This is a genomic window from Streptomyces sp. NPDC051217 (genome assembly GCF_044455465.1).
GTDB lineage: Bacteria > Actinomycetota > Actinomycetes > Streptomycetales > Streptomycetaceae > Streptomyces.
In genome coordinates, this window is sequence record NZ_JBITEV010000004.1 from 26,135 (window position 1) to 256,820 (window position 230,686).

196 protein-coding genes, 2 pseudogenes and 2 riboswitches (1 of these 200 only partly in view) are annotated in these 230,686 nt (G+C 70.4%); of the genes and pseudogenes, 119 read left to right on the forward strand and 79 right to left on the reverse strand.

Annotation, left to right across the window (positions count from 1 at the left end; translation table 11 throughout):
* Positions 1-158: 158 nt before the first annotated feature.
* The 6 genes from aceE to ACIBBB_RS11485 all read right to left on the reverse strand — a co-directional run bounded on the left by aceE (position 159) and on the right by ACIBBB_RS11485 (position 10,295).
* The gene (aceE, locus tag ACIBBB_RS11460) at positions 159-2,840 is read right to left on the reverse strand and encodes a pyruvate dehydrogenase (acetyl-transferring), homodimeric type (protein ID WP_398980818.1); all 2,682 of its coding nucleotides are present in this window, start codon (positions 2,838-2,840) and stop codon (positions 159-161) included.
* Between the two features lie 229 nt (positions 2,841-3,069).
* Positions 3,070-3,693 (reverse strand): GntR family transcriptional regulator, encoded by a 624-nt coding sequence (locus ACIBBB_RS11465; protein ID WP_189107981.1) that lies wholly within the window; start codon positions 3,691-3,693, stop codon positions 3,070-3,072.
* Positions 3,694-4,006: 313 nt separating this feature from the next.
* Positions 4,007-5,791 carry a 2-oxoglutarate dehydrogenase, E2 component, dihydrolipoamide succinyltransferase gene (gene sucB / locus ACIBBB_RS11470; RefSeq protein WP_398980819.1) on the reverse strand — a complete coding sequence of 595 codons (1,785 nt, stop codon included), beginning with the start codon at positions 5,789-5,791 and terminating at the stop codon, positions 4,007-4,009.
* 96 nt (positions 5,792-5,887) lie between these two features.
* Positions 5,888-7,276 carry a dihydrolipoyl dehydrogenase gene (gene lpdA, locus ACIBBB_RS11475; protein WP_398980820.1) on the reverse strand — a complete coding sequence of 463 codons (1,389 nt, stop codon included), beginning with the start codon at positions 7,274-7,276 and terminating at the stop codon, positions 5,888-5,890.
* 459 nt (positions 7,277-7,735) lie between these two features.
* On the reverse strand, positions 7,736-9,280 hold the full coding sequence (locus ACIBBB_RS11480; RefSeq protein ID WP_398980821.1) for a leucyl aminopeptidase: 1,545 nt from the start codon (positions 9,278-9,280) through the stop codon (positions 7,736-7,738).
* A gap of 217 nt (positions 9,281-9,497) precedes the next feature.
* On the reverse strand, positions 9,498-10,295 hold the full coding sequence (locus ACIBBB_RS11485) for an adenosylcobinamide-GDP ribazoletransferase (protein WP_398980822.1): 798 nt from the start codon (positions 10,293-10,295) through the stop codon (positions 9,498-9,500).
* Positions 10,296-10,395: 100 nt separating this feature from the next.
* On the opposite strand from ACIBBB_RS11485, the gene ACIBBB_RS11490 reads away from it, so the two are divergent.
* A complete protein-coding gene (locus ACIBBB_RS11490; RefSeq protein WP_398980823.1) occupies positions 10,396-11,172 on the forward strand; it encodes a hypothetical protein in 777 nt (258 codons plus the stop codon).
* A 37-nt stretch (positions 11,173-11,209) separates the two neighbouring features.
* On the opposite strand, the gene cobT is transcribed toward ACIBBB_RS11490, so the two are convergent.
* A complete protein-coding gene (cobT, locus tag ACIBBB_RS11495; RefSeq protein ID WP_398981293.1) occupies positions 11,210-12,310 on the reverse strand; it encodes a nicotinate-nucleotide--dimethylbenzimidazole phosphoribosyltransferase in 1,101 nt (366 codons plus the stop codon).
* A 58-nt stretch (positions 12,311-12,368) separates the two neighbouring features.
* Positions 12,369-13,625, reverse strand: a complete 1,257-nt coding sequence (locus ACIBBB_RS11500) for a bifunctional adenosylcobinamide kinase/adenosylcobinamide-phosphate guanylyltransferase (protein WP_398980824.1) — start codon at positions 13,623-13,625, stop codon at positions 12,369-12,371.
* A gap of 93 nt (positions 13,626-13,718) precedes the next feature.
* On the opposite strand from ACIBBB_RS11500, the gene ACIBBB_RS11505 reads away from it, so the two are divergent.
* Positions 13,719-13,946 carry a hypothetical protein gene (locus ACIBBB_RS11505; protein ID WP_189107974.1) on the forward strand — a complete coding sequence of 76 codons (228 nt, stop codon included), beginning with the start codon at positions 13,719-13,721 and terminating at the stop codon, positions 13,944-13,946.
* A gap of 88 nt (positions 13,947-14,034) precedes the next feature.
* Here ACIBBB_RS11505 and ACIBBB_RS11510 read toward each other — a convergent pair whose 3' ends face one another.
* The 3 genes from ACIBBB_RS11510 to ACIBBB_RS11520 are packed head-to-tail and all read right to left on the reverse strand — an operon-like array spanning position 14,035 to position 15,597.
* Complete coding sequence (locus ACIBBB_RS11510) at positions 14,035-14,187, reverse strand: hypothetical protein (protein ID WP_398981330.1); 153 nt, start codon at positions 14,185-14,187, stop codon at positions 14,035-14,037.
* A 19-nt stretch (positions 14,188-14,206) separates the two neighbouring features.
* Complete coding sequence (locus tag ACIBBB_RS11515) at positions 14,207-14,959, reverse strand: class I SAM-dependent methyltransferase (protein ID WP_398981295.1); 753 nt, start codon at positions 14,957-14,959, stop codon at positions 14,207-14,209.
* A gap of 41 nt (positions 14,960-15,000) precedes the next feature.
* On the reverse strand, positions 15,001-15,597 hold the full coding sequence (locus tag ACIBBB_RS11520; protein WP_398980825.1) for a DUF3043 domain-containing protein: 597 nt from the start codon (positions 15,595-15,597) through the stop codon (positions 15,001-15,003).
* A 272-nt stretch (positions 15,598-15,869) separates the two neighbouring features.
* On the opposite strand from ACIBBB_RS11520, the gene ACIBBB_RS11525 reads away from it, so the two are divergent.
* The 5 genes from ACIBBB_RS11525 to ACIBBB_RS11545 all read left to right on the forward strand — a co-directional run bounded on the left by ACIBBB_RS11525 (position 15,870) and on the right by ACIBBB_RS11545 (position 22,377).
* Complete coding sequence (locus ACIBBB_RS11525) at positions 15,870-16,670, forward strand: PspA/IM30 family protein (RefSeq protein ID WP_398980826.1); 801 nt, start codon at positions 15,870-15,872, stop codon at positions 16,668-16,670.
* Between the two features lie 9 nt (positions 16,671-16,679).
* Positions 16,680-16,961: a hypothetical protein gene (locus ACIBBB_RS11530; protein ID WP_398980827.1), complete on the forward strand. Its 282-nt coding sequence runs from the start codon at positions 16,680-16,682 to the stop codon at positions 16,959-16,961.
* Between the two features lie 169 nt (positions 16,962-17,130).
* A complete protein-coding gene (locus tag ACIBBB_RS11535) occupies positions 17,131-18,357 on the forward strand; it encodes a sensor histidine kinase (protein ID WP_398980828.1) in 1,227 nt (408 codons plus the stop codon).
* Complete coding sequence (locus ACIBBB_RS11540) at positions 18,354-19,040, forward strand: response regulator (RefSeq protein WP_398980829.1); 687 nt, start codon at positions 18,354-18,356, stop codon at positions 19,038-19,040. Before ACIBBB_RS11535 ends, ACIBBB_RS11540 begins: the two co-directional genes overlap by 4 nt.
* Before the next feature lie 145 nt (positions 19,041-19,185).
* A complete protein-coding gene (locus tag ACIBBB_RS11545; RefSeq protein ID WP_398980830.1) occupies positions 19,186-22,377 on the forward strand; it encodes an efflux RND transporter permease subunit in 3,192 nt (1,063 codons plus the stop codon).
* Positions 22,378-22,497: 120 nt separating this feature from the next.
* Here the strand turns inward: ACIBBB_RS11545 and nadA are convergent, their stop codons facing one another.
* Positions 22,498-23,685, reverse strand: coding sequence for a quinolinate synthase NadA (gene nadA, locus ACIBBB_RS11550; protein WP_398980831.1), 1,188 nt, complete (start codon positions 23,683-23,685; stop codon positions 22,498-22,500).
* 308 nt (positions 23,686-23,993) lie between these two features.
* Between nadA and ACIBBB_RS11555 the strand changes: the two genes are divergently transcribed.
* On the forward strand, positions 23,994-24,350 hold the full coding sequence (locus ACIBBB_RS11555; protein ID WP_398980832.1) for a HesB/IscA family protein: 357 nt from the start codon (positions 23,994-23,996) through the stop codon (positions 24,348-24,350).
* Between the two features lie 97 nt (positions 24,351-24,447).
* On the opposite strand, the gene ACIBBB_RS11560 is transcribed toward ACIBBB_RS11555, so the two are convergent.
* Entirely contained in the window at positions 24,448-26,025 is a 1,578-nt protein-coding gene (locus ACIBBB_RS11560) for a hypothetical protein (RefSeq protein ID WP_398980833.1), read from the reverse strand.
* 87 nt (positions 26,026-26,112) lie between these two features.
* Positions 26,113-26,325 carry a hypothetical protein gene (locus ACIBBB_RS11565; protein WP_398980834.1) on the reverse strand — a complete coding sequence of 71 codons (213 nt, stop codon included), beginning with the start codon at positions 26,323-26,325 and terminating at the stop codon, positions 26,113-26,115.
* A 129-nt stretch (positions 26,326-26,454) separates the two neighbouring features.
* Between ACIBBB_RS11565 and ACIBBB_RS11570 the strand changes: the two genes are divergently transcribed.
* The 3 genes from ACIBBB_RS11570 to ACIBBB_RS11580 all read left to right on the forward strand — a co-directional run bounded on the left by ACIBBB_RS11570 (position 26,455) and on the right by ACIBBB_RS11580 (position 30,145).
* Entirely contained in the window at positions 26,455-27,429 is a 975-nt protein-coding gene (locus ACIBBB_RS11570; RefSeq protein ID WP_398980835.1) for a carbohydrate kinase family protein, read from the forward strand.
* 300 nt (positions 27,430-27,729) lie between these two features.
* Complete coding sequence (locus ACIBBB_RS11575) at positions 27,730-29,349, forward strand: AMP-binding protein (protein ID WP_398980836.1); 1,620 nt, start codon at positions 27,730-27,732, stop codon at positions 29,347-29,349.
* A 58-nt stretch (positions 29,350-29,407) separates the two neighbouring features.
* The gene (locus ACIBBB_RS11580; protein WP_398980837.1) at positions 29,408-30,145 is read left to right on the forward strand and encodes a hypothetical protein; all 738 of its coding nucleotides are present in this window, start codon (positions 29,408-29,410) and stop codon (positions 30,143-30,145) included.
* A gap of 33 nt (positions 30,146-30,178) precedes the next feature.
* On the opposite strand, the gene ACIBBB_RS11585 is transcribed toward ACIBBB_RS11580, so the two are convergent.
* Entirely contained in the window at positions 30,179-31,156 is a 978-nt protein-coding gene (locus ACIBBB_RS11585) for a sigma-70 family RNA polymerase sigma factor (RefSeq protein WP_398980838.1), read from the reverse strand.
* A gap of 140 nt (positions 31,157-31,296) precedes the next feature.
* On the opposite strand from ACIBBB_RS11585, the gene ACIBBB_RS11590 reads away from it, so the two are divergent.
* The 4 genes from ACIBBB_RS11590 to ACIBBB_RS11605 all read left to right on the forward strand — a co-directional run bounded on the left by ACIBBB_RS11590 (position 31,297) and on the right by ACIBBB_RS11605 (position 37,570).
* Complete coding sequence (locus ACIBBB_RS11590; protein ID WP_398980839.1) at positions 31,297-33,525, forward strand: MMPL family transporter; 2,229 nt, start codon at positions 31,297-31,299, stop codon at positions 33,523-33,525.
* Between the two features lie 123 nt (positions 33,526-33,648).
* A complete protein-coding gene (locus ACIBBB_RS11595; RefSeq protein ID WP_398980840.1) occupies positions 33,649-34,407 on the forward strand; it encodes a class I fructose-bisphosphate aldolase in 759 nt (252 codons plus the stop codon).
* A gap of 53 nt (positions 34,408-34,460) precedes the next feature.
* Positions 34,461-35,576, forward strand: coding sequence for a 3-dehydroquinate synthase II (locus ACIBBB_RS11600; RefSeq protein ID WP_398980841.1), 1,116 nt, complete (start codon positions 34,461-34,463; stop codon positions 35,574-35,576).
* Positions 35,577-35,695: 119 nt separating this feature from the next.
* On the forward strand, positions 35,696-37,570 hold the full coding sequence (locus ACIBBB_RS11605; RefSeq protein WP_398980842.1) for an FAD/NAD(P)-binding protein: 1,875 nt from the start codon (positions 35,696-35,698) through the stop codon (positions 37,568-37,570).
* 16 nt (positions 37,571-37,586) lie between these two features.
* Here the strand turns inward: ACIBBB_RS11605 and ACIBBB_RS11610 are convergent, their stop codons facing one another.
* From ACIBBB_RS11610 to ACIBBB_RS11620, 3 genes are all read right to left on the reverse strand, one after another.
* Positions 37,587-37,769, reverse strand: a complete 183-nt coding sequence (locus tag ACIBBB_RS11610; RefSeq protein ID WP_398980843.1) for a hypothetical protein — start codon at positions 37,767-37,769, stop codon at positions 37,587-37,589.
* On the reverse strand, positions 37,766-38,200 hold the full coding sequence (locus ACIBBB_RS11615) for a hypothetical protein (RefSeq protein ID WP_398980844.1): 435 nt from the start codon (positions 38,198-38,200) through the stop codon (positions 37,766-37,768). Before ACIBBB_RS11615 ends, ACIBBB_RS11610 begins: the two co-directional genes overlap by 4 nt.
* Positions 38,201-38,474: 274 nt before the next feature.
* Positions 38,475-39,446 (reverse strand): UbiA family prenyltransferase, encoded by a 972-nt coding sequence (locus ACIBBB_RS11620; RefSeq protein ID WP_398980845.1) that lies wholly within the window; start codon positions 39,444-39,446, stop codon positions 38,475-38,477.
* Between the two features lie 202 nt (positions 39,447-39,648).
* Between ACIBBB_RS11620 and ispH the strand changes: the two genes are divergently transcribed.
* The 4 genes from ispH (at position 39,649) to ispG (ending at position 44,919) form a co-directional block, all read left to right on the forward strand.
* The gene (ispH, locus tag ACIBBB_RS11625) at positions 39,649-40,668 is read left to right on the forward strand and encodes a 4-hydroxy-3-methylbut-2-enyl diphosphate reductase (RefSeq protein ID WP_398980846.1); all 1,020 of its coding nucleotides are present in this window, start codon (positions 39,649-39,651) and stop codon (positions 40,666-40,668) included.
* Positions 40,669-40,745: 77 nt separating this feature from the next.
* Positions 40,746-41,819, forward strand: coding sequence for a polyprenyl synthetase family protein (locus tag ACIBBB_RS11630; RefSeq protein WP_398980847.1), 1,074 nt, complete (start codon positions 40,746-40,748; stop codon positions 41,817-41,819).
* Positions 41,820-41,824: 5 nt separating this feature from the next.
* Positions 41,825-43,759 (forward strand): 1-deoxy-D-xylulose-5-phosphate synthase, encoded by a 1,935-nt coding sequence (gene dxs, locus ACIBBB_RS11635; RefSeq protein WP_398980848.1) that lies wholly within the window; start codon positions 41,825-41,827, stop codon positions 43,757-43,759.
* Positions 43,756-44,919 carry a flavodoxin-dependent (E)-4-hydroxy-3-methylbut-2-enyl-diphosphate synthase gene (gene ispG / locus ACIBBB_RS11640; RefSeq protein ID WP_398980849.1) on the forward strand — a complete coding sequence of 388 codons (1,164 nt, stop codon included), beginning with the start codon at positions 43,756-43,758 and terminating at the stop codon, positions 44,917-44,919. Before dxs ends, ispG begins: the two co-directional genes overlap by 4 nt.
* 64 nt (positions 44,920-44,983) lie before the next feature.
* Here the strand turns inward: ispG and ACIBBB_RS11645 are convergent, their stop codons facing one another.
* Entirely contained in the window at positions 44,984-46,366 is a 1,383-nt protein-coding gene (locus ACIBBB_RS11645; protein WP_398980850.1) for a cysteine desulfurase/sulfurtransferase TusA family protein, read from the reverse strand.
* A 269-nt stretch (positions 46,367-46,635) separates the two neighbouring features.
* On the opposite strand from ACIBBB_RS11645, the gene coxB reads away from it, so the two are divergent.
* The 4 genes from coxB (at position 46,636) to ACIBBB_RS11665 (ending at position 51,110) form a co-directional block, all read left to right on the forward strand.
* Positions 46,636-47,598 carry a cytochrome c oxidase subunit II gene (gene coxB / locus ACIBBB_RS11650; RefSeq protein WP_398980852.1) on the forward strand — a complete coding sequence of 321 codons (963 nt, stop codon included), beginning with the start codon at positions 46,636-46,638 and terminating at the stop codon, positions 47,596-47,598.
* Complete coding sequence (ctaD, locus tag ACIBBB_RS11655; protein ID WP_398980853.1) at positions 47,595-49,334, forward strand: cytochrome c oxidase subunit I; 1,740 nt, start codon at positions 47,595-47,597, stop codon at positions 49,332-49,334. The genes coxB and ctaD overlap by 4 nt, the downstream gene beginning before the upstream one ends.
* Positions 49,331-49,729 (forward strand): cytochrome c oxidase subunit 4, encoded by a 399-nt coding sequence (locus ACIBBB_RS11660; protein ID WP_398980854.1) that lies wholly within the window; start codon positions 49,331-49,333, stop codon positions 49,727-49,729. The genes ctaD and ACIBBB_RS11660 overlap by 4 nt, the downstream gene beginning before the upstream one ends.
* A 127-nt stretch (positions 49,730-49,856) precedes the next feature.
* A complete protein-coding gene (locus tag ACIBBB_RS11665; RefSeq protein ID WP_398980855.1) occupies positions 49,857-51,110 on the forward strand; it encodes an Ig-like domain-containing protein in 1,254 nt (417 codons plus the stop codon).
* A gap of 33 nt (positions 51,111-51,143) precedes the next feature.
* On the opposite strand, the gene ACIBBB_RS11670 is transcribed toward ACIBBB_RS11665, so the two are convergent.
* Positions 51,144-51,545 (reverse strand): hypothetical protein, encoded by a 402-nt coding sequence (locus tag ACIBBB_RS11670; RefSeq protein WP_398980856.1) that lies wholly within the window; start codon positions 51,543-51,545, stop codon positions 51,144-51,146.
* A gap of 220 nt (positions 51,546-51,765) precedes the next feature.
* On the opposite strand from ACIBBB_RS11670, the gene ACIBBB_RS11675 reads away from it, so the two are divergent.
* The 6 genes from ACIBBB_RS11675 (at position 51,766) to ACIBBB_RS11700 (ending at position 59,228) form a co-directional block, all read left to right on the forward strand.
* Positions 51,766-52,386, forward strand: a complete 621-nt coding sequence (locus ACIBBB_RS11675) for a heme-copper oxidase subunit III (protein WP_398980857.1) — start codon at positions 51,766-51,768, stop codon at positions 52,384-52,386.
* 80 nt (positions 52,387-52,466) lie between these two features.
* Positions 52,467-53,276 carry a c-type cytochrome gene (locus tag ACIBBB_RS11680; protein WP_398980858.1) on the forward strand — a complete coding sequence of 270 codons (810 nt, stop codon included), beginning with the start codon at positions 52,467-52,469 and terminating at the stop codon, positions 53,274-53,276.
* Positions 53,273-54,328 carry a Rieske 2Fe-2S domain-containing protein gene (locus ACIBBB_RS11685; protein ID WP_398980859.1) on the forward strand — a complete coding sequence of 352 codons (1,056 nt, stop codon included), beginning with the start codon at positions 53,273-53,275 and terminating at the stop codon, positions 54,326-54,328. Before ACIBBB_RS11680 ends, ACIBBB_RS11685 begins: the two co-directional genes overlap by 4 nt.
* Positions 54,325-55,953 carry a cytochrome bc complex cytochrome b subunit gene (locus ACIBBB_RS11690; RefSeq protein WP_398980860.1) on the forward strand — a complete coding sequence of 543 codons (1,629 nt, stop codon included), beginning with the start codon at positions 54,325-54,327 and terminating at the stop codon, positions 55,951-55,953. The genes ACIBBB_RS11685 and ACIBBB_RS11690 overlap by 4 nt, the downstream gene beginning before the upstream one ends.
* A gap of 216 nt (positions 55,954-56,169) precedes the next feature.
* Positions 56,170-57,237: an anthranilate phosphoribosyltransferase gene (gene trpD, locus ACIBBB_RS11695; protein ID WP_398980861.1), complete on the forward strand. Its 1,068-nt coding sequence runs from the start codon at positions 56,170-56,172 to the stop codon at positions 57,235-57,237.
* Positions 57,238-57,486: 249 nt separating this feature from the next.
* A riboswitch (SAM riboswitch) is annotated at positions 57,487-57,604 on the forward strand.
* Between the two features lie 256 nt (positions 57,605-57,860).
* On the forward strand, positions 57,861-59,228 hold the full coding sequence (locus tag ACIBBB_RS11700; RefSeq protein WP_398980862.1) for an aminotransferase class V-fold PLP-dependent enzyme: 1,368 nt from the start codon (positions 57,861-57,863) through the stop codon (positions 59,226-59,228).
* A 15-nt stretch (positions 59,229-59,243) separates the two neighbouring features.
* Here ACIBBB_RS11700 and ACIBBB_RS11705 read toward each other — a convergent pair whose 3' ends face one another.
* Positions 59,244-59,525, reverse strand: coding sequence for an Lrp/AsnC family transcriptional regulator (locus ACIBBB_RS11705; RefSeq protein ID WP_189107941.1), 282 nt, complete (start codon positions 59,523-59,525; stop codon positions 59,244-59,246).
* Positions 59,522-60,232, reverse strand: coding sequence for a rhomboid family intramembrane serine protease (locus ACIBBB_RS11710; protein WP_398980863.1), 711 nt, complete (start codon positions 60,230-60,232; stop codon positions 59,522-59,524). The genes ACIBBB_RS11705 and ACIBBB_RS11710 overlap by 4 nt, the downstream gene beginning before the upstream one ends.
* A gap of 174 nt (positions 60,233-60,406) precedes the next feature.
* Between ACIBBB_RS11710 and ACIBBB_RS11715 the strand changes: the two genes are divergently transcribed.
* From ACIBBB_RS11715 to ACIBBB_RS11735, 5 genes are all read left to right on the forward strand, one after another.
* The gene (locus ACIBBB_RS11715; protein ID WP_189107940.1) at positions 60,407-60,649 is read left to right on the forward strand and encodes a hypothetical protein; all 243 of its coding nucleotides are present in this window, start codon (positions 60,407-60,409) and stop codon (positions 60,647-60,649) included.
* 35 nt (positions 60,650-60,684) lie between these two features.
* On the forward strand, positions 60,685-62,046 hold the full coding sequence (locus ACIBBB_RS11720; protein WP_398980864.1) for an NYN domain-containing protein: 1,362 nt from the start codon (positions 60,685-60,687) through the stop codon (positions 62,044-62,046).
* Between the two features lie 339 nt (positions 62,047-62,385).
* Positions 62,386-63,411: an NlpC/P60 family protein gene (locus tag ACIBBB_RS11725; RefSeq protein ID WP_398980865.1), complete on the forward strand. Its 1,026-nt coding sequence runs from the start codon at positions 62,386-62,388 to the stop codon at positions 63,409-63,411.
* A 281-nt stretch (positions 63,412-63,692) separates the two neighbouring features.
* The gene (locus ACIBBB_RS11730) at positions 63,693-64,721 is read left to right on the forward strand and encodes an NlpC/P60 family protein (RefSeq protein ID WP_398980866.1); all 1,029 of its coding nucleotides are present in this window, start codon (positions 63,693-63,695) and stop codon (positions 64,719-64,721) included.
* Between the two features lie 81 nt (positions 64,722-64,802).
* A complete protein-coding gene (locus ACIBBB_RS11735) occupies positions 64,803-66,071 on the forward strand; it encodes a hypothetical protein (protein ID WP_398980867.1) in 1,269 nt (422 codons plus the stop codon).
* 49 nt (positions 66,072-66,120) lie between these two features.
* Here the strand turns inward: ACIBBB_RS11735 and ACIBBB_RS11740 are convergent, their stop codons facing one another.
* Entirely contained in the window at positions 66,121-67,449 is a 1,329-nt protein-coding gene (locus tag ACIBBB_RS11740; RefSeq protein ID WP_398980868.1) for a glycosyltransferase 87 family protein, read from the reverse strand.
* Positions 67,450-67,558: 109 nt separating this feature from the next.
* On the opposite strand from ACIBBB_RS11740, the gene ACIBBB_RS11745 reads away from it, so the two are divergent.
* The gene (locus ACIBBB_RS11745; protein ID WP_398980869.1) at positions 67,559-68,713 is read left to right on the forward strand and encodes a glycosyltransferase family 4 protein; all 1,155 of its coding nucleotides are present in this window, start codon (positions 67,559-67,561) and stop codon (positions 68,711-68,713) included.
* 25 nt (positions 68,714-68,738) lie between these two features.
* On the opposite strand, the gene ACIBBB_RS11750 is transcribed toward ACIBBB_RS11745, so the two are convergent.
* Positions 68,739-70,535 carry an AMP-dependent synthetase/ligase gene (locus ACIBBB_RS11750; RefSeq protein ID WP_398980870.1) on the reverse strand — a complete coding sequence of 599 codons (1,797 nt, stop codon included), beginning with the start codon at positions 70,533-70,535 and terminating at the stop codon, positions 68,739-68,741.
* Positions 70,536-70,813: 278 nt separating this feature from the next.
* Between ACIBBB_RS11750 and ACIBBB_RS11755 the strand changes: the two genes are divergently transcribed.
* The 6 genes from ACIBBB_RS11755 (at position 70,814) to ACIBBB_RS11780 (ending at position 76,064) form a co-directional block, all read left to right on the forward strand.
* A complete protein-coding gene (locus tag ACIBBB_RS11755) occupies positions 70,814-71,677 on the forward strand; it encodes a metallophosphoesterase (RefSeq protein WP_398980871.1) in 864 nt (287 codons plus the stop codon).
* Positions 71,678-71,777: 100 nt separating this feature from the next.
* Positions 71,778-72,263, forward strand: a complete 486-nt coding sequence (locus ACIBBB_RS11760) for an SRPBCC family protein (RefSeq protein ID WP_398980872.1) — start codon at positions 71,778-71,780, stop codon at positions 72,261-72,263.
* A 50-nt stretch (positions 72,264-72,313) separates the two neighbouring features.
* Complete coding sequence (locus ACIBBB_RS11765; protein WP_398980873.1) at positions 72,314-73,600, forward strand: ArsA family ATPase; 1,287 nt, start codon at positions 72,314-72,316, stop codon at positions 73,598-73,600.
* 89 nt (positions 73,601-73,689) lie between these two features.
* Positions 73,690-74,166, forward strand: a complete 477-nt coding sequence (locus ACIBBB_RS11770) for a DUF5304 domain-containing protein (protein ID WP_398980874.1) — start codon at positions 73,690-73,692, stop codon at positions 74,164-74,166.
* A gap of 66 nt (positions 74,167-74,232) precedes the next feature.
* Entirely contained in the window at positions 74,233-75,174 is a 942-nt protein-coding gene (locus tag ACIBBB_RS11775; protein ID WP_329388802.1) for an ROK family glucokinase, read from the forward strand.
* Between the two features lie 143 nt (positions 75,175-75,317).
* Complete coding sequence (locus ACIBBB_RS11780) at positions 75,318-76,064, forward strand: endonuclease/exonuclease/phosphatase family protein (RefSeq protein WP_398980875.1); 747 nt, start codon at positions 75,318-75,320, stop codon at positions 76,062-76,064.
* Between the two features lie 149 nt (positions 76,065-76,213).
* On the opposite strand, the gene ACIBBB_RS11785 is transcribed toward ACIBBB_RS11780, so the two are convergent.
* The gene (locus ACIBBB_RS11785) at positions 76,214-76,966 is read right to left on the reverse strand and encodes a hypothetical protein (protein WP_398980876.1); all 753 of its coding nucleotides are present in this window, start codon (positions 76,964-76,966) and stop codon (positions 76,214-76,216) included.
* Positions 76,959-77,738: an alpha/beta hydrolase gene (locus tag ACIBBB_RS11790; RefSeq protein WP_398980877.1), complete on the reverse strand. Its 780-nt coding sequence runs from the start codon at positions 77,736-77,738 to the stop codon at positions 76,959-76,961. Before ACIBBB_RS11790 ends, ACIBBB_RS11785 begins: the two co-directional genes overlap by 8 nt.
* 145 nt (positions 77,739-77,883) lie before the next feature.
* On the opposite strand from ACIBBB_RS11790, the gene ACIBBB_RS11795 reads away from it, so the two are divergent.
* The 4 genes from ACIBBB_RS11795 to ACIBBB_RS11810 all read left to right on the forward strand — a co-directional run bounded on the left by ACIBBB_RS11795 (position 77,884) and on the right by ACIBBB_RS11810 (position 81,849).
* Positions 77,884-78,663: a lysophospholipid acyltransferase family protein gene (locus tag ACIBBB_RS11795; RefSeq protein WP_398980878.1), complete on the forward strand. Its 780-nt coding sequence runs from the start codon at positions 77,884-77,886 to the stop codon at positions 78,661-78,663.
* 46 nt (positions 78,664-78,709) lie between these two features.
* The gene (gene macS, locus ACIBBB_RS11800; RefSeq protein ID WP_398980879.1) at positions 78,710-79,951 is read left to right on the forward strand and encodes a MacS family sensor histidine kinase; all 1,242 of its coding nucleotides are present in this window, start codon (positions 78,710-78,712) and stop codon (positions 79,949-79,951) included.
* Positions 79,952-80,019: 68 nt separating this feature from the next.
* Entirely contained in the window at positions 80,020-80,664 is a 645-nt protein-coding gene (locus ACIBBB_RS11805; protein WP_398981297.1) for a response regulator, read from the forward strand.
* Between the two features lie 156 nt (positions 80,665-80,820).
* Entirely contained in the window at positions 80,821-81,849 is a 1,029-nt protein-coding gene (locus tag ACIBBB_RS11810; RefSeq protein ID WP_398980880.1) for a 6-phosphofructokinase, read from the forward strand.
* 76 nt (positions 81,850-81,925) lie between these two features.
* Here the strand turns inward: ACIBBB_RS11810 and ACIBBB_RS11815 are convergent, their stop codons facing one another.
* Complete coding sequence (locus tag ACIBBB_RS11815; RefSeq protein WP_398980881.1) at positions 81,926-83,866, reverse strand: anthranilate synthase family protein; 1,941 nt, start codon at positions 83,864-83,866, stop codon at positions 81,926-81,928.
* 289 nt (positions 83,867-84,155) lie between these two features.
* On the opposite strand from ACIBBB_RS11815, the gene ACIBBB_RS11820 reads away from it, so the two are divergent.
* Entirely contained in the window at positions 84,156-85,511 is a 1,356-nt protein-coding gene (locus ACIBBB_RS11820) for a class II 3-deoxy-7-phosphoheptulonate synthase (protein WP_398980882.1), read from the forward strand.
* Positions 85,512-85,699: 188 nt separating this feature from the next.
* Positions 85,700-86,020, forward strand: a complete 321-nt coding sequence (locus ACIBBB_RS11825; protein ID WP_398980883.1) for a bacterioferritin-associated ferredoxin — start codon at positions 85,700-85,702, stop codon at positions 86,018-86,020.
* A 26-nt stretch (positions 86,021-86,046) separates the two neighbouring features.
* On the opposite strand, the gene bfr is transcribed toward ACIBBB_RS11825, so the two are convergent.
* Positions 86,047-86,526 (reverse strand): bacterioferritin, encoded by a 480-nt coding sequence (gene bfr, locus ACIBBB_RS11830; protein ID WP_398980884.1) that lies wholly within the window; start codon positions 86,524-86,526, stop codon positions 86,047-86,049.
* A 151-nt stretch (positions 86,527-86,677) separates the two neighbouring features.
* On the opposite strand from bfr, the gene ACIBBB_RS11835 reads away from it, so the two are divergent.
* Positions 86,678-87,310: a sulfite oxidase-like oxidoreductase gene (locus ACIBBB_RS11835; protein ID WP_398980885.1), complete on the forward strand. Its 633-nt coding sequence runs from the start codon at positions 86,678-86,680 to the stop codon at positions 87,308-87,310.
* A gap of 243 nt (positions 87,311-87,553) precedes the next feature.
* Here ACIBBB_RS11835 and ACIBBB_RS11840 read toward each other — a convergent pair whose 3' ends face one another.
* The 5 genes from ACIBBB_RS11840 to thiO all read right to left on the reverse strand — a co-directional run bounded on the left by ACIBBB_RS11840 (position 87,554) and on the right by thiO (position 93,153).
* On the reverse strand, positions 87,554-88,435 hold the full coding sequence (locus tag ACIBBB_RS11840; RefSeq protein ID WP_398980886.1) for a deoxyribonuclease IV: 882 nt from the start codon (positions 88,433-88,435) through the stop codon (positions 87,554-87,556).
* A 3-nt stretch (positions 88,436-88,438) separates the two neighbouring features.
* Positions 88,439-90,610, reverse strand: a complete 2,172-nt coding sequence (locus ACIBBB_RS11845; RefSeq protein ID WP_398980887.1) for a PASTA domain-containing protein — start codon at positions 90,608-90,610, stop codon at positions 88,439-88,441.
* 165 nt (positions 90,611-90,775) lie between these two features.
* The gene (locus ACIBBB_RS11850; RefSeq protein WP_398980888.1) at positions 90,776-91,570 is read right to left on the reverse strand and encodes a thiazole synthase; all 795 of its coding nucleotides are present in this window, start codon (positions 91,568-91,570) and stop codon (positions 90,776-90,778) included.
* Positions 91,571-91,575: 5 nt separating this feature from the next.
* Positions 91,576-91,788 (reverse strand): sulfur carrier protein ThiS, encoded by a 213-nt coding sequence (gene thiS / locus ACIBBB_RS11855; protein ID WP_398981299.1) that lies wholly within the window; start codon positions 91,786-91,788, stop codon positions 91,576-91,578.
* 105 nt (positions 91,789-91,893) lie between these two features.
* Positions 91,894-93,153 (reverse strand): glycine oxidase ThiO, encoded by a 1,260-nt coding sequence (gene thiO, locus ACIBBB_RS11860; protein ID WP_398980889.1) that lies wholly within the window; start codon positions 93,151-93,153, stop codon positions 91,894-91,896.
* A riboswitch (TPP riboswitch) is annotated at positions 93,150-93,264 on the reverse strand. It overlaps the preceding gene by 4 nt.
* Before the next feature lie 163 nt (positions 93,265-93,427).
* Here thiO and ACIBBB_RS11865 point away from each other — a divergent pair.
* The 5 genes from ACIBBB_RS11865 to ACIBBB_RS11885 all read left to right on the forward strand — a co-directional run bounded on the left by ACIBBB_RS11865 (position 93,428) and on the right by ACIBBB_RS11885 (position 98,051).
* A complete protein-coding gene (locus tag ACIBBB_RS11865) occupies positions 93,428-94,591 on the forward strand; it encodes an NAD(P)/FAD-dependent oxidoreductase (RefSeq protein ID WP_398981301.1) in 1,164 nt (387 codons plus the stop codon).
* Positions 94,592-94,704: 113 nt separating this feature from the next.
* Positions 94,705-95,070: an Rv2175c family DNA-binding protein gene (locus tag ACIBBB_RS11870; protein ID WP_031231907.1), complete on the forward strand. Its 366-nt coding sequence runs from the start codon at positions 94,705-94,707 to the stop codon at positions 95,068-95,070.
* A gap of 168 nt (positions 95,071-95,238) precedes the next feature.
* A complete protein-coding gene (gene thiE / locus ACIBBB_RS11875; protein WP_398980890.1) occupies positions 95,239-95,898 on the forward strand; it encodes a thiamine phosphate synthase in 660 nt (219 codons plus the stop codon).
* 170 nt (positions 95,899-96,068) lie between these two features.
* Positions 96,069-96,986: a methylenetetrahydrofolate reductase [NAD(P)H] gene (gene metF / locus ACIBBB_RS11880; protein WP_398980891.1), complete on the forward strand. Its 918-nt coding sequence runs from the start codon at positions 96,069-96,071 to the stop codon at positions 96,984-96,986.
* A gap of 51 nt (positions 96,987-97,037) precedes the next feature.
* On the forward strand, positions 97,038-98,051 hold the full coding sequence (locus ACIBBB_RS11885) for a hypothetical protein (protein ID WP_398980892.1): 1,014 nt from the start codon (positions 97,038-97,040) through the stop codon (positions 98,049-98,051).
* Positions 98,052-98,114: 63 nt separating this feature from the next.
* Here the strand turns inward: ACIBBB_RS11885 and ACIBBB_RS11890 are convergent, their stop codons facing one another.
* The 3 genes from ACIBBB_RS11890 to ACIBBB_RS11900 all read right to left on the reverse strand — a co-directional run bounded on the left by ACIBBB_RS11890 (position 98,115) and on the right by ACIBBB_RS11900 (position 101,266).
* Positions 98,115-99,656, reverse strand: coding sequence for a phytoene desaturase family protein (locus ACIBBB_RS11890; RefSeq protein WP_398980893.1), 1,542 nt, complete (start codon positions 99,654-99,656; stop codon positions 98,115-98,117).
* A 112-nt stretch (positions 99,657-99,768) separates the two neighbouring features.
* The gene (locus tag ACIBBB_RS11895; RefSeq protein ID WP_398980894.1) at positions 99,769-100,377 is read right to left on the reverse strand and encodes a DUF4126 domain-containing protein; all 609 of its coding nucleotides are present in this window, start codon (positions 100,375-100,377) and stop codon (positions 99,769-99,771) included.
* 280 nt (positions 100,378-100,657) lie between these two features.
* The gene (locus tag ACIBBB_RS11900) at positions 100,658-101,266 is read right to left on the reverse strand and encodes a TetR/AcrR family transcriptional regulator (RefSeq protein ID WP_398980895.1); all 609 of its coding nucleotides are present in this window, start codon (positions 101,264-101,266) and stop codon (positions 100,658-100,660) included.
* A gap of 200 nt (positions 101,267-101,466) precedes the next feature.
* Between ACIBBB_RS11900 and ACIBBB_RS11905 the strand changes: the two genes are divergently transcribed.
* The 3 genes from ACIBBB_RS11905 (at position 101,467) to ACIBBB_RS11915 (ending at position 103,566) form a co-directional block, all read left to right on the forward strand.
* Entirely contained in the window at positions 101,467-102,006 is a 540-nt protein-coding gene (locus tag ACIBBB_RS11905; RefSeq protein ID WP_398980896.1) for an SAV_6107 family HEPN domain-containing protein, read from the forward strand.
* 93 nt (positions 102,007-102,099) lie between these two features.
* Entirely contained in the window at positions 102,100-102,885 is a 786-nt protein-coding gene (locus ACIBBB_RS11910) for a class I SAM-dependent methyltransferase (RefSeq protein ID WP_398980897.1), read from the forward strand.
* A 285-nt stretch (positions 102,886-103,170) separates the two neighbouring features.
* A complete protein-coding gene (locus tag ACIBBB_RS11915) occupies positions 103,171-103,566 on the forward strand; it encodes a DUF3040 domain-containing protein (protein WP_398980898.1) in 396 nt (131 codons plus the stop codon).
* A gap of 317 nt (positions 103,567-103,883) precedes the next feature.
* Here the strand turns inward: ACIBBB_RS11915 and ACIBBB_RS11920 are convergent, their stop codons facing one another.
* The 4 genes from ACIBBB_RS11920 to ACIBBB_RS11935 all read right to left on the reverse strand — a co-directional run bounded on the left by ACIBBB_RS11920 (position 103,884) and on the right by ACIBBB_RS11935 (position 109,467).
* Entirely contained in the window at positions 103,884-106,307 is a 2,424-nt protein-coding gene (locus tag ACIBBB_RS11920; protein WP_398980900.1) for a DUF3488 and DUF4129 domain-containing transglutaminase family protein, read from the reverse strand.
* Positions 106,304-107,662, reverse strand: a complete 1,359-nt coding sequence (locus tag ACIBBB_RS11925) for a DUF58 domain-containing protein (protein ID WP_398980901.1) — start codon at positions 107,660-107,662, stop codon at positions 106,304-106,306. Before ACIBBB_RS11925 ends, ACIBBB_RS11920 begins: the two co-directional genes overlap by 4 nt.
* Positions 107,662-108,699 carry an AAA family ATPase gene (locus ACIBBB_RS11930; RefSeq protein WP_398980902.1) on the reverse strand — a complete coding sequence of 346 codons (1,038 nt, stop codon included), beginning with the start codon at positions 108,697-108,699 and terminating at the stop codon, positions 107,662-107,664. The genes ACIBBB_RS11925 and ACIBBB_RS11930 overlap by 1 nt, the downstream gene beginning before the upstream one ends.
* Positions 108,700-108,903: 204 nt before the next feature.
* On the reverse strand, positions 108,904-109,467 hold the full coding sequence (locus ACIBBB_RS11935; RefSeq protein WP_398980903.1) for a beta-class carbonic anhydrase: 564 nt from the start codon (positions 109,465-109,467) through the stop codon (positions 108,904-108,906).
* 377 nt (positions 109,468-109,844) lie between these two features.
* Between ACIBBB_RS11935 and rsmH the strand changes: the two genes are divergently transcribed.
* The 16 genes from rsmH to ACIBBB_RS12015 all read left to right on the forward strand — a co-directional run bounded on the left by rsmH (position 109,845) and on the right by ACIBBB_RS12015 (position 128,069).
* The gene (gene rsmH / locus ACIBBB_RS11940) at positions 109,845-110,801 is read left to right on the forward strand and encodes a 16S rRNA (cytosine(1402)-N(4))-methyltransferase RsmH (RefSeq protein ID WP_398980904.1); all 957 of its coding nucleotides are present in this window, start codon (positions 109,845-109,847) and stop codon (positions 110,799-110,801) included.
* The gene (locus ACIBBB_RS11945; protein WP_398980905.1) at positions 110,798-111,457 is read left to right on the forward strand and encodes a septum formation initiator; all 660 of its coding nucleotides are present in this window, start codon (positions 110,798-110,800) and stop codon (positions 111,455-111,457) included. The genes rsmH and ACIBBB_RS11945 overlap by 4 nt, the downstream gene beginning before the upstream one ends.
* Positions 111,458-111,461: 4 nt before the next feature.
* Positions 111,462-113,489, forward strand: a complete 2,028-nt coding sequence (locus tag ACIBBB_RS11950; protein ID WP_398980906.1) for a peptidoglycan D,D-transpeptidase FtsI family protein — start codon at positions 111,462-111,464, stop codon at positions 113,487-113,489.
* A gap of 184 nt (positions 113,490-113,673) precedes the next feature.
* Positions 113,674-115,221, forward strand: coding sequence for a UDP-N-acetylmuramoyl-L-alanyl-D-glutamate--2,6-diaminopimelate ligase (locus tag ACIBBB_RS11955; protein ID WP_398980907.1), 1,548 nt, complete (start codon positions 113,674-113,676; stop codon positions 115,219-115,221).
* A 93-nt stretch (positions 115,222-115,314) separates the two neighbouring features.
* Positions 115,315-116,745, forward strand: coding sequence for a UDP-N-acetylmuramoyl-tripeptide--D-alanyl-D-alanine ligase (murF, locus tag ACIBBB_RS11960; protein ID WP_398980908.1), 1,431 nt, complete (start codon positions 115,315-115,317; stop codon positions 116,743-116,745).
* On the forward strand, positions 116,742-117,812 hold the full coding sequence (gene mraY, locus ACIBBB_RS11965; protein WP_398980909.1) for a phospho-N-acetylmuramoyl-pentapeptide-transferase: 1,071 nt from the start codon (positions 116,742-116,744) through the stop codon (positions 117,810-117,812). The genes murF and mraY overlap by 4 nt, the downstream gene beginning before the upstream one ends.
* Before the next feature lie 101 nt (positions 117,813-117,913).
* Complete coding sequence (gene murD / locus ACIBBB_RS11970) at positions 117,914-119,284, forward strand: UDP-N-acetylmuramoyl-L-alanine--D-glutamate ligase (RefSeq protein WP_398980910.1); 1,371 nt, start codon at positions 117,914-117,916, stop codon at positions 119,282-119,284.
* 90 nt (positions 119,285-119,374) lie between these two features.
* The gene (gene ftsW, locus ACIBBB_RS11975; protein ID WP_398980911.1) at positions 119,375-120,862 is read left to right on the forward strand and encodes a putative lipid II flippase FtsW; all 1,488 of its coding nucleotides are present in this window, start codon (positions 119,375-119,377) and stop codon (positions 120,860-120,862) included.
* Between the two features lie 6 nt (positions 120,863-120,868).
* The gene (murG, locus tag ACIBBB_RS11980) at positions 120,869-121,963 is read left to right on the forward strand and encodes an undecaprenyldiphospho-muramoylpentapeptide beta-N-acetylglucosaminyltransferase (protein WP_398980912.1); all 1,095 of its coding nucleotides are present in this window, start codon (positions 120,869-120,871) and stop codon (positions 121,961-121,963) included.
* A 13-nt stretch (positions 121,964-121,976) separates the two neighbouring features.
* Positions 121,977-122,774 carry a cell division protein FtsQ/DivIB gene (locus ACIBBB_RS11985; protein WP_398980914.1) on the forward strand — a complete coding sequence of 266 codons (798 nt, stop codon included), beginning with the start codon at positions 121,977-121,979 and terminating at the stop codon, positions 122,772-122,774.
* Between the two features lie 275 nt (positions 122,775-123,049).
* On the forward strand, positions 123,050-124,264 hold the full coding sequence (ftsZ, locus tag ACIBBB_RS11990) for a cell division protein FtsZ (protein WP_398980916.1): 1,215 nt from the start codon (positions 123,050-123,052) through the stop codon (positions 124,262-124,264).
* Positions 124,261-125,013: a peptidoglycan editing factor PgeF gene (gene pgeF, locus ACIBBB_RS11995; protein WP_398980917.1), complete on the forward strand. Its 753-nt coding sequence runs from the start codon at positions 124,261-124,263 to the stop codon at positions 125,011-125,013. The genes ftsZ and pgeF overlap by 4 nt, the downstream gene beginning before the upstream one ends.
* Complete coding sequence (locus ACIBBB_RS12000) at positions 125,010-125,729, forward strand: YggS family pyridoxal phosphate-dependent enzyme (RefSeq protein WP_398980918.1); 720 nt, start codon at positions 125,010-125,012, stop codon at positions 125,727-125,729. The genes pgeF and ACIBBB_RS12000 overlap by 4 nt, the downstream gene beginning before the upstream one ends.
* A 124-nt stretch (positions 125,730-125,853) precedes the next feature.
* Positions 125,854-126,471 (forward strand): cell division protein SepF, encoded by a 618-nt coding sequence (locus tag ACIBBB_RS12005; protein WP_031231917.1) that lies wholly within the window; start codon positions 125,854-125,856, stop codon positions 126,469-126,471.
* 67 nt (positions 126,472-126,538) lie between these two features.
* Positions 126,539-126,835, forward strand: a complete 297-nt coding sequence (locus tag ACIBBB_RS12010) for a YggT family protein (RefSeq protein ID WP_189107884.1) — start codon at positions 126,539-126,541, stop codon at positions 126,833-126,835.
* A 49-nt stretch (positions 126,836-126,884) separates the two neighbouring features.
* Positions 126,885-128,069, forward strand: coding sequence for a DivIVA domain-containing protein (locus tag ACIBBB_RS12015; protein WP_398980919.1), 1,185 nt, complete (start codon positions 126,885-126,887; stop codon positions 128,067-128,069).
* A gap of 427 nt (positions 128,070-128,496) precedes the next feature.
* Here the strand turns inward: ACIBBB_RS12015 and ileS are convergent, their stop codons facing one another.
* Positions 128,497-131,643, reverse strand: coding sequence for an isoleucine--tRNA ligase (gene ileS / locus ACIBBB_RS12020; RefSeq protein ID WP_398980920.1), 3,147 nt, complete (start codon positions 131,641-131,643; stop codon positions 128,497-128,499).
* A 608-nt stretch (positions 131,644-132,251) separates the two neighbouring features.
* Between ileS and ACIBBB_RS12025 the strand changes: the two genes are divergently transcribed.
* From ACIBBB_RS12025 to ACIBBB_RS12045, 5 genes are all read left to right on the forward strand, one after another.
* The gene (locus ACIBBB_RS12025) at positions 132,252-133,022 is read left to right on the forward strand and encodes a TraR/DksA C4-type zinc finger protein (RefSeq protein WP_398980921.1); all 771 of its coding nucleotides are present in this window, start codon (positions 132,252-132,254) and stop codon (positions 133,020-133,022) included.
* A 58-nt stretch (positions 133,023-133,080) separates the two neighbouring features.
* A complete protein-coding gene (gene lspA, locus ACIBBB_RS12030) occupies positions 133,081-133,641 on the forward strand; it encodes a signal peptidase II (RefSeq protein WP_398980922.1) in 561 nt (186 codons plus the stop codon).
* 110 nt (positions 133,642-133,751) lie between these two features.
* Positions 133,752-134,696 carry an RluA family pseudouridine synthase gene (locus tag ACIBBB_RS12035; RefSeq protein WP_398980923.1) on the forward strand — a complete coding sequence of 315 codons (945 nt, stop codon included), beginning with the start codon at positions 133,752-133,754 and terminating at the stop codon, positions 134,694-134,696.
* Positions 134,693-135,217 (forward strand): GNAT family N-acetyltransferase, encoded by a 525-nt coding sequence (locus ACIBBB_RS12040; protein ID WP_398980924.1) that lies wholly within the window; start codon positions 134,693-134,695, stop codon positions 135,215-135,217. Before ACIBBB_RS12035 ends, ACIBBB_RS12040 begins: the two co-directional genes overlap by 4 nt.
* Positions 135,218-135,497: 280 nt before the next feature.
* Positions 135,498-136,487 (forward strand): glycoside hydrolase family 5 protein, encoded by a 990-nt coding sequence (locus ACIBBB_RS12045; protein WP_398981303.1) that lies wholly within the window; start codon positions 135,498-135,500, stop codon positions 136,485-136,487.
* A 179-nt stretch (positions 136,488-136,666) separates the two neighbouring features.
* On the opposite strand, the gene ACIBBB_RS12050 is transcribed toward ACIBBB_RS12045, so the two are convergent.
* The gene (locus ACIBBB_RS12050; protein ID WP_398980925.1) at positions 136,667-137,812 is read right to left on the reverse strand and encodes a mechanosensitive ion channel family protein; all 1,146 of its coding nucleotides are present in this window, start codon (positions 137,810-137,812) and stop codon (positions 136,667-136,669) included.
* Between the two features lie 44 nt (positions 137,813-137,856).
* Here ACIBBB_RS12050 and ACIBBB_RS12055 point away from each other — a divergent pair, with 44 nt between their 5' ends.
* Entirely contained in the window at positions 137,857-138,438 is a 582-nt protein-coding gene (locus ACIBBB_RS12055) for a dienelactone hydrolase family protein (RefSeq protein WP_398980926.1), read from the forward strand.
* Between the two features lie 24 nt (positions 138,439-138,462).
* Here the strand turns inward: ACIBBB_RS12055 and ACIBBB_RS12060 are convergent, their stop codons facing one another.
* The 4 genes from ACIBBB_RS12060 to ACIBBB_RS12075 form a co-directional block, all read right to left on the reverse strand.
* Positions 138,463-140,052, reverse strand: a complete 1,590-nt coding sequence (locus ACIBBB_RS12060; RefSeq protein ID WP_398980927.1) for a serine/threonine-protein kinase — start codon at positions 140,050-140,052, stop codon at positions 138,463-138,465.
* A gap of 77 nt (positions 140,053-140,129) precedes the next feature.
* Positions 140,130-140,945, reverse strand: coding sequence for a DsbA family protein (locus ACIBBB_RS12065; protein ID WP_398980929.1), 816 nt, complete (start codon positions 140,943-140,945; stop codon positions 140,130-140,132).
* A 105-nt stretch (positions 140,946-141,050) separates the two neighbouring features.
* Positions 141,051-141,743, reverse strand: coding sequence for a hypothetical protein (locus ACIBBB_RS12070; RefSeq protein WP_398980930.1), 693 nt, complete (start codon positions 141,741-141,743; stop codon positions 141,051-141,053).
* Positions 141,744-141,836: 93 nt separating this feature from the next.
* Entirely contained in the window at positions 141,837-143,171 is a 1,335-nt protein-coding gene (locus ACIBBB_RS12075; protein WP_398980931.1) for a DUF2252 domain-containing protein, read from the reverse strand.
* A gap of 295 nt (positions 143,172-143,466) precedes the next feature.
* On the opposite strand from ACIBBB_RS12075, the gene dnaE reads away from it, so the two are divergent.
* The gene (dnaE, locus tag ACIBBB_RS12080; RefSeq protein ID WP_398980932.1) at positions 143,467-147,012 is read left to right on the forward strand and encodes a DNA polymerase III subunit alpha; all 3,546 of its coding nucleotides are present in this window, start codon (positions 143,467-143,469) and stop codon (positions 147,010-147,012) included.
* Between the two features lie 111 nt (positions 147,013-147,123).
* Here the strand turns inward: dnaE and ACIBBB_RS12085 are convergent, their stop codons facing one another.
* A complete protein-coding gene (locus ACIBBB_RS12085) occupies positions 147,124-147,300 on the reverse strand; it encodes a hypothetical protein (protein WP_398980933.1) in 177 nt (58 codons plus the stop codon).
* A gap of 236 nt (positions 147,301-147,536) precedes the next feature.
* Here ACIBBB_RS12085 and ACIBBB_RS12090 point away from each other — a divergent pair, with 236 nt between their 5' ends.
* From ACIBBB_RS12090 to ACIBBB_RS12105, 4 genes are all read left to right on the forward strand, one after another.
* Positions 147,537-148,847, forward strand: a complete 1,311-nt coding sequence (locus ACIBBB_RS12090; protein ID WP_398980934.1) for an NYN domain-containing protein — start codon at positions 147,537-147,539, stop codon at positions 148,845-148,847.
* Between the two features lie 124 nt (positions 148,848-148,971).
* Positions 148,972-149,943 (forward strand): ABC transporter ATP-binding protein, encoded by a 972-nt coding sequence (locus ACIBBB_RS12095; protein WP_398981305.1) that lies wholly within the window; start codon positions 148,972-148,974, stop codon positions 149,941-149,943.
* Positions 149,944-150,184: 241 nt separating this feature from the next.
* Positions 150,185-151,027 (forward strand): ABC transporter permease, encoded by an 843-nt coding sequence (locus tag ACIBBB_RS12100; protein WP_398980935.1) that lies wholly within the window; start codon positions 150,185-150,187, stop codon positions 151,025-151,027.
* Between the two features lie 34 nt (positions 151,028-151,061).
* Positions 151,062-151,733: a DUF2567 domain-containing protein gene (locus tag ACIBBB_RS12105; RefSeq protein WP_398980936.1), complete on the forward strand. Its 672-nt coding sequence runs from the start codon at positions 151,062-151,064 to the stop codon at positions 151,731-151,733.
* A gap of 23 nt (positions 151,734-151,756) precedes the next feature.
* Here the strand turns inward: ACIBBB_RS12105 and ybaK are convergent, their stop codons facing one another.
* From ybaK to ACIBBB_RS12125, 4 genes are all read right to left on the reverse strand, one after another.
* Entirely contained in the window at positions 151,757-152,257 is a 501-nt protein-coding gene (gene ybaK / locus ACIBBB_RS12110; protein WP_398980937.1) for a Cys-tRNA(Pro) deacylase, read from the reverse strand.
* Between the two features lie 58 nt (positions 152,258-152,315).
* Entirely contained in the window at positions 152,316-153,056 is a 741-nt protein-coding gene (locus ACIBBB_RS12115) for an LON peptidase substrate-binding domain-containing protein (protein WP_398980938.1), read from the reverse strand.
* A 5-nt stretch (positions 153,057-153,061) separates the two neighbouring features.
* On the reverse strand, positions 153,062-154,090 hold the full coding sequence (locus ACIBBB_RS12120) for a hypothetical protein (protein WP_398980939.1): 1,029 nt from the start codon (positions 154,088-154,090) through the stop codon (positions 153,062-153,064).
* A 113-nt stretch (positions 154,091-154,203) separates the two neighbouring features.
* Positions 154,204-155,823 (reverse strand): oxidoreductase, encoded by a 1,620-nt coding sequence (locus ACIBBB_RS12125; protein WP_398980940.1) that lies wholly within the window; start codon positions 155,821-155,823, stop codon positions 154,204-154,206.
* A 304-nt stretch (positions 155,824-156,127) separates the two neighbouring features.
* Between ACIBBB_RS12125 and hisD the strand changes: the two genes are divergently transcribed.
* The 9 genes from hisD to ACIBBB_RS12170 all read left to right on the forward strand — a co-directional run bounded on the left by hisD (position 156,128) and on the right by ACIBBB_RS12170 (position 162,644).
* Entirely contained in the window at positions 156,128-157,486 is a 1,359-nt protein-coding gene (hisD, locus tag ACIBBB_RS12130; RefSeq protein ID WP_398980942.1) for a histidinol dehydrogenase, read from the forward strand.
* On the forward strand, positions 157,483-158,592 hold the full coding sequence (locus ACIBBB_RS12135) for a histidinol-phosphate transaminase (RefSeq protein WP_398980943.1): 1,110 nt from the start codon (positions 157,483-157,485) through the stop codon (positions 158,590-158,592). The genes hisD and ACIBBB_RS12135 overlap by 4 nt, the downstream gene beginning before the upstream one ends.
* Entirely contained in the window at positions 158,589-159,182 is a 594-nt protein-coding gene (gene hisB, locus ACIBBB_RS12140; protein ID WP_398980945.1) for an imidazoleglycerol-phosphate dehydratase HisB, read from the forward strand. The genes ACIBBB_RS12135 and hisB overlap by 4 nt, the downstream gene beginning before the upstream one ends.
* Positions 159,183-159,186: 4 nt before the next feature.
* Positions 159,187-159,354 (forward strand): hypothetical protein, encoded by a 168-nt coding sequence (locus tag ACIBBB_RS12145; RefSeq protein WP_189107861.1) that lies wholly within the window; start codon positions 159,187-159,189, stop codon positions 159,352-159,354.
* Positions 159,351-159,986: an imidazole glycerol phosphate synthase subunit HisH gene (gene hisH / locus ACIBBB_RS12150; protein WP_398980946.1), complete on the forward strand. Its 636-nt coding sequence runs from the start codon at positions 159,351-159,353 to the stop codon at positions 159,984-159,986. Before ACIBBB_RS12145 ends, hisH begins: the two co-directional genes overlap by 4 nt.
* Positions 159,986-160,738, forward strand: coding sequence for a bifunctional 1-(5-phosphoribosyl)-5-((5-phosphoribosylamino)methylideneamino)imidazole-4-carboxamide isomerase/phosphoribosylanthranilate isomerase PriA (gene priA / locus ACIBBB_RS12155; RefSeq protein ID WP_398980947.1), 753 nt, complete (start codon positions 159,986-159,988; stop codon positions 160,736-160,738). The genes hisH and priA overlap by 1 nt, the downstream gene beginning before the upstream one ends.
* A 95-nt stretch (positions 160,739-160,833) precedes the next feature.
* A complete protein-coding gene (locus tag ACIBBB_RS12160) occupies positions 160,834-161,241 on the forward strand; it encodes a Rid family hydrolase (RefSeq protein WP_398981307.1) in 408 nt (135 codons plus the stop codon).
* Entirely contained in the window at positions 161,238-161,993 is a 756-nt protein-coding gene (gene hisF, locus ACIBBB_RS12165) for an imidazole glycerol phosphate synthase subunit HisF (RefSeq protein ID WP_398980948.1), read from the forward strand. Before ACIBBB_RS12160 ends, hisF begins: the two co-directional genes overlap by 4 nt.
* A 519-nt stretch (positions 161,994-162,512) precedes the next feature.
* A complete protein-coding gene (locus ACIBBB_RS12170; RefSeq protein WP_398980949.1) occupies positions 162,513-162,644 on the forward strand; it encodes a hypothetical protein in 132 nt (43 codons plus the stop codon).
* 6 nt (positions 162,645-162,650) lie between these two features.
* On the opposite strand, the gene ACIBBB_RS12175 is transcribed toward ACIBBB_RS12170, so the two are convergent.
* Entirely contained in the window at positions 162,651-163,283 is a 633-nt protein-coding gene (locus ACIBBB_RS12175; protein WP_398980950.1) for a TIGR03085 family metal-binding protein, read from the reverse strand.
* Between the two features lie 85 nt (positions 163,284-163,368).
* Between ACIBBB_RS12175 and hisI the strand changes: the two genes are divergently transcribed.
* The 11 genes and pseudogenes from hisI (at position 163,369) to lgt (ending at position 172,516) form a co-directional block, all read left to right on the forward strand.
* A complete protein-coding gene (gene hisI / locus ACIBBB_RS12180) occupies positions 163,369-163,770 on the forward strand; it encodes a phosphoribosyl-AMP cyclohydrolase (RefSeq protein WP_398980951.1) in 402 nt (133 codons plus the stop codon).
* Between the two features lie 11 nt (positions 163,771-163,781).
* Positions 163,782-165,305, forward strand: a complete 1,524-nt coding sequence (locus ACIBBB_RS12185) for an anthranilate synthase component I (RefSeq protein ID WP_398980952.1) — start codon at positions 163,782-163,784, stop codon at positions 165,303-165,305.
* A gap of 6 nt (positions 165,306-165,311) precedes the next feature.
* Positions 165,312-165,995 carry a TIGR02234 family membrane protein gene (locus ACIBBB_RS12190; RefSeq protein ID WP_398980953.1) on the forward strand — a complete coding sequence of 228 codons (684 nt, stop codon included), beginning with the start codon at positions 165,312-165,314 and terminating at the stop codon, positions 165,993-165,995.
* Between the two features lie 146 nt (positions 165,996-166,141).
* Positions 166,142-166,381 (forward strand): annotated as a pseudogene (locus ACIBBB_RS12195) (HGxxPAAW family protein); the annotation flags it as partial.
* A 272-nt stretch (positions 166,382-166,653) separates the two neighbouring features.
* Positions 166,654-167,091 (forward strand): DUF2752 domain-containing protein, encoded by a 438-nt coding sequence (locus ACIBBB_RS12200; RefSeq protein WP_398981309.1) that lies wholly within the window; start codon positions 166,654-166,656, stop codon positions 167,089-167,091.
* Between the two features lie 125 nt (positions 167,092-167,216).
* On the forward strand, positions 167,217-168,026 hold the full coding sequence (gene trpC, locus ACIBBB_RS12205; RefSeq protein ID WP_398980954.1) for an indole-3-glycerol phosphate synthase TrpC: 810 nt from the start codon (positions 167,217-167,219) through the stop codon (positions 168,024-168,026).
* Between the two features lie 7 nt (positions 168,027-168,033).
* Positions 168,034-168,252 (forward strand): tryptophan biosynthesis modulator TrpM, encoded by a 219-nt coding sequence (gene trpM / locus ACIBBB_RS12210; protein ID WP_398980955.1) that lies wholly within the window; start codon positions 168,034-168,036, stop codon positions 168,250-168,252.
* A gap of 197 nt (positions 168,253-168,449) precedes the next feature.
* Complete coding sequence (gene trpB, locus ACIBBB_RS12215; RefSeq protein ID WP_398981311.1) at positions 168,450-169,694, forward strand: tryptophan synthase subunit beta; 1,245 nt, start codon at positions 168,450-168,452, stop codon at positions 169,692-169,694.
* On the forward strand, positions 169,691-170,503 hold the full coding sequence (gene trpA / locus ACIBBB_RS12220; protein WP_398980956.1) for a tryptophan synthase subunit alpha: 813 nt from the start codon (positions 169,691-169,693) through the stop codon (positions 170,501-170,503). Before trpB ends, trpA begins: the two co-directional genes overlap by 4 nt.
* 75 nt (positions 170,504-170,578) lie before the next feature.
* Positions 170,579-171,424, forward strand: coding sequence for a DsbA family protein (locus tag ACIBBB_RS12225; RefSeq protein ID WP_398980957.1), 846 nt, complete (start codon positions 170,579-170,581; stop codon positions 171,422-171,424).
* A 102-nt stretch (positions 171,425-171,526) separates the two neighbouring features.
* Positions 171,527-172,516, forward strand: a complete 990-nt coding sequence (gene lgt / locus ACIBBB_RS12230) for a prolipoprotein diacylglyceryl transferase (RefSeq protein ID WP_398980958.1) — start codon at positions 171,527-171,529, stop codon at positions 172,514-172,516.
* 109 nt (positions 172,517-172,625) lie between these two features.
* On the opposite strand, the gene ACIBBB_RS12235 is transcribed toward lgt, so the two are convergent.
* From ACIBBB_RS12235 to ACIBBB_RS12265, 7 genes are all read right to left on the reverse strand, one after another.
* A complete protein-coding gene (locus tag ACIBBB_RS12235; RefSeq protein ID WP_398981313.1) occupies positions 172,626-173,462 on the reverse strand; it encodes an HpcH/HpaI aldolase/citrate lyase family protein in 837 nt (278 codons plus the stop codon).
* A gap of 38 nt (positions 173,463-173,500) precedes the next feature.
* Entirely contained in the window at positions 173,501-174,748 is a 1,248-nt protein-coding gene (locus tag ACIBBB_RS12240) for a CaiB/BaiF CoA transferase family protein (RefSeq protein WP_398980959.1), read from the reverse strand.
* On the reverse strand, positions 174,745-175,635 hold the full coding sequence (gene rbsK, locus ACIBBB_RS12245; RefSeq protein WP_398980960.1) for a ribokinase: 891 nt from the start codon (positions 175,633-175,635) through the stop codon (positions 174,745-174,747). The genes ACIBBB_RS12240 and rbsK overlap by 4 nt, the downstream gene beginning before the upstream one ends.
* Positions 175,632-177,272 (reverse strand): ADP-ribosylglycohydrolase family protein, encoded by a 1,641-nt coding sequence (locus ACIBBB_RS12250; RefSeq protein ID WP_398980961.1) that lies wholly within the window; start codon positions 177,270-177,272, stop codon positions 175,632-175,634. Before ACIBBB_RS12250 ends, rbsK begins: the two co-directional genes overlap by 4 nt.
* Positions 177,269-178,435, reverse strand: coding sequence for an ADP-ribosylglycohydrolase family protein (locus ACIBBB_RS12255; RefSeq protein ID WP_398980962.1), 1,167 nt, complete (start codon positions 178,433-178,435; stop codon positions 177,269-177,271). Before ACIBBB_RS12255 ends, ACIBBB_RS12250 begins: the two co-directional genes overlap by 4 nt.
* A 56-nt stretch (positions 178,436-178,491) precedes the next feature.
* Positions 178,492-179,772, reverse strand: coding sequence for an ADP-ribosylglycohydrolase family protein (locus tag ACIBBB_RS12260; RefSeq protein ID WP_398981315.1), 1,281 nt, complete (start codon positions 179,770-179,772; stop codon positions 178,492-178,494).
* Positions 179,773-179,969: 197 nt separating this feature from the next.
* Positions 179,970-181,043 carry an ADP-ribosylglycohydrolase family protein gene (locus ACIBBB_RS12265; protein WP_398980964.1) on the reverse strand — a complete coding sequence of 358 codons (1,074 nt, stop codon included), beginning with the start codon at positions 181,041-181,043 and terminating at the stop codon, positions 179,970-179,972.
* Between the two features lie 261 nt (positions 181,044-181,304).
* Here ACIBBB_RS12265 and ACIBBB_RS12270 point away from each other — a divergent pair, with 261 nt between their 5' ends.
* The 8 genes from ACIBBB_RS12270 to ACIBBB_RS12305 all read left to right on the forward strand — a co-directional run bounded on the left by ACIBBB_RS12270 (position 181,305) and on the right by ACIBBB_RS12305 (position 192,865).
* Positions 181,305-182,024, forward strand: coding sequence for a VIT1/CCC1 transporter family protein (locus tag ACIBBB_RS12270; protein ID WP_398981317.1), 720 nt, complete (start codon positions 181,305-181,307; stop codon positions 182,022-182,024).
* 419 nt (positions 182,025-182,443) lie between these two features.
* Entirely contained in the window at positions 182,444-187,060 is a 4,617-nt protein-coding gene (gltB, locus tag ACIBBB_RS12275) for a glutamate synthase large subunit (protein ID WP_398980965.1), read from the forward strand.
* A complete protein-coding gene (locus ACIBBB_RS12280; RefSeq protein ID WP_398980966.1) occupies positions 187,053-188,513 on the forward strand; it encodes a glutamate synthase subunit beta in 1,461 nt (486 codons plus the stop codon). The genes gltB and ACIBBB_RS12280 overlap by 8 nt, the downstream gene beginning before the upstream one ends.
* A gap of 192 nt (positions 188,514-188,705) precedes the next feature.
* Entirely contained in the window at positions 188,706-189,452 is a 747-nt protein-coding gene (locus tag ACIBBB_RS12285) for a VWA domain-containing protein (RefSeq protein ID WP_398980968.1), read from the forward strand.
* Between the two features lie 235 nt (positions 189,453-189,687).
* Positions 189,688-189,891: a cold-shock protein gene (locus tag ACIBBB_RS12290; RefSeq protein WP_015607926.1), complete on the forward strand. Its 204-nt coding sequence runs from the start codon at positions 189,688-189,690 to the stop codon at positions 189,889-189,891.
* Positions 189,892-190,326: 435 nt separating this feature from the next.
* Positions 190,327-191,871 carry a DEAD/DEAH box helicase gene (locus tag ACIBBB_RS12295; RefSeq protein WP_398980969.1) on the forward strand — a complete coding sequence of 515 codons (1,545 nt, stop codon included), beginning with the start codon at positions 190,327-190,329 and terminating at the stop codon, positions 191,869-191,871.
* Positions 191,872-192,041: 170 nt separating this feature from the next.
* Positions 192,042-192,431, forward strand: a complete 390-nt coding sequence (locus ACIBBB_RS12300; RefSeq protein WP_398980970.1) for a ribonuclease domain-containing protein — start codon at positions 192,042-192,044, stop codon at positions 192,429-192,431.
* Between the two features lie 47 nt (positions 192,432-192,478).
* The gene (locus tag ACIBBB_RS12305; RefSeq protein WP_398980971.1) at positions 192,479-192,865 is read left to right on the forward strand and encodes a barstar family protein; all 387 of its coding nucleotides are present in this window, start codon (positions 192,479-192,481) and stop codon (positions 192,863-192,865) included.
* 47 nt (positions 192,866-192,912) lie between these two features.
* Here ACIBBB_RS12305 and ACIBBB_RS12310 read toward each other — a convergent pair whose 3' ends face one another.
* Both ACIBBB_RS12310 and ACIBBB_RS12315 read right to left on the reverse strand, forming a co-directional pair.
* Positions 192,913-194,466 (reverse strand): ankyrin repeat domain-containing protein, encoded by a 1,554-nt coding sequence (locus tag ACIBBB_RS12310; protein WP_398980972.1) that lies wholly within the window; start codon positions 194,464-194,466, stop codon positions 192,913-192,915.
* 94 nt (positions 194,467-194,560) lie between these two features.
* The gene (locus tag ACIBBB_RS12315) at positions 194,561-195,469 is read right to left on the reverse strand and encodes a hypothetical protein (RefSeq protein WP_398980973.1); all 909 of its coding nucleotides are present in this window, start codon (positions 195,467-195,469) and stop codon (positions 194,561-194,563) included.
* Between the two features lie 386 nt (positions 195,470-195,855).
* Between ACIBBB_RS12315 and ACIBBB_RS12320 the strand changes: the two genes are divergently transcribed.
* From ACIBBB_RS12320 to ACIBBB_RS12345, 6 genes and pseudogenes are all read left to right on the forward strand, one after another.
* The gene (locus ACIBBB_RS12320) at positions 195,856-196,638 is read left to right on the forward strand and encodes a S1 family peptidase (RefSeq protein WP_398980974.1); all 783 of its coding nucleotides are present in this window, start codon (positions 195,856-195,858) and stop codon (positions 196,636-196,638) included.
* 398 nt (positions 196,639-197,036) lie between these two features.
* The gene (locus tag ACIBBB_RS12325) at positions 197,037-197,849 is read left to right on the forward strand and encodes a S1 family peptidase (RefSeq protein WP_398980975.1); all 813 of its coding nucleotides are present in this window, start codon (positions 197,037-197,039) and stop codon (positions 197,847-197,849) included.
* 529 nt (positions 197,850-198,378) lie between these two features.
* A pseudogene (locus ACIBBB_RS12330) lies at positions 198,379-198,885 on the forward strand (helix-turn-helix domain-containing protein); the annotation flags it as partial.
* Between the two features lie 45 nt (positions 198,886-198,930).
* Positions 198,931-199,278: a chorismate mutase gene (locus ACIBBB_RS12335; protein WP_398980976.1), complete on the forward strand. Its 348-nt coding sequence runs from the start codon at positions 198,931-198,933 to the stop codon at positions 199,276-199,278.
* A 122-nt stretch (positions 199,279-199,400) separates the two neighbouring features.
* Positions 199,401-201,899, forward strand: a complete 2,499-nt coding sequence (gene pepN / locus ACIBBB_RS12340; RefSeq protein ID WP_398980977.1) for an aminopeptidase N — start codon at positions 199,401-199,403, stop codon at positions 201,897-201,899.
* Between the two features lie 187 nt (positions 201,900-202,086).
* Positions 202,087-203,499 (forward strand): lysine N(6)-hydroxylase/L-ornithine N(5)-oxygenase family protein, encoded by a 1,413-nt coding sequence (locus tag ACIBBB_RS12345; protein WP_398980978.1) that lies wholly within the window; start codon positions 202,087-202,089, stop codon positions 203,497-203,499.
* Positions 203,500-203,596: 97 nt separating this feature from the next.
* Here ACIBBB_RS12345 and ACIBBB_RS12350 read toward each other — a convergent pair whose 3' ends face one another.
* The gene (locus ACIBBB_RS12350) at positions 203,597-205,411 is read right to left on the reverse strand and encodes a bifunctional metallophosphatase/5'-nucleotidase (RefSeq protein ID WP_398980979.1); all 1,815 of its coding nucleotides are present in this window, start codon (positions 205,409-205,411) and stop codon (positions 203,597-203,599) included.
* 236 nt (positions 205,412-205,647) lie between these two features.
* On the opposite strand from ACIBBB_RS12350, the gene ACIBBB_RS12355 reads away from it, so the two are divergent.
* Positions 205,648-206,358, forward strand: a complete 711-nt coding sequence (locus ACIBBB_RS12355) for an SIMPL domain-containing protein (RefSeq protein WP_398980981.1) — start codon at positions 205,648-205,650, stop codon at positions 206,356-206,358.
* 145 nt (positions 206,359-206,503) lie between these two features.
* Positions 206,504-207,937, forward strand: a complete 1,434-nt coding sequence (gene pyk / locus ACIBBB_RS12360) for a pyruvate kinase (protein ID WP_398980982.1) — start codon at positions 206,504-206,506, stop codon at positions 207,935-207,937.
* A gap of 66 nt (positions 207,938-208,003) precedes the next feature.
* Here pyk and ACIBBB_RS12365 read toward each other — a convergent pair whose 3' ends face one another.
* From ACIBBB_RS12365 to glyA, 17 genes are all read right to left on the reverse strand, one after another.
* Positions 208,004-209,683 (reverse strand): ATP-binding cassette domain-containing protein, encoded by a 1,680-nt coding sequence (locus tag ACIBBB_RS12365; protein WP_398980984.1) that lies wholly within the window; start codon positions 209,681-209,683, stop codon positions 208,004-208,006.
* Between the two features lie 42 nt (positions 209,684-209,725).
* Entirely contained in the window at positions 209,726-211,045 is a 1,320-nt protein-coding gene (gene rfbH / locus ACIBBB_RS12370; protein ID WP_398980985.1) for a lipopolysaccharide biosynthesis protein RfbH, read from the reverse strand.
* A 45-nt stretch (positions 211,046-211,090) separates the two neighbouring features.
* Positions 211,091-213,127: an aminodeoxychorismate synthase component I gene (gene pabB, locus ACIBBB_RS12375; RefSeq protein WP_398980986.1), complete on the reverse strand. Its 2,037-nt coding sequence runs from the start codon at positions 213,125-213,127 to the stop codon at positions 211,091-211,093.
* Positions 213,124-214,620, reverse strand: a complete 1,497-nt coding sequence (locus tag ACIBBB_RS12380) for a class I adenylate-forming enzyme family protein (RefSeq protein WP_398980987.1) — start codon at positions 214,618-214,620, stop codon at positions 213,124-213,126. The genes pabB and ACIBBB_RS12380 overlap by 4 nt, the downstream gene beginning before the upstream one ends.
* 41 nt (positions 214,621-214,661) lie before the next feature.
* Positions 214,662-215,615 carry an NAD-dependent epimerase/dehydratase family protein gene (locus tag ACIBBB_RS12385; RefSeq protein WP_398980988.1) on the reverse strand — a complete coding sequence of 318 codons (954 nt, stop codon included), beginning with the start codon at positions 215,613-215,615 and terminating at the stop codon, positions 214,662-214,664.
* Positions 215,616-215,627: 12 nt separating this feature from the next.
* Positions 215,628-216,839, reverse strand: coding sequence for a hypothetical protein (locus ACIBBB_RS12390; RefSeq protein WP_398980989.1), 1,212 nt, complete (start codon positions 216,837-216,839; stop codon positions 215,628-215,630).
* Positions 216,836-217,384, reverse strand: coding sequence for a nucleoside 2-deoxyribosyltransferase (locus ACIBBB_RS12395; protein ID WP_398980990.1), 549 nt, complete (start codon positions 217,382-217,384; stop codon positions 216,836-216,838). The genes ACIBBB_RS12390 and ACIBBB_RS12395 overlap by 4 nt, the downstream gene beginning before the upstream one ends.
* Positions 217,381-218,160, reverse strand: coding sequence for a class I SAM-dependent methyltransferase (locus ACIBBB_RS12400; protein ID WP_398980991.1), 780 nt, complete (start codon positions 218,158-218,160; stop codon positions 217,381-217,383). The genes ACIBBB_RS12395 and ACIBBB_RS12400 overlap by 4 nt, the downstream gene beginning before the upstream one ends.
* A gap of 7 nt (positions 218,161-218,167) precedes the next feature.
* Positions 218,168-219,655 (reverse strand): glycosyltransferase family 4 protein, encoded by a 1,488-nt coding sequence (locus tag ACIBBB_RS12405; RefSeq protein WP_398980992.1) that lies wholly within the window; start codon positions 219,653-219,655, stop codon positions 218,168-218,170.
* Positions 219,656-219,695: 40 nt separating this feature from the next.
* Positions 219,696-221,123 carry a GNAT family N-acetyltransferase gene (locus ACIBBB_RS12410; protein WP_398980993.1) on the reverse strand — a complete coding sequence of 476 codons (1,428 nt, stop codon included), beginning with the start codon at positions 221,121-221,123 and terminating at the stop codon, positions 219,696-219,698.
* Between the two features lie 26 nt (positions 221,124-221,149).
* Positions 221,150-221,923 carry a sugar phosphate nucleotidyltransferase gene (locus ACIBBB_RS12415; RefSeq protein ID WP_398980994.1) on the reverse strand — a complete coding sequence of 258 codons (774 nt, stop codon included), beginning with the start codon at positions 221,921-221,923 and terminating at the stop codon, positions 221,150-221,152.
* A 74-nt stretch (positions 221,924-221,997) separates the two neighbouring features.
* Entirely contained in the window at positions 221,998-222,969 is a 972-nt protein-coding gene (locus ACIBBB_RS12420) for a Gfo/Idh/MocA family protein (RefSeq protein WP_398980995.1), read from the reverse strand.
* Positions 222,966-224,273: an NDP-hexose 2,3-dehydratase family protein gene (locus ACIBBB_RS12425; protein ID WP_398980996.1), complete on the reverse strand. Its 1,308-nt coding sequence runs from the start codon at positions 224,271-224,273 to the stop codon at positions 222,966-222,968. Before ACIBBB_RS12425 ends, ACIBBB_RS12420 begins: the two co-directional genes overlap by 4 nt.
* A 44-nt stretch (positions 224,274-224,317) precedes the next feature.
* The gene (locus ACIBBB_RS12430) at positions 224,318-225,403 is read right to left on the reverse strand and encodes a DegT/DnrJ/EryC1/StrS family aminotransferase (RefSeq protein ID WP_398980997.1); all 1,086 of its coding nucleotides are present in this window, start codon (positions 225,401-225,403) and stop codon (positions 224,318-224,320) included.
* 603 nt (positions 225,404-226,006) lie between these two features.
* Positions 226,007-227,077 carry a dTDP-glucose 4,6-dehydratase gene (locus tag ACIBBB_RS12435; protein WP_398980998.1) on the reverse strand — a complete coding sequence of 357 codons (1,071 nt, stop codon included), beginning with the start codon at positions 227,075-227,077 and terminating at the stop codon, positions 226,007-226,009.
* Between the two features lie 24 nt (positions 227,078-227,101).
* Positions 227,102-229,417 carry an amino acid adenylation domain-containing protein gene (locus ACIBBB_RS12440; RefSeq protein WP_398980999.1) on the reverse strand — a complete coding sequence of 772 codons (2,316 nt, stop codon included), beginning with the start codon at positions 229,415-229,417 and terminating at the stop codon, positions 227,102-227,104.
* 113 nt (positions 229,418-229,530) lie between these two features.
* On the reverse strand, positions 229,531-230,686 hold the 3' portion of the coding sequence (gene glyA, locus ACIBBB_RS12445) for a serine hydroxymethyltransferase (RefSeq protein WP_398981000.1). The gene runs 236 nt beyond the window's last position; the window shows 1,156 of its 1,392 coding nt (coding positions 237-1,392); the start codon falls outside the window, past its right edge — the gene reads right to left on this strand; its stop codon occupies positions 229,531-229,533.

Below are 230,686 nucleotides of genomic sequence, written 5' to 3' on the forward strand. Positions count from 1 at the left end.
GTAGGGGGGGGGGGGGGGGGGGGGGGGGGGGGGGGGGGGGGGGGGGGGGGGGGGGGGGGGGGGGGGGGCGGTGGGGGGGGGGGGGGGGGGGGGGGGGGGGGGCCCCCCCCACCCCGCTTCCTCAGCTTCCTCGCAGAGGACGTGTCGCCTCGCTCGGCTCAGAGGCCGTAGTGCTCCCGCGCTTCCTTGACCGCCGACGCGGGCACCTCGCCGCGCCGCGCGAGCTGCGCCAGCGCCGCGACCGTGACCGACCCGGCGTCGACGCCGAAGTGCCTTCGGGCCGCCTCACGGGTGTCGGACAGGCCGAAGCCGTCCGTACCGAGGGAGGAGTAGTCCTGCTCGACCCACTGGCTGATCTGGTCCGGCACCTGGCGCATCCAGTCGCTGACGGCCAGCACCGGTCCCGGCGCCCCGTCCAGGGCGCGCGTCACGTACGGCGTGCGCTGCTCGCCGCGCAGCAGCGCCTCGTCGCACTCCAGCGCGTCCCTGCGCAGCTCGCCCCAGGACGTCGCCGACCAGACGTCCGCCGTGACACCCCACTCGTCGGCGAGCATCCGCTGGGCCTCAAGAGCCCAGTGGATGGCCGTGCCGGAGGCGAGGAGCTGGAGCCGCGGCGAGTCCGCCCTGGCGGGCACGCCCTCCTTGAAGCGGTACAGCCCCTTGACGATGCCCTCCTCCACGCCCTCGGGCATGGCGGGCTGCGGCATGGGCTCGTTGTAGACGGTCAGGTAGTAGAAGACGTTCGAGTCCTCGCCAGGGCGCGCCGGGCCGTACATCCGCCGCAGACCGTCCTTGACGATGACCGCGATCTCGTACGCGAACGCCGGGTCGTAGTTGAGCGAGGCCGGGTTCGTCGCCGCGAGCAGGTGCGAGTGGCCGTCCGCGTGCTGGAGGCCCTCGCCCGTCAGGGTCGTACGGCCGGCCGTCGCGCCGACGATGAAACCCTTGCCGAGCTGGTCGGCGAGCTGCCACATCTGGTCGCCCGTGCGCTGCCAGCCGAACATCGAGTAGAAGATGTAGAACGGGATCATCGTCTCGCCGTGCGTCGCGTACGACGTGGCGGCGGCGATGAAGTCGGCCATCGAACCGGCCTCGGTGATCCCCTCGTTGAGGATCTGGCCGTCCTTGGCCTCCTTGTAGTACATGATCTGGTCACGGTCGACCGGGTCGTACGTCTGACCCAGCGGCGAGTAGATGCCCGCCGACGGGAACAGCGCCTCCATACCGAACGTACGCGCCTCGTCCGGGACGATCGGGACCCAGCGCCTGCCGGTCTCCTTGTCCCGCATCAGGTCCTTCACCAGCCGGACGAACGCCATGGTCGTGGCGACCGACTGCTTGCCGGAGCCCTTGTAGACGCTCTGGAACGCCTTCTCGGACGGTTCGGGCAGGGCGACGGCATGCACTCGGCGGGCCGGGGCGGGCCCGCCGAGCTCGGCACGCCGCTCCTGCAGATAGCGGACCTCGGGGGAGTCGGCGCCGGGGTGCCAGTACGGCACCAGCTCTTCGTTCAGCTTCGCGTCCGGGATGGGAAGTTCCAGCAGGTCCCGCATGGTGCGGAACTGCTCGCCGGAGAGCTTCTTCATCTGGTGGTTGGCGTTGCGCGACTCGAAGCCGGTGCCGAGCGTGTAGCCCTTCACCGTCTGCGCGAGGACCACGGTCGGCGCGCCCTTGTGGGCGAGCGCCGCGCGGTAGGCCGCGTACACCTTGCGGGCCTCGTGTCCCCCGCGCGAGGAGTGGAAGCACTCGTCGATCTTCGCGTCCGTGAGCAGCTTCGCCATCTCGACGAGCGCGGGCTCGGCGCCGAAGAAGTGCTCACGGATGTACGCCACGTCGCGGGTCGCGTACGTCTGGAACTGCGCGTCCGGTACGGCGCGCAGCCTCCGTACGAGGGCGCCCGTGGTGTCGAGCGCGAACAGCTCGTCCCAGGCGGAGCCCCACAGCGACTTGATGACGTTCCAGCCCGCGCCGCGGAACTGGGACTCCAGCTCCTGCACGATCTTGAAGTTCGCGCGGACGGGACCGTCGAGGCGCTGGAGGTTGCAGTTGATGACGAAGGTGAGGTTGTCGAGCCCTTCGCGGGCCGCCAGGGCGAGTGCCGCCGTCGACTCGGGCTCGTCCATCTCGCCGTCGCCGAGGAACGCCCATACGTGGGAGGAGGACGTGTCCTTGATCCCGCGGTTCGTCAGGTAGCGGTTGAAGCGCGCCTGGTAGATCGCGGAGAGGGGGCCGAGGCCCATGGAGACCGTGGGGAACTCCCACAGCCAGGGCAGCCGCCGGGGATGCGGGTAGGAGGGGAGGCCCTTGCCGCCCGCCTCTTGGCGGAAGTTGTCGAGGTGCTCCTCGGTGAGGCGGCCGTCGAGGAACGCGCGGGCGTAGATGCCGGGGGAGGCATGGCCCTGGATGTAGAGCTGGTCGCCGGAGCCTTCCCCCTCCTTGCCGCGGAAGAAGTGGTTGAAGCCCGTCTCGTAGAGCCAGGCGGCGGAGGCGAATGTGGCTATGTGGCCGCCGACACCGAAGCGCGCGCCACGGGTGACCATCGCCGCGGCGTTCCAGCGGTTCCAGCCGGCGATCCGGGACTCCATCGCCTCGTCGCCGTCGAAGGCGGGCTCGGCGGCGGTCGGGATGGTGTTGAGATAGTCCGTCTCCAGCAGAGCGGGCACCGGGACCCCGGCGCTCTCGGCGTGCTGGAGCGTGCGCCGCATCAGGTACGCCGCACGGTGCGGGCCCGCATGCTCGGTGACGGCGTCGAGAGAGGCCGCCCATTCGGCGGTTTCCTCGGCGTCGCGGTCCGGGAGCTGGTCCAGCTCGCTCGGAAGCTTGCCTACGGGGTTGGGCATGGTCGCCGCCTTCCGGCCAACTGGAGGAGGTGGTGAAGAGTTGCGGAGGAGCCTTGTCTGGCAGGACAGGGCGATGGGCTGGGTGCAGCCCAATGTCGACTGTAAATCGCTGATCGATGATCGATCAAAGATTTGACAGGGAAATTTCACGATCTGAAGAAAATGGCATTCAGTGCCCCAAGGTGGGGCACGCGGTGACGCCGTAAAGCGGCATGAACCGGGCACCGGTTCAGGCGCGCGGCGCGCATCCGAGCACGTGGTCCTTCACCAGTGCGCCGATGAGGGGATCGCGCCGGTGGAAGGCCTCGACCAGCTCCTGGTGCTCCTCGGCGTACGACTGCTGGACAGTGCCGAGCCACCGGATCGACAGCGCGGTGAAGACCTCGATGCCGAGCCCCTCCCAGGTGTGCAGCAGCACGCTGTTCCCCGCGGCGCGCACCAGCTCGCGGTGGAAGTCGACGGTGTGGCGCACCTGCGCCGTCCCGTCGGCCCGCCGGTCGGCCTCGTACAGCGCCGTCACGTGCGGCTCCAGGGCGGTGGTGTCCTCCGCCAGCCGCTCGGCGGCCAGCTCGGCCGCGATCTGCTCCAGACCGGCCCGTACCGGGTAGCTCTCCTCAAGGTCCGCGGCGGTCAGATTCCGTACCCGCACGCCCTTGTTCGGCGCGGACTCGATCAGCCGCAACGACTCCAGCTCGCGCAGCGCCTCGCGCACGGGCGTCTGGCTGACGGCCAGCTCGGTCGCGATCCGCCGCTCGACGATCCGCTCACCCGGCTTCCAGCGTCCACTGACGATGCCTTCCACGATGTGCTCGCGGATCTGCTCGCGCAGTGACTGGACGACGGGCGGGATCATGTCGGTGCTCCTTCGGGTGACCGAGGCCGAGGTTACCCCTCTTGGGGCGCGCTGATCGGTCATGGCTCGGGGGTGGCCGTAGGCGGCGGGCTGCTCGCCAGGACGGCTTGCGGGACTGTGCTCAGGGGCGCGCGCCCGCTGTTACGCGCTTCGCGTGCGGTCCCTCACTCGGGGGCAACACCGCATCCACGCGGGGGAGATGGGGCGGTACGTTCCCGTACACGACGAGGACTCGGCTGTTCGCGCACGCGACGGCGCCCCCGACCGGATCTCTCCGGGCGGGGGCGCCGTCGTGACATGTGCCGGGTGCGAACTAGAGGCCGAGCTCGACCTCGAACTCGCCCGCCTCCAGGATCGCCTTGACCGCGACCAGGTAACGGGCGGCGTCCGCGCCGTCCACCAGGCGGTGGTCGTAGGAGAGCACGACGTGGACCATGTCGCGCACCGCGATGGTCTCGCCGAGGTCCGGGTGGTTGATGACCACCGGACGGCGGACCGTCGCGCCGATGCCCAGGATGGCGACCTGGTTCGGGGGCACGATGATCGTGTCGAACAGGGCGCCGCGCGAACCGGTGTTGCTGATGGTGAAGGTCGCCCCGGACAGCTCGTCCGGCGTGATCTTGCTGCCGCGGACCTTGCCCGCCAGCTCGGCGGTCTTCTTCGCGATGCCGGCGAGGTTCAGGTCGCCCGCGCCCTTGATGACCGGCGTCATCAGCCCCTTCTCGGAGTCCACGGCGATGCCGATGTTCTCCGAGTCGAAGTACGTGATGGTGCCTTCGTCCTCGTTGATACGGGCGTTGACGACCGGGTACGCCTTCAGCGCCTGGGCCGCGGCCTTGACGAAGAACGGCATCGGGGAGAGCTTCACGCCCTCACGGGCGGCGAAGGACTCCTTGGCCTGCGCGCGCAGCCTCATCAGCTTCGTGATGTCGACCTCGACGACCGACGTCAGCTGAGCCTGGCCGTGCAGCGCCTTCATCATGTTCTCGCCGATGACCTTGCGCATGCGCGGCATCTTGACCGTCTGGCCACGCAGCGGGGAGACCTCCAGCTTGGGGGCCTTCGACGCGGCGGGGGCAGGGGCGGCCGTGGGTGCCGGAGCCGCCTGGGCGGCGGCCTTGGCGGCCTCCGCGGCGGCGACGACGTCCTGCTTACGGATACGGCCACCGACGCCGGTGCCCTTGACCGAGGCCAGGTCGACCCCGTTCTCGGCGGCGAGCTTGCGCACGAGCGGCGTCACATACGCGCCGTCGTCGCCGGGAGCGGCGGCTGGGGCGGAAGGAGCGGCCGTGGCGGCGGGCGGCGACGGGGCGGGAGCGGGGGCCGGCGCGGGCGCCGGGGCCTCCTGCTTCGGTGCGGGCGCGGGAGCAGGCGCGGGAGCAGGAGCAGGCGCCGGCGCCGGTGCGGGGGCAGGCGCCGGAGCGGCGGCGGGCGCCGCCGGAGCCGGTGCGGGGGCGGCGGCGGGAGCGGCACCCTCGGCGCCGATCACGGCCAGCTTCGCGCCGACCTCGGCGGTCTCGTCCTCGCCGACCACGATCTCCAGAAGCACACCGGAGACCGGGGCGGGAATCTCGGTGTCGACCTTGTCCGTCGAGACCTCAAGCAGCGGCTCGTCGGCCTCGACCGCCTCGCCGACCTCCTTGAGCCAGCGGGTGACGGTGCCCTCGGTGACGCTCTCGCCGAGCGCCGGGAGGGTGACGTCCGTGCCCGCGGCGGAGCCGCCGGCCGGAGCCTCGGAAGCCGGCGCGGGTGCCGGAGCCTCGGGCGCGGGGGCCGCCGGGGCCTCCTGGACGGGGGCCGGCGCGGGCTCGGCCGGAGCCGCGGCCTGCTGCGGCGCCGCGGGGGCCGCCTCGCCACCGGAGCCGTCGTCGATCACGGCCAGCTCGGCGCCGACCTCGACCGTCTCGTCCTCGGCGACCTTGATCGACGCCAGGACCCCGGCGGCGGGCGCCGGGATCTCGGTGTCGACCTTGTCCGTGGAGACCTCGAGCAACGGCTCGTCGGCCTCCACGCGCTCGCCCTCGGCCTTCAGCCAGCGGGTGACAGTGCCCTCGGTGACGCTCTCGCCGAGCGCCGGCAGGGTTACGGAAACCGCCATGGTCTCAGTTGCTCCTAACGGTGGGATCTCCCCAGCCGGCGCGGAGCGCCGGGCGAGGGGAAGTGAGGTAAAGGTCGTCGCGCCCGGACTGACGCATCAGTCGTGGGAGTGGAGCGGCTTGCCGGCCAGGGCCAGATGGGCCTCACCGAGGGCTTCGTTCTGCGTCGGGTGCGCGTGGATGAGCTGCGCGACCTCGGCCGGCAGAGCCTCCCAGTTGTAGATCAGCTGTGCTTCGCCGACCTGCTCGCCCATACGGTCACCGACCATGTGGACGCCGACCACAGCACCGTCCTTGACCTGGACGAGCTTGATCTCGCCCGCGGTCTTCAGGATCCTGCTCCTGCCGTTGCCCGCCAGGTTGTACTTCAGAGCGACGACCTTGTCCGCACCGTAGATCTCCTTGGCCTTGGCCTCGGTGATACCGACGGAGGCGACCTCGGGGTGGCAGTACGTCACCCGGGGCACGCCGTCGTAGTCGACGGGGACGGTCTGCAGGCCCGCCAGCCGCTCCGCGACGAGGATGCCCTCGGCGAAGCCGACGTGCGCGAGCTGGAGCGTCGGGACGAGGTCACCGACGGCCGAGATCGTCTCCACGTTCGTCCGCATGTACTCGTCCACGAGCACGAAGCCGCGGTCCATCGCGACGCCCTGCTCCTCGTAGCCGAGGCCCTCCGAGACCGGGCCGCGGCCGATCGCGACCAGCAGCACCTCCGCCTCGAAGGTCTTGCCGTCGGCCAGCGTGACGCGCACACCGTCCTGCGTGTACTCGGCCTTGTCGAAGAAGGTGCCGAGGTTGAACTTGATGCCGCGCTTGCGGAACGCGCGCTCCAGGAGCTTGGAGCTGTTCTCGTCCTCGACCGGTACGAGGTGCTTGAGGCCCTCGATGACGGTGACGTCCGTGCCGAAGGACTTCCACGCCGAGGCGAACTCCACGCCGATGACGCCGCCGCCGAGGACGATCGCCGACTGCGGGACGCGGTCCAGCTTCAGCGCGTGGTCCGAGGAGATGATCCGCCGGCCGTCGATCTCCAGGCCGGGCAGCGACCTCGGTACGGAGCCGGTGGCGAGCAGGACATGACGGCCCTGGACGCGGCGTCCGTCGACGTCGACGGAGGTCGGCGACGAGAGCCGGCCCTCGCCCTCGATGTAGGTCACCTTGCGGGAGGCGATCAGGCCCTGGAGGCCCTTGTAGAGGCCGGAGACGACCTCGTCCTTGTACTTGTGGACCCCCGCGATGTCGATGCCCTCGAAGGTGGCCTTGACACCGAACTGGTCGGCCTCGCGCGCCTGGTCGGCGATCTCGCCGGCGTGCAGCAGGGCCTTCGTGGGGATGCAGCCGTTGTGCAGGCAGGTGCCGCCGAGCTTGTTCTTCTCGATCAGGGCGACGTCCAGGCCCAGCTGCGCTCCGCGCAGCGCCGCGGCGTAACCGCCGCTACCGCCGCCGAGGATCACTAGGTCGAAAACGGTGCTGGCGTCGTTCGCCACGTCACGTCCTCCATGCATGTGCGCCGGGCGCGGTCGATGACCGGGCGGCGGCTGGTGTTCGGCCGCTGTTTCGTCGGCCCTGTGGTGGGGGCCCTGTCCTGCCGAGAACCCATCCTCGCACTTGTCGGAGGGCGACGGGACGCGGGGCCGGGGTCTGAGACGGCCGGCCGACCGTCATCAGGGGTTACTGACTCGTACGGGTGCTCGTGCGGATGCCCGTACACACACCGTACGCATGTCGTACACGCGCGACGCGCTCTCCGTACGGATGCGGCCGCGCACTCAACCGGGGGACGGCCCCCCTCAGGAGGCTCGTGCGGACGGCCGGCGTGACGGCGCTTCTCGCCGGGGGCGGAACGGCCCGCCCCGCTGCCCCAGCACTCGACCGGAACCAGCGCGGCGGGTCACGCATTCCCCTTGGGCGGCCGGGGCCGGCCGCGGGTCAGCGGCGCTCCGTGATCAGCCCAGGTCGCCCGCGGCGGTGCGCTCGGCGAGCTTGACGAGCGTGCGGATCGACGAGCCCGTGCCGCCCTTCGGCGTGTAGCCGTACGGGGCGCCTTCGTGGAAGGCCGGGCCGGCGATGTCGAGGTGCGCCCAGGTGATGCCCTCGCCCACGAACTCCTTGAGGAACAGCCCCGCGACCAGGCCGCCGCCCATGCGCTCACCCATGTTCGCGATGTCGGCGGTGGGGGAGTCCATGCCCTTGCGCAGCTCGGTCGGCAGCGGCATCGGCCAGGACGCCTCGCCGACCTCCTCGGCGATCTCGTGCACGGAGGTACGGAAGGCCTCGTCGTTCGACATGATGCCGAAGGTCCGGCTGCCCAGCGCCACGACCATGGCCCCGGTCAGCGTGGCCACGTCGATGATCGCGTCGGGCTTCTCCTCCGAGGCGCGGGTGATCGCGTCCGCGAGGACGAGCCGCCCCTCGGCGTCGGTGTTCAGGACCTCGACGGTCTTGCCGCTGTACATGCGCAGGACGTCGCCGGGGCGCGTCGCGGTGCCCGACGGCATGTTCTCGGCCAGCGCGAGCCAGCCGGTCACGTTGACCTGGAGGCCGAGGCGGGCGGCCGACACGACGGCGGCGAAGACCGCCGCGGCGCCGCTCATGTCGCACTTCATCGTCTCGTTGTGGCCCGGCGGCTTGAGCGAGATGCCGCCCGAGTCGTAGGTGATGCCCTTGCCGACCAGGGCGATCGTCTTCTTCGCCTTGGCGTGCGTGTACTCCAGGCGTACGAGGCGCGGGCCGTGCTCCGAGCCCTGGCCGACGCCGAGGAGGCCGCCGTAGCCGCCCTTGACGAGCGCCTTCTCGTCGGTGACCTGGACCTTGACGCCGTGCTCCTTGCCGGCCGCGGTGGCGATCGCGGCGAAGGTCTCCGGATACAGGTCGTTCGGCGGGGTGTTGATGAGGTCGCGGGCGCGGTTGATCTCCTCGGTCAGGGAGATCGCGCGCTCGACGGCCGCCTTGTGCGCCTTGTCGCGGGGCTTGCCGCCGAGCAGCGTGACCTCGCCGAGCGGCTGCTTCACACCGCTGTCGCCCTTGCCGCCGGCGGACTTGGCGGTCTTCTCGGTGCCGCGGTACGCGGTGAAGGCGTACGCGCCGAGCAGCGCGCCCTCCGCGACGGCCGCGAGGTCCTCGGCTGCCTCCACGGGCAGCGCGAACGCGGCCTTCTTGGCACCGGAGAGGGTACGGGCGGCGACACCGGCGGCCCGGCGGAGGGTCTCGGCGCCGTACGCCTCGTCCTTCTCCGGGGCGGCGCCGAGGCCGACCGCGATGACGATCGGGACCTTGAGGCCGGACGGCGCCGGGAGCTTGGTCGCCTCGCCCTCGGCACCCGTGGCGCCGAGGGACTCCAGGACGGAGGCGAGCTTGCCGTCGTACGCCTTGTCCACGGCCTCGGCGCCCGGCGCGACGGCCGGTCCCTTGGCTCCCTTGGCGACGCCGACGACGATCGCGTCGGCGCGCAATGTCGCCGCGCCGGCTGTGCTGAGAGTGAGAGCAGTCACGGTGGTGAAATCTCGCTTCCATAGAAGTTCATTCGGCGGAAGCCGGTCGTTCGCAGGGCCGGCCGTGCCCACCGCATCGTAATTCGGCCCGCGGAGCACCGGGAACGAGCCTACGCGCGGTGTTCACCATCAGTCGCGGCGCCGGTCGGCCCCGACCGGCGAAGCCGGAGCTGACACACCGTCAGGAGCCTTGTGGCGGGCGCCGGTCGAAGGGCCGTCACCCCAGGGTCAGGACGATCAAAGTCGCGGTCGCCGCCGTCTCGGCGAGGCCGCCGAAGACGTCGCCCGTGACGCCGCCGAAGCGGCGCACGCAGTGAGCGAGCAGCAACTGGGCGGCGCCGAGACCGGCCGCGAGGGCCAGCGTGTGGTGCAGGGCGCCGTAGGCGCCGAACAGGCCGCCGCACGCCGCCGCGGCGACCGCCGCCACGAGCAGCGACGCCGGCACGGCTGCCCGCGCGGGCACGGAACCCGCCACGGCGGCGCCCAGCCCGTCGGGCCGCGCGGGCGGTACGCCCGTACGCGCGGCCAGCGTGAGGGCGAGCCGCGCGGTGACGCCCGCGAGGACGGCGGCGGCGGCGCCGTACGCCCAGCCCTCGTCGTACAGCTCGGTCAGCGCGGCCACCTGCGCCAGCAGGACGAACAGCAGGGTGATCACGCCGAACGGCCCGATGTCCGACTGCTTCATGATCCGCAGCGCGTCCTCGGCCGGTTTCGCGCTGCCGAGCCCGTCGGCGGTGTCGGCGAGACCGTCGAGATGCAGGCCCCGGGTGAGCGCGGCGGGGACGGCGGTGGTGGCCACGGCGGCGAGCAGCGGCCCGGAGCCCGCCAGGAGCAGTCCGCCGCCCGCGGCGGCGGCGCAGAGGCCGACGACGAGACCGGCCAGCGGCGCCGCCAGCATCCCGGCACGGGCGGCGTCGCGGTCCCAGCGGGTGACCCGGACCGGGAGCGCGGTGAGCGTGCCGAAGGCGAACCGTATGCCGTCGGCCGGCGCGTGCGTCGAACGTGGGGCGCTCATCGCGCGAAGGGTAGCGGGGACGGGGTGGGGAGTCCGGCGGGCGTTCAGACGGTAAGTTGCCCATAGGCGTACAAAAAAGGTCAAAGCGGAGGCAGGTGGCATGGGTTCCTGGTTCCACCAGAACTTCGTCGAGCCGGGCAAGATCCCCATGCTGCTCGTGCTGGCCTCCTTCGTGCTGACCTTCGTGATCACGCGGATGATCACCCGGCTGATCCGGGCGGGGAAGGGGCCGTTCGGGAACATCGGGTCCGGCGGGACGCACATTCACCACGTGGTGCCCGGAGTGGTGCTCATGGTGGTCGGCGGCTTCGGCGCGGTCGGCAGCGCCAGGTCCGGAGTCGGGGCGGCCGTGTGCGCCGTGATCTTCGGTATCGGCGCCGGTCTGGTCCTCGACGAGTTCGCGCTGATCCTGCATCTGGACGACGTGTACTGGAGTGAGCAGGGCCGGCAGAGCGTGGAGGTCGTCGTCCTCGCCGCCGCGCTGGCCCTTCTCGTCCTGAGCGGCTTCTCGCCCCTCGGCGTCGACTCGCTGTCGGAGGAGGAACGCCAGGACCGGACGTCGCTGCTGCTGACTCTCAGCTCCAGCTTCGTCTTCGTACTGATCACGCTGTCCAAGGGGAAGCTGTGGATGGCCCTCGTGGGCACGCTGGTGCCCCCGGTGGCGATCGTCGGCGCGCTGAGACTGGCCCGGCCGTGCTCGGTCTGGGCCCGCCGCTTCTACCGGCGCCGCCACCGGGCGCGCGCCCGGATGACGCTGCGCGAGTACCGCCGCGTCCGCCGCTGGTCGGCGCCGCGCCGCCGCGTCCAGAACTGGATCGGCGGCGCCCCCGACGACGAACTGGAGCAGCGGGCCGCCGCGCCCGACCCGCCGCGCTGAGCCACTCGCGGCGCGCGGCGCTCATGAAACGGCCCCGCTACGTCACGTCCTCGATGCCCGCGCTCTCGGCCGCTGCCTCTGCCTTGGCCGCCGCCTCGGGCTCCGGCCGCTCGGGCAGTTCCGCCGCGAGCGCCGCCGCGGCCTGCACCATCGGCAGCGCCAGCAGCGCGCCCGTCCCCTCGCCCACGACCACCCCGTGGTCGAGCAGCGGACTGATCGCCATCCGGTCCAGCGCCTTCGCCTGCGCCGGCTCCCCGCTCACCTGGCCCGCGAGCCACCAGTCCGGCGCCCGGAACGCCGCCCGCTGGCCGACCAGCGCGCACGCCGCCGAGACGACGCCGTCGAGAATCACCGGCATCCGCCGCACCGCGCTCTGCAGCAGGAACCCGGTCGTCGCCGCCAGATCCGCACCGCCCACCGTCGCCAGCAGCTCCAACTGGTCCCCGAGCACCGGCCGCGCCCTGCGCAGGGAATCCCTGATCGCCGCGCACTTGCGCATCCACGCCAGGTCGTCGATCCCCGCACCGCCGCGCCCCGTGACCACGGACGCGTCCGTGCCGCACAGCGCCGCGATCAGGGCGGCGGCAGGAGTCGTACCGCCGACGCTCAGATCGCCGAGGACGACCAGGTCCGTGCCGGAGTCGGCCTCCTCGTCGGCGATCGCCATGCCGAGCCGCACGGCCTGCTCGGCCTCCTCGATCGTCAGCGCGTCCTCGACGTCGATACGCCCACTGCCGCGCCGTACGCGGTGGCGTACGACCTCCGTGGGAAGCAGCTCCGGATCGCAGTCGAGACCGGCGTCCACGATCCGTACCGGCACCCCCGTGCGGCGCGCCAGCACGGCGACGGGGCTCTCGCCCTCCAGCACCGCGCGGACCAACAGATGCGCGCTGCCCGCGGGTCGCGCCGAGACATTGAGCGCGGCGACACCGTGGTCACCAGCGAAGAGCACCACGCGCGGCCGCTCGATGGCGGTGACGGGCACGGCGGCCTGGGCGGCCGACAGCCACTCGGCCAGCTCGTCGAGCCGGCCCAGCGCACCGGGCGGGACGGTCAGCCGCTCGCGGCGTTCCTCGGCGTCACGCCGCAGACCGCCGTCGGGGCGCTCGATCAGATCGGAGAAGTCGTCGAGATTCAGCGAGCTCATTCGCCGAACAGTACCGGCAGGCCGCCCGCTCACACCGGCCCGCCCGCTGTCAGTCGCGGAGGCTCAGGGCCTGGCCCGCCACGACCAGCAGGACGTGTTCGCACTCGGCCGCCACCGCCGCGTTCAGCCTGCCCAGCTCGTCCCGGAAGCGCCTGCCCGACGCCGTCGCCGGTACGACTCCGGAGCCGACCTCGTTCGTCACCAGCACGACTGTGCGCCGCGTCGCGCGCACCGCGCCCACCAGCTCGTCCGTCCGCCCGCGCAGCGCCTGTTCGCCGCCCTCCGCCCACGCCGCGTCGTCCCAGGCGCCCACCCGGTCCATCGCGTCCGTCAGCCACAGCGACAGGCAGTCGATCAGCAGCGGCGGGCCCTCGTCGGTGAGCAGTGGCAGGAGGTCGCAGGTCTCGGCGGTCCGCCAGGAGCCCGGCCGGCGGTCGCGGTGCGCCGCGACCCTGGCCCGCCACTCCGGGTCGCCCTCACGGGCCCCGCCCGTCGCGACGTACAGCACGCCGGGGAAGGCGGCCAGCCGCCGCTCGGCCTCCACGGACTTGCCGGAGCGCGCGCCGCCCGTGACCAGGGTGCGGCGCGGCAGGTCGGGTCCGTCGTGGTACTCGCCGACCGTCAGCGTCGTCCCGTCCGGCACCGCCCGCGCGCCCACCGCCGCCAGCCTGCGGTCCAACTCGGCGCCGGGCGGCACGTCGTGGCCGATATGGACGGCGATGACGTCGGTGCCCGGCCCCACCGATCCGGCGGCGCGCAGCCGGGCCAGGGCGTCGGGGCGGCCGGTCACATCGGCGAGGAGCATGTCGTACGGGGCGGGCCCGGCGTCCCGCGCGGGGCGACCCCCGCCGCGGCCATTCCCCTCCCCGTCGCCGTTGCCGGCCGGGAGCCCCGCCGGTGCGCCACCCGGCGGCAGATACAGCAGCCGCTCGCCGTCGGGGGCCGTCACCTCGTACCCCGTACCGGGTGAGTCCATCGGCACCGCCCGCACCCGGTGCCCGCTGATCAGCGTCAACACCCGTCCGTCGGCGACCCGTCCGGCCGTCGGCAGTCCGGCGGGCAGTTCGACGGCCGGCCCCTCGTGCGGGTGCGTGAGCAGCACCTGCCGTACACCGGCCAGCGAGTGCCCGGCCCGCGCGGCGGCGAGCGCCGCACCCGGGGTGAGGTCGAGCAGCACCGCCCCGTCCACGAGCAGCGCGGTCGCCGCACGCGCGAGGGGGCCGCGGGCGGTCGCGCAGGACGCGCAGGGGCAGTGGGCACGGGGCAGTCCGTCGGGAGCTCCGGTACCGAGCAGAGTCAGTTCCACGCGGATGATCCTCCCGTGTCACCGCGCTGGGTGCGCGCCCGGCTACGCTGCGGGCAGCAAACAGATCATTTTGGCGGGCCCCTGGAGGCGGACATGGCGTGGACGTGGCGGTTCGAGAAGGCCGACGGGACGGAGGTCCAGCCGGCCGTGGAACCGGAGGAGTTCACCACGCAGGGCGACGCCGAGTCCTGGATCGGTGAGGCCTGGAAGGAGCTGCTGGAGGGCGGCGCCGACCAGGTGACGCTGTTCGACGACGGCAGCAAGATCTACGGGCCGATGAGCCTTCAGGCCGATCCCGAGAGCGCGCCCGACGAGACCTGACAGCGGGTACGTCCTCGCGCGCCCGGCCACCCGCCCGGCGCTCGGGGACGTACCGCTCTCCCGCCGCCTCCTTGAGGAGGCTTCGGGTTCAGCGGGCCGACGCCGGGAACTGCGTCGCCGCCGGCTCTCCGTACAGAGGATCCTCCCGGACCAGCTCCTCGTGCGTGCCCGCCGCCCGCACCTTCCCCGCCTCCATCACCACGATCCGGTCCGCCGGCGTGACCGGACTCCGTCCCGGCACCGCGCGGTGCCGCGGTCAGTCACCCGCGTACGCCGCACAGATGCAGCAGCGCGGCGACCCTCCGGTACGGCTCCGTACGTCCCGCCCGGTCCTCGGCGGCCAGCAGCAGCTCCAGTTCGGCCGCCGGAGGGAGGTCCCCGTCGTTGGATATGTTGTCGGAGAAGACGCGCACCCCGTACCAGGTGTGCAGCGGCGCCGCGATTCCCGCGAGCGTCGCCGTCAGCGCCGAGAGCCGGTCCGCGCGGACCCGCAGGCCCAGCCTGTTCGTATACGTGGGGGAGTCGAAGGCGTCCAGCGCCCCCGCCCAGTCCCCGGCGATCCCCGGCCGCAGGGCGAGCGCGTCCGCGTTCCGTACGAGGAGCGAGAGCAGCCCGCCGGGTGCCAGCATCCTGGCCAGCCCCGCGAGCATGGCGTCCGGTTCCTCGACGTACATCAGCACGCCGTGACAGAGCACCACGTCGAAACTGCCCGGCAGGAAGTGCACCCCGGTCTGGAGCCCGTCGCCCTCGACGAGTCTGACCCGCTCACGGATCCCCGCGGGTTCGGCTTCGAGCGACTCACGCGCCGAGGCCATCATCTCGGGATCGGACTCCAGCCCGGTCACGGTGTGCCCGGCGCGCGCCAGCCGGAGCGCCTGGGTGCCCTGACCCATGCCGACGTCCAGGACCCGCAGCCGCTGCCCGACCGGGTAGCGGGAGGTCAGCTGTTCGTCGAGCTGACGTGAGACGAGCTCCTGGCGGACGATGTTCCGCAGCCCGCCGAGTCCGGCCAGCCAGCCCGCCGAGCCCCCCGTGAAGCCGGATGCCCCAGTGCTCAGGGCCTGTCTCCGCGCTTGACCTGCGGCTTGGGCAGGCGCAGCCGGCGCATCTGGAGCGTACGCATCAGGGCGTAGGCGATGGCGCCGCGCTTGGACTCGTCCGGGAACCGCTCCGCGAGCTGCTTCTTCAGCCGGATCCAGATGCCGACGGAGTCGACGATGATCAGCACGATGATGCCCAGCCAGAGCAGCAGCGCGATGTTCTGCAGCTGACCGACGCGGACCATGCTCAGTACGAGGATGATCACCGCGAGGGGCAGGAAGAACTCGGCCATGCAGAAGCGCGCGTCCACGTAGTCGCGGACGAAGCGGCGCACCGGGCCCTTGTCGCGGGCCGGCAGGAAGCGCTCGTCACCGCTGGCCAGCGCCTCGCGCTGCTTCGCCAGATCGATACGGCGCGCCTCACGCTGCTTCTTCATCGCCGACTTGCGGTCGGTCGGCGTCGTCGAGGCGCGACGACGCTGCGTCTGGGCCTCACTGCGCTTCGGTGTCGGGCGGCCCTTCGGGGCCTGCGGGTCTCTGGTCTGCGTGGAGAGGTCCGCCGTCACCTTGCCGGTGGGCGCCTTCTCGTCCTTGGAGCGGCTACGGAACACAAAGCCCAAGGGTACGGGGTGATGCGCGGGCGACCCACCCCCGAGGGGAACGATCCGGCAACGGCGGACGTCTGTACTGGTGCAGAGGGGACTAAGCGCCCACTGCCCCCGAAGGTCACCTACTCCCTGCGCCGGAGCGATATGGGGGCCAGTCGTCCTTGGGGATGAGCCCATCCGTGCCCGAACAGTGCGGTAATAGAGGCAGGGCCCGTACTGTGGGTTCTGTTGGAGTGCTGGATCCGGAGTCCGTCAGAAGGGGGCGCGCGAAGCCCATGAGCGGTGTGATGAAACGTATGGGGATGCTCTTCCGCGCGAAGGCCAACAAGGCCCTGGACAGGGCTGAGGATCCGCGCGAGACCCTTGACTACTCGTACCAGAAGCAGCTTGAGCTGCTTCAGAAGGTACGGCGCGGTGTCGCCGATGTGGCCACGTCGCGCAAGCGGCTGGAACTGCAGCTGAACCAGCTCCAGGGCCAGTCCACCAAGCTGGAGGACCAGGGCCGCAAGGCGCTGGCGCTCGGCCGTGAGGACCTGGCGCGTGAGGCGCTGTCCCGTCGTGCCGCCCTCCAGCAGCAGGTCAGCGATCTGGAGACGCAGCACACCACGCTGCAGGGCGAGGAGGAGAAGCTCACTCTCGCGGCCCAGCGTCTTCAGGCCAAGGTCGACGCCTTCCGTACGAAGAAGGAGACCATCAAGGCCACCTACACGGCCGCGCAGGCGCAGACCCGGATCGGGGAGGCCTTCTCGGGCATCTCCGAGGAGATGGGCGACGTCGGCATGGCCATCCAGCGTGCCGAGGACAAGACCGCGCAGCTCCAGGCGCGCGCCGGCGCGATCGACGAGCTGCTGGCCTCGGGCGCCCTGGACGACCACTCGGGGCTGGCGAAGGACGACATCGCCGCCGAGCTGGACCGGATCTCCGGTGGTACGGATGTAGAGCTGGAGCTCCAGCGGATGAAGGCCGAGCTGGCGGGCGGTCCGTCGGCGCAGCAAGAGGCCATCGAGGGCGGCAAGGGTGAGCAGCAGGACGGCGCCCAGCCCTCGCAGAGTCCGAACAAATTCGACAAGAGCTAAGGGCGCGTCATGATCGTACGGATCATGGGGGAGGGCCAGGTGGAGCTCGCGGACAGCCACCTGGCCGAACTGGACAAGCTCGACGACGATCTTCTCGCTGAGATCAACGCGGACGACGGTGACGGCTTCCGCCGGACCTTCCACGCGCTTCTCGACAAGGTGCGCGAGCTGGGCGAGCCGGTGCCCGACGACTCCCTGGAGCCGTCCGGGCTGATTCTGCCCGCCCCGGGCGCCACGATCGACGAAGTACGCGCACTGCTCAGCGACGACGGTCTGATCCCTTCTCCCTGACCCTTGACGCCGTCCGGCACACCACGCTCCAGCACTCCCGATGCCCCGTGCCCGACCGCACGGGGCATCGTGCTGCGACCGGGCCGTGCGCCACGAGAACGGGCGCCGGGGAAGACTGCCGGTGAACGGATATCACCTGTTCGGCCCCACACGTCGTACCGTTCCGGTTGTGACCTCACTCGGAACCGGCTTCGACCGCATAAGGAGCTGGCTGCGGGCCCACCCCCTCGCGTTCGACGCCGGGCTGGCCGCGGCCGTGCTGTTGTGCATGATCGTGGGCGCGTTCGCCGACCCGCGCTCCCGGCACGACGCGCTTCCCGCGTTCGGCCAGGAGGCCCCCGGGCTGCGAAGTGTGGTCCTGATGACCCTCGGGGCGGGCGCGCTTGTCTTCCGGCGTCGCAACCCCCTGCCCGTGCTCGTCTTCACCGGGGCGGTGAGCGTCGCCGAGCTGCTGGCCAACGACGCGGTCTCGCCGGCCGCGATGAGCGCCGTCGTCGCCCTCTACACCGTCGCCTCGCGCACCGACCGCCACACCACCTGGCGCGTCGGCCTCGCCACCATGGCCACGTTGACGGTCGCCGCGATGATCTCCGGACCCACCCCCTGGTACACGCAGGAGAACCTCGGCATCTTCGCCTGGACCGGGATGGCCGGCGCGGCTGGTGATGCCGTACGCAGCCGCCGTGCCTTCGTCGACGCGATACGGGAGCGCGCGGAGCGGGCGGAACGCACCCGTGAGGAGGAGGCGCGCCGCCGGGTCGCCGAGGAGCGGCTGCGGATCGCCCGCGATCTGCACGACGTCGTCGCCCACCACATCGCGCTGGTCAACGTCCAGGCGGGCGTCGCGTCGCACGTCATGGACAGACGCCCCGACCAGGCCAAGGAGGCGCTCGCGCACGTCCGTGAGGCCAGCCGCTCCGCGCTCAACGAACTGCGCGCCACGGTCGGCCTGCTCCGCCAGTCCGGCGACCCCGCCGCCCCCACCGAACCCGCCCCCGGCCTCGCGCTTCTCGACGAACTCGTCGGCACCTTCCGCCACGCGGGCCTGCCCGTCCAAGTGGCCCGCGGTGACGCGGACGCGCGCCTGCCCGCCGCCGTCGACCTCGCGGCGTACCGCATCATCCAGGAGGCGCTGACCAATGTCCGCAAGCACGCGGGCCCCGGCGCGAAGGCCGAGGTGAGTGTCGTACGGGTCGGCCCGACCGTCGAGGTCACCGTTCTCGACGACGGCACAGGGACCGGCGAGCCCGCCGACGGCAGCGGCCACGGCCTCCTGGGGATGCGCGAACGCGTCACCGCGCTGGGCGGCACCCTCACCGCGGCCCCCCGCCACGGCGGCGGCTTCCGTACGCAGGCGATACTGCCGGTCAAAGCCCGCACGGGGGAGGACACATGACGATCAGGGTGCTGCTCGCCGACGACCAGACACTGCTGCGCAGCGCGTTCCGGGTGCTGGTGGACTCGGAGCCGGACATGCAGGTCGTGGGGGAGGCCGCCGACGGGGCCGAGGCCGTGGCGCTGGCCCGTTCCGAGAAGGCCGACGTCGTCCTGATGGACATCCGGATGCCCGGTACGGACGGTCTCGCGGCCACCCGCATGATCAGCGCCGATCCGGAGCTGGACGGGGTCAGGGTGGTCATGCTGACGACCTTCGAGGTGGACGAGTACGTGGTGCAGTCGCTGCGGGCCGGTGCCGCCGGCTTCCTCGGCAAGGGGGCCGAGCCGGAGGAACTCCTCAACGCCATCCGTATCGCCGCGGCCGGTGAGGCGCTGCTGTCGCCCGTCGCGACGAAGGGGCTCATCGCCACCTTCCTGGCCCAGGGCGGCAGCGCGGGCGAGGGACCCGACGCGGCGGCGTACTCCAAGCGGCTGGCCGCCCTGACGGTGCGCGAGCGCGAAGTCCTCGTCCTCGTCGCCGGCGGGCACTCGAACGACGAGATCGCGGAGCGGCTGGTCGTCAGCCCGCTCACCGTCAAGACCCACGTCAACAGGGCCATGGCGAAATTGGGGGCACGTGATCGTGCTCAATTGGTGGTAATCGCCTACGAATCGGGCCTGGTACGTCCAAGGGTGGAGTAGGTCCCGGGGGTCAGTACTCCAGGCGCGGTATGCCACGCGTAAGGAAATGGACCTGGGGTTCGACGGAACGGCCCTGCCGGATGACAGATCGTATAGACGGGCCCCTGCGCCCTTCTGCACGCGTACACCACAGAAGAGAGACCCCATGTCCTGGCTGTCGAGATTCAGCCTCGCGCAACGGGCCCTCATAGGGCTGATATCGATCATCGCGCTCGTCTTCGGGGCGATCGCGATCCCCCAGCTCAAGCAGCAGTTGCTGCCCTCCATCGAGCTTCCGATGGTCTCGATTCTCGCCCCCTACCAGGGCGCTTCGCCCGACGTGGTCGAGAAGCAGGTCGTCGAGCCGATCGAGGCCTCACTCGAATCCGTCGACGGCATCACCGGCGTCACCTCCACGGCGAGCGAGGGCAGCGCCGTGATCATGGCCAGCTTCGACTTCGGCGGTGACGGTTCGCAGCAGTTGGTCGCCGACATCCAGCAGGCCGTGAACCGCGCGGGGCCCCAGCTTCCCGAGGACGTCGAACCGCAGGTCATCGCCGGCTCGACGGACGACATCCCCACCGTCGTCCTCGCCGCCACCTCGGACGAGGACCAGCAGGCGCTCGCCGACCGGCTTGAGCGCACGGTCGTTCCGGCGCTCGAAGACATCGACGGCGTCGGCCAGGTCTCCATCGACGGTGTCAGGGACCTCCAGGTCTCCGTCACCCCCGACGAGAAGAAGCTGGCCGCCGCGGGCCTCAACACCATGGCCCTCTCGGAGGCGTTGAAGGCGGGCGGCGCGACCGTCCCGGCCGGATCGTTCTCCGAGGACGGCAAGAGCCGCACCGTCCAGGTCGGCGCCGGATTCACCTCCCTGAAGCAGATCGAGGACCTGCGGGTCGGCGGCCCGGGTCCCGGCGCTCCCGAGGGCGGGCAGGCCGGTGAGCCGGTACGCCTGGGTGACATCGCCACCGTCGAGCAGGAGCCGTCCGAGGCGACGTCCCTGACCCGTACGAACGGTGAGCCCAGCCTCGCCGTGATGGCCACCATGGACAACGACGGCAGCGCCGTGACCATCTCGGACGCCGTCAAGGACAAGCTGCCGGACCTGCGCAAGGACCTCGGCGCCGGCGCCGACCTGACCGTGGTCAGCGACCAGGGCCCGGCCGTCTCCAAGTCGATCTCCGGCCTGACGACCGAGGGTGCGCTCGGTCTGGTCTTCGCCATTCTCGTGATCCTGGTCTTCCTGGCCTCGATCCGCTCGACCCTGGTCACGGCGGTCTCCATCCCGCTCTCGGTCGTCCTCGCGCTGATCGTGCTGTGGACCCGCGACCTGTCGCTCAACATGCTCACCCTCGGCGCGCTCACCATCGCGATCGGACGCGTCGTCGACGACTCGATCGTGGTGCTGGAGAACATCAAGCGGCACCTGGGCTACGGCGAGGAGCGCGAGTTCGCGATCACCTCGGCGGTCAAGGAGGTCGCGGGCGCGGTCACCGCGTCGACGCTCACCACGGTCGCGGTGTTCCTGCCGATCGGCCTCGTGGGCGGCATGGTGGGCGAGCTGTTCGGCTCGTTCTCGCTGACCATCACGGCGGCCCTGCTGGCGTCGCTGCTCGTCTCGCTCACCGTCGTGCCGGTGCTCTCGTACTGGTTCCTGCGCGCCCCGAAGGCCGTACGCGGGATGGACCCCGCCGAGGCCCGCCGGATCGCGGAGGAGAAGGAGTCCAACAACCGCATGCAGCGGGTGTACGTCAAGGTGCTGGGCTTCGCGACCCGGCGCCGGATCACGAGCGTCGTCCTGGCGTTCGTCGTCCTGCTCGTCACCCTGGGCATGGCACCGCTGCTCAAGACCAACTTCTTCGACCAGGGCGAGCAGGAAGTGCTCACCGTCAAGCAGGAGTTGGCTCCGGGCACCAGCCTGGAGGCGGCCGACGCGGCGGCGAAGAAGGTCGAGAAGACCCTCGACGGCATCGACGAGATCAAGGAGTACCAGGTCACCGTCGGCTCCTCCGGCTTCATGGCGGCGTTCGGCGGCGGTACGGGTGCCAACCAGGCTTCGTACCAGATCACCCTGAAGGACTCGGGGACGTACGAGGAGACCAGCGACGCCATCGACGATGCCCTCGGCAAGCTCGACGGCATCGGTGACACGAACATCACGGCCGGCGACGGCTTCGGCGCCCAGGACCTGAGCGTCGTCGTCAAGGCGTCCGACGCGAAGACCCTGGCGACGGCCGCCGAGCGGGTACGCGAGGAGGTCGCCGGCATCGACGACGTCACCGACGTCCAGAGCGACCTGGCGCAGAGCATCCCGCGTATCTCGGTCACGGCCAAGCCCGAGGCCGCCGAGGCCGGGTTCACCGACGCCTCGCTCGGCATGGCCGTCGGCCAGGCCGTGCGCGGTACACCGTCCGGCAAGGCGATCCTCGGTGACACCGAGCGCGACGTGTACGTCACGTCCGCCGAGCCGGCCAAGACGCTCGCCGAACTGAAGGCGCTGCCGCTCGGCGGTGTGAAGCTCGGTCAGATCGCCGACGTCAAGCTGGCGCCGGGCCCGCTGTCGAAGACCCGGATCGACGGCGCCACCGCCGCGACGATCACCGCCAAGCCCGAGGGTGACAACACCGGCGCGATCGGCACCACGCTCCAGTCGAAGATCGACGCGCTCGACCTGCCGGAGGGGGCGACCGCCTCCATCGGCGGTGTGTCCGAGGACCAGGACGAGGCGTTCCTCCAGCTGGGGCTCGCCATGCTGGCGGCCGTCGCGATCGTGTTCATGCTGCTGGTCGGCACGTTCAAGTCGCTGATCCAGCCGATGATCCTGCTGGTCTCCATCCCGTTCGCGGCGACCGGCGCGATCGGTCTGCTGCTCCTCACCGGTACGCCGCTGGGGGTGCCGGCGATGATCGGCATGCTGATGCTGATCGGCATCGTGGTGACCAACGCGATCGTGCTCATCGACCTGATCAACCAGTACAGGTCGCAGGGGCTCGGTGTGGTCGAGGCCGTCGTCGAGGGCGGCAGGCACCGGTTGCGGCCCATCCTGATGACCGCTCTGGCCACGATCTTCGCGCTGCTTCCGATGGCGATGGGGATCACCGGCGAGGGTGGCTTCATCGGCCAGCCGCTGGCCGTGGTGGTGATCGGCGGTCTGCTGTCGTCGACGCTGCTGACGCTGCTGCTGGTGCCGACGCTGTACACGATGGTCGAACTCCGCAAGGAGCGCCGCGCCGGCAAGAAGGCGGCGAAGCGCGCCCGGAAGTCGGACGACGGGAACACCGAGGGTGGCGGGAGCGCCGGAGGCGGCGTGCCGCCGCACTCCGACGCGCCGCCGGCCCAGCCGGTCAACGTCTGACCGGGTCCGGAGCAGTAACTGAGTAAGGGGCGCCCGCCATTGGCGGGCGCCCCTTACCGCTGTTCCCGGTGCGCGTACGGATGCGCCGTACAGGGATACGCCGCGTACCGCGCCGTACCGCTACGGCAGTGCCAGCATCCGCTCCAGCGCCAGCTGGGCGAAGTCCGCCGTCCGCTTGTCGACCTGGATCCGGTTGATCTCCTTGCCCTCGGCGAGCGATTCGAGCGTCCACACCAGATGCGGCAGGTCGATGCGGTTCATCGTCGAGCAGAAGCACACCGTCTTGTCGAGGAAGACGATCTCCTTGTCGTCGGCGGCGAACCGGTTCGCCAGCCGCCGCACCAGATTCAGCTCGGTGCCGATCGCCCACTTCGAACCGGCCGGCGCCTCCTCAAGCATCTTGATGATGTACTCCGTCGAGCCGACGTAGTCGGCGGCGGAGACCACCTCGTGCTTGCACTCCGGGTGCACCAGCACGTTGACCCCGGGGACCCGCTCGCGGACGTCGTTCACCGAGTCCAGCGAGAAACGGCCGTGCACGGAGCAGTGGCCGCGCCACAGGATCATCTTCGCGTTCCGCAGCTCCTCGGTGGTCAGACCGCCGCCCGGCTTGTGCGGGTTGTAGAGGACGCAGTCCTCCAGCGACATCCCCAGGTCCCGTACGGCGGTGTTGCGGCCGAGGTGCTGGTCGGGGAGGAAGAGGACCTTCTCGCCCTGCTCGAAGGCCCAGTTGAGGGCGCGCTCGGCGTTGGACGAGGTGCAGATGGTGCCGCCGTGCTCGCCGGTGAAGGACTTGATGTCGGCGGAGGAGTTCATGTACGAGACGGGCACGACCCGCTCGGCTATGCCGGCGTCGGTCAGCACGTCCCAGCACTCCGCGACCTGTTCGGCCGTCGCCATGTCCGCCATGGAGCAGCCCGCGGCCAGGTCGGGCAGGACGACCTTCTGGTCGTCGGCCGTCAGGATGTCCGCCGACTCGGCCATGAAGTGGACGCCGCAGAAGACGATGTACTCGGCCCCGGGGCGCGCCGCGGCGTCCTTGGCCAGCTTGAACGAGTCCCCGGTCACGTCGGCGAACTGGATGACCTCGTCACGCTGGTAGTGGTGGCCGAGGATGAAGACCTTCTCGCCGAGCTTCTCCTTCGCCGCGCGGGCGCGTTCGACCAGATCCGGGTCGGACGGCGACGGCAGGTCGCCGGGACACTCCACGCCGCGCTCGCTCCGGGTGTCGGCCTCGCGGCCGAGCAGGAGCAGTGCGAGGGGTGTCGGCTGGACATCGAGATCCTGACGAGCTTGGGCCGTGGTCACGTCACGCACCCTTTCTTCTCTGCGGAGGAGCCTTTTCGTCTAATTGACGTTATCTATCATAACCCCTTCACGTCACTTTGACGATGTCGATAACGTCGATGTGACGCATTCCCGGGAACACGGCACATGCCGCCGCGGAGCCGGGTGTGCGAGCATGAAGGAGAACGCAGAAGCTCGACAGAAGGACGGCAGACGAGGCGAGCGGCGGGGCCCGGAATGAATCCGCGGCCGCACCGGTTGTAGCTGTCGGCAATGAGTCCGTACTTCCCCTGCCTCGGCGGGGAGGCCCCACCCCGGGAGAGAAGCAGATGTCCGTATCGGACGAGACCACCACCGTGAGCGACGGCATCCTCCTGTCCGATGCCGCCGCGGGCAAGGTCAAGGCCCTGCTCGACCAGGAAGGCAGGGACGACCTCGCGCTGCGCGTCGCGGTCCAGCCCGGCGGCTGTTCCGGTCTCCGTTACCAGCTCTTCTTCGACGAGCGCTCGCTGGACGGCGACGTCCTCAAGGACTTCGGCGGCGTCAAGGTCGTGACCGACCGGATGAGCGCCCCGTATCTGGGTGGCGCCTCCATCGACTTCGTCGACACCATCGAGAAGCAGGGCTTCACGATCGACAACCCCAACGCCTCCGGATCCTGCGCCTGCGGTGACTCCTTCAGCTGATCGCTGATAGCTGATCGCAGTCTGAAAGCCTGAAGGCGGCGGCCCCCACCCGGGGCCGCCGCCTTCCGCGTGCGCCGGCGCTTCGAGAGCGCTCCCGCTACTTCCGCAGAGGCACGGCGTCGCCCGTGATCGCGTCCAGGACCTCACGGTCCCCGAGCGGCCGGTCCAGCGTCACCTTCTCGGTGAAGCGCTTGGCCATCGCGATGCAGAGGCGTCCCGGCGGCGCGGAGTCCACCACCTCCACCTCGACCGTGGATCCGCTCTCGTCCGCGCGCAGGGAGTACTCGGCGCACACGCCGCCCACGAAGCGGACGCTCAATGTGCTGCCCTCGGCGCTGTACGTCTCGATCGGCGACCTTTCCCTCGGTTCCTGCCCCTCCCGCTGTTCCTGCCCCTCCCGGGGGTCCGTGGGGGCTTCCCCGGCAGGGGGCGCCTCGCCGTCACGGCTTCCGCCGCCGTCGCCGTCGCCGCCCCGCGTCAGATACTCGGGAAGTACCGCCGTTCGGGTGACCGTCGACACCGGTCCGCCCCCGGTGTCCGCCACCTCGAACCACCACGCCGGTACGAGCGCGGGCCGCCCGTCCACCTGCTGCGCCGACAGACCGAAGACCGCCTTGTCCAGCGGCACCCGCGTGGGCTTCGCCGGCTCCCCGCCCTTGCCCCTCGGATCGCAGGGGGCGGCGGGCTCCCGCCCGTCCTTGTGCGGCACCGCCGACGCGCAGCCGCCGATCCCGCTCGTGCCCGGCGCGCCGGTCGACTCATTCAGCAGCTTCAGGGCCTCGGCCGCACCCATCACCGGATACTCGTCGCCCTTCTCGGGCGCCTTCAACTTCCCGCTGCCGGCGACGACTTGGCCGTCCGCGCCGATCTGGATGCCGGTCGACCAGCCGTACGTCGGCAGCCCGCCGATCACCGGGGCGGCGTTCACCACCCGTACGGCGCCCATCAGTTGGCCCGCGTCGAGTGCCGCGTCCTGCTGGCCGAGCGCCTTCAGCACGGGCGCGGCGGCCTTCTTCGCGGCCGCCTCGCTCACCGGGCCGGCCCCGCTCCGCGGTACGACGGGATTGTCGCCCGCGCCGCCCCCGCCGCTCGGGCACTCCTTGCCCTTGAGGCAGTTGTCGCCGCCCGGTGCGGGACCGAAGCGGCCGAACGTCCAGTTGCCGGGCGCCTGCTTGTCGACGCTGAGCAGCGGGCCCGTACCGTCCTTCTGGGCGCCGACCTTCCAGGCCGTACCGGAGAGTTCGGGCGCACCGGCCACACCCAGGGCCTCGGCGAGACGCGCCACGTCGGCCGCCGCGACGGATCCCCCGGGGCGGTGTACGGCGGCCGAGCCGGGCCCCTCGGGCAGTTTGCCGGTCGCGTGGTACTCGACTCCGTACGGGCTCGGCTCCCCGGGCGCGATACCGAGACCCGGCTCCGGGCCGGACCCCTCCGCCGATGTCGCGGTGTCCGCACCGCCGCCGAGCGCCAGCGGCGGCGGATCCATGTCGCCGCGTGCGGCCCTCCTGTCCTCACCGCCGCCGTCCGACGAGGTCGTGGCGAAGTAGGCACCCCCGCCACCGGCGAGCAGGACGGCCGCCGCCGCCACCGACGCGATCGCGAGGGGGGAACGCCGCAACCCGGGGCGGGCGCCCCCGCGTTCGCCGCTGTCCTGAGGTCGTTCGGTACTGGTCACCGTCTGCTCCTTCGGGCCGGATGGCCCCCGCCGTGGCCGGGACACCGGTGAGACGGGCGCCAGGAGAGCTCGGTTCCCCCGGGACCGTCAGTCGCCGTATTCGGACATGCCGTCGATCAGCCGGGCGGAGTCCGGCGGGACCGTGACGCCATGGATCAGCGACGGAGGGACGGGGTCGGGAGCGTCGGCGGCGGGCCGCACCCAGTCCGGCGCCATCCGCGCGCAGTCACCGCGCAGCTCGGCCAGGCTGGTGTCGGATTCACGGACGGCACGCTCGCGGGGGACGGTGTCATTCCTCATGTACGCACCGTAAGTACGGAGCGGTCGGGAGGAAAGCCGTACTATCGGGTAGTTTGCCGTTTCGAGGCTCCCGGGCCGACCCGATAGCGTGAGCTGTCCACATGTTCTCCTCCACAGGAGCAGTCAGCCGTGAGAATCGCAGTCACCGGCTCCATCGCCACCGATCACCTCATGACCTTCCCCGGTCGCTTCGCCGACCAGTTGGTCGGAGACCAGCTGCACACGGTCTCGCTTTCCTTCCTCGTCGACAACCTCGACGTACGCAGGGGCGGTGTCGGCGCCAACATCTGCTTCGGCATGGGGCAGCTCGGAACCGCGCCGATCCTGGTAGGTGCCGTCGGCCCCGACTTCGACGAGTACCGCGCCTGGCTCGACCGACACGGCGTCGACACCGCGTCCGTCCGGGTCTCCGAGGTTCTGCACACCGCGCGCTTCGTCTGTACGACGGACGCCGATCACAACCAGATCGGCTCCTTCTACACCGGCGCCATGAGCGAGGCCCGGCAGATCGAGCTGAAGTCGGTCGCCGACCGGGTCGGCGGTCTCGACCTGGTGCTGATCGGAGCCGACGACCCGGAGGCGATGCTCCGCCACACGGAGGAGTGCCGCACCAGGTCCATCCCGTTCGCCGCCGACTTCTCGCAGCAGATCGCGCGGATGGACGGCGAGGAGATCCGGCTGCTGCTCGACGGCGCGACGTACCTCTTCTCCAACGAGTACGAGAAGGGGCTCATCGAGGCCAAGACCGGCTGGACGGACGCCGAGATCCTCGCCAAGGTCGGCCACCGCGTCACCACCCTCGGCTCGCGCGGGGTCCGGATCGAGCGCGTCGGCGACGACCCGATCGAGGTCGGCTGCGCGGAGGAGACGGCCAAGGTCGACCCGACCGGCGTCGGCGACGCCTTCCGGGCCGGCTTCCTCTCCGGTCTGTCGTGGGGCGTGGGCCTGGAGCGCGCGGCGCAGGTCGGCTGCATGGTCGCGACCCTGGTCATCGAGACGCTCGGCACCCAGGAGTACACGCTGCGGCGGAACAACTTCATGGACCGCTTCACCAAGGCGTACGGCGACGAGGCGGCGGGCGAGGTCCGTACGCATCTGAAGTAGGAGCCGCCCCGGGGGCGCGCGCCATTCACCGGACTCCCGTTGTGCGGCCCGCGCCCCCGGCATGCGCCTTCGTCACTCCGAGTGCTCCATGTCACTTCGGGCGCGCCTTGGCCCGTCCAACGGCAGGTGTCACTCTTTCAGTACGTTCGGCACGCCCGAAAACAGATGAACCCCTGAATCGCAGCACGTCCGACAGGACGTAGCGGTCGGGGGTTTTCCCATGTCCCGGCGCGCGACGGACACCCGCGATACGGCCACAACGTCCTCGTCCCCCCCACATAGTTGAAGAGGTTCCGGAGTATGGCCCTGCGTACACGTCCCCCCATCAACATCGGCCTTGTCTTCGACTGGCACGCCCAGAAGAGAACACGGACGGTTGTCCATCTCGACCGGCCTTTCGACATCGCGCCGGACGCCGGCACCACCTACGGCGCCGCGCCGCTCGCCGAACTGGTCACAGAGGTGTCGAACTGGCTCTACGCGGCGGGAGTTCGCCACGGTGACCGGCTCGCCGTCGTCAAGGACAACCACTTCGACATGGTCCTGATCGCGGCCGGAGCGGCCCGTATCGGCGCGCTGCCGGTGATGATGGCGCCCGGCCAGGATCTCGACGCCATCCGGACCATGATCACCAGAGCCGGTCCCACCGTGCTGGTCGCGGGTGCGGGTGTGCTGGATCGGGCTGCCGAGGCCGGGGTCGCGCCGGCCGGTCCGGGCGTACGGCTGGTGGTGATCGGCGAGCCCCGGGAAGGGCTGCCGTCCGGTGCGGTGACGCTCGACGACCTGCGCGGGGCGGCCGACGCGCCGGTCCGGGTCCGCGGCGACCACGAGCCGATGATCGTCACGCATACGTCGGGGACCACCGGCGTACCGAAGCTGGTCATGCACTCGCCGTACACCGCGCTCGGGGCGCTGCCCTACCGGCTGGAGTCCTCGCCGATCCCGTTCCTCACCTCGGGCCGCGGCGACGTGGTGGCCAGCGCCATCTCGTTCTGTCACATGCGGGGCCTGTCCTGGACGAGGTCCCAGTTCGCGCTGGCGCCCCGGGCCATGGTGGTGATCTCCGATCCGGGCCTGGAATCGACCGCCAGGGTGCTGGCGAAGCACCGGCCCACCTCGCTCGAAGCGCTGCCCAACATCTTTCAGCGGTGGGAGGAGCTGGCGGACGAACAGCCCGAGCTCTTCTTCCAGGTCCGCCGGTTCATCAGCACCTTCGACGCCGTGCATCCGCGTACGGTACGCACGTTCCTCGCCCTCTCGCGTGCCCGCTTCCCGGTGTGGGCCTGGGGGCTCGGCCAGTCCGAGATCGCCGGCATCTCGGCGAACCTCTTCACCCGCGCGACCGTGCGCAGGGCGCGTACCACCCGCGACGGCGTCACCAACGTGGGCTGGCCCACCCTGGTGCGGGTCAAGGTCGTCGACCAGTACACCGGTCGCCGGCTGCCGAGGGGCGAGCCGGGGCTTCTGATGGTCAACACCCGGACCCGCTGCCTGGATTACCTCGGCGAGAGCGACCGGCACCGGATGAAGACCGAGGGCGACTGGTGGAACACCGGGGACCTCGGCGAACGCACCCGGTTCGGCCGGGTCCGCCTGGTCGACCGCGAGGTCGACATGATCCCCGGCATGAGCTGCATCGAGGCGGAGAGCACCCTGCTCGACCGGCTGGAGCGGGCCCAGGAGGTGGTCGTGCTCAGCGTGCCCGACGGGCTGCCCGTGCCCGTCCTGTGCATGCGCGACGACCGTTTGGAGCCCGAGGAGTGGAAGCGGGCGACAGAGGGGCTGCCGGACTTCGGCGAACCGCGGCTCGTCCCCTGGGAGGACGTGCCGCGTACGGCCACCTGGAAGGTCCGCCGCGCTCTGCTGCGCGAACAACTGCTGGATGAGAAGTGCGGCCGGGGGACCGGCAGATGGACCTGACCGGCGACGGCGACCGGTCGACACGCACCGACCCCCTTACGAGACAAGGAGACCGACAGTGTGGCCATCCCCTTTGTTCGGCGACGAGGGACGGATCCGGCTGGAGGAGGCGCGCGACCTCCCCGACTGGTACTACGTGGGGCTCGTGCTCGTCGTCGGAGCCTTCTGGCTCGCGGCGTACATGTTCGCGATCCAGCGCGCCCGGCTCGACCGCCGGGTGGGCATCCCGGCGGTGGCGGTCGCCTTCAACATCGCCTGGGAGTTCAACGACACTTTCATCGTCCCGCACGCCGGCTGGCAGCGGCCGTTCAACTTCGCCTGGTTCCTGCTCGACATCTACATCGTCACGCAGGTGCTGAAGTTCGGCCTGAAGGACTACCCGTCCTTCACCGCCAAGGAGTTCAAACGCTTCTTCGGCGGCGCCTTCCTCTTCGCGGTGTTCTTCATCCCCGCCGCGGAACTGGAGATCAACGACTTCTACGGCGCCTACGCGGGCCTCGGCGTCAACTGTGTGATGAGCTTGGCCTTCATCTCCATGCTGCGGCGCCGCGGATCGTCGGCCGGCCAGTCGATGTACATCGCGGGCTGCAAGGGCATCGGCTCGGCCCTCGGCGTACTGATGTCCGTCTCGCTCTACCCGGAGAGCATGATGATCCCGGTGCTCGGCGCGACGGTGATCGTCCTGGACATCGCCTACGCGCGGATGCTGTACCGCCGGATCAAACTGGAAGGCCACTCGCCCGCCGCGCTCAAGAGGCCCGCCATAACTCCCGCGGAGGAGCCGGCCAAGGTCTGACGCCTCGACCGGCGGATCTTCGCGGGACACGTCCTACGCGAGGGTGAGGTTCTCGGGATCCACGACACCGTAGATCCCGCTCACCCGGTCGCCCGCCGGTGTCAGTTCGAGCACGACGACGGTGTGCAGCCGGTCGCCGGCGAACAGCAGCACCGCCGGTTCCCGGTGCACATTCACATAGCGGACCGTCAGACCGGCGGGCAGCCTCGGGGCCTTGGCCCGTACGAGACGTACGACCCGGTCACGGCCCTCCACGACGCGCTGCGCGACGTGCAGCGTGCCGGCGCCGTCCGTCCACATCGCCACGTCCGGGGCGAGGACCTCCATCAGTGCGGCGAGGTCCCCGCCGAGCGCCGCCGACATGAAGCGTTCGGTGACGGCCCGGCGCAGCTCAGGTCCCGGCGCCCCCCGGGCCCTGCGTAAGCGCACCTGGGTCCGGGCCCGGCGGGCGGTCTGGCGGACGGCCGCCGGGCTGCGTCCGAGCAGGGTGGCGATCTCGTCGTGGTCGTAACCGAACACCTCGCGCAGCACGAACACGGCGCGCTCCAGCGGCGTCAGCGTCTGAAGCACCACCGTGAGCGCCAGGGACACCGACTCCTCACGGAGCGCGCCGTCCTCGGCGCCGGCCGTGCTGAGGAGCGGCTGCGGCAGCCGGGCGCCCAGGTCGCCCACATGGTCGCGGCGTGCGTGCCGCAGCCGCGCGAGCGCCTGGTTCACCGCGATACGGACCAGATAGGCGCGGGAGTTGGCGATGTGGGAGCGCCGAGCCGAGGCCCAGGAGAGCCAGGTCTCCTGGAGGACGTCCTCGGTGTCGGTGACGGTGCCGAGCAGATTGTGGACCAGCGAGAAGAGCAGCTCGCGGTGGGCGGCGTACACCTCGGTCGCGGCGTCGAGCGTGTCGGGGCCGCAGGAATGTCCGAGACCGGGGCACTCTTCGGGAACGGGGCACTGTCCCGGATCGGTGGTGACCGCGCGACCGATCGTGGGGGAGTCCGGGCGGGCGTCCTGCACAGGCGGTGCCTCCTGTCCGGGCGAGATCGATGTGACGCCGGACACATTATGGCCCGTCACGTCACAAGCGGGGGCCCTCGCTTCTCGTATGCCTGGCGCATGCCGACATCCGTCGATATTACGAGGAATGAGAAGCGACAATGCTGGAAACCCTTGCGGGGCTCGCCCTGCGCAGGCGCAGGGCGGTGGTCGTCGTCGCCCTGCTGCTCGCCGTGCTGGGAGGCGCGGCGGGCTCGACACTGTTCACCAAACTCACCGCCGGAGGGTTCGACGACCCGCAGTCGGAATCCGGACGTGCGGCCTCCACGCTCACGTCGGACTTCGGCCACGCGCAGTCGAATCTGACGCTGCTCGTCACCGCGCCGGACGGCGTGGACAAACCGGCGGCCACCGCCGCCGGCGTCTCGCTCGGCAAGAAGCTGGCGGCCGAACCGCAGATCGCCGACGTCATCAGCTACTGGGGCGCCCGCGCTCCCCAACTGCGCGGTGCCGACGGCGACAAGGCCCTGATCCTGGCCACCATCACCGGCGACGAGACAGAGGTGGAGAAGCGGGTCAAGGAGCTGCTGCCCCGCTACCAGGGCACGCACGACGGTCTCGCCGTCAAGGTCGGCGGCTACGCCCCGCTCCAGCACGAGATCATCGACCAGGGCCAGAAAGACGCCACCAAGGGGGAGATGATCGCCTTCCCGGTGACGCTCGTCCTGCTGGTGTTCGTCTTCGGCAGCCTCGTCGCCGCCGCGCTACCGCTGCTGATCGCGCTGGTCACGGTGCTTCTCTGCATGGGCTTCATGTGGGTGCTCGCCAGTCTGACCACGCTGTCCTCGCTCTCGGTCAGCGTGATCACCCTGCTGGGCCTCGGCCTGGCCATCGACTACAGCCTGCTGATCGTCAACCGCTACCGCGAGCAGCTGCGCGCGGGGCACGACGAACGTGAAGCCGTCCACGGCACCCTGCTCTCCGCGGGCCGTACGGTCGTCTTCTCCGCGATCACGGTGGCCGTGGCCCTCGCGGGCCTGGCCTGGTTCCCGCTGCCCGCCGTGCGATCCATGGCGTACGCGGGAGTGGCGACGGCCCTGCTGGCCGCCCTCGCCTCGGTCACCCTGCTGCCGGCGGTGCTGGTGGCACTCGGCCCCCGGATCGAGAAGGGACGGGTGTTCCGACGCCGCGAGCAGCCCCCGACGACGGAGCTGGAGAGCGGCTTCTGGCACCGTCTCGCGACCTTCGTGATGCGCAGGCCGCTGCCGATCGCGACCCTCGTGACGGCCTTCCTGCTGCTGCTCGGCGCACCGTTCCTGGGCATCAAGCTGGGAATGCCGGACGAACGCACGCTGCCCGAGTCGTCCATGGCCCGGCAGGTCGTCACGGAGATCCGCGCCGACTTCGACACCAGCGAACAGAGCGCGCTCCAGGTCGTCGTCCCCGACGCCCCGGGAGGCGGCGAGATCGCCTCGTACGCCACCGCGCTCTCCCGTCTGGACGACGTGGCGCGGGTGGACACCTCCACCGGCAGCTACGCGAACGGGACCCAGGCCGGGCCGGCCGCCGAGGCGCACCAGCGGTTCCGCGGCGACGGTTCGGTCTTCCTCTCGGTCACGCCCACGTCGGCGGACGCGGATCTGACGGCGGGGCTGGTGCGGGAGATCCGCGACGCGCCCGCGCCGTCCGGGACCCTCGTCGGCGGCACGGCCGCCGTCAACGAGGACGCGACCAGCTCGATGATCCACTGGCTGCCGTACGCACTGGTGTCGGTGGTGCTCGCGATGCTGGTGCTGCTGTTCCTGGTGACCGGCAGTGTGCTGGTGCCGTTCATCGCCGTACTGCTCAGCGGGCTCAGCCTCACCGCGACCTTCGGCGCACTGGTCTGGATCTTCCAGGACGGTCATCTCTCGGGCCTGCTCGGGGGATTCACCGTCACGGGGGACATCGCCGCGACCGTGCCGGTGATGCTCTTCGCGCTGTCGTTCGGTCTGGCGATGGACTACCAGATCTTCCTGCTCGCCCGGATCCGCGAGGAGTACGAGATCACCGGCGACGGGAACGCGGCGGTCGCCCGCGGCCTGGAGCGCATCGGACGGATCGTCACCGCCGCGGCGGTACTGATCTCGGTCGTGTTCCTGGCCTTCGCCGTCTCCGACATCACCCTGTCCAAGGCGTACGGCATCGGCCTGCCGCTCGCCGTCCTGATGGACGCGACCCTGATCCGCGGGCTGCTGCTGCCCGCCCTGATGCGGCTCGGCGGGCGCGCCACCTGGTGGGCGCCCGCCCCGTTGCGGCGCCTGCACGCCAGATTCGGCCTGAAGGAGTCGGACGGCGGACCCCACACCGTCCACGCGATGGCCGAGCCGGCACCGGCGGCACACCGGTAGTGCCGTGAGTTGTCCGTAGCAACCCGAACCGACCGGTCGCCCGAAGGGGCCGGCCCCGGCGCCCTGTGCGCCGGAGCCGGCCCCTTCGGCGTGCCGGAGACCAGCAACGGAAGAGGTAGGGCAGTGACACTGGTGAACGGAAAACAACGACGGCTGCGTCGGCTCGTCGGCGAGGACGGCAGAACGCTGCTCGTCGCACTCGACCACTCGGTGACCACGGGTGTCGCCGGCGGGCTCGCCAACATGGGCGCCGTCATGCGCTCGGTGGTCAGCGGCGGCGCCGACGGCATCGTCTCGCACCGGGGATCGGCCGCCAGGGAGATGCCCGTACAACGGGACACCGCGATGATCGTGCACCTGTCGGGCAACACCGCTCTCAGCGCGCAGTCCGAACTCAAGGCCACCGTCTGCGAACCGGAGACCGCCGCCGCGCTGGGCGCCGACGCCGTCTCCGCGCACATCACCCTCGGCTGCGGCCACCGGGAGGACCGCGACGCGCTCGTGGGGCTCGGTGCCATCGCCCGCTCCTGCGACCGGCTCGGCATGCCGCTGCTGGTGATGACATACATCAGGACCGAGGCGGCGGACATCGGTCCCCAGGTGCTGCACGCCTCACGGATAGCGGCGGAGCTGGGCGCCGACATCGTCAAGGCGGCGCACCCCGGCGAGCAGTACCTCACCGATCTGGCCAGCCAGGTGCCGGTGCCCGTCGTGATCGCCGGCGGGGCCGCGGACGGGACCTGGGAGGACTTCCTCAGCTCCGCCAAGAACGCGATCGGCGCGGGCATCGGCGGTCTCTGCGTCGGCCGGCGGGTGTTCGGCAGCGCGGACCCGGCGGCGGCCACCGCCGAACTGCGCGGCATCGTGCACGGCTCCGGCTGAGCCCGGCCGTACCCCCACCTCCCGGACTCCCACCTCTCAGAAACGGATGGCACGTGGACACGGAACAGGAACTCTGGGCTGACGTCACCGGACTCGGCCCCGACGAGACGGCTGCGGCCCTCGCCCATGCGCGGTCCTCCGCCGCCACGACGGTCCTGCTGCGCCCCGACCAACTGGAGGGCTGGGAGCCGCTGGAGCGGATCACCCTGGCCGCCCTGGTGGACACCGGGAGTGCCGCCGCCGCCCTCGCCGACCAGCGCGTGAGCATCCTGCTGGTGCGGGGACCGGCCGAGCTCGACGCCGTACGGGCCCTCGCCGGGGGCCGCCCGGTCGGCGTCCGCTGCGAGATCGTCGACGGCGACAGCATGAACGCGGCGGCCGGCCTCTGCGGCAGGGTCGACGTGCTGGTGGCCGCCTTCGTCGACGAGACCAACATCCCGCTGGAGCTGCTCCTGGCCCGCGCGCAGGACGGCACGACCCGGGTGCTCAAGGAACTCCTCAGCTCCGCCGAGACTGCCAGTGTCGCCGGTGTGCTGGAGAGCGGACCCGCCGGTCTGGTGGTCCGCGGCGACCAGCTCGCCGACATCGACCGGGTGGGCGAGGCGCTGCGGCTGCGCCGACAGGTCCGCGAGGACCTCGTGCCCCTGGAGGTCGTCCGCGCGGAACCGATCGGCATGGGCTACCGGGGCTGCGTCGACACGGCCACGCTGTTCGGCGAGGACGAGGGCATGATCGTCGGTTCGACGTCGTCCGGCGGCATCCTGGTCTGCGCGGAGGTGCACTACCTGCCGTACATGAACCTCCGCCCCTTCCGGGTGAACGCGGGCGCCGTGCACAGCTACGTCTTCGGCTCGGAGACCACCGCCTACATCACCGACCTCGCCGCCGGGGAGCGCACGCACGCCGTCTCGGCGGACGGCACGTTCCGTGAGGTGGTGGTCGGCCGGGTCAAGGTCGAGCTCCGTCCGCTGCGGCTCGTCGAGGCCGTCCACGGGGACGTCAAGGTCAACGTCTTCCTCCAGGACGACTGGCACGTGCGCGTGATGGGCGCCGACGGCAAGCCGCTCAACCTCACGGAGGTGGTGCCCGGCACCAAGCTCCTGGGCCATGTCACCGAACCCGGCAGGCACGTCGGAATCAAGGTGGCTGAGCAGATCAGCGAATTCTGACTGCCGTCGGCGCTTCTGACGGACCACCGCGACACGGGGAGATTGAGGTGACAGAGAACGGAGCGCCGGCATCCCGCACCGAGATATGTGTGGTCGGTGCGGGACCGCGGGGGATCAGCGTGACCGAGCGCCTCCTCGCCAACGCCCGACAGCGCGGCCCGTCGGCCGGACCACTCGTCGTCCATCTCGTCGACCCGATGCTCGGAGCGGGCGGACGGGTATGGAGCGTCGATCAGCCGGACGTGCTGCTGATGAACACGATCGCCTCGCAGGTCACGATGTTCACCGACGAGACCGTCACCTGCGAGGGACCGGTGGTCCGCGGTCCCAGCCTCTACGAGTGGGCACATTCGCCCCTTACGGCGGAGCCGCCCGACGGGTTCCCGCCCACGGTGCTCGCCGAGGCGGCCGGACTCGGACCCGACGACTACCCGACCCGTGTCTTCTACGGGCACTACCTCAACTGGGTGCTGCGTGAGCTGTGCGCGACGGCTCCCGCGGGCAGCGCGGTGCGCCGCCACCGCACCCGTGCGCTGCGCCTGGACGACGCCGCCGACGGCAGCCAGAGCGTCACCCTGGAGAACGGCACGCGGCTGGCGGGGCTCTCCGCCGTCGTACTGGCCCAGGGGCACATCGACATGCCCGCCGGCGAACAGGAGCGCGCGCTCGGCGCGTTCGCCGACGCGCACGGCCTGCGCTACGAGCCGCCGGCCAACCCGGCCGACCAGGACCTGACCGGCGTGCGGCCGGGCGAACCGGTGGCCCTGCGGGGCCTCGGTCTCACCTTCTTCGACCATCTGACCCTGCTCACCTCCGCGCGCGGCGGGGTCTTCGAGAAGGGCGACGGCGGACAGCTCGTCTACCGCCCGTCCGGCCGGGAGCCACGCCTGTACGCGGGGTCGCGTCGCGGCCTCCCGTATCACGCACGGGGCGACAACGAGAAAGGGGCGTACGGGCGTTACGAGCCGAAGCTGCTCACCCCCGAGGTGATCGGGGGGTTTCGCGCGCGCAGCCGGCGGGGCAGTCCGCCTGCCTTCCTGGCCGAGGTGTGGCCGCTGATCGCCCGGGAGGTGCGGGGCGTCTACTACGAGACGCTGCTGGCCCGGCGGGGGGACGCCCGAGCCGTGGAGTTCTCGCGCCGCTATCCGGCCGTTCCCGACACCGGGGAGGAGGCGCTGCTCGACGCGTACGGCATCGCCCCCGCCGAGCGCTGGAGCTGGGACGCCGTCGCCAGGCCGGCGGCCGGGCTGCGGTTCTCCGGTCCCGGCGAATTCCAGGACTGGGTGCTCGGCCGGCTGCACCACGATCTGGAGGAGGCGCGGACGGGCAATCTGTCCAGCCCGCTCAAGGCGGCGCTCGATGTGCTGAGGGATCTGCGCAACGAGATCAGGCTCGTCGTCGACCACGCCGGGATCACCGGGGACTCCTACCGCGAGGAACTCCAGGGGTGGTACACACCGCTCAACGCGTATCTGTCGATCGGCCCGCCCGCCCTGCGGACCGAGGAGATGATCGCGCTCATCGAGGCGGGAGTGCTGACCCTGCTCGGCCCGGGGGCCTATGCGCGGCCGGCTCCCTCGGGTGACGGCTTCCTCGTCGGCTCCCCGGCGGTGACCGCCTCCGAGGCGCGGGTGACCACCCTCATCGAGTCCCGGCTTCCCGAGGTCGACATCCGGCGGACCAGCGACCCGCTGGTGCGCCACCTGCTCGCGAGCGGTGCCTGCCGGCCGTACGAACTGCGCGAGACGACGGGCACCGCCTACCGGACAGGAGGACTCGCCGTGACCGAACGTCCCTACCATCTGATCGACGCCGCCGGCCGGGCCCACCCCCGGAGGTTCGCCTTCGGGGTGCCTACCGAGACCGTCCACTGGGTCACGGCGGCCGGCATCCGACCGGGCGCGGACTCCGTGATCCTCGGCGACGCGGACGCCATCGCCAGGAAGGCGCTGGCGCTGTCCGCCGGGCCGGGGCACCCCTCCCCGAGCGGGTGACCCGGCCCGGGGTCGGTCAGCGGCCCGACCCCCTCGCGATCTCGGTCAGTTCGCCGATGTCGAACTCGGCGCGGCCGGGAGTTCCGTAGCGCGTGAGCTTCCCCCTGCGTACCCACTGTCTGATCGTCGCCTCCGGAACACCCACGGCGAGTGCGGCCACTTTCGTCGGTACGCGTCGGTGGCGCGGTGGTCTGGTCATGCGGTGCCGGCCTCACCCTTCTGTTCGATACGACTCTGGAGAAGGAACCATTCATGGGTCTTCCAGGAATGTCCCGCCGGGCAGCTGATACCGCGTGAACCGGAAATTCGCTGACCCGGTTCGGCGGCGCTCAGGATTTCCGAGCAGCCGGGTTCCACACAGAGTCCGAGTGTGACGAGCCGGGCGTCCGGTGCGGGATCCAGGGTCCGGCGTGCCTCCGCCACGAGATTCTCCGTCTCGTCGGCGAAGAGCACGGCTGCCAAGTGGCCGGCGAGCCAGGTCAGATGATGGATGAGAAAGTCCGTCAGAGACCGTACGGAAGGTCCGGGGGCCGACACTCCTTTCTCCTCGATCACGGTGCTCGCCCATGAGGTGAGTACACCGGAGATATTGGTGCGGGTCTCGATGGCCGAATCGTTGAGAGGAGCCACGTCCCGGGTTCCCGTCACTCGCTGCCGGGTGGGGTTCCTGGGGGCGCCGAAGACGTGGTCCACGCACTCGTCGTACAAGGCGGGAAGCGCGGTGAGATTCTGCTCTGTCTGTCGTAGACAGGAGCCGCACAGGCGGAGCCCGGGTACGGGCTCCATTTCTAAGAGGTGGTCTCGACGGCAGACTGGTCCGGGCATTCTTCTCCCCCTGGGCATGAACGGAATTCGCCGAAGTGGGTCTGGTCTCACGGGCTTCGGGGTTTCACCGGCTTTACGGCTACCGGTGAAGGGCGAAGAACGTCGGTACGGCTATGCCGACGAACCCGAGGTTGTACGCGATGAGCCCGAGCTTCCTGGCCCGCAGCCACCGGCGCATGACGGGGCCCTGATAGAGCTGCGCCGCGTGCAGGACGGTGGCGGGAAGCGCTGTGAGGAGCAGCCACGACGGCCAGCCGTCGGTGAACGCCAGCGCGGTGAGAAGCCCCGCCGATAGCAGGAAGAACGCGGTCATGGCGGCGTTCTGGACGGCTCTTCCCGTGGTCACGGCCAGGGTCCGCCGGCCGGCCATCCGGTCGCCCGCCACGTCGTTGACGTTGGAGTAGCTGCTGACCATGACCAGCCAGACGCCGAGCAGGAGGGCCTGGGCGACGGCCGGCCAGGTCCATTCACGGTTCACCGCGAGAAAGGGTGCGAGCAGTCCCGCCGCGGTGGAGAGACAGAGCAGCGTCTCGCCGCCGCCCCGCCGGTAACTCACCTTCAGGCCCACCGAGTACTGGACGCTGAAGACGAATCCCAGCAGATAGAGCACATAGGCACTGAAGGGAGAGTCCCAGCCGAGCACCCAGAACGCGGCCGTCCCGGCCAGTACGGCCACGACGCCCGATCCGGCGGCGAAGACAAGAGCCTGCCTCTCGGTGACGGTGCCGGTCAGCAGAGGCTTCGCGCGAATGTCGCGCAGCTGTTCGTCCGACCGGTAGTTCAACAGGTCGCTGCCGTTCCGGAATCCCGCGATGTCGTCACTGGCGCAGGCGCACGCGACGATGGCGACCGAGCCGAGCAGGAAAAGGAACATGGCGGTCGTGGCGCCCGGTCGGCCCAGTGCATCCGGGCTCAGCAGCAGCCACGCGAGAACAAGGCCGAAGTAATGCTGGAATACGCGGATTTTCGAAAGTCGAAGTAATCCGCGAATGACGGTTCTGCTGGATACTCCTGAGGCTGCCTCAGATATTTTGGCAGGCTTGGTTTCCATGCTGGACCCCCGGTTTCGAACTGGCCCGTAGATTCAACTCGGGACAATAAGAAAACGATCGTCCCACGGTCACAATGAGCCTGTCAACGGGACCCCAGGTGGGGGGAGTTGTGACCTGCCGGCGAGTGAGCGCGGGCGTACGCCCGGCGGCGGTGAATTACCTGCACGCAATTGAACCGACTTCTCGGGAGAGAGAGTTTTCGTGGAATTCGAAGTTACTGTCGAGCGGGGTGCCCCGGTGGCGGGCCCGGCACGGAAGAGAGTCGTCCTCGCCGAACCGCGCGGTTTCTGCGCGGGTGTGGTGCGCGCCATCGCGATGGTGGAGCGGGCGCTTGAGGTCTACGGCGCCCCGGTCTACGTCCGCAAGCAGATCGTCCACAACCACCATGTCATCGCGACGCTGGAGCGCAGGGGCGCCCGCTTCGTGGAGTCGGAGGAGGAGGTACCGGAAGGGGCCGTCTGTCTCTTCTCCGCGCACGGGGTGTCACCCCAGGTGCGGGAGGGTTCGGCGGCGCGCGGACTGGAGGTCATCGACGCCACCTGCCCGCTCGTGTCCCGGGTCCACCAGCACGCGCGCCGTGTCACCAGGGACGGCCGGGTGCTCCTGCTGATCGGGCACGAGGAGCACGAGGAGACCGAGGGAACGCGCGGTGAGGCGCCGGAGGTGACGATCGTCGTCGAGTCCGCCGACGACGTGGACCGCCTGGACCTGGACCCCGCCACCCCCGTCGCGTATCTGACGCAGACCACCCTCTCCATGGACGAGACGGCGGGCGTCGTCGAGCGGCTCAAGAGCCGGTTCACCGACATCGTCTCGCCCGCCCGGAACACCATCTGCTACGCCAGCCAGAACCGGCAGAACGGCATCAAGTCACTGCTCGGCCGGGTCGACCTGGTGCTGGTCGTCGGTTCACGCAACTCCAGCAACTCCCTGCGGATGGTCGACGTGGCCCGCGACGGCGGCGTCGCGGCGCATCTGACCCCCGACGTCTCGCACCTGGACGAGAGATGGCTGCGCGGCGTCACGTCGATCGGCGTCAGCTCCGGCGCGAGCGTGCCCGAGATCCTGGTCGAGCAACTCGTCGACCGGCTGGCCGAACTCGGCTTCAGGGACGTCGAGATCGACGTGACCTCCGTGGAGGACGTCACGTTCTCCATGCCCACGCAACTCGCGACGCCCGATGCCGCGACGCCCGATGCCGCGACCACCGGCGGCCCCTGACGGAGACATGCGCCCAAGGGCGGCAGGAAGCACCGCCCCGTGTTCCGACGCGACAGCTTCTAGACCAGGAGACACGTGTGACCACCGAAGTGACCGCCAGGCCCGACGACCACGTGCTGACGACGGACTCCGCCCGCCGCACCACACAGCACCTGCTGGAGCGGGTGGAACACCACCTGCGTGACTTCCTCACCGCCGAGAACGACCTCTGGACCGCTGTCGACAGCCGCGCGACGGTCCCCGTAGCGGCCGTGGCCGACCTGATCGACTCCGGCGGCAAGCGCCTGCGGCCCGCCTTCTGCGTCATGGGGTATCTGGCGGCCGGCGGCGAAGCCGACGCCCCCGGCGTCGTACCGGCCGCCGCCGCCCTGGAGATGCTGCACGCCTGCGCCCTCATCCACGACGACGTCATGGACGCCTCCGGACAGCGGCGCGGCGCGCCCACCGTCCATGTCAAACACTCGGCGAAACACCGGGACAAGGCCTGGCAGGGCGAGGAGCGCCGGTTCGGCGAGAGCGTGGCCATACTCGCCGGGGATCTCGCGCTCGTCTACTCCGACCAGCTGATGGCCGAAGCGCCTTCCGCGGTCGTCCCCGTCTGGAGCGAACTGCGCGCGGAGCTGATCATCGGGCAGTACATGGACGTCGCGGCCGCCGCCGAGTTCGCCGTCGACCCGGAGCTCTCCCGATGGATCGCCCTCGCCAAGTCCGGCCGCTACACCATCCACCGGCCGCTGGTCGTCGGGGCCACCCTCGCCGGATCCACCGCGCTCGGAACGGCCTTCGAGGAGTACGGGGCCACCGTCGGCGAGGCGTTCCAGCTCCGCGACGACCTGCTGGGCGCGTTCGGGAACTCCGCCGAGACCGGCAAGCCCGCCGGGCTCGACTTCACCCAGCACAAGATGACGCTGCTCCTCGGCTGGGCGATGCAGCGCGACGAGCGGGTCCACGACCTGGTCACGACACCCGGCCACGACCCCGGCGAAGTGCGCGACCTGCTCCTCGGGACAGGTGTGCCCGACGACGTCGAGAGGCACATCGCCGGACTCGTCGAGCGCGGGCGCGCGGCGCTCGACGACGCCCCCATGGACCAGGTGTGGCGCGACGAACTCGGCGCCATGGCCCTTCGCGTCGCCTACCGGAAGGCCTGAGCACCGTGGGACAACTCGACAACCTCACCGGACCCGCCGCCCTGAAGAAGCTCAACCACGGCGAACTGCTCGACCTGGCACGGGAGATCAGGGAGTTCCTGATCCACAAGGTCTCCCGCACCGGCGGCCACCTGGGACCCAACCTGGGTGTCGTCGAACTGACCATCGCCCTGCACCGGGTCTTCACCTCACCGCGCGACAGCATCCTCTGGGACACCGGCCACCAGACGTATGTGCACAAGATGCTCACCGGCCGGGCCGACCGCTTCGACGCGCTGCGCAAACGCGGCGGCCTCTCCGGCTACCCCTCCCGTGCCGAGTCCGAACACGACCTCATCGAGAACTCGCACGCCTCGACGGCGCTGTCCTACGCGGACGGCCTGGCCAAGGCGTACGCCCTCCAGGGGGCCACGGACCGCGCCGTGGTCGCCGTCATCGGGGACGGCGCCCTCACCGGAGGCATGACCTGGGAGGCGCTCAACAACATCGCGGCCGGACAGGACCGGCCCATGGTCATCGTCGTCAACGACAACGGCCGCTCCTACGCCCCCACCGTCGGCGGCTTCGCGGCGCACCTCGCCGCGCTCCGCACCTCCCACCGCTACGAGTCCCTGCTGCGGTGGGGCAAGAAGGTGCTGGCGCCCGCGCCGGTGGTCTACGACGCCCTGCACGGGCTCAAGAAGGGGATGAAGGACGTCTTCACCCCGCAGGGGATGTACGAGGGTCTCGGCCTGAAGTACATCGGTCCCGTCGACGGACACGACATCGACGCGGTCGAGTTCGCACTGCGCCGGGCCCACCAGTTCCGCGCGCCCGTGATCGTCCACTGCGTCACCCGCAAGGGAGAGGGCTACCCGCACGCCGAGAAGGACGAGGCCGACCGCTTCCACGCGGTACGCGTGATGGACCCGGAGACCGGGAGATCGGCGCCCGCCCCGGGCACCTCCTGGACCTCGGTCTTCGCGAAGGAACTCATAGCCGTGGGGGAGGAGCGCGACGACGTGGTCGCGATCACGGCCGCCATGCCCGGCCCCACCGGACTCAGCTCCTTCGCCGAGCGCTTCCCCGAGCGGGCCTTCGACGTCGGGATCGCCGAACAGCACGCCGTGACCTCGGCGGCCGGCCTGGCGACGGCAGGTCTGCGCCCGGTCGTGGCCGTCTACTCCACCTTCCTCAACCGCGCCTTCGACCAGGTCCTGATGGACGTGGCGATGCACCGCTGCTCCGTCGTGTTCGTGCTGGACCGGGCAGGGGTGACCGGCGACGACGGCGCTTCCCACAACGGCATGTGGGACGTGCCGCTCCTCACCCTGGTCCCAGGCCTGCGGATGGCAGCCCCGCGCGACGCGGCCACACTCCGCGGCGCCCTGCGCGAGGCGGTGGAGGTGACCGACGGACCTACCGTCATCCGCTTCCCGAAGGGACAGGTCGGCCCCGACATCCACGCCCTCGCGGTGAGCGGCGGGCTCGACATACTCCGGCAGGGCGCACCGGGCGGACCACTGCTGATCGCCACCGGTTCGATGGCGGGCCTCGGCCTCGCCGTCGCCGGCCGGCTCAGCGAGCTGGGCACCGAGGCGACCGTCGTCGACCCCACCTGGATCGCCCCGCTGAATCCGGCGCTCACGGCCCTGGCCGCCCGGCACTCCCTCGTCGCCACGGTCGAGGACAACCTCCGCACGGGGGGACTCGGCGCCGTACTCAACCAGGCTCTCCAGGACATCGGGGCGGCCACCGCGGTCTGCTCCTTCGGCATCCCCCGCCGGTTCCTCGAACACGGCAGCCGCGGCGAGGTGCTGGCCGACTGCGGTCTCACCGAGGAGCACATCGTGCGGACCCTCACCGAGCGGATCGCGGACGGGGCGGTCGGACACCAGGCCGGGCCCGGCCACGGCCACGGACACGAACACACCGAAGCCTTGGACAAGGAGCAGTCATGACGGTGAACCTCGGCGTGCCCGAACTGCCGCCCCGGACCCTCGCCCCCCGACGCACCACCCGTCAGCTGGACGTCGGCACGGTCGGCGTGGGCAGCGACTCACCCGTCTCCGTGCAGTCCATGACCACCACCCTCACCGCCGACATCAACGCGACGCTCCAGCAGATCGCCGAGCTCACCGCGAGCGGCTGCGACATCGTCCGTGTCGCCTGCCCGAGCCAGGACGACGCGGAGGCGCTGCCCGACATCGCCAGGAAGTCCCAGATCCCGGTGATCGCGGACATCCACTTCCAGCCGAGATACGTCTTCGCCGCGATCGAGGCGGGATGCGCCGCGGTACGCGTCAACCCGGGCAACATCCGTAAGTTCGACGATCAGGTCAAGGAGATCGCGCACGCCGCGCGCGACCACTCGACCCCGATCAGGATCGGCGTGAACGCCGGCTCGCTGGACCCCCGGCTGCTGGCCAGACACGGCAGCGCCACACCGGAGGCCCTGGTGGAGTCCGCGCTCTGGGAGGCGTCGCTCTTCGCCGAGCACGACTTCCACGACATCAAGATCTCGGTCAAGCACCACGACCCGGTGGTCATGGTGCGGGCGTACGAGCTCCTCGCCGAGAGTTGCGACTACCCGCTGCATCTCGGCGTCACCGAGGCGGGCCCGGCCTTCCAGGGCACCATCAAGTCGGCCGTCGCCTTCGGCGCGCTGCTGCGTCAGGGCATCGGCGACACCATCCGGGTCTCGCTCTCCGCCCCGCCGGTCGAGGAGGTGAAGGTCGCGACCCAGATCCTCCAGTCGTTCAATCTGCGGCCCCGGAAGCTGGAGATCGTCTCCTGCCCGTCCTGCGGCCGGGCCCAGGTGGACGTCTACAAGCTCGCCGAGGAGGTGACCGCGGGGCTGGAGGGGATGGAGATCCCGCTGCGGGTGGCCGTCATGGGTTGTGTGGTCAACGGGCCGGGCGAGGCCCGGGAGGCCGACCTCGGGGTCGCGTCCGGCAACGGCAAGGGCCAGATCTTCGTCAAGGGTGAGGTCATCAAGACCGTGCCCGAGTCGAAGATCGTCGAGACGCTCATCGAGGAGGCGATGAAGATCGCGGAGGAGACCGCGAGCGAGCCGGGGACGGGGCAGCCGTCCGGCCCTCCCGTGGTCACGGTCTCCTGACGCTCGCGCACGCGCGCGTGCGCACGCAGAGACACGGACACAGGGGTACGGGCACGGGCAGGGGTCAGGAGAGGCGGCGCACCAGGAACGAGGTGCCGTCCCGGCCGCCGTACTCGTGCCCGCGCATCTCGCACCAGGCCGGGATGTCCAGGCGGGCGGCCTCGTCGTCGGACAGAACGGTCACCGTGCCCCCCACCGGTACGTCCCCGATGACCTTCGCCAGCTCGATCACCGGGATCGGGCACAGCTTGCCGAGCGCGTCCACGACCAGCGAGGGAGCGCCGGCGGCGCCGGAGGACTCCGTACGTACGACCGGCGCGCCCAGCCGTTCCCGTACGCGCGCCACCACCCCCGGCAGTACCTCCAGGAAGCGGTCCACCTCCGCCTCGGCCGTACCGGAGGGCAGCGACACCCGGACGTTGCCCTCCGAGAGCACCCCCATCGCCCGCAGCACATGGCTCGGCGTCAGCGTGCTGCTCGTGCAGGACGAGCCCGACGACACGGAGAAGTCCGCCCGGTCCAGCTCGTGCAGCAGAGTCTCCCCGTCGACATAGAGACAGGAGAAGGTGACGAGATGGGGGAGCCGGCGCACCGGGTCGCCCACCACCTCCACATCGGGGACCAGTTCCGGCACCCGCGCCCGGATCCGGTCCACCAGTACGCGAAGCCTGGCCGCCTCGTCCGCCGCCCCCGCCCGTACCGCCCGCAGCGACGCGGCGGCGGCGACGATCGCCGGCAGATTCCCGAAACCGGGCACGCGCCCCGACTCCCGCTCGTCCACCGGCCCTTGGGGAGCGAACCGGACCCCCTTGCGTACGGCGAGCAGTCCCACTCCGGCCGGCCCGCCCCACTTGTGCGCGCTCGCGGTCAGCAGCGACCACCTCCCGTCCACCGGCCCCCACCCCAGCGACTGCGCGGCGTCCACCAGCAGCGGCACCCCGGCCGCCCGGCACGCCTCGGCGACGGCCGAGACCGGCTGCACCGTGCCGACCTCGTGGTTGGCCGACTGGAGACAGGCGAGCGCCGTGTCCGCGCGCAGGGCCGCCGCGTACGTGTCCGGGGACACCGCGCCCGTACGGTCCACCGCGACCTCCGTCACGGCCGCGCCGTCCCGGTCGGTGACCCGCGTGTGGCCGGCATGAAGCACCGACGAGTGCTCGACCGCCGAGACCACCACATGGCTCCCGACACGCCGACGGCCCGCGAGCGCTCCCGCCATTCCGGCGTGCACCGCGTACGTCCCCGAAGGAGTGAATACGAGTTCGTCGGGGCGGCAGCCCACAGCCTCCGCCGCGGTCTCGCGCGCGGCGTCCAGCAGCAGCCTGGCCCGCCGCCCCTCCCGGTACAGCCGGGCAGGGTCGGCCCAGCCCTCGTCCAGGGCGGCACGCAGGGCCTCGTGTGCGACGGGGTGCAGGGGCGCGGATGACGCGGAGTCGAAGTAGGCCACGCCGCAACGCTAAGCCTTGCCCGCGGGACAACGCCGCGCGCCGGTATGCCGGACGAGGTCTGGAGAAGCGTCAGAAGTGCCCCGGAGCCAGGCATTCCACCCCTTCGGGGTCCCGGACGGCGCGTTGGGCACCCTCCATGCGCGACCCCAAATTGCGTCCAGTAGGGTTTGGTCCGCATAAACATCCAAACCCCTGCCCGCGTCAGGGCCGGCGACGACCGTGACGGCCGCAGCCGGCCGTGCGGGCGAGACTCTCGGGAAGGCGCTACGTGAGTCCCAACGGCTCCGACCGCTCGTCGCGGCGCCCGATGCGGCGGAAGCTGCCGCAGGTGCTGACCGCGGGCCTGATCCTCGCGACCGCCACCGGTTGCACATACAAGGATTTCCCCCGCCTTGGAATGCCCACACCGGTGACCGAGGAGGCCCCCAGAATCCTCTCCCTCTGGCAGGGCTCGTGGGCGGCAGCGCTCATCACGGGCATCCTGGTGTGGGGGCTGATCGTGTGGAGCGTCATCTTCCACCGGCGCAGCCGCACCAAGGTGGAGGTACCTCCACAGACCCGTTACAACATGCCCATCGAGGCCCTGTACACGGTCGTTCCGCTCATCATCGTGTCGGTGCTCTTCTACTTCACCGCGCGTGACGAGTCGAAGCTCCTCTCCCTGGAGGACAAGCCCGCCCACACCATCAACGTGGTCGGCTACCAGTGGAGCTGGGGCTTCAACTACGTCGAGAACGTGGACGGCAGCTCCACCACCGGCACCAAGGTCCCCTCGGAACTCGCCGACATCCCCCAGAAGTTCCAGGACGACTTCCCCGCCGGCGCCGAAGGCGTCTACGACGCCGGAATCCCGGGCCAGCGGAATCCCCAGAACGGCAACCCGGGTCCGACCCTGTGGCTGCCGAAGGGGGAGAAGGTCCGGTTCGTCCTTACGTCACGTGACGTCATCCACTCCTTCTGGGTCGTGCCGTTCCTGATGAAGCAGGACGTCATCCCGGGTCACACCAACGCCTTCGAGGTGACTCCCAACCGGGAGGGCACGTTCATGGGCAAGTGCGCCGAACTGTGCGGTGTGGACCACTCCCGGATGCTCTTCAACGTCAAGGTCGTCTCCCCGGAGCGCTACCAGCAGCACTTGAAGGAGCTGGCCGAGGAGGGGCAGGAAGGCTACATCCCGTCGGGCATCGAGCTGACGGACCCGGCCAGGAATGCGGAGAAGAAACAACTGTGAGCATCCTCAACGAACCCAAGGGTGCCGCCGTAGCAGCTGACGACTCGTACGAGAACGAGCTGCCGGTGCGGCGCAAGCAGCCCGGCGCTGTCGTCGTCAAATGGCTGACCACCACCGATCACAAGACGATCGGCACGCTCTACCTGGTCACGTCGTTCGTCTTCTTCTGCATCGGTGGTGTGCTCGCGCTGTTCATGCGCGCCGAGCTCGCCCGTCCCGGCACGCAGATCATGTCGAACGAGCAGTTCAACCAGGCGTTCACGATGCACGGCACGATCATGCTGCTGATGTTCGCGACGCCGCTGTTCGCCGGCTTCGCGAACTGGATCATGCCGCTCCAGATCGGCGCGCCCGATGTGGCGTTCCCGCGGCTGAACATGTTCGCCTACTGGCTCTACCTGCTCGGCTCGATCATCGCGGTGGCCGGTTTCATCACCCCGCAGGGCGCGGCCGACTTCGGCTGGTTCGCGTACTCCCCGCTGTCGGACGCGGTCCGCTCGCCGGGCATCGGCGCCGACCTGTGGATCATGGGTCTGGCTCTCTCCGGCTTCGGCACGATCCTCGGCTCGGTCAACTTCATCACCACGATCATCTGCATGCGCGCACCCGGCATGACGATGTTCCGGATGCCGATCTTCTGCTGGAACGTGCTGCTGACCGGTGTGCTCGTCCTGCTCGCCTTCCCGGTGCTGGCCGCCGCGCTCCTCGCCCTGGAGGCCGACCGGAAATTCGGTGCGCACATCTTCGACGCCGCCAACGGCGGCGCGTTGCTGTGGCAGCACCTCTTCTGGTTCTTCGGGCATCCGGAGGTGTACATCATCGCCTTGCCCTTCTTCGGGATCGTCTCCGAGATCATTCCGGTGTTCAGCCGGAAGCCGATGTTCGGCTACATCGGTCTGGTCGGCGCGACGATCGCCATCGCCGGTCTTTCGGTGACGGTGTGGGCGCACCACATGTATGTGACGGGCGGTGTCCTTCTGCCGTTCTTCTCCTTCATGACATTCCTGATCGCGGTACCAACAGGGGTGAAGTTCTTCAACTGGATCGGCACGATGTGGAAAGGCTCGTTGTCCTTCGAGACACCGATGCTCTGGACCATCGGCTTCCTGGTCACCTTCACCTTCGGTGGTCTGACGGGCGTCATCCTGGCCTCGCCGCCGATGGACTTCCATGTCTCCGACTCGTACTTCGTGGTCGCGCACTTCCATTACGTCGTCTTCGGCACGGTGGTGTTCGCGATGTTCGCCGGCTTCCATTTCTGGTGGCCGAAGATGACGGGCAAGATGCTGGACGAACGGCTCGGGAAGATCACCTTCTGGACGCTGTTCATCGGCTTCCACGGCACGTTCCTGGTGCAGCACTGGCTGGGCGCGGAGGGTATGCCACGGCGGTACGCGGACTATCTCGCCGCCGACGGTTTCACCGCCCTGAACACCATCTCCACGATCAGCTCGTTCCTCCTGGGCATGTCCGTCCTGCCGTTCGTCTACAACGTCTGGAAGACCGCCAAGTACGGGAAGAAGGTCGAGGTGGACGACCCGTGGGGCTATGGCCGCTCACTCGAATGGGCGACGTCTTGCCCGCCGCCGCGGCACAACTTCCTCACGCTGCCGCGTATCCGCTCCGAATCCCCGGCGTTCGACCTGCACCACCCGGAGATCGCGGCGCTCGAACACCTTGAGAACGACGGACAGAAGGACGCCGCGCTGCTCGGTGGCAAGGAGGTCGGCAAGTGAAGGTCCAAGGCTGGATGTTCTCCCTGCTGAGCCTCTTCATCCTCGTCGTCGCGATCGTCTACGGCGCGTGGTCGAAGGAGCCCGCCGGCACCGCCGCGCTCTTCCTGGCGTTCGGCCTGAGCCTCATGATCGGCTTCTACCTGGCCTTCACGGCCCGGCGGGTCGACGCGATGGCGCAGGACAACAAGCAGGCAGACGTCGCGGACGAGGCCGGCGAAGTGGGGTTCTTCTCCCCGCACAGCTGGCAGCCGCTCTCGCTGGCCGTCGGAGGGGCGCTCGCGTTCCTCTCCGTCGCCATCGGCTGGTGGCTGCTGTTCTTCTCCTTCCCGGTACTCCTGATCGGCCTGTGGGGCTGGGTCTTCGAGTACTACAGCGGAGAGAACCAGAACCAGTAGGCACGGCGGCGGACAGCCGTACCGCAAGACAAGGGGCCCGGCCCTCCTCACCCCTGAGGAGGATCCGGGCCCCTCGTTTGCAGTCACACAGCGCGCCGTAACCGGACATTCTTCATAACGTGTGCATATGAACCACACGCCGCGCTTTCGCACCGTTCTCGGCTGCACTCTGCTGGTCCTGTCCCTCGGGGCGACAGCGACCGGCTGTGGCGCTCCGGACGGCCACCCGCTGTCCGGCAAGCCCTACGACGCAGCCGACCAGGTCTCCCTCAACGCGCCCAAGGGCGACGCCAAGGCGAACCCCGACAAGCCACTGGAAATCGTCGCCAAGGGCGGTGACGCACGCATCACCGACGTGACCGTCACGGACGCGTCCGGCCACCACCTGGCGGGCGAGCTGGCCGCCGACGGCGCCCGCTGGCACTCCACGGCCCCATTGGCCGCGGGCGCCCGCTACACCGTCAAGGTTTCCACGGAGGACGAGGACGGCGCCCCCGGCAGCCGTACGCTCGATTTCGAGACATCCCCGATGAAGCGGAACCTGTCCGTGAAGCTGGGCCCCAAGGCCGGCAAGTACGGCGTCGGTCAACCCATCACCGCGGAGCTCAGCGCGCCGGTGAAGGAGAAGGAGGCCAGGGCCGTCGTCGAGCGGGGCCTCAAGGTCCGCTCCAGCCCCGCCGTGGAGGGCGCCTGGCACTGGGTCGACGACAAGACCCTGCACTTCCGGCCCCGGGAGTTCTGGCCCGCCAACGCGTCCATCAACGTCAGCAGCACCCTCGACGGCATAAAGGTCGGCAACAAGCTCTACGGCGGGCCGGTGAAGGCCCTCAAGATCTCCACCGGCGACCGGCTCGAAGCCATCGCCGACGCCGGTACGCACCACATGACCGTGATGCGCAACGGTGAGGAGATCAAGACGATCCCGGTGACCACCGGCAAGCCCGGCTTCTCGACCCGTAACGGCATCAAAGTCGTGCTGGAGAAGCAGGCGTTCGTCCGGATGCGCGGTACCAGCGTCGGCATCGCGGCCGGCAGCAGCGAGTCCTACGACCTGCCCGTCCACTTCGCGACGCGGGTCACCTGGAGCGGTGAGTACGTCCACGCCGCCCCGTGGTCCGTCGGCTCACAGGGATCGGCCAACGTCAGCCACGGCTGTGTCGGTATGTCCACCGACAACGCCGAATGGTTCTTCGACGCCGTCCGCGAAGGCGACATCGTCAAGGTCGTCAACAGCGAGGGCGAGGACATGGACCCGTTCGGCAACGGCTTCGGCGACTGGAACCTGGACTGGGACGAGTGGCGCCAGGGCAGCGCCCTGGTGGGCGGGACCAAGGACGGCAGCGGCCCGGTGGAAGCCGCCCGGCTGCGTCCGCAGGTCTGACGCGGGCCGGGTGACCGGTACCCGGTGGAGCCGTCAGGCCTCCACGGCGAGCCTGGTGCGCAGCAGCGCGGCCAGTGCCTCCGGGAAGCCGACCGGCTCCACCGGCAGCGTCACAGCGGCCTCGGCGCGGCTCCAGGTGGCCAGCCAGGCGTCCTGCGGGCGGCCCATCAGCAGCAGCACCGGCGGGGAGTTGAAGATCTCGTCCTTGATCTGCCGGCACAGGCCCATGCCGCCGACCGGCGTGGCCTCACCGTCGAAGACACAGGCGTCGATGCCGCCCTTGTCGAGCACCTTGAGCACGGCGTGCATCGTCGCGCACTCCACGTACTCGACCGGCGGCAGATCGGCGGCCGGCCGGCGTCCCGCGGCCGTCCGCACCTGCTCGCGGGTGTTCGCGTTGTCGCTGTAGACCAGGACCGTGGCGGTCGGCTGCATTGTTCCTCCGTGACATCCGTCGTGACATCCGCACATCCGCGTCTGCGAGGGCTTCAGGGCCTGGGGCCCCTGCGCGGATGCTACTCCGTCGCACACCATGTCAGCACGGGTCCCGCCCCTCCCGCGATGGGCCGTTCGGTCCTGGACCGGATCCCGTCCGAAGCCGCTGACACTCCGAAGGGCACCCCCGGGAGTGAGGGCGGGATAAGCGACCGACATAATGTCGGTCGTGGCGACAGCAACGACAGTAGAAACCGGGCACGCGCACCCGACGGTCAATCGGCCGAACCTCACCAGTGTCGGAACCATCATCTGGTTGAGTTCCGAGCTGATGTTCTTCGCGGCCCTCTTCGCGATGTACTTCACCCTGCGGTCGGTGACAGGGGAGGCGTTCTGGTCGGAGAAGGCCGATTCGCTGAACATCCCGTTCTCCGCGGTCAACACCACGATCCTGGTGCTCTCCTCACTCACCTGTCAGCTCGGCGTCTTCGCCGCCGAGCGCGGCGACGTGAAGAGGCTCCGCTCGTGGTTCGTGATCACGTTCGTGATGGGCGCGGTGTTCGTCGGTGGTCAGATCTTCGAGTACACGGAGCTCGTCAAGCACGAGGGCCTCTCGCTCTCGTCCGACGCGTACGGCTCCGCGTTCTATCTGACCACCGGCTTCCACGGTCTGCACGTGACAGGCGGTCTCATCGCCTTCCTGCTGGTTCTCGGCAGAACGTACGCGGCCAAGAGGTTCACCCACGAGCAGGCAACCGCCGCCATCGTCGTGTCCTATTACTGGCACTTCGTCGATGTCGTCTGGATCGGCCTCTTCGCCACGATCTACCTGATCAAGTAGCGGGCCACAGCGCCCGAAGCGCTTGCGCACAGTCCAGTCCAGAAGCACCGACGCAGAAGATCCTGACACCGGGGTAATCCGTGAAAAAGCTCTCCGCACGACGACGCCATCCGATGGCGGCGGTCGTCGTCCTACTCCTCGCGCTGGCGGCCACCGGGGGGCTGTACGCCGCGTTCGCGCCCGCGGGCAAGGCACAGGCAGACGACACCGCCCAGTCCCTCGCCATCGACGAGGGCAAGAAGCTGTACGCCGTTGGCTGCGCGAGCTGCCACGGCGTCGGCGGTCAGGGCACCACCGACGGTCCATCGCTGACCGGCGTCGGCGCCGCGGCCGTGGACTTCCAGGTCGGCACCGGCCGGATGCCGGCGCAGCAGCCCGGCCCGCAGGTACCCAAGAAGAAGGTCATCTACGACCAGAAGGAGATCGACCAACTCGCGGCGTACGTCGCCTCGCTCGGCCCCGGTCCCTCGATCCCGTCCGCCGAGCAGTCCAACCCGGAAGGGGCGGACGCGGCCAAGGGCGGCGAACTGTTCCGCTCCAACTGCGCGCAGTGCCACAACTTCGGCGGTGAGGGCGGCGCGCTGACGAACGGCAAGTACGCCCCGAGGCTTGAGGGCGTGACTCCCAAGCACATGTACGAGGCCATGCTGACCGGTCCGCAGAACATGCCCTCGTTCCCCGACTCGACGATGCCCGAGCAGCAGAAGCAGGACATCATCAAGTACGTCGAGTCCGTGAACGGCGACGAGTCGTCCAATCCCGGCGGGCTGAAGCTCGGCGGCATCGGCCCCGTCAGCGAGGGACTGTTCTCCTGGGCCATCGGTCTGGCCGCACTGATCGCACTTGCCGTCTGGGTCGCGGCGCACACCGCTAAGGCCAAGAAGTCATGAGTGACAACCGGATTTCAGACGAGAACCTGCCGGCCACCGAGCAGGAATCCGCGCACGGCGAGGTGGAGCGGGCACGAGACCCGTTCGTCGACCCCGGGGTGCCGGCCCACCGGCCGCGTATCCAGGACATCGACGAGCGGGCGGCCAAACGCTCCGAACGCGCGGTGGCGGGACTTTTCACACTGTCGATGCTGGCGACGGTCGGCTTCATCGCCTCGTTCGTCCTCTTCCCCGTCGACAAGATCGTGTACATCTGGCCCTTCGGCCATGTGAGCGCGCTCAACTTCTCACTGGGACTGACGCTCGGAGTCGCCCTGTTCGCCGTCGGGGCGGGGGCGGTCCACTGGGCCCGCACCCTGATGAGCGACGAGGAGCTGATCCAGGAGCGGCATCCGATCGAGGCCACCCCCGAGGTCGCCGCGCAGGCGAAGCGGGACTTCCTCCAGGGTGCGGCGGAGTCCGGCTTCGGGCGCCGCAAGCTGATCCGCAACACGATGTTCGGCGCGCTGGCCATGGTGCCGCTCTCCGGCGTCGTACTGCTGCGTGATCTCGGCCCGCTGCCCGAGGACAAGCTCCGCAAGACGTTCTGGAAGAAGGGCTTGATGCTCATCAACCAGAACACGAACGAGCCGCTGCGTCCCGAGGACGTCACGGTGGGGTCGCTGACCTTCGCCCAGCCCGAGGGGCTGGACGAGCACAATGAGAACTTCAACAATGAGATCGCCAAGGCGGCTCTCATGATCGTTCGCATTCAGCCGGCCGACATCAAGGACAAGCGCGAACTTGAGTGGTCGCACGAGGGCATCGTGGCGTACTCGAAGATCTGCACCCATGTCGGCTGCCCCATCAGCCTGTACGAGCAGCAGACGCATCACGTGCTCTGCCCGTGCCACCAGTCCACCTTCGACCTCTCCGACGGCGCCCGCGTCATCTTCGGCCCGGCCGGCCACGCCCTTCCGCAGCTGCGGATCGGTGTGAACGGTGAGGGTTATCTCGAAGCGCTCGGCGATTTCGACGAGCCCGTCGGTCCTTCCTTCTGGGAGCGCGGATGAGTACAGCGTCTGACGAAAAGAGCCGCCAGGCTCCCGCGGGAGAGCGGGTCGCCGACTGGGCGGACGGTCGTCTCGGGATCTACGGCGCCGCCAAGGGCATGGTGCGGAAGGTCTTTCCGGACCACTGGTCCTTCATGCTGGGCGAGATCGCCCTGTGGAGCTTCGTCGTCATCATCCTCACGGGTGTGTATCTGACGCTGTTCTTCCACCCGAGCATGAACGAAGTGGTGTACGAAGGCAGTTACGTGCCGATGCAGGGTGTCCGGATGACCGAGGCGTACGCCTCGACCCTGGAGATCAGCTTCGACGTCCGTGGCGGTCTGCTGATCCGCCAGATCCACCACTGGGCCGCGCTGATCTTCGTGGCGGCCATGCTGGTGCACATGATGCGCGTCTTCTTCACGGGCGCGTTCCGCAAGCCGCGCGAGATCAACTGGGTGTTCGGCTTCCTGCTGTTCGTGCTGGCCTTGTTCACCGGACTCACCGGTTACTCACTGCCTGACGACCTGCTGTCGGGAACCGGTGTCCGCTTCGCACAGGGCGCCATCCTGTCCACGCCGATCGTCGGCACGTACATCTCGATGTTCCTGTTCGGCGGGGAGTTCCCCGGCCATGACATCGTGGCGCGGTTCTACTCGATCCATATCCTGCTGCTGCCGGGCATCATGCTCGGCCTCGTGGTGGCGCACCTGATCCTGGTCTTCTACCACAAGCACACGCAGTTCGCCGGTCCCGGCAAGACCAACAACAACGTCATCGGCGCGCCGTTCATGCCGATCTACATGGCGAAGGCGGGCGGCTTCTTCTTCCTGATCTTCGGCGTCATCGCGATCATCTCCGCGATCGCCACGATCAACCCGGTGTGGGCGATCGGCCCCTACCGTCCGGACCAGGTCTCCACCGGAGCCCAGCCGGACTGGTATCTGGGCTTCTCCGAGGGCCTGGTCCGAGTGATGCCAGGCTGGGAGATCAACGTCTGGGGCCATACGTTCGTCCTGGGCGTCTTCATCCCGCTGATGATCTTCCCGTTGGTCCTCGTGGTCCTGGCGGTCTATCCCTTCATCGAGTCCTGGGTCACCGGCGACAAGCGCGAGCACCACATCCTGGACCGCCCGCGCAACGCGCCGACCCGGACCGGCGTCGGGGTGGCATGGCTGACCTGGTACTTCGTCATGCTGGTCGGTGGCGGGAACGACATCTGGGCCACTCATTTCCATCTGTCGATCAACACGATCACCTGGTTCGTCAGGATCGCGTTCTTCGTCGCGCCCGTTGTCGCGTTCGTCGTCACCAAGCGGATCTGTCTGGGACTTCAGCGCCGCGACGCCGAGAAGGTGCTGCACGGACGCGAGTCCGGCATCATCAAGCGGCTGCCGCACGGTGAGTTCATCGAGGTCCATGAGCCGCTCGACCAGAGCGCGCTCCACACGCTCACCGCGCACGAGCAGTACAAGCCGGCCGAGATCGGCCCGACGGTCGACGAGAACGGTGTCGAGCGCAAGGCCTCTCCGGCGGAGAAGCTGCGGGTGAAGCTGAGCAAGGGCTACTACGGCGAGGGAAACCAGATCCCCAAGCCGACGGCCGAGGAGTACAACGAGATCACGAGCGGCCACGGCCACCACTGATCCTCCTCACCTGTCAGGCCCCGGCCCGGTCCCTTTCGAGGGGCCGGGCCGGGGCCTTCGTACGCCGGGAGCACGTCCCTCCCACGCACGGCTCCGCCGGCCGGTTCGTCCGCCTTTCGAGCGGCGGGTCCAGGATCCGGGCCGACGCCGATAGGCTGGCGCCCGGCAGCACGGGTCACACGGCCGTGCACCCGTCCACAGACCCCAGGAGCGAGCATGAGCAGCGCTGTCACACCGGCCGGAGGCGACACCATGGCGGCGCGTTCCTGGCCCGGTGTACTGAACCCGCTGCTGCGCGGTGAGGACCTCGACGCCGAGGACACCGCCTGGGCCATGCACCGCATCATGAGCGGCGAGGCCACCGACGCGCAGATCGCGGGCTTCGCCGTAGCGCTGCGCGCCAAGGGCGAGACCGTCGACGAGGTCACGGCGCTCGTCAACGCCATGTACGAGCACGCGAACACCATCGAGGTACCCGGCGACACCGTCGATGTCGTCGGCACCGGAGGCGACCTCGCCAAGACCGTCAACATCTCCACGATGGCGGCGATCGTGGTGGCCGGATCGGGTGGCAAGGTCGTCAAGCACGGCAGCCGGGCCGCCTCGTCCGCGAGCGGCGCCTCCGACGTGCTGGAGAAGCTCGGCGTCAATCTGGAGCTGACGCCGCAGCGGGTCGTGGAGGTCGCCGAGGAAGCCGGGATCACCTTCTGTTTCGCGGCCAAGTTCCACCCGGCGCTGCGGTACGCGGCCAAGGCCCGCAAGGAACTCGGCGCGCAGACCACGTTCAACATCCTGGGCCCGCTCACCAACCCGGCGCGGGTCCGCTCCCAGGCGGTCGGTGTCGCGGACATCCGGATGGCGCCGATCGTGGCCGGGGTCCTCGCGGCCCGGGGCAACTCCTCGCTCGTCTTCCGCGGCGACGACGGTCTGGACGAGCTGACCACGACCGCCACTTCACACGTATGGGTGGTTCGGGACGGGCGGGTCACCGAGCAGTCCTTCGACCCCAGGGACATCGGTCTGGAGATGGTCCCGGTCGAGGCCCTGCGCGGGGCGGACGCCTCGTACAACGCGGACGTGGCGCGCCGGCTGCTGGACGGCGAGACCGGCCCCGTACGGGACGCGGTCCTGCTGAACGCGGCGGCGGCGCTGGTGGCGCTCGAACCGGTCGGCACCACGCTGAACGACCAGCTCGCGGAGAAGATCCAGCGGGCGGCGCGCGCGGTGGACTCGGGCGCGGCGAAGCAGGCGCTGGACCGCTGGGTGGCCGCGAGCAACGCGTAACGGCCTGCCGCCGGGTCGGATGGGCGAGGCGCCGCGGCCGAATCGCGTCCCCCGCCGCGCCGGCCGGTGAACCTCCCCGCTGTCCATCGCCGGACGTGTCGCGTCTGCGGCACGTCCGGCGATCGAGGACGAAACGGCCACCGGGCGGGCCCGGTCGAACCGGACCGGCCTCGGCGCCGGGCCCCGAGGGCGTTCCGTATGGCGGACGCCGGCCGGGCACTCTCGCACCGGTGGGGTAATCTCGCCCCAGGTCATGAGTGACAGCGACTACGGCCCCGGCCCGCTGTCCGGCAACCCTCCGTCCGTGGCGGGGTGCCCCGGGTGAAGACCAGGCCGTAGGCAGCGAGGTCTACGGCAAGCGCGGACCCCTGGACATCGTTCGGATGTCGTCATCCCTGGGGTCCTGGTCCTCAAGGGAGCAGTCTCGTGAGCAAGCGAATGCGATAGGGCCTCCCGGCCCGCCTCCGGCGCCCGTCGTGCGCCGCGAGCAAGGGCCCGAGCCCTCTTCAGTGAGCGCCACCCGCAGAGCTTCCCGCGCCGTCACGGCACCCGCCGTCACGACGACGCGCCCGTCTGCCGGGTCCTGATGCCGTTTCCGCCTTGTCCCGCCGGGAGATACCGACATGTCCGCACAGACCGACACGCCTCACCGCACCACCACCGACCAGCCGCTGCCCGTCCTCGGACGTGACGTCACCGTCCCCCTCGTCACCGGCGGTGAGGTCACCTACGCCGCGCTCGACTACGCGGCCAGCGCTCCCGCCCTCCAGCGGGTCTGGGACGACGTCGCCGCCTACGCCCCGTACTACGGCAGCGTCCACCGCGGCGCCGGATACCTCTCGCAGCTCTCCACCGACCTCTTCGAGAACAGCCGCCGTACCGTCGCCGGCTTCCTCGGCTGTCGCGAGGACGACCAGGTCGTCTTCACCCGGTCCACCACCGACTCGCTGAACCTGCTGGCCGCCGTCCTGCCCGCCGGATGCGAGGTGTTCGTCTTCGAGACCGAGCACCACGCGTCGCTGCTGCCCTGGCGCGACGCGCGCGTCAGCTACCTGAACGCGCCGCGCACCCCCGACGAGGCCGTCGCCACGCTGGAGCGGGCGCTGGCGGGGCGCGACCCCAAGGGCCCCGCGCTGGTCTGCGTCACCGGCGCCTCCAACGTCACCGGCGAGCTGTGGCCCGTACGGGAACTGGCCGCCGCCGCGCACGCCCACGGCGCCCGCGTGGTCCTCGACGCCGCGCAGCTCGCCCCCCACCACCCCGTGGACATCACGGAGCTCGACGTGGACTGGGTCGCCTTCTCCGGGCACAAGCTGTACGCGCCGTTCGGCTCCGGTGTGCTCGCGGGCCGCGCCGACTGGCTGCGGGAGTCGGAGCCGTATCTCGCCGGCGGTGGCGCCAGCCGCAAGGTCGCGCGCCGTACCGACGGGGGCGTGGACGTCGAGTGGCACACCACCGCCGCCCGCCACGAGGCCGGATCGCCGAACGTCATCGGCGTGTACGCGATCGCCTCGGCCTGCAAGGCGCTCACCGAGGCCGGGTTCGACCGGCTCGTGGAGCGCGAGCAGGAGCTGGTGGCCCGGGTGCGTGAGGAACTCGCCGGCGTCCCCGAGGTGCGGGTGCTCTCGCTCTTCGGCGACGACGCACCGCGCGTCGGCGTCATCTCCTTCGTCGTCGAGGGCTGGAACAGCTCCCACTTCGCCGCCGCGCTCTCGGCGGAGTACGGCATCGGCGTACGTGACGGGCTCTTCTGCGCGCACCCGCTCGTCCGGACCCTGCTGGGCGGCGACGCCGGGGACCCGGGGGAGTGCGGCGCGCCGGACGCCGGTCCCGGGGAGAAGTCGCTCAACGCGATCCGGGTCAGCTTCGGGGCCGGTACACCGGACGAGCACGTGGCGCGGTTCACCGGCGCCGTCAGGGAACTCGTCCGGGACGGCGCGCGCTGGAACTACCGCACCGAGGACGGCCGTTGCGTCCCCGACCGCGGCTGACCCGGCCGGCTCGAATCAGGCGTCGAGGCCGATCGCGAAGGCGGCTTCCAGGTCGTGCTGGGAGTACGTACGGAACGCCACATGCGTGTCCGTGGCCTCGACGCCCGGGATCTTGCTGATGCTGCCGGGGATGACGTCCGCCAGGTCGTCGTGGTTGGCGACCCGCACCATGGCGATCAGGTCGTAGGTGCCGGTGACGGAGAAGACCTCGCTGACGCTCTCCAGCGCCGCGATCGACTCGGCGATCTCGGGGATCCGGTCGACGCTGGTCTTGATGAGCACGATCGCGGTGATCACGGTTGACGTTCTCCCTCGGGGGCCGCTGAACGGGACTTCACTCTAGCCGTACGCCGGAAGAGCACCCAGGCGGCGACGAAGCCCAGGGCGAAGCCCACCAGATGCGCCAGATACGCGACGCCGGGCCCCGGCTCGGCGTTGTGGGCCGCCAGCCACTGGAGCACGAACCAGAAGATCAGGACGATCCAGGCGGGGAAGCGCAGCGGCAGGAAGAAAAGGAACGGGAAGAGGCTGGTGACGCGTGCGCGGGGAAAGAGACGGAGGAACGCTCCCAGCACGCCGGAGATCGCGCCCGACGCCCCCACCAGGGTCTGGTCGGAGTCCGCGTTCGCCGCCGCGTAGGCGAGCAGGGCGAGATAGCCGCAGACGAGATAGAAGAGGGTGAACCGCACCCGCCCCATCCGCTCCTCGGCCATCGCCCCGAAGACATAGAGGAAGAGCAGGTTCCCGAGCAGATGGAGCCAGCTGCCATGGACGAAGAGCGCGGTGAGAGGGGTGAGGAGTGCGTGGGAATCACCGCTGGTCAGCTGGTCGGGGATCACCCCCCAGCGTTCGAAGTACGCGCTCTGCGCCGCGAGGAGCGTGTCGCCCGTCCCGTACGCGGGGTTGAACCCCGACAGCGGGCCGGTCAGGAAGGCCAGAGCGCACAGGCCGATCAGACCGTAGGTCATCACCGGCGCTTCGGCCGCCGCCCGCCAATTGATCATTCACGGATCATCCCGTACGCGGACAGACAGTACAGACCGCCTCGCCGCGACACGGGACATGCGGGAGGCCGTAGGGTTACGGGCGCGTACTTCCGCGGAACGGTGCCGTACCGCGGAGCGGTGCGGCAGGCTCGACCTCACGACATCAGGGCTCGACGAAATGAGGACGGCACGATGACGACGGTTCCCTTGCCGACCGAAGCCACCCGGTGGCGCTGCACACTGTGCGGCAATCTCACCAGGTTCGACGTGACGCGCTCGTCCAAGGTGGTGGAGTACGTCCATCTGGACCTGGCCGGGACGTCGAAGGTCGAGGAGCGCGACGTGGTCAGTGAGACCATCGAGTCCGTCCGCTGCCGGTGGTGCAACGCGGTGGATCAGATCGAACTGGTTGACAGGCCGGGCGCCGGTTCCTGAGGGAGCCGCCCGAAAGGGTAGTGGGGTGACGGATCGTGGAGCAGCCCGCAAGTGGCGCTGAGCCGGCCGGTGCGGCCGACGGCGACGCCGAGGCGCTCGACAGGCCGCTGCCCGAGGGAGTACGGCGCCGGGTCGTGGCGCTGGTCTCGGACGCCTTCGGCGGTCTGACCGTCACCGAACTGCCCCCCCAGCTACGACAGTACGCGCGCTTCACACCGACCAGACGGGCCCGGTTCGCGGGCAACGCGATGGCGGCCGCCCTGGAGAGCGACCCGGTGTTCCGGCAGCGGATCGGCGAGCGGTTCGGCCAGGCCGACCCCGAACTGGCCGCCGCGGTGGAATCCGGGTCGCCGCCCCCGGCCGCCGACCCCGTCGACGTGGCGGCCGCCGCCTATGTCCTGCGGCCCGTCGGCTGGGTGAAGCTGGTGGCCGCCGCCGGCGAGGAGGTCCAGCGCGCCGACGCCGAGCGCGTCGACGAGGAGAACCGCCGCGAGCTGGAGCGGCTGCGCGAGGAGCTGGCCCAGGCCCGCGCGGCGACGAGGAGCGAGACGGAGCGGCTGCGCACGGAGCTGGAGAGCGCCCGCAAGGAAGCCGAGTCCACCCACCGTAAGCTGCGCAGCGCCCTGAGCGATGTGAAGCGCGGCGAGGCCGCCCTGCGCCGTACGGCCGCCGAGATCGAGGCCGCCCGCGCGGAGGCCGCCGTCCAGGTGTCCGCGGCGGAGAGCGAGACGCGGCGCCTCAAGGCCCGGCTCGCGGAGGCGGAGTCGGCGGTGGAGGCCGGCCGCCGGGCCGCCCGCGAGGGGCGCTCCGTGGAGGACATGCGGCTGCGGCTGCTGCTGGACACCGTGCTGGAGTCGGCGCAGGGCCTGCGGCGGGAGCTGGCGCTGCCCCCCGCCGCCTCGCACCCCGCCGATCTGGTCGACGCCGTGGCCCCCGGCCGGATGTCGCCCAAGGATGTCGCGGCCCGCGCGCTCTCCGACATGGACCCGGCACTGCTGGACCAGTTGCTCGCGCTGCCGCAGGCGCATCTGGTCGTGGACGGCTACAACGTCACCAAGACCGGTTATCCGACGATGCCGTTGGAGAAGCAGCGGCTGCGGCTGCTGGGCGGGCTCGCGATGCTCGCGGCCCAGTCCGGCGCCGAGATGACGTGTGTCTTCGACGGGGCCGAACTGGCCGCTCCCGTACTGCTCGCGCCGCCGCGCGGAGTGCGGGTGCTGTTCTCGAAACCGGGTGTGACGGCGGACGAGCTGATCCGTCAGCTGGTGCGCGCGGAGCCGCCCGGCCGCCCGGTGGTGGTGGTCTCCACCGACCGGGAGGTCGCCGACGGAGTGGCGCGGGCCGGAGCGCGGCCGGTCGCGTCCGCCTTGCTTCTGAAGCGGCTTTCGCGCGTCTAGTAACTCCTGTGGCCAATGCGGCATTTGGTCACCCCATGTCACACCACAGCGTCAATTGCTCATCACTGTCGGTGCGATGTATGTGAAGAAACCACCTCGCGGCCAAATTTTTTCTCTTCAGGATTTGAACTGATCACGAGAAGGTCACTAGGGTCAGGCCTCGAACCTTCGCGCGGTTGATCACCCATCCGGGGTGGCGGCGAAGGAACCGCCGAATTCGTGTAGTTCAGTCCGGTTGCACCGGATTCCCGGTCCCACCGGGAACGCTGAGCTCATGGAGCCGGGGACCCGCTCCCCACGCACCCGGTAGGCGGCTCGAGGAAGAAGGAGCTCGCCTTCGTGGCGTCCCACCGTCGTCCCAAGCAGCCGAGCCGCGCCCGCGTGACCGTGCTCTCCGCGACCGCAGCCGCAGCTGTCGCTCTGACGTCCCAGGCCGCGCAGGCCGACCCGAAGCCGACCGTCGAAGACGTCAAGGAAAAGGTCGACAAGCTCTACCACGAGGCCGAGGCCTCGACGGAGAAGCACAGCGGCGCCGAAGAGAAGGAAAAGAAGCTCGAGAAGCAGGTCGAGGCGATCCAGGACAAGGTCGCGCGCGGCCAGGACGAGCTCAACGAGCTGCGTACCGGCCTCGGTTCGATGGCCAGCGCCCAGTACCGCTCCGGCGGTATCGACCCGGCCCTCCAGCTCTTCCTCTCCTCCGACCCGGACGACTATCTGGACAAGGCCTCCGTGCTCGACCAGATGGGCGCCAAGCAGGTCGGCGCGCTGGAGAAGATCCAGGCCAAGCAGCGGACCCTCGCGCAGCAGCGCAAGGAGGCGTCCCTCAAGCTGAAGGATCTCGAAGCGACGCGGGTCGAACTGGCGAAGAAGAAGAAGGACGTCCAGACCAAGCTCAACGCGGCGAACAAGCTCCTCAACACGCTGACCGCGGCGGAGCGCGCGAAGATCCAGTCCGACGACGCCAAGCGCGCGGCCCGTGGCAACGAGCGCGTCAACCTCGGCAACGAGTCGGCCTCTTCGGGCCGCGCCGCCGCCGCGCTGGCCGCCGCCAAGACCCAGCTGGGCAAGCCGTACATCTCCGGCGCCGAGGGCCCCAACTCCTACGACTGCTCCGGGCTGACCCAGTGGGCCTACGCCCAGGCGGGCGTGGCCCTCACGAGGACCACCTACACCCAGGTCAACGACGGTGTGCAGATAGGCCGCGGCGAACTCGCCCCCGGCGACCTGGTCTTCTTCAGCGGTCTGAGCCATGTCGGGCTGTACGCGGGCAACGGCCAGGTGATCCACGCCCCGAAGCCGGGCACCGTGGTGCGCTACGAGTCCATGGAGTGGGCCGGCAGCTTCCAGTTCGGCGTCCGCGTCTGACGCACCGCTCGGCGCGGGTGCTCCGTACGGACACCCGCGCACACCCACGGACACGACCGCGACCGCCCGTACGGGCGAATCTTGGTTACTCCCGCTGACGCACGCCCCGCCGGTGACCTGTGATCTCCGGCGGGGCATCACTGTCTGTGCCCGGCGCGGTCTTTGGTCACTCCGTGTCCGCACGGTTACTGTCTGCTGCGCCGCAGCTCCCGGTCATGGTTCCGCCCGTCGGGCGGCAGGGGGCTGCGCAATGCGTCCAGCGGAAGGAAGTGCGGCTTCCTGTGGTGTCCCATCGTCGTTCCTCACACCCCGGCCACAGCCGGGGCACCCGGGTCACGGTCCTGTCCGCCGCGGCTGTCACGGCCGCGGCCGCCCTCGGGACGGCGCCGGCGGGCGCGGACCCGAGGGAGACGACCGAGACGGCCCGGTCGACCGTCGACCGGCTGTACGAGGAGGCCGAGAAGGCCACCGAGCGGTTCAACAAGGCGGGCGAGCGGGCCGGTGTGCTGCGCCAGCGGGTGGACCGGGTGCGGGACAGCGCGGCCCGGGGCCAGGAGCGCGTCAACCGGATGCGTGGCGCGCTCGGTTCGATCGCGAGTGCCCAGTACCGCTCCGGCGGACTCGATCCGGCGCTCGCGCTGCTGCTCTCCTCCGACCCGGACAGCTATCTCGGCAAGGCCGAGGCCCTGGACCGGCTGAGCGACCGCCAGGCGCTGGCCCTGCGCGAACTGGGGCTGGCCCAGCGCAAGCTCGACCGGCAGCGTGCCGAGGCGACGAAGGACCTCGCCGAGCTGGAGCGCAGCCGGGCGGCCGTCGCCCGCCACAAGCGCACCGTCGAGGCCAAGCTCGCGGAGGCGCGGCGGCTGCTGAACTCGCTGCCCGGCGCCGCGAGGGACGCCGACCGGGCCTCGCGCTCCGGGCGCGACGCCGGCCCGCTCTCGTTCGACGGGGAGGCACCCGCTTCCGCGCGGGCCGCGGCGGCGGCCCGCGCCGCCCGCGGCGTCGTCGGCATGCCGTACGTGTGGGGCGCCAACGGCCCCTCGGGGTTCGACTGTTCGGGGCTGACCCAGTGGGCGTACGCGCAGGCCGGGGTCTCTCTGCCGCGTACGTCGCAGGCGCAGCGGTACGCGGGACAGCAGGTACCGCTCTCCCAGGCGAGACCGGGCGACCTGGTCGCCTACCGCGACGACGCCAGCCACATCGGGATGTACATGGGCAACGGCCAGGTGGTGCACGCGCCTTACCCCGGTGCCTCGGTCCGTTACGACCCGGTCGGCATGATGCCGGTCTCCTCGGTCACCCGGGTCTGAGCGCGGTCCGGCCCTTCCGGAGGACCGGTCACCGACGCATCGTCGGGATTCGTCCTCGCGGCGCCCCGTACGATCGGCAGGGTGGCAGGTCAGGGACGTACGACTCGAAGACGTGCGGCGGGTCGCGGGCGTACGCCCACCCGCGGCGCGGTCCGCCGCCGTGCGGCGGTCTCGCTGCTGGGGTGTCTGCTGGTCGCCTCCGGCTGTTCCGCGCCCACCGCGACCGACGCCGCCTCCGGCGCGATCGAGCGGACGCTCGACCAGCGGGCCGACGCGCTCCTCGACCGTGACGAGAGCGGCTATCTGGCCGCCGTCGACCCCGCCGCCGGTGAGCTGCTCGCCGCCGAGCGGCGGACGTACCGCAATCTCAGCGACGTACCCGTGCGGTCGTGGGAGTACGAGCTGCGGGACGTCGAGCGCTCCGGGAAGCACGTGACGGCACGGGTCGAGCTGCGCTTCCGGATAGAGGGCTACGACAGCGCGCCCGTCGCCTCGGCCCGCACGCTGGAGCTGACCGAACGGGACGGGCGCTGGTACGTGACGGCCGACCGGCCCGGCGAGGGCGGCGTACAGCAGCTCTGGCAGCAGGGCGCCGTCGACGTCGTCCACGGCAGGCGCAGCCTGATCCTCGGCGTCGGCCAGGGCAACGACCGGCTGCGCGAGATCGCCGCAGCCGCCGACCGGGCGGTGCCAGCCGTGGACGAGGCATGGCCGGGCGAGTGGTCGGGGCGCGTCGTGGTGCTCGTGCCGGAGTCGGTGGAGTCGATGGCGGGTCTGCTGGGCGCCTCCGCGGCGAGCTACCGGGGCATCGCCGCGGTCACGACCGGTGAGACCCGGCAGGAGGGCTCCTCGCCGGCGGACCGGGTGATCGTCAACCCCGACGCGTACGGCATCCTGGGCGACTTCGGGCGCCGGGTGGTCCTCACCCACGAGACCACCCATGTGGCGACGCGGGCGGACACCTCGAAGGCCACGCCGATGTGGCTGTCGGAAGGTTTCTCCGACTGGGTGGCCTACCGGGACACCAGCCCCATGGACGGCCAGGCCGCGCCGGAGCTCGAACGGTCCCTGCGCCGGGGGGACCTGCCCGCCGCTCTTCCCGAGGACGGTGACTTCGCCTTCGACGCGAAGGCGGACGAGCTGGCGCGCGCGTACGAGGGCGGGCGTCTGGCGTGCGAGCTGATCGCCGAGCGCTGGGGCGAGCGGAAGCTGACGGACTTCTACCGGGCGGTCGGGGAGCACGAGGAGCGCGAGGGCGCCGTCGAGGACGCGATGAACGAGGTGCTGTCGGTGACGCCCGACGAATTCGGCGGGCTGTGGCGGGACCACATGCGCGAGCGGCTGCGCTGAGGACCTGGACCCGCCCCGCTCGGTGCCGTACGGGCCCTGGGTGGGGCTCTCAGGAGCCGAGCAGCCGGTACGTGTCCTCCTTGCTCTCCTCCTCGCTGCCGGCCGCGCCCGCCACCTTCTGGCCTTCACGCGGGCGCGGACCGGGCACCGTCCGGCGCCACAGCCGGCCGCACGCCGACAGCGTCGCGGCGACCAGCAGCCCGTTGCGTACGACGAGCAGGCTCACGCCCAGCCAGTCGCTCGCCGTCACGTTCGAGAAGAACAGCGGGAATTCGAGCACCGTGACCGCCGAGGCCGCCACCACGAGCACCGCGGGCAGCGTCATCGGGCTCGACCGCAGGAGCAGACAGACGGCGGCGAGGCCCACCAGCCAGATCATGTACTGCGGACTGATCACCCGGCTGGTGACGGTGAAGAGCAGGACCGCGACGAACGCCGCGTCGCACAGGGTGCTCGCGGTGAACGTGGTCGCCTTCACCCGCCAGACGAGCAGCCAGCCGAAGGCCGCCACGCTGAGGACCAGGGCGAGCGCGCTGACGAGCGGGACGTACGGCCCCCGGAACTCCACCGAGCCGTAGGAGAACATCACGGCCCCGTCCCAGCCGAGATGCCGCGCCACATGGAAGACCAGCGCCCCCAGCGACTCGACCTCCGTGCCCCGGTCGCGCTGCGCGGTGAGGAAGTCCAGCGCGCCCGGCAGCGCCGCGGACACCATGGCCAGCAGCGCGAGCGCCGTGGCGACGGCGGCGGACCAGGAGAGCCGGGTGGCCCGGCCCCGCGGCGTACCGATCAGCAGCAGCACCGGCCACACCTTCAGCAGCGCCCCGAACCCCGCGAGCGCGCCCAGGAGTTGGGGCCTGCGGAGGCCCACGAGGAGGGCGCAGACGGCCACGGCGGTCACCATCACGTCGTAACGGGCGTACCCGGTGGGCCCGAGCAGCGCCACACCCGCCACCCATACCCAGGCGCCGCGGATCGAGCGTCCCGGGCGTCGTCCCGCGTGGAGCAGCAGCCCGAACACCAGCGCGTCGCAGAGCAGACAGAGGGTGAAGAACGCCGTGGCGTAGCCGAGGAAGGGCAGCAGGGCGGGGGAGAGGATCGCGAACGCGGCGCCCGGCGGGTACTGCCAGGTGACGTCGGACCGCGGGAAGGTGCCGGCGCGCAGGACGTCGTACCAGCCCTGGTAGGTGACGGAGACGTCCGGTGTGACATCGGCGCCCGGTGTGACGAGGATCCTGAGGACGCAGAGCATCAGTACGGTCCTGGTGAGAAGCCACACCGTGACCGGCCAGGCCGCGCGGCTTCCGGTGCCGCCCGCTACCCTCGCTACCCTCGCGGCGGCTCCGACGCGGGAGCGTGTCGTGTCCTCGACCGTCATGAACACCTGCCCGTTTTGACTGATATGTCTTACGTGTTGGCGGGAGCCATCATGAGGGGGAACGGGCGCGGGAACGGTGAGGCGGGGCCGTTCGGTACTGTCGGCGGCGATGCACAAGACCTTGATCGTGACCAACGACTTCCCGCCCCGGCCCGGCGGCATCCAGGCGTTCCTGCACAACATGGCGCTGCGGCTGGACCCCGACCGGCTCGTCGTCTACGCCTCCACCTGGAAGCGCGGCGCCGAGGGCACGGAGGCGACGGCGGCCTTCGACGCCGAGCAGCCCTTCACGGTCGTGCGCGACCGTACGACGATGCTGCTGCCGACCCCGGGGGTGACCAGGCGGGCGGTGGGGCTGCTGCGTGAACACGGCTGCGAGTCCGTCTGGTTCGGGGCCGCGGCCCCGCTCGGTCTGATGGGCCCCGCGCTGCGCCGGGCCGGCGCCCGGCGGATCGTCGCCACCTCGCACGGCCACGAGGCGGGGTGGGCGCAACTGCCCGCGGCCCGGCAACTGCTGCGCCGCATCGGCGAGGGCACGGACACGATCACCTACCTCGGCGAGTACACGCGCTCGCGCATCGCGGCCGCGCTCACGCCGGGCGCTGCCGGGCGCATGGTCCAACTGCCGCCCGGCGTCGACGAGAAGACGTTCCACCCGGGATCGGGCGGCGACGCGGTGCGCGAGCGGCTGGGGCTCGCGGAGCGGCCGGTCGTGGTGTGCGTCTCGCGGCTGGTGCCGCGCAAGGGACAGGACACCCTGATCCTCGCCATGCCGGCGATCCTGGCGCGGGTCCCGGACGCCGTCCTGCTGATCGTCGGCGGCGGACCGTACGACAAGGAGCTGCGGAAGCTGGCGGCGGAGACCGGCGTCGCCGACTCCGTACGCTTCACCGGCCCCGTGCCCTGGTCCGAGCTGCCCGCCCACTACGGCGCGGGCGACGTCTTCGCGATGCCCTGCCGCACCCGCCGGGGCGGCCTCGACGTGGAGGGCCTGGGCATCGTCTACCTGGAGGCCTCCGCGACGGGCCTCCCGGTGGTGGCGGGCGACTCCGGCGGCGCGCCGGACGCGGTACTGGACGGCGAGACGGGCTGGGTGGTGCACGGCGCCCCGCCCGCGCTCGCGGCGCGGGAATCGGCGGACCGTATCGTGACGCTCCTGCTCGACCCCGAGCTACGCCGGCGGATGGGCACCCGCGGCCGCGAATGGGTCGAGGACCGCTGGCGCTGGGACCTCCTGGCGAACCACCTCCGCGCGCTGCTGTAGGCCCCCACCGGCGGGGACTCCCCTGTCAGCCCCGGTACAGCGACTCGATCTCGTCCGCGAAGTGCTTCGCCACCACGCCGCGCTTCAGTTTCAGCGACGGCGTGATGTGGCCCGCGTCCTCCGTGAACTGTGCCTCCAGGACGCGGAACTTCCGTACCGACTCCGCCTTCGACACCGCCGCGTTGCCGTCGTCCACCGCCTGCTGGACCGCCGCCAGCAGATCCGGGTCCTCGTGGAGCGACGCCGCCGTCGAGCCCGCCGGCTTGCCGTTCTCCTTGGCCCAGCGCGCCAGGAACTCCTCGTCGATCGTCACCAGCGCGCCCACGAACGGACGCCCGTCGCCGACCACCATGCACTCGGCGATCAGCGCGTGCGCGCGGATGCGGTCCTCGATCACGGCGGGGGCGACGTTCTTGCCGCCCGCCGTCACCAGGATCTCCTTCTTGCGGCCGGTGATCGCGAGATACCCGTCCTCGTCGAGCGTGCCGATGTCGCCGGTGTGGAACCAGCCGTCGGCCAGCGCCTCAGCCGTCGCCGCCTCGTTGTTCCAGTAGCCCGTGAACACGTGCTCGCCGTGCAGCAGCACCTCGCCGTCGTCGGCGATACGGATCACCGAACCCGGCAGCGGCTGCCCCACCGTGCCGATCTTCTGCCGGTCCCACGGGTTGAACGCGGTGGCCGCGCACGTCTCGGTCAGGCCGTACCCCTCCAGCACCGTGAAGCCGATGCCCCGGAAGAAGTGACCGAGCCGTTCGCCCAGCGGGGCGCCGCCGGAGATGGCGTACTCGCCCCGGCCACCGAGGACCGCGCGCAGTTTGCCGTACACGAGCGCGTCGAAGACCTTGTGCCTGATCCTCAGCCCGAGGGACGGACCCCGCGCGCTGTCCATCGCGCGGCTGTAGTCGATCGCCGTCCGCGCCGCGCGGTCGAAGATCTTCCCCTTGCCGTCCGCCTGGGCCTTGGCGCGCGCCGAGTTGTAGACCTTCTCGAAGACACGCGGCACCCCGAGGATCAGCGTCGGCCGGAACGCGGCCAGCTCCTCGGTCAGATTCTTGATGTCCGGTACGCAGCCGAGCTTGATCGGCGCCATCACGGAAGCCACCTCGACCAGCCGCCCGAAGACGTGCGCGGCGGGCAGGAAGAGCAGGACGGAGCAGTCGCCCGTACGGAACAGCGGCTTCATGCGCTCCACCACGTTGCCGCACTCCGCGAAGAACGCGCGGTGCGTGAGCACGCAGCCCTTGGGCCGGCCGGTGGTCCCCGAGGTGTACACGATCGTCGCCGGATCGTCCGCCTTCGCCGTCGCGCTGCGCCGGTCGACCACCGCTTCGGTGATCTCCGCGCCCGCGGCGGTCAGCTCCGCCACACAGTCCTTGTCGATCTGCCAGATGTGCCGCAGCTCCGTCAGCCCGTCCGACACCGACCGCACGGCCGCCGCGTTCGCGTCGGACTCCACGATCACGGCGGCGGTGCCGGAGTCGCCGAGGACCCACTGCACCTGCTCGGCGGAGCTCGTCTCGTACACCGGTACCGTGACGGCGCCCGCGCTCCAGATCGCGAAGTCGAACAGCACCCACTCGTACCGGGTCCGGGACATCAGGGCGACCCGCTCACCCGGGAGGATGCCGGACGCGATCAGCCCCTTGGCCACCGCCCGTACCTCGGCGAGGAACCGGGTGGCCGTGACGTCCGTCCAGACGCCGCCGACCTTGCGGCCAAGGACCGCGACATCCGGGTGCTGAGCGGCGTTGCGTCTGATGAGATCCGTCAGATTGCCGTCCGAGGGGACCTCGTACAGGGCCGGAAGGCTGAACTCGCGCAAGACTGCTGCTCCTCGTCGGGCGCCGGTGGCGCGGCACTGGGCCGAACCGGCTGCGGTCCACATCGGGCAGGTGCTCTCGGGGGTGAGCACGACGGGACTGCCCGGACGTTACCCACCGGTACACAGTTCCGGATAGAGGGCGCCGGCCAGATGTTCCCTGCGTCACACGTTTTTGACGGTCCTTCGCGCAGAGTAGTCCACAGCTGTGCGGACGTGCGAGTAATCGCAGGTCCGGACCCCTCTACTCAGTCGGAAGGCGGCGATCTAGGGTGAGCGGCATGCGTGGTGGCGGGAACAGCGGCAGGGACAGCGGCGGAAGCGGCCGCGGCGGAAACGGTGGCGACGGTGGGACCGGCGGCAACGGCGGCGTCCGTACCCGCGTCCACGTCGTCAGCGACGTGCACGGCAACGCCCGCGACCTCGCCACGGCCGGCGACGGCGCCGACGCCCTGATCTGTCTGGGCGACCTCGTCCTCTTCCTCGACTACGCCGACCACTCGCGCGGCATCTTCCCCGACCTCTTCGGCAAGGAGAACGCCGACCGCATCGTGGAGCTGCGCACCGCTCGCCGCTTCGACGAGGCCCGTGACCTGGGCCGCGGCCTCTGGGCCGGGCTGGAGGCCGACCGCGAGACGGCCATCGAATCGGCGGTGCGCCGCCAGTACGCCGAACTGTTCGCCGTCTTCCCCACCCCGACGTACGCCACCTACGGCAACGTCGACATCCCCGCCCTCTGGCCCGAGTACGCCGGATCGGGCACGACCGTCCTCGACGGCGAGCGCGTCGAGATCGCCGGACGCGTCTTCGGCTTCGTCGGCGGCGGCCTGCGTACCCCGATGCGCACCCCCTACGAGATCTCCGACGAGGAGTACGCCGCCAAGGTCGAACGGCTCGGCGATGTCGACGTGCTCTGCTCCCACATCCCGCCCGACGTACCGGAGTTGACGTACGACACCGTCGCCCGCCGCTTCGAGCGCGGCAGCCGCGCGCTGCTCGACGCCCTGCGCCGGACGAAACCGAGGTACGCGCTCTTCGGCCATGTCCACCAGCCGCTCGCCCGCCGGATGCGCGTCGGCTCGACGGAGTGTGTGAACGTCGGACACTTCGCGTCCACCGGACGGCCCTGGGCCATGGAATGGTGACCGGCGCGCACGCGATAACCTGCACGCTGCACGGGCGGTACCGGTAAGCGTGACCGTCGCCCCGCACCACCGGGGCGACACCATCTGGAGGAGCACGTCGATGGCGGAACACACCAAGTCGAGCATCACGATCGAGGCGGCACCCGCCGACGTGATGGGCGTGATCGCCGACTTCGCCCGCTATCCCGAGTGGACCGGCGAGGTGAAGGAGGCCGAGGTGCTCTCCACCGACGCCGAGGGCCGCGCCGAACAGGTACGGCTGGTGCTCGACGCCGGCGCGATCAAGGACGACCACACCCTCGCGTACACCTGGACCGGCGGTGACGAGGTCAGCTGGACGCTGGTCAAGTCCCAGATGCTGCGCTCGCTCGACGGCTCGTACCAGCTCGTGCCGACGGACGGCGGGGCGCGCACCGAGGTCACCTACCGGCTGACCGTCGATGTCAAGATCCCGATGCTCGGGATGATCAAGCGCAAGGCCGAGAAGGTCATCATCGACCGCGCGCTGGCCGGTCTGAAGAAGCGGGTCGAGAGCGCCCCCGGAAGCGCCGGGTCCGCCGGAGCGTTCGAGAAGCCCGGCGCCTGATGGCGGAGAGTACGGCCGATACCGCACGTGGGGCACGTACGACGAGGGCGATGCGAACGGTCCTGGTCACCGGCCCCGGCGGCGCCGGCCGTACCACCGTCGCCGCGGCGACCGCCGTGGCCGCCGCCCGGCGCGGCGACCGCACGCTGCTGCTCTGCGCCGACCCCGCGGGCCCCGGCGCCGTCCTTGGCGGGACCGCCGGTCTCGGGGCCGAACCGGCGGAGGTGGCCCCCGGCCTCTGGGCCGCGCGCGTCGACCCCGCAGACTACTTCCGCACCGAGTTCCTCGCCCTCCAGGACCGCGCGGCCACCGTGCTCGACATGCTCGGTGCCCGGCGCCTCGACGGCGAAGAGCTGACCGAGCTGCCCGGCAGCGAACAGTTCGCCCTGCTCCAGGCGCTGCGCCGGGCCTCGGCCGGCGACTGGGACGTACTCGTCGTCGACCTGCCGCCGCTGCGCGACGCCCTGTCCGTGCTCGCGCTGCCCGAGCGGCTCCGCCGGCTGCTCGGCCGCCTCCTGCCCGTGGAGCGGCAGGCCGCGCGTGCGCTGCGCCCGATCATGGCGCAGCTCGCCGGAGTGCCGATGCCCGCGGGCTGGCTGTACGGCGCCGCCGCCCGCAGGGACGAGGAACTGGCCGCCGTCCAGGCGCTGATCGAGGCCGGCACCACGACGGTGCGGCTCGTCGCCGAGCCGGGCCCGGCCGCCGGGGACGCACTGCGCGTGGCCCGCGACGGGCTCAGCCTGTACGGGCTGCGCGTCGACGCCCTCGTACCGAACAAGGTGCTGCCGGCGGACTCGTCCGACGCCTGGCTCGCGACGCTCGCCGCCCAGCAGCAGAAGTGCCTGGACGAGTGGGGCAAGGAGTACGGCTCCGCCTGGCCGCTGCGCCCGGTGCGGCATCTCGGCCGGGATCCGCGCGGAGCCGCGGATCTCGCCGATCTCGCCGATCTCGCCGATCTCGCCGATCTCGCCGATCTCGCCGATCTCGCGGACATCGCGGAGCTCGGTGATCTCGCGGATCACGCCGATCATGGTCCTGACCTGGACGCGGGCGAGGGACCGGGCCCCGCCCCGTACGGCGATCCCTGGTGGGTCGAGGACCGGCGGGAGGAGGACGGCCTGCTGGTGTGGTGCCTGCCCCTGCCCGGCGCCGTGAAGTCGGACGTCGGCCTGATCCGGCGCGGCGACGAACTCCTGCTGACCGTAGGGCCCTTCCACCGCATGGTGCCGCTCGAAGCCGCCCTGCGGCGCTGCACCGTATCGGGCGCCGCGCTCACGGACGGTGTCCTGAAGGTCCGGTTCACGCCGGAGCCGGGGCTCTGGCCGCGCACCCCCTGAACGTCCCCCCGCGGTTCAGGTACCGTCGAAGGTACACAGCCTCCGTTCCGCCCCGGACGAGGCGCCTTGTCCCGATGCGGGAGTAACCCATGAGTGATGCCATCGAGCGTCCCGCCGCCGACCCGGACGCCTGGGCCACGGCCTGCGCCGAGGACCTCGCCGCCGAGAAGGTCCGTCGTCGCGCCGTGCACGGTACGCCGCCCGGCTCGGCCTCCGAGGAACTGCGCAGGTTCGTGGACGCGGTCGCCGACAAGGTGTCCTCGTTCCAGAGCCCGCTGCTCGGCATGGCCGCACAGGGCGCCGTCCAGCAGTTCATCAGTCAGGCGAAGTCCGCCGTCGAGCCGGTCATCGACCGCAATCCGGATCTTTTCGACCATCTCGCGGCGGCCGGAAACGAACTGCTCGCGGCCTACCGCTCCGCGGTCGAGGGCGACGAGCGCCGCTGGACCCGGGGACCGTCGGAGGCTCCCGACATCAGCCTGAACAAGCCGGACGAAAAGGCCAACGACTCCTCGGACCCCCGTGATGAGGGCCCCACTCCCGGTACCCACATCGACCTGGACTGACCAGCCGGGCGCCCGCCCTCGGGTACGGTTGGGCCCAGCGGGGCTCGACCGAAAACTGAGGGACACATGGGACTCACCATCGGCGTCGACATCGGCGGCACGAAGATCGCGGCGGGCGTGGTCGACGAAGAGGGCACGATTCTCGATACGCATCAGGTGCCCACCCCGCCGACCGCCGAAGGCATCGTCGACGCGATCTGCGCGGCGGTGTCCGGGGCCGGCAAGGGACACGACATCGAGGCCGTCGGCATCGGGGCCGCCGGTTACGTGGACGACAAGCGCGCCACCGTCCTCTTCGCGCCGAACATCGACTGGCGTCACGAACCGCTCAAGGACAAGGTCGAGCAGCGGGTCGGTATGCAGGTCGTGGTGGAGAACGACGCGAACGCGGCGGCCTGGGGCGAGTACAAGTTCGGGGCCGGACAGGGCCACGACGACGTCATCTGCATCACGCTCGGCACCGGGCTCGGCGGCGGCATCATCATCGGCAACAAACTGCGCCGAGGACGCTTCGGCGTGGCGGCGGAATTCGGCCATATCCGCGTCGTTCCCGACGGGTTGCTCTGCGGCTGTGGCAGCCAGGGCTGCTGGGAGCAGTACGCCTCGGGGCGCGCCCTCGTCAGATACGCGAAGCAACGCGCCAACGCCACCCCCGAGAACGCGGAGATCCTGCTGCGTCTCGGCGACGGCACACCCGACGGCATCGAGGGCAAGCACGTCAGCGCCGCCGCCCGGGAGGGCGACCCGGTGGCCGTCGACTCCTTCCGGGAGCTGGCCCGTTGGGCCGGCGCGGGCCTGGCCGACCTGGCCTCTCTCTTCGATCCGTCGGCGTTCATCGTCGGCGGTGGCGTGTCGGACGAGGGCGAACTGGTCCTCGACCCGATCCGCAAGTCCTTCCGCCGCTGGCTGATCGGCGGGCAATGGCGCCCGCACGCGCAGGTGCTCGCCGCCCAACTGGGCGGCAAGGCCGGGCTGGTGGGCGCGGCGGACCTGGCCCGCCAGGGCTGAGCCGTACCGGTCCCGTACCGAATCAAGGACGGGTCCGGCAATCCGGATGATCACGCCCGCCGCGCCCCTCAAGGGTGCGGCGGGCGTTGGCCTATCGTGGTTCGGTGACAACTCCGGTGAGTGGACAGGGTGGACCCGTCCCCATGATTTCGCTGCCCGACTCCCGTACCGAGCCCGATGGTTCGGCCGTGATCCGCGTGCTCAGCTACAACGTCCGTTCCATGCGCGACGATCGCGAGGCGCTGGCCCGGGTGATCCGCGCCTGCCAGCCCGACCTGGTCTTCGTCCAGGAGGCGCCGCGTTTCTTCCGCTGGCGCAAGCGCGCCGCGTGGCTGGCCGCCCGGACGGATCTCGTCGTCCTCGGCGGCGGTGGCACGGCCGCGGGCCCGCTGCTGCTCTGCTCGCTGCGTGCGACGGTGGAGCGTACGGAGGACGTACTGCTGCCGCTCACGCCCGGACTGCACCGGCGCGGCTTCGCCACCGCCGTCGTACGGATCGGCGGCGCCCGTATCGGGCTGCTCAGCTGCCATCTGAGCCTCCAGGCCGACGAGCGCCTCGCCCAGGCCGGGATGCTGCTCGACCGCGTCAGGGCGATGAAGGTGCCGCACGCGGTCGTGGCCGGTGACCTCAACGACCGGCCCCAGGGGCGCTCGTTCCGGCGGATCGCCAAGGAGCTTCGGGACTGCTGGGCGGTCAAGCCCTGGGGGAGCGAGTACACCTCGACGCCCGGCGATCCTCATCAGCGCATCGACGCGATCTTCGCGACCGAAGGTGTCGAAGTGCTGGGCTGCGGAGTGCCGTTGGGGCTGCCGGGCATCGAGGAGAGCGACCTGCGGGCGGCCACGGACCACCTTCCGGTGCTGGCCGCCCTGCGCGTACCCGCGTCCTGAACGCCGCTCCCGGGCAGGGGTCCTGAGCCCAGGTCAGGTCTGACGGAGCGTCAAGTCGCTCCGCCGCACGCCCTGTCAGGGACCGGGCCGTCGGACGACTGCTGTCCGGACTACGGCTGTTCGGACCGTCGCTGTTCGGACCGTCGCGTTCAGACCACCGCGCCGCGGCCCGGATCGTCGTTTTCCTCGTCGTCGTGCTGCATCCGCGCCACCAGCGTGACGAAACCGCCCAGGAAGCCGCCGATGCAGACCGTCGTCAGCCACCAGGTCATCTCCCACTGCAACAGCACGGCGAGGAGCATGAGCACCGGGCCGCCGATCACCGCGAGCCAGGCGAACTTCGCCGTGACGTCCGCCTCCGGCAGCGGTGGCGGCTCCGGCGGTACGAAATGGCCCTCGTCGCTGTCGTCGAGGTCTTCTTCCTTGGGCTCCGCCACCGAGTAGTCGCGCGGCCCCCCGCCGGCGACGCCGGGCGCGAAGACGATCGAGCCGCCGAGCGGCGACTTGTCCGGCTTGTCGAACTTGCTCGGTTTGATGGGATCGCCGGTCTCGGTGTCCGCCTGACGCTCGGGCGTGGGCGCCACGACGGATTCGGCATCGGCGGTGCCCGGCGTGATGCCCGGCTTGGTACCCGACGCGGTGTCCGGTCCCGCTTCCGGCACGGCCTCCGACCGGTTCACCGGCCCGAGGTCCGCCTTCGTGGTCCCGGACCCCTTGTCCTTGGGCGGCGCCGGCTCGGAGCTGTTCCGGTCGCTCTCCAGGAGCGCCAGATCCTCGACCGACTTGAAGGGCTTGGCACCCGGCGGATCGGCCGGCTCCTCGCCGTAACCCGCGACGATCGCCGCCCACGCGGCGTCCTCGTCGATCGGCTGCGGCTCGCGGTCCGCGTCATGCTCAGCCACCGGTTGTGCTCCCCTTCTTCCCGACGATCGGAGCGAGTCGGCCGATGAACGCGTGACTCTCCTCGAAAATCCGCTCCGCATCGTGGTCCAACGTCGCCACGTGGTAGCTCTGTTCCAGAATGACTTCACGGATGTCTGTCGAAGAGACCCGGCCGAGGATCCTGGCCGAGTCGGCCGGGGGCACGACATGGTCCTGGGGGCTGCGCATCAGCAGCAGCGGCTGGGTGACCTGGGGCAGCTCCCGGTCCACCAGCCGGAAGAAATTCCGCAGCGAGTGCGCGGCGTGCAGCGGCACCCGGTCGTACCCGATCTCCTCGCTGCCCGGCAGCGCGATGTCGCTGCGCAGACCCTTTGTCGTCCGGACGAGGTGACGCGCGACCGGCAGGGCGTACGCCGAAAGGCCGTGCACCTTGTTACCCGGGTTGACGACCGCGACGCCGGTGACGGCGTGCCCGTGCTTGGCGGCGAGGCGCAGTGCCAGCGTCCCGCCCATGGAGAGACCGAAGACGAAGACCTGCTCGCACCGCTCGACGATCTCCCGCAGCGCGCGGTCCACCTCCGCGTACCAGTCCTGCCAGCCGGTGATCTGCATGTCCTCCCAGCGTGTGCCGTGCCCGGGGAGCAGCGGCAGAGACACGGTGAGATCCCGGGCGGCCAGATACTCGGCCCAGGGGCGCAGCGACTGCGGGGAACCGGTGAATCCGTGGCAGAGGAGGACGCCGACATCTCCGCCCTCGTGGCGGTACGGCTCGGCTCCAGGAAGGACCGGCACAGGGTCTCCTGTTCGTCAGTCTCGAAGTGGTACTTCACCGTACGCGACCGGACCGACACCGACCAGAGCCGTCGGCGCCCCATGACGGAACCCGCGCGTCCCCCGCGGGTTAAGGTCGGTCGACAGCACACAGGAGGCACCCGAGTTGATCTACCGCGCGATGAAGTTCTCCATCGGAGGGCCGCTCAAGCTTGCGTTCAGACCTTGGGTGGAGGGCATCGAGCACATCCCCGAGGACGGGCCGGCGATCCTCGCCAGCAACCATCTCTCCTTCTCGGACTCGTTCTTCCTTCCGGCGGTCCTGAGCCGGAAGGTCACCTTCATCGCCAAGGCGGAGTACTTCACCTCGCCGGGTGTGAAGGGCCGGCTCACGGCCGCGTTCTTCAAAGGTGTCGGGCAGTTGCCGGTGGACCGCTCCGGCGCGCGCGGCGCGGGCGAGGCGGCCGTCAAGAGCGGCATAGCGGTACTTCGGAGCGGCGAGCTCTTCGGTATCTACCCCGAGGGCACCCGGTCGCCCGACGGCCGGCTCTACCGCGGCAAGCCGGGTGGTCTGGCACGCGTGGCGCTCGCCTCCGGCGCGCCCGTGATCCCGGTCGCCATGATCGACACGGAGAAGATCCAGCCGCCGGGCACGGTGATGCCGAAGCTGATGCGCCCCGGGATCAGGATCGGGCGACCGCTGGACTTCAGCCGGTATCAAGGCATGGAGAGCGACCGTTTCATCCTGCGTTCGCTGACCGACGAGGTCATGTACGAGATCATGAAGCTCTCCGGTCAGGAGTACGTCGACATCTACGCGACGGCCGCCAAACGCAAGATCGCGGAAGAGGCGAAGGCCGCGAAGACGGCGAAGCCGCCGAAGCCGGGTAAGCCGGAGCAGCCGGAGAAGACAGAGCGGCCGGAGAAGACGGAGCAGCCGAGGTAGGCGGGACAGACAGGGCGGACGGGCTGACCGGGGGATGGGGGAACACATGGCCGGACGCGAACGGGTCGTACGGATGTCGGTCGAGCAGCCGCTGTGGCGTGCGCTCACCGCGTACCGCCTGCTGACCATGGTCTACGCGGCCCTGATCGCCGCCTTCGCGCGCGACAAGTTCGAACGCCCCTGGCTCGCCGCCGGATATCTCGCCGTCCTCGTCGTCTGGACGGTCGCCACGCTGCCCAAGGTGGCCAACGCCGTCAGCTGCACCAAGCGCTTCCTCGGCGTCGATCTCACCATCGCTCTCGTCGGCGTGCTGCTCACCCCGGTCGTCGACGTGCAGGCCCGGTACGCCGACGGCCCCACCCTGCCGAGCATATGGACCGCCGGCGCCGTCCTCGCCTTCGCCGTCAAGGGCGGCTGGCGCTGGGCCGCCTTCGCCTCCTCGCTGGTCGCCGTCGCCAACCTGGTCGGGCGCGGCAACCCCAGCCGCGACACCCTCCACAACGTGCTGCTCGTCTGGGTGGCGTCCATCGCGATCGGTTACATCGTGGAGGTCGCCCGCGCCTCCGAACGCACCCTGGCGCGCGCCCTGGAGATCGAGGCGGCGACCCGGGAACGCGAGCGGCTGGCGCGCGACATCCACGACAGCGTGCTCCAGGTCCTGGCCATGGTGCAGCGGCGCGGAACGGCGCTCGGGGGTGAGGCCGCGGAGCTGGGCCGGATGGCCGGGGAGCAGGAGGTCGCCCTGCGGACGCTGGTCTCCAGCGGCCTCGTGCCCACCACGCGCGCCTCCGAGGACGTCTCGCTGGGCGCGGTGGTGCGCACGGTCGACGACGCGCGGTACGCGGACGGGCCTGGCCCCGGGGACGACGGCGGCTCCGACGGGCCCGAGTTGTGGGATCTGCGTACGCTGCTGGCGCCGTTCTCGGGCTCCGCGGTGTCACTCGCCGAGCCGGGCGCTCCCGTCCTGCTCCGGCCCGCCGCCGCCAGGGAACTGGCCGCGGCCGTGGGCGCCGCCCTGGACAATGTCCGTCGGCACGCCGGTGACGGAGCGCGGTCCTGGATCCTGGTCGAGGACTCGCCGGACGAGGTGATCGTGACTGTCAGGGACGACGGCCCCGGCATCCCGGAGGGCCGTCTCGCCCAGGCCGAGGGGGAGGGGCGTCTGGGTGTCGCTCTCTCGATCCGGGGGCGGCTGCGGGAGTTGGGCGGTACGGCCGAGCTGATCTCCATTCCCGGCCAGGGCACGGAAGTCGAGTTGAAGGTTCCACGGGGGAAGGCGGAGCGATGAGCGAGCAGACGGAGAAGAACGAGCGAGGCGAGGGCGCGGAGGGAGCCGGGGGCGGTCCGACGCGCGTGATGGTCGTCGACGATCACCCCATGTGGCGCGACGCCGTCGCCCGCGACCTGACCGAGGCCGGCTTCGAGGTCGTGGCGACGGCCGGCGACGGCCCCCAGGCGGTGCGCCGCGCGACGGCCACCACCCCCGACGTGATCGTCCTCGACCTCAATCTGCCCGGTATGCCCGGCGTCCAGGTCTGCAAGGAACTGGTCGGCTCCCAGCCCGGTCTGCGGGTCCTGGTCCTCTCGGCGAGCGGTGAGCACGCCGACGTACTCGAAGCGGTGAAGTCCGGCGCCACCGGCTATCTGCTGAAGTCGGCCAGTACGGCCGAGCTGACCGACGCGGTACGACGTACCGCCGTCGGCGACCCGGTCTTCACCCCCGGACTCGCCGGACTGGTCCTCGGCGAGTACCGCAGGCTCGCCTCGGAGCCCGCTCCCGCGGCGTCCGGCGAGCCCAAGGCGCCCCAACTGACCGACCGCGAGACCGAGGTGCTCCGCCTGGTCGCCAAGGGGCTCTCGTACAAGCAGATCGCCGAGCGCCTGGTCATCTCGCACCGCACGGTGCAGAACCACGTACAGAACACCCTCGGCAAACTCCAGCTGCACAACCGCGTGGAGCTGGTGCGGTACGCGATCGAGCGCGGCCTCGACGACGTGTGACGCGCCCCCGTTCCACCCTGCGTACCCCCACTGATCGGCAACCGCCTCCCACCGCCCTCTGGTGTTACGGAAATGACCCTGCGCACCATGCCGGGGTGACCTGTGTCACTCAGGCGTGGCTCAGGTGCGTCACCGACGGCGAAGGGAAGTGTTTCCATGCGGGTCGGAGTATTGACCGGGGGCGGCGACTGCCCAGGGCTCAATGCGGTCATTCGAGGCATCGTGCGCAAAGGCGTCCAGGAGTACGGATACGAGTTCACCGGCTTCCGGGACGGCTGGCGCGGACCGCTGGAAGGCGACACCGTACGGCTCGACATCCCCACCGTGCGGGGCATCCTGCCCCGCGGTGGCACCATCCTCGGATCCTCACGCACCAATCCCCTCAAGGCGGCCGACGGCATCCGCCGGATCAAGGAGAACCTCGCGAGCGGCGGGGTCGACGCGCTCATCGTGATCGGCGGCGAGGACACCCTGGGCGTGGCGTCCCAGCTCTCCGACGTGCACGACGTGCCCTGTGTCGGCGTGCCCAAGACCATTGACAACGACCTTTCCGCCACCGACTACACCTTCGGATTCGACACGGCGGTCGGCATCGCGACCGAGGCCATCGACCGCCTCCACACCACCGCCGAGTCGCACATGCGCGTCCTCGTCTGCGAGGTGATGGGGCGGCACGCGGGCTGGATCGCCCTGCACTCGGGTCTGGCGGGCGGCGCGAACGTCATCCTCATCCCGGAACAGCGCTTCGACGTCGACCAGGTCTGCGCCTGGGTGACCTCCCGTTTCAAGGCTTCCTACGCACCGATAGTCGTCATCGCCGAGGGCGCGATGCCCAAGGACGGCGATGTGATTCTCAAGGACGGGACGCTGGACTCCTTCGGCCATGTGCGGCTGTCGGGCGTCGGCGAGTGGCTCGCCAAGGAGATCGAGAAGCGCACCGGCAAGGAGGCGCGGACCACGGTCCTCGGCCATGTGCAGCGCGGTGGTACTCCGAGCGCCTTCGACCGCTGGCTGGCCACGCGTTTCGGGCTGCACGCGATCGAGGCCGTGCGGGACGGCGATTTCGGCAAGATGGTCGCCCTGCGCGGCACGGACATCGTGCGCGTCCCGATCTCGGAGGCGATAGCGGAACTCAAGACGGTCCAGCCGGAGCTCTACAAAGAAGTCGGCGTCTTCTTCGGCTGACCGGCCCCGGTCCCGGTGGCCCCGGTCCCGGCCGTACGTACGCGCGGTGGCGTACGTACGGCCGTCCGCCGGTCGGTCAGCGCGGGCTCTCCGCCCCGCTGCCGCGCATCGCGCCGGCGAGCAGATCACCGACGATCTCCGGCCCGCGCAGCGTCAGTACGGACTCCGGGTGGAACTGGACCCCGGCGAAGCCCGGCCCGCGCAGCGCGTGCACCTCTCCCGCACCGTCCCGGCCCACCTCGATGCCCCGCGCCGCCAGCGCCGCCGCACCCGCGTCGTCGCAGCGGGCGGTGAAGCTGTTGTAGAAGCCGACGGTCTCCGTCCGGCCGAAGAGCTCGATCCGGGTCTGCGCGCCCTGGTACGGCAGCCGCTTGCGCGCCGTCCTGAGTCCCAGCTCCGCCGCGATCAGTTCGTTGCCGAGGCAGACACCCAGCAGCCCGTGCCGGTGCTCGCGCAGCAGCGCCGCGGCCAGCGCCCGCAGCGTACGCATCCGGGGATCGGTGGCGTCCGACGGGTCTCCCGGCCCCGGGCCGAGCACCACGGGCCCCCGGTGCGCGAGCGCCGCCTCCGTGCTGAAGCCGGGTTCGTCGTAGCGCCGTACGGTCACGTCCAGACCGGCGGAGCGCAGCAGGTGCGCGAGCATCGACGTGAAGGTGTCCTCGCTGTCGACGACCAGCGCGTGCCCCGTCAGCGACGCCGACCGTTCCTGCATCTTCAGCCAGAACGGCGCCAGATGCGCGCGCCGCGAGTCCAGCGCGGAACGTACACGCGGGTCGTCGGCGAGCGCCTTCCGTACGGAGGAGCCGCCCGGCCGCCCCGAGCGCACGCCCAGCGCCGTCAGCACCCCCGCCGCCTTGGCATGGGTCTCGGCGACCTCGCCGGCCGGGTCGGAGTGCCGGACGAGCGTGGCTCCGACCGGCACGCGCAGCCTGCCGTCGGCGTCGATGTCGGCCGTCCGGATCAGAATCGGGGAGTCGAGGGTCCCGGCCCCGCCCGCGTCCTTTCCTACGAGGGCCAGCGCGCCCGCGTAGTAGCCGCGCCCCGTGCCGTCCCGCCCCAGCGGCTCGTACCGCGCGATGACGCGGCAGGCGTTCTGCACCGGCGATCCGGTGACGGTCGCGGCGAACATCGTCTCCCGCAGGACGTCACGGACGTCGAGCGAGGTCCGCCCGCGCAACTCGTACTCCGTGTGCGCGAGATGGGCCATCTCCTTGAGCCGGGGGCCGATCACCACCCCGCCCATGTCGCCGACGGTGCACATCATCTTGAGTTCCTCGTCGACGACCATGGACAGCTCGTCGGTCTCCTTGCGGTCACCGAGGAAGTCGAGCAGCGCCTCCGTGGTCGGCCCCTCGGGCGGATAGCGGAACGTCCCGCTGATGGGATTCATCACGACGGTGCCGCCGCTCATCCGCACATGCACCTCGGGGCTCGCCCCGACCAGGGTCCGACCGCCCTTGTCCCCGGTGTGCACCACATACGTCCAGTACGCGCCCCGCTCACCGGCCAGCAGCCGCCGGAAGAGCGCGAGCGCGTCGGCGCGCCCGAAACCGGGGATCCGGCCCTCGAAGGTCCGCCGGATCACGAAGTTGGCGCCCTCGCCGCGCCCGATCTCGTCCTCGACGACACGCCGGACGATCTCCGCGTATCGCTCGTCGTCGACATCGAAGGCGCCGTCCTCCACGTGGACGCGGTGCGCGGGAAGATGCGCGAGGACCTCCGCGAGCGGCAGCTCGTACGACTCGTCGGCGACCAGCACCGCCAGCGGGGTGCCGTCGTCGTGCGCCTCGAAACCGCGCTCCCGGATCTGCCGGAACGGCACCAGGGCGAGCGAGGGGCGCTCGTCGTCGGCCGGGATGTCGGCCAGCCGCGCCGCCTCGCGCACGTCGCCGACGAGCAGCTCCACGATGTCGTGGTCCCGCCCCGGCGTGCGGCGGCGCAGCAGGGCGAAGGGCGGGCAGCCGTCGTCGAGGAGTCTCGCCAGGAGTGCGCGGGTGTCCGTGCGGGTGGTGTCCATGCGGGGTGGGTTCCTTCCGGAGGAGAGGAACGGCCCCGATTCCCGGTCCGTGTCGGCCGGCGGGCCGGGAAACACGGAAGGCCGCCCCTCGGGCGGCCTTGCGATTCGGTGTCGAGCGCGTGAATCAGCGGACCGCCGGATGTGCGGTCCGCCACCAAGCCTGGTTCAGCTGCGTCGACATGTCGCGGAGCATAACCGACATCCCCCGCCCGTGAAACGACCGTGGACACGCGTCTCAACCACTGAGAGAAGGCATGGACGGCTCCCGGGACACCGTAATGTTGTCCGCGTGACCGTGAACGCTGACACCCGAGCACCCGCCGTGCAGGCGACCTGGCGAGACCTCCCCGCGGCGCAGCAGCCCGAGTATCCCGATGCCGAGGCCCTGCGCGCTGCCGTCGCGGAGCTCGAAAGCTATCCGCCGCTCGTCTTCGCGGGCGAGTGCGACCAGCTGCGCGCCAGGATGGGAGCCGTCGCCACGGGCGAGGCGTTCCTGCTCCAGGGCGGCGACTGCGCCGAGGCCTTCGACGGCGTGTCCGCCGAGCAGATCCGCAGCAAGCTCAAGACCCTGCTCCAGATGGGCGCGGTCCTCACCTACGCGGCGTCCGTACCGGTGGTGAAGGTGGGCAGGATCGCGGGCCAGTACTCGAAGCCGCGTTCCAAGCCCACCGAGACGCGTGACGGCGTGACGCTGCCCACCTACCGCGGCGACTCCGTCAACGGCTTCGCCTTCACCGAGGCGGCCAGGGTCCCGGACCCCGAGCGCCTGAAGCGGATGTACCACGCGTCCGCAGCGACGCTCAACCTGGTGCGTGCCTTCACCACCGGTGGCTACGCGGACCTGCGCCAGGTGCACGCCTGGAACCAGGACTTCGTGAAGTCGTCCCCGTCCGGCCAGCGTTACGAGCGGCTCGCCCGCGAGATCGACAACGCGCTGAACTTCATGAAGGCGGCGGGCACGGACCCGGCGGAGTTCCGTACGGTCGAGTTCTTCTCCTCGCACGAGGCGCTGCTCCTCGACTACGAGTCGGCGCTGACCCGCGTCGACTCGCGCACCGGCAAGCTGTACGACGTCTCGGGCCACATGGTCTGGATCGGCGAGCGCACCCGTCAACTGGACGGCGCGCACATCGAGTTCGCCTCGCGGATCGCCAACCCGATCGGCGTCAAGCTCGGCCCGACGACGACCGTGGACGACGCGCTCAGCTACATCGACCGGCTCGACCCCGAGCGTGAGCCCGGCCGGCTGACCTTCGTCGTCCGGATGGGCGCCGACAAGGTCAGGGACAAGCTCCCCGAGCTGGTCGAGAAGGTCACCGCCTCCGGCGCGACCGTCGCCTGGGTGACCGACCCGATGCACGGCAACACCTTCGAGGCGGCGTCCGGCCACAAGACCCGCCGGTTCGACGACGTGCTCGACGAGGTCAAGGGCTTCTTCGAGGTCCACAAGGCCCTGGGCACGCACCCGGGCGGCATCCATGTCGAGTTGACGGGCGAGGACGTCACCGAGTGTGTGGGCGGCGGCGACGAGATCTTCGTCGACGACCTGCACCAGCGGTACGAGACGGCCTGCGACCCCCGGCTCAACCGCAGCCAGTCGCTCGATCTGGCCTTCCTGGTCGCGGAGATGTACCGGGCGCAGTAGGGCGTCACGGCCGCCGCGGCAGGCAGGCCGGCACGTACGAGAAGTGGGGCGCGGATCGCGATGTGATCCGCGCCCCACCCGTGTACGGGGGCCTGTCCTATGCGCCGGGCGGCGGGTAAGGTTAGGTTTGCCTCACCGTTCAGTACGGGGACGGCGCCTGCCAACGATCCCGCCCGGAGGTGAACCGCGTGTACATCTGCTCATGCTTCGGAATCACCGAGCAGCAGGTACGGGAACACGCGGAGGCGGGTGCGTGCACCCCCCGCCAGATCGCCTCGGCCTCGAAGGCGGGCACGGACTGCGGGTCGTGCGTGCGCAGCATCCAGTCGCTCCTCGGGCGCGGCGGCTGCCCGCGCCGCGAGCTGCTGGGGACGGCGGCGGAGCCCGTGACCGCGGAGACGGCGATCCCTCAGCCTGCGGTTCCTCAGACGGCGATCCCCCAGCCGGTGTTCGCGCGGTCGGGTGCCGTACCGGGCGTGGCCACCTCGGCGGGCCTGGAAGCCGCCTGACGCGCGGACGCTCCGACGGCCGCCGGTCAGCTGTCCGGCTGCTCGATCAGCTGGGCGATGTACAGCGGCTCACCGAGCTTCTCGACCAGATCCAGCTGGGTGTCGAGATAGTCGATGTGGTGCTCCTCGTCCTTGAGGATCGACTCGAAGATCTTCGCGGACGTGATGTCGGACTTCGCCCGCATGACCTCGATCCCGCGCCGCAGACGGTCGATCGCCTCGATCTCGATCTGCCGGTCGGCGTTGAACATCTCGGTGACGGTCTGGCCGACACGTACATGGAAAAGCCGCTGATAATTCGGCAGGCCGTCCAGGAAGAGAATCCGGTCGGTCAGAACCTCCGCGTGCCTCATTTCGTCGAACGACTCGGACCGGGTGTACTTCGCGAGCTTCGTCCAACCGAAGTTCTCCTGCATTTTCGCGTGCAGGAAGTACTGGTTGATGGCGGTCAATTCGGCGGTCAGCTGCTCATTCAGGAACTCGATGACCTCGGGGTCGCCCTGCATCGCAGAGACTCCTTCCGCACGGGGACTGGCAGTTCGCGCATCCTCGCACCGTGCCTGAAAGGCGTCCAGTAAGTCCATCCTTAGTAGTAGTTGCCCGAATCGGGTCGTACCTGGTCATGACCACCCTTCGCGGTCTGTCACCATGGAAGGCATGGGTCAGCCGGAAAGCCGGGAAGAGCGGGAGTCGGCGCAGTCCGGGCTTCCGCCGGGGCAGCGGCTCCAGCGCGGCTGGCCGGTCACCCATTACGGGCCTGTGCCCAAGTTCAAACCGGACCGCTGGGAGTTCCGGGTCTTCGGCGCCACGGCCGACGGTGACAAGCGCTGCTGGAATCACCAGGAGTTCTCGGCCCTGCCGTTCTCGACAGTCGTCGCCGATCTGCATTGCGTGACAAAATTCAGCATGCTCGGGGCCGAATGGGGCGGTGTGCTCGCCCGTACGATCCTGGAACTGGCTCCGCCGGCGACCACCGTGACCCATGTCATGGTCTGGGCCGAGTACGGCTACAGCGCCAATATCCGGCTCGCCGACTTCGCCTCGGAACGGTCTGTCTTCGTCACGCACAAAGGCGGCGAACTCCTCACCGCGGAGCATGGATTTCCGCTGCGGCTCGTCATCCCGCATCTCTACGCGTGGAAAGGCCCGAAATGGGTCCGAGGTGTGGAGTACATGACCGCCGACCGCCGCGGCTTCTGGGAGGAGCGCGGCTATCACAACATCGGCGACCCCTGGGGAGAACAGCGCTACTCCTACCAGGAAGGTCCCGGGGACGGTCCCGAACTCTAGGCCGCGTCTGAGAAATTCCGCCTGGCGTGCGACGCCCGGCACGCACGCTCGCCGCGTTGTCGGACTCATTCACGTACGTCCAGTACGAGAATGATCCTCCGCCTTGCGATCGTACGCGCCGACGAGTCATCAGCCGCTCCGCGGCGGGCGCGCGCCCCGCCCCGCGGGCGGACGGCGCCATGTGTCGGGCATGGCCCAGGCCCTGTCCGGCGGGACAGGCCCTGGAGGGTGTCTTGCCGGGCCCTACGGTTGTCCGTCCTCGCGCAGCTTCTTGAGAAGAGCCACGTCCGCCGCGTGACCCTCCTTGCCGCCGGGGGTCTCGATCACCAGCGGCACACCCTCGGTCGCCGGATGCGAGAACAGCGCCCGGAACGGCCCCTCCCCGACATGCCCCGCACCGACGTTCACATGCCGGTCCTTACGCGCGCCGCAGACGTCCTTGGAGTCGTTGGCGTGGATCAGCCGCAGCCTCCCGGGACCCACCGTCCCCACGAGTTCGTCCAGCGTCCGGTGTGTCCCGCCGGGCGCTGCCAGATCGTGGCCCGCCGCGAAGATATGGCACGTGTCGAGGCAGACACCGAGCTTGGGGTGCGAGTCCAGCGCGGCGAAATACGGACCGAAGTCCTCCGCCAGCGAGCAGAGCGAGGAGCCCTGCCCCGCGGTCGACTCCAGGAGCAGATACGGGTCGTCGTCGTGCGTCAGCTCGTCGAGGAGCGGCAGCAGCCGCTCCCGTACTTGCGCCAGCGCCACCTCGCGCGTCCGCCCGCCGGTCGCCGAACCGGTGTGCACCACCACGCCCGGCGCACCGATCTCCCGGCCCCGGCGAAGGCTGTGCCGCAGCGACTCCACGGACCTCTCGGCCGTCTCCGGCGTGTGGGAACCGAAGTTGATCAGGTAGGGGGCGTGGATGTACGCGGACAGCCCCTCGGCCGCGCACTCCGCGCGGAACAGCTCGTCCTGCGCCGGATTCCCGGCCGGTGTCGCCCAGCCCCGGGGGTTGGCGACGAAGACCTGGACGGTCTCGGCGCCGATGTCACGCGCCCAGGCCAGCCCCACGCGGGCGAGGCCGCCCGCCACCGGAACATGGCCGCCTACGGGATTGCGCGGGCGGTCGGGGAGCGTCAAGCCTCAGATTCCCTTGGTCGTGATGGTGATGGTGCTGCCCTCGGGGGCGTCCTCGCCGCCGTCGACGGACTGCTTCGACACGGTGTCGTCCAGGAACGGGAAGCTCCGGTCGACCTTCACCTCGAAGCCCGCCTCCGACAGCTCGGTCCTGGCGGCGTCTATCGACTTGCCCGTGACGTCCGGGACGGCGATCATCCGCGGGCCCTTGGAGATGGTCAGCGTGACGCCGTCGCCGCGGGCGAGCCTGGTGCCCTCCTTCGCGGACTGCTTGGCCACCGACCCTTCGTCCTCGGGGGAGTTGACCCGCTCGGCCGCGATCTTCACATCGAGACCGGCGTCTTCCAGGGAAGCGGTCGCCTCCTCCTCGGACCGACCGGTCACGTCGGGCATGTGGACCGGACTGCCCTTGCTGACGACCAGCGCCACTCCGGCGTCGGGCCGCAGCTCTGTCCCCGCCTTCGGCTGGGTGCGGATGATGTCGCCCTGGTCGGTCTCCTGGTCGAAGGAGCGGGTGATGACGCCGGGCGCCAGCCCGGCCTCCTTCAGCGCGTCCTTGGCGTCGGCCAGCGACTTGCCCGCCAGATCCGGGACCCGCACGATCTCCGGGCCGCGTGAGATGACGAGGGTCACCGACCCGTTGCCCCTTATCCGCGACCGCGGCTCGGGGTCGGTGCGCATGACCGTGCCGCGCTCGAACGTCCCGCTGAAGTCGTTCTCGACCTTCGCGTCCAGACCGGCGTCGCCGAGGCGCTTCTTCGCGACCTGCTCGGTCTGGCCGAGGACGGAGGGGACACGGGTGAACTGCCCGGAGTTGATGTACCAGACACCGACGCCCACACCGAGCACCAGCAGCGCGGCCACCACGATCGCGACGACGCCCCTGCGGGGCCCTGAGGCGCTCCGTCCGGCCCGGCGGCGTACGGGCGGCCGCTGCGGAGGGGCGGGCGGTCCGGGCGGCGGCATCGTGAGCCGGCTGGTGCGGCGGACCTGGTCGTCTCCCAGGGAGGCGGCCGGGTCGGGCGTACCGGATCCGTCGGGCGAGGCCTGGGAGCGGACGAGGCGCGGAATCACGCTCGTACGGTCGTCGGAGCCGTCGCCGAGGCCATCGGCCGTACCGGTGGCCGGGGCGCCGCCGGAGGGGGCGTACGAGGCGAGGGAGGCGTCCCGCGAGCGCCCGGCCCCGCCGTCGGCGCTGTCGTGGCTGTCCTGGGACGGCTCCGAGGCGGCGCCCACGCTCGCGCCGTCCGTGTCGTCCCTGGCCCCGGCGGCGGCCGAGGTGGTCTTCATCGTGGACGTCGTGGCCTGCGGCGGCATCGCGTCCAGCTGCGCGTCGTCGAGCGCCGCGCGCGTCTCCCGGGTCTTCGCGAGGAGCGCCACCGCGTCCCCGGGGCGGATCTCCGGATTACGGGCGGTGGCCGCCGCGACCAGCTCGTCCAGCTCGACCGCCATTCCGGGCACCGCGGCGGACGGCGCGGGCACGTCCTCGTTCAGATGGAGGTAGAGCACCTGCGCGGGGGTGTCCCCGCCGTGCGGCTTGGCGCCGGTCAGCATCTCGTGCAGGACGACACCGCACGCGTACACGTCGACCCGGGTGTCGGACGTGCCGTACTCGATCTGCTCCGGGGCGAGATAGGAGACCGTGCCGAGGATCGTGCCGGTGGTGTTGGTGACCGAGCCGACGGCCCGTACGAGACCGAAGTCGGCGACCTTCACCCGGCCGTCGTCCCCTATCAGGACGTTCTCCGGCTTGATGTCACGGTGGATGAAGCCGGCCCGGTGCGCGGCGCCCAGCGCGGCCAGCATCGGCTCCAGGATGTCGAGGGCGGCACGCGGCTGGAGGGCGCCGCGCTCGCGCAGGACGTCCCGCAGCGTGCAGCCCTCCACGTACTCCATCGCCAGATACACGTACGCGCCCTCGGCGCCCTGGTCGAAGACGCCCACCACGTTCGGGTGCGCCAGCCGCGCCACGGACTTGGCCTCGCGGATGAAGCGCTCCACGAAGACGGAGTCGGTCGCCAGCGCCGGGTGCATCACCTTCAGGGCCAGGACCCGGTCGAGGCGGGTGTCGACAGCGCGGTAGACCGTGGCCATGCCGCCGACGGCGATGCGCGCGTCGACGCGGTAACGGCCGTCGAGCACCTGCCCGACAAGAGGGTCCTTGACTGTCGTATCCACCCGCCCGAGTCTACGAGCCGCCACCGACACTCCCGCAGCCCCGGGTGAGGCCGGACGCCCCAATGGAGCCGTCTTGTGACAGCACACACACCACATCGCGGCAATCGGCCGACAGCCTTCCGGCCGCCGTCCCTCAGAGCGCCCTCGGACCCCGTCAGAACGCCGTCAGAAGGCCGGCCGCTCCGGGTCCAGCATCGCCAGCCCCTCCTTGGGGGACGAGGCGTCGGCGAAGTGCCGGCGCGGGATGCGGCCCGCGCGGTGCGCCAGCCGGCCCGCCTCGACCGCGTGCCGCATCGCCTCGGCCATCAGGACGGGCTCCTGGGCGCGTGTGACCGCCGACGCCAGCATGACCGCGGCGCAGCCCAGCTCCATGGCGAGCGCCGCGTCCGACGCCGTGCCCGCACCCGCGTCCAGGATGACGGGCACGCGCGCGTGGCCGGTGATCAGCTGGAAGTTGTGCGGGTTACGGATGCCCAGACCCGATCCGATCGGGGAGCCGAGCGGCATGATCGCCGCGCAGCCCACGTCCTCCAGCTTCCTCGCGAGCACGGGATCGTCGTTGGTGTACGGCAGCACGGTGAAGCCGTCGTCCACCAACGTCTCGGCGGCGTCGAGCAGTTCGATCGGGTCGGGCAGCAGTGTCCGTTCGTCGGCCACCACTTCGAGCTTGATCCAGTCGGTGCCCAGCGCCTCACGCGCCAGCCGGGCGGTGAGGACGGCCTCGCCCGCGGTGAAGCAGCCCGCCGTGTTCGGAAGCACCCGGATGCCGAGGCGGTCGAGCACGGACAGCACTGAGCCCTGCACGGTGGGGTCGAGCCGGCGCATGGCGACGGTGGTGAGTTCGGTGCCGGACGCGGTCAGCGACCTTTCCAGTACGTCGAGGCTGGGCGCGCCGCCCGTCCCCATGATGAGCCGGGAGTCGAGGGCGGTGCCGCCGATGACGAGCCTGTCGTCGGACATCTGGTTCAGCCTCCCTGGACAGCGGTGAGGACTTCGACGCGGTCGCCGTCGGACAGGGTGGTGGCCGACCAGCGCCCGCGCGGGACGACGGTCTCGTTGAGCGCGGCGGCGACGCCCGACGGGGCGGGGGTGAGGGTCGCGACGAGGACGTCGAGGGTGACGGGGCCGGCGAGGACGCGGGCCTCTCCGTTCACCGAGACGGTCACGGAGGGGTTCACGGGCGGATCGGCGGAGGGATCGACGCACGGATCAGTGTGCGGGTTCACCGACGGATTCACGGACGGATTCACGGTGTCTGTCATGCGTGCTGCTCCTGACCTACGTCAGACGGCGGGGGAGAGGCCCGGCGAGGGGCGGGGCGCGAAGGCGGGCGAGAAGCGGTCCGGTGTGAAGGGTCGTGCGTCGTCGGGGAGTTCGCCCGTCGTGAGCACGGTGGCCATCACCTGGCCCGTGACGGGCGTCAGGAGCACCCCGTTGCGGTGGTGCCCGGTGGCCAGATGCAGGCCCGGCAGGGCGGTCGGCCCGAGCAGGGGGGCATTGTCCGGTGACGTCGGCCGCAGCCCGGCGCGGGTCTCGGTGAGCGGCAGTTCGGTGATGCCGGGGAGCAGTTCATGGGCGTCGCGCAGGAGTTCGTACACCCCGCCCGCCGTCACCGTCGTGTCCCAGCCGAGCTCCTCGCTCGTGGCGCCCACGACCAATTCGCCGTTCTCGCGGGGCACCAGATAGATGTGGCTGCCGCGGACCTCGGCCCGCAGTGTCCGGGACAGGAACGGCGCGTACGGGCGCGGCACCGTCAGCCGCAGGACCTGGCCCTTGACGGGCCGTACCGGCGGCAGGACGTCGTCCGGCACTCCGGCGAGCCGTCCGCTGAGGCTGCCACCGGCGATGACGACCTGCTCGGCGTCGAGATCGGCGCCGCCGCCGACGGTGACTCCGGCGGCCCGGTCCCGAACCACCCGCAGCCTCTCGGCCCAGGCCCGGTGGAAGACCACCCCGGCCCGCTCGCAGGCCGTCACGAGGGCCGCCGCGAGCCTGCGCGGGTCGATCTGGTGGTCGCCGTCGGCCCGCAGGCCGCCGCGTACGCCCGGAGCGAGCATCGGCTCCAGCCGCCGGCACTCGCGTCCGGTGAGCCATTCGGACTCCAGACCCGACCTCTTTTGGAGGGCGTGGAGTTCACGCAGTCGCGCGCGGTCGTCGGTGTCGAGAGCGACCGCGAGCGTGCCGCAGGCGCGGTAGCCGGTGTCCTGGCCGGTGGCGGACTCCAGCTCGGCGACGAAGTCGGGATAGAGCCGCGCCGAGGCGATGTTCAGTCCCAGCAGGGTCTGCTCGCCGTGGTCGAGTTCGCTGACGGGGGCGAGCATCCCGGCGGCGACCTGGGCGGCCCCGCCGCCCGGCTCGGGATCGACGACGGTGACGCGGAGCCCGCGCTGCGCCGTGCGCCAGGCGGTGACGAGGCCGATGACGCCGCCCCCGACGACCAGGACGTCGGTGTGCCGGGGACCTGGGCCGGCGGACGGGTCCGGAGACCTGCCCGGAGACGGCTCCGGACCGGATTCCCCCAACGGAACGTGAGATGAGCGCATGGGCGTCCAGCTCCTCCCTTCGCCGGCATGACCCGGATCAGGTTCGTACGGTCGGAGGCCGCGTCAGCCTCCCTCTCAGCCCGGTGCGTACGGGCTCCCGCGAGGTGTGAAGTCTCTTGTTCGCTACTGCCGATAAGTGCTTCCGGGTCAGGGTAACCCCCGGTCGCCGTGCCCTGTAAGGGAGTCGTCGTCCCGGCCGGGTCCTTAAGGTGATCAGGTGAACGAGCAGCGGAAGCAGGCGGACGGGCGGCGCACCGTCATCGTCGGCGCGGGCATGGCGGGTGTGCAGACCGCCGTCGCACTGCGCGAACTGGGGTACGGCGGCCCCGTCACCCTCGTCGGAGCCGAGCCCCACCAGCCCTACGACAGGCCCCCACTCTCCAAAGCCGTCCTCCTTGGGACGGCGGAGGGTTCGGCTTTCGACGTGGACTTCGACGCGCTCTCCCTGGAGCTGCGGCTCGGGCTCGAAGTGACCGGCGTGCGCCCCGAGGACCACGAGGTGGACACGGAGGCGGGGCCGGTCCCGTACGACGTACTGGTCCTCGCCACCGGCGCCGAACCGGTCACGCTCCCCGGCGCGAAGGACGTGCCCGGTGTCCATCTGCTGCGCACCCTGGACGACGCCGCGCGGCTGCGCCCCATCCTGGACCGCGGGAACCAGATCGTCGTGGTCGGCGCGGGCTGGATCGGCGCCGAGTTCACCACCGCCGCCAGGGAGGCCGACTGCGCGGTCACCGTCGTGGAGGCCGCGGACCGTCCGCTCGCCGGCGCACTGCCGGCCGAGGTCGCCACTCCGATGGAGGACTGGTACGCGGAGAGCGGCGCGGAACTCCTCACCAACGCGCGCGTGGCGGGCGTCCGGCCCGGCACGGTGTTCCTCGCCGACGGCCGCGAACTGGCGGCGGACGCGGTCGTCGTGGGCATCGGCGCCAGACCCGCCACGGGCTGGCTGGCGGGTTCCGGCATCGTGACCGGCCCCGAGGGTGCCGTCACCGCCGATGACCGGCTGCGTACCTCACGGGCCGACGTGTACGCGGTCGGGGACTGCGCCTCTTTCCCCTCGGCCCGCTACGGCGAGCGGCTGCTGGTGCACCACTGGGACAACGCGCTCCAGGGGCCGCGCACGGTCGCCGCCGACATCGTGGGGGAGGCCCACGAGCCGTACGACCCCGTGCCGTACTTCTGGTCCGAACAGTTCGGCCGCTTCGTGCAGTACGCGGGCCACCACGCGCGGGCCGACACGCTGCTGTGGCGCGGCGACCCGGCGACCGCCGCCTGGTCGGTCCTGTGGCTGCGCGAGGGGGCGCTGGTGGCGCTGATGACCGTCGGCCGGCCGCGTGATCTGGCGCAGGGCCGCAAGCTCGTCGCGTCGGGCGCGCGGATCGACACCGAGTGGGCGGCCGACCCCGCCGTACCGCTGAAATCGACCGTTCTCTGACCTCTGCCGATCCCGCCCCCGCGCTGTCGTCCCCCGGCCGACGCGGTGCCCGGCGACCCGTTCGGTGCCCGGCTCGGCTTCCGACTGTCAGTCCGGGATGGCAGGCTTGTCCTGTGACTGAGATTGACGCAAAGATCGATGCTCTCGTCCCTGCCTGGCTTCACCTGCCCGATATCGCCGAGATGCTGGATATCGAGGTGACGCGTGTGCGTCAGCTGGTGAAGGAAGGCACGCTGATCGCCGTGCGCCGCGGGGAGAACCGCGCGCTTCAGGTGCCGGCCGCCTTCATCGACGGCAACAAGGTCGTCAAGGGCCTCGCCGGGACCTTGACGCTCCTGAGGGACGACAGCTTCACCGACGAAGAGATGCTTGAGTGGCTCTTCACTCCCGACCCGTCCCTGCCGGGCACGCCCGCGCAGGCCCTCAGCGAGAATCGCGGTACGGAGGTGAAGCGCCGCGCTCAGGCGCTCGCCGTCTGACGACACCACCACCGGCCGTACGCGGGGCGGGGCGCTCCGCCCCGCGTACGGCCGGCCCAGAGAACCGATCCGACAGACATTGATCCGCCAGACATTGATCCGAGCACGGCCGTCCGGGGACGCCGATCTGGGCCGTCCGAGGACACCGATCCGACGGGGGAGACCCGCATGCCCGCAGCGCCCAGCGCACTCGATCTGCTGTCCGACGCCCGGCTCTATCTGTGCACGGACGCGCGGAAGCGGCAGGGGGATCTCCCCGAGTTCCTGGAAGCCGTCCTCACCTCCGGTGTGGACATCGTGCAGCTGCGTGACAAGGGCATGGAGGCGGCCGAGGAGCTGGACCACCTCCAGGTCTTCGCCGACGCCTGCCGGCGTCACGGCAAGCTCCTCGCCGTGAACGACCGGGCCGACGTGGCGCACGCCATCGGCTCCGACGTGCTGCACCTGGGCCAGGGCGACCTGCCCGTGTCCGCCGCCCGCGCCATCCTCGGTACGGACCTGCTGATCGGCCGCTCCACGCACTCCGAGGCCGAGGCGATGGCGGCGGCCGGTGAGCCCGGCGTGGACTACTTCTGTACGGGTCCCTGCTGGCCCACCCCCACCAAGCCCGGCCGGCACGCGCCGGGGCTCGACCTCGTGCGGTACGCGGCATCGCTGGCCACCCGGCGCCCGTGGTTCGCGATCGGCGGGGTCGACGCGGGCAACCTCGACGAGGTGCTGGACGCCGGGGCCCGCCGGGTCGTGGTCGTCAGGGCCGTGACGGAGGCGGACGATCCGGCCATGGCGGCGGCCGGTCTCGCCAAGCGCGTTCGCGACCGCGTCGCCTGACACCGGGCGCCCGACATCGAGCGCCTGACCCCCGGCGCCGGAGGCGCGCACCCCGTCCGTCCTCGATCTTCGCTGTCCGCACCGTCCGAGGGATGGACAGGGATGGTGTCAATTGGACAAATCGCCCTGCTCTGGTTGGGTGATCGCCGCGGCCTCGATAGCCTTCGGGTATGGCCCTTGGCACAGCTTCGACCAGGACGGATCACGCCCGTACGGTGCGTGACCTGCTTGCGACCGGCAAATTGTCGTACTCGTTCGAATTCTGGGCGCCCAAGACGGAGAAAGGCGAGCGCAACCTCTGGAACGCGCTGCGCCGGGTCGAGGCGGTCGGCCCGAGCTTCGTCTCCGTGACCTACGGCGCGGGCGGCTCCACCCGGGCCGGAACGGTCAAGGCGACCCAGCGCATCGCCTCCGACACCACCCTCATCCCGGTCGCCCACCTCACCGCCGTGAACCACTCGGTCGCGGAGCTGCGCAACATGATCGGCCAGTACGCGGACGCCGGGATCAGGAACATCCTCGCCGTGCGCGGAGACCCGCCCGGCGACCCGATGGGTGAGTGGATCAAGCACCCCGAGGGCGTGGGGTACGCGGCCGATCTCGTCCGCCTGATCAAGGAGTCCGGCGACTTCTGCGTCGGCGTCGCGGCCTTCCCCGAGATGCACCCGCGCTCGTCCGACTGGGAGAGCGACATCCGGCACTTCGTGGCCAAGTGCCGGGCGGGCGCCGACTACGCGATCACCCAGATGTTCTTCGACCCGGAGGACTATCTGCGGCTGCGGGACAAGGTCGCGGCCACGGGCTGCGACACGCCGATCATCCCGGAGATCATGCCGGTCACCAACGTCCGCCAGATCGAGCGCTTCTCGCAGCTCAGCAATGCCTCGCTGCCCCCGGCGCTGAAAGAGCGGATCCTCTCCGTCAAGGACGATCCCGCCGCTGTACGCTCCATCGGTATCGAGTACGCGACGGAGTTCTGCGCGACGCTGCGCGCGGAGGGTGTTCCCGGACTCCACTTCATTACACTCAACAACTCCACGGCGACGCTCGAAATTTACGAGAATCTCGGACTGCACGAGCAGTCGTGACCGGTCGTACCCGCCCCGCCCCGGGGCGGCGACCGCAGGAGAGGGGCGGGCATGGGCTGGACGGTCCTCTACATCGCGTTCGGCATCGTCGCGCTGTGGCTGCTGGGCGAAGTACTGCTCCAGTACAAGGCGCGGCTCCGTTGGCGGCTCCTCGCCTTCACCGGTTTCGTCGGCGTGGTGCTGGGTGTCCTGCTCGCCTCCGTCCCGGTCATCGCGGTCGGCGCGATCGCGTTCGCGGTCGGCCAGACCTATGTGACGCTCTCGTTCCGCCGCGGCTTCTCCACCGGCTGGGCGATCGGCGGCAGCCCCGGCGCCAGCCGGCGCCGCAGGGCCGGCGGCGGTGAGGCCGAGAACCGCGAACCGAGCCTGGAAGTCTCGGACTTGGAGTACCAGCCCGTCGCCGCGGACCCCGCCCAGGCCGCCGGTCCCGTCCCCGGCGAGCCCCCGTACGCCGCCTCCGTCTACGAGCCGGAGCCCATGCCGGACGAGACCGGGCAGTACGGCGTGTACAGCGACGCCGCCTATCAGGCGACCCAGTACGGCGACTACGACCCGTACCACGGCTACGACGCACCCGCGGGCCAGGACACCTACGCCGGTCACGACGCCTACGCGGGCCAGGGCCCCCAGGACGGATACGGCACCTCCGACGTGTACGGGGCCGCGGACCCGTACGCGAGCCAGGGCCAGGACGTGTACGGCGGCCAGGACGCGTACGGCGCCCAACAGGACCCGTACGCGGCGCAGAACGGCCAGGGCGGGCAGTACGACTACGGCACGGGCCAGCAGCAGTACGCCGCCTACACCGACCCGTACAGCGGCGCGACCACCGGCGGCGAGTCCTACGGCTCGTACGACAGCTACGGCGGCCAGCAGCAGTACGCCGAGCCCTACGGCGACCAGAACGGTCAGAGCGCCCAGCCCGAGTACGGCGCGGAGACGCCGTCCGGCGGGGTCTGGGTCCCGCAGCAGCGCGAGGGTGAGAATGTCCCCCCGATGCCGCAGCAGGAGCCCCAGCAGTACGGCTACGACCCCAACTACGACGAGCAGCGCTACCGTTACTGACCGCTCCTGACGGGCGCTCAACTCCCGCCACGTATTCGCGAGTTCACGCGACGGCGGAGCGATTCAGCGCGAGCCGCGGAAGCCCGCACCCTCGACGATCAGCCCCGCGACCAGCGCTCCGGACATCCCGGCGTGCGCCAGCCCGCCACCCGGGTGCGCCTCACCGCCGACGAGATACAGCCCCGGCAGCCGCGTGGTGTTCGCCGGACGCAGCAGCCGGCCTTCGGCACCCGCCAGCGACGGCGCGGGCACCGAACCTCCGCGCGCCCCGGTCCGGGCCGCCGTGTCCGCCGGCGTACGGACCTCCCGCCAGCGCAGCCGCTCCCGCAGCTGAGGCACGGCGGCGCCGGCCGCCGCCACGAGGACATCGGCGTACCGCTCACGCAGCCCGGGGTCCGTCCAGTCCACCGGACCCTGCGGTGCGACGGTCGCCGTGACGGTGACCGTCTCGTGCCCGCCGTCCGGACGCGCCGTCGGATCGTCGGGCCGCAGCACCGTGACCGTGGGCCGCTCCGCCGTCCGCCCGGAGAAGACGGCGGCGGCCTCGCCGATGCCTGAGGGGGAGTGGACCACCGTACGGTGCGCCGCGCCGTCCGGCCTGCCTCCCCGCAGGGCCAGCAGCACCGTGAACCTGCCGGGAACCGACGGTGTCCCGCCGCCGCCCGTGCCCCCGCCCGGGGGCCTTACGTCGTCGTCCCGCCACAACTCATGGTCCGCCAGGGCGGCGGGAGCCGTGCCCGCCACCACATGGTCCGCCCCGACGACCGCCGAGGGACCGGCCGAGGTCCCCGGCGCCAGCTCGACACCGGCCGCGCGGCCGTCCTTCTCGACGATCCGGGTCACCTCGGCGTGGAAGACGAACTCCACCCGGCGCTCCAGGCACCGCTCGTACACCGCGTGCGCCAGCGCCCGCATCCCGCCCTGTACGTACCAACTGCCGAAGGTCTGCTCCATGTACGGCAGCAGGGCCGCGCCCGCCGGGGTGTGCCGCGGATCCAGCCCGTACGCCAGGGCGTACCCCTCCAACAGCGCGGCGAGCCGCGGATCCGCCAGCTCCCGCGCCCCCACCTCGGCGAGGGTGCCTGCCGGCCGGGGCCCGCGCAGCAGCCTCCGCTGCCGGACGGCGGGATACGGATCGCGGCCCAGCACCTGCCAGTCCTCGCGCAGCGGCTCCTCCAACAGAGGCCGCCGCGACCGGTCCCAGGCGTCCCGGGCCCGCCCCAGGAACTCGCCCCACCGCACGCCCGCGCCCGCGCCGAGCGCGGCGTCCAGGGCCGCGACGACACCGGCGCGCGACGCGTTCGGCAGGGACACATCGGTGCCGTCCGGGAAGACATGACGGCTCGCCGGGTCGACCTGGGTCATCCGCACGCACTCCTCAAGCGGCTTCTTGCCGGTCTTGACGAACAAATCCCGGTAGACGGCGGGCAGATGCAGCAGCCCAGGCCCCGTGTCGTAGGCGAACCCGTCGCGCTCGAACCGGCCGAGGGCCCCGCCGTACGTCGCGGAGCGCTCGTACACCGTCACCCGGTGCCCCGCCACCGCCAGCCGGGCAGCCGCCGCCATCGCGCCCATCCCGGCGCCGATCACCGCAATCCGTGCCATGGAAGTGGACCTTAGCGGCCGGTTTTTCCTCCGTCGCGCGCGGGAGGCGCGGCGGGCGGCGCCGGACTCGGCGGAACGGGACTCGCGAGCGCCGGGACAGCGACCGCCGCGGTCAGAGTGGTGGCCAGGTCGTGGCGAGGCGCCGCTCCGCGCGTCTGCGGGCCCTGCGCCGCCGGAACCGCCGGATCTTCGAGGCCACGAAGAAGATGATCACGATGCCGATCAGCAGGAGGCCGCCCGCGACGACCGCCGCGGCGAGCGGGTGGAAGATCGCGAAGGTGATGATCCCGGCGACGCCCAGGTCCTCCGCGGTGCTGACGGCGATGTTGCTGAACGGCTCCGGCGAGGTGTTGACCGCCATCCTCGTGCCGGCCTTCACCAGATGGCTCACCAGAGCGGTCGATCCGCCCACCGCGCCCGCCGTGATCTCCGGGAGCGAGCCGCTCTCTCCGGCGAGCAGCGCCGCGACCACCGCGCCCACGACCGGTCTGATCACGGTGTGCACGGAGTCCCAGACCGTGTCGACGTACGGGATCTTGTCCGCCACCGCCTCGCAGACGAAGAGCACACCGACGACGACCAGGACGTCGGTCCGCTGGAGCGACTCGGGGACCTCGTCGGTCATCCCGGTCGCGCCGAAGACGCCCAACAGGAGCACCACCGCATAGGCGTTGATCCCGCTGGCCCAGCCGCTGGTGAAGACAAGGGGGAGTACGGACACGGACGCGATCGTAGCCAGAGACTCGGCCGGACGGGTGAGCTCCGGAACGGGGTCGTGAGTATCCGTACCTAGTACATGAGATGAGTAGAGACGCGGATAGGCCCTCACCTGCGAAGACGGAAGAGTGAGGGGCACGGGAGGGGCGCGACGCCGAAACCGCCGGCACGGGGCGGCGGAGCGGCGTGGCACCCCGACCGCTACGGGGGTGGGCAGTGCGCCGCTCCGGTCGGGGCTGGTGAGGAAGCCCGGTCGGAGCGGCGCACTTTCCGTTGCCGGGGCGTCAGCTGCCGCCGACCCGGCCGTGCAGCAGCAGCGAGAGCGCGGAGTGCACGTCGTCGATCGACCGCTCGGGCTGGAACGCCTGCCAGTCCAGGGCCGCCACCAGCACCATCCCCACCAACGCCGCGGCGGTCAGCGGAATGTCGATCTCACGGCTGAGTTCACCGCCGTCGATCCCCTCCTGGAGCACCTTCTCCACGACGGCGACGGCCCGCTGACGCACCACCAGTAACGTCGACTGCCACGCGCGGTTGGTGCGCCAGAGTTCGGCCACGTACAGCTGGGTGAAGGCCGGGTAGCGGTCGATGAAGCCGAGCCCCGCGCGGACCATGGCGTCCAGCGCCTCGACGCTGGTCCCCCCGCGCTTCGCCGTCTCGTCGGCCGCGGTCTGGAGGGAGTCGGTGAGCAGGCCCACGCCGTGCCGCAGAAGCTCCTCGAACAGTTCGTTCTTGTTCTTGAAGTTGTAGTAGACCGTGCCCTTGGCGACTCCGGCGCGTTCGGCGATCTCGTCCACGGTCGTCGCCGAGAAGCCCTGTTCGGCGATGAGCGTCACCGCGGCCTCGTAGAGCTTCTGACGGGTGGCCTGCCTGCGGGTGCTGCTCCTGTCCATGCGCCCGATTCTCACAGGTGTCGGGGTACGCACCCGACCCACAGACTCACTGGGGGATCGGGCCGGTCCAATGTCCCCCATATCCGCTCCGCACCCGCAAGTGATGCAAAAGCGCAGGTCAGGGCCGATTGTCAGTGGCGTACTCCACGATGGACACATACGGCCACAGAGCCGTCACAGAGACGACCAGGAGGTTCGTCATGGCCAGTTCCTACGCCGCAGCCGCACACCGGCGAAGCACAGGCGGCCCTGCCCCCTCACTGACCGGCGCCGCGACCGATGTCCACCCCGTCCTGAGGCGCGCGACCGCGCCGCCCGCCGCCCTCGACCTGCTCGCCCAGGCCCGCTCGGGACTGGACGAGGCCGCCACATTCGACGCACCCAACGAGCGCTACGCCACAGCCCATCTGGCCGCCCTGCGCACCGCGGCGGCGGTCCTCGCCGCCCGTGGCCGTCCCGAGCCCACGAGCCCGCGCCGCAGGCGCATACGGAGCGCCTGGGAAGTGCTGCCCGAGATCGCCCCCGAGCTCACCGAGTGGAGCGCCCTGTTCGCCTCGGGAGCCACCCGCAGGGCGCGGGCGGAGGCGGGCATCCAGGGTGCGGCGAGCAGCCGCGACGCGGACGATCTGCTGCGCGACGTGGCGATGTTCCTGCGCCTCGTGGAGCGGCTGCTCGTGCTCGAACCGGTGCTGCCCCAGCCGAGGGCCGAACAGCCGGAGAAGGGCGGCGCCGTTGGGTGACGGGGACGGCCGACGGAGGCAATAGGCTGTGCGGTGCCTGCACCGTTCACGCCCCGCGACCTGGGGCGGCACCGCGCCGAGGAGTCAACTGCCGTGTCGGACCCTTCCCCTGCCTTCGGTGGAGAGACGCCGTCGCGCCCCCGTAGCTCCCTGCGCACCGCCGTGGTCTGGGAGGTGCTCAAGATCGCCCTCGAAAGCCGCGCCGCAGCGGTGCGTACGGCGGGCCTGGACGTTCTCGACACCGGGGGCGGCACGGGCAACTTCGCCGTGCCCGTGGCCCGCCTCGGGCACCGGGTGACCGTCGTCGACCCCAGCCCCAACGCGCTGTTCGCGCTGGAGCGCCGGGCCGCCGAGGCCGGTGTCGCCGACCGTGTCACCGGCGTCCAGGGCGACATCCACGGCCTGTTCGAGGTCGTGGGGCGCGGCGGCTACGACGCGGTGCTCTGCCACGGAGTCCTGGAATACGTCGACGACCCGGCCGAGGGCGTCCGGAACGCGGTCGAGGCGCTGCGCCCCTCCGGTGCGCTGAGCCTGCTCGCGGCGGGCCTCGGCGGTGCCGTCCTCGCCAGGGCGCTCGCCGGGCACTTCACCGAGGCCCGGCAGGCGCTCACGGACCCGGCGGGACGCTGGGGCGAAGGCGACCCGGTGCCCAGGCGGTTCACCGTCGAGATGCTCAAGGAACTGGTCGACAAGGCCGGTGTCGACGTGGGCGCGGTGCACGGTGTCAGGGTCTTCTCCGACCTGGTTCCGGGTGTCCTGGTGGACACTCAGCCGGGCGCTCTGGAGGCCCTCCTGAAGCTTGAGGCGGCCGCCGCCGAACTGTCGTCCTTCCACTCCGTCGCGAGCCAGTTGCACGTCCTGGGAGAGAAGCGGCCCTGACGGCGGACGCCCCGGAGCACTGATCGCCGGGCTGATCAGCAACGCAGCTCTGGATGGAGTGCGCCACAGGCCCCCCGGCAAAGCCTTCGGCGCCGTATGATCGGGGTACGCCTTCCGGCATGACGGGTCGACTGTTGGGGAATCAACGCCTCAGCGGCCGAGTCGGCATGGCGGCCCGGATTGGCGAAATGGCGTAGAGGGCGGGTTTCACGGGGGCGATTCCCTGCCTATCCTGAAGGGGCCGCATACCGGTCGCCCCCCGCGACCGACGACTAGGAGGACTCCGTGCCGCTCTCGGAGCACGAGCAGCGAATGCTCGAGCAAATGGAGCGAGCGCTGTACGCCGAAGATCCCAAGTTCGCGACAGCGCTTGAGGGAAGCGGGCTGCGTAGGTATACCCGGCGACGGGTCTACCAGGCGGTCGCCGGCTTTCTGGTGGGTATCGCGCTCCTTATGACCGGTATGGTCGCCAAGCAGATCTGGATCGGCGTGGTGGGATTCCTCGTCATGCTGGGCTGCGCGGTCCTCGCGGTCACCGGCTGGCGCAAGGCCCCGAAACCGGGTGAGCAGCAGCCGTCCGGGGAAGCCACGGCCGACCGTCGAGAACCTCGGCAGCGCCGCTCGTTCATGAACCGGATCGAGCAGCGATGGCAGCGCCGCCGTGACGAGCAGGGTCAGTAGTACGGCGCAGAGGTTCCCGAGCCAAGCTTGTAGTAGTGGTGCGGCTGCCGTGAGACACGGCAGATACGGGTGAGGGGCGAACGCGAGAACGCGTTCGCCCCTCACCCGTTTCCGCTTACGGCGCCGTACCCCCGCCCCGTATCTCCGCTGCCCTGCCCCGCCTCGCCGGGGGCCCCGGACCCAAGCACCTGGCCCCGGCCCCCGGTGCCCGGTGCCTAGCCCCGGCCCGGGACCCCGGACACACCACGGGGGCGGGGTACGGGGCCCGAAAGCCGCCTCGTACCCCGCCCCCGTGGACGGTCCTGGCCCCGCCCCGATCAGCCCCGCTGCCGGGACGGTCTGCGGAACAGCGCCGCCGACCGGCGGCCCAGCTCCAGGCGGTGCACTCCCCAGCGGCCCGTGACGGCCGCCCAGCGCTCGGACAGCACCCACATCACCCGAATGGACGAGCGCGGCAGGAGAAGCGCGCGCTGCCGGGTCCAGCGGCTCACCCCTTCGCCCAGGCCCGCGCGTACCCGCTGGACCTCTTCGGCGAGGCCCGTGACGGGCTGTGGCTCCGGCGCGTACAGCACCTGCTCCACCGCACGTGCCACCCGGTGGACGGCGTTGGCGGCCTCACCCTCCAGCCGCCCCAGCCGCACGATCCGGGCCCCCGTCCTGCGCGGGGTCTGCGAATCGTCGGGACGGATGCCGTGGTCCCAGGCGGTGTCGATGATCTCCCGCCAGGCGCCCAGCGCCCGCGCCGTGGCGTCGGCGGGCGTACGGCCCCCGGAACCGAGACGTCGGGACCGGGCCCGGATCCGCCACAGCAGTGGCAGGAGTGGCAGCAGCAGAGCGGCCAGGACGCCCAGAGTGATGCCGACGATCGTCCACGTGGACATACCCGAGTCGGTCGGAGGCAGTGCCCCCGCCGGCGTGGTCGAGCCGCAGTCGCCGATCCTGGCCGCCTGGGGCGGGCAACTGTCCGAGGCGGACGGCTGCGAGCTCGGCGCGGACGATGCGCTGGCCTCGGGCTGGGACAGATCGCTCGGGTCGCCCGAGGGGGCTTCCGGGATGGTGTAGTCCGGTGCGCTGCCCCGGCTCGGCGTCGGCTCGAAGCGGGTCCAGCCGACCCCCTCGAAGTACAGCTCGGGCCAGGCGTGCGCGTCCCGGAGCCCGACGGACATCGTGCCGTCCGACTGCGGGGTGCCCGGGGTGAAGCCCACCGCCACGCGGGCCGGGATGCCCAGCGTGCGGGCCATCGCCGCCATCGAGAACGAGAAGTGGACGCAGAAGCCCTGCTTCTCCCTGAGGAAGCGGGTGATGGCCGAGGCGCCCGTGCCGGACGCGACCTGAGTGTCGTAGGTGAAGCCGCCGTCCACGGCGAACCAGTCCTGGAGCCTGACGGCCCTCTCGTAGTCGTTCGCCGCGCCGTCGGTCACCTCACGCGCGGTGGCTTCGACCTCCTCCGGAAGAACGTCGGGCACCCTCGTGTACTCCCGCACCACCGAGGCCGGTGGCCGCGGCGCCGCCGCGAGCTGCTCACGGGTCGGCTCCACCAGCAGGCTGCTCACCTGGTACTGCGCGCCCCGCGTCGTCTCGCCCCGGTCGCCGACCAGCGTCCGGCCGCTCGGTTCGAAGCGCCAGCGCCCTTCGATGTCCACCTGCGACGCCGGATAGGGCATCGGCAGATAATTCTGCCTGTACCAACCGGCGGCGGAGATACTCGTCTTGATCTCGGTGGTGCTGACGTCGCCGTTCAGACCGGGCGGGTTGGGGAGCCTGTTCGGCACGTCCTCGACACTGCGCTGGGAGAACCGCCAGGACGTACCGTCGAAGTCGTCCAGCGCCATGATCCGCAGGTACAGGTTCTGGGTGCTCTCCGCGTTCGTCCGGTACCGCAACGCCTCCCGGTCCTCGGGCTGGTTGAGGTTGTCCTGGAGCGACACGAGCGGATTGACGGCGGAGATCGTGCCACCGCCGAGACCCGAACCCGCCCCGGCTCCCGTCCCGTTGAGGAGTCCGCCGTTCAACGAAGGCAGCGCCGCGGGCACGACGAGCGCGATTCCCAGGGCCATCACGCCGATCCGGTGGCCCGCGCGGATCGGGGCCGCGGCCCCGCCCCCGGTGTCCATCCCGGCGGCGGTACGGCCCGGGGCGCGCGGAGCGCCGCCGAAGACCCGCCCCCACTGGGAGAGCCGGTCCCGGCCCTCGGCCAGCAGCAACAGCAGATAGCCGCCGGCCGCGAGCAGGAACCAGAGCCAGGAGGCGGCGCCGCCGTTGAGACCGGCGGCGACCGAGTAGAGCGCGAGCAACGGCAGTCCGGCCGGGGCCGCGCTGCGGAACGTCACGGCGAGTGCGTCCACGGCGAGACCGATGACCAGCACACCGCCGACCAGCATCAGCTTGATGCCGTCGGTCGCCGGTGCGGGAATCGCGTACCGCCCGACGTCCTCGCCGCCCTCGTTCAGCAGCTCTCCGAAGCGCTGGAAGACCTCAGGGCCCGGCAGCAGACCGAGCACGGCGTGCTCCGAGGCGAAGACCACCGTGAGCATCAGCAGCCCGATGACGGCCTGGAGCGCCACGATCAGCGTCCTGGCCAGCGGCACCCGACGGCCGAGCGCGCCCGCCCCGACGAGGACCGCCACCATGAAAGCCGCCTGGAGGAGCCAGGTGGCGGGATCGACCAGTGGCAGCAGCGCGCCCGCCGACATCAGCGTGGCGGCGAACGCGCACAGCGCCAGCCTCGATCGACCGCTCATGACCATCCTCCGGAGAAACCAGCCGAGCCCTGGGTCGCACCCGACTCGGTGCGCTGTTGTGCCGCCAGCTGCCACAGGTCCGGGAGCGCGGACCCGGCCGGCACCGCGAGGGCGGTCCAGCCGGACTCACGCAGCTGCCTCAGCCGGTCCTGCACCCGCGCGGGCGGTTCGCCGCCGTCCTGGAGCCAGCCGGAGCTGTCCAGGACGAAGGCCACCGCGGCGCCGCTGCGGTGCCGCATACGGCCGGCCACGGCCGTCTGCTCCTCGTCGAGATCACCGAGGAAGGCGATCAGCAGCCCCTCGGTGCCGCTGCGCAGCACGTCGTAGGCGCGGGACAGGCCCGCTCCGTCGGAGTGGTCGACGACCGCGAGCGTGTCCATCATCAGTCCGGCGGCGTCGGCGGACTCCTGCGTCGTACCGGCGAATCCGTCGGCGCCCTCGCCGGGCACCGAACTCCCCGTGTCCGTCAGCAGCCGTACGGCGAAGCCCCGTTCCAGCATGTGCACCAGCGCGGACGCCGCGCCCGACACCGACCACTCGAAGGCCGAGTCGGGACCCGCGCCCTCGTAGGCGAGGCGCCGGGTGTCGAGCAGCACCGTGCATCTGGCCCGCTGCGGCTGCTCCTCACGGCGCACCATCAGCTCGCCGTAGCGCGCCGTCGAGCGCCAGTGCACCCGGCGCAGGTCGTCACCGTGCCGGTACCCGCGCGGGATGACATCGTCCTCGCCGGCCAGCGACAGTGAGCGCTGCCGCCCGTCGCCGTAACCCGCGGTCGATCCCGCCAGCCGGACCGGTGGCAGCGGTTCCGTGCGCGGGATGACGGTCAGGATGTCCTGGGCGCTGAAGGAACGCGTCAGCTCGCACATCCCGAACGGGTCGCTCAGCCTCAGCTGGAGCGGCCCGAGCGGATAGCGCCCGCGCAGGTCCGAGCGCACCCGGTAGGAGACCTCACGGCGCCCGCCCGCCTCCACCCGGTCCAGGACGAACCGGGGGCGCGGGCCCAGCACGTACGGCACGTGGTCCTGGAGCATCAGCAGACCGGTGGGCAGCCGCGACACGTTGTCCATCCGCAGATGGACGCGGGCCTCGGACCCCGAGGGCACCCGCGACGGTGAGAGCCGCCTGCTGCCGGCGACCCGGTAGCGCGTGCGGTACAGCACGCCCACACAGACCAGCGGCAGCACGGCCAGCAGCATCCCCACCCGGAGCAGATCCGCCTGGCCGAGGACATAGGCACAGACCGCCGCCGCTATGCCCGCGGCGAAGAACGACCGGCCACGGGTGGTGAGACCGCCCAGCGCCGCCCGCAGCCCGCCCTTGTCCTCGGTCTCCGAGGGGGTGGCTCCGGGCTCCATCACAGCCGCCGGACGCCCGGCTGCTGCCGGTCGTAGAGCGGCGCGGCGACCACGGGAGCCTGCCGGCCGCCGTCGGCCGTCGGCACCGGGACGCGCTGGAGGATCTCCTGCACCACCTGCTCGGCGGTCCGGCGGTTGAGCTGTGCCTGCGCGGTGGGCAGCAGCCGGTGCGCGAGCACCGGGACCGCCAGCGCCTGCACGTCGTCCGGCAGCGCGTACTCCCGGCCGCTCAGGGCCGCGGACGCCTTCGCGGCGCGCAGCAGATGCAGCGTCGCGCGCGGCGACGCTCCCAGTCTGAGATCCGGATGGTTACGCGTGGAGCCGACCAGCTCCACCGCGTACCGCCGCACGGAGTCGGCCACATGGACCTTCCGCACGGCATCGATCAGCTTCACGATGTCGTGCGCGTGGGCCACCGGCTGGAGGTCGTCCAGCGGCGAGACCCCGCCGTGCACGTCCAGCATCTCCAACTCGGCCTCCGCGCTCGGATAGCCGATGGAGACCCTGGCCATGAATCGGTCGCGCTGCGCCTCGGGCAGCGGATACGTGCCCTCCATCTCGACCGGGTTCTGCGTCGCCACCACCATGAAAGGGCTGGGCAGTTCGTACGTCTGCCCGTCGATGGTGACCTGGCGCTCCTCCATCGACTCCAGCAGCGCCGACTGAGTCTTCGGCGAAGCGCGGTTGATCTCGTCGCCGATCACGATCTGCGCGAAGATCGCCCCCGGCTTGAACTCGAAGTCGCGCCGCTGCTGGTCGTAGATGGAGACCCCGGTGATGTCCGAGGGCAACAGATCAGGCGTGAACTGAATACGCCGCACCGAGCAGTCGATGGAGCGTGCGAGCGTCTTGGCCAGCATCGTCTTGCCGACGCCGGGGACATCTTCGATGAGGAGATGTCCCTCGGCGAGCAGCACTGTCAGCGAAAGCCGTACGACCTCAGGCTTGCCCTCGATCACACCCTCCACCGATGCGCGCACACGCTCCGCTGTGGTGGTCAGATCTGTGAGGCTCGCTCGATCGTCATAGGTCGTCACCCGGCCCTCCTCGGCCCGTTCATACGGGCCGAGGCTCTTCTCACGGCCCGGCCCACCCCGAAATACGGACGCCGCGCCCGGATGGTTCCGGAACGCCGCCGTCACTCACGCATTCTTGTAGCCGTTACCGCTTCGTGTCACTCGCCTGTGGATAAGTGGGTGTGAATTGCCGGAGTTGCCGTGCTTCCGGTGCGGGCGACGCGGTCAGTTCGCCGGGTCGACTTCCCGCAGAAGGCCCGTTGACACGTCGAACACGAAACCCCGCACGTCGTCGGTGTGCAGAAGGAACGGAGACGTCCGTACCCGCTGCATCGACTGGCGTACATCCTGGTCCACGTCCCGGAAGGACTCCACGGCCCAGGCGGGACGCTGCCCGACCTCCATTTCCAGTTCGTGCCTGAAGTCCTCGGTGATGGCCTCCAGGCCGCAGCCGGTGTGATGGATGAGTACGACGCTGCGGGTCTGGAGAGCCCGCTGGCTGATGGTGAGTGAGCGTATGACGTCGTCGGTGACGACGCCGCCCGCGTTGCGGATCGTATGACAGTCGCCGAGCTCCAGGCCCAGCGCGTCGTGCAGGTCGAGACGGGCGTCCATGCAGGCGACCACGGCGACGCGGAGCACGGGGCGCGCGTCCATCCCGGGGTCGTCGAAGTCTTTGGCGTAGTGCCGGTTGGCGTCCACGAGTCGATCGGTGACCGTGCCGTCGGTACGGGCCGCGCCGGCGGGTGCCTGGGCGGACTCGGCGGGGAGGTGCGCTGAAGTCGACATACTTATAGACGGTAATACTCACCCGCGCCGGGAGCCCGCTGTACGACAGGACAAACATCGTCAACGAGGCCCGGTGTGAGGTAAGCCACACAGATGTCGTCCGGCCCGCACGTGATCCCCGGATGATCCGTGCCGCCGCTACGCCCGCACCCGGCCGGGCGACGCGCTGGCCGGTTGATTGACCGCGGGGACCTGTGGACTAAAGTGACGCGAAGTTCACGGACACCCCGAACACTTACCGGAACACTCCCCGAATTTCCCCCGCGTGTGCGGCGTACGTGCGGCTCGGCCACCCCACGCTCGGCGGTACGTACAACCACGCCGGACCTGAGAGGGCGCATGAGCGAGCGCAGCCAGCGAACCCGCGAGGCCCGGGTATGACCGCGACCCGGCACGTTCCGGTGATGCTCGACCGGTGCCTCCACCTGCTCGCCCCGGCCCTCGCCGAACCGGGCGCCGTCGTGGTCGACTGCACCCTCGGTCTCGGCGGCCACAGTGAGGCGCTGCTCAGGACCTTTCCCGCCGCGCGGCTGGTCGCGCTCGACCGCGACAAGGAGGCGCTGCGCCTCTCCGGCGAGCGCCTCGCCCCGTACGGCGACCGCGCCACCCTCGTACACGCGGTCTACGACGAACTCCCCGACGTCCTCGACCGGCTGGGCATCCCGCGCGTCCAGGGCGTGCTCTTCGACCTCGGCGTCTCGTCCATGCAACTGGACGAGGCGGAGCGGGGATTCGCGTACGCCCAGGACGCCCCGCTCGACATGCGCATGGACCAGTCGGCCGGGATGAGCGCCGCCGAGGTCCTCAACACCTACGCGCCCGGCGAACTGGTACGGATCCTGCGGGCGTACGGCGAGGAGAAACAGGCCAAGCGCATCGTGTCGGCGATCATCAGGGAACGCGCCGTCGAGCCCTTCACCAACAGCGCCCGCCTGGTCGAACTCATCCGTGACGCGCTCCCTCAGGCCGTCAAGCGCACCGGTGGCAACCCCGCCAAGCGCACGTTCCAGGCCCTGCGCATCGAGGTCAACGGCGAACTGTCCTCCGTGGAGGCCGCCATCCCCGCCGCCGTGGAAGCCCTCGCCGTCGGCGGCCGTATCGCCGTACTCGCCTATCACTCCCTCGAAGACCGCCTGGTCAAGCAGGTCTTCGCGGCCGGCTCCGCCAACACCGCGCCGCCCGGCCTGCCCGTCGTGCCCGAGCAGTACCAGCCGAGGCTCAGACTCCTGACGCGCGGCGCCGAACTGCCCACCGAGGCCGAGGTCGCCGAGAACCGGCGGGCCGCCCCCGCCCGGCTGCGCGGCGCGGAGCGGATCCGGGAGGACGTGCGGTGAGAGGACCGGCCGGACAGCTGAGGGGGCGCGCCGCGCGGCTCGCCCGGCTGATGCCGACGACCGGGGCGAGCACCGCCGCGCGTACGCCCTTCGTCCTGCTGGTCGTTCTCCTCCTCGGCGGCGGCCTGATCACCCTGCTCCTGCTGAACTCCTCGCTCAACGCCGGCTCGTTCAAACTGAGCGAACTCAAGAAGCAGACCACCGACCTGACCGACGAACAGCAGGCGCTCCAGCGGGACGTTGACAATCTCTCGGCGCCCGACGCCCTCCAGCGCCGCGCCCGGCAGCTCGGCATGGTGCCCGGCGGCAGCCCCGCCTTCCTGAACCCGGACGGCAAGGTCAGCGGCGTCCCCTCCGAGGCCGACGCGCTCCCGTACGCCGCGCCTTCCGCCCTGGACGCCTTCCCGCCCGTCGCGCCGAGCCTGCCCGCCTCGCTCGCACCGTCCGTGTCCCCGTCGGCGTCGCCCACGGACACAGCGGCGTCCCCGTCCTCCTCAGGAGGACTCGCGTCCGCGGACCCGTCGACCACGCCGAGCACCCCGCCCGTCCCGTCCGCCTCTTCCGCCACGGAGGGCTCGCGCGGCGCGCCCTCCACCGTGCCCCTCCCCGGACCGACGTCCGGCACGCCCACCACCCCGACGACCTCCGGCAGGTGACGCAGTGCCCCCCGAACAACCACCGCGCCGCCGGGTCCCCGGTCCCGCGCGCTCCGGGAGCGGCGCCCGCCCCCGGCCCGAATCGCGCTCCCCGCGGCGCCCCTCGCCGCGGCCCTCCGGGCGCCCGCGCCGTCCCGACCCGGACCGCCCGCGCCCCGAGGCCGCCTCCCGCGGCCCGCACCGCATCCGGCTCAGCAGCCACCGCCCCCGGCTGCGCCTGGTCAGCCTCGGGCTGACCCTCGTCATGCTGGTCTTCGTCGTCCGGCTGCTCCAGGTCCAGGCCGTCGACGCGAGCGCCTACACCGCCAAGGCCGAGAAGAACCGCTTCACGAGCGTCACGCTGGCCGCCGAACGCGGCGAGATCACCGACCGCGCCGGTGTCGCCCTCGCCACCAGCGTCGACGCGCACGACATCACGGCCGACCCCAAGATGTTCACCCCCGAGGACAGCAACGTCGCCGACGCCCCCGAGCAGGCGGCCGCGCTCCTCGCCCCGATCCTCGACAAGGAGCCCGAGACGCTCGCCAAGCAGCTCTCGGCCCCCAAGTCCCGCTTCACGGTGCTCGCCCACCGTCAGACCCCCCAGGTCTGGAACCAGATCAGCGACCTCAAGACCGTCCTCGCGGAGAAGGCCGACAAGGCGCGCTCCGCCAAGGGCGGCAAGGGCGACGAAGCACCGGCCAGCGTCCTCGCCGGAGTCTTCCAGGAGCCCAGCAGCAAGCGCGTGTACCCCAACGGGGACCTCGCCGCCGGGATACTGGGATACGTCAACGCCGCCGGCCACGGAGGCGGCGGCGTGGAGTCCATGCTCGACAAGAAGCTGTCCGGCCAGGACGGCGAGATCACCTACGCGCACTCCGGCGGCCGCCGCGTCCCCACGGCGGACTCCGAGGAGACCCCGGCCGTCCCCGGTACGGACATCGAGCTCACCATCGACCGGGACATCCAATGGGCCGCCCAGCGGGCCATCACCGACCAGGTCGAGGAGTCCGGGGCCGACCGCGGTTACGTGATAGTGCAGAACACCCGGACAGGCGAGGTGCTCGCCATGGCCAACGCCCCCGGCTTCGACCCCAACGACCTCTCGCAGGCCGACGGCGCCCGCATGGGCAACGCCGCGCTCCAGGACGCGTTCGAACCGGGCTCCACCAGCAAGGTCATGTCCATGGCCGCCGTGCTGGAGGAGAAGGCCGCCATCCCCGGCACCCATGTCACGGTGCCCAACCGGCTGCACCGCGGCGACCGCCTTTTCAAGGACGACATCGACCACCCCACGTGGTATCTGACGCTCAACGGCGTCCTCGCCAAGTCCAGCAACATCGGCACCATCCTCGCGACAGGACAGCTGGGCAAGACACAGCCCGAGGCCAATCAGGTCCTCCACTCCTACCTGCGCAAATTCGGCATCGGCAGCCCCACCGGCCTCGACTATCCCGGGGAGACCCAGGGCATCCTGGCCGACCCGAAGGACTGGTCGACCTCGCAGCAGTACACGATCCCCTTCGGCCAGGGACTGTCGGTGAACGCCATGCAGGCGGCCTCGGTCTACTCGACCATCGCCAACGGAGGCGTACGGATCGAGCCCACCCTGGTCCGCGGCACCCAGGGCCCCGACGGCCTCTTCACCCCCGCCGCCGCCCCCAAGAAGACCCGCGTCGTCAGCGAGGGGACCGCGAAGACGCTGGCCACCATGCTGGAGTCCGTCGTCGGCAACGAGGCCGGCACCGGCACCAAGGCCCGTATCCCCGGCTACCGCGTCGCGGGCAAGACGGGAACGGCCAACCGCGTCGATCCCGAGACCGGGCGCTACAAGGGCTACACCGCGTCCTTCGCGGGCTTCGCGCCCGCCGACGACCCGCAGATCACGGTCTACTGCGCCATCCAGAACCCGACCGAGGGCAGCTACTTCGGCGGCCAGATCTGCGGCCCCATCTACAAGGAGGTCATGGAGTTCGCTCTCAAGAGCCTCCAGGTCCCACCGACCGGCAAGACATCAGATCCGCTGCCGGTCGAGTTCAAACCCGGCGAGTGACCCAGGGAACACCCCAGTGACAACGATCACCCCCGACTCGGGGAACCAAGACGACCCGTCCGTCACCCCACCGGACGGCTCCGGCACCCGGTCCCCCACACTTGGCCCGGCGCCCGGTGAGCCCGGTACGCTCACCGCCGTGCCCCACGCAGATAACCACCGAACCGCCACAAAGGACGCGCCCGTGAATTATCCCGGAGCGCCCCGCCCGGACCATGTCCGGCCGACCTCACTCGTGGACCTGGCCGCCCGGCTGGGTGCCGAGCCCCCGGCGGACGGGGCGGCGACAGGCATCACCCACGACTCGCGAGCGGTACGTGACGGGGATGTGTACGCCGCCCTGCCCGGTGCGCGCTTCCACGGCGCCGACTTCTCGGCCCAGGCGGCCGACCTCGGCGCGGCGGCGATCCTGACCGACCCGGCGGGCGCCGAACGCGCCGCCGCGACCGGGCTCCCGGTGCTGGTGACCCCCGACCCGCGGGGCAGCATGGGTGAACTCGCCGCCGAGATCTACGGCCACCCGGGCGCCGGCCTGCTCCAGATCGGTATCACCGGCACGTCCGGCAAGACCACCACGGCCTACCTCGTCGAGGGCGGGCTGCGCGGCGCCGGACACCACACCGGGCTGATCGGCACCGTCGAGATGCGCATCGGCGACGAGCGCATCAAGTCCGAGCGCACCACCCCCGAGGCCACCGACCTCCAGGCGCTCCTCGCCGTCATGCGCGAGCGCGGTGTCGCCTCCGTGGCCATGGAGGTTTCCAGCCACGCGCTGGTCCTCGGCCGCGTCGACGGCTGCGTCTTCGACATCGCCGTCTTCAACAACCTCAGCCCGGAGCACATGGAGTTCCACTCCGGCATGGAGGACTACTTCCAGGCGAAGGCACGGCTGTTCACGCCCGAGCGCAGCCGGGTCGGCGTCGTCAACTACGACGACGAGTACGGGCGCAGGCTGGTCGACGAGGCGGGCGTGCCCATCACGACCTTCTCCGCCGAGGGCCACCCCGACGCCGACTGGCGTGCCGAGGACGTCGAGGTCGGCTCGCGCGGCAGCACGTTCACCGCCGTCAGCCCCAAGGGCGAGCGGATCCGCGCGGAGGCGCCGCTGCCCGGCCCCTTCAACGTGGCCAACACACTGGCCGCCGTCGTCACCCTCGCCGTGGCCGGAATCGACCCCCAGGTCGCCGCGGACGGCATCGCGAACGTGCCCGGCGTTCCCGGCCGGCTGGAGCGCGTCGACGCGGGCCAGCCGTACCTCGCGGTCGTCGACTACGCGCACAAGACGGACGCGGTCGAATCGGTCCTGCGCTCGCTGCGCAAGGTCACCCGGGGCAAGGTGCACGTCGTCCTCGGCTGCGGCGGCGACCGCGACCGGTCCAAGCGCCCCTCGATGGGCGCGGCAGCCGCCAGGCTCGCCGACACCGCCGTACTCACCTCGGACAACCCCCGCTCCGAGGACCCGCTGGCGATCCTCGCCGCGATGCTCGCGGGCGCCGCCGAGGTGCCCATCCACGAGCGCGGCGACGTCCTGGTCGACGCCGACCGCGCGGCGGCCATCGCGTCCGTGGTGTCCCGCGCGGGCGAGGGCGACACCGTCCTGATCGCCGGCAAGGGCCACGAGCAGGGCCAGGACATCGCCGGGGTCGTACGCGCCTTCGACGACCGCGAGGTGCTGCGCGAGGCCATCGAGCGCTCCTGCCGCGGCAGGAGCGAGAGCACCCACCAGGGATGAGTTCCCCGCCGGCCGCCCGGAGACCCCCACCGGGCCCCGCGCCCCGCCCTCGTCCCCATCCCTCACCCGCCCTCCAATTGCCGGACGGTCCCCGTGATCACCCTCTCCCTCGCCGAGATCGCCACCATCGTCGGCGGGCAGCCGCACGACATACCGGATCCGGACGTCCGCGTCACCGGGCCGGTCGTCATCGACTCCCGCCAGGTGGTGGACGGCAGTCTCTTCGTCGCCTTCGCCGGTGAGAACGTCGACGGCCACGACTACGCCCGCAAGGCCGTCGAGGCGGGCGCCGCCGCCGTCCTGGCCATCCGTCCCGTCGGTGTCCCCGCCATCGTCGTCGAGGACGTCGTCCAGGCCCTGGGCGCCCTCTCCCGCGCCGTCGTGAAGCGCACCGGCGCCACGACCGTCGCGCTCACCGGATCGTCGGGCAAGACCAGCACCAAGGACCTCATCGCACAGCTTCTGCGTCGGGCCGCCCCCACCGTCTGGCCCGACGGCAATCTCAACAACGAGATCGGACTCCCGCTCACCGCCCTGCGCGTCGCCGAGGACACCCGGTTCCTCGTCCTGGAGATGGGCGCGCGCTACATCGGTGACATCCGCTACCTCACCGGCCTCGTCCCACCGAGGATCGGCCTCGTGCTGAACGTCGGCACCGCCCACATCGGCGAGTTCGGCGGCCGCGAGCAGATCGCCGAGGCCAAGGGCGAGATGGTCGAGTCCCTGCCGCCCGCCGACGAGGGCGGCGTGGCCGTCCTGAACGCCGACGACCCCCTCGTACGCGCCATGGCCACCCGCACCAAGGCGCGCGTGCTGCTGTTCGGAGAGTCCGACGAAGCAGACGTACGGGCAGAGAACGTGCACGTCGACCCCCTTGGCAGGCCCTCCTTCCTCCTTCGAACACCCACCGGGTGCAGCGAGCTGACGCTGCGGCTGTACGGTGAGCATCACGTGTCGAACGCGCTCGCCGCGACCGCCGTCGCCCATGAGTTGGGCATGTCCGTCGACGAGATCGCCCTGGCGCTCTCCGAGGCGGAAACCCTCTCCCGTTGGCGTATGGAGGTCACCGAGCGCGCGGACGGCGTGACGATCGTCAACGACGCCTACAACGCGAACCCCGACTCCATGAGAGCAGCGCTCCGCGCGCTGGTCGCCATGGGCGGTGCCGCCAGGGAAACCGGCGGACGCACGTGGGCGGTGCTCGGCCCGATGGCCGAACTCGGTGACGAGGCGCTCGCCGAGCACGACGCGGTCGGACGGCTCGCCGTCCGGCTCAACGTCAGCAAGCTCGTCGCAGTCGGGGGCAGGGAAGCGTCCTGGCTGCAACTGGGCGCCTACAACGAGGGTTCGTGGGGTGAGGAGTCGGTGCACGTGTCCGACGCGCAGGCGGCGGTCGATCTGTTGCGCAGTGAACTGCGTTCGGGAGACGTCGTGCTGGTGAAGGCTTCCAGGTCGGCCGGACTGGAGCGGGTCGCCCAGGCACTGCTCGAGAACGCAGTCGAGGGTGAGGTCTCCGGCCGATGAGGCAGATCCTCTTCGCGGGAGCCATCGGGCTCTTCCTGACCCTGATCGGTACGCCGCTGCTGATCAAGCTGCTGGCCCGCAAGGGTTACGGCCAGTTCATCCGGGACGACGGCCCTCGCAGCCACGGCAGCAAGAAGGGCACGCCCACCATGGGCGGCATCGCCTTCATCCTCGCCACCCTGATCGCCTATGCCCTGGCGAAGGTGATCACCGGCGAGGACCCGACGTTCTCCGGTGTGCTGGTCCTGTTCCTGATGGCGGGAATGGGAGTGGTCGGCTTCCTCGACGACTACATCAAGATCGTCAAGCAGCGTTCGCTCGGTCTGCGGGCCAAGGCGAAGATGGCCGGACAACTGACCGTGGGCATCGCCTTCGCGGTGCTCTCGCTCCAGTTCGCCGACATCCGCGGCAACACCCCGGCCTCCACGAAGCTCTCGTTCGTCACGGACTTCGGCTGGTCCATCGGACCGGTGCTCTTCGTGGTCTGGGCGCTGTTCATGATTCTCGCGATGTCCAACGGCGTGAACCTGACGGACGGTCTGGACGGCCTGGCCACCGGCGCGTCGGTGATGGTCTTCGGCGCCTACACCTTCATCGGCCTCTGGCAGTTCCAGGAGTCCTGCGCCAACGCGCTGACCCTGACCAACCCCGACGCCTGTTTCGAGGTACGAGATCCGCTCGACCTCGCCGTCGTCGCCTCGGCCCTCATGGGCTCCTGCTTCGGCTTCCTGTGGTGGAACACCTCACCCGCCAAGATCTTCATGGGCGACACCGGCTCGCTCGCCCTGGGCGGCGCTCTCGCGGGCCTCGCCATCTGCTCCCGTACCGAACTCCTGATCGCCCTGCTCGGCGGCCTCTTCGCCCTCATCACCATGTCCGTGGTGATCCAGGTCGGTTCGTTCCGGCTGACCGGCAAGCGCGTCTTCAGGATGGCCCCGCTCCAGCACCACTTCGAACTCAAGGGGTGGTCCGAAGTCCTTGTCGTGGTCCGCTTCTGGATCATCCAGGGCATGTGCGTGATCGTCGGACTCGGACTCTTCTACGCGGGCTGGGCGGCCGACAAGTGAGCGACCGTCGGCCGACCGGAACGCCGGCCGGAGATCCGGCCGGCCTCCGGGCCCGGTGGCACGGCAAGCGGGTCACCGTCGCCGGCCTCGGGGTGTCCGGGATGCCCGCGGCCCGCACGCTGAAGGACCTGGGCGCGGTCGTCACGGTCGTCAACGACGGCGACGACGAGCGCGCCCGTACCCAGGCCGCCGAACTGACCGAGGCCGGCATCACCGTACGGCTCGGCGACGGCGCGACCCTCCCCGAGGGAACCGAACTCGTCGTCACCGCGCCCGGCTGGAAGCCCGACAAGCCCCTCTTCCTGGCCGCCGCGGAAGCCGGCGTACCCGTCTGGGGAGACGTCGAACTGGCCTGGCAGCTCAGGGGCCCGGACGCCGCCCCCTGGCTGGCCGTCACCGGCACCAACGGCAAGACCACCACCGTCCGGATGCTCGCCGCGATCCTCCGGGCGGCGGGCCTGCGCACCGAGGCCGTCGGCAACATCGGCGTCTCGCTGCTCGACGCGGTCCTGCCCGACGAGAACGGCCGTCAGAAGTACGACGTCCTCGCCGTCGAACTCTCCAGCTACCAGCTGCACTGGGCGCCGAGCCTGCGCGCCCACTCCGCCGCAGTCCTCAACATCGCGCCCGACCACCTCGACTGGCACGGCTCCATGGAGGCGTACACCGCCGACAAGGGCCGTGTCTACGAGGGCAACACCGTCGCCTGCGTCTACAACGCCGCCGACAAGGTGACCGAGGACCTGGTCCGCGAGGCCGACGTCGAGGAGGGCTGCCGCGCGATCGGCTTCACCCTCGGCGCCCCCGGCCCCTCCCAACTCGGCGTCGTGGAAGGTCTCCTGGTCGACCGCGCCTTCGTGGAGAACCGGGCGGCACAGGCCCAGGAGCTCGCCGAGGTCGGGGACGTCAACCCGCCCGCCCCGCACAACATCGCCAACGCCCTCGCGGCGGCGGCCCTCGCCCGCGCGTACGGCGTCGCACCCGGCGCCGTACGCGACGGACTGCGCGCCTTCCGCCCGGACCCGCACCGTATCGAGCATGTCGCGGATGTCACCGGCGTCAGCTACGTCGACGACTCCAAGGCCACCAACACCCATGCCGCCGAAGCCTCACTGGCGGCCTACGACCCGATCGTCTGGATCGCCGGCGGACTCGCCAAGGGCGCGTCCTTCGACGAGCTGGTCGAGAAGTCGGCGAAGCGGCTGCGCGGCGTGGTACTCATCGGCCGCGACCGTGCGCTGATCGGCGAAGCCCTCGCGCGACACGCCCCCGAAGTCCCGGTCGTGGACCTCGAACAGACGGACACTGGGGCGATGCTGGCCGCGGTCCGTGCGGCGGCGCGCCTCGCGAAGACCGGGGACACCGTCCTGATGGCCCCGGCCTGTGCCTCGATGGACATGTTCGTCAACTACAACAAGCGGGGCGAGGCGTTCGCGGACGCGGTCCGCGCACTCGCCGCCGAGCACGCCTGACCGACCGGCCGACAGCCCGGCGAGCGCGAGCCGTGAGGGCCCCACCGGCCGGTCCGGTCGTGCCGCGCACGACTGGAGGGGACAGCGAAGATGCCGGCCGACGACACCGCGGGGCGACACCCGCGTCCCGCGCGTCCTTCGGGACGCGGACGGTTCCCCGCCGCCGTACAGCCCCTCGCCCTGCCAGGAGTGCCCGCCGGCGCCGTCACGGGGCCCGCGGGCCCGCCGGCACCGCCCGGCCTCGCCCTGCGCGGCCGGGCCCCCGGAGCGGCCGTACGGCGCGCTCCCGCCGTCCGCGGCGGGTCCGCCGGACCCGGCAGCCGAGGGCCCCGCCCGCCGCGCGGCAACAAGGTGCGGCGGCTGTACGAGCAGGCCCGCCGCACCTGGGACCGGCCGCTCACCGCGTACTACCTGATCCTCGGCGCCAGCATGCTGCTCACCGTGCTCGGTCTGGTGATGGTCTACAGCGCCTCGATGATCAAGGCGCTGGAGCTCTCGCTGCCCGGCTCGTATTTCTTCCGCAAACAGTTCCTGGCGGCCGTCATCGGCGCCGGGCTGATGCTGCTCGCCTCCCGGATGCCCGGCAAACTGCACCGCGCGCTCTCCTACCCGCTGCTCGTGGGCGCCGTCTTCCTGATGGTCCTCGTGCAGGTCCCGGGGATAGGGCACGCGGTCAACGGCAACCAGAACTGGATCTATCTCGGCGGCCCCTTCCAGCTCCAGCCCAGCGAGTTCGGCAAGCTGGCGCTGATCCTGTGGGGCGCCGATCTGCTCGCCCGCAAACAGGACAAGCGGCTGCTGACCCAGTGGAAGCATCTGCTGGTGCCGCTCGTCCCGGTCGCCTTCATGCTGCTCGGTCTGATCATGCTCGGCGGCGACATGGGCACCGCCATCATCCTCACCGCGATCCTCTTCGGACTGCTGTGGCTCGCGGGGGCGCCCACCCGGCTCTTCGGCGGCGTGCTCGCCATCGCCTGCGCCCTCGGCCTCATCCTCATCAAGACCAGCCCCAACCGGATGTCCCGGCTCGCCTGCATCGGCGCCACGGACCCCGGTCCCGGTGACCAGTGCTGGCAGGCCGTGCACGGCATCTACGCGCTGGCCTCCGGCGGATGGTTCGGTTCCGGGCTCGGCGCGAGTGTGGAAAAATGGGGTCAACTCCCGGAACCTCACACGGACTTCATCTTCGCCATCACCGGGGAGGAACTGGGGCTGGCGGGGACGCTGTCGGTACTCGCCCTCTTCGCGGCTCTAGGCTATGCGGGTATCCGCGTGGCCGGACGCACGGAGGACCCCTTCGTGAGGTACGCGGCGGGAGGTGTGACCACGTGGATCACGGCGCAGGCCGTGGTCAACGTGGGCGCGGTGCTCGGTCTGCTGCCGATCGCCGGAGTCCCGCTCCCGCTGTTCTCCTACGGAGGTTCAGCCCTGCTGCCGACCATGTTCGCTGTCGGGCTGCTGATCGCGTTCGCGCGAGAGGATCCCGCCGCGAAAGCGGCCCTGGCCATGCGAAGGCCCGGCGTGAGATGGAAGACGATGAGACGGCGCGTCAAAAAGCGTCCGTCCGGAGAGCGGTGAATTTCGGTGCATGTCGTACTCGCCGGTGGGGGGACCGCCGGCCACATCGAGCCCGCGCTCGCCCTCGCGGACGCCCTGCGGAGGCAGGACCCCACCGTGGGGATCACGGCCCTCGGTACGGAGCGCGGACTCGAAACCAGGCTGGTACCCGAGCGGGGGTACGAACTGGCCCTCATCCCCGCCGTCCCGCTGCCGCGCAAACCCACCCCTGAACTGATCACCGTCCCGGGCCGGCTCCGCGGAACGATCAAGGCCGCCGAGCAGATCCTGGAGCGTACGAAGGCGGACTGTGTCGTCGGCTTCGGCGGCTACGTCGCGCTGCCCGGCTATCTCGCCGCCAAGCGGCTCGGGGTGCCGATCGTCGTGCACGAGGCCAACGCCCGCCCCGGCCTCGCCAACAAGATCGGTTCGCGGTACGCGGCGGCCGTCGCCGTCTCCACCCCGGACAGCAAGCTGCGCGGCGCCCGCTACATCGGCATCCCGCTGCGCCGTACGATCGCCACCCTCGACCGGGCGCGGGTGCGTCCCGAGGCGCGCGCCGCCTTCGGGCTCGACCCCAACCTGCCCACGCTGCTGGTCTCCGGAGGCTCGCAGGGCGCCCGCAGGCTCAACGAGGTGGTCCAGCAGGCGGCGCCGTTCCTCCAGCGCTCCGGGATCCAGATCCTGCACGCGGTCGGACCGAAGAACGAAATGCCGCGCGTCGACAACATGCCGGGAATGCCGCCCTATGTCCCGGTACCGTATGTGGACCGGATGGATCTCGCCTACGCCGCGGCGGACATGATGCTCTGCCGCGCCGGCGCGATGACCGTCGCCGAACTCTCCGCCGTCGGGCTCCCGGCCGCCTACGTACCGCTGCCCGTCGGCAACGGTGAACAGCGGCTCAACGCCCAGCCGGTGGTGAAGTCGGGCGGCGGACTGCTGGTCGACGACGCCGAACTGACGCCCGAATGGGTCCAGGGCAATGTGCTGCCGGTGCTGTCCGACCCGCACCGGCTGTACGAGATGTCCCGCGCGGCCGCCGAGTTCGGCCGCAGGGACGCGGACGAGCTGCTCGTCGGCATGGTGTACGAGGCGGTCGCAGCGCGCCGTCAGGCATAGGGAGGCAGGGCCAGTGGCCGGACCGACGACCGCCGAGCGTGAAGCGGAACGCACCGAGTCGGAATCCGGCCGCCCCCGTCCGGGGCGGCCCCGGGGCCGTAGATTCCGGCTTCCCGGCCGCCGTTTTCTGCTTCTTCTTACTTCTTTGATCGTGCTCACCGGCGGGGGAATCTGGTTGCTTTACGGTTCCTCCTGGCTGCGGGTCGAGCAGGTGAGGACTTCGGGACTTGAGGTGCTGAAGCCCGCCGAGGTGGAAGCCGCGGCGGCAGTTCCGTTCGACACCCCCCTGATTTCCGTCGACACCGAAGCGATTGAGCGTCGACTTCGGCAGAAGCTGCCGCGTATCGACTCGGTGGATGTCGAACGGTCATGGCCGAACGGCATCGGTCTGAAAGTGACGGAGCGAAAGCCCGCGCTGCTTATCGAAAAGGGCGCAAAGTTCATCGAAGTGGACGCGAAGGGCGTTCGTTTCGCTACCGTCGAGAAGGCTCCGAAGGGCGTACCGCTGCTGGAATTGACGGTGGATCAGTCCCCGAGTGTGCGACGCTTCACGGCCACTCGTCTGATGTCCGAAGCGGTACGTGTCTGGGACGAACTCCCCGGCAAAGTCGCCGACGCCACCAGCGTGGTGAAGGTGCGTTCGTACGACTCGATCTCCCTGGAGTTGACCGGCGGGCGCACCGTGATGTGGGGGAGCGGCGAGGACGGCGGCGCGAAGGCGCGGGCTCTCACCGCTCTCATGAAAGCAGTTCCCGACGCGACGCACTTCGATGTGAGTGCGCCCACCGCCCCTTCCGTATCAGGGAGTTGACGCGTATATGTGCTGACCAGCACCCTGGTTGGTCAGCCCTGTGCGTGATCACATAGGGTGAAAAGAAAAACGGGAGGTTCGGCGTGTTCGTTGAACGTGCGCCACGTGTCGACTTAGTGTCCTGTTCGGAAGAGTCCAAGAAGCAGACACACTGGTAACCCTAAACTTCAAGGTTAGGGTTCGGGTCGGCGTCCGGACCGTCCCATCGGCATCAGTCCCCGCCTCGCGACAACAGCGAAGCGGCGACACGTAACTCGAGGCGAGAGGCCTTCGACGTGGCAGCACCGCAGAACTACCTCGCAGTCATCAAGGTCATCGGTGTCGGCGGCGGTGGTGTCAATGCCATCAACCGAATGATCGAGGTCGGCCTCAAGGGCGTCGAGTTCATCGCGATCAACACCGACGCACAAGCCCTGTTGATGAGCGACGCCGACGTCAAGCTCGACGTCGGCCGTGAACTCACCCGCGGTCTCGGCGCCGGGGCGAACCCGGCAGTCGGCCGCAAGGCGGCAGAGGACCACCGAGAGGAGATCGAGGAGGTCCTCAAGGGGGCCGACATGGTCTTCGTCACCGCCGGCGAAGGCGGTGGAACCGGTACCGGAGGCGCTCCCGTCGTCGCCAACATCGCCCGCTCGCTCGGCGCCCTCACGATCGGCGTCGTCACCCGGCCCTTCACCTTCGAGGGCCGTCGGCGCGCGAACCAGGCGGAGGACGGCATCGCCGAACTCCGCGAAGAGGTCGACACCCTCATCGTCATCCCCAACGACCGCCTGCTGTCCATCTCGGACCGTCAGGTCAGCGTTCTGGACGCGTTCAAGTCCGCGGACCAGGTGCTGCTCTCGGGTGTCCAGGGCATCACCGACCTCATCACCACGCCGGGACTGATCAACCTCGACTTCGCCGACGTCAAGTCCGTGATGTCCGAGGCCGGATCGGCCCTCATGGGCATCGGTTCCGCGCGCGGCGACGACCGCGCGGTGGCCGCCGCGGAGATGGCGATCTCCTCGCCGCTCCTCGAAGCGTCCATCGACGGCGCACGTGGCGTGCTGCTCTCCATCTCCGGCGGTTCCGACCTCGGTCTCTTCGAGATCAACGAGGCGGCGCAACTGGTCAGTGAGGCCGCGCACCCCGAGGCCAACATCATCTTCGGCGCTGTCATCGACGACGCCCTCGGTGACGAGGTGCGGGTCACCGTGATCGCGGCCGGCTTCGACGGCGGACAGCCGCCGACCCGCCGCGAGACCGGACTCACCTCGGCCAAGCGGGACGACCAGCCGTCCTACCGCTCCTCCGCCCCGGAGCCCGATTCCGGCCGCCCCTCCAGCGGGCTCGGCACAGTCCCCTCGCGCGAGGAGGCGCCCGCCCCCGAGCAGGCGCCGGTGGCCAACGAGAAGCCCCTGCCGCCTGTTTCGCCGCCGCACGTCCCGCCGGCCCGTCCGTACCAGGACACCCAGGCCGAAGAGCTGGATGTTCCGGACTTCTTGAAGTGATAGTCCAGCACAACGCGTTGAGCTCGACCGGCGGCGCCCATTTCGCCTTCACCGACAGGTGGGGCGGGGTGAGCGCCGCTCCGTACGAGCGGCTCAACCTCGGCGGCGCGGTCGGCGACGACCCCGCCGCCGTACGCGCCAACAGGACCGCCGCCGCCGAGTCCCTCGGGCTCGACCCGGCGCGGGTCGTGTGGATGAACCAGGTGCACGGCCGCGATGTCGCCCTGGTCGAAGGGCCCTGGGAGCCGGGCGAGTCGGGCGTGGTCCCGGCGGTCGACGCCGTGGTCACCACGAGCCGGGGGCTCGCACTCGCCGTACTCACCGCCGACTGTGTCCCGGTCCTGCTGGCCGACCCGGTGGCCTCGGTCGCCGCCGCCGCGCACGCCGGACGCCCCGGAATGGTCGCGGGAGTCGTCGCGGCCGCCGTCGAGGCGATGGTCGCGCGGGGCGCCGACCCCTCCCGTATCACCGCCCGGACCGGACCCGCCGTCTGCGGACGCTGCTACGAGGTACCCGAAGCCATGCGGGCCGAAGTCGCCGAAGCCGTACCGGAGTCCTGGGCCGAGACCAGCTGGGGCACCCCCGCCGTCGACGTCATCGCCGGGGTGCACGCGCAACTCGCCGCACTCGGGGTCGAGGACCGGCACCGCTCGGAGATCTGCACCCTCGAATCGGCCGACCATTTCTCGTACCGCCGCGACCGCACCACCGGACGGCTCGCCGGATATGTCTGGCTGGGGGCGTCATGACCGATCGCGCGACCGAACTCGCCGAAAATCTTCACAAGGTGGAGAACCGTATCTCCACCGCGTGCGCCGCGGCCGGGCGGAACCGGGACGAAGTGACCCTGATCGTCGTCACCAAGACCTATCCCGCGAGCGATGTCCGGCTGCTTCACGGACTGGGCGTACGGCACGTCGCCGAGAACCGGGACCAGGACGCGGCACCCAAGGCCGCCGCGTGCGCGGATCTGTCCTTGACATGGCACTTCGTGGGTCAGTTGCAGACCAACAAAGTCCGTTCCGTGGTCGGTTACGCCGACATCGTGCAGTCGGTCGACCGGCTCAAACTCGTCAGGGCGCTGTCCGCCGCCGCGGTGCGCGCGGACCGTGAGATCGGCGCGCTGATCCAGGTCGCGCTCGACGCCGACTCGGGCGCGCGAGGCGAGCGGGGAGGCGTCGCGCCGGACGGAATCGGGGAGTTGGCGGCGGCCGTCGCCGAGGCTCCGGGACTGCGGCTGGACGGTCTCATGACCGTGGCGCCACTCGCCGGACCGTACGCCGGTCGCCAACAGGCGGCGTTCGAGCGCCTGCTGGAATTGTCATCCCTGCTGCGCGCGGACCATCCTGCTGCGAACATGGTGTCAGCAGGGATGAGTGCGGACCTCGAAGCAGCCGTTTCGGCCGGAGCGACACATGTGCGCGTCGGTACGGCGGTACTCGGAGTCCGCCCCCGGCTCGGGTAACGTCGCGAAGCAAGTCGGACCACAGCAGAAAATATGGTCATTTCCGCCGAAAGGTGGACAGACCGCGTGGATCGAGGGCACTTGGTGACGAGGCCGATCCACCACAGAGCGGAGGACTCAGAGCATGGCCGGCGCGATGCGCAAGATGGCGGTCTACCTCGGCCTCGTGGAGGACGATGGGTACGACGGCCGGGGTTTCGACCCCGATGACGACTTCGAACCCGAGCCCGAACCCGAGCGTGAACACCGGCGCCACCAGCCGGTGCACCAGGTCGAACGGGACGAACCAGTACGAGTGGTGCAGCCGCCTCCGCAGCGTGAACGGGAGCGTCAGCCGGTGCCGGTAGCGGCAGAAAGCGGACGTCCTGCCCGAATCGCCCCCGTGGCATCCATCACACCTGAACGCCCCAGCCTGGAGAAGAACGCACCAGTGATCATGCCCAAGGTCGTCTCCGAACGAGAGCCCTACCGCATCACCACACTGCACCCGCGGACCTACAACGAGGCCCGTACCATCGGGGAACACTTCCGCGAGGGGACCCCGGTGATCATGAATCTGACCGAGATGGACGACACCGATGCGAAGAGACTTGTCGACTTTGCCGCGGGACTTGTCTTCGGTCTCCATGGCAGCATTGAGCGCGTGACGCAGAAGGTGTTCCTGTTGTCGCCTGCTAACGTCGATGTCACGGCGGAGGACAAGGCCCGTATCGCAGAGGGCGGGTTCTTCAACCAGAGCTGAGATTCGACACCGGGAACGACCCGGCCACGAGGCCGGACCAGAGAGCCAGGGGAGAGGGAAGCGCGGGATGAGCGTTGCGCTACAGGTGGTCTACATCGCGCTGGTGTGCTTCCTCATCGTGCTGATCTTCCGGCTGGTCATGGATTACGTCTTCCAATTCGCCCGCTCATGGCAGCCCGGCAAGGCGATGGTGGTCGTTCTGGAGGCCACCTACACTGTCACCGATCCACCGCTCAAGCTTCTGCGGCGGTTCATCCCGCCGTTGCGTCTCGGGGGCGTGGCACTCGACCTGTCCTTCTTCGTTCTGATGATCATCGTGTACATCCTGATCTCGGTCGTCAGCGGCCTTGCGAGGGGCATGTGAACGATACGGTCTTGCCGACTGCCGACGACTACGTAGAGGTGAAGAAGAGATGCCGTTGACCCCCGAGGACGTGCGGAACAAGCAGTTCACGACCGTCCGCCTCCGAGAAGGCTATGACGAGGACGAGGTCGATGCCTTCCTAGACGAGGTCGAGGCCGAACTGACGCGCCTGCTTCGTGAGAACGAGGATCTGCGCGCCAAGCTCGCCGCCGCGACGCGTGCCGCCGCGCAGAACCAGCAGCAGCAACAGCAGCAGGGGATGCGTAAGCCGCCGGAGCAGCAGGAGCGGCCCGGTGCGCCCGTCCCCGCCGCCATATCCGGACCGCCGGTACAGCAGCAGCAGCCCCCGCAGATGGGCCAGCCCCAACTGCCCGGTGGGCCCCCGCAGCTTCCCGCCGGCCCCGGCGGACACGGCCCCGGCCCGGGTGGACACCCCGGTCACGGTCCCGGCCCGCAGGGTCAGCACGGTCCCGGTCCCATGCAGGGCGGCCCCATGCAGGGGCAGATGCAGGGCGGTCCGATGCAGGGCCAGATGCAAGGGCAGATGCAGGGCGGTCCCATGGGTGGACCGATGGGCGGACCCATGGGTCACGGCCCGGGTCCCGGCCAGGGCGGCCCCGGCGGCGACAGCGCCGCGCGTGTGCTCTCGCTGGCGCAGCAGACCGCCGACCAGGCGATCGCCGAAGCCCGTTCCGAGGCCAACAAGATCGTCGGCGAGGCGCGCAGCCGTGCCGAGGGTCTGGAGCGGGACGCCCGTGCCAAGGCGGACGCCCTTGAGCGGGACGCGCAGGAGAAGCACCGCGTGGCGATGGGCTCCCTGGAGTCCGCGCGCGCGACGCTGGAGCGCAAGGTCGAGGACCTGCGTGGCTTCGAGCGCGAGTACCGGACCCGGCTGAAGTCCTACCTGGAGAGCCAGCTGCGTCAGTTGGAGACCCAGGCCGACGACTCGCTGGCCCCGCCGCGTACGCCGGCCGCGGCCTCGCTGCCGCCGTCGCCGTCCATGGCACAGGCCGGTGCGGGCGCGATGGGTCACACCATGGGTGGCAACCCGTCCATGGGCGGCGGGCACGGCCCCTCGTCGGGCGGACCGTCGTACGGGAACCAGCAGCAGATGTCCCCGGCGATGACCCAGCCGATGGCACCGGTACGGCCGCAGGCGCCGCAGCCCATGCAGCCGATGCAGCAGGCGCCGTCGCCGATGCGTGGGTTCCTGATCGACGAGGACGACAACTGACGGGCGTTGGGCGCGGTCGTCGCGCACAGCCGTCGGCAGGCTGAAGGGCCGGGCCCGGGGTATCACACCCCGGGCCCGGCCCTTTTCGCGTGGGCGAGGGGCGGGGCGCTGCGCGCGCTCTCCCCCACCCCGCCCCTCCCGAAACCGGTGGCCCGCCCCCGGACCCCCGGCGGGCCGGGGTTGTCCGCCGCTGCGCGGCGGGGCGTTCGGCCTGGCAGCCGGGGTCGCGCCTCCGGCCCCCGTCGCCTTCGGCCCTGGTGGGCCGGGGCCAAGGGCTGCGGTTTTGGACCTTCGCCCCGGCGGGTCGGTCCGCTTGTTTGGCGCTGTGCCGGCCGGTGGCCCGGGGCAGGCCCCGGTCCTACGGGGTCCGGGGGCCCCGCCCCCGGTTTCGGGAAGGGGCGGGGTGGGGGAGAACAAGCCCCCGGGGTCAGGCCTTGCGGAGGTGGAACGTCAGGGACAGGCCCTCGTCCGTGAACGGGGGGCCGAAGCTCGCGTCCGGGGCCGCCGGGGTGAAGTCCACGGCCAGGACCTCGTCCGAGATCAGCGACGCGTGCGTCGACAACGCCGTGCGGGTCTCCTCCGTCGTCGTGGACCAGCGGACGGCGATACGGTCCGCGACGTCCAGGCCGCTGTTCTTGCGGGCCTCCTGGATCAGGCGGATCGCGTCGCGGGCCAGGCCCGCCAGGCGGAGTTCCGGAGTGATCTCCAGGTCCAGCGCCACCGTCGCGCCCGAGTCGGACGCCACCGACCAGCCCTCGCGAGGCGTCTCCGTGATGATCACCTCGTCCGGCGCCAGCGAGAGAGGTTCGCCGTCGACCGTGACCGACGCCGTCCCGTCGCGCAGCGCCGCGGACAGCGCCGCCGCGTCCGCGTCGGCGACCGCCTTCGCCACCGCCTGGACGCCCTTGCCGAACCGCTTGCCCAGCGCCCGGAAGTTCGCCTTCGCCGTCGTGTCGACCAGCGATCCGCCGACTTCCGAAAGCGAAGCCAGCGAGGAGACGTTCAGCTCGTCGGTGATCTGCGCCCGCAGCTCGGGCGACAGGGTCTCGAAGCCCGCCGCCGCGACCAGCGCGCGGGACAGCGGCTGGCGCGTCTTCACGCCCGACTCCGCCCGCGTCGCGCGGCCCAGCTCCACCAGCCGCCGTACCAGCGCCATCTGGCGGGACAGCGCGGGGTCGACCGCCGACAGGTCCGCCTCCGGCCAGGACGACAGGTGCACCGACTCCGGTGCCTCGGGCGTGACCGGGACGACCAGGTCCTGCCAGACCCGCTCGGTGATGAACGGGGTGAGCGGCGCCATCAGCCGGGTCACCGTCTCCACGACCTCGTGCAGCGTGCGCAGAGCCGACTTGTCGCCCTGCCAGAAGCGGCGGCGTGAGCGGCGTACGTACCAGTTGGACAGGTCGTCGACGAACGCGGACAGCAGTTTGCCGACGCGCTGGGTGTCGTACGCGTCCATCGCCTTCGTGCTCTGGTCCACCAGCGCGTGCAGTTCGCTCAGCAGCCAGCGGTCCAGTACGGGCCGCTCGGCCGGCGCCGGGTCGGCCTCGGACGGGGCCCAGCCGGACGTGCGGGCGTACAGCGCCTGGAAGGCGACCGTGTTCCAGTACGTCAGCAGCGTCTTGCGGACGACCTCCTGGATCGTCGTGTCACCGACCCGCCGCGCCGCCCACGGCGAACCGCCCGCCGCCATGAACCACCGCACGGCGTCCGCGCCGTGCTTGTCCATGAGCGGGATCGGCTCCAGGGTGTTGCCCAGGTGCTTGGACATCTTCCGGCCGTCCTCGGCGAGGATGTGCCCGAGGCAGACCACGTTCTCGTAACTCGACTTGTCGAAGACGAGGGTGCCCACGGCCATCAGCGTGTAGAACCAGCCGCGCGTCTGGTCGATGGCCTCCGAGATGAACTGCGCCGGGTAGCGCTTCTCGAAGAGGTCCTTGTTCCGGTGCGGATACCCCCACTGCGCGAACGGCATCGAACCGGAGTCGTACCAGGCGTCGATGACCTCGGGAACGCGCGTCGCGGTCTCGCCGCAGGTCGGGCAGGGGAAGGTCACCGCGTCGATGAACGGACGGTGCGGGTCGAGCGACGACTGGTCCTCGCCGCTCAGCTCGGTCAGCTCCGCGCGCGAGCCCACGCAGGTGAGGTGCCCCTCCTCGCAGTGCCAGACGGGCAGTGGTGTGCCCCAGTACCGGTTGCGGGACAGGGACCAGTCGACGTTGTTGTTCAGCCAGTCGCCGTAGCGGCCGTGCTTGACCGAGTCCGGGAACCAGTTGGTCTTCTCGTTCTCCTCAAGGAGGCGGTCCTTGACGGCGGTTGTACGGATGTACCAGGACGGCTGCGCGTAGTAGAGCAGGGCCGTGTGGCAGCGCCAGCAGTGCGGATAGCTGTGCTCGTACGGCACATGCCGGAACAGCACCCCGCGCGCGTCCAGGTCGGCGGTCAGCGCTTCGTCCGCCTTCTTGAAGAAGACGCCGCCGACCAGCGGTACGTCCGGCTCGAACGTGCCGTCGGTACGGACCGGGTTCACCACCGGCAGGCCGTACGCCTTGCAGACCACCAGGTCGTCCGCGCCGAACGCGGGGGACTGGTGAACCAGACCCGTACCGTCCTCCGTCGTCACGTACTCCGCGTTGACGACGTAGTGCGCCTCCGTGCCCTCGGGGAAGTCGATGAGGGAGAACGGACGCTCGTACGTCCACCGCTCCATCTCACGGCCGGTGAACCGCTCACCGGTCAGCTCCCAGCCCTCCTCGCCGAGCGCCTTCTCCACCAGCGGCTCGGCGACGACGAGCTTCTCGGTGCCGTTCGTCGCGACGACGTACGCGACATCGGGGTGCGCGGCGACCGCGGTGTTGGACACCAGCGTCCAGGGTGTGGTCGTCCAGACGAGCAGCGCCGCCTCGCCCGCGAGCGGGCCGGAGGTCAGCGGGAAGCGGACGAAGACGGACGGGTCGACGATCGTCTCGTAGCCCTGAGCCAGCTCGTGGTCCGACAGGCTCGTCTGGTCGCGCGGGCACCAGGGGGCGACGCGGTGGTCCTGGACGAGCAGGCCCTTGTTGAAGATCTCCTTCAGCGACCACCAGACGGACTCGATGTACTCCGGGTTCATCGTCTGGTACGCGTCGTCCAGGTCGACCCAGTAACCCATGCGGGTCGTCAGCTCGGCGAAGGCGTCCGTGTGCCGGGTCACGGACTCGCGGCACTTGTCGTTGAACGCGGCGATGCCGTACTTCTCGATGTCCTGCTTGCCGGTGAAGCCCAGCTCCTTCTCGACGGCGATCTCCACGGGCAGGCCGTGACAGTCCCAGCCGGCCTTGCGCGCGACGTGGTAGCCGCGCATCGTACGGAAGCGAGGGAAGACGTCCTTGAAGACGCGGGCCTCGATGTGGTGCGCGCCGGGCATGCCGTTCGCCGTCGGCGGGCCTTCGTAGAAGACCCACTCGGGGCGGCCCTCGGACCGCTCCAGGCTCTTGTCGAAGACCTTGTTCTCGCGCCAGAAGGCGAGCACGGCGTGCTCAAGCGCGGGCAGGTCGACCTGGCCGGGCACCTGGCTGTACTGCGGTGGCGTCATGGACGAAACTCCTCCAACGGAACTGCGGCATCTCCGTCGGAGGGACGAGAGCCTCCGGCTCCCGCGGTACCACCCTCCTTGGCCCCGGGCGTCGCCGCCCTCGGCCCCCTCATTGGGGTCGCGCTGCCGGGTCTACGGCCCCGCGTCCTGCCAGGGCTTTCTTCCGGCGGCTCCGGGGTGATGCTTCACTCCGCGCTCTGCCCCCGGGCTCGCACCGTCCCCGGGTCGCTCATGGCCGCTCTCGGAGCTACTCGTCCCCATCCACGCCTCTCGCTCGGCCCATTGTACGGGCCCGGGACGGGCGTGGCGGACCGTTTTCCGGGGCCGCGCACGGCCCGCGACGGCGGTCCCCGGGGCGCGAGCGCGGCCCGTGTGGCGTACGGCCCTGAGCCTGACCCGAATGGACCGGCGGGGCTCATGGACTTCTCCGTGCGGTCCGTGCGGCGGATTACCCGGCGGGGAGCTGGGCACAACCGATGGAGGCTCGCCTTGTCACCGGCGGAGGCGGGTCTCACCGGCGGCGTGCCCCGTTGCCGCGTGGCTGGTGTCGATTTATCGTCCCAGCACGACTCGCGTGCAAGATCACAAAATGTGAAGGGGCCGCGGCCATGGTGGCGAAAAAGACCGCCGCGAAGAGGACAGCGGCCCAAAAGGCCGCTGACAAGAAGACGTCGGCGACGAAGGCACCGGAGCGAGAGACACCGGCGACGCACGCACCGGACGCGGAGGAGACCGTCGCGTCCGAGCCGGAGCACCAGGCACCTGCGAAGAAGACCGCGGCCAGGAAGACGGCGCCTCCTAAGAAGGCCGCCGCCAAGAAGGCCGCGAAAAAGGCCGCGTCCGCGGCCGAGGGGGCGGCCGAGGCCGCGGAACAGACGGGAGCCAAGACGGTGGCAGCGAAGAAGACAGCGGGCAAGGGATCGGCGGCGGCCCCGGGCGGCACGGCGACCGCGGTGCCCCCGGCGCATGGCACCACAGCGGCCGGGGAACTCCCCGTACGGCCAGGCGAGGACCCGTGGACGGAGCAGGAGGTCGCCGAGGCGCGGGCCGGTCTGGAGAGCGAGGCGGCCCGGCTGAACGCCGAGATCTCCTCGTCCGAGCAGGCACTCGCCGGTCTGATGCGGGACTCCGGCGACGGCGCGGGGGACGACGACGCCGACACCGGCACCAAGAACATCACCCGCGAGCACGAGATGGCCCTCGCCGCGAACGCGCGCGAGATGGTGGAGCAGACGGAGCGGGCGCTGCTGCGACTCGACGCCGGTACGTACGGTCTCTGCGAGGTCTGCGGCAAGCCGATCGGCAAGGCCAGGATGCAGGCGTTCCCGCGGGCCACGCTGTGTGTCGAGGACAAGCAGAAGCAGGAACGGCGCGGCTGAGACCGTACGTGGGTGCCGTACCCTCGACCCTAATCGGGATCTAACTTGAGGGACTCACGTGGCAGAGGCGGAGCGCGTCATCGGGACGCCGGATGTTGACGACGAGGGCGCGGCTCCCGCCGAGCCGGTCAGGGGACAGCGCAAGATCGTCGCGCTCTTCTCCGTGGCACTGGTCGCCTATCTGCTCGACCTCGGTAGCAAGATGCTCGTGGTGGCGAAGCTGGAACATCACGATCCGATCAGTGTCGTCGGTGATCTGCTGAAGTTCGAGGCGGTGCGCAACGCGGGCGCCGCCTTCGGTATCGGCGAGGCGTACACCGTCTTCTTCACGTTCGTCGCGGCGACCGTGATCGTGGTGATCGCGCGGCTGGCCCGCAAGCTCTACAGCGGGCCGTGGGCCGTCGCGCTCGGTCTGCTGCTCGGCGGGGCGCTCGGCAATCTCACCGACCGGATCTTCCGGGAGCCCGGAGTGTTCAAGGGTGCCGTCGTGGACTTCATCGCGCCGGCGAACTTCGCGGTGTTCAATCTCGCCGACTCCGCGATCGTCTGCGGCGGCTTCCTGATCGTGATCCTCTCCTTCCGCGGGCTCGACCCCGACGGGACCGTCCACCGCGACTGAGGCCGGGACCGGCAACACCGGGACCGCAACACCGCGACGGAGGCTCCGTTCCGGGGCCGGGGAGGCCGTCCGTGGGAGGCCGGGCCGTGCGGGCAAGGCATACTCGACGGGTGAGCACCGTTCCCGATATCCGCACCCTGCCCGTTCCCGACGGCCTTGAGGGCGAGCGTGTCGACGCCGCCATCGCCCGCATGTTCGGTTTTTCCCGTACGAAGGCGGCCGAGCTGGCCGCCGCCGGCAAGGTGCAGGTCGACGGCGCTGTGGTCGCCAAGTCCGAACGGGTCCGTGGCGGCGCGTGGCTCGAGGTGGAGATGCCCGCGCCCGCCGCCCCGGTGCGGGTGGTGGCCGAACCGGTCGAGGGCATGGAGATCGTGTACGACGACGACGACATCGTCGTGGTCGTCAAGCCGGTCGGTGTGGCCGCGCACCCGAGCCCCGGCTGGACGGGTACGACCGTCATCGGCGGGCTCGCCGCCGCCGGATACCGCGTCTCGACGTCCGGCGCCGCCGAGCGGCAGGGCGTCGTGCACCGCCTGGACGTCGGCACCTCCGGGCTGATGGCCGTGGCCAAGTCGGAGCGCGCCTACACCTCGCTCAAGGGGCAGTTCAAGGAGCGGATCGTCGACAAGCGCTACCACGCGCTGGTGCAGGGACATCCGGACCCGATGAGCGGCACCATCGACGCCCCGATCGGGCGGCACCCCAACCACGACTACAAGTTCGCCGTGACCGCCGAGGGCAAGCCGTCCGTCACGCACTACGACCTGATCGAGGCCTTCCGGTCCGCCTCGCTGCTGGACATCAAGCTGGAGACGGGCCGCACGCACCAGATCCGGGTGCACATGGCGGCCCACCGTCACCCGTGCGCGGGCGACCTGACGTACGGCGCCGACCCGACGCTGGCCAAGCGGCTGGGGCTGACCCGGCAGTGGCTGCACGCGATGAAGCTGGGCTTCGAGCACCCGTCGGACGGCCGGTGGGTGGAGTTCGAGAGCACCTACCCGGACGATCTGCGGAGCGCGCTGGACAAGGTCCGCGCCGAAAGCAACGTATGACCCCGGGGGAGACCGCGGCTCCGGCCGGAGCCGGTGCGGGCCTCGACGGTCTGGCGTACGAGATCCGGTCCGCGACGGGCGCGGCCGACCGCGAGGCGTGTCTCGTGGTCCGCGGACGGGTGTTCGTCGCGGAGCAACAGGTGCCCGAGGACCTGGAGTTCGACTCCCACGACTCCCTGGACGCCGCCGCCGCGCATGTGCTCGCGGTGCGGGACGACGGGCTGCCGCTCGGTACGGCGAGGCTGCTGCACGGGCCGGAGGCGGCGGACCTGACCGACGGTGATCCGGCGGTCGGCTCGCTCGGCCGGCTCGCGGTGGTGAAGGAGGCGCGCGGCCTCAGGGTCGGTGTCGCGCTGGTGAGGGCCGTGGAGGACCTGGCGCGGGAGCGCGGGCTGCGCGTGGTGGATCTGCACGCGCAGACGCATGCGCTGGGGTTCTACGAGCGGCTGGGCTACGAGGCGTACGGCCCGGAGTACGAGTCCGTGGGGATCCCGCACCGAGGGATGCGGCGCGTGGTGTAGCTGGGCCTGGGGGCAGTGAGGTGATCCTGGGTGATCTCTGGTGGTCAATCGTTAGGAAACTTTCCCAACACTCTTGACGGTGATTGGAAACAACCTTAACTTTCACTCACTTGCTGTCATGCCTCTGACAGTTGATCTCCCGTCACGGACCCCACCCGAAGGGAGCACCACCCCCATGCCCCAGCACATCGCCTCCGGCGCGAACCGCGCCTCCCGTATCCGAGGACGGCGCGGCCGAAAGGCACTCCTCGCCGTTTCCGCGCTCGGCATCGTCACCGCCATGCTGTCGCCCATGAGGGCAGGCGCCGCCACCACGACCACGGGCACCGCCCCCGCGTCCGCCGCCGGCGTCGCCTCTCCCATCAGCGACAACGGACAGCTCAAGGTCTGCGGCAACCGCCTCTGCAACAGCCAGGGCCAGGCCGTCCAACTGCGCGGAATGAGCACGCACGGCACCCAGTGGTACTCCCAGTGCGTCACCGACGGCTCGCTCGACGTCCTCGCGAACGAGTGGCGGGCCGATGTGCTGCGCGTCTCCACGTACGTACAGGAGGGCGGCTACGAGACCGACCCGCAGCGTTTCACCTCCCTCGCCCAGAAGTTCGTGGACGGCGCCAACAGGCGCGGGATGTACGCGGTCATCGACTGGCACATGCTCAGCCCCGGTGATCCCAACTTCAACCTGGAGCGGGCGAAGACCTTCTTCACCGCCATGGCGAAGAAGTACAAGGACAGCCCCGGCGTCCTCTACGAGATCGCCAACGAGCCGTCCGACGTGAGCTGGGCGACCGTCAAGTCGTACGCCGAGAAGATCATTCCGGTCATCCGGGCGCAGGACCCCGACGCCGTCGTCCTCGTCGGCACGCGCGCCTGGTCCTCGTTCGGCGTCTCCGACGGGGCCGACGAGAAGGAGGTCGTGAACAACCCCGTCAACGCCTCCAACATCATGTACACGTTCCACTTCTACGCCGCGTCGCACCGGGACGAGTACCTGGCGGCCCTCGACCGGGCGTCGGACCGACTGCCCGTCTTCGTCACCGAGTTCGGCACCCAGAACTACGCGGGCGAGGGCGCGAACGACTTCGGCCAGTCACAGCGCTTCCTCGACCTGATGAAGCGGAAGAACATCTCCTGGACCAACTGGAACTACTCCGACGACAACCGCTCCGGGGCCGTCTTCAAGACGGGTTCGTGCAACGCCGGCACCTTCTCGGGCACCGGCGTGCTCAAGGAGGCCGGAGTCTGGATCCGCGACCGGATCCGCGAGTAGCGGTAGCGGCGCGTTCGTTACGGCGGTGACGGCGCCCGGTGCGAGGTCCTGGCGGCGCGCGGCGAACCCGGCGCGAATCCGGAAGAGGCGGACCGGGTGCTCAGATACCTGGACGTACGCAGCTTTCGGTGAGGCCGACGGCCGGCTGTGGGCGGTGAGCGGTTCTGCCGGACCCGCCGTCACCCACGGCCGGCGCGCGGGTCGCCGTCGGCGTTCTCCGTCAGCGCGGGGTCGGGCTCGTGGTGCGGTCCGGCATCGCCTGCGGCGCCGTTCTTCCCCGGGGCCGGCAGCACCGCCGCCCGCGAGGTCGCTATCCGCGGCAGCGCGTACGGATGCTCGTCCGCCAGCCAGGCGATCAGCTGCTCCCGTACGGTGCAGCGCGCCGTCCAGATGTCGTCCGCGTCCTTCGCCGTGACGACGGCCCGCACCTCGATGGTGCTCGGGGTGGTGTCGGTGACGGCCAGACTCCAGTCCCGGCCGTCCCAGGCCGCGCAGTCCTGAAGGATCTCGTGCAGCTTCTCGCGCATCAGCTTCACCGGCGCCGCGTGGTCGAGCTGGAGGAAGACGGTGCCGGTCATCTGGACCCCGCCGCGCGACCAGTTCTCGAACGGCCTGCTCGTGAAGTACGACACCGGCATCGTGATCCGGCGCTCGTCCCAGGTGCGTACCGCGAGGAAGGTGAGCGTGACCTCCTCGACCACACCCCATTCGCCGTCCACCACGACCGTGTCGCCGATCCGCACCATGTCGCCGAAGGCGATCTGGAAGCCGGCGAAGAGATTGCCGAGCGTGGACTGCGCCGCGACACCCGCGACGATGCCGATGATGCCGGCGGAGGCGAGCATCGACGTACCGATGGTCCGCATGCTCGGGAAGGTGAGCAGGATCGCGGCGACCGCCACCACGACGACCACCGCCGTCACGATCCGCATGATGAGCGTGACCTGCGTACGGACCCGGCGGACCTTCGCCAGGTCCCGGGCCGAGGTCGCGTAACGGGCGTACGTCGATTCCACGACGGCCGACACGATGCGCACGACCAGCCAGGCCCCGGCTCCGATCAGGACCAGCGTCAGCACACGGCCGATGCCGGTCTCGTGGTCCTCGACGATCGACCAGCGCGTCTCGCGGTACGTGGCACACAGCAGGGCGGTGAGGACGACGACCTGGAGCGGCAGCCGGCAGCGCCGGAGCAGCCCCCACAGCGGGGTCTCGGGGTGCCGCGCGTCCGCGCGGCGCAGCATCAGGTCGACGACCCAGCCGAGCAGCAGCGTCAGGACGACAGCGCCACCCAGCACGGTCAACGGTCGCAGTACGTTCTCCATGGCTCCGGATTCGGACGAGGGGGCCCACCTGGCAGGATGGGCGGATGGACGTCGTTCTCTTTCATTCGGCCCACGGCCCGCGCCCGGCGGTGCACGCGGGAGCCGAGCGGCTGCGCGCTGCCGGACACCACGTGCACGTGCCCGACCTCTTCGAGGGCCAAACCGTCGAGACGGTCGAGGAGGGCAGGGCGCTCAGGGACAAGATCGGTTCCGACGAGCTGCTGAGGCGCGCCGTCCTCGCCGTGGCGCCCTACTCGGAGCGCGGTCTGGTGTACGCGGGCTTCTCCTTCGGCGGGTCCGTCGCGCAGACACTCGCGCTGGGGGACTCGAAGGCCCGCGGGCTGCTGCTGATGCACGGCACGTCGGACATCGCCGCCACCGCGTCGGTGGACGACCTGCCCGTGCAGCTGCATGTCGCCGACCCGGACGTGTCCGAGCCGCACGACTGGCTCAACACCTGGTACCTGCGGATGCGGGAGGTCGGGGCGGACGTGGAGATCTACCGGTACCGGGGCGTCGGGCACCTCTACACCGACCCGGACCTGCCGGACTACGACGAGTCGGCGGCCGAGCAGACCTGGCGTACGGGGCTGGCCTTCATCGAGTCGCTGGGCGACCAGCCGTAGCGCCGCCGGCCGGGCTCTTGTCCCTCAGCCGCGGGTGCAGCGGCCGGTGGTGCGGCTGCCGGGGGCCGGGCCGCACAGATACTTGCTGTCGGTCGCCTCGTCGCTGATGTAGCGGCCCACACAGGCGCTGTTCGTGTCCAGGCCACGGGTGCGGCACCAGTCGACGGCGTGCTCACCGCTGTTGAAGCCGGAGACGTAGAACATCCAGTAGCCCGGCTTCAGCGAGGCGTGGTCGTCGCTGTCCAGATAGCGCGCGTTGGTGATGCCCTTGTCGCGCAGGGCGGCCGCCTGCTTGTCGCGGGCGGCGGTGCCCGCGGACTTCTCCGTGGAGGCCAGCTGGGCGACCCAGTTGCCGGTCAGGTCGTCGCCGGACGGTGCGTCCTCGTCGCCGTCGTGCGTGTTGTCGTTCCCGCTCTCGCTGTCGTCCGTGACGGACGGCCTCGGCGGGGCCTCGGGGGAGGGGCTACTCGTCTCGCCGCTCTTCCCGGCGGACGGTGAGCCGGAGTCGTTCCGTAGGGAGATGACCAGCGCGGTCGCCGCCACGAGCGCGACGGCCACCGCGACGGCCGCGACGATTATCGGGATACGGCCGCTCCGCCCGGTGCCGCTCCGCCCGACGCCGCTCCGCCCGGTGCCGCCCGGCCGGCGCCGCGTGCCGGCAGTCCCGTCGTCCGCCAGGGTGTGCGAGCTGACGGGGCGGGTCAGCGCCATCCTGGGATCCGGGGCGGGAGCCGGGGGAGGCGCGGGGGCGGTGAGCGTCGGCAGCTCCCAGTGCGGTGTGGCGCCCGCCTCGACCTGGGCCAGCAACAGATCCAGCTGGGCGGCGTCGGGCCGCGCGGCCGGGTCGCGTACCAGCAGCGCGTTCAGTACGGGCGTCAGGGGCCCGGACCGCACGGGCGGCGGGACCGGCTCGTCCAGCACGGCGGCGAGCGTGGCCAGGGTCGTGGCGCGGCGCAGCGGACTGACGCCCTCCACGCAGACGTACAGCGTCACGCCCAGCGACCACAGGTCGGACGCGGGGTCGTCGTCGTGGCCGCGAATGCGCTCCGGGGCGAAGTACTCGGGCGAGCCGACCAGTTCGCCGGTCACCGTGAGGGAGGTCGAGCCCTGGAGGGCCGCGATGCCGAAGTCGGTGAGCACCGCGCCGCCGTCCTCGCGCAGCATGACGTTGGCGGGCTTCACATCGCGGTGCTGGATGCCGACCGCGTGGGCGGCCCGCAGTCCGGACAGCACTTGGCGGCCGATCCTGGCGGCGTGCACGGGGGCCAGGGCGCCGCGCGCGAGCCGGTCCGCGAGCGTGTCGCCGGGCAGCAGCTCCATGACGATCCACGGGTGCGGCCCCACGTCCACGATGTGATGGATCGTCACCACATGCGGGTGGCTGATCCTCGCCAACGCCCGTGCCTCGCGCAGTACTCGCTCCCGCGGCACATGGGCGCTGCGGGGCGTGGCCGCCGTCATCGCGGGGTCGGGGGACCGGACTTCCTTCAGCGCCACCTCGCGGTGGAGCACGGCGTCACGTGCCCGCCACACCGTGCCCATGCCGCCGCTGCCGAGCCGCTCCAGCAGCTCGAACCGCCCGTCGATGATCCTGTTCTCGTCGCCCCCGGTCATGCGGGTCAGCGTACGGGCCACGGAGGAGTGGCCCGCACGCCGTTACCCCTCGGCCCGGCCCCGGTGACTCCGTACCGTCACGCGGCCAGGGCCTTGGTGATCGCCGCCGTGTACTCCGGCGCCGTCAGCGGGGCGTTCTCGCTGCCCTCCGCGGTGACGGTCTTACCGTCCATGCGGAGCGTCGGGGTGCCCTCGACGCTGCTGCTGTCGAACGTCGCCGACATCTTCATCGCCCAGGCGTCGAATGTCCCGCTCTCGACGTTCTTCTTGAACGCCGCGTTGTCCTTGAGCCCGTCCACCGAGTCGGCGATCTTCAGCAGGACGCTGTCGTCGGCGAACTTGTCGTCGCTCTCGCTGGGGTGGTTCTGCGTCGAGTAGAGCGCGGTCTTGTACGCCGAGAACGCCTCGGGGCTCACGTCGAGCGCGGCGCCCAGCGCGGACAGCGCGTTCTTCGAGCCCTCGCCGTTGTCCGAGTTGTCGATGAACGTGGCGCCGACGTACTTGATCTTGTACTTGCCGGCGTCGACATCCTTCTGGATCGTGGCGCCGACCTGCTGCTCGAACGTCGCGCAGATCGGGCAGCGGGAGTCCTCGTACAGCTCCAGGGTCTTCTTCGCCTCGGGCTTGCCGATGACGACGGTCGTGCCGTTCGTGCCGGAGGTGTGCTTGGGCGCGGTGACGTTCGTCGCGTCCTTGGCCGCCTCCCAGTGCGAGGGTTTGTTGGCCTGGACGACTCCGAAGCCGACACCTCCCGCGATCGCCAGGATCGCGACGGTGGATCCGGCGACGACGATCTGGCGGCGGGCGCGGTCCTTCTTCGCCTGCCGCTCGCGCTGGTCGCGCAGCCTCTCGCGGGCGGCGGCCTTGTTGGCGTTGCTGTTGCGTGCGCTCATGACTGGTCTACTCCGTGTGGGTCGAACGAGACGCGCGGGCGCGGAGAAGCGTGCGCCGCTACGCGGGGGACGGACGGCGGCCGAAGACGGCTGCCGTCGTGCTGCTCAGGCCGGGAGAAGGGCCGAGCGAGGTGGTCCCCGTCGTCCGACGGAGTGCGCGCACAGGCGCGTCCGGGAAGTGTGCGGGTCCGTGGCGGGGCGCGGGAAGCGCCGTACCGTACGGCGGACCGTGCCGGCCACCGCGACGGCGACCAGCAGCGGCCGGAAGGCGAAACCGGCGAGCGCCCGCACCAGGCCCGCCATGGCGGCCTCGCCCCGCCGCAGCCAGAGCGCGGCGAGCAGACCGATCGCGACATGTGCGGCGAGCAGCAGCCACGGGAGCGCGGGATCGGGCGAGCCCAGCAGGGTCGCCGCCGCGCTCTCGGGCGAGGCGACCGACGAGACCCCGGGCAGCGGGGAGCCGAAGCTGCCGCCGCACAGGACATCGAAGCCGACGGAGCGCAGCGGTCCGGCGACCGGACCGCCGGCGGCGCCGTAACAGACGTTCTGGCCGGTGGTGAAGATGGTGTCCGCGGCCAGTTCGAGCGGGACGAGCAGGGCCGCTATGCGCCAGAAGCCCCGCTCCCGGCCCGCGAGGGCGTAGGAGACCGGGAACACGACGGCGCACAGGACGGCGACGACGGAGAGGGGCAGGGGGGCCCGCGACAGCAGGACATGGGAACCGGCGGACAGCGTCACGGCCAGTGCCGTGAACAATGCCGCCCGCAGCGCCCTGAGCCGTGCCGCCGATATGTCCATCCTCGCCGAGTGTGCCACGAGAACCTGTAAGGGGTCCCTAAGGTCGCCGTCGCCCCGGTCGGATCCGACCGGTGGGACCGGGGCGGTGCAAGGTCAGCCGCCGGCGAGCTGTCCGTTGCGGAAGAGGTCCACGAAGATCTGGTGGTCGGCGCGCGCCCGTGCCCCGTAGCTGTGGGCGAACTCCACCAGCAGCTCGGGGAAGCCCTCCTCGTCCGCCGCGATAGCCGCGTCGATGGCCCGCTCCGTGTTGAACGGCACCAGAGAGTGGCCGCTCTCGTCGTCCGCCGCCCCGTGCATCGTCGCCGTCGCCCGGCCGAGGTCGGCGACGACGGCGGCGATCTCGGCCGGGTCGTCGAGGTCCGACCAGTCGAGATCGACCGCGTACGGGGAGATCTCGGCGACCAGCTGGCCCGCGCCGTCCAGCTCGGTCCAGCCGAGCCACGGGTCGGCGTGCGCCTGGAGCGCGCGCTGCGAGATCACCGTGCGGTGGCCCTCGTGCTGGAAGTAGCCGCGCACCCGCTCGTCGGTGATGTGCCGGGAGACGGCGGGGGTCTGCGCCTGCTTGAGATAGATCACGACGTCGTTCTCCAGGGCGTCGCTGTTGCCCTCCAGCAGGATGTTGTACGAGGGCAGGCCCGCCGAGCCGATGCCGACGCCGCGCCGTCCCACGACGTCCTTCACCCGGTAGGAGTCGGGGCGGGTCAAGCTGGACTCCGGCAGGGTCTCCAGATAGCCGTCGAAGGCCGCCAGGACCTTGTAACGGGTGGCGGCGTCCAGCTCGATGGAGCCGCCGCCCGGGGCGAAGCGGCGCTCGAAGTCACGGATCTCGGTCATCGAGTCGAGCAGCCCGAAGCGGGTCAGCGAGCGGGCGTCGCGGAGCGCGTCGAGGAGCGGGCCGGTCGCCGTGTCCAGGGTGAACGGAGGCACCTCGTCGTTCTTCGCGCCCGTGGCCAGCGCGTGGATCCGCTCGCGGTAGGCCGCGGCGTAGATCCGGACCAGTTCGCTGATCTGGTCGTCGCTGAGGGCCTTCGTGTAGCCGATCAGCGCGAGCGACGCGGCCAGGCGCTTGAGGTCCCAGGTGAACGGTCCTACATAGGCCTCGTCGAAGTCGTTGACGTTGAAGATCAGCCGGCCGTTCGCGTCCATGTACGTGCCGAAGTTCTCGGCGTGCAGATCGCCGTGGATCCAGACCCGGCCGGTGCGCTCGTCCACGTACGGCCCGCCGTGCTGCTCCCGTTCCAGGTCGTTGTAGAACAGGCAGGCGGTGCCTCGGTAGAAGGCGAAGGCGGAGGCGGCCATCTTGCGGAATTTGACCTGGAAGGCCGCCGGGTCAGCGGCGAGCAGGGCACCGAAGGCGGTGCCGAACACGGTGAGGATCTCCTCCCCTCGCTGCTGGTCAGCGGCTTCGACCGGGCGCGGGACCGACATCGGTGGTGCCTCCTGGAACATGACGAACTGGGCGGATGAACTGACACGCCACCCGCCTCGGGCGACGGCGCCGCCAGTGACTTGCAACGCACGAACGTACCGGTGCGTGCCCGTCCGGCGCCGGTCGACCCGAAGGTTCGTCACGCCCGGTTCCGACTCGTCGGGACATCGCCGGGACATCGTCGGGAGGCGCTCGGATTGTCAGTGGGCGGTCGTAGACTTCGAGGCTGTCCCCCCAGGGCAGCCCTCGCTCGGCAGCCCCGCTCGTACGCTCGTTTCGCTGGAGGCCTCAGCCGTGACCAAGCCGCCGTTCACGCACCTGCATGTCCACACCCAGTACTCGCTGCTGGACGGTGCGGCGCGGTTGGGGGACATGTTCAAGGCGTGCAATGAGATGGGGATGTCCCATATCGCGATGACGGACCATGGGAATCTGCATGGTGCGTACGACTTCTTCCATCAGGCGAAGAAGGCGGGCGTGACGCCGATCATCGGTATCGAGGCGTATGTGGCGCCGGAGTCGCGGCGGAACAAGCGGAAGGTGCAGTGGGGGCAGCCGCATCAGAAGCGGGACGATGTTTCCGGTTCGGGCGGTTATACGCACAAGACGATCTGGGCGGCGAACAAGACCGGTCTGCACAATCTGTTCCGGTTGTCGTCGGACGCGTACGCGGAAGGCTGGCTGACGAAGTGGCCGCGGATGGACCGGGAGACGATCGCGAAGTGGTCGGAGGGTCTGATCGCGTCGACGGGGTGCCCGTCCGGTGAGTTGCAGACGCGGCTGCGGCTGGGGCAGTTCGACGAGGCGGTGCAGGCGGCTTCGGACTACCAGGACATCTTCGGCAAGGACCGGTATTTCCTGGAGTTGATGGACCATGGCATCGAGATCGAGCGCCGGGTGCGGGACGGGTTGCTGGAGGTGGGGAGGAAGCTGGGGATTCCGCCGCTGGTGACGAACGACTCGCACTACACGTACGCGAACGAGGCGACGGCGCATGATGCGCTGCTGTGTATTCAGACGGGTAAGAATCTGTCGGATCCGGACCGGTTCCGGTTCGACGGGACGGGTTATTACCTGAAGTCGACGGACGAGATGTACGCGATCGACTCGTCGGACGCGTGGCAGGAGGGGTGCGCCAACACCCTTCTGGTGGCGCAGCAGATCGATACGGAGGGCTGGTTCCAGGAGCGGAACCTGATGCCGAAGTTCGACATCCCCGACGGCTTCACCGAGATCACCTGGTTCCGCGAGGAGACCATGCGCGGGATGGCCAGGCGTTTCCCGGGCGGCATCCCGGAGGACCGCCTCAAGCAGGTCGAGTACGAGATGGGCATCATCATCGAGATGGGGTTCCCCGGGTACTTCCTGGTCGTCGCGGACTTCATCATGTGGGCCAAGAACAACGGCATCGCCGTCGGCCCCGGCCGGGGCTCCGCGGCCGGCTCGATCGTCTCGTACGCGATGGGCATCACCGACCTCGACCCGATCGAACACGGCCTGATCTTCGAGCGGTTCCTCAACCCCGAGCGCATCTCCATGCCGGATGTCGACATCGACTTCGACGAGCGCAGGCGCGGTGAGGTCATCAGGTACGTGACCGAGAAGTACGGCGCCGACAAGGTCGCCATGATCGGCACGTACGGAAAGATCAAGGCGAAGAACGCCATCAAGGACTCGGCGCGCGTGCTGGGTTATCCGTACGCGATGGGCGACCGGCTCACCAAGGCCATGCCCGCGGATGTCCTCGGCAAGGGCATCGACCTCAACGGCATCACCGACCCCAAGCACCCGCGCTACAGCGAGGCGGGCGAGATCCGGGGGATGTACGAGAACGAGCCGGACGTCAAGAAGGTCATCGACACCGCGAAGGGTGTCGAGGGCCTGGTGCGGCAGATGGGCGTGCACGCGGCAGGCGTGATCATGTCCAGCGAGACGATCACGGACCATGTGCCGGTCTGGGTCAGGCACACCGACGGCGTCACGATCACGCAGTGGGACTATCCGCAGTGCGAGTCGCTCGGCCTGCTGAAGATGGACTTCCTGGGTCTGCGAAATCTGACCATCATGGACGACGCCGTCAAGATGGTGAAGGCCAACAAGGACATCGATCTCGACCTGCTGTCCCTGCCGTTGGACGACCCCACGACGTACGAACTGCTCTGCCGCGGTGACACGCTCGGCGTCTTCCAGTTCGACGGCGGGCCGATGCGCTCGCTGCTGCGGCTGATGAAGCCCGACAACTTCGAGGACATTTCCGCCGTGTCGGCCCTGTACCGGCCGGGCCCGATGGGCATGAACTCGCACACGAACTACGCGCTGCGCAAGAACGGGCAGCAGGAGATCACCCCGATCCACCCGGAGTTGGAGGAGCCTCTCAAGGAGGTCCTCGGCCTCACCTACGGCCTGATCGTGTATCAGGAGCAGGTGCAGAAGGCCGCGCAGATCATCGCGGGCTACTCGCTGGGCGAGGCGGACATTCTCCGCCGTGTGATGGGCAAGAAGAAGGCCGACGAACTGGCGAAGAACTTCGTCCTGTTCCAGGCCGGTGCCAAGAAGAACAACTTCTCGGACGAGGCCATCCAGGCGCTCTGGGACGTCCTGGTCCCGTTCGCGGGATACGCGTTCAACAAGGCGCACTCCTCCGCGTACGGGCTCGTCACCTACTGGACCGCCTACCTGAAGGCGAATTACCCCGCCGAATACATGGCGGCCCTGCTGACCTCGGTGAAGGACGACAAGGACAAGTCGGCGGTCTACCTCAACGAATGCCGGCGGATGGGCATCAAGGTGCTGCCGCCGAATGTGAACGAGTCGGTGGCGAACTTCGCCGCGCAGGGCGACGACGTGATCCTCTTCGGGCTGACGGCCGTCCGCAATGTCGGCACGAACGTCGTCGAGTCGATCATCCGCTCGCGGAAGGCGAAGGGGAAGTACGCCACCTTCCCCGACTTCCTGGACAAGGTCGAGGCGGTCGTCTGCAACAAGCGCACCGTCGAATCCCTCATCAAGGCGGGCGCCTTCGATGAGATGGGCCACACCCGCAAGGGCCTCGTCGCGCACCACGAGCCGATGATCGACAACGTCGTACAGGTCAAGCGCAAGGAGGCGGAGGGGCAGTTCGACCTCTTCGGCGGCATGGGCGACGGCGACGACGCCTCCTCCGAGCCGGGCTTCGGGCTCGACGTGGAATTCTCGGACGTGGAGTGGGACAAGTCGTATCTGCTCGCGCAGGAACGGGAAATGCTCGGTCTGTACGTCTCCGACCACCCGCTCTTCGGTATCGAGCATGTGCTGTCCGACAAGTCCGACGCGGCGATCTCGCAGCTCACCGGCGGTGAGCACGCGGACGGCGCGGTGGTCACGATCGGCGGCATCATCTCCGGCCTCCAGCGGAAGATGACCAAGCAGGGCAACGCGTGGGCGATCGCCACCGTGGAGGATCTGGCGGGCTCGATCGAGTGCATGTTCTTCCCCGCGACCTACCAACTGGTCTCCACCCAACTGGTCGAGGACACTGTCGTCTTCGTCAAGGGCCGTCTCGACAAGCGCGAGGACATCCCGCGTCTTGTCGCGATGGAGCTCCAGGTCCCCGACCTGTCCTCCAGCGGGACGAACGCGCCGGTCACGATCACCATCCCCACGGTGAAGCTGACCCCGCCCATGGTCAGCAGGCTGGGTGAGATCCTCAGCCACCACCGGGGCAACTCCGAGGTGCGGATCAAGCTCCAGGGCGCACGGAAGACGACGGTGCTGCGGCTCGACCGGCACCGGGTGCAGCCCGACCCGGCGCTCTTCGGTGACTTGAAGGTGCTGCTCGGGCCGTCCTGCCTGGCGGGGTAGCGGTACCCGGCGGGTTGGCGGTGGGGGAACGCGTACGCGCGGAGGGGCACGCCCGGGAGACCGGTCGTGCCCCTCTCTCGTCATGTGCGGCCGACCGCGTGGGCCGACGCGTCAGTTGTGGCCGAAGCGCTTCTGGCGGCCCTTGTGGGCCACGTCGGACGGCGTGACCTGCGACTGTATCTGCTCGGCCTTGGCCTCCGTGGAGGAGGACGAGGGCTGCTCGGCACCACGCTCGGTGGACGAGCGGTCCTGCTGCTTGCCGCGGTCACGGTTCTTGTTCTTGGCCATGGTGCTGCCTCCTGAAGGATGTTGGGGCCAGGGCCGCGACCAGATTCACATATGTCGTGACTCACCGCATTTTGGATCATAGCTGTGTGTAACGGACTATGGTTCGGCCGTCCCTGGGGGTAGCCGGGAGGGACACGCCACGCCGATGATCCAGTTCCGGCCGTTAAGCCAGTTGCGGTCGGGCAGACTCGAAGCAAACCCGTAGCAACTTCCGATCCCGACGTTCCCGAAAGAGGGTGGAACACGTGGACCGCTGCGTCGTCCTGGTGGACGCCGGTTACCTGCTGGGCGCCGCCGCGAGCCTCCTCGCCGGAGAACCGGCCCGCTCACGCATCACCGTCGACCACGCCGCCCTCATCCAGGGGCTGCGCGAGCGCGCCGAGGCCGATACGGAGCAGCCGCTGCTCCGTATCTACTGGTTCGACGGCGCCCCCGACCGTGTACCGCAGCCCGAACACCGCCGACTGCGCGTCATGTCACGTGTCACCGTCCGGCTCGGTGCTCTGACCCGTAGCGACGGGAGATGGGCGCAGAAGGGCGTCGACGCGGCGATGCATGCCGAGCTCACGGAGTTGGCCAGAAATCGCGCCTGCTCGGACGTGGTGCTGGTGACCGGTGACGGCGATCTGCTGCCCGGCCTGATGTCCGCGAAGGAACACGGCGTCGCCGTGCACCTGTGGGCGGTGCAGGCGGCGGACGGCGACTACAACCAGTCCGAGGACCTGGTGGCCGAGGCCGACGAACGCCGGGTGCTCGACCGGGCCTGGATCACCAAGGCCGTACGCGCCAAGGACTTCGGCGGCGTCTGCGCGCCGACCCCCGCGCCGCGCCCCGAGATCGCCGCCATCCTCTCCGCGCCGCTGCCCGAATCGGCGCTCGCCGCGTCCGCCGAGCGGGCGGCCGAGGCACAGGCCGCGGCCGCGCGCAACGGGACGGCGCCGGCGACGACGGACCACGGGCCCGGCGCCGGGCCGGGGCACGAGCACGACCCCGAGACCGCGCAGTCGGCGCCGACGGGCGGCAAGGGCGTCCCCACCCCGAAGGACCTGGCCGCCCTGCGCGCCCCGGGACCCCACGCCGCGCCCGCGCCCCCGCCGGGGAACGCGACACTGCGCTGGTCGTCCGACCGGGGCTGGGTCGAGCGCACGGGGGGCGGGAGCCAGCTCGGGGAGTCGCCCGAGACCGCGTCGCTGCCGACGCTCGCCCAGCTCACCAGCGCGGAGCAGCGCTGGGCCGACCGCGAGGAGGACATCACGACGGTCGGCGGCGACCCCTTCGAGGTGGGCCAGGTGTTCGCCCGGCGCTGGATGGAGCGGCTGCCGGACACGGGCCATGTGCAGAAGCTGTCCACGATGTATCCGCGGATCCCGCACCGTATCGACGGCGAGGTTCTGAGGTACGCGGCCCGCTTCGGGTTGCTCGCGCACAAGGACGACCAGATCGACGAGCACGACCGGTACGCGATCAGGGCGGGGTTCTGGCGTGAGATCGATGTGCGGGCGGCGGCGGAGGGTCCGTCCGCGAAGGGTGGCGGAGCGGCGGAGTAGTGCCCGCCCTCAGGTGCGGGACGGGCCACCAGCCAAGTCCCGCGCCCGAGGGCGGGAGGCCGCCGGGCGCCCCCGGGCGGATTCCGGGCGGTTGGACCCCGTAGGCTCGTCCCTTGTGAGTACGGTGTGCGCGGTGCGGGAGCTGGTCAAGACGTACCCCGCCGCGCGCGGCAGACGTGGGACCCCGGCGACGCCCGAGGTGCGCGCGAACGACGGGATTTCCCTGGACGTGCGGCAGGGCGAGATCTTCGGACTGCTCGGTCCCAACGGCGCGGGCAAGTCCACCCTCGTACGTCAGCTCACCGGGCTCATGCGGCCGGATTCCGGCAGCGTCGACGTCCTCGGCCACGATCTGGTCGGCCATCCCGAACGTGCCTCGCGCCTCATCGGCTATCTCGGCCAGGAGTCCACGGCGCTCGACGAGTTGACGGTCGGGCTCGCGGCCGAGACCACGGGCCGGCTGCGGGGGCTCGGTCTGAGCGAGGCGCGGGCGGAGCGGGACGCGGTGCTCGCGGAACTCGGCCTGACCGAACTCGCCGGGCGCCCGTTGAAGAAGCTCTCCGGCGGGCAGCGGCGAATGGCCTGCTTCGCGGCGACGCTGGTGGGGGAGCGGCCGGTGCTCGTCCTGGACGAACCCACGACCGGTATGGACCCGGTCGCCAGGCGCGCCGTCTGGGCGGCGGTCGACCGGCGCCGGGCCGAACGCGGCGCGACGGTGCTGCTGGTCACCCACAACGTCATCGAGGCCGAGACGGTCCTGGACCGGGTCGCCGTGCTGGACCGGGGCAAGGTCATCGCCTGCGACACCCCGTCCGGGCTCAAGGAACAGGTCGCGGGCGAGGTACGGCTCGAACTCGTCTGGCGCGAGCGCGCCCCGCTCGACGTCCCCGAGGTCGCCGCGCTGCGCGGCTCCGCGCAGGAGTCGGGCCGCCGCTGGGTGCTGCGCCTCGCCCCCGACGAGGCACGCGCGGCGGTGGCGGCCGTGACGGGCGGCGCGGCGTTCGCGGCCCTCGACGACTTCACGCTGGCGACGCCCAGCCTGGAGGACGTCTATCTGGCCCTCGGCGGCCAGGCACAGGGGCTGGTGAAGGCGTGACCCCGAAGAACTCCGGATGTACGGCTCCGATGCCTGCCCGCGCGGCCACCGGGGGCCGCGCGGCGGTATCCGCACGCGCCGTGGCCGCCGAAGGCGGGTTTCCCGCGTTCGGCCGGAACTCGGCCGTCCCTACGGGGCGTTCGGCGCGTTCCGGGCGTATGGCACGCTGGTCGCGGTCGGCCACGTGCGTCACATGGCGTGCCCGTGTCCGTCCGTCCGGAGCGAACAGGAGCTGCGTCAGGTGAGCATCGTGCCCGCGGAGGCCGTCGGTGGGAAGAGCCGGACAGTTCCGGACGCCCGTGCCGCGACCGACCGAGCCGACCGGGCGCCGGCGGCGCTGGCGCCGCGGGCGCGGCTGCTGCCCTCGCTCGCCGCCGTGTACCGCGCGCAGCTGTCGCGGGCGCGGGTCGCCCGGATCCCGCTGCTTTTCGTGGCGACCTTCCAGTCCGTCGGGATCATGATCCTGATGCGCGGTGTCGTCGACGGCGGCGCCGAGGCGCGGGCCGTGGTCGCCGGGTCCAGCGTGCTCGTCGTGGCGTTCGTCGCGCTCAATCTGCTCGCCCAGTACTTCGGTCAGCTCCGGGCCACCGGCGGTCTCGACCACTACGCCACGCTGCCCGTACCGCCCGCCGCCGTGGTGCTGGGCGCGGCCGGGGCGTACGCCTCGTTCACCGTGCCGGGCACCGCCGTGACCGCGGTGACCGGCAGTCTGCTCTTCGATCTGCCGCTCACCCATCTCTGGGTGCTGGTCGCCGTCATCCCGCTCTCCGGCGCCGCGCTGGCCGGGCTCGGGGCGGCGCTGGGGCTGCTCGCGCCCCGTCAGGAGCTGGCCACGCTGTTCGGGCAGCTCGGTATGTCCGCCGCGCTGCTGCTGGGTGTGCTGCCCGCCGACCGGCTGCCGGGGCCGTTCACGTACGCCCGGGATCTGCTGCCGTCCACGTACGGTGTGGAGGCCCTGGCCCGTACCTTCGACCGGCATCCCGACTGGCCCACCGTCGTGCTCGACCTCGCGGTGTGCGCGGCCGTCGGCGTCGTCTCGCTGGCCGTGGCGACGTGGGCGTACAGGCGTGCGGCAGTCCGATGAGGCACCGCCGGGCCACGCCTGGCACGATGGCGGGGTGACAGCTCCTCTGACGCCGCCCCACCAGCCCCCGAACGACGACCCCTGGCAGAAAGCCCGGGGCGCGGGAGCCACGGCCGCCAACCCCGCCGCCGAGGCGGCGGACGCGACCGACACGAGGACCGAGCTGAGGCAGGCCTCCGTCGTGACGCTCGTCGTGGCTGTCTCCGGTGTCCTGCTCGGACTGCTCTGGCTCTGGCTGTCGCCCCGGGTGCCCCTGATCGCCGGTGAGTCGGCCGTGTTCCTGAAGGACACGGAGGGCGAGGAGGCGATCGGCGCGGACGGCACGTTCGTGCTGCTGGCCCTGGGATTCGGCGCCGTCAGCGCGGCCCTGGTCTTCGTCTTCCGCCGGCGCGGCGGTGTCCCGCTGGTCGTGGGCCTGGCGCTGGGCGCGCTGCTCGGGTCGGGGCTGGCCTGGCTGGTCGGCTGGGGGCTGGGCCCGGACGACGTGGTCACGCAGGCGCGCGCGGCGGGAGAGGGTGCGACGTTCGACGCGCCGCTGGAGCTGAACGCGCGGGGCGCGCTGCTGGCATGGCCGGTGGCGGCGATGGTCGTGCATCTGGCGCTGACGGCGCTGTTCGGTCCGCGCGACCCGGAGCCGGAGTGGGTGCCGTTCGGGGCGCCGTACCTGCCGGCCGACCGGGAGGACGGGCCGGAAACCGGACGCTGACCCGCCGGACACGCCCCCGGCCGTCAGGGCTTGGCGATCGGGGCCAGCGTCGCGGCTGTCAGGGAGGTCAGGTCCGACGGGGACAGTTCCACCTCCAGGCCGCGGCGGCCCGCCGAGACGCAGACCGTCGCGTGGGCCCCCGCCGAGGAGTCGAGGACCGTACGGAGCCGCTTGCGCTGGCCCAGTGGTGAGATGCCGCCGCGTACGTAGCCCGTGGTGCGCTCCGCCGCCGCCGGGTCCGCCATCGTCGCGCGCTTGCCGCCCACCGCGGCGGCCAGCGCCTTGAGGTCCAGCGAGCCGGAGACCGGGACGACCGCCACGGTCAGTTCGCCGTCGACGTCGGCGACCAGTGTCTTGAACACCCGGTCCGCCGAGACCCCCAGAGCCGCCGCGGCCTCCTCGCCGTACGAGGGGGCCGCCGGGTCGTGCTCGTACGCGTGCAGGGTGAACTCGGCCTTCGCCGCCGTCAGCGCGACCGTCGCCGGGGTGCCGCCTGCGGTTTTCCTCGCTTGCTTCTTCGCCAAGGGACCTGTTCCTCGCGTCAGTTGAAGAGCCGGAAGAGCTTGGATGTGCCGGCGGAGGTCAGTTCGGGCTCGTCGGGCCCCGGGTGAGGTCCACGGCCGGCAGCGACGGAAGATGCCGGATCACCGCCGTCTCGGCGCGCAGCAGCCTCAGTTCCTCCCGCAGTCGCGTCACCGTGTCCGGGGCCTGGAGCAGCCGCTGTTTCGCCGGGATGTCCAGGACGGCCGCCGCGGCCACCAGATACGAGACGACGGACGGCTCCTCGGGCAGGTCGTCGCCGGTCGACAGCGACCGCTCACGCGCTCCCGCCAGCCGTTTCTGGTAGCTGCGGAACGCCCGCAGGACGCCTTCGGCGAGTGCTCCCGCACCCTCGCCCGAGTCCTCCTCGACCGCCTCGACCTCGGCGGTCAGATAGGGCCCGCTCGTGTCGACGGAGAGCAGCCGGACCCGGCTGGTGCCGGTGCCGAGCACCTCGAAGCTGCCGTCCTGGCGTTCGCGGATGGTGGTCGCGTCGGCGACGCAGCCCACCTGGTGGAAGGCCTTGAGCGGTTCGGTGCCGAAGCCCGCCGAGGGCCCGCGTTCCGGCAGGGACGTGGGGTCGGGCATGCCCGAGGCGGTCGGCGCGACCTCGTGCCCGTCGCGGATGGCGACCACGACGAAGCGTCGCGGTTCGGACTCGTCTATTTTGAGCAGGTCGCGCATCATGGCGCGATACCGCTCCTCGAAGATGTTCAGGGGCATGACGAGGCCCGGGAACAACACCGCGTTCAGCGGGAAGAGAGGGAGATGTGCGGTGGTCACAACGGTCAAGCGTAATGGCCGCGCGGTCGCCCTCGGTCTGTCCGGTTCCACAACGGCATTCCGGAGGCCACCTGGAGGCGTACACCGTCGCGTATCTCCAGGAACTGACCCAGCGGATCGTCGGTCAGCGACGTCCAGGGAAAGGACGTCGCGTACGGGCCTATCAGCCGGAACTGTTCCAGCGCCTCGTCCCATCGGTGCCGTCTGACCAGCACGTACGCCAGCAGATTCCGTACCTCCGCCGGCCAGGGGTCGCCCACCCCGTACATGGACGAGAGCAGGATCGCCTCGTCGCAGGCCGCGTCTATCCGGTCCGTCGTCACGGAGGTGAGGTCACCGCCCAGCAGCCGGCTGAAGGCGGCCCGCATCGGAAGTGCCTTCACGAGCGACCCGGGCAGCGCGTCCGCGGCGGCCTGTTCGGCGAAGTCGAAGCACTCCTGGTGCGAGCCGTGCCACTGGCCGGAGAGGTACTGGAGGGCCGCGACATGGCACCCGTAGTGATGGGAGGAGCGGCGCACCGCCTCGCCCCACAGCGACTCGAAGGCTTGGTGGCCCGCGTGCGTGCCACGCGCGTGGTCCAGGGCGATCCGCCACGGCACCGGGTCGCGCGGGTCGCCCTCGGCCGCAGCGCCGATCAGCGGGCCCATCTCGCCCAGCAGCTCGGCGCGGGCCGGGGACTCCCAGGCTTTGCGTACGCCGAGTTCGGCCTTGACGACGAGCGCGTCCGGGTCGGCGGGCGAGGCGGCGAGCCAGCGGGCGAGCCATTCGTGGCGGTTGTGGGCGAAGGCGGCGAGCCGCATCACGTAGCGGTCGCGGTCCTCCCACTCGGCGGATTCGCGCGTGGTCGCCAGCAGCTTCGCCGCGTGCTCGTACTCGCCGAGTGCGGCGGAGACGAGCGCCGGGGCGAGCCGGTCGTCGGGGGCGTCGAGCAGTACCGCATCGTCCGGCGGAAGTCCCTCGGCGAGTCGCGGGGTGTGCCGGACCATGCGCGCGGTGCTGATCAGGGCGCGAATCAATGACATGGTGCGGACCATTGAAAACCGCAGGTCGCAGGGGCGCCAGAGGGCACATGTGAAGCTTTGGTGGTGGGTGAAAGGTTGTCTCCGGGCAGGTCAAGGGAGAGCAAAGAAAGCCCTTGGACGCTGGGTCAGCCGCGACGCAGGAGACGTGAGGCACCTGCTGCGACTGTTGTGGCGAGGATCCAGCCGAGCAGAATCATCACCGCCGAAAGCCACTGCCAGCCGCCCTCCGGCCGCCAGTGCCCGTCCTGGCCCAGATCGATCACCGGCACCAGCAGATCCAGCACGTACAGCGCCGGATTCCACGCCGGATGCTCCTCGGACTTGATCGGCTCCGGGGCGTGCCGGGCGAAGACGAACGTGCCCGCCGCCCACAGCATGGCCATCCACAGCGCGGCCCGGCCCGGCCGGTAGCCGTACGCCACCGTCCAGTCCTGGATGAAGCCCCACACCTTCCCCGCCAGCGGCAGCGTCTCGCGCCGTCTGCGCTGCTTGGCCAGCAGCACCTCACGGGCGTCCGCGTCCTCGCCGCTGTTGCGCATCACCTGCGCGAGGCGTTCGTACGGCTCCGGCGAGTACTCCGGCGTCGCCGAGTCCAGCCACTCCAGCCGGCGGTTGAGCGGGAAGTGGCCGGACGGCACCACGTTCTCGTAGACGAAACCGCCCATCGCGAGACCGCCGGGGCCCGGCCAGCTCGTGGAGAGATCCATCAGCGTGGTGATCTTCGCGCCGTTGAGCACGACCCGGCCCTCCAGCGGGCGCTCGCACTGGAAGCGGAGCTCCGTCGCCGTTATCCGGCGCAGCGACAGCTCCTGGCCGGCCGACATCAGGAAACGGGCCTGGTGGAGGTCGATCGTGTCGCCGAACCGGCCGTCGTCCAGCCGGACCCCGCCGTAGCACTCGAAGCGCCGGATCTCGGTGCCCGGCGGCAGCGACGCGGGGCGGACGGCGTTGCCGGTGTAGACCGTGCCGTACGGAGGTGTCGAGTTGGCGTTGCCCGTCGCGATGCTCACGACGGCGCCCGTCATATAGAGCGAGCGCTCCACGGTCAGCTGCGGCGCGTTGAGCGCGCGGCGCTCGCCCGCCGCGCGCAGCCGGCTGCCGCGCAGCATCAGCGAGCCCCCGACCTTCGAGCCGCGCAGGCTGAACTCCCCGTGCGTGTCTATCTGTTCGGCCTGGAGGTCCTGGCCGACCGACATCCCGTCGGCGGCTATCGACCGGTTGCTGCTGTCCGGCCGGACGGATATCTGGCTGATCAGCAGGTCCGTGCCGATCTGCGCGTCGGTGAGCCGGATACCGCGCGCGATCTGGCAGCGCGGCAGATGCAGATCGCCCTCGGTGCGCAGCCGGGCGGCCTCCAGGCGCGGGATCACACAGCCCACCAGCCGCAACGTGGTGAAGTGGCACTCCGGCAGTACCAGTTCCCGCTCGAAGCGGCAGTAGGTCAGCTCCACATACGGCTCGACATTGCCGCCCGCGAGATCCAGGGACCCGCTGATGTGGGCCCCGCGCAGCTTGAGCGCGGCGACCCGTCCCGGGCGCGCCGACGGACCGCTGAGCAGCAGAAGCGCGACGACCCGGGCGCGGACGCTGCGGTGTTCGCCCCAGGGTCCGGCCGCAGCCGGATCGTTGAGCAGTGGACTCGGCACACTCAGGTCGTAGGTACTGCCGTTCCGGAACGCCTGCCACATGCCGAGTTCTGTGGCCGAGAGCCAGTCCGGAGCTTCGTCGTCCTGCGGCTCGGACACTGCCGCGCCTCACTTCCCCGTTTGCCGTGCTGTGTGCTGCGCGCCGTACCTCGATGGGTGCCGTACCGCGTGCTCTGTCGTCGTGCGGTCGTATCTCGTGTCGCCGTGCGTCGTGGTCGTGTGACTCCCGGGCAGCCGTCGCCGGGCGGGACTGCTGTGGTGGAGTCGTACGGTCGTTCTTCCCTCTGAGTGACCGATCGAACGCCAATCGTCAACATTAGTAGCCGTGAGTGACATTCAGGGCTCATATCAGCCAGTGATACGGGCGGCCGTCGGCCGGATCGGGTCTGCGAGAATTGACCGCGTGATCTCACGAATCGATCTGCGCGGCGACGCCCTCCCCGAGGGCGCCGCACTGCGCGACCTGCTGCCCCGTGCCGACTTCGACGTGGAAGCCGCCCTCTCGAAGGTGCGCCCCATCTGCGAGGACGTGCGCCATCGCGGCACCGCGGCGCTGATCGAGTACGCATCGAGGTTCGACGGTGTGACGCTCGACCGGGTGCGGGTGCCCGCCGAAGCCCTCACCCGGGCCCTGGAGGCCCTGGATCCCGCCGTACGCGCCGCGCTCGACGAGTCCATCAGGCGGGCCCGTATCGTCCACCGCGCCCAGCGCCGCGCGGAGCACACCACCCAGGTCGTGCCCGGCGGCAAGGTGACCGAGAAGTGGGTGCCCGTCGGCCGCGTCGGGCTGTACGCGCCTGGTGGCCGCGCCGTCTACCCGTCGTCCGTGATCATGAACGTGGTCCCGGCGCAGGAAGCGGGCGTCGCGTCCATCGCCCTCGCCTCACCTCCACAGCAGGAGTTCGACGGCCTGCCGCACCCGACGATCCTCGCCGCCTGCGCCCTGCTGGGCATCGACGAGGTGTACGCGGTCGGCGGCGCCCAGGCCGTCGCGATGTTCGCGTACGGCACCACCGGCCCCGACGGCTGCCCGCCCGCCGACATGGTCACCGGACCCGGCAACATCTGGGTCACCGCCGCCAAGCGCTACTTCGCCGGCCGTATCGGCATCGACACCGAGGCCGGTCCGACCGAGATCGCCATCCTCGCCGACGCGACCGCCGACCCGGTGCACGTCGCCTCCGACCTGATCAGCCAGGCCGAGCACGACCCGCTCGCCGCCGCCGTCCTCGTCACCGACTCCGTCGAACTGGCCGACGCGGTCGAGAAGGAACTGGCGCCGCAGACCGCCGCCACCAAGCATGTCGAGGAGCGCATCGCGCCCGCCCTGGCGGGCAAGCAGTCCGCGATCGTGCTGGTCGACGGCGTAGAGGAGGGCCTGCGGGTCGTCGACGCGTACGGCGCCGAGCACCTGGAGGTGCAGACCGCCGGCGCCGCCGACGTCGCCGCCCGGGTCCGCAACGCGGGCGCGATCTTCGTGGGGCCCTACGCCCCGGTCTCGCTCGGCGACTACTGCGCCGGCTCCAATCACGTACTGCCGACCGGCGGTTGTGCCTGTCACTCCTCCGGCCTGTCCGTCCAGTCCTTCCTGCGCGGCATCCACATCGTCGACTACACGCGAGACGCGCTCGCCGACGTCGCCCACCACGTCGTGACGCTCGCCGAGGCCGAGGACCTGCCCGCGCACGGCGCCGCCGTCAAGGCGCGTTTCGGCTGGAAACTGCCCTCACGGCCGCCCACGGGGGAGGTGCCCATCGCGTGACGAACATCGACGACCTTCCCGTACGCGACGAGCTGCGCGGCAAGTCCCCCTACGGGGCGCCCCAGTTGGACGTCCCCGTACACCTCAACACCAACGAGAACCCGTACCCGCTGCCCGAACCGCTCGTCGAGCGGATCACCGAGCGGGTCCGGGAGGCCGCCCGCGGCCTCAACCGCTACCCCGACCGGGACGCGGTCGAACTCCGCACCGAGCTGGCCGCCTACCTCCGCCGCACCGCCGGCGCCCTCCCGCTGACCGCCGCGAACGTCTGGGCGGCCAACGGTTCCAACGAGGTCATCCAGCAGCTGCTCCAGACCTTCGGCGGCCCCGGCCGCACCGCGATCGGCTTCGAGCCGTCGTACTCCATGCACAACCTCATCGCGCGCGGCACCAGCACCGGCTGGATCTCCGGCCCGCGCGACGAGGACTTCACCATCGACTCCGACGCCGCCGAGCGGGCGATCACCGAGCACCGCCCCGACGTCGTCTTCATCACCACCCCCAACAACCCCACCGGCACCGCCGTCGACGCAGTGACCGTGGTCCGGCTGTACGACGCGGCGCAGGCGGCCAGGCCGTCGCTGGTCGTCGTCGACGAGGCGTACGTCGAATTCAGCCACCACCCCTCGCTCCTGCCGCTGCTCGCGGGCCGGCCGAACCTCGTCGTGTCCCGCACGATGTCCAAGGCATTCGGGGCCGCCGGACTGCGCCTCGGCTATCTCGCCGCGGACCCCGCCGTGGTCGACGCGGTGCAGCTGGTACGCCTGCCGTACCACCTGTCAGCCGTCACCCAGGCCACCGCGCTCGCCGCGCTGGAGCACACCGATACGCTGCTCGGATATGTCGAACGGCTCAAGACCGAGCGGGACCGGCTGGTCACCGAATTGCGGGCGATGGGCTTCGAGGTCACCGAATCGGACGCCAACTTCGTCCAGTTCGGCATCTTCGACGACGCGCACCGGGCCTGGCGGACGATCCTGGACCAGGGCGTGCTGGTACGCGACAACGGTGTCCCCGGCCGGCTGCGGGTCACGGCGGGCACCCCGTCCGAGAACGACGCGTTCCTCGACGCGGTACGTAAATTGACGAAGGAGCAGAGCGCATGAGCCGTATCGGCCGCGTGGAACGAACGACCAAGGAGACCTCGGTCGTTGTCGAGCTCGACCTCGACGGCACCGGCAAGGTCGAGGTGTCGACGGGCGTCGGCTTCTACGACCACATGCTCGACCAGCTCGGCAGGCACGGGCTCTTCGACCTGACGGTCAAGACCGAGGGCGATCTGCACATCGACTCGCACCACACCATCGAGGACACCGCCCTCGCGCTCGGCGCCGCCTTCAAGCAGGCGCTCGGCGACAAGGTCGGCATCCACCGCTTCGGCAACTGCACCGTCCCGCTGGACGAGTCGCTCGCCCAGGTCACCGTGGACCTCTCCGGCCGCCCCTACCTGGTGCACACCGAGCCGGACACCATGGCGCCGATGATCGGCAGCTACGACACGACGATGACCCGGCACATCCTGGAGTCGTTCGTGGCCCAGGCTCAGATCGCGCTGCACGTGCACGTCCCGTACGGGCGCAACGCGCACCACATCGTCGAGTGCCAGTTCAAGGCCCTCGCCCGCGCGCTGCGGTACGCGAGCGAGCGCGATCCGCGCGCCGTCGGCATCCTCCCGTCCACGAAGGGCGCCCTCTAACCCCATGACCGGTCTCAACACCATCCTCATCGTCCTCGGCCTGTTCCTGGCCGGCGGCGTCTACTCCTTCGCCAAGCAGAAACAGCCCACGGGCGTCATCGTCCTGCTCGGCATCTGCTCCGCGCTCTGTCTCCTCGCCGGCATCCTCCGCATCCAGGGACTCTGGGAATGACCAAGAACGTCGTCATCCTCGACTACGGCTTCGGCAACGTCCGTTCGGCCGAGCGCGCCGTGGCGCGCGCCGGGGCGGACGTCGAGATCACCCGTGACTTCGACAAGGCCATGAACGCCGACGGGCTGATCGTGCCCGGCGTCGGCGCCTTCTCCGCCTGCATGGAGGGGCTCCGCGCGGCGCGCGGCGACTGGGTCGTCGGCCGCCGGCTCGCGGGCGGCCGCCCGGTACTGGGAATCTGCGTCGGCATGCAGATCCTCTTCGAGCGCGGCATCGAGCACGGAGTGGAGACCGAAGGGCTCGACGAGTGGCCGGGCACCGTCGGCCCGCTCGTCGCCCCGACCGTCCCCCACATGGGCTGGAACACCGTCGATTCCCCCGCGGACAGCCAGCTCTTCGCCGGGCTCGACGCCGCCGAGCGCTACTACTTCGTGCACTCGTACGCCGTCCACGACTGGACCCTCGAAGTCTCCAACCCCAAGATCCGCGCTCCGAAGGTCACCTGGTCCCGGCACGGCGAGCCGTTCGTGGCCGCCGTGGAGAACGGTGCACTGTGGGCCACGCAGTTCCACCCCGAGAAGTCCGGCGACGCCGGAGCCCAACTGCTGTCCAACTGGATCGGAACCTTCTGATGTCCGGCACACCCGCCTCCGCCTCCGTACCGAGGCTCGAACTCCTCCCCGCCGTCGACGTGCGCGACGGCCGGGCCGTGCGGCTCGTGCACGGCGAGTCGGGCTCCGAGACCAGTTACGGCTCACCGCTGGAAGCCGCACTCGCCTGGCAGCGCGCGGGCGCCGAGTGGCTGCATCTCGTGGACCTCGACGCGGCGTTCGGTACCGGCGACAACAGGGACCTGGTCGCCGGGATCACCGACGCCATGGACATCAAGGTCGAACTGTCCGGCGGTATCCGCGACGACGCCTCGCTCACCGCCGCGCTCGCCACCGGCTGCACGCGCGTCAACCTCGGTACGGCGGCGCTGGAGACGCCCGAGTGGGCGGCCAAGGCCATCGCCGAGTACGGCGACAGGATCGCGATCGGCCTCGACGTACGCGGCACGACGCTGCGCGGGCGGGGCTGGACCAGCGAAGGGGGCGACCTCTGGGAGACGCTGGCGCGCCTCGACGCGGAGGGCTGCGCCCGCTACGTGGTCACCGACATCGCCAAGGACGGCACCCTCCAGGGGCCCAACCTGGAGCTGCTGAAGAGTGTGTGCGCGGCCACCGACCGGCCGGTCGTCGCCTCCGGCGGCGTCTCCTCGCTCGCCGACCTGCGCGCGATCGCCTCGCTGGTGCCCGCGGGAGTCGAGGGCGCGATCATCGGCAAGGCCCTGTACGCGAAGGCGTTCACGCTGGAAGAGGCGCTCGCGGAGGTGGCCCGATGAGCGAGACCCCGGCCAACGCCGACGCCAACCCCACCGCCAACGCCGACGCCGACGCCGACCCGGACGCGAGCACGAGCGCGAGCGCGAGGGCCAACGTGTCCGAGGGCGTACGCCGTATCGCCTCGGACGGCCTCTGGGAGGACGCCTACGGCTACTCCCGCGCCGTCGAACTGCCCGGCGGCCTCGTCCTCGTCTCCGGCTGCACCTCGGTCGTCGACGGGCGGATCGCCGAGGGCGGCCCCTACGAACAGGCCGTCACCGCCTTCGGTGTCGCCGTCAAGGCGCTGGGCGATCTCGGCCTCGGCGCAGAGCACGTCGTCCGCACCCGGATGTACATCACGCACGCGGGGGACGCGGACGACGTCGGGCGCGCCCACAAGGAGGCGTTCGGCGCCGTACGGCCCGCCGCCTCGATGATCGTCGTCGCCGGCCTCATCGACCCCAGCCTGGTCGTCGAGGTCGAGGTCGAAGCCTTCCGCGCACCCTCCGGAGGCCCGGCATGAGCCTTTCCGTCCGAGTCATCCCCTGCCTGGACGTGGACAACGGCCGGGTCGTCAAGGGCGTCAACTTCCAGAATCTGCGCGACGCGGGCGATCCCGTCGAGATGGCGAGGCTCTACGACGCCGAGGGAGCCGACGAGCTCACCTTCCTCGACATCACCGCCTCGTCGGGGGACCGCGAGACGACGTACGACGTGGTGCGCCGCACCGCCGAGCAGGTCTTCATCCCGCTCACGGTCGGCGGCGGGGTCCGTACCACCGAGGACGTCGACAAGCTGCTGCGGGCGGGCGCCGACAAGGTCGGCGTCAACACGGCCGCCATCGCGCGCCCCGACCTCCTCCGGGAGATCGCCGAGCGCTTCGGCCGTCAGGTGCTCGTCCTGTCGGTCGACGCGCGGCGTACGCCGGAGGGCACCTTCGAGGTCACCACGCACGGCGGGCGCCGGGGCACCGGCATCGACGCCGTGGAGTGGGCGCACCGCGCGGCCGAACTGGGCGCCGGGGAGATCCTGCTCAACTCGATGGACGCGGACGGCACGAAGGACGGGTACGACACGGAGATGATCGCGGCCGTACGCGAGCATGTGACGGTGCCGGTCATCGCCTCGGGCGGCGCGGGCAAGCTCGCGCACTTCCCGCCGGCCGTCGACGCCGGCGCGGACGCCGTACTGGCCGCGTCCGTCTTCCACTTCGGCGATCTGCGGATCTCCCAGGTCAAGAAGGAGCTGCGGGACTCGGGCCACGCGGTGCGCTGAGTCACGACCCGGGCCCACTGCCCCGGAACGATCCGTTCCGGGGACAGTCCGCGGTCAGCACCGGCGAACTCGCCGATGCGCGGGAGGGGTTGGCGGCGGGAGGGTGGTTCCCGTCAGCCAGTACGGCGGCCGCCATCCGGCGGGCCCGCGGCCCAGGACGACGGGCCCGGTCCTCGTACGACGGTGCGCCCCCACCGAGAGGACCCCCCTCGGGCAGCAACTCTCCACCGGCGACAGCTCGGCGGGCCGCAGCCGCGCTTCCCGTTTCCACCCGTTATGGCGCCGGCCTGGGCCGCGGCCCGTTCCGGGGGCCCCACCCGGGCCGCGCGGGACTCGTCATGAGCCTGTTCGTCGTCGCCGGCGCGTTCGCCATCGGCGCCATCGCCTTCGTACCCACCGTCGCCCTCGCCGCCGTGGCGGGCCTCTTCGTCGGGCTGCTCGCCGGGCTCGGCGGTGGACTCCGCGGGGGCGCTGACGCAGACCGTCACCGAACCCGAGTACCTCGGTCGGGTGACATCCATGGCCATCCTGTTCACCCTCGGCATCGCGCCGCTGAGCTACCCGGCGACCGGCGAACCGGCGCCCGCCGTCTGCGCGGCGGGCGGCGCGCTGGGCCGGCCCGCGCCGCGCCGAGCGGACCCGGCAGGCTGAACCGGCCTACATCCCGAGCTTCGCGCGCTGGAGCTTGTCGACCGCGTCCTTGTCACCTTCCACATCCACCCGGGCCGCGTCCTGCCGGCCGTAGACGAAGAGCAGCAGCTCGCCAGGCTCCCCCGTGACCGTCACCACCGGAGAGCCCCGGTGCGCCACCGCCGTCTGGCCGTCGGGGCGGCGCAGCACCAGCCCCACCGGCGACTTGCGGCCCATCAGCCGGGCGCCCTTCTCCAGCCGCGCCCACAGGGCGTTGGAGAACACCTTGTCGAGCTCGCGGGGCGTCCAGTCGGGCTGCGCCCGCCGCAGATCCTCGGCGTGGACGTAGTACTCGACGGTGTTCGCCGCCTCGTCGAGCTGCTTGATACCGAAGGGCGACATCCGGGGCGGACCCGTACGGATGAGCTGGATCAGCTCCTCGTACGGCTTCGCCACATACTCGCCCTGCACCCGCTCCAGCCGGTTCCTGAGCGGTCCGATGACCGATCCGCCCGCCGCGTCCGGGCGGCGCTCACGCACCACCACATGGGCCGCGAGATCCCGGGCGGTCCAGCCGTCGCACAGGGTCGGGGCGTCGGGTCCCGACGACTCCAACAGGTCGGCGAGCAGAAGTCGTTCACGCTTTGCATGGGTCGACATACGTGCCAGCGTACGACCGCCGCGCACCGTCCGCCCAGTGGACGCCCCGGGCCCGCGGCCGGACACGCCCGGCACAATGGGCCGTATGACCAGCGCGACCGAGGGCCCAGGCCCCTCCAGTGGCCTCGACCCCGCCATCGCCGCCCGGCTCAAGCGCGGCGCCGACGGGCTGATTCCGGCCGTTGCCCAGCAGTACGACACCGGCGAGGTGCTGATGCTCGGCTGGATGGACGACGAGGCCCTGCACCGCACCCTCACCACCGGGCGCGCCACCTACTGGTCGCGCAGCCGCCGCGAGTACTGGGTCAAGGGCGACACGTCCGGCCACGTCCAGCACGTGAAGTCCGTGGCGCTCGACTGCGACGCCGACACCGTGCTCGTCAAGGTCGACCAAGTGGGCGCCGCCTGTCACACCGGCGACCGGACCTGCTTCGACGCCGACGTCCTCCGGCCATCGACGCCCACGACGGGCCCCGCCGCCGACTAGGCTCCGCTGCCATGGATCTCGACACCTTCCGCAAGCTGGCGGTCGACCGCCGTGTCATCCCGGTCGGCCGCAGGCTCCTCGCGGACGGCGACACCCCGGTCGGCCTCTACCGCAAGCTCGCCGCCGAACGCCCGGGGACATTCCTCCTCGAATCCGCCGAGAACGGCCGCTCCTGGTCGCGCTACTCGTTCGTGGGCGTCCGGTCCGCCGCCACCCTCACCGAACGGGACGGGCAGACCCACTGGCTCGGCACCCCGCCCGTCGGCGTCCCCGTCGACGGAGACCCGCTGGCCGCCCTGCGGGCCACCGTGGAGGCCCTGCACACCCCGCACGACCACGAGGGGGACAGGCCGCCCTTCACCGGCGGCATGGTCGGCTACCTCGGCTTCGACGTGGTGCGCCGGCTGGAGAAGAAGATCGGCGACCACGCGCGCGACGATCTGCGGCTGCCCGAGCTGACGATGCTGCTCACCTCCGACCTCGCCGTCCTGGACCACCGCTCGGGCACCGTCCTGCTCATCGCCAACGCGATCAACCACAACGACCTCGACACGGGCGTCGACGAGGCCTACGCGGACGCCGTCGGCCGGCTCGACGCCATGGAACGTGACCTGGCCCGCCCCGTGGACAGCCTCCCCACCGCGCTGCCGCCGTCCGAACTGCCCCCGTACACCGCGCTCTGGGGCGGCGTCGCCTACCAGGAGGCCGTCAAGGACATCAAGGAGCGCATCCGGGCGGGCGAGGCCTTCCAGGTCGTGCCCTCGCAGCGGTTCGAGACCCCCTGCGAGGCGAGCGCGCTCGACGTCTACCGGGTGCTGCGGGCCACCAACCCGAGCCCGTACATGTACCTCTTCCGCTTCGACGGCTTCGACGTCGTCGGCTCCAGCCCGGAGGCGCTGGTCAAGGTCGAGGACGGGCACGCGATGGTCCACCCCATCGCCGGCACCCGCCCGCGCGGCGAGACCCCGCAGGACGACCAGGCCCTCGCCGATGAACTGCTCGCCGACCCCAAGGAGCGCGCCGAGCACCTGATGCTGGTCGACCTCGGCCGCAACGACCTGGGCCGGGTCTGCGAACCCGGCACCGTCGAGGTCGTCGACTTCATGTCCGTCGAGCGCTACTCGCACGTCATGCACATCGTCTCGACCGTCACCGGCCAGGTGGCCGAAGGCCGTACCGCCTTCGACGTACTGACGGCCTGCTTCCCCGCCGGCACGCTCTCCGGCGCCCCGAAGCCGCGCGCCCTGCAGATCATCGACGAACTGGAGCCCACACGGCGCGGTCTGTACGGAGGCTGCGTCGGCTACCTCGACTTCGCCGGCGACTCCGACACCGCCATCGCCATCCGCACGGCCCTGCTCCGGGACGGCACCGCCTACGTACAGGCGGGCGCGGGCGTCGTCGCCGACTCGGACCCCGTCGCCGAGGACACCGAGTGCCGCAACAAGGCCGCCGCCGTGCTGCGCGCGGTACACACCGCGAACCGGCTGGAGGGCCCCTGCACGGGCCCGTCCGAGGCGGAGCGGGAGCGGTAGGGGATAGTGGGGCGGGTGAGTGCCGTACCGATCCCCCAGCCCCGCGCCGAGACCACGGCGGACGCCACGAGAAGGCGCGCCGGCCGAAGTCTCGGCATCGCCCTCCTCCTCGGCGCGGCCGGCTCCGCCGTGGTGCTGATCGCCTCCGGCCAGACCTGGGCCGACGGCAGCGCCACCGTGGCGGGCGGCAGCGTGTCGCTCCACGCCGGTGGCCGTGACGTCACCGGCGTCCCCGCCGCGCTCGCCATCGCGGGCCTCGCCGCCCTCGTCGCCGTCTTCGCCGTCCGTACGGGCGGCCGGCTGCTGGTCTCCGCGCTGCTCGCCCTCAGCGGCGCGGGCGTCGCCGCCGCCGCGCTGATCGGCGCGAGCGACAGCTCGGCCCTCGACGACGAGGCCGCGCGTATGACCGGCGACACGGCCGCGACCGTCGGAGCCCTCACCCACACCGCCTGGCCCTACGTGACAGCGGCCGGCGGCGTACTGATCCTCCTCGCCGGGCTGCTGGCACTGCGATACGGATCACACTGGCCCACCATGTCTGGCCGCTACGAACGCGACGGCACCCGGCGCGCCGCCCGCGTCCGCGAGCCGTCCGCCAGGCCCGCCAAGGCCACCGGGCCCGCGGCCGACCCCGACCGGCCCGAGGACATCTGGAAGGCCCTGGACCGGGGCGAGGACCCCACGGGCTGACGCGCCGCCCGCGGCCCGGACCCCTGGGGCGGGGAACGCCGAGGGGTGCGGGACAATGAACGGTGAGCGTTCGGCTCAGCCGGCGCGCGACCCCAGCGCCACAGCAGCGCACCAGCGCAGCACATCAGCAAACGAGGAGCGAATTCATGGCGGGCAGCAGCCACGGACACACCCCGGCCGCCTGGACCGGTGTCACCATCTCTGTCATCGGCTTCGGCATCGCAGGCGTCTTCATGGTGGCTGCCGACCCCATCGGGTTCGTGGGCGGCCTCGCGGTCGTCCTCCTCGGCGGCATCGTCGGCCTCGCCATGCGCGCCGCGGGCCTCGGTTCGGTGAAGGAGTCCGAAGCGGCGAAGCAGGCCCGGGTGGAGGCCGCTCGGGCGTCCCTGGACCGTGCGGAGCACGAGGCCGTACAGCGTGGCGAGGGCCACCCGACCGGTCAGCCGCAGGCCGTGCAGGCGGGCCCGGAGCCGGCCAACCAGACCGCGTAACCGACCTCCCGCGGCCGTACGGAACGTACTCCGCACAGCGACACCAGGCGCAGCCCCGCCACCGCCGGGCTGCGCCTTCGTCGTACGCACGACCCCGGTCGGCGACGCGCCTGCGGGGCTGGCTGCGCTTTCCCGGCCCCACGGGGGACAATCACCCGGTGGACGCCATGCCTGCACCCGCCGCGCCGCCCCCGGCACCCGCCCCGGCGACCCGCGCCCGGCGGCTCCTCGCGCCGCTGGGCACGCTCGCCGGCGTCGTCGCCGCCTTCACCTACGTCGGCCTGGTCGACCCCAACGAGAGCGGCCACTACCCCGTCTGCCCGCTGCTCAGCATGACCGGCCTCTACTGCCCCGGCTGCGGCGGTCTGCGCAGCGCGCACGCCGTCGCGCACGGCGACATCGCCGCCGCCTTCGGTTCCAACGCGCTCGCCGGCGCCGGCTACGCGATCTTCGCGGCGGTGTGGCTGATCTGGCTGATTCTCGTCGCTCGCGGAACACGGCCGCGTGTCTCGGTGCCACCCTTCACGGGATGGGCCGTCGGTGCGGTCGTCGTGGTCTTCACGGTGGTACGAAACCTTCCTTTCGGCTCGTCGCTCGCCCCGTGAAGCGCCAGGTGATGGGAGGCTGGACCGGCGGATGCGGGCGCTCGGCCCTCCTCCGGATACCATCGACATGGCTGATCCTGATCCATGGCTGAATCCGACACCGTTCCCGGAAGGGGGCCGCTCGCGTGAGTGTGCTCGACGAGATCATCGAAGGCGTACGCGCCGACCTCGCGGAGCGGCAGGCGCGCGTCGGCCTCGACGAGCTCAAGGAGCGCGCGGGCAAGGCGCGGCCGGCCAAGGACGGCGTCGCCGCACTGCGCGGCGAGGGTGTCACGGTGATCTGCGAGGTCAAGCGCTCCAGCCCCTCCAAGGGCGCGCTGGCCGCGATCGCCGACCCCGCCGGGCTGGCCGCCGACTACGAGGCGGGCGGCGCCGCCGCCATCTCCGTACTGACCGAGCAGCGCCGTTTCGGCGGCTCGCTCGCCGACCTCGAAGCCGTGCGGGCCAGGGTCGACATCCCCGTCCTGCGCAAGGACTTCATCGTCACGGCGTACCAGCTGTGGGAGGCGCGCGCGTACGGCGCCGACCTCGCCCTGCTGATCGTCGCCGCCCTGGAGCAGCCCGCGCTCGTCTCGCTCATCGAGCGCGCCGAGTCCATCGGACTCACCCCGATCGTCGAGGTGCACGACGAGGACGAGGTCGAGCGAGCGGTCGACGCCGGGGCGCGGATCATCGGCGTCAACGCGCGCGACCTCAAGACGCTGAAGGTCGACCGCGGCACGTTCGAGCGGCTCGCCCCCGAGATCCCGGACGGCATCGTCAAGATCGCCGAGTCCGGGGTGCGCGGACCGCACGACCTCATCGCGTACGCCAACGCGGGCGCCGACTCGGTGCTCGTCGGCGAGTCCCTGGTCACCGGGCGCGACCCGAAGGCCGCGGTGGCCGACCTGGTCGCCGCGGGCGCCCACCCGGCACTGCGGCACGGGCGGAGCTGACCCCCCGATGCCCATCCCCGCCTCCGGACGCCCGGCCGCCGTGCCCGCGCCCCACGCGCCGCTGGCGCGTGGGTGCCGGCCGCGCGGCTGCCGGGCCCCGGCCAGGCGGGTGCACGGGCGGCGGGTGCGGTACGTGATCGGCGACGAACCCGGTCAGGTCAACGGGATGCGATGGCCCCGGGCCGCGCTCCGGCGAGGCCCTTCCGACCGCGACCACCGCGCGTAGGCGGACAACCGCCGCGCAGCCGCGTGGACGACGTGAACACGTCGTCGCGCCGCGGTGACGCGCCCGAAGGGCCGGTCCACGACCCGCGCCCCTCCCGGCCACGCCGGCCACGGGGCCGCCTCGCCCATGGCGCCAACGGTGCACCCCACCCGTCGCTTGTCATGAGGAGATCATCCGTGACGTCCGATTCCACCCTTATCTCCGGTTCTTCCGGGTTCTTCATTCCCGACCCCGAGGGCCTGAGCCCGAACACCGACGGCTACTTCGGCGCGTACGGCGGCAAGTTCATCCCGGAGGCACTCGTCGCCGCCGTCGACGAAGTCGCCGTCGAGTACGAGAAGGCCAAGGGCGACCCCGCCTTCGCCGACGAGCTCAACGACCTCATGGTCAACTACACCGGCCGCCCCAGCGCCCTCACCGAGGTCCCCCGGTTCGCAGAGGAGGCCGGCGGCGCCCGGGTCTTCCTCAAGCGGGAGGACCTGAACCACACCGGGTCGCACAAGATCAACAACGTGCTCGGCCAGGCGCTGCTCACCAAGCGCATGGGCAAGACCCGCGTCATCGCCGAGACCGGCGCCGGACAGCACGGTGTCGCCACCGCGACCGCCTGCGCGCTGTTCGGACTCGAATGCACCATCTACATGGGCGAGATCGACACCGAGCGCCAGGCGCTGAACGTCGCCCGCATGCGGATGCTCGGCGCCGAGGTCGTACCGGTCAGGTCCGGCAGCCGCACCCTGAAGGACGCCATCAACGAGGCGTTCCGCGACTGGGTCGCCAACGTGGACCGTACGCACTACCTGTTCGGCACCGTCGCCGGGCCGCACCCCTTCCCCGCGATGGTGCGGGACTTCCACCGCGTGATCGGCGTCGAGGCGCGCCGCCAGATCCTGGAGCGGGCGGGCCGGCTGCCCGACGCGGCCGTCGCCTGTGTGGGAGGCGGGTCGAACGCGATCGGTCTCTTCCACGCGTTCCTCGCCGACGAGGCCGTACGGCTGGTCGGCTGCGAGCCCGCCGGTCACGGCATCGGGACCGGCGAGCACGCGGCGACGCTGACCGCGGGCGAGCCCGGCATCCTGCACGGTTCGCGGTCCTACGTCCTCCAGGACGAGGAGGGCCAGATCACCGAGCCGTACTCGATCTCGGCCGGACTCGACTACCCGGGCATCGGCCCCGAGCACGCGTACCTCAAGGACAGCGGGCGCGGCGAGTACCGGGCCGTGACCGACGACGACGCGATGAAGGCCCTGCTGCTGCTCTCCCGCACCGAGGGCATCATTCCGGCCATCGAGAGTGCGCACGCGCTCGCCGGGGCGCTGGAGGTCGGCCGCGAGCTGGGGGAGGACGGCCTGATCGTCGTCAACCTCTCCGGGCGCGGCGACAAGGACATGGACACCGCCGCCCGCTACTTCGGGCTGTACGACGAGGAGAGCGCCAAGTGAGCGGGAACATCCAGCTGTTGAGCGACACCCTCGCGGCCGCGCGCGGCGAGGGGCGCGCCGCGCTCATCGCCTATCTGCCGGCCGGATTCCCGACGGTGGACGGCGGCATCGACGCCGTGAAGGCCGTCCTCGACGGCGGCGCCGACGTGGTTGAGATCGGGCTGCCGCACAGCGACCCCGTGCTCGACGGCCCCGTCATCCAGACCGCCGACGACATCGCACTCAAGGGCGGCGTGAAGATCGCCGACGTGATGCGCACGGTCCGCGAGGCGTACGAGGGCACCGGGAAGCCCGTGCTGGTCATGACGTACTGGAACCCGATCGACCGGTACGGCATCGAGCGCTTCACCACCGAGCTGGCCGAGGCGGGCGGCGCCGGGTGCATCCTGCCCGACCTGCCCGTACAGGAGTCCGACGTGTGGCGGCAGCACGCCGAGAAGCAGGGCCTCGCCACCGTCTTCGTGGTCGCGCCGAGCAGCAGGGACGAGCGGCTCGCGAAGATCACCTCCGTAGGCTCCGGGTTCGTCTACGCCGCCTCCCTGATGGGCGTCACCGGCACCCGCCAGTCGGTGGGCGCGCAGGCTCAGGACCTGGTGCGGCGGACCCGCGCCACCACCGATCTGCCGGTGTGCGTCGGGCTCGGGGTCTCCAACGCGGCGCAGGCCGCCGAGGTCGCCTCGTTCGCCGACGGGGTCATCGTCGGCTCGGCCTTCGTCAAGCTGATGCTGGACGCGCCCGACGCCGGGGCGGGGCTGGCCGCGGTCCGCGCGCTCGCCGCCGACCTGGCGGAAGGCGTTCGCAAGCGCTGACGGGTGAGGTAGCTCGTACGGGTGGACATGGGACCGGGGAGGTGCGTACGCGCCTCCCCGGTTCGTTGCTGAGGCGTGAGCGAGAAGAACCGTGAGGCAAAGAGGAGCGCCAGAGAGCGGCTCCAGGAGCAGCGTGAGCAGGAGAAGAGGCGGGAGCGGCGCAGGCGCACCCTCGTCGTCTCGGCGGCGGTGGTGGGCGTGCTGGGCGTGGCGGCGGCGATCGGACTCGTCGCGAGCGACGCGAACAAGGACAAGGGCGAGAGCGGCGCCGCGGGCCCCGTTCTCGCCCCGTCGGGGGCGCAGGGCAAGGACGAGCTGTCGATCCCCGTGGGCAAGGCCGACGCCCCGTCGACCCTCACCGTGTGGGAGGACTTCCGCTGCCCGGCCTGCGCCCAGTTCGAGAACGCGTTCAGGGAGACGATCAAGGAGCTGGAGACCGACGGTCAGCTCAAGGTCGACTACCACCTCGCCACGATCATCGACGGCAACATGGGCGGTACCGGCTCGCTGCGCGCGGCCAACGCGGCGGCGTGCGCGCAGGATGTCGGAAAGTTCGCGCCGTACCACGACACGCTGTTCCAGAATCAGCCGCCGGAGCCCGACGACGCATTCGCGGACAACGCGCGGCTGCTGGAGCTCGCCGACAAGGTCGGCGGCCTGGAGTCGGCCCCCGGCTTCCGGCAGTGCGTCGAGGACGGCAAGCACGACAAATGGGTGATGAATTCGAACGCCGCGTTCCAGAACGGCGGCTTCAGCGGCACGCCGACGGTCCTGCTCAACGGTGAATCCGTCTTCCCCAAGAAGGCCGGCGAGAACATCACCCCGGACAACTTCAAGAGGTGGGTCAGGGAGGCCAACAAGGGCAAGCAGCCGGGCACCGCACCGGCGACGCCGCCGGACACCGGGGCCTCCCCCTCCTGAGCCGGCGGGCCGCACCGGGGCCTTTTCGCGTGTGCTCGTTATCCAGAAGTTGCCGGGCGGGTTGCCGTAGGCCCCGCCCGGCACGGTAGCGTCGGAACCGCCATGGAACTTGCCTATATCCCCAGTCCGTCGAGCGGCGTGATCCATCTCGGACCACTTCCGCTGCGCGGCTATGCGTTCTGCATCATTCTCGGTGTCTTCGTCGCCGTCTGGTACGGCAACAAGCGCTGGATCGCCCGTGGCGGCAAGGCCGGCACCGTGGCCGACATCTCCGTCTGGGCCGTGCCCTTCGGACTTGTCGGCGGCCGGCTCTACCACGTGATCACCGACTACCAGCTGTACTTCAGCGACGGTAAGAACTGGGTCGACGCCTTCAAGATCTGGGAGGGCGGCCTCGGGATCTGGGGCGCGATCGCCTTCGGCGCCGTCGGCGCGTGGATCGGCTGTCGCCGCCGGGGCATCCCGCTGCCGGCGTACGCGGACGCCATCGCACCCGCGATCGTGCTCGCCCAGGCCATCGGCCGCTGGGGCAACTGGTTCAACCAGGAGCTGTACGGCAAGGCCACCGATCTGCCGTGGGCCGTGGAGATCTCCGACGGGGTGAACCGCGAGGGCGGTACGTACCACCCGACGTTCCTCTACGAGTCGCTGTGGTGCGTCGGCGTCGCGCTGCTCGTGGTCTGGGCCGACCGCCGCTTCAAGCTCGGCCACGGACGGGCCTTCGCGCTCTACGTCGCCGCGTACTGCGTGGGCCGGTCCTGGATCGAGTACATGCGCGTCGACGAGGCGCACCACGTGCTGGGGCTCCGCCTCAACGTGTGGACCGCGATCATCGTCTTCGTCCTCGCGGTGGTGTACATCGTGATCTCGGCGCGGACCAGGCCGGGGCGCGAGGAGCTCGTCGAGCCGGACCGGGAGACGCTCCGCAAGGACGGCAAGGACGGCAAGGACAAGACCGAGGACGGCGTGGAGGACGGCGACGCCAAGGTCAGGACCGAGAAGGGCGACGAGCCCGAGACCGTCGGGGCCGGGGCGGATGCCGACACCGACGCCGAGAGCAGTTCCGACGCCGCGGCGGCGAAGAACGTCTGACGGGCGCACGGCCCAGGCACAGGGCTGCCGGACCTCGTGAGAGGTGCGGCGGCCCTTGCCTGTGCCTGGGCCGTGCTTGTCCTCAACCGGCCACCGGACGGATCCGGAATCACCGCACCGGCCGCGCCGCCAGGAGCAGCGTGCGATGGGCCGCCGCCACGACCGCCGCGTCCACGAAACGCCCGTCCGGCAGCGCCACCGCGCCCGCGTCCTCCGCCGCCGCCTCGACGATCTCCGTGGCCGACTCGATCTCCCGCGGCGTGGGGAGATACGCGCGCTCGATCACCGGCAGCTGGCGCGGATGGATCGCGGACCGCCCGAAGAAGCCGAGCGAGCGCCCGTGCGCGCAGGAGGCCGCCAGCCCCTCCAGGTCCCGCACGTCGGGGAAGACGGACTGGACGGGCGCCGGCAGACCGGCGGCCCGCGCCGCCACCACGACCCGGCTGCGCGACCAGTCGAGCCCGGCGTCGTTCCGTACCCCCAGATCGGCGCGGAGGTCCGCCTCACCGAGGGCGATACCGCGCACCGCGGGATGGGCCGCGGCGACGGCGTGGGCGTTCTCGACGGCGAGGGCGGACTCCAGCAGCGCGTACAGCGGGGCGCCCGGGGCCATGACGGCGGCCCGGCGGATATCCGACGCGTGCGTGACCTTGGGCAGCCGCAGCCCGGCGAGGCCGGGGAGGCCGGCCAGCACGGGGATGTCGTCATCGCCCGCGACGCGCACATGGACCGGTGTGGGGCCGGGGGAGGCCAGCAGATCGGCCGTCGCGGCGCGCGCGTACTCCCTGCGGTCGGCGGCCACCGCGTCCTCCAGGTCGACGATCACCGCGTCGGCGCCGGAGACGAGCGCCTTCTGTACGACGTCGGGCCGGTCCCCGGGTACGTACAGCCAGGTGAGCGGGGTGTGCGGCGGGTGCCTCGGGTACAGCGGCCCCGGGGCGGGCATGGGGTGCGGCGGGCGCGGCGCGTGCGGCGCGGGGCGGCTCACAGCGCGCCCTCCTCGCGGAGGGCCGCGATCTCCGGAGCGGAGAGGCCCAGCTCGGTGAGGACCGCGTCCGTGTCGGCGCCGTGCGGACGGCCGGCCCACCGGATGGCCCCGGGGGTCTCGGAGAGCCGGAAGAGGACGTTCTGCATGCGGATCGGTCCGAGGTCCGGGTCCGCGATCTCGGTGACGGTGTCCAGCGCCCGGTACTGCGGGTCGTCCATGACGTCGCGGATGTCGTAGACGGGGGCGATCGCCGCGTCCGCCTTCTCGAACGCGGCCATCGCGTCGTCGCGCGAACGCCGGGCGATCCAACCGCCGACCGCCTCGTCCAGCACGTCGGCGTGGTCGGCCCGGCCGCTGCCGGTGGCGAACCACGGCTCGTCGACCAGTTCCTCCCTGCCCACCAGCCGCATGACGCGCTCGGCGACCGACTGGGCGGAGGTGGAGACCGCGAGCCAGGAGCCGTCGGCGGTGCGGTAGGTGTTGCGGGGGGCGTTGTTACGGGAGCGGTTGCCGGTACGGGGCTGTACGTAGCCGAGCTGGTCGTACCAGAGGGGCTGCGGCCCCAGCACCGTCAGGATCGGCTCGATGATCGCCAGGTCGACCACCTGGCCCCGGCCCGTCGTGGCCCGCCCGTTGAGGGCGGTCATCACGGCGTACGCGGTGGCCAGCGCGGCGATCGAGTCGGCCAGACCGAACGGGGGGAGCGTCGGCGGTCCTTCGGGCTCGCCGGTCATGGCGGCGAAGCCGCTCATCGCCTCGGCGAGTGTGCCGAAGCCGGGGCGCCGGGAGTACGGCCCGAACTGCCCGAATCCGGTGACCCGGGCGAGGACCAACCGGGGGTTGACGGCCGAGAGTTCGGCCCAGCCGAGGCCCCATTTCTCCAGCGTGCCGGGGCGGAAGTTCTCGACGATCACGTCCGCGTCGGCGGCCAGCCGCAGCAGGACGTCCCGGCCGGGCGGGCTGCACAGGTCGAGGGTGATGGTGCGCTTGTTGCGGCCCAGGATCTTCCACCAGAGGCCGACGCCGTCCTTCGCGGGGCCGTGCCCGCGCGAGGGGTCGGGGCGGGAGGGGTGCTCGACCTTGATGACCTCGGCGCCGAAGTCGCCGAGCATCGTGGCGGCGAGCGGGCCGGCGAAGAGGGTGGCGAGGTCGAGGACGCGCAGGCCGTCCAGCGGGGGAGCGGCGGGGGTGGACGCGGCGGACGGGGCCTTCGGGTCGTTGCCGGTGCCGTTGGCGGTGGTCATGAGGCGGCCTCGTCGATCTCGCAGCGGTAGGGCATGGAGGTGGACGCTCCTTGGCGCTGTACACAGAGCGCGGCGGCGGCCGACGCCCAGCGCGTCGCCTCCGCCATCGGTAGGCCCTCGCCGATCGCCACGGCCAGCGCGCCGACGAAGGTGTCACCGGCGGCCGTCGTGTCCACGGCGGTCACCTTCGGCGCCGGGACGGTGACGGGCCCGGCGTCGCGTGCCGCGTACAGACAGCCCGCCGCGCCCAGGGTGATCACGACCTCCGGGACCTGCCGGAGCAGCACCTTCGCCGCCTCGTGCGGGTCGGCGACGCCCGTGAGCTCCGCGGCCTCGTGCTCGTTGGGGACCAACAGGTCGGTGGCGGCCAGGAGTTCGGGCGGCAGCGGCTGGACGGGGGCGGGGGTGAGGATCGTCCGTACCCGGTGCCGCCTCGCCGCCCGCGCGCCGTCGAGGACGACGCTCAGCGGGAGTTCGAGCTGGAGGAGCAGGGAGGCGGCGGTGCTGATGAGGGTCTCCTCGCCGGGGCCGAGCGCGGTGAGGGTGCCGTTCGCGCCCGGGATGACGACGATCGCGTTGCCGCCCTCGTCGTCGACGACGATGTGGGCCGTGCCGGAGGGGCTCTCGGCGGTGTGGAGGAGGTCGGTGTCCACGCCGGACGAGGTGAGCGTGTGCCGGAGCAGTACGCCGAACTCGTCGTCGCCGACCGCGCCGATCATCGCCACGTCGCCACCGGCGCGGGCGGCGGCGACGGCCTGGTTGGCGCCCTTGCCGCCGGGGACCGTACGGAATTCACGGCCCGTGACGGTCTCCCCGTGCTTCGGGGCTCGCGCGACGTACGCGACGAGGTCCATGTTGGTGCTGCCGAGCACCACGATGCCGGTCATGGGCGGAGTGCCTCCTGGGTGAGTCGGGCGAGTTCGTCGAAGCCGATGCCGTCGAATCCGACGACGGAGGTGGCGAGGCGGTTCTTGAGCGGAGCCGTCCACCGCTCGGGCAGCCGGTCCGGGTGGCCGGCGAGCAGACCGGCGACGGAGCCGGCCGTCGCGCCGTTGGAGTCGGTGTCCCAACCGCCGGACACGGCGCGGCAGATGGAGCCGGTGAAGTCGCCGTCGGCGTGGGTGAGGGCGGCGGCGAGGAGCGCGGCGTTGGGGATGGCGTGGACCCAGTGGTGGTGGCCGTGGGTGGCGTGCAGTCGGTCGACGACGGTGTCGAAGTCATTGTGGGCGCGGGCGGTCCCGATCGCGTGGCGGACGGCCTCCGCGAGTCGTGAGCGCGGGGGAACGACGGCGAGACCGGCGCGCAGAGAGGCGTGCACGTCCGCGCCGCCGCCCGCCGCGGCGATCGTGCCCGCGACGAACATCGCGCTGTACACGCCGTTGGAGGTGTGCGTCAGCGTCGCGTCCCGGTGCGCCTGGGCGGCGGCCGACGCGGGGTCGCCCGGGTGCGTCCAGCCGTGTACGTCCGCGCGGATCGCCGCGCCGATCCACTCCCGGAACGGGTTGTGGTGCCGGGCCGTGTCCGGGGGCTCGATCCCCGAGAGCAGATTGCGGTACGCGACGCGCTCGGCGGTGAACGTACGACCGGCGGGCAGCTGGTCGAGCCAGAGGCGGGCGACGTCGGCGGTGCGGAAGCCGCGGCCGTACCGCTGGAGCAACAGCACATTGAGCAGGGGGTAGTTGAGGTCGTCGTCCTCGGGCATGCCGTCGATGTTCTCGGCGAGTGAGCCGGCGGCGGAACGCCGGTTCCAGGGGTGCGCGGCGGCGAGGTCCGCCGGGACGCCCTCGGCGGTGAACCAGCTGTTCAGGGGCCAGTTGCCGGTGGCGCGGGCGAGTGCGCGGATGGCGGGGAGGGTGAGCTTCTCGACGGGTTTGCCGAGGAGACACCCGGCGGCGCGGCCGAGCCAGGCGGCGTGCAGTTGCCGCGCGCCGAGCGGGGTGTGTTCCCCTGTCCCGCCCCTTCCCGAAACCTGGGGCGGGCCCCCGGGCCCCCCGATGGTCGCGTCCGTCGGGCCGGGTGGCGCGCTTCGCGGCGCGGTGGTGGACGGTGTGTGATCGCCGGCACTGCCCGCTCCCGGGTCCGGGGCCAGGCCCCCGGGCCCCCGTGGGGTGGCCGTGCCCGCGCCCGTCCGGTGGCCTTCGACGGCCGTCGGCGACGCCACCGGCCGGGGGCGCTCGCCTGCCTCCGCGGTCGCCGGAGGTGCGGCGCGGGCCGGTGCGGGCGGCTCGGTCGGCCACTCGACGCCGCAGGCTCGCACGATGTCCGGCAGCTCCGTCGGTTCCCTCTCCGCCGACGGGCCCGGCAGGTCCGCCAGTTCGGACAGAAGTGTCAGGGCCAGCGCCCGCAGTTCCGGGGCCGCCGGCAGGGTGGACGCGCCCGCGCGCGGCGGCGACGGGGGGCCGCCGGCGGCGTACCAGGTGGAGGCCACCGCCGTCGGGTCGCGCCCGTCCTCGGCCGCCTGGCGCAGCTCGTGGCCCAGCAGGTCCTCCGGCTGGACCCAGGTCATCCGCAACGGCTCCGTCATCGCGCCACCGTCAGCTCGGCGAACGCCGATTCGTGGGCCCGGCGGCGCGCCGTGTCCTGGGCGAAGATCTCGTACGCCACCTCCGTCAGCGTCCGCCCGGGGCCGTGCAGATCGAGACGGCTCGCCTCCGAGACCTCCTTCGACCAGTCCGGCGGGATCGTCGCCCCGCCGGACAGCGCCCCGGCCACCGCCCCGCTCATTGTGGCGATCGAGTCGCAGTCGCGGCCGTAGTTGACCGAGCCGAGCACCGTACGGCGGTAGTCGCCGTCGCCGATGAGCAACATGCCGAGGGCGACGGGCAGTTCCTCGATGGAGTGCAGCCGGGACGGCCGGCGCGCGCCGAGGGACGGGGCGCGGTAGTCGGGGCCCACCGTGTCGAACGGCGCGACCGCCTCTCGCAGCGGACGCAGCGCCGGCTCGAAGTCCTCGTGGGCGGCGGCCACTTCGCACACCGCCTCGATCGCGGCGCGCGTCCCGTCCTTGGCGAGCGTGAGGCACGCGTCCACGACGCTCGTCGGCGTCGCGCCCGGCGCACACGCCGCGGCGACCGCCGCCGCGAGGACCCCGGCCGCCTCACGGCCGTAACTGGACTGGTGCGCGCCGGCGACGTCGAGGGCCTCCGCGTACGCGGAGGCGGGGTTCGCCGCGTTGACGAGGCCCACCGGCGCCATGTACATCGCCGCACCGCAGTTGACGATGTTCCCGGCGCCCGCCTCGCGCGGGTCCACATGCCCGTAGTGGATACGGGCGACGAGCCACTTCTCGGCCAGGAAGATCCGCTGGAGCGGCAGCGCCTCCGCCTCCAGCTCTGGGATCCAGCGCGGCGTGGAGATCAGGTCGGGGACGAGACGGTCGGCGACGGCGTACGCGTCGAGGTGGTCGCGGACCGTGGCGTACACCCGCACCAGCGCGTGCGTCATCAAGGTGTCGTCGGTGATGTGGCCGTCGCCCTTGTGGTACGGGGCGATGGGCCGCGCCGTACGCCAGTCCTCGTTCCAGGGGCCGACGATGCCGGACACCCGGCCGCCGTGCCGGTCCACGATCTGCTCGGGGGTGTAGCCCTCGACGGGGCCGCCGAGCGCGTCTCCGACGGCCGCGCCGACGAGACTGCCGGTGATCCGGTCTTCGAGTGCGGGCGTCGCGGATGCTCTGAGCGTCGTCATGCCGGAATTGTCCACCCGCGTACGTCCCGTGGGGGTGAAGCTCGCCGCCCGTGGCGCTACGGGGAGTTGTGGTCCGCCGAGGCGAGCGTGCGCGCCAGCAGCCCGGCGAGTTCGACCAGGTCCGTCCCCGCGAGACGCGGCAGCGCGCAGCCCGCCAGGACGCGGCAGGCGTCCCGCCAGGCCGAGGGCACGGCCGCGCCCCCGCCGAGCGCCCCGGTCAGCGCGCCGGCGAGCGCGGGCGCCGAGTCCGCGACCCGCGAGAGGCACGCGGCGGCCGGTACGGCGGCGCAGACGCTCCCGCCGGACGCGAGGGTCAGGGCGAGGGCGACCGGCACGGTCTCGGCGGCGGCGATGCCGTAGCTGTAGACGTGGTCCACGATCTGATGCTCCAGCAGGGGGACGAGCGCGAACGCTCCGGCGGGCTCGTCCGCGAAGTCCCGCGCCAGCTTGACCGCGTGCTGGGCGTTGCGCCCGATCTCGGTGCTGTCCGGCAGCTGTTCGAGCGCGGCGGCGACCGCGGTCGCGGTGTCGGCGCCGCCGAGCGCCGCGGCCACGGCGGCGGCCATGGCGCGGGCGCCGTGCACCCCGTCGCCGTCCTGCGTGTAGCGGGCGTCGAACTCGGCGAGTTCGGCGGCGGCGTGCGGCCGTCCCGGATGCACGACCGCCAGTACGACGGACCGTACGCAGGCCGCGTCGTCGAAGTAGTGCGGGTTGTCGTGGCCGGTCGCGGGCGGGCGCAGACCGGTGGCGAGATTGCCGAGCCCGGCGCGTACGGAGATCCGGGCGCGGAGCGGCAGTACGGCGGACTCCACCTCCGGCGCGCGGTCCGCCGCCGCGGCGATCTCACCGGCGAGGGTGGACCAGGCCAGGTCGACGGCGGCGCGTGTGCGGCGGTCGGCGGGGAGGCCGGCGAAGAGATCACCGAACGCGGTGAGCACGGTCTCGGCGGCGAAGGCCGCCCACTCGGCGTCGTCGGACGGTCCGAGGCGCAGCGGCTCGGGGGGCTGGTTGAGGGCGATGGGGACGGGGAGGGTGGTGGTCGCGTTCTGCTCGGCGAAGGTGTCGAGCTCACGGGTGAGCCGCCGGGTCCACTCGGGCATCCGCGCGGCCCGATGCCGAGCGGCTGGCCACCCGGCGGCATCCCCGGCACCGAGCCCGAGAAGGAGCCCTTCGATCCGGTCCCGGGCCACCCCGGGCCCGGCCGTGTGCCTCAGGTGCTCGCACCGGGGGGCGTCGGCGCCCGGTCGACCGCCACTCGCGGGTCGGCCCGGCATCCGCCCGGCCGCGGGCCCGGTGTCCGCCCCCCGGTCGGCCGGCGCTCGTGGGCCCGGCGTCAGCTCGGTGCCGTCGCCCGCGTAGGTACCGTCCGGGTGGGCGGGGTTCCGGCTGGTGGGCGGTGTTTCGTCATTCTCCGGCCGGCCTGGGTGTCGACCGGTTGACGGACCGTCGCGCGTCGTCGGGCTCGGCCCGTCCGGCGGCCGGGGGCCCGCCTCCGTACCCGCCGACAGCTCCACGCCGTGGCCCTGCCCGCTCATCAGGACCCCTGCCCGTCGTCGTCCGGCGTCAGCAGGTCCGCGATGTCCAGGACGTGGTGGCCCCGCATCGACGGCAGGCAGCTGCCCCGGACCGGGCCGATTGCCGAGGACCATTCCTTCGGGATCGCTTCGGCGCCGGAGACCGCTCCCGAGAGTGCTCCCGCCACCGCCGCCGTGGTGTCCGCGTCGCGGCCCATGTTGACCGCCGTCAGGACCGACGTACGGAAGTCGCCGCGGGCCGCCGCGAACGCTCCGAACGCCAGGCCCACCGCCTCCGGCGCCAGGTCCGTCCATGGGTAGCCGCCGATCACGACCGCCGACCGGACCGCCCGCTCCATGGTCAGCGTGTCGGGGTGGTCGCGACCCGCCGCGACCACCGCGCGGCGCAGCGAGCGGGCCGTCCAGGAGTCCATCGGGATCACCGAGAGCGCGGCGGCCACGACCGAGGCCGGGCCCGCGCCCGTCATCGCGGCGGCGACCCCGGCCGCCACCGCCTGGCCGCCGTAGATGCCCTCGCCCTCGTGGCTGACCGTGCCGTCGACCGCGACGAGCCGGGCCGCTTCGGCCGGCCGGCCGGCCGCGAAGACGCCGAACGGGGCCGCCCGCATCGCGAGGCCGTCGCTCCAGGCGTGCCGGTGCTGGGCGGTGATCGGGGCGGCGAGGCCCCGGCGCAGATTCTCCAGCGTGCCGCGCTCGCTGAACCCGGCTCCCCGGAACGCTCCCTCGTCGAGGTCGGCCAGCCAGTGGTGCCAGGCGTTCTCGACATGGGTGACGGTCAGGGCCGAGCCGTGTCTGGCCAGCAGGAGACCGGAGAAGATCGCGTACTCGGTGTCGTCCGTACCGGCCGGGTTGTCACTGACGAACCCTTCGATACGGCCCCAGCGGCGGCGGATCTCCGAGGGGCGCATGTTCTCGGCGGGGGCGCCGAGCGCGTCGCCGACCGCGAGGCCGAGCAGCGAGCCGCGCGCCCGTTCCCGCAGCGCCGCGAACTCACCGACCCCCGAGCCGACACGAGGACCGGGGTCAGGACCGGCACCAGGACCGGGGCCAAAACCGCAGGCAGTCAACTCCATCGCGGGGCCTTTCGCGCGCATCGGGCCCCAGGGAGGCCACTCTTCCTCCCATACGTCCCACGCCGCGCCCCGCGGGAGTCCCACAAGCGCTTCTGTCACCCGGCTGGTGCCTTGGTAAGCATGGCTTTCCTTGCTGGCGGGAGCCCTGTTTCGTGCGTACTTTCGAAGCCGTGGCGGGGTCTCCCGCCACGCCCGAGCAGCCGGATCAGCCGGATCAGCGGGATCAGCGGGATCAGCAGGAAAGGGGACAGCGTGTCCGTCATGGACAACGAGGCGTCACTCCACGGAGCACACCGTGACAATCACACGCACCGTGATGTGAACGGCGGCTGGCTGCGCCCCGCGGTGTTCGGCGCGATGGACGGACTTGTCTCGAACCTGGCTCTGATGACCGGCGTAGCGGGCGGCTCCGTCGACCGGCAGACCCTCGTCATCACCGGCCTCGCGGGCCTGGCGGCCGGTGCCTTCTCGATGGCCGCGGGCGAGTACACCTCCGTGGCGTCCCAGCGTGAGCTCGTCCAGGCCGAGCTGGAGGTGGAGCGGCGGGAGCTGCGCAAGTACCCCAAGGACGAGATGGCGGAGCTCGCCGGGCTGTACGAGTCGCGCGGGGTGGAGCCGGAGCTGGCCCGCCAGGTCGCGGAGCAGCTTTCGAGGGACCCCGAGCTGGCGCTGGAGATCCACGCGCGCGAGGAGCTGGGCGTCGACCCGGACGATCTGCCGTCCCCGATGGTCGCCGCCGTGTCGTCGTTCGGCTCCTTCGCGGTGGGCGCGCTGCTGCCCGTCCTGCCGTATCTGCTCGGCGCCACCGTCCTGTGGCCCGCCGTGCTGGTGGCGCTGACAGGTCTCTTCGCCTGCGGCGCGCTGGTGGCGCGGGTGACCGCGCGGAGCTGGTGGTTCAGCGGTCTGCGCCAGCTGCTCCTCGGCGGTACGGCGGCGGCGCTCACGTACGGGCTCGGGGCGCTGTTCGGCGCGGCCGTGTAGTCGGCCGCCCGGCCCCGGTCCGGCGCGCCCACCCTCCGGGCGTACGACATATTGCGCGGTCGGGGAGGTGCCGTCACTGTGGTGACGAGCATCCCTCGACCATCCTCCGGCGTTGCCCCACCTGGGTGGGACACTATGCATGGCGTCACATATCCAGCCGTTACCCGGTTGTTTCGAACGCTTGAACTCCGGGCATGAGCCGTAGGCGCTGCGGGCAATGAAGCCCGCTCCGCCACGGTCGGGTGTCCGGCGTCCCGTTCACCCATGACCCCTTCGCCGCTGCGAGCGGCGTCCACATGCTGGATTCAGCTATCCGCTTTCTGAGCAGCCGACCCATCATGTAACCTGCACGAAATTTTGCCCAGGGCCAACGTCGTCCCTCGGTTATCGCATATGCCACGACGACGACGGGAGAGCCGATGCGTTTCGACGCCTGGTCGCCCATGGATGGCCGCCCCGCTGCGCAGGGCATGTATGACCCCCGTAACGAGCACGACGCCTGTGGCGTCGGGTTCGTGGCCACCCTGACCGGTGTGCCCGGCCACGAGATGGTCGAGCAGGCGCTGACCGTGCTGCGCAATCTCGAACACCGCGGTGCCACCGGCTCCGAGCCCGACTCGGGCGACGGCGCCGGCATCCTGCTCCAGATCCCGGACGCGTTCCTGCGCGAGGTCACCGGGTTCGAGCTCCCCGAGGCCGGTTCGTACGCCGTCGGAATCGCCTTCCTGCCCGCCGACGAGCCGGACGAAGCCGTCTCACGGATCGAGACGATCGCCGCCGAGGAGGGCATCGACGTCCTCGGCTGGCGCGACGTGCCGGTCGCCCCGCAGATGCTCGGTGCCATCGCCCGCTCGACGATGCCGGTCTTCCGCCAGCTCTTCGTCTCCGCGACGACGGACACGGCCACGGCCACGGACACCGACACCGAAAAGGACTCGGGCCCGCTTACGGGCATCGCCCTCGACCGCAAGACGTTCGTCCTGCGCAAGCGCGCCGAGCGCGAGGCCGGGATCTACTTCCCCTCGCTCTCCGCCCGGACGATCGTCTACAAGGGCATGCTGACCACCGGCCAGCTGGAGCCCTTCTTCCCCGACCTCTCCGACCGCCGCTTCGCGACCGCGGTCGCCGTGGTGCACTCGCGCTTCTCCACCAACACCTTCCCGAGCTGGCCGCTCGCCCACCCGTACCGCTTCGTCGCCCACAACGGTGAGATCAACACGGTCAAGGGCAACCGCAACTGGATGCGGGCCCGAGAGTCCCAGCTGGCCTCCGACGTGTTCGGTGACGACCCCCGCACGCTGGAGCGGACCTTCCCGGTCTGCACTCCCGACGCCTCCGACTCGGCGTCCTTCGACGAGGTCCTGGAACTGCTCCACCTCGGCGGCCGGTCGCTGCCGCACTCCGTGCTGATGATGGTCCCCGAGGCGTGGGAGAACCACGACTCCATGGACCCCGCCCGGCGCGCCTTCTACCAGTACCACGCGACGATGATGGAGCCCTGGGACGGCCCCGCCTGCGTCACCTTCACCGACGGCGTCCAGGTCGGCGCGGTCCTCGACCGCAACGGGCTGCGCCCCGGCCGCTACTGGGTCACCGACGACGGCCTCGTCGTCCTCTCCTCCGAGGTCGGCGTCCTCGACATCGATCCCGCGAAGGTCGTCCGCAAGGGCCGCCTCCAGCCCGGCCGGATGTTCCTCGTCGACACCGCCGAGCACCGCGTCATCGAGGACGACGAGATCAAGGCGACGCTCGCCGCCGAGAACCCGTACGAGGAGTGGCTGGAGGCCGGCGAGATCGAGCTTGAGGACCTCCCCGAGCGCGAGCACATCGTGCACACGCACGCCTCCGTCACCCGCCGCCAGCAGACCTTCGGCTACACCGAGGAAGAGCTGCGGATCATCCTCGCGCCGATGGCCCGTACCGGCGGCGAACCGCTCGGCTCCATGGGCACCGACAGCCCGATCGCCGCGCTGTCCGCGCGCCCCCGGCTGCTGTTCGACTACTTCACCCAGCTGTTCGCGCAGGTCACCAACCCGCCGCTGGACGCCATCCGCGAGGAGCTCGTCACCTCGCTGCGCTCCACCCTGGGCCCCCAGGGCAACATCCTGCGGCCGTCCGCCGCTGCCTGTCGGAGCGTCACCCTGCCGTTCCCGGTGATCGACAACGACGAGCTGGCCAAGCTCATACACGTCAACGCCGACGGCGACATGCCGGGCATGACCACCGCCACGCTCTCCGGCCTCTACCGGGTCAGCGGCGGCGGCGAGGCCCTGGCCGCCCGTATCGAGGAGATCCGCGCCGAGACCGACGCCGCGATCGAGAGCGGCGCGCGGATGATCGTGCTCTCCGACCGGCACTCCGACGCCGAGCACGCGCCCATCCCGTCCCTGCTGCTCACCGCGGCCGTGCACCACCACCTCATCCGCACCAAGCAGCGCACCCAGGTGGGGCTGCTGGTCGAGGCGGGTGACGTACGCGAGGTGCACCACGTCGCGCTGCTCATCGGCTACGGCGCCGCGGCCGTCAACCCGTACCTGGCGATGGAGTCCGTCGAGGACCTCGTCCGCGCGGGCACCTTCATCGAGGGCCTGGAGCCCGAGAACGCCATCCGCAACCTGATCCACGCCCTCGGCAAGGGCGTCCTGAAGGTCATGTCCAAGATGGGCATCTCCACCGTCGCCTCCTACCGCGGCGCGCAGGTCTTCGAGGCCGTCGGTCTCGACGAGGCGTTCGTGGAGAAGTACTTCAGCGGTACGGCGACCAAGATCGGCGGCGCCGGTCTCGACATCGTCGCCCAGGAGGTCGCCGCCCGTCACGCCAAGGCGTACCCGCCCTCCGGTATCTCCGCGTCGCACCGCGCGCTGGACATCGGCGGCGAGTACCAGTGGCGCCGCGAGGGCGAGCCGCACCTCTTCGACCCGGACACGGTCTTCCGTCTCCAGCACGCCACCCGCAACCGCCGCTACGACATCTTCAAGCAGTACACGGACCGGGTGAACGAGCAGTCCGAGCGCCTCATGACGCTGCGCGGACTCTTCAGCTTCGCCTCCGGCCGCGAGCCCGTCGCCCTGGACGAGGTCGAGCCGGCCTCCGAGATCGTCAAGCGCTTCTCCACCGGCGCCATGTCGTACGGCTCCATCTCCAAGGAGGCGCACGAGACCCTCGCCATCGCGATGAACCAGCTCGGCGGCAAGTCCAACACCGGCGAGGGCGGCGAGGACGCGGACCGGCTCCACGACCCGGAGCGCCGCTCGTCCATCAAGCAGGTCGCCTCCGGCCGCTTCGGTGTCACCAGCGAGTACCTCGTCAACGCCGACGACATCCAGATCAAGATGGCCCAGGGCGCCAAGCCCGGTGAGGGCGGCCAGCTGCCCGGCCACAAGGTCTACCCGTGGGTCGCCAAGACCCGGCACTCCACGCCCGGCGTCGGCCTCATCTCGCCGCCGCCGCACCACGACATCTACTCCATCGAAGACCTCGCGCAGCTGATCCACGACCTCAAGAACGCCAACCCGGCCGCCCGCATCCACGTGAAGCTGGTCTCCGAGGTCGGTGTCGGCACGGTCGCGGCCGGGGTCTCCAAGGCCCACGCCGACGTGGTCCTGATCTCCGGCCACGACGGCGGTACGGGCGCGTCCCCGCTCACCTCGCTCAAGCACGCGGGCGGTCCCTGGGAGCTCGGCCTCGCCGAGACCCAGCAGACCCTGCTGCTCAACGGGTTGCGCGACCGGATCGTCGTGCAGACCGACGGCCAGCTCAAGACCGGCCGTGACGTCGTCGTCGCCGCGCTGCTGGGCGCCGAGGAGTTCGGCTTCGCCACCGCGCCGCTCGTCGTCTCCGGCTGCGTCATGATGCGCGTCTGCCACCTCGACACCTGTCCGGTGGGCATCGCCACCCAGAACCCGGTGCTGCGCGAGCGCTTCTCCGGCAAGGCCGAGTACGTCGTCAACTTCTTCGAGTTCATCGCCGAGGAGGTCCGCGAGATCCTGGCCGGGCTGGGCTTCCGTACGCTCGAAGAGGCGGTCGGGCACGCCGAGCTGCTGGACACCGAGCGGGCCGTGGACCACTGGAAGGCTCAGGGCCTGGACCTCCGGCCGCTCTTCCATGTGCCCGCCCTGCCCGACGGCGCCGTACGGCACCGGATCGTCGAGCAGGACCACGGCCTGGCCAAGGCGCTCGACAACCAGCTGATCAAGCTGGCCGCCGACGCGCTCGCCGCCGAGAGCCCCGAGGCCGCCCAGCCGGTCCGCGCCCAGATCGCGATCCGCAACATCAACCGCACCGTCGGCACGATGCTCGGCCACGAGGTGACCAAGAGGTTCGGCGGCGCGGGACTGCCCGACGACACCATCGACATCACCTTCACCGGCTCGGCGGGCCAGTCGTTCGGCGCCTTCCTGCCCAGCGGCGTCACGCTGCGCCTGGAGGGCGACGCCAACGACTACGTGGGCAAGGGCCTCTCCGGCGGCCGGGTCGTCGTCCGCCCCGACCGGGGCGCCGACCACCTCGCCGAGTACTCGACCATCGCGGGCAACACCATCGCCTACGGCGCGACCGGCGGCGAACTGTTCCTGCGCGGCCGCACGGGCGAGCGCTTCTGCGTCCGCAACTCCGGCGCCACGGTGGTCTCCGAGGGTGTCGGCGACCACGGCTGCGAGTACATGACCGGCGGCCACGCCGTCGTCCTCGGCGAGACGGGGCGCAACTTCGCGGCCGGCATGTCCGGCGGCGTCGCGTACGTCATCGACCTCGACGCCGACAACGTCAACGCCGGCAACCTCGGCGCCGTGGAGACCGACCTCTCCGACACCGACAAGAAGTGGCTGCACGACGTCGTGCGCCGCCACCACGAGGAGACCGGCTCCACCGTCGCGGAGAAGCTGCTGACCGACTGGGACACCTCCGTGGCCCGGTTCAGCAAGATCATTCCTTCCACCTACAAGGCAGTGCTCGCCGCCAAGGACGCCGCTGAGCTCGCCGGTCTCTCCGAGCAGGAGACCACCGAGAAGATGATGGAGGCGGCGACCAATGGCTGACCCCAAGGGCTTCCTGACCACCGGGCGCGAGGTCGCCAAGTCCCGCCCGGTGGACGAGCGCAGACACGACTGGAACGAGGTCTACGTTCCGGGCTCACTGCTCCCGATCATCAGCAAGCAGGCCGGACGCTGCATGGACTGCGGCATCCCCTTCTGCCACAGCGGCTGTCCGCTCGGCAATCTCATCCCCGAGTGGAACGACTACGCGTACCGCGAGGACTGGACCGCGGCGAGCGAGCGGCTGCACGCGACGAACAACTTCCCGGAGTTCACCGGCCGGCTCTGCCCCGCGCCGTGCGAGTCCGCGTGCGTGCTGGCCATCAACCAGCCCGCCGTCACGATCAAGAACGTCGAGGTCTCCATCATCGACAAGGCGTGGGACAACGGCGACGTCGTCCCGCGCCCGCCGGAGCGGCTGTCCGGCAAGACCGTCGCCGTCATCGGCTCGGGCCCGGCCGGCCTGGCCGCGGCCCAGCAGCTCACCCGGGCCGGCCACACGGTCGCCGTGTACGAGCGCGCCGACCGCATCGGCGGCCTGCTGCGCTACGGCATCCCCGAGTTCAAGATGGAGAAGTCCCACATCAACCGCCGTATCGAGCAGATGCGAGCGGAGGGCACCAAGTTCCGTACGGAGACGGAGATCGGCCGCGACATCGACGCGGCGAAGCTCCGCCGGCGCTACGACGCCGTGGTCATCGCGGCCGGTGCCACCGTCTCGCGCGACCTGCCCGTGCCCGGCCGTGAACTGAACGGCATCCACTTCGCCATGGAGTATCTGCCGCTCGCCAACAAGGTGCAGGAGGGCGACCTCACGGTCTCCCCGATCACCGCCGAGGGCAAGCACGTCGTGGTCATCGGCGGCGGTGACACCGGCGCGGACTGTGTCGGTACGGCCCACCGCCAGGGCGCCGCGTCCGTCACCCAGCTGGAGATCATGCCCCGGCCGGGCGAGGAGCGCGCCCCGAACCAGCCCTGGCCGACCTTCCCGATGCTCTACAAGGTCACTTCCGCGCACGAGGAGGGCGGCGAGCGGATCTACTCCGTCTCCACCACCCACTTCGAGGGCGACGAGGACGGCAATGTCCAGTCGCTGCACCTCACCGAGGTCGAGTTCAAGGACGGCCGGCCGGAACCGAAGCCCGGCACCGAGCGGACCATCCCCGCCCAACTGGTCACCCTCGCCATGGGATTCACCGGCACCGACCGGTCCAACGGCCTCGTCGACCAGTTCGGCCTCGAACTGGACGCGCGCGGCAACGTCGCACGGGACGCCGAGTACGCGACCAACGTCGACGGCGTGTACGTTGCGGGTGACGCGGGTCGCGGCCAGTCCCTGATCGTGTGGGCCATCGCCGAAGGCCGTTCGGCGGCGCGCGGCGTCGACCGCTATCTGACCGGAGCGAGCGAACTGCACGCCCCGATCCGCCCGACGGACCGTTCACTCACGGTCTGAGACAAGAGAACGTCCCGTACAACGGCGTACGGACGGTGACGGCCCGGGGGACGTCCCCTGGACCCTCCGCAAGACACGGCGCCCGCCAGTCCCCGACCGGACGACGGCGGGCGCCGTGGCATGTGCGCGCCGTGCTGTGTAGCCTCGACGCACCCCCCTTAGGGGTGTCTTGTCGAGTGAACGGCAACGCTCATGACCACAGCGCCCTTCGCGGCAGGCCCGGCGATCAGCCTCCGCAAGGTCGAGGAGACCGCGCCCGCGCTCGTCGGGCACTACCGGGCGGCGGGCATATCCCTGCACAAGCACGGGATGAGCGGTCAGCGCGCCGCGGTCTATCTGGTCCTCGACTACTCGGGATCGATGCGCGAGTACTACCAGGACGGCAGCGTCCAGGCGTTCGCCGACCGGGTGCTCGGCCTCTCGGCGAATCTGGACGACGACGGTGTCGTCCCCGTCGTCTTCTTCTCCACGGACGTCGACGCCGAGACGGACATCGCGCTCGCCGACCATCGCGGCCGTATCGACCGGATCGTCTCCGGGCTCGGGCACATGGGCAGGACGAGCTACCACCTCGCCATGGACGCGGTGATCGACCACTATCTGGACAGCGGGTCCACCGCGCCCGCCCTGGTGGTCTTCCAGACCGACGGCGGGCCGATCAACAAACTCGCCGCGGAGCGCTATCTCTGCAAAGCGGCCGAACTCCCGTTGTTCTGGCAGTTCGTCGGCTTCGGCAACAAGCGCAGCTCGCAGTTCAACTTCCTTGAAAAACTTGATGAGTTGGCCGTCCCGCAGAAGCGGTCCGTCGACAACGCGGGCTTCTTCCACGCCGGGCTCGACCCGCGCGAGGTGCCGGACGACGTGCTGTACGACCGGCTCGTCGCGGAATTCCCGCAGTGGCTCGGGGCGGCCCGCGCGCGGGGCATCCTGCGCGGCTGACCCGCGCGGACGCCGTTCGATCGGTACCGGGCGTGTCGGATCCGGGTAAGCCCCGGGACCGTGCTAGGCTGACCGCGTTGCAGTTTTGGTACCCATGAACTTTATGTGCGCCTGACGGGAATGTTCCTCAGGCGCATTTTATTGTTTTCGCCGGCTTCTCCGGATGGGGCTCAATGCGGCGACGAGGAATCCGTGAAGTGCGGATTCGTCTCTGCACCTGTTTTAGGAGAATGACATGGCTACTGGAACCGTGAAGTGGTTCAACTCGGAAAAGGGCTTCGGCTTCATCGAGCAGGACGGCGGCGGCGCCGACGTCTTCGCCCACTACTCGAACATCGCCACCCAGGGCTTCCGTGAGCTCCAGGAGGGCCAGAAGGTCTCGTTCGACGTCACGCAGGGCCAGAAGGGCCCGCAGGCGGAGAACATCGTCCCGGCCTAATTTCCGGACGCGTACCTCGCAGCCGGGGCCCGCACCTGCACGGTGCGGGTCCCGGCTTGTGCTGTCCCTAAGGGCTGTCCCGTAATCCCCGGTGGATCAGCGCGCGGCGTCAGATGCGGTGCATCGCAAGTCGGAGGGTCGTCCTCGTACCGGGCGTATTCGGGCGATCCGACAACACGGCGAGGTGCCGTAGCTGTCGTCGTGCGCCCGCCGGGGATTACGGGACAGCCCTTAGGGGGTGCCTTGCCGATCTTGCCGGGCTCGCGGTCCCTGGCACGCACGCTCGCCGCGTTGTCGTCGGTCGCCAGCGCTCCGCGTTGTCTCCCTCCTCCGCCTTGCGATCGCACGCACCAGACCCCGCTCCCTGATCCGGCCTGATCGACAAGACACCCCCTAGGCCCGGGCCGGAAACGCCCCAGGAAGGTTCTTCACCGAATGACTCGCCCCGAACGCCCGGCCCGCGCACCCCGCCCGGCCGGTAAGCGACCGGTCCACTCCCGCGCCAAGAGCCCCACAAAAGGCTCGGCGAAGGCGCCGGTCCGCCGCGTCGCGCGCCCCCAGGAGTTCACGCTCCCGGAAACCATCACCCCCGCGCTGCCCGCCGTCGAGGCGTTCGACGAGCTCGACATGCCCGCGGCACTGCTCAAGACCCTCACCTCCCTGGGTGTGACCGAGCCCTTCCCGATCCAGGGCGCCACCCTCCCGAACTCCCTCGCGGGCCGCGACATCCTCGGCCGGGGCCGTACCGGATCCGGCAAGACCCTCGCCTTCGGCCTCGCGCTGCTGGCCCGCCTCGCCGGCCGTCGCGCCGAGCCGCGCGCGCCGTACGCGATGGTGCTGGTGCCCACCCGCGAGCTGGCGCAGCAGGTCACCGACGCCCTCACGCCGTACGCCACCGCGGTGAACCTGCGCATGGCCACCGTCGTCGGCGGCCTGTCGATCAGCAAGCAGGCCGGGACGCTGCGCCGCGGCGCCGAAGTGCTCGTGGCGACGCCCGGACGGCTCAAGGACCTCATCGAACGCGGCGACTGCCGGCTGGACCAGGTCACCATCACCGTCCTCGACGAGGCCGACCAGATGGCCGACATGGGCTTCATGCCGCAGGTCACCGCGCTGCTCAAGCAGGTACGGCCGGACGGGCAGCGGATGCTGTTCTCCGCGACGCTCGACAAGAACATCGACCGGCTCGTACGGCAGTACCTGACCGACCCCGTCGTCCACTCCGTCGACCCCTCCCAGGGTGCGGTCACGACGATGGAGCACCACGTCCTCTACGTCATGGACGAGACCGACAAGAAGGCCGTCACCATGCGGATCGCGGCCCGCGAGGGCCGGGTGCTGCTGTTCCTGGACACCAAGCGGTCGGTGGACCGGCTGGTCAAGCGGCTGCTGGCGAGCGGCGTACGGGCCTCGGGACTGCACGGCGGCCGGTCCCAGCCGCAGCGCAACCGCACGCTCGACCAGTTCAAGACCGGCGAGGTGACCGTGCTCGTCGCGACGAACGTCGCCGCGCGCGGCATCCACGTCGACGACCTCGACCTGGTCGTCAACGTCGATCCGCCCGTCGACCATAAGGACTATCTGCACCGCGGCGGACGCACCGCGCGCGCCGGTGAGTCCGGCAGCGTCGTGACGCTCGTCCTGCCCGAGCAGAAGCGGGAGATGACACGGCTGATGTCGGACGCGGGCATCGCCCCGAGGACCACCAGCCTCAAGTCGACCGACGAGGAACTGACGCGGCTGACCGGGGCGCGGGAGCCCTCCGGGGTCGCGATCACCATCGAGGTGCCGCAGCCCGCCGTACGGAAGCCGCAGAAGGCGCGCGCGTCGCGCCCGGCGCGGCGGACCAACGGCGCGGGCGCGGGCGGCGGCGGGACACGGCTGGGCGCGGCCGGCGGTTCCGGGCGCGGCAGCCGGGGCGGCCGTCGTGGCCGCCCGCCGGAGCGCGGCGCCGAGGGTGGCCGGCGCACCGCCGCATAGCCGGCTCCGAGTCGTTCGCCGGGGGCCGGACAGGCGGGCAGCCTGTCCGCCCCCGACGACAAACCGGCAACAACGGGCGGATGTCGTGCCCGTACCGACCGGTTGACTTCCCGAAAACTCCACCGACTTGGGATTGACGTGCACACGTCTACGCGCGTCATCATGAGGGCATGCGAATCCCCCCACGAATCGCCCTCATCGGCGGCGCTGCCGCCCTCCTGTCCACTCTCCTCGTCGGCGGCACGGCGGCCGGAGCCGCCACGGCCGCCCCGCTCGCGGTCGGCGACATCTGCTACTCGGACCTGCCGTCCCAGGCGCACGACACCCTTGACCTGATCGACCAGGGCGGCCCCTACCCGTACCCGCAGGACGGCGGGGTCTTCCAGAACCGCGAGGGCATCCTGCCCCAGCAGTCCACCGGCTACTACCACGAGTACACCGTCGAGACGCCGGGCTCTCCCGACCGCGGCGCGCGCCGCATCGTGACCGGTAACCAGCAGCAGGACTACTACACCGCCGACCACTACGAGTCCTTCGACCTGGTCGACCACGGCTGCTGATCCCGCACCGCCCGGCCGGCCGACGACAGACAGGTAGCCTCCGCCCCATGACAGTTACGTATGTGATCCCCGGGGCGGAGGTCACCGGTCTTGAGCGCTTCTGGCAGGTGATCGGCGAAGCCGTGAACGGCCCGGACGGCTACTTCGGCCGTAATCTCGACGCGTTCGCCGACTGCCTCAGCGGTGGCTTCGGGACGCCGGACGACCGGGACTTCGTCATCGAGTGGCGCGACCACGAGGTCTCCCGCCGGGCGCTCGGCCACGAGGAGACCGCCCGGCAGCTCCGGGCCCGGCTGGCGCGCGTTCCCGAGGCCAACAGGGCGTTGGTCCAAGGGCAGTTGGACGAGGCCGAAGCGGGCCGTGGCAGCACGGTCTTCGACTGGCTCACGGAGATCATCGACGAGCGGGCGCCGGGCACCCTGCGGCTGCTCTGAACCGTCGTCAGGGCCACCGGCCCGGGTCACTCGCCGGCCCCGGTGGCTCACCGGCCGCGCGGCAGCAGGCCTTCCAGCCTCCGCCGCACCGCCGCGTCCGGCAGATCGCTCACCGCCTCGGCCGCCGTCTCGCGCGCGTGACCGGCCACCTTCCCGTCGGCGAGCATCCTCGCCAGCGCGTCCACCGCCCTCGGATCCTCCCGCACCGCGAGTCCCCGCGCCGCCTCGGCCGCCGCGACCGCCACCGGGTCCGTCAGCCGCGCCGCCAGTGCCTCGCGGATCCCGGGCGTGTCCGCGTCGGCCGCCGCCAGGGCCGTCGTCGCCCGCTCCCGCACCGAGTTGTCGATGTCCGCGCTGAGCACGGTGAGCGCCGCGATTCCCTCCTCGTGGTCACCCGCCACCAGCCCGGCCAGCGCGGTGGTCACCCGGCGGCGTACCCCGGGGTCCGGATGCCCGGTGTGCCGCAGTATCTCCGGCAGGACGGCCGCATCGCCCTGCGCCCCGAGCGCCGTCACGCAGGCGCCGATCAGCTCCGGCGTCCGGGCCTCGGCGCACAACTCCCGCAGCGGCGGCAGCGCGCGGTCCGCGAACGGCTTGTCCCCGTCCGCCATGCCGAGCCCCGCGAGCACGTCGGCGGCGAAGGCGCGACGCGGCGGATCGTCGCTCGCCAACCAGGCGAGCGCCGCCTGGAACGACTCCTCGTCGCCGCGCCGCCACAGCGCGGCCACCGGCTCCCGCCAGTCGTCCCGTGAGGGCACCCCGCACCGCAGCGCCCGCACCGCCAGCTCCTCGAACGGCGCCTGAAGGCCCAGGGATTCCTCCAGGACCGTGGCGATCGCCCCGTGCCCGGTCTGCCGCTCCAGGCTCGCGACCGGCACACCGTCCTTCAACGTCTCGACGACGACCGTCACCCCGCCGTCCTCCTCGATCCGGCGCACCACCGTCTCGTCGCCCTCACCGGCCATCGGCAGCAGCTCGGCGTGCAGTTCGTGCTCCACCGCCTCCGGCGCGGTCCACCGCCGGGCCTCGGCCAGCGCCTCCTCGCGCGCGCCCGCGCCGTGCCGCAGCAGTGCCCGTACGGTCGACGGCGAGCCGCGCCGGGCGGCCGTCACCAGCGGGGGCTCGCCGTCCGGGGCGCCACCGCCGGGACCGGGGAGGTCGGGGTCCGCGCCGTGCGCCAGCAGAGCCTCCACCGTGGCCGCGTGGCCCTGCCCGACGGCCCAGGCCAGCGCCGTGAAGCCGTACGCCTCACGCCGGTCGGGGTGCGCGCCCGCCGCCAGCAGGGCCAGCACCACTTCCGTATGACCGCCGCACGCGGCCCCGCACAGCGGCAGGTCACCGTCGCCGGGGCCGCTCGCCCGCTCGGGGTCGGCGCCCGCCGCCAGCAGCAGCCGGAGCACACCGGGTTCGTCGCTGACGGCCGCCGCGTAAAGCGCGCTCTGGCCGTCCTGATCGGTCGCCTCGGCGGGAACGCCGGAGCGCAGCAGACGTACGACGGCGTCGTCCCGGCCCTCGTACACGGCCGAGAACAGCTCGTCGTGGGCGTCTTCGGACGCGTCGCCGGGCGCGCCGTCGAAGTCCGCTGTCCGCTCGTCTCTCATCCTTCGACCTTCGCCCGGTGAGGCCATTCACGCCAAATCGATAAATCGACGGACCTCCTCCGGTGCGGTGAAGTCCTGTCCGGTAAGGGGGAGTTCAGGTGTCGCAGTCGAGCACGGTGTGACAGAGCTGGCACCGCGCCCGCACCCGCCCCCTGACCGGCACGCGGATGCGTTGATGGCAGGTGGGGCAGGGGAACGACACCCGCAGTCCGTCCGGCAGTGTCTCGAAGGCGTACGGGCGCCCGGCGTCCCCGGACTCGCCCGGGTGGTCGAGCGCGTAACGGCGGTCCTTGGCGTACCGGTGCCGGCCCGACCAGCCCGCCGTGGTCAGCGGCGGCTGCTGCTCGTCCCGCAGGGCCTGGGCCTTGCCCTTCGTGTACGCGGTGTAGCCCTGCGGGCTGGTGAACCAGATGGCCGGGTCCTCGTTGAACACGATGGCCCGCTTGGCCAGCACGTAACCGAACTCCTCCGGCGTCAGATAGCCGAGCTTCTGGCTGGAGTCCCGGTCCTCCCGGAACGCGTCGAGCAGCAGCCAGCCCGCGCCCAGATACGTCGTCACGGTGTCGGTCAGGATCTCGTTGTCCCGGGTGCCCGGGAAGCTCAGCCCGAGCCGGTGCAGCAGGACATGGGTGATCTCGTGCGCGAGGGCGGCGCCGATGTCCCTGCGGTGCGTCCGGAAGCGGTCGTTGAGTTCGATGAAGTACTCAGGCCCCGCCGTCAGTTCGACACTCGCCGCGTGCTCCATCTCGCGGAAGCTGACGATCATCCGGGCGTCCGGCAGATGCAACTGCTGGACCAGCGCGCGGGCCACCCGCTGCACTCCGAGATGGAGGTCGTCGTCATCGGCGAAGGCGACGTCGGCGGGCGCGACGCTGGTGCCGTACTGCTGGATGCCGTCACCCGACATCCGCCGGTAGAGCGCCGTGATCGCGGCCCGCGCGGTGTCCAGATGCGGATAGCCGTGTACGACCGGGCTGCCGTTCGTCGCGCCTCTGTCCGTCACGCCACTACCCCTTCGTAGGACGGTCGACCGTCCTCAACTGTACGGCGGCGAGCTCCGTAAGGGCGTGGGCGGCCGGGGGTACGGGAGTGTGGTCCGCCTACCGGTCGATGGACGCCGCCCCGCGCCGGTCGCCGGACTCCGCGGGAGGCCCGACCGTTCGGTTGGCTGAAACCTACATCTTGTGCCACGGCTGATTTCCTCCCCATAATCCGGATCACGCTGTGGCGGGCGGATGCGGGCGATCTTTTTGTTTCACTGGTCGTCGGTCGGCTTCGCCATGCGTACGGCACCCCCACGTGCTGAGTGTCATCCGTACACAGCTTCACGCACGACAGCCCCACGCAAGACAACCGAACGCACTGTTTCCCCCCACGAAAGGCAGTCAGTTGAGCTTCCTGCGTGCCCTCAAGAGATGTGCTGTCGTCGGCGCGGTCGTCCTCGCCGGTGTCAGCCTGCAGCCCGCCTCCGCGTCCGCCGCCCCCACCCCGGCCCCGCCGGTCGTCGGCGGCACCCCCGCCGAGCAGGGCGAGTTCCCCTTCATGGTCCGCCTCTCCATGGGCTGCGGCGGCGCGCTCTACGAGCAGGACATCGTCCTGACGGCCGCCCACTGCGTGGACGGCTCCGGGCCCGACACCGGCATCACCGCCACGGCGGGCGTCGTGGACCTGGAGAGCCCGGACGCCGTCGAGGTCAACTCCACCGAGGTCCTCCAGGCCCCCGGCTACAACGGCACCGGCAAGGACTGGGCGCTGATCAAGCTCGCCCAGCCGATCGACCTGCCGACGCTCGACATAGCCACCGACGACAGCTTCAACAGCGGCGACTTCACCGTCGCCGGCTGGGGTGCGGCCACCGAGGGCGGTGGCCAGCAGCGGTACATGCTGAAGGCCGGCGTGCCGTTCGTCTCCGACGCCGACTGCGAGGGCGCGTACGGCAGCAGCCTCGTCCCGTCCGAGGAGATCTGCGCCGGCTTCATCGAGGAGGGCGGCGTCGACACCTGCCAGGGCGACTCCGGTGGCCCGATGTTCCGTGACAACGGCGCGGGCGGCTGGATCCAGGTCGGCATCGTCAGCTGGGGCCAGGGCTGCGCGCAGCCGGGCTTCCCGGGCGTCTACACCGAGGTGTCCACCTTCGCCGCCGACATCCAGTCGGCAGCGGCGGGTCTTTGACGGACGATCGTCCGGCGCGCCATCTGGTAGGCGCCTGACACGCGTGATGTGACACGAACGAGGAGGGGTGGGTTCCGGACCAATTGGTCCGGAACCCACCCCTCTCTCGTGTTTCTCCCGTTTCCGTCAACCACGCGGTTTTCGTCCGTGTGGGCGCCATGTCGGAGGACGCGCGCGCGGCGACCGGCGGTCTGTGCGGGTTCCGGTGTTCGGTGGCCGGACGGCGACCGGAGGCCGACCGTTCGGTTGGCCGAGATTCGTATCTTGTGGGGCCGCTCCTGCCCTCCGGATAATCCGGATCGCGTTCCTGTCGGGCTCATGCCAATGGCGCGCAACGCGCGTCGACCCGTGTGCCGTGACAGGAGCAAATCCCTCAAGCCCCCACGAAAGGCAGACCGTTGAGCATTCAGGGTGTCCTCAAGAGATGCATCGCTGCCGGCGCTGTCATTGCCGCCGCCATCAGCCTCCAGACCACCTCCGCCTCCGCCGCGCCCGTGCCGGACGCGCCCAAGACGCAGGCCGCCGCCCCCCTCGCGCCGCCCGTCGTCGGCGGTACCCGCGCCGCCCAGGGTGAGTTCCCCTTCATGGTCCGCCTCTCGATGGGCTGTGGCGGCTCGCTGTACTCGCCCACCGTCGTGCTGACCGCCGCCCACTGTGTGAGCGGATCGGGCAACAACACCAGCATCACCGCCACCGCGGGCGTCGTGGACCTCCAGAGCACCAGCGCCATCAAGGTCCGCTCCACCAAGGTCCTCCAGGCCCCCGGGTACAACGGCACCGGGAAGGACTGGGCGCTGATCAAGCTCGCCCAGCCCATCAACCTGCCGACCCTGAAGATCGCCACCACCACCGCGTACAACAACGGCAACTTCACCGTCGCCGGCTGGGGAGCGGCCCGTGAGGGCGGCGCCCAGCAGCGCTACCTCCTCAAGGCCACCGTCCCGTTCGTCTCCGACGCCAGCTGCAACTCGTCGTACGGCGGCCAGATCATCGCGAGCGAAGAGATCTGCGCCGGATTCGCCGCCGGCGGCACGGACACCTGCCAGGGTGACTCCGGCGGCCCGATGTTCCGCAAGGACAACGCCGGTGCCTTCATCCAGGTCGGCATCGTGAGCTGGGGCAACGGCTGTGCCCGGCCCAACTACCCCGGTGTCTACACCGAGGTCTCCACCTTCGCCTCCGCCATCGCGTCGGCCGCGGCCACTCTCTGATCCCCCTCCGGTCTCTCTGATCCGAGCGGATCCTCTGATCCGAGCGGATCCGAACCCGTAGAGCGCCCAGCCCCGAGGGCGGGGCAGGTCAGGACACGCCGTCGGCGCGTCGGTCCAAGACCTGTCCCGCCTTTGTCCATGGGCGCACCCGCTCCTCGCGACGCGAATCGACGTGCACGGAACACCGTGGACGAAGAGGAGCGACCTGAACGCCGGCGCAGCAGAACGAGGCCCCGCCGCAGAACCGTCGTGGCCGCCACCGCGGTCGTGGCGGCCGGCGCCGCCCTCGCCGCTCCGGGCGGCGCCTTCGCAGCCGGTGCGGTGCCGGGCACAGGCACCGTGCCGGCGTCCCCCGGCACCCGCGAACCCACCGCCGCCGTCAGCCGGTGCGGCAGCTCGCCGTTCTCCCACTCCGCGCAGATGTACGGCCCCGGCCGCGCCCTCGCCACCCTCACCCCTGGCCAGGGACCGGTCCATGGACAAGGATCAGCGGTGCGTGGACCTACCGGGCACGCGGAGCAGACCGGACACCGTCGGCCGCATCGTCCGCGCCGCCCGGCGCGACAACCCGCTCCTGGAGGTCGAGACCGGCGCCGCCGTCCATGAACTCCTCGTCGCCCTGCGCCGCGCCCGCGCCGACACCAACGCCGAGGGCGACCTCGTCCTCCAGGCCCTCGCCCGCGACGCCTTCCTGCCGCTCTCCGTCGCCGAACACGCCGCCCGGCACGGCATGACCCCCGCCGAACTCCGCAACGCCGTACGCAGGGGCGCCGGATGCAGCCCCAAGGACTATCTGCTGGGCATCAGACTCGGCCGAGCCAAGGAACTCCTCGCCGCCACCGAACTGCCCGTCGCCGCCGTCGCGCGCCGCGTCGGCTACGACGACCCGGCCTATTTCTCCCGGCTGTTCACCCGCCGCGTCGGCACCGCGCCGGTCCGCTTCCGCGAGCGCCAGGGCCGGACCGTCCCCGGCGGCTGGAGCGACCGCGTCCCGGACCCGGACCACCCACCGACGATCACCACACGCTCTCCTTGAGACGCCATCCCTTCCGGCGCCTCGCAGGACCTAAGCTTCCGCACCATGACCACGAGCGACAACGGTGACAACGGCGGCATCGACCAGTCCGTCCAGGCCGAGCTGGACCGGCTCCGCGGGAGTATCGACAACATCGACGCGGCCGTCGTCCATATGCTGGCGGAACGGTTCAAATGCACCCAGCAGGTCGGCCTCCTCAAGGCCGCACACCATCTGCCGCCCGCCGACCCGGCCCGTGAACACCGGCAGATCACCCGGCTCCGGCAGCTCGCCGAGAGCGCCCGGCTCGACCCCGCGTTCGCCGAGAAGCTCCTCAACTTCATCATCGCCGAGGTGATCCGCCACCACGAGACCCTCGCGGACAACTCGGGGCGCACGGAAGGCCGGACCTGACCGACCGGTGACCCGCGGTACGGGCCCGCCCTCCCGTGCCCCACCCGGCGCCCCACCCCGTGCGCTCACAGCGCAACCCCCACACGCTGCGCGGTTCGAGCCCCATCGGGCAGCATGTCCCCATGTCCGTACTGACGCGCGACGAAGCGCAGACCCGTGCCCAGCTCATCGACGTCCACCGGTACACGGTCGCCCTCGACCTGACCACCGGCGACGAGACCTTCGAATCCCGTGCCGCCATCGAGTTCACCGCCCTCGCGGCCGGAGACACCTTCGTCGAGCTGAAGCCCGCACGACTGCGCTCCGTCACCCTCGACGGACAGCCCCTGGACACCGGCGCCCTCACCGAGAACCGGCTCGCGCTCCCCGGCCTCGCCGAAGGCCGGCACGAACTGCGCGTCGACGCCACCATGCGCTACTCCCGCACCGGCGAGGGCATGCACCGCTTCACCGACCCCGCCGACGGCGAGACCTACGTCTACACCCAGCTGTTCCTCGAAGACGCCCAACGGGTCTTCGCCGTCTTCGACCAGCCCGACCTCAAGGCCGTCTTCGAACTTGACGTCACCGCCCCCGAAGGCTGGACCGTCCTCGGCAACGGCATCGCCACCGACGAGGGCGACGGCCGCTGGAGCCTCGCGGCGACCCCGCCCCTCTCCACCTACCTCGTGGCCGTCGCCGCCGGCCCCTGGCACTCCGTCCGCACCGAGCACGCGGGCCTGCCCTTCGGCATCCACTGCCGCCGCTCCCTGGCACCACACCTCGACACCGACGCGGACGAGATCTTCGCCATCACCCGCGCCTGCTACGACCGCTACCACGAGAAGTTCGAGGAGCCGTACCCCTTCGACTCCTACGACCAGGCCTTCGTCCCCGAGTTCAACGCGGGCGCCATGGAGAACCCGGGCCTCGTCACCTTCCGCGACGAATTCGTCTACCGCTCCGCCGTCACCGACACCGAGCGGCAGACCCGGGCCATGGTCATCGCCCACGAGATGGCCCACATGTGGTTCGGCGACCTCGTCACGCTCACCTGGTGGGACGACATCTGGCTCAACGAGTCCTTCGCCGAGTACATGGGCTACCAGACCCTCACCGAGGCCACCCGCTACACCGACACCTGGGTCGCCTTCGGCATAGACCGCAAGTCCTGGGGTTACGACGCCGACCAGCGGCCCTCCACCCACCCCGTCGCGCCCGACACCGAGGCCGTGCCCGACACCGAGTCCGCGATGCTCAACTTCGACGGCATCTCCTACGCCAAGGGCGCCTCCGCGCTGCGCCAACTCGTCGCCTGGCTCGGCGAGAAGGACTTCCTCGCCGGCATCAACACACACTTCGCCCGGCACAAGTTCGGCAACGCCACCCTCGCCGACTTCATCGACTCCCTCGCGGCCTCCACCGACCGCGACGTGCACCGGTGGGCCGAGCAGTGGCTCCGTACGACCGGCGTCGACACCCTCACGCCCACCGTCACCGGCAACGGCTCCGAGACCGGCTGGACGCTCGACGTCGCCCAGGACGGCAGCCGCCCGCACCGTATCGCCGTCAGCACCTACGACCGCGACCTCGTCGACCCCGCCCGACTCGCCCCGCGCGACCGCTTCGAGACCGACATCCCGCAGCAGGACGGCCCCACCGTCCGCCCGGGGCGCCGCCCCGACCTGGTCGTCCTCAACGACGGTGACCTCGCCTACGCCAAGGTCCGTCTCGACGACCGCTCCTGGGCCACCGCCCTCGACTCCCTCTCCGCCATCCCCGGCCCGCTCACCCGAACCGTCGTCTGGAACGCGGCCCGCGACATGGTCCGCGACGGCGAACTGGCCCCCACCGCCTACCTGGAGGCCGCGCGCAACCACCTCCCCCACGAGTCCGACCTCGCGATCGTCCAAGGCGTACTCGGCTTCGCCGCCACCCAGATCGCCGACCGCTACCTCGCCCCCGGAGACCGGCCCGCCGCCCTCGCCACCCTCACCACCATCTGCCGCGCCCTCATCCGCCGCACCGAGGACGGCAACGCGCCCGGCCTGCGCCTCACCGCCGTACGGCACTTCATCTCCGCCGCCACCCAGCCCGACGGCATCCAGGACTGGCTGAACTCCGACAGCGTCCCCGGCGGCCCCGAACTCGACCCCGAACTGCGCTGGCGCATCCTCTACCGCCTCGCCGTCCTCGGCGCCGTCGACGACGCCGCCATCGGCGAGGAACTCGACCGCGACCCCAGCGCCACCGGCCGGGAAGGCGCCGCGCGCTGCCGCGCCGCCCTCCCCGACGGCGACGCCAAGGCCGCCGCCTGGGAACGGCTCTTCCTGACCGACGACCTGTCCAACTACCTCTTCACCGCCACCGCCCAGGGCTTCTGGCAGCCCGAACAGACCGACCTCGTACGCACGTACGTCCCGCGCTTCTACAGCGACGCCGTCGACCTGGCCTCCCGCCGCGGCCCGGCCATCGCCGAGTGCGCCGGCCGTTACGCCTTCCCGCTGCACGCGGTGGACGAGGAGTCGCTGCGCCTGGGCGAGGAATGCCTGGCCGGAGCGGACCTCGTGCCCGCGCTGCGCCGCAAGCTGGTCGACCAACTGGACGACCTGCGCCGCGCGCTGCGGGTACGGGCCGGCTGACGGCGCTGTCTCCGTAAGGAGGACGGGCCGGCCCGTCCTCCTTACGGAGACAGCTCTTCCCGAAGACACACTCTCCTTCAGCGCACGCCGCTACCCCCGCCGGGTTCGGATCGTTGTGCACCGTGGGCACCACCCGACCGACCCCGGACCCCTGGTGTATCTGGCCCACGCGCCCTGAAGGACCACCATGACCGACCTGTCAGCAGACGATCACGACCAGCCGCACGACCTGGTCGGCATCGGCATCGGACCGTTCAACCTCTCCCTCGCCGCGCTCGCCGACGGCGTCCACGGAGGCGTCGCCGCCACCTTCTTCGAACAGCGCCCCGCCTTCCACTGGCACCCCGGGCTGCTCCTGGACGGCACCACCCTCCAGGTGCCCTTCCTGGCGGACCTGGTGACCCTCGTCGACCCGGCGAGCCCCTGGTCCTTCCTGAGCTATCTCAGGGCCTGCGACCGGCTGTACCCGTTCTACTTCGCCGAGCGCTTCCACATGCAGCGCGCCGAGTACGACGCGTACTGCCGCTGGGTCAGCGAACAGCTCCCCGGTCTCCACTTCGGCCACCAGGTCGACGCCGTCCGCTGGAACGCCGAACGCGCCCTCTTCGAGGTCGACTTCACCCAACTCGACAAGGACGGCGAGGTCGACGCGCTCGGCCGCGCGTACACCCGTAACGTCGCGCTCGGCATCGGCACCGAGCCGTACGTCCCCGAACCGCTCAAGCTCCTCGCCGAGACCCCGGCCGTTCCCGTGATCCACTCGGCCGACTACCTCACCCACCGCGAGCGGATCCTCGACGCCGAGCACATCACCGTCGTCGGCTCCGGGCAGTCCGGCGCCGAGGTCTTCCTCGATCTGCTGCGCGCCCGCCCCGCCGGAGCCGAGAAACTCCACTGGCTGGCCCGCACCGAGGCCTTCGCGCCCATGGAGTACTCCAAGCTCGGCCTGGAGCAGTTCACCCCCGACTACACCAGCTACTTCCACGCCCTGCCCGAACGCGTACGCGACGAACTCGTCCCGCGCCAGTGGCAGCTCCACAAAGGCATCGACGCCGGCACCATCGCGGCCATCCATGAAGAGCTCTACCGCCGTACACTGCGCGGCGGCTGGCCCGACGCCGTCCTGACCCCCGGCGTCCTCGTCCGTACGGCTGGACGCGTCGGCGCCACCCGAGTCGAACTGCACCTGGAACACGCCCAGCAGTCCGGCCGCTCCCGGCTCACCACCGACGCCGTGGTCCTCGCCACCGGCTACCGCGAGCGCCCGCTCTCCCGGCTGCTGGCCGGACTCGACCCGTACATGCGGCTCGACACGTCCCAGCGCCCGCGCGTCGACGACCGGTACCGGCTGATGCTCGACCCCACGGTGACCGGCTCGGTGTACGTACAGAACGCCGAACGCCACACGCACGGCGTCGGCACCCCCGACCTCGGACTCGCCGCCTGGCGCAGCGCGACGATCCTCAACTCGCTGACCGGCACCGAGCCTTACCCGCTGCCGCGCCGGACCGCGTTCACCAGCTTCGGCCTCGACGGACAGGAAAGGCACCGGCAGGTGCCGGTGCCCAGGGGTCTCGTGCCGCTCTCCGAAGTGCGCTGACTCCGGGCGCCGGAGCCACGCGCCGACGCTCACAAGGGGGTGCGCCGGCGTGGTGCCGAGGGGACGGCACCACGCCGGCGCGTCATCGCGCGACGAGTCAGAAGACCGGGGTGCCGTCGCGCGTGAGCTTCCAGTCCACCGAGGCGAACGCGGCCGGGTCGACGGTCTTCTCCGTCTGCACCCACGTGATGATCGTGTTCCGGATCTCGTCCGGGTCGGCCCACAGCTGCTGGGCGCCCGCGACATGCGGGAAGTTGCCGCCGCCGCTCGCCCGGTAGTTGTTCACTGCCAGGACGAACTTCGCCGCCGGGTCGAGCGGCTTCCCCTCGAAGGAGAGATTCACGATCCGCGAACCGGCCGGCTCGGCGATGTCGATGTCGTACGTCAGCCCCGACACGACGTCGTAGTTGTAGTCCGGGATGTTGTCGGCGTTCGTCAGCTTCGAGGTGTCCACCGGCGCACCGGCGGGCGTCCGCACGTAGTACTTGGCCGAGAACTCCAGATAGTCCTTGATCTGAGCGCCCGTCAGCAGACGTGCCTCCAGGGTGTTCTCGAACGGGTACAGCGCCGCCGCGTCCTTGATGGTCACCTCGCCCGCCGGGATCCCCGCCGTACGCGAGAAGCACGACGCCTGCGACAGCAGCGGCAGCGCCGCCCACTCACCGCCCGCGAGACCGGCCTTCACCGTCTCCGTCTGCACATGGTTGATCAGGTCGATCAGCGGCTCGTCCCGCCAGGGTGCGTCGGCCGTCGTCATGGCGGCCGTCGACGTCCCGATGACCTGGTTGACGTACGCCACGACCTTGCGGTGCTCGTCGGCGAGCAGCCCCGTGATCTTCCGGTCCTCCTCCACCGTGTTGGAGTTGAGGACCTGCGCGCCCACCTTCTCGACCGACCAGCGGCCCCGCTCCCACACCAGGTCGAAGTCGAACAGCGTCAGCCGCTGCCCCCACTTCAGCGGCTCGGACAGCACCACGTCCTTGCCGGTCTCCTTGTTGGTGACCCGGTACTCCGGAATCTCACTGTGCGCGTGACCGACCAGGATCGCGTCGATGCCCGGCACCTGCTCGGCCACCAGACCGGCCGCGTTCTCGATGTGCGGAAGCTGATCTCCGTAGGAGGACGTGCCGCTCGACCCCGAGTGGGCGGAGACGATCACGACGTCCGCGCCCATCGACCGCAGCTTCGGCACCCACTTCGCGGCCTGCTCCTCCAGCCCCGGGAACGTCATCCTGCCCTGGACGTTCGCCTTGTCCCAGATCGCGATGCCCGGGTTCGTCAGCCCCAGCACGGCCACCCGCACATCACGCCCGTGCGGTGTCCGCAGCCGCTTGATCACATACGGCGGGAACGCCGGCCGCAGCGTCTTCGCGTCCAGCGCGTTGGCACCGAGCAGCGGGAAACGGCACTGCTCCTCGAACTTGCGGAGCACCGGGATGCCGTAATTGAACTCGTGGTTGCCGAGCGCGGCCGCGTCGTAACCGATCGCGTTCATCGCCTGCGCCATCGGGTGCACGGGGCCGCGCTTCGCCGTGATCGGGTCGATCTTGGCGTAGTAGTACGAGAGCTGGGTGCCCTGGATGGTGTCGCCCGCGTCGATGAGCAGAGTGTTGCCCCGGCCCTTCTCCTTACGGATGCGGTTCACCAGGGTGGAGATCTTCGCCAGACCGACGTCGTTGCGGTCCTTGTCGTCGAACTCCTTGTCCGTGAAGTAGTCCCAGTTGAAGACGTTCCCGTGCAGGTCGGTGGTGCCCATCACGGTGAACGAGTACCGCTTCGGACGCCCGTGGCCATGTCCGTGGCCGTCGCCGTACTCCCGCGCCTCCGCGGGCACGACGGCGCCCCCGGTGATCGCCACACCCGCTCCGGCGGCGGCCGACCGGCCCAGGAACGTCCTTCGGTTCAGCGGCATCGCTACTCCCTCGTACTCGTCAAACCGTGCGCACAACGCGCGTAGACAGGGCCGCTAGATTCTGACGCAGGAACGCGGAATCGAACACCCCCAACGGGTTTCGATCCGATGACCACCGAATGTCGTGCCCGGACGGCAGCCGGATGGGAGAGTGGCCGGACGGACCGGGGGAGGCCGTACGCCGCGCCGCCCCCGTCACCCCCACAACCCGCCGTCGTACGAGGGAGAACCCAGCCGTGACCACCGATGCCCCCGCCCCCGCCTCCGCGCCCTACGGCACCCCGGAAACCCCGAGGGTCGCCGTCCGGGGCGAGGCACGCCTGGAGTTCGACCCGGAGATCGCCAGGATCGGCGTCATGGTCAGCGCGCGCGGCACCGACCGGCGCACCGCCCTGGAAGACCTCACCCGCCGCAACAACGAGGCCCTGGCCCTGATCAAGTCGTACGGCGACGCCGTCGAGAAGCTGGAGACCGGCTCCTTCTCCATCAACCCGGGACTCACCCGGCACGGCCGCGGCGAACGCATCCGCGCCTACCACGGCCGCGTGAACATCAGCGCCGAGCTCGCCGACTTCACCGCGCTCGGCGAACTGACCACCCGCCTCGCCGACCTCGACCTCACCACCGTCGACGGCCCCTGGTGGGCCCTGCGCCCCGATTCGCCCGCACACGGCGAGGCCCGCAGGCAGGCGGTCCGCGAGGCGGTCCAGCGGGCCCGGGAGTACGCCGCGGCGCTCGGCGCGAACCTGGCCGCGCTCGTCGAGCTCGCCGACATCGGCGCGGAGAACGCCGTACCGTTCGCCCCGCGCGCTCAGGCGTACGCGGTGAGTTACGGCGGCGCTCCCGAGGCCGCCGGCGCGGCCCCCGCGCTGGACCTCGAACCGCAGCGACAGACCGTCTACGCGCAGGTGAACGCGCGCTTCACCATGACACCGCCGGTTCTCTGACCGGCGCACGCGAAAATCCTCGATAACGCTCATCAGAGCACCCCGGCGCCCACTTCAACACTTGTCAACAACCCTTCATGCAAAGGTTGTTGAGTAGTCATGTGAGACCAATTACCTACCCGGCGGTAAGGTTTAGTCTCGATTCATGCGCCGAGCAAAAATCGTCTGTACCTTGGGGCCCGCCACCGACTCGTACGACCAGATCAAAGCACTGGTCGAGGCCGGAATGGATGTCGCCCGCTTCAACCTCAGCCACGGCACCTACGCCGAGCACGAGGAGCGCTACCAGCGCGTACGCAAAGCCGCCGAGGAAACCGGCCGCAGCGTGGGGATCCTCGCCGACCTTCAAGGCCCGAAGATCCGCCTCGGGCGCTTCCGTGAAGGCCCGGTACTCCTTGAACGCGGCGACGAATTCACCATCACCGTCGAACCCCTCGAAGGCGACCGCCACACCTGCGGCACGACCTACGAAGGACTCGCCGACGACGTGACCGCCGGTGAGCTCATCCTCGTCGACGACGGCAAGGTCACCCTTGAGGTCACAGCGGTCGACGGGCCCCGCGTCCGTACCACCGTCGTCGAGGGCGGCATGGTCTCGGACAACAAGGGCCTCAACCTCCCCGGCGTCGCGGTGTCCGTTCCCGCGCTCTCCGAGAAGGACGTCGACGACCTCCGCTGGGCCCTGCGCATCGGCGCCGACGTCGTCGCCCTCTCCTTCGTACGGAGCGGACGCGACATCGACGACGTCCACCGCATCATGGACGAGGAGGAACGGCGCGTCCCGGTCATCGCCAAGGTCGAGAAGCCGCAGGCCGTCGAGAACATAGACGACATCGTCGCCGCGTTCGACGGCATCATGGTCGCGCGCGGTGATCTCGGCGTCGAGATGCCGCTGGAGCAGGTGCCGATCGTGCAGAAGCGCGCGATCAAGCTCGCGAAGCGCAACGCGAAGCCGGTCATCGTCGCCACGCAGATGCTCGACTCGATGATCGACAACTCCCGGCCGACCCGCGCGGAGGCCTCGGACGTCGCCAACGCCATCATCGACGGCACCGACGCGGTGATGCTTTCCGGCGAGACGAGCGTCGGCAAGTACGCGGTCGAGACGGTCCGCACGATGAGCCGGATCGTCGAGGCGGCGGAGGAGGACGTCCTGGCCAAGGGCCTCCCCCCGCTCACCGAGCGCAACAAGCCCCGCACGCAGGGCGGCGCGGTCGCCCGCGCGGCGGCCGAGATGGGCGACTTCCTCGGCGCGAAGTTCCTGGTCGCCTTCACACAGTCGGGCGACACGGTCAAGCGCCTCTCCCGCTACCGCTCGCCGATCCCGCTGCTGGCCTTCACCCCGGACTCGGCGACCCGCGCGCAGCTCAACCTCACCTGGGGTGTGGAGGCGTTCCTCGGACCGCACGTGGAGTCGACGGACGCGATGGTCGAGCAGGTCGACGAGCAGCTGCTGCGGATCGGCCGCTGCGACAAGGGCGACATCGTAGTGATCACGGCCGGCTCCCCGCCCGGCGTCCCGGGCTCGACGAACCTGGTCCGCGTGCACCACATCGGCGAGGACGACAGCCCGAAGTAGTACGCGCCGCGGACGCACACCGGGCGGAGCTCATCGCTCCGGCCCGACGTGCTCCCGCGGCGCGGGTCAGCCGCGGCGGCGTACAACGCGTTTCTCGTCCCACACCGGCTCGGGCGCCTCGTAGACGGTGCCGTCGGAACCGAAGACGAAGAACCGGTCGAACTCCCGGGCGAACCACCGGTCGTGCGTCACCGCGAGAACGGTCCCTTCGAAACCGCGCAGCGCGTGTTGCAGCGCCTCGGCGGAGACGAGATCAAGATTGTCTGTCGGCTCGTCCAGCAACAGCAGTGTCGTACCACCGAGTTCGAGCAGCAGAATCTGGAAACGCGCCTGCTGTCCCCCGGACAGTGAGTCGAAGTCCTGCTCCGCCGCACTCGCCAGTTCGTACCGGGCCAGTACCCGTGACGCCTCCTCGCGGGGCAGCCCGCCACGGTGTTCGTCGCCGCGGTGCAGGATGGAGACCAGCGTGCGGCCGACGAGGTCGGGCCGCCCGTGGACCTGCGCGAACCAGCCCGGACGGACCCTCGCGCCCAGCCGCGCCACCCCCGTGTGCGACACGGGCTCCACCGGAAGATCACCCACCGGCTGATGTTCGGGCTCGGGGGCGCTGCCGCCGGCGGCGAGCAGACGCAGAAAATGCGACTTGCCCGAGCCGTTGGAACCGAGCACGGCGACCCGCTCGCCGAACCAGACCTCCAGATCGAACGGCTTCATCAGCCCGGTGAGTTCCAGACCTTCGCCGATCACGGCCCGCTTACCGGTCCGTCCGCCGCGCAGCCGCATCGACAGATGCTGCTCGCGGGGCTGCGCGGGAGGCGGACCCGCCTTCTCGAACCGTTCGAGCCGCGTCTGGGCGGAGCGGTATCGCGAAGCCATGTCCGAGTTGTAGGAGGCCTTCTGCTTGTACATCTGGACGAGGGACTTCAGCTTGGCGCGCTCCTCGTCCCATCGGTTGCGCATCTCGTCGAACCGCTCGAAGCGCTCCAGCCGGGCCTGGTGGTAGGTGTCGAAACCGCCCGGGTACACCCAGGCGGTGTTTCCCGCCCCACCCAGCTCGACCGTGATGATGCTCTGCGCCGTGCGGGCCAGCAACTCGCGGTCGTGACTGATGTAGAGGACCGTCTTCGGTGTTTCGGTCAGCCGGCTCTCCAGCCACCGCTTGCCCGGAACGTCGAGGAAGTTGTCCGGCTCGTCGAGCAACAGCACCTGATCCGGGCCGCGTAACAACGCCTCCAGGACGAGCCGCTTCTGCTCACCGCCCGACAGCGTCTGAACGGCGCGCCGTTGGCACCGCTCGAAGGGCATGCCGAGCGCCTCGGTGGTGCACACGTCCCACAACACCTCGGCGTCGTACCCGCCGACATCACCCCATTCGGCCAGCGCGTTCGCATACGCCATCTGCGCCGAGGTGTCCTCACTCGCCCGCATGGCCGCTTCCGCCGCGTCCATGGTCGCCGCGACCCGGCGGACGCGGGGGTCCACCACGGACAGCAGCAGATCACGCACCTGGGCACCCTCGCGAGCGATGAACTGCCGCATGACGCCCAGGCTTCCGCCCCGGTTCACCACCCCACCATGCGGTGCGAGGTCTCCGGCGATCGTCCGCAGCAACGTGGTCTTGCCGGACCCGTTGGCGCCGATCAGCGCGACTTTCTTCCCCTCACCCACCCGGAACGAGATCTCATCCAGCAACACCCGACCGTCCGGCAGCGTGTAAGAAACAGAGTTGACATCGATATATCCCACCGCGAAATGGTATCACGGATGTGATAACAAGGTTTGGCGGTTTCACGCGGCCCCGCGGCCGCGGTGCAGCACGAACTCCGTGATGGTTTCGGCCACATACTCGATCATCTCGGGGCGCAGGCCGGGATAGACCCCCACCCAGAAGGTGTGCTCGGTAATGATGTCGGTGTTGGCCAGCCCACCGGAAATCCGGTAGTCCCGCCCGATGTAGGCGGGATGACGGGTGAGATTGCCGCCGAAAAGCCGGCGGGTACCGATACGCCGCTCTTCCAGGAATGCCACCAACTCCTGCCTGGTGAAAGGCGCTTCCGGCAACACGGTCAGCACGAATCCGAACCAGCTGGGATCGCTGCCCGGGGTCGGCTCGGGCAACAGCAGTCCGGGCAATCCGTCGAGTGACTGGCGCAGTTGATTCCAGTTCCGGCGCCGGATCTCACCGAATTCCGAGACCTTCCCGAGCTGGCTCACGCCGAGCGCCGCCTGTAGATCCGTCGTCTTCAGGTTGTAGCCGATTTCGGAGAAGATGTATTTGTGGTCGTAACCGTGGGGGAGCGTGCCGAGTTGGTAGTCGAAACGCTTGAAGCACGTATTGTCCTGGCCGGGCTCGCACCAGCAATCCCGCCCCCAGTCGCGCAGTTGCTCCACGAGCCGTGCCAGCTTGAGGTCGTCGGTCAGTACGCAACCGCCCTCGCCCGTGGTGATGTGGTGGGCGGGGTAGAAGCTGACCGTGGCGAAGTGACCGAAGGTACCGGTGAGTTGCCCCTGATACATCGAGCCCATGGCATCGCAGTTGTCCTCGATCAGAAAGAGGCCGTGCCGCTCCGCGAGCTCGGCCATCTCCGCGACCTGGTAGGGATTGCCCAGCGTATGGGCCATCGCGATCGCCCGCGTACGTGGTGAGACCGCGGCGGCCACCCGCTCGACCGTGGTGTTGTACGTGCCCAGTTCGACGTCCACGAATACGGGGATCAAGCCGTTCTGGACGATCGGATTCACCGTGGTCGGAAAGCCCGCGGCCACCGTGATGACCTCGTCCCCGGGGCGCAGCCGCCGCCTCCCGAGCGTTCTGGAGGTCAGCGCCGACACCGCCAGGAGGTTGGCGGACGATCCCGAGTTCGTCAGATGCGCCTTCCGCAGCCCGAAGAAATTCGCCAGACCGCGCTCGAACTTCTGCGCGCTGACGCCTGCCGCGATGCGCATGTCCAGCGCGGCGGTCACCAGCGCGACCCGGTCGTCCTCGTCGAGCGCGGCACCGGAAGGCCAGATCGGGGTGACGCCCGGCACGAACTCCGTGGCGGCACCGGTTTGATGGTATTTGCGGGTGAGCTCCAGAATTTGATCCTTGTTGATGTCGGCGGACACACTGCCTCCTGATTGCTCACCTATGGCTGTCTCGGACGTACGGCATCAATCGAGGGATCCCCCGAAGGCGGACTTCGGGGCCGTCGCCTTCACCAGCGTCTCGACGTACTCCGCTTCCGGGTCCGACATCAATGTGATCGCGCCACCGACTCCGAACGACGCGGAGTTCTCTTCGACGACAAGAGTTCTGATCACCACACTCAAGTCGGCCCGCCCGTCGAGGGACACCCATCCGAGCACGCCCGAATAGATACCTCGGGGCTCTTCCTCCAGGCCGGCCAGAATCTCCATACTGCGCAGCTTCGGCGCCCCGGTCATCGAGCCGGGCGGAAATGACAGCCGGATACAGTCCACCGCCGCGACGTCCTGGCGGAGTCTCGATTCGATGGTGCTCACCATCTGATGTACCGACGCGAAGGTATGCACACCGAACAACTCGACGGGACGGACGGACCCGACCTCCGAGACGCGACTGAGATCGTTCCGCATCAGATCGACGATCATGAGATTCTCGGCGATCTCCTTCTCGTCGGTCGCGAGTTCCCGCTTCAGCGCCGAGTCCTCGTCCTCGGTCGCACCGCGCCGGCGAGTGCCCTTGATGGGACTGACGCGCACGAACCGATCGCCGGTGATGGTCATGAACCTCTCGGGCGAGGCGGACAGCACGGAGAATCCCGGTGTCCGCAGGAACGCGCCGTAGGGGACCGGGCTGGCGGCCCGAAGACGCGCGTAGGTCGTGACGGCATCGAGGGAGCCGGCCACGGAAGCGGTGTTGGTCAGACAGAGTTCGTAGGAGTCACCGCTGGTGAGGTAGGACTGACATCTGAGGATCTTCTCCAGGTACGACTCCTTGCTGTCCCGGAACACCACGTCCCTCGGGTACGCGTGGGACGCCGGGGCGATGTCGCGAGGAAGGGCCGACATCGCGTGCGACACCGCCCGAGAGGCTTTCTCGAACCACTCCTGCGCGTCGGCGCCGCTCCCCAGACCGCGACCCGACGCGAACAGCAGATAGACCCGGTGCTCTCGATGGTCGACGACCACATAGCGATCGGTGAGCAGGAACCTGGCATCGGGGAGGTGTGAATGCCGGGAAAGGGTCATTCGCTCGGTGTCCGCCCTCAACTCGTACCCGAAATACCCGACGTAGCCGGGGCGGAATTCGAAGGGAAGCAACTCCTCCCGGTCCACGCGGACGGCGCACTGCCGCTCTTTGAGGAAGGTGAACACATCGGAGTCCACGTACCGAACCGAACCGTCGGGCTCTGTCACCGTGACGCGGCGGTCGGCCACCCGGTAACTCACCGTTGTCGAGAGGGCGTCCGGCATCCCGCCCATGATGGAGAACCGGCCCTGGTCGGTGTCGGAACTGTCCAGCCAGAAGGACTCCGTCGACGAGCCGCAGAACTCTTCGAACAGCGTCCGGCCGTCGACCTCTCCTGACAGGCACACCCAACGACAGTCGATCGTGCCGCTGAGGGCCGAGTGATCGGACGATACGGCCTTGTCGTCGCCCACGATCCCGACGAAATTACGCAGGAGGACCTTTCCGTCCTCGGTGAGAATCGACTCCGGATGAAACTGAACTCCCCACACCGGTCTGTCTCTGTGGCGGATCGCCATGGCGATGCCGTCCTCGTCCTCGGCGATGAGCTCCAGCGGCGCCTCGATACCCGTCACGGCCAGCGAGTTGTACCGTACGGCGGTGAACACCTCAGTCATTCCGAGGAACAGCCGGTCGCCGCTGTGACGCACCCGGGAAGTCCTCCCGTGCATTATCTTCGGGGCGGGCCCGACCTTCGCCCCGAAGACGCTGCCGATGATCTGGTGCCCGAGGCAGACGCCGAGAATCGGCTTGTCCGTCGACGTCACGACGGTACGGGATATACCCACATCTGCGGGTACGTCAGGACTTCCGGGACCAGGTGAGATCACGACGCCGTCGAAGTCGGCGAAGGAGATCGACGACATCGGGTCGTCATTCTTGACGACCACGCATTCGACATCCGCGATCTCGCTCAGATACATCCAGATGTTGTGGGTGAAGGAATCGTAGTTGTCGATGAGGAGAATACGGATCATTTGATCATTCCCGGTGGTGCGCCATCGAGAGACGGGATCAGTCTGTGTCTCATGATTTTGCCGCTGGCCGTTCGGGGGATTTCCGAGACCGGCGTCCACTGTTTCGGAACACGGAATGGTTCCAGCTCCCGGCGAAGGTGCGACCGGAGGCCGGCGAAGAATTCGTCGGTCTCCCCGATCGATGGATCCAGCTCCACGAGCGCGGTGAGTGTGGAAACACCGCTGACCACCGGAGCGACCACCGCGCAGTCCTTGATGCCCGCACAGCCTCTGATGGCTGCCTCTATCTCCACCGCCGATATGGAGATCCCCCCGACATGGAGGAAGTCATCTGTTCGGCCGACCACTACGAGACCGCCGTTGTCGGCCCAGTACCCGTAGTCCTTCGTCTCCAGCCAGCCGTCGACCAGCAGTTGTCTCGGCCCTTTCGCGGTGACCGCGGTCTCGGGAATGGTCGGGCCGGACACCCACACCGCGCCGATCTTCTGTGCCGGTCCCACCGTCGGCGGGAGGGCGTCGGAGCCGCTTCGCAGCTCCACCTGGTAACCGGGGCAGACGAGACCGGCGGTGCCCGCCGCCCGGCGCCTCGTTCCGTTCGCGCAGAAGGCGTTGCCCACCTCCGTCGAGCCGATCTGATTCAGCACCTGGACCTGCCAGAGGTCCTCTATCCGAGTCGCGACCGAGTCGGGCAGTGGTTCGCCGGCGGAGACGATCGCCCGGAGGGACGCGGGGCGTTCGACGGCGGCGCTCTCGATGTGGTCGGCCAGCTTGGCGAGTGCCGACGGAACGGAGAACGCCACGGTGGCGCCGTGCCGGTGCAGGGAGTCGGCGAACTCCTTTTCGTTCCTGCGCCGGCTGTTCAGTACGACCGAGGCACCGCTGAAGAGCGGGTAGACGAACTGATTATTGAATCCATAGGTGAAATAGTATTGCGAGAGCGAGACGATCGTGTCCGTCGCATCGATATCCAGGCCGTTCGCACCGCAGACCGCTTCGTAGAAGACTGCGAGATCCTTACTCGTATGTGCCACGGCTTTGGGATCTCCGGTGGTACCCGAGCTGTAGAGGTAGTAGCGAGAGACCGCGGATCCCTCCGGATGGACAGCGTGGCCGGTCGCCTGCCGAGCTTCGTATCGATCGATTCCCAGTGCGCCGTCGGAAAAGGACATCACGAACTCCGTGGGCAGAATTCCCAGCATCCTCGACCGGACGTGCTCGTCCAGATCCGGATTCACGACCAGGGGAACGGCGCCGACGGCGTGGAGAGCAAGGAAAGCGGGCATCCATTCGGGCCGGTCGCCCACCAGGAGCCCGACGTGATCACCCGCGCGGATGCCGTGATCGAGTAATTCATCGGCGAGATTTCCGGCCAGGGCGTGGACCTCGGTGTGGAGGTACGTCTCACCCGTCTCTTCGTCCGTGACCGCTGTGGTGTCCGTCCAGCCGCCCCGGTCCGCCAGCCGCGCGGCCAGAATCGAGGTATTGGTATGCATGGGTCTCCCGGGTTCCGTGGGTGTGCCGAGGTACGGCCGAGTCAGACGAGTGCGGTCGCCGCCGGCTCATCGAGGGTGAGGGAGGCACGGATGGAGTCGGTGAGAGTGAAGTCCCTCGTCCAGCCGAGGCGTGACTCCGCACGTGAGACGTCCGCGCACTGCCATGTCGATCCGATGCGCAGATCGACGGGACTCCGTACGAATCGATAGGGAATCCCGGTCTGCTCCGTGAAAGCGTCGAAGAGCTGACTGATACGTGTCGCGGTCCCGGATGCCGCGTTGTAGGTCGCCACCGGCGGTCCCGAGCCACCTCCCATGGCCAGGCACACCAGACGGGCCACATCCCGGACGTCGACCAGGTCTCGTGCCGTTTCCGGATAGGGAACATTCGCCACCACCCGGTCCGCCCCCGCTTGCGCCGCCGCCCGGTAGAGCCCCACCGCCAAGGCCCAGATTCCGTTCGTGCTGTGCCCCGGGCCGATCACATTGAACGCGCGTACGACCGTTGCCGGACTGTTCATGCGACAGGCCGCGCGAATCAGGTAAGAGGCTCCCGCCGTCTTCGACTTGCCGTACGCGGTCACGGGAGCCAGGGCGCTCGATTCGCTCACCGGGACACCCGGGGCGGTGGCACCGTATTCGTGGGACGAACCGATATGAAGGATCGACTCCGTCGACCCCGACACCTCGCACGCTTCACCGAGACGGCACGGCCAGAGGACATTGTCCCGGCGGATCACGGCGGGATCGGTCGACCATGAGGCACCGACGGCATTGACGACCGCGGCGGGGCCACAGCGACGCAGGAAGCGCGGCAGCGCGACGGGCGACCAGTCGTTCCCGGAGTAGTAGGGACCGTTGATGTCCCCGACGCCACCCGTCGTACGCCCGTACCGGTCCACTCCGATACAGCGCCACCCGTCCGCCGCCAGCGCCGCGGACACACGTCTGCCGATGAATCCCCTGGCGCCGAAGATAATGACGGTCCTGGCCATCGTGATGCCCCGTCAAGCCCTGGCCACGGCGCCGGCGGTGTCGAGCACGACCTCCGCCGCCACTTTCGCGCCGTCCGTCCCCACCTTCTCCACCAGGCCGGTCCAGGTGTCGAGGGGAAGCGCCAGGCATCGCGGAATCAGCTTCTCCAACTGTGCCCGGACGGACAGGCGTGTGGTCTCCCGCCGTCGGCGGAGCCCGTCCGCGATCGCCGCATAGACGTAGTCGTTCCCGGCCGCTTCCGTCTCCCGCGCCTTCCGCGTGACCGCCTCTTCGTCGACGACATCGGTGGGCCACCGCACGCCGGTATCCGCACCGGTCGCGATCCGGTGGATCTCGGCCTGCACGAATCCGGACACGTTCTGCGGTGGCAGCCGGATCAACGGCGTCCCGCAGGAACTCGCTTCCAACAGGCTCATCAATCCCGGCTGGCTGAGGCACAGCGCGCTTTCCGCGATACGGGTGCGGTACTCGGCGCGGGTCAGCGGACCGAGACGGAACTCCGCGCGTCCCAGATACGGCGCGACGACGGCGTCCAGGGCCGCGCGAGGAGTGTTGCCGGCGATCAGGACGCTGGTGAATCCGGCTTCGACCAGAGCCTCGACGGCGCCCGGAAGCACCAGCGCCGGATAGGTGATGGTGTCCCGCGCGGTGAGACCCAGCATTCCGCCGAGAGTGATGATCGCCCGCCGATTCCCCTCCGCGTACCCATGGCTGTCCCGCACCGCGTCCGGGGGCCGCGACGGAACGACCGCGCCGATCCATGTCAGGTTGTGGATGTTCCGCATCCAGCCGAGGGTCTCGGGGGAGAGCCCGGGGAGCCGCAGGGCGAGATATCGACTCACCTCCAGCGGGGGCACGGCCAGGTCGGCCCCGTGCCAGAGGAAAGGCATGAGGTCGACGAAGACAGTTCTCACACCCGCTGCCTCGAACGCGCGGGCGGCGAATCCCTCCAGCGTGACGAGCGCCACATCCAAGACATTGTCGGCGGCGGCTCGTGTCAGCGAGTCGTAGTCCGACCCGTCGAACTCACACCACTCGTCGACCACGTTGTCCATCAGGGAGCGCCCGTACTCGCTCCCGAAGGCGACGACCCGGCACTCCCCGGACACGGTCCGTCTGATCTCACTGATGATGGTCTCCAGCGCGGCGTGCGGCCCCCAGCCGAAGTTCACGCCCAGAACGCCGATCCGAAGACCTCCCGAGGCCGGGCTCGATGCGGTCACGTTCCCCCTCCCAGCGAGCGGAACTTCAATGCGCGCTCCAGCTGGGCGCTTTCCCAGAGGCGATCCGACATCCGATGTCTCGCGCCCAGATCGAGCGCCGCGGAACAGGCCTTCTCAAGAACCGCCCGGCTGCCCAATTCCCCTTCGATCACTTCCAGTTCGAGCAGGGTGCCCATTCCTCTGATCATGGATGAGAGGGACGTGAAGGAAGAGGTGACAAGGACGGTGGGCCGGCGGACCGAGGCCGCGTAACCCAGCTCGAACGCCACTCCGGCCGAGGGCTCGTCACCGACGAGCGCGCAGAGGGAATCGGCCGCGTGCAACGCGCGGAGATCGTCCCGCATGCAGTCCTCGGGCGGCAGTCCCGCGGCGCCCCAGGCCTCGTTGACATGGGAGCTGAAGACCGACGCGCCCAGCTCGGAGAGCCGCGTGTGGTAGCTCAGGATCTCGGTCTTCTTCTCCGGCAGGAACGCGTCGTCGCGCATATAATTCCCGAAAGGTGCCGCAAGGAACACCTTCGGACCGGGGGCGAGGGAAATGCTCACGCGCTGACCGCCTTCGCTACGATACTGCCGCCGAATCGGCCCCGTTCTCTCCCTGTCGTATAGTCCCGGAAGCCGAGGAACGTCATCGTGAGTCCGGACTCCCTGAGCAGCCCGGCCACTTCGGACGGACTGAAGAGATGGACAGAGGTCCGCAACACCTCGTCGCCATTCCTGTACGCCGTGGTGAAATCCCCTCCGCCGGGCAGTACGCGATCCCTGGCCAGATTGCGGATGACCCTGAGCCGGCCGTAACTGACGGCGTTGTAGCGGTTGTTGACATCGAAGACAAACGAACCGCCAGGTTTCAGCAGGGTCCTGACCTGCTTCAGTCCCGTCATCAGTTGTGTCCTCGGGACATGGCCCAAGACGTTCGACAGACAGGTCACCAGATCGAACTTCGCCCCGTCGGACTTCGTCTCATCAGATGTCGACGAAAGGGCGGCCGGCAGCTGGGGCGCCGCGAGAGGAATCGCCAGCACCTCGGCGCTGGGACAGTTCTTCCGCGCGAGAGCGGCCATCTCGGGGCTCTCGTCGATGGCGACGACCCGAGCGGGACGGATATCCGTGACGATGCGCTGGAGACGTTCACCGGTACCGGTACCGACGTCCAGCAACGCGAGACCTTCCCGGTCTCCCGCGGCCTCGGCCAACACTCTCTCGACGGCTCGGAAGTATCCGGCATGCCGTTCGAGATAAGAAGAGTAGCCGCGTGAATACGCGTCGTAGAACCGCTTCGACGTGACCGGGGTGGCCGGTGGCGTGGAACCCTTCGACATGCGTCTCCTAGTTTCGGATGTATCCGAGGCAGCTTTCGATGTCGAAGCGGCCCCAGTCCGCGGCGTGCTCCAAGCCGGCGGCAACGGTGTCCTTGGGCATCTCTTCGGTGGCCCGCAGCACGAACTCGCACACCTTTCGCAGCTGCTCGACCGGCACACCGCTGGACCAGGCGAGGTAGTAGAAGGCATTCGCCCCCCGGCCGAGCGCGCGGAACTCCGCATCCGCTGTGGACAGCACCAGTTCCTCGATCGCCTGCGGCGCGCGCCATGGGCACTCCAGCGTGGGGCTCCTCCCCGCGGCGAGGGAGAACTCCTCCCACAGAGCCGCCGTGATCATGTCCCAGGGTGAGAATTCCCGTGGCCGATATGCCGTGACGAGATCCGCGTAGACCGCGGTGTACTCCGATGCCAGCGCACGCGTCGACAGACGTTCCGACAGCGGTCGTGCCGCCGCGATCAGCCGCTCCCTGGCGTCCGGGTCGAACCACAGTGTCCGGATCGCTTGCGCGATCATCGGGCCGTCCGGTGCGTCCACGTACAGCGCGCCCGCCTCGCCTCCGAGGTACTCACCGATACCGCCGGCCCGGGTGGCGATCACCGGACAACCGGCGGCCTGGGCCTCGACATTGACCAGGCCACCCCCCTCGGATTTCGAGGCCACGACGGTGGCGAACGCGCCCTTCAGCAAGGAGGCGGCCTCCTCGATCGGAACCTCGCCGATGAAATGGACCCGTGATGTGAGGCCGAGCCGCTCGACCTGGGCCTCAAGCGCGGACCGCTCGCTGCCGTCCCCGGCCACGACCAGGTGGAGATCCGGGATCTCGTCCCGGAGCAGACCCACGGCCTCGACCGTCCGGTCCACGGACTTCGCGGGCTCCAGGCGGCGCAGCGACAGCACATAGGGCCCCAGGGAGGCCGCCTTCGCGTGCGGGACCGCCCCGCTGAAAAGGTCATGGTCGATACCCACGTAGAGCGTCGACACCGGGGACCTCTCCCCGACCAGCAGTTCGGTCTGCCTGGCGAGATCGTCGGACGCCGCGTTGAGCAGGTCCGCCCGCCGCATGGCGGGGAGGACGAAGTCCCGCCCCGTCAGCCAGACAAGCCGTGGGTCGGGATCGACCACATCGGGGATGTCGTAGCCGCCGACGGTCTGGATGACCGGTACGCGCCACAGACAGGCAAGCAGCTCCGCGATCATCGGAAGCGGCCGGCGCAGACCGACGACGTGGATGACGTCAGGCTTCCGCACGCGTCCGACGAATTCTTTGAGCTCCGCCGACAATTCTCTGAAGTCGGAGGGGAGCACCGAGTTGGGGACCCGGTGGATGCGGACTCCGTTACGTACCTCTTGCTTCGGGGTGGTGTCGGGAACGTGCCGAGTCAGTACGTCCACGTGGTGCCCCTGTGCGACCAGCACGCCCCCGAGCTGGTCGATAGGATCCTGAGCGCCCCCGGTGATCGGATGGTAGACGCTGCATACGAAGAGAATGTTCACCGGCTTCGACTCCTCATCCGGCCGATCGGCCTTTCCGGACTCAGCGGTTGGCCTTGTACCTCTTCCCTTTCACCCCGTGAACTTCCTCCACCGGGAATCGGTCGATGTTGACAGCCAGCTTCTTGTCCGCCGCCTCGATGAGATCGAAATCGCAGTATCTCGCCAGCCGGATCAGATAGTTGAGAATGTCCGCCGCCTCGAACGACAGCTTGGTCCTGAATTCCCTGTCCGTGCGCAGCAGTTCCACGATCTCGGGCTCGCTGAGCCACTGGAGCTCGGCCAGCAGCTCGCCGGCCTCGCCGCCGACCGCCATCGCGAGGCTGCGCGCCTCCTCGAGCTGGTCCCAGCCCCGATCGCGGACGAAGGTGAGGAAGCGCTCGGTGTACGCCTTCAACCGGTCGGAGTTGCGGCCCAGATGAGTGGTCTCGTCAGCGAGCCAGCCCCACTGGGCGGCCACCTTTCCCGCGGAGTACGCCTCCGGGAGCAGACCCTCCAGCGTCCACATCTCACTCTGGAAGGCCGTCACCACCGCCGGATCCACATGCTGGTGCGTATACAGCTTGTGAGTACGCCCCCGGGCCCAGGACTGCGCGAATCTGAGCGTCTCCCGCAGCGCGCTCTCCGATGTCGCGCTCAGGGGCATCAGCTTGACCGCCCCACCCTTCTTGGGACCGAACGCGACGACGGAGCTCAGTACATCGGACTCGTATCCGAGATAGATCTCCTTGTACTTGGACTCCACCTCCTGGGAGCGCCGCCGCTCGTGCCCCGCGACCAGTGCGCGGACGAAGTCCTCATCCATGCCGTCGACGAAGGCATCCATTCGGGAGGCCAGGAATCCTTGGAGGTGTTCGTACTTCGAGGACGAATATTCCTCGAACTTCAGAAGCTCCCGTCCGGTTGTGTCGGAATCTCCTCCGTCGACGGTGTAGTAGATCGCGTGCTCGACAACGCCGGGACGGTACTGGCTGTTCGACTGCGAACCGCAGGTCCAGCCGCGGTTCAAGTAGAAAGTCTCGATCCAGGAACTCGGCTCGGCGACGGTGCCGTAGAGCTGTCGGACGCCGCGGGCTTTCGCGACCTCGACGGACTTCGCCAGCAACGCCGATCCGGCGCCGTTGGAGCCCCGGAAGTCGGGGTTGACGATGAGAGGGCTGATCTTCATCGTTCCCTGGCGCTTCTCGGCGATATTCATCACGCCGACCACCTCGCCTCCCGCCTCGGCCACATAGACATGCTGTGTCTTCGAGAAGTGGCCTACGGGGTCCTTGCCGCCGCCGAGGTGTGCGTCGAGGATTCTGTCGGCCTGCGCGATGTGGTCACCGTCGTAGTTCCTTCTGAGTGAGCCGTGCAGCAGCCCCTGAATTGTCGCGCGATCCGCTTCCGTGGCGTCCCGGATGACAATGGGATCGAGAATAGGATCGAGCGTGTCTGAGGACGTTCCTGCGTTCTCCTGCTGGAGAGTCAATTCTTTCTCCTGATGTATGGCGGAAATTACGCGAGCAGTCGCCGGCGAGCGACCGCGGCATCAACCAGACGGTCGGGTGTCCCCATGTCGAACCACCCGGCTTCCGCGGGCACCGTCACCGCGGTAAGGCCCCCGGCATGGATGTACGACTCGAGCAGAGACGTCATCTCCAACTCACCCCGGTTTGACGGGACGATCGATTCCAGCCTCGTCCATACCGAGTCGTCGAAGGAGTAGAGACCCGTACACACCTGGCTGCTCCCGTGTACCTCCGCCTTCTCCTGAACACGGACGACTCTCCCGCTCGCGGTACTCTCCACGATCCCGAAGTCCTTCGGGTCGGGGTGTTCGATAACCGCGACAACAGCGGCGCACCCCGTCGCGTCGGCCGGCCTGAGTATTTCCCGTGACCAGGTCGAGCCGGACACATAGAGCGCGTCACCGAGCGAAACGACGATCCGCTCGTATCCCTCGGGTTCCAGATAGTCCCTGGCGCAGGCGATCGCGCCCGCGATGCCGTTCGGTTCCTTCTGGACAACCGTCCGGATGTCGATCTCCGAGTATCCCAGCCAGGCGGGAATGGTTTGGAAAATCTCTTCGTCCGCGGCATTGCAGACGATGACCAGAGTATCGACGCTGCACTCTCTCATCACGTCCATGGAGAATGCGATCGCCGGCCTGTCGTAGACCGGAAGCAGATGTTTGTTGACCACGCGGGTGGCCGGAAACAGTCGTGAACCGGTGCCCCCCACCAGAACGATTCCGGCGACTCCTTCTTTCGCAGGTTTCGTCGTCCCCATTGCATACCGCCTTCCGGCCCTCATCAGGCCGTGGTCGATCCTTGGTCCAGAGATATGGGTGTGCGCGGGAATGCCTAAATTATGGTTTCCAGCGCGGCGACTCGGCGCAGAATGGCCGGGAAGTCGACCAGGCCCGCCGTCGTCGGATCCCGCAGGTGCGTCATTCCCGCGGAGAGGCACGCTCGCGTGGCGTTGGCCGGCTCGCAGGTCTCGACGATTCGCGGCTCGGCCTGGCCCGGTCTTCTTTCGGCAACTCGGCCCGGAGCGTCCAGCGGCGGTGAGAAGGCGCGGAGCAGCTCCGTACGGCGGTGAGGATCCTCGACGACAACGCTGTTGGTGTAGCCCTCACCGATGGCCCATGACCCGGTGTAGGTAAAGATTCGCCCGTCGATCCGGCGACTCGTCCTCGCCGCACCGCCGTCGGAGTCGGAGTCCGCGTCCAGGTCCGGGTCCGCTGACGACACCTTGCCGATGTCGAGGTCTTCGGCCACGGCACCGAGCCTCACCAGCGCGTCGACGCAGTACGTACCCAGATCCGCGGCCGCCCCTCCGTGCCGGGGGTGGCGACGGAAGTCCGCCGGGTCTCGTTGGGGGATGCGGAACACCGCCGACACGGCCACCTGGTCGGTCCACTCCTCGTCACGCACCCGTGCGACGAACTCGGTCCAACTGGGGTGGTGCGGATAGGAGAGGCACTCGAAAACCGTGCGGTCGACGGCCCGCGCCAGTTGGTCCAGCCCTCGGGTCTCGGCGGCCGTCAGACAGACCGGCTTCTCCACCAGAACGTGCTTTCCGGCGGCCAACACCGCGCGGCAGTCGTCGAAGTGACGGCCCGTCGCGCTGGAGACATAGACAGTCTCGATGTTCCGATTCGCCAGCACGGTCGCGCGGTCCGCGATCCGGATCCGCTCCGGTCCCTCGGCGGAACGGGCCTCGCGCGGGTGATCGGTGCCCAGGATGAGGGGATCGTCCGAGCGGTTGATTTCCCGAAGCAGGGGAGCGACCCGCCGGCCCAGGTATTCGGAGTTCCCGATCGCCGCGATCATGGTTTCAGGGTTCCGATCGTGATGAGGCCCTTGATCATCGTCAGACAGGTGCGGAGCTCGACGCTGAGCCGGTCACCGCGCTGATCCAGCTCCTCGATCTCCTTGAGCGAGATCCACCCGTCGGCCGGCTCCTCATCGACGCCGTCGGTGAGCAGGCCCAACTGGTAGGTGGCGAGGGCGCCGCGGAACCGTCCGCCTTCCTCGGCGTGCACCGCGGAGTGGATTTCATGGCAGCGGACGAGACCAGACGACTCGGCGATCATCGATCGCCGCCGGGCCGCCGTCGCGTAGTCGGAGATGTCGCCTCGCAGGAACCGCGGCTCAAGACTGGGCCCGCGGACCGATCCGATCCGCACTCTCTCCGCGACGAGCACATCGAGGCCGTCGTGACCGGGCCGGATCAACAGCGTGCACTGACCCATGCCGACCGGTGCCAGCAGCGGCTGGTCCCAGGACGCGACTTCACGGCCCTGCCCCTCGACACGGCAGCCCACGATGGCGAAGAACCGGCGTTGGCTGTGCTCGATGCTGTCCGCGACCTGCCACCGCGACAACCGACTCAGCGGTACGACCTCCGGATCCGACCCCCCAGGGTCCGGTACCACTCCGCTCGGATGCGGTCCTGTCGTCACCGGGCCGAGGCCGTGCGGGGACGCGGTGGCCTCCAGGGGCCACATCGACAGGACCGACCGCAGATCCATATTGAGCAGACGACTCTCCAGCGCCGCCGCCAGGAGAACCGCCATCGGCACCCAGTGACTCTCCGGGACGGTCCGGCCGACGTCGACGGCGTCGTCCGCGTCGAGCAGGATGATGCGGTTGCGGTTGACCTTCCCGAGGAACCAGGACTCCTGCTCGCGCTGCAACGCGTCGGCCAGTGTGGGTACTTCGTCGGACAGGGCCAGATCGACGGCAGGCACGCGCGTACCGCCGTGGGCGGCTTCGTAGTTGCTCCGGGTGGCCTGGACGGTGGGTGCGACCTCGATCCCGTCCGGGGTGCCCGGCTCGAACTTGAACGTGACCAGTCCGCGGAACTCGCCGTCGAACCGCGTGACGAACAGACACAGCACGCCGACTTCGCGTTGCTCGATGAGCGGCTGTTCGAAGGGGTGATTCGCGTCCGACAGATCTCGTGCGCCGACGACCCGGAAGAACCGGCCGGTCCGGTGGGCGAGGACCCCCTCCTCCGTCATCGACCAGCCCCGGAGGTCGGTCAGCGGAATGGGGAGAGCGTGTGCGGTGAGTGAATTACGCCGGCGATGGCACTCCGCGCGTAACTCCGGAACGGATTCAATCGTCTGCATGGTGGATTCCCGAATCTCACGGATCGTCCCTGGCGCGCCAGCATTCATGCCACACATTCGCGTAACCGGTCACAGACGTAGTCGATCTCGTCGAGACTGATCAGCGGATGTATGGGAAGGCAGATGACGTCTTGGGCGAAGCGCTCGGCGACGGGAGTGGGACGCGTAGCGCCGATCGGGAATGCGCCCAGCGGCCTGAAGTAGATTTCGGACTCGATTCCGGCGGCATCGAGTTCCTTCCTCACCCGTTCTCGATCCTTGACCAGGATCGGTACGGCGAAACCTCCGGAGCGGTCGGAATCACCGGCTTCCCGTACGAGTTCCACCGGCGAACCGGCCAGGCGTTCCCGGTATCGAATCAGGTTCGACCGGCGCTTTCGGAGGTTCTCCCGCAGGCCCTCCAACTGGGCCAGCCCGACAGCCGCCGCGATATCGCCCATGTTGTACTTGAAGCCGAGCTCGGGGATGTCGTAGGGATTTCCCCAGGATCGGGCGCTCATATCGATTCCGAGTCTGCGCAGGCGCTTCGCCCGCTCCGCGGAGGCGGCATCGGGAAAGGTGACGCATCCCCCTTCACCGATGGCGAGCGCCTTCGTCGCGTGGAACGAGTAGGCCTGGATGTTCGGCGACTCACTCATCGGGCGGCCCTGCCACACCGAACCGATGGCGTGGGCGCAGTCCTCGATGACCGTCACCCCGTACGTGTGGGAGATCTCGTTCAGCCCGGCCAGGTCGCAGGGGATCCCCGCGTAGTGGACGGCGATGATGGCGCTGACGTCCGGCTCCGTGTCCAGGATGTCCCGAACCGAGCCCACGTCGATGTTGCCCGTGGCGCGTTCGATGTCGGCGAGAATCACACGGCACTGGTGCTGGAGTGCGACGGCCGCCGTCGACACGAACGTATTGGCGGGAACGACCACCGCGCTGCCCTTCGGCACATCGGCCACGACCAGCGCGAGATGCAGGGCGGCGGTGCCCGAATTGACCGCGACCGGGTTCTTTCCGATCAAGTCCGGGACGGCCAGCTCTTGTTCGAACTGTCTTGTGACGGGTCCGAGGCCGATCCAGCCGGACTCGATAACCTGTCGGAGACGTATCAGCGAGGACGGTTCCACCTGCGGTCGGTACATCTTGACTTCGTTCCTCGGTGGAACCGACTGCATTTTCACTCGTCCCCTTCACCGCTGCTGTGGAGGTACTTCGTTCAAAATTGCAGTACTAGCGCACACGCCTACATACCCATCGGATCGCTGGGTCGGTGAATTACGCCCGGTCGCCCCGGGGTGGTCGTGAGCACACTCTATCCCGCCCGTGATAAAACGTAAAGGTTTGGGCAAGCACCACTGCTCCAAATCCCTTGTGACCTGCGGCTGTTCGGCTTCCTGAGCCGAGAGTCCGCCCGTATCGCACCGCACGTCATACGCCTGACCCACGCGTATGAAGAGCGAGTTGCGGGCATGACGGAGGGGCCTGAAGCCGCACGGCTCCCAAGGGCGCCGGGAGCGCGGAACTACAGGCGGATAAAGCCGGGTTGAAGCGTTGCCGGGCGAGGGACGCCGACTGGTAATGCCTGCCCGCTACTCGATCTTCCGTAAACCTCCACCGTGTTCGCCACGCCGGCCCTTTGGCCGAAAGTCCGGCCTCCCGGAGCGGGATTGCCGAACATCGGATCGAGTCGGGCGACTCAATTCGTCGCGAACGCGGCAGCCATGCCCTTGGCCCGGTCCGGTGTGTCAGGACGCGCTCCCGGCGGCGCGTACCCTGTCCCAGTCGAAGCCGAGTTCGCCCCTCTCCTCGATGATCCGCTCCCACCAGTCGCGATGCTCCACGTACCACGCGACCGTCTCGGCCATACCGGCGTCGAAGTCGTGCACCGGCCGCCAGCCCAGCTCTGATTCGATCTTCTCCGGACTGATCAGATACCTGCGGTCGTGGTTCGGCCGGTCCGGAATGTGCTCGATCCACTCCGACGGGTCCAGGTCGAGCATCGTGACGACGCGGCCCGCCATGTCCAGATTGCCGACCTCACAGCGAGCCGAGATGTCGAAGATCGGCAGCAGCTTCGGCTCCGTGGCCGCCCGCGCCGGAATCGGTCCCAGGTCGGCATGGAGCACCAGGTGCACCGCCGCGCAGTGATCGGCCACGTGCAGCCAGTCGCGGCTGTGCGACCCGTCGCCGTACACCGGTACTTTCCGACCACGCAGGAGGTTGGTCACCGCCAGCGGAATCAGCTTCTCCGGCAACTGGTAGGGACCGTAGTTGTTGGCGCAGTGGGTCATCCGGATGTTCAGCTCCGGATAGGTCTGCATGTAGGCGCGGACGATCTGATCGCCGGCGGCCTTCGCCGCGCTGTACGGCGTCTTCGCGTTCAGCGGGGACCCCTCGGTGAACCACTTGTCCCCGGAGGCCAGTTCGCCGTACACCTCGATCGTCGACACATGGACGTGGGACCGGACCGGCACCTGTCGGCTGCACTCGGCCATGACCTGCGCCCCCAGTGCGTTCGATCGCATGAACGCGCTCGGTTCCAGGATCGCGCGGTCGTTGTGCGACTCCGCCGCGAAGTTCACGACGAAGTCCGGACGGTATCGGCGGTAGATCGCCTCCATGGTCTTCAAGTCGGCGATGTCGGCCTTCTCGAACACGATGCGGTCGGACACGGGTGCCAGGTTGGGGTAGTTACCGGCGAATCCCAGATAGTCCACCGCGATCACTTCGACATCCGGCGACTCCCACTCCAGCACGTGGTGCACATAGTTGGCGCCGATGAAACCCGCGGCGCCGGTCACGAGATAGACGGCCATGGCTACTCCGGAGGTCGGGCGACTCTAGGACGAAGAACTCGGACACTCGCCGTAGACGGCGGTCAGATGGCCCACGAGAGCGCTCGCCGTCGGATGCTCGTAGATGTCCGACAGCCGCAGCCGTCGGTCGATCCGGACCATGCCTCTGATGGCCTTCATGGAGTCCCCGCCATGCTCGAAGAAGTTGTCGTGGCCCTCCAGGTGGTCAACACCCAGGACGTCCAGCCACGCGTCGATGACCAGGCGATACCATTTCCCGTCATTCGCCGGTCCGCCCGGTCCGCCCGGTTCGGCCGCTTCACGCGGGGCGGGGATGCCTTCCTCCGTCGGTGAACTCAACGCGAGACGGTCCACCTTGCCGTTTCCGTTCAGGGGCAGCGAATCAACGATCTCGATGGAAGAGGGGATCATGTGCTTCGGAAGCCGTGCGTGCAGCGAATCGAAGATCGACGCGTAGTCCGGCGTCCCGGCACGTTCGGCGGTCACGTACGCCGCCAGCGACGTATGACCGTTCGGAGCGACCCGGGACACCACCACCGCACGCCTGACGCCCGGGTGAGCGGCGATCGTGGACTCGATCTCCCCCAGTTCCACTCTCATCCCGTTGATCTTCACCTGGAAGTCCTTTCGCCCGAGGATCTCGATCAGACCGTCGGGCGAGAGCCGCGCGATGTCGCCCGTACGGTACAGACGCTGCGCGGGATGCTCGCCGTAAGACCATTGGACGAATCTCTCGCCCGTCTCCCGGGGGCGGTCGAGGTAGCCCCGGGCCAGGCCAACTCCCCCCAGATAGAGCTCTCCTGCGACATCGATCGGCACAGGCATCATCCGATCGTCGAGAACGAACGTCCGTTGATTGGCGAGGGGCCAACCGTAGGGAAGGTGTCCGCCGCTCCATTCCATGGATTCTTCCGACTCGAAGGCGGTCGAATGAATCGAAGCTTCTGTCGCACCACCCAGGGCTACGAATCTGAGCCCGGGAGCGACCTTCCGGAAGCGTGCCGGCATCGTCGCGGGCACCCAGTCTCCGCCGGTCAGAGAGAGCTTCAGGGGGAGAGGCCGGGCGTCGCCGGTGATCTCGACGAAATCCAGGAACAGCTCCATCAGCGGAGGTGCCGAGTTCCATACGGTGACGTCGTGCCGGACAACCAGATCCAGCCAGGAGTCCGGATGGTAGCCGGACTCCTGATCGGGGATGACCACCGTGCCGCCGGCGATGGTGAGACCGAGAAACTCGTACACCGACATGTCGAAACTCGGTGAGGACAGCGCGAGAACCGAATCACCGGGTCCCACCCCGTATCTCGCGTTGAGATCGGCGATGTTGTTGAGCACGCCACGGTGGCACAGAGCGATCGGTTTCGGGGATCCGGTGGAACCCGACGTATGGATCACATAGCAGAGACTGTCCGGGCGGACCTCGGTGACGGGATTCTCGGAGGGGGGATCCGGCCGACTCCACACCTCGTCGACCACCAGATGGTGAGGTACCTGTGCGGGAGGGGTCTGTTCGAGGGCCCGACCGCTGATCAGAACCTGGCAGTTGGTGCCGAGGAGCATCCGCGCGAGGCGGTCCCGGGGGTACCGCGGATCCAGTGGGACGTACGCCCCGCCGGCCTTCAGGACGGCCAGGACCGCGATCAGGAGGCCGGCTGCCTTCTCCAGATGGATGCCGACCCTGATGTCCGGCCCGACTCCGAGACCGATCAGGCGATGGGCCAGTTCGTTCGCCCGCCGGTTCACCTTGTCGAACGACCACGAGTCCTCACCTGAGACGGCGGCCAGGGCGTCGGGGTTCTTCGCGGCCTGCGCCTCGAACGCCTGATGGAGGCAGATGTCGTCCGTCAGACGAGTCTCGGTCTCGTTCCAGGCGCGGAGCATGGTGTCGGCCTCCGCGGCCGTGAGGATGGTCAACCGCGAGACAGGAGCGTCCGGAGCTTCCGACATCTGATCCAGCAGAACCTTGAAGTGGCCCGTGATCCGGTCGACGGAAGCGTCCTCGAATCTGACGGCGTCGAAGCTGAGGGTCATCCCCGACGAGGCCATGTCCGCGTACAGGACCAGTTCATACGGGGTCTCGGTGCCCGCACCGCCGGAATCGCCGGCGAGCGAGAGGGCGAAGGCTCCGTGTGCGCGGTCCGGGAGCGGTGAGGTGTCCACGCTCTCGATGAGATCGACGGTGCTCGAATCATCGGTCATTCCGACGGAGATTCTGTACGGGCCGTCGAGCCTGTCGATGGAGACCCGGTCGAGGGCGGTGTAGCGGTGGACGAGCGCCGCCAGCGCCACCGCCAGAACCGATTCGTGCGGCGCTTCTTCGAGCGAGGCCGGAAGCTCCATGTCGAGGCGCCGTTTCAGGCGATCGCCCGGTCGTGCTCGGTTCGGTACCGGACGACTTCCCAGTGCCGAAGACAGGGGACAGGAATCCAACTGGGACGAGGAATCGGAGAAAATCACGTCCTGGGTAACCCTTCCGACGGGGAAGTCTCCTCATAGGTGAACCGAAGCGGAAAGCGTTCACAGAGAACACTTACCCGGTCGCGCGCGGAGTCGCGGAGCGACGCCTTCAGTTCGTAATGAGTGGCATCCTTCAATTCGATGCCGGACAACACTTCGTGCACGATGCCCGCGCATTCACGGACCTCGAAAGTTCCCATTCCACGCTGCGCGACGATATTGGTACCGAAACGCAGGCCGCCGCCTACCGCGGGCGGAAAGGAGTCTCCAGGTATCTTGTTTCTGTTGACCAGGATGTCGCATTCTTCGAGTGCGCGCTCGGCCACGATTCCGGTGAGTCCCGCGGTCCTGACGTCCACCAGAACCATGTGGTTGTCGGTGCCGCCGGTCAGGACCTCGTACCCCAGTGTGAGGAGTTCGTCGGACAGCGCCTTCGCGTTGTCCACGACCCGTTTCATCGTCGCTCGGAAGCCGCCGCTCGACGCGATCGCCAGTGCGCGTGCCTTGGCCGCGATCGAGGACGGATCCGGGGTGCCCTGGAACCCCGGGAACACGGCGCGCTGCATCAGCCGCCACAACTCTGTCCGACCGTCCGGGGATGTCCGGCGGTGGTCCTTGCCGAGCAGGATCAGGCCGCCCCTGGGGCCGGCGAGCTGTTTGTAGGTGCTGGTCGTCGTGATGTGGGCGTAGTCGATCGGACTCGGATGCAGCCCCGCCGCGACGAGTCCCGCGATATGAGAGACATCGGCCAGGAGATAGGCGCCGACACGGTCAGCGACGGTCCTGAACTGGGCGAAATCGATCCATCGGGGGTATGCGCTGGCTCCCGCGATGATCACGTCCGGTCTGTGTTCCAGTGCCCGGCCGAGGACCGTGTCGTAGTCGAGAGTTCCGTCGGCCTCGACGCCGTAGTTGGCCACGTCGTAGTACCTGCCGCTGACCGATGCGCTCGCGCCATGAGTGAGATGGCCGCCCGAGTCGAGGTCCAGTGCGAGAATTCTGCCGCCGCGGGGGAGTAGCGCCGCCAGCACCGCCAGATTGGCGGATGAGCAGGAGTGCGGCTGAACATTCGCGTATCGGGCGCCGAAAACTTTCTTCGCACGTTCGACGGCGAGCGTCTCGATCTCGTCGAAGTTCGCGGCGCCCGGATGA

Excerpts from the sequence above, each read along its gene's own strand:
- aceE (WP_398980818.1), bottom strand. The coding sequence starts at position 2,840 with ATGCCCAACCCCGTAGGCAAGCTTCCGAGCGAGCTGGACCAGCTCCCG.
- ACIBBB_RS11465 (WP_189107981.1), bottom strand. The coding sequence starts at position 3,693 with ATGATCCCGCCCGTCGTCCAGTCACTGCGCGAGCAGATCCGCGAGCAC.
- sucB (WP_398980819.1), bottom strand. The coding sequence starts at position 5,791 with ATGGCGGTTTCCGTAACCCTGCCGGCGCTCGGCGAGAGCGTCACCGAG.
- ACIBBB_RS11485 (WP_398980822.1), bottom strand. The coding sequence starts at position 10,295 with ATGAGCGCCCCACGTTCGACGCACGCGCCGGCCGACGGCATACGGTTC.
- ACIBBB_RS11490 (WP_398980823.1), top strand. The coding sequence starts at position 10,396 with ATGGGTTCCTGGTTCCACCAGAACTTCGTCGAGCCGGGCAAGATCCCC.
- ACIBBB_RS11505 (WP_189107974.1), top strand. The coding sequence starts at position 13,719 with ATGGCGTGGACGTGGCGGTTCGAGAAGGCCGACGGGACGGAGGTCCAG.
- ACIBBB_RS11525 (WP_398980826.1), top strand. The coding sequence starts at position 15,870 with ATGAGCGGTGTGATGAAACGTATGGGGATGCTCTTCCGCGCGAAGGCC.
- ACIBBB_RS11530 (WP_398980827.1), top strand. The coding sequence starts at position 16,680 with ATGATCGTACGGATCATGGGGGAGGGCCAGGTGGAGCTCGCGGACAGC.
- ACIBBB_RS11540 (WP_398980829.1), top strand. The coding sequence starts at position 18,354 with ATGACGATCAGGGTGCTGCTCGCCGACGACCAGACACTGCTGCGCAGC.
- ACIBBB_RS11545 (WP_398980830.1), top strand. The coding sequence starts at position 19,186 with ATGTCCTGGCTGTCGAGATTCAGCCTCGCGCAACGGGCCCTCATAGGG.
- ACIBBB_RS11555 (WP_398980832.1), top strand. The coding sequence starts at position 23,994 with ATGTCCGTATCGGACGAGACCACCACCGTGAGCGACGGCATCCTCCTG.
- ACIBBB_RS11565 (WP_398980834.1), bottom strand. The coding sequence starts at position 26,325 with ATGAGGAATGACACCGTCCCCCGCGAGCGTGCCGTCCGTGAATCCGAC.
- ACIBBB_RS11575 (WP_398980836.1), top strand. The coding sequence starts at position 27,730 with ATGGCCCTGCGTACACGTCCCCCCATCAACATCGGCCTTGTCTTCGAC.
- ACIBBB_RS11590 (WP_398980839.1), top strand. The coding sequence starts at position 31,297 with ATGCTGGAAACCCTTGCGGGGCTCGCCCTGCGCAGGCGCAGGGCGGTG.
- ACIBBB_RS11610 (WP_398980843.1), bottom strand. The coding sequence starts at position 37,769 with ATGACCAGACCACCGCGCCACCGACGCGTACCGACGAAAGTGGCCGCA.
- ACIBBB_RS11620 (WP_398980845.1), bottom strand. The coding sequence starts at position 39,446 with ATGGAAACCAAGCCTGCCAAAATATCTGAGGCAGCCTCAGGAGTATCC.
- ispG (WP_398980849.1), top strand. The coding sequence starts at position 43,756 with ATGACGGTGAACCTCGGCGTGCCCGAACTGCCGCCCCGGACCCTCGCC.
- ACIBBB_RS11665 (WP_398980855.1), top strand. The coding sequence starts at position 49,857 with ATGAACCACACGCCGCGCTTTCGCACCGTTCTCGGCTGCACTCTGCTG.
- ACIBBB_RS11670 (WP_398980856.1), bottom strand. The coding sequence starts at position 51,545 with ATGCAGCCGACCGCCACGGTCCTGGTCTACAGCGACAACGCGAACACC.
- ACIBBB_RS11675 (WP_398980857.1), top strand. The coding sequence starts at position 51,766 with ATGTCGGTCGTGGCGACAGCAACGACAGTAGAAACCGGGCACGCGCAC.
- ACIBBB_RS11685 (WP_398980859.1), top strand. The coding sequence starts at position 53,273 with ATGAGTGACAACCGGATTTCAGACGAGAACCTGCCGGCCACCGAGCAG.
- ACIBBB_RS11690 (WP_398980860.1), top strand. The coding sequence starts at position 54,325 with ATGAGTACAGCGTCTGACGAAAAGAGCCGCCAGGCTCCCGCGGGAGAG.
- trpD (WP_398980861.1), top strand. The coding sequence starts at position 56,170 with ATGAGCAGCGCTGTCACACCGGCCGGAGGCGACACCATGGCGGCGCGT.
- ACIBBB_RS11700 (WP_398980862.1), top strand. The coding sequence starts at position 57,861 with ATGTCCGCACAGACCGACACGCCTCACCGCACCACCACCGACCAGCCG.
- ACIBBB_RS11710 (WP_398980863.1), bottom strand. The coding sequence starts at position 60,232 with ATGATCAATTGGCGGGCGGCGGCCGAAGCGCCGGTGATGACCTACGGT.
- ACIBBB_RS11715 (WP_189107940.1), top strand. The coding sequence starts at position 60,407 with ATGACGACGGTTCCCTTGCCGACCGAAGCCACCCGGTGGCGCTGCACA.
- ACIBBB_RS11740 (WP_398980868.1), bottom strand. The coding sequence starts at position 67,449 with ATGACGGTCGAGGACACGACACGCTCCCGCGTCGGAGCCGCCGCGAGG.
- ACIBBB_RS11745 (WP_398980869.1), top strand. The coding sequence starts at position 67,559 with ATGCACAAGACCTTGATCGTGACCAACGACTTCCCGCCCCGGCCCGGC.
- ACIBBB_RS11755 (WP_398980871.1), top strand. The coding sequence starts at position 70,814 with ATGCGTGGTGGCGGGAACAGCGGCAGGGACAGCGGCGGAAGCGGCCGC.
- ACIBBB_RS11760 (WP_398980872.1), top strand. The coding sequence starts at position 71,778 with ATGGCGGAACACACCAAGTCGAGCATCACGATCGAGGCGGCACCCGCC.
- ACIBBB_RS11765 (WP_398980873.1), top strand. The coding sequence starts at position 72,314 with ATGCGAACGGTCCTGGTCACCGGCCCCGGCGGCGCCGGCCGTACCACC.
- ACIBBB_RS11770 (WP_398980874.1), top strand. The coding sequence starts at position 73,690 with ATGAGTGATGCCATCGAGCGTCCCGCCGCCGACCCGGACGCCTGGGCC.
- ACIBBB_RS11775 (WP_329388802.1), top strand. The coding sequence starts at position 74,233 with ATGGGACTCACCATCGGCGTCGACATCGGCGGCACGAAGATCGCGGCG.
- ACIBBB_RS11780 (WP_398980875.1), top strand. The coding sequence starts at position 75,318 with ATGATTTCGCTGCCCGACTCCCGTACCGAGCCCGATGGTTCGGCCGTG.
- macS (WP_398980879.1), top strand. The coding sequence starts at position 78,710 with ATGGCCGGACGCGAACGGGTCGTACGGATGTCGGTCGAGCAGCCGCTG.
- ACIBBB_RS11805 (WP_398981297.1), top strand. The coding sequence starts at position 80,020 with ATGGTCGTCGACGATCACCCCATGTGGCGCGACGCCGTCGCCCGCGAC.
- ACIBBB_RS11810 (WP_398980880.1), top strand. The coding sequence starts at position 80,821 with ATGCGGGTCGGAGTATTGACCGGGGGCGGCGACTGCCCAGGGCTCAAT.
- ACIBBB_RS11815 (WP_398980881.1), bottom strand. The coding sequence starts at position 83,866 with ATGGACACCACCCGCACGGACACCCGCGCACTCCTGGCGAGACTCCTC.
- bfr (WP_398980884.1), bottom strand. The coding sequence starts at position 86,526 with ATGCAGGGCGACCCCGAGGTCATCGAGTTCCTGAATGAGCAGCTGACC.
- ACIBBB_RS11835 (WP_398980885.1), top strand. The coding sequence starts at position 86,678 with ATGGGTCAGCCGGAAAGCCGGGAAGAGCGGGAGTCGGCGCAGTCCGGG.
- ACIBBB_RS11850 (WP_398980888.1), bottom strand. The coding sequence starts at position 91,570 with ATGTCCGACGACAGGCTCGTCATCGGCGGCACCGCCCTCGACTCCCGG.
- thiO (WP_398980889.1), bottom strand. The coding sequence starts at position 93,153 with ATGCGCTCATCTCACGTTCCGTTGGGGGAATCCGGTCCGGAGCCGTCT.
- ACIBBB_RS11865 (WP_398981301.1), top strand. The coding sequence starts at position 93,428 with ATGGCGGGTGTGCAGACCGCCGTCGCACTGCGCGAACTGGGGTACGGC.
- thiE (WP_398980890.1), top strand. The coding sequence starts at position 95,239 with ATGCCCGCAGCGCCCAGCGCACTCGATCTGCTGTCCGACGCCCGGCTC.
- metF (WP_398980891.1), top strand. The coding sequence starts at position 96,069 with ATGGCCCTTGGCACAGCTTCGACCAGGACGGATCACGCCCGTACGGTG.
- ACIBBB_RS11885 (WP_398980892.1), top strand. The coding sequence starts at position 97,038 with ATGGGCTGGACGGTCCTCTACATCGCGTTCGGCATCGTCGCGCTGTGG.
- ACIBBB_RS11890 (WP_398980893.1), bottom strand. The coding sequence starts at position 99,656 with ATGGCACGGATTGCGGTGATCGGCGCCGGGATGGGCGCGATGGCGGCG.
- ACIBBB_RS11900 (WP_398980895.1), bottom strand. The coding sequence starts at position 101,266 with ATGGACAGGAGCAGCACCCGCAGGCAGGCCACCCGTCAGAAGCTCTAC.
- ACIBBB_RS11905 (WP_398980896.1), top strand. The coding sequence starts at position 101,467 with ATGGCCAGTTCCTACGCCGCAGCCGCACACCGGCGAAGCACAGGCGGC.
- ACIBBB_RS11920 (WP_398980900.1), bottom strand. The coding sequence starts at position 106,307 with ATGAGCGGTCGATCGAGGCTGGCGCTGTGCGCGTTCGCCGCCACGCTG.
- ACIBBB_RS11925 (WP_398980901.1), bottom strand. The coding sequence starts at position 107,662 with ATGGAGCCCGGAGCCACCCCCTCGGAGACCGAGGACAAGGGCGGGCTG.
- ACIBBB_RS11935 (WP_398980903.1), bottom strand. The coding sequence starts at position 109,467 with ATGTCGACTTCAGCGCACCTCCCCGCCGAGTCCGCCCAGGCACCCGCC.
- rsmH (WP_398980904.1), top strand. The coding sequence starts at position 109,845 with ATGACCGCGACCCGGCACGTTCCGGTGATGCTCGACCGGTGCCTCCAC.
- mraY (WP_398980909.1), top strand. The coding sequence starts at position 116,742 with ATGAGGCAGATCCTCTTCGCGGGAGCCATCGGGCTCTTCCTGACCCTG.
- murD (WP_398980910.1), top strand. The coding sequence starts at position 117,914 with ATGCCCGCGGCCCGCACGCTGAAGGACCTGGGCGCGGTCGTCACGGTC.
- ftsW (WP_398980911.1), top strand. The coding sequence starts at position 119,375 with ATGCCGGCCGACGACACCGCGGGGCGACACCCGCGTCCCGCGCGTCCT.
- ACIBBB_RS12000 (WP_398980918.1), top strand. The coding sequence starts at position 125,010 with ATGACCGATCGCGCGACCGAACTCGCCGAAAATCTTCACAAGGTGGAG.
- ACIBBB_RS12005 (WP_031231917.1), top strand. The coding sequence starts at position 125,854 with ATGGCCGGCGCGATGCGCAAGATGGCGGTCTACCTCGGCCTCGTGGAG.
- ACIBBB_RS12010 (WP_189107884.1), top strand. The coding sequence starts at position 126,539 with ATGAGCGTTGCGCTACAGGTGGTCTACATCGCGCTGGTGTGCTTCCTC.
- ACIBBB_RS12015 (WP_398980919.1), top strand. The coding sequence starts at position 126,885 with ATGCCGTTGACCCCCGAGGACGTGCGGAACAAGCAGTTCACGACCGTC.
- ileS (WP_398980920.1), bottom strand. The coding sequence starts at position 131,643 with ATGACGCCACCGCAGTACAGCCAGGTGCCCGGCCAGGTCGACCTGCCC.
- ACIBBB_RS12025 (WP_398980921.1), top strand. The coding sequence starts at position 132,252 with ATGGTGGCGAAAAAGACCGCCGCGAAGAGGACAGCGGCCCAAAAGGCC.
- ACIBBB_RS12040 (WP_398980924.1), top strand. The coding sequence starts at position 134,693 with ATGACCCCGGGGGAGACCGCGGCTCCGGCCGGAGCCGGTGCGGGCCTC.
- ACIBBB_RS12045 (WP_398981303.1), top strand. The coding sequence starts at position 135,498 with ATGCTGTCGCCCATGAGGGCAGGCGCCGCCACCACGACCACGGGCACC.
- ACIBBB_RS12050 (WP_398980925.1), bottom strand. The coding sequence starts at position 137,812 with ATGGAGAACGTACTGCGACCGTTGACCGTGCTGGGTGGCGCTGTCGTC.
- ACIBBB_RS12055 (WP_398980926.1), top strand. The coding sequence starts at position 137,857 with ATGGACGTCGTTCTCTTTCATTCGGCCCACGGCCCGCGCCCGGCGGTG.
- ACIBBB_RS12060 (WP_398980927.1), bottom strand. The coding sequence starts at position 140,052 with ATGACCGGGGGCGACGAGAACAGGATCATCGACGGGCGGTTCGAGCTG.
- ACIBBB_RS12065 (WP_398980929.1), bottom strand. The coding sequence starts at position 140,945 with ATGAGCGCACGCAACAGCAACGCCAACAAGGCCGCCGCCCGCGAGAGG.
- ACIBBB_RS12070 (WP_398980930.1), bottom strand. The coding sequence starts at position 141,743 with ATGGACATATCGGCGGCACGGCTCAGGGCGCTGCGGGCGGCATTGTTC.
- ACIBBB_RS12075 (WP_398980931.1), bottom strand. The coding sequence starts at position 143,171 with ATGTCGGTCCCGCGCCCGGTCGAAGCCGCTGACCAGCAGCGAGGGGAG.
- ACIBBB_RS12085 (WP_398980933.1), bottom strand. The coding sequence starts at position 147,300 with ATGGCCAAGAACAAGAACCGTGACCGCGGCAAGCAGCAGGACCGCTCG.
- ACIBBB_RS12120 (WP_398980939.1), bottom strand. The coding sequence starts at position 154,090 with ATGGTCCGCACCATGTCATTGATTCGCGCCCTGATCAGCACCGCGCGC.
- hisB (WP_398980945.1), top strand. The coding sequence starts at position 158,589 with ATGAGCCGTATCGGCCGCGTGGAACGAACGACCAAGGAGACCTCGGTC.
- ACIBBB_RS12145 (WP_189107861.1), top strand. The coding sequence starts at position 159,187 with ATGACCGGTCTCAACACCATCCTCATCGTCCTCGGCCTGTTCCTGGCC.
- hisH (WP_398980946.1), top strand. The coding sequence starts at position 159,351 with ATGACCAAGAACGTCGTCATCCTCGACTACGGCTTCGGCAACGTCCGT.
- priA (WP_398980947.1), top strand. The coding sequence starts at position 159,986 with ATGTCCGGCACACCCGCCTCCGCCTCCGTACCGAGGCTCGAACTCCTC.
- hisF (WP_398980948.1), top strand. The coding sequence starts at position 161,238 with ATGAGCCTTTCCGTCCGAGTCATCCCCTGCCTGGACGTGGACAACGGC.
- ACIBBB_RS12170 (WP_398980949.1), top strand. The coding sequence starts at position 162,513 with ATGGCCATCCTGTTCACCCTCGGCATCGCGCCGCTGAGCTACCCGGCG.
- ACIBBB_RS12175 (WP_398980950.1), bottom strand. The coding sequence starts at position 163,283 with ATGTCGACCCATGCAAAGCGTGAACGACTTCTGCTCGCCGACCTGTTG.
- hisI (WP_398980951.1), top strand. The coding sequence starts at position 163,369 with ATGACCAGCGCGACCGAGGGCCCAGGCCCCTCCAGTGGCCTCGACCCC.
- ACIBBB_RS12185 (WP_398980952.1), top strand. The coding sequence starts at position 163,782 with ATGGATCTCGACACCTTCCGCAAGCTGGCGGTCGACCGCCGTGTCATC.
- ACIBBB_RS12200 (WP_398981309.1), top strand. The coding sequence starts at position 166,654 with ATGCCTGCACCCGCCGCGCCGCCCCCGGCACCCGCCCCGGCGACCCGC.
- trpM (WP_398980955.1), top strand. The coding sequence starts at position 168,034 with ATGCCCATCCCCGCCTCCGGACGCCCGGCCGCCGTGCCCGCGCCCCAC.
- lgt (WP_398980958.1), top strand. The coding sequence starts at position 171,527 with ATGGAACTTGCCTATATCCCCAGTCCGTCGAGCGGCGTGATCCATCTC.
- ACIBBB_RS12235 (WP_398981313.1), bottom strand. The coding sequence starts at position 173,462 with ATGCCCGCCCCGGGGCCGCTGTACCCGAGGCACCCGCCGCACACCCCG.
- ACIBBB_RS12240 (WP_398980959.1), bottom strand. The coding sequence starts at position 174,748 with ATGACCACCGCCAACGGCACCGGCAACGACCCGAAGGCCCCGTCCGCC.
- rbsK (WP_398980960.1), bottom strand. The coding sequence starts at position 175,635 with ATGACCGGCATCGTGGTGCTCGGCAGCACCAACATGGACCTCGTCGCG.
- ACIBBB_RS12250 (WP_398980961.1), bottom strand. The coding sequence starts at position 177,272 with ATGACGGAGCCGTTGCGGATGACCTGGGTCCAGCCGGAGGACCTGCTG.
- ACIBBB_RS12255 (WP_398980962.1), bottom strand. The coding sequence starts at position 178,435 with ATGACGACGCTCAGAGCATCCGCGACGCCCGCACTCGAAGACCGGATC.
- ACIBBB_RS12265 (WP_398980964.1), bottom strand. The coding sequence starts at position 181,043 with ATGGAGTTGACTGCCTGCGGTTTTGGCCCCGGTCCTGGTGCCGGTCCT.
- ACIBBB_RS12270 (WP_398981317.1), top strand. The coding sequence starts at position 181,305 with ATGGACAACGAGGCGTCACTCCACGGAGCACACCGTGACAATCACACG.
- gltB (WP_398980965.1), top strand. The coding sequence starts at position 182,444 with ATGCGTTTCGACGCCTGGTCGCCCATGGATGGCCGCCCCGCTGCGCAG.
- ACIBBB_RS12280 (WP_398980966.1), top strand. The coding sequence starts at position 187,053 with ATGGCTGACCCCAAGGGCTTCCTGACCACCGGGCGCGAGGTCGCCAAG.
- ACIBBB_RS12285 (WP_398980968.1), top strand. The coding sequence starts at position 188,706 with ATGACCACAGCGCCCTTCGCGGCAGGCCCGGCGATCAGCCTCCGCAAG.
- ACIBBB_RS12290 (WP_015607926.1), top strand. The coding sequence starts at position 189,688 with ATGGCTACTGGAACCGTGAAGTGGTTCAACTCGGAAAAGGGCTTCGGC.
- ACIBBB_RS12295 (WP_398980969.1), top strand. The coding sequence starts at position 190,327 with ATGACTCGCCCCGAACGCCCGGCCCGCGCACCCCGCCCGGCCGGTAAG.
- ACIBBB_RS12300 (WP_398980970.1), top strand. The coding sequence starts at position 192,042 with ATGCGAATCCCCCCACGAATCGCCCTCATCGGCGGCGCTGCCGCCCTC.
- ACIBBB_RS12305 (WP_398980971.1), top strand. The coding sequence starts at position 192,479 with ATGACAGTTACGTATGTGATCCCCGGGGCGGAGGTCACCGGTCTTGAG.
- ACIBBB_RS12310 (WP_398980972.1), bottom strand. The coding sequence starts at position 194,466 with ATGAGAGACGAGCGGACAGCGGACTTCGACGGCGCGCCCGGCGACGCG.
- ACIBBB_RS12335 (WP_398980976.1), top strand. The coding sequence starts at position 198,931 with ATGACCACGAGCGACAACGGTGACAACGGCGGCATCGACCAGTCCGTC.
- pepN (WP_398980977.1), top strand. The coding sequence starts at position 199,401 with ATGTCCGTACTGACGCGCGACGAAGCGCAGACCCGTGCCCAGCTCATC.
- ACIBBB_RS12345 (WP_398980978.1), top strand. The coding sequence starts at position 202,087 with ATGACCGACCTGTCAGCAGACGATCACGACCAGCCGCACGACCTGGTC.
- ACIBBB_RS12350 (WP_398980979.1), bottom strand. The coding sequence starts at position 205,411 with ATGCCGCTGAACCGAAGGACGTTCCTGGGCCGGTCGGCCGCCGCCGGA.
- pyk (WP_398980982.1), top strand. The coding sequence starts at position 206,504 with ATGCGCCGAGCAAAAATCGTCTGTACCTTGGGGCCCGCCACCGACTCG.
- pabB (WP_398980986.1), bottom strand. The coding sequence starts at position 213,127 with ATGATCCGTATTCTCCTCATCGACAACTACGATTCCTTCACCCACAAC.
- ACIBBB_RS12380 (WP_398980987.1), bottom strand. The coding sequence starts at position 214,620 with ATGCATACCAATACCTCGATTCTGGCCGCGCGGCTGGCGGACCGGGGC.
- ACIBBB_RS12385 (WP_398980988.1), bottom strand. The coding sequence starts at position 215,615 with ATGGCCAGGACCGTCATTATCTTCGGCGCCAGGGGATTCATCGGCAGA.
- ACIBBB_RS12400 (WP_398980991.1), bottom strand. The coding sequence starts at position 218,160 with ATGTCGAAGGGTTCCACGCCACCGGCCACCCCGGTCACGTCGAAGCGG.
- ACIBBB_RS12415 (WP_398980994.1), bottom strand. The coding sequence starts at position 221,923 with ATGGGGACGACGAAACCTGCGAAAGAAGGAGTCGCCGGAATCGTTCTG.
- ACIBBB_RS12420 (WP_398980995.1), bottom strand. The coding sequence starts at position 222,969 with ATGATCGCGGCGATCGGGAACTCCGAATACCTGGGCCGGCGGGTCGCT.
- ACIBBB_RS12425 (WP_398980996.1), bottom strand. The coding sequence starts at position 224,273 with ATGCAGACGATTGAATCCGTTCCGGAGTTACGCGCGGAGTGCCATCGC.
- ACIBBB_RS12430 (WP_398980997.1), bottom strand. The coding sequence starts at position 225,403 with ATGTACCGACCGCAGGTGGAACCGTCCTCGCTGATACGTCTCCGACAG.
- ACIBBB_RS12435 (WP_398980998.1), bottom strand. The coding sequence starts at position 227,077 with ATGGCCGTCTATCTCGTGACCGGCGCCGCGGGTTTCATCGGCGCCAAC.
- ACIBBB_RS12440 (WP_398980999.1), bottom strand. The coding sequence starts at position 229,417 with ATGGAGCTTCCGGCCTCGCTCGAAGAAGCGCCGCACGAATCGGTTCTG.